221 protein-coding genes, 1 tRNA gene and 1 other RNA gene (1 of these 223 only partly in view) are annotated in these 225,741 nt (G+C 63.4%); 103 read left to right on the top strand and 120 right to left on the bottom strand.

Annotated features, from left to right (window positions below; genetic code table 11):
* The 4 genes from Q1A71_RS18330 to Q1A71_RS18315 form a co-directional block, all read left to right on the top strand.
* Positions 1 to 207, top strand: partial view of a hypothetical protein gene (locus Q1A71_RS18330; RefSeq protein ID WP_299679772.1) — the 3' portion only. The gene continues 162 nt to the left of window position 1, outside the view; the window shows 207 of its 369 coding nt (coding positions 163–369); the start codon falls outside the window, past its left edge; its stop codon occupies positions 205 to 207.
* Between the two features lie 97 nt (positions 208 to 304).
* A complete protein-coding gene (locus Q1A71_RS18325; protein ID WP_299679769.1) occupies positions 305 to 1,180 on the top strand; it encodes an S-methyl-5'-thioadenosine phosphorylase in 876 nt (291 codons plus the stop codon).
* A gap of 10 nt (positions 1,181 to 1,190) precedes the next feature.
* Complete coding sequence (locus Q1A71_RS18320; RefSeq protein ID WP_299679766.1) at positions 1,191 to 1,814, top strand: LysE family translocator; 624 nt, start codon at positions 1,191 to 1,193, stop codon at positions 1,812 to 1,814.
* The gene (locus Q1A71_RS18315; RefSeq protein WP_299679763.1) at positions 1,811 to 2,341 is read left to right on the top strand and encodes an adenine phosphoribosyltransferase; all 531 of its coding nucleotides are present in this window, start codon (positions 1,811 to 1,813) and stop codon (positions 2,339 to 2,341) included. Before Q1A71_RS18320 ends, Q1A71_RS18315 begins: the two co-directional genes overlap by 4 nt.
* A 53-nt stretch (positions 2,342 to 2,394) precedes the next feature.
* Here the strand turns inward: Q1A71_RS18315 and Q1A71_RS18310 are convergent, their stop codons facing one another.
* The 11 genes from Q1A71_RS18310 to coxB form a co-directional block, all read right to left on the bottom strand.
* Entirely contained in the window at positions 2,395 to 3,810 is a 1,416-nt protein-coding gene (locus tag Q1A71_RS18310) for an FAD-binding oxidoreductase (protein WP_299679760.1), read from the bottom strand.
* 39 nt (positions 3,811 to 3,849) lie between these two features.
* Complete coding sequence (locus tag Q1A71_RS18305; protein ID WP_299679757.1) at positions 3,850 to 4,659, bottom strand: MBL fold metallo-hydrolase; 810 nt, start codon at positions 4,657 to 4,659, stop codon at positions 3,850 to 3,852.
* Positions 4,660 to 4,831: 172 nt separating this feature from the next.
* Entirely contained in the window at positions 4,832 to 5,416 is a 585-nt protein-coding gene (locus tag Q1A71_RS18300) for a GNAT family protein (RefSeq protein ID WP_299679754.1), read from the bottom strand.
* Positions 5,416 to 6,678: a pitrilysin family protein gene (locus tag Q1A71_RS18295; RefSeq protein ID WP_299679751.1), complete on the bottom strand. Its 1,263-nt coding sequence runs from the start codon at positions 6,676 to 6,678 to the stop codon at positions 5,416 to 5,418. The genes Q1A71_RS18300 and Q1A71_RS18295 overlap by 1 nt, the downstream gene beginning before the upstream one ends.
* Positions 6,675 to 8,063, bottom strand: coding sequence for a threonine synthase (thrC, locus tag Q1A71_RS18290; RefSeq protein ID WP_299679748.1), 1,389 nt, complete (start codon positions 8,061 to 8,063; stop codon positions 6,675 to 6,677). The genes Q1A71_RS18295 and thrC overlap by 4 nt, the downstream gene beginning before the upstream one ends.
* Before the next feature lie 12 nt (positions 8,064 to 8,075).
* Positions 8,076 to 8,756 carry an SURF1 family protein gene (locus Q1A71_RS18285; RefSeq protein ID WP_299679745.1) on the bottom strand — a complete coding sequence of 227 codons (681 nt, stop codon included), beginning with the start codon at positions 8,754 to 8,756 and terminating at the stop codon, positions 8,076 to 8,078.
* 74 nt (positions 8,757 to 8,830) lie between these two features.
* A complete protein-coding gene (locus tag Q1A71_RS18280) occupies positions 8,831 to 9,652 on the bottom strand; it encodes a cytochrome c oxidase subunit 3 (RefSeq protein ID WP_299679742.1) in 822 nt (273 codons plus the stop codon).
* Between the two features lie 25 nt (positions 9,653 to 9,677).
* Positions 9,678 to 10,262, bottom strand: coding sequence for a cytochrome c oxidase assembly protein (locus Q1A71_RS18275; protein ID WP_299679740.1), 585 nt, complete (start codon positions 10,260 to 10,262; stop codon positions 9,678 to 9,680).
* Positions 10,262 to 10,426 carry a cytochrome C oxidase assembly protein gene (locus Q1A71_RS18270; RefSeq protein ID WP_299679736.1) on the bottom strand — a complete coding sequence of 55 codons (165 nt, stop codon included), beginning with the start codon at positions 10,424 to 10,426 and terminating at the stop codon, positions 10,262 to 10,264. The genes Q1A71_RS18275 and Q1A71_RS18270 overlap by 1 nt, the downstream gene beginning before the upstream one ends.
* 3 nt (positions 10,427 to 10,429) lie before the next feature.
* On the bottom strand, positions 10,430 to 11,368 hold the full coding sequence (gene cyoE, locus Q1A71_RS18265; protein ID WP_299679732.1) for a heme o synthase: 939 nt from the start codon (positions 11,366 to 11,368) through the stop codon (positions 10,430 to 10,432).
* A gap of 55 nt (positions 11,369 to 11,423) precedes the next feature.
* The gene (gene coxB / locus Q1A71_RS18260; protein ID WP_299679729.1) at positions 11,424 to 12,305 is read right to left on the bottom strand and encodes a cytochrome c oxidase subunit II; all 882 of its coding nucleotides are present in this window, start codon (positions 12,303 to 12,305) and stop codon (positions 11,424 to 11,426) included.
* Positions 12,306 to 12,483: 178 nt separating this feature from the next.
* Between coxB and tldD the strand changes: the two genes are divergently transcribed.
* From tldD to Q1A71_RS18225, 7 genes are all read left to right on the top strand, one after another.
* Positions 12,484 to 13,905 carry a metalloprotease TldD gene (tldD, locus tag Q1A71_RS18255; protein ID WP_299679726.1) on the top strand — a complete coding sequence of 474 codons (1,422 nt, stop codon included), beginning with the start codon at positions 12,484 to 12,486 and terminating at the stop codon, positions 13,903 to 13,905.
* Positions 13,906 to 14,011: 106 nt separating this feature from the next.
* Positions 14,012 to 15,160 carry a DNA-processing protein DprA gene (gene dprA / locus Q1A71_RS18250; RefSeq protein ID WP_299679723.1) on the top strand — a complete coding sequence of 383 codons (1,149 nt, stop codon included), beginning with the start codon at positions 14,012 to 14,014 and terminating at the stop codon, positions 15,158 to 15,160.
* A 202-nt stretch (positions 15,161 to 15,362) separates the two neighbouring features.
* Positions 15,363 to 17,945 carry a type I DNA topoisomerase gene (gene topA, locus Q1A71_RS18245; RefSeq protein ID WP_299679720.1) on the top strand — a complete coding sequence of 861 codons (2,583 nt, stop codon included), beginning with the start codon at positions 15,363 to 15,365 and terminating at the stop codon, positions 17,943 to 17,945.
* A 173-nt stretch (positions 17,946 to 18,118) separates the two neighbouring features.
* Positions 18,119 to 18,832, top strand: coding sequence for a CoA transferase subunit A (locus Q1A71_RS18240; RefSeq protein WP_299679717.1), 714 nt, complete (start codon positions 18,119 to 18,121; stop codon positions 18,830 to 18,832).
* A 10-nt stretch (positions 18,833 to 18,842) separates the two neighbouring features.
* Complete coding sequence (locus tag Q1A71_RS18235) at positions 18,843 to 19,871, top strand: PAS domain-containing protein (protein WP_299679714.1); 1,029 nt, start codon at positions 18,843 to 18,845, stop codon at positions 19,869 to 19,871.
* Positions 19,872 to 19,880: 9 nt separating this feature from the next.
* Positions 19,881 to 20,504, top strand: coding sequence for a CoA transferase subunit B (locus Q1A71_RS18230; protein WP_299679711.1), 624 nt, complete (start codon positions 19,881 to 19,883; stop codon positions 20,502 to 20,504).
* On the top strand, positions 20,497 to 20,784 hold the full coding sequence (locus Q1A71_RS18225) for a GNAT family N-acetyltransferase (protein WP_299679708.1): 288 nt from the start codon (positions 20,497 to 20,499) through the stop codon (positions 20,782 to 20,784). Before Q1A71_RS18230 ends, Q1A71_RS18225 begins: the two co-directional genes overlap by 8 nt.
* Before the next feature lie 142 nt (positions 20,785 to 20,926).
* Here the strand turns inward: Q1A71_RS18225 and Q1A71_RS18220 are convergent, their stop codons facing one another.
* Positions 20,927 to 21,745, bottom strand: a complete 819-nt coding sequence (locus Q1A71_RS18220) for a lytic transglycosylase domain-containing protein (protein WP_299679705.1) — start codon at positions 21,743 to 21,745, stop codon at positions 20,927 to 20,929.
* Positions 21,746 to 22,100: 355 nt separating this feature from the next.
* On the opposite strand from Q1A71_RS18220, the gene Q1A71_RS18215 reads away from it, so the two are divergent.
* The 17 genes from Q1A71_RS18215 to Q1A71_RS18135 all read left to right on the top strand — a co-directional run bounded on the left by Q1A71_RS18215 (position 22,101) and on the right by Q1A71_RS18135 (position 39,556).
* Positions 22,101 to 22,337 carry a hypothetical protein gene (locus Q1A71_RS18215; protein ID WP_299679702.1) on the top strand — a complete coding sequence of 79 codons (237 nt, stop codon included), beginning with the start codon at positions 22,101 to 22,103 and terminating at the stop codon, positions 22,335 to 22,337.
* Between the two features lie 111 nt (positions 22,338 to 22,448).
* On the top strand, positions 22,449 to 22,649 hold the full coding sequence (locus Q1A71_RS18210; protein ID WP_299679699.1) for a hypothetical protein: 201 nt from the start codon (positions 22,449 to 22,451) through the stop codon (positions 22,647 to 22,649).
* A 243-nt stretch (positions 22,650 to 22,892) separates the two neighbouring features.
* Entirely contained in the window at positions 22,893 to 23,741 is an 849-nt protein-coding gene (gene cpaB, locus Q1A71_RS18205; protein WP_299679696.1) for a Flp pilus assembly protein CpaB, read from the top strand.
* A gap of 193 nt (positions 23,742 to 23,934) precedes the next feature.
* A complete protein-coding gene (locus tag Q1A71_RS18200; RefSeq protein WP_299679693.1) occupies positions 23,935 to 25,362 on the top strand; it encodes a type II and III secretion system protein family protein in 1,428 nt (475 codons plus the stop codon).
* Between the two features lie 4 nt (positions 25,363 to 25,366).
* Positions 25,367 to 25,765, top strand: coding sequence for a hypothetical protein (locus Q1A71_RS18195; RefSeq protein ID WP_299679690.1), 399 nt, complete (start codon positions 25,367 to 25,369; stop codon positions 25,763 to 25,765).
* A gap of 237 nt (positions 25,766 to 26,002) precedes the next feature.
* Positions 26,003 to 27,232, top strand: a complete 1,230-nt coding sequence (locus tag Q1A71_RS18190; protein WP_299679687.1) for an AAA family ATPase — start codon at positions 26,003 to 26,005, stop codon at positions 27,230 to 27,232.
* Between the two features lie 18 nt (positions 27,233 to 27,250).
* A complete protein-coding gene (locus Q1A71_RS18185; protein WP_299679684.1) occupies positions 27,251 to 28,693 on the top strand; it encodes a CpaF family protein in 1,443 nt (480 codons plus the stop codon).
* Positions 28,694 to 29,029: 336 nt separating this feature from the next.
* On the top strand, positions 29,030 to 29,992 hold the full coding sequence (locus Q1A71_RS18180) for a type II secretion system F family protein (RefSeq protein ID WP_299679681.1): 963 nt from the start codon (positions 29,030 to 29,032) through the stop codon (positions 29,990 to 29,992).
* An 11-nt stretch (positions 29,993 to 30,003) separates the two neighbouring features.
* Positions 30,004 to 30,987: a type II secretion system F family protein gene (locus Q1A71_RS18175; RefSeq protein WP_299679678.1), complete on the top strand. Its 984-nt coding sequence runs from the start codon at positions 30,004 to 30,006 to the stop codon at positions 30,985 to 30,987.
* Positions 30,987 to 31,562, top strand: a complete 576-nt coding sequence (locus Q1A71_RS18170) for a tetratricopeptide repeat protein (RefSeq protein WP_299679675.1) — start codon at positions 30,987 to 30,989, stop codon at positions 31,560 to 31,562. Before Q1A71_RS18175 ends, Q1A71_RS18170 begins: the two co-directional genes overlap by 1 nt.
* A gap of 33 nt (positions 31,563 to 31,595) precedes the next feature.
* Entirely contained in the window at positions 31,596 to 32,444 is an 849-nt protein-coding gene (locus Q1A71_RS18165; RefSeq protein WP_299679672.1) for a tetratricopeptide repeat protein, read from the top strand.
* Positions 32,445 to 32,451: 7 nt separating this feature from the next.
* Positions 32,452 to 32,949 (top strand): prepilin peptidase, encoded by a 498-nt coding sequence (locus Q1A71_RS18160; protein WP_299679669.1) that lies wholly within the window; start codon positions 32,452 to 32,454, stop codon positions 32,947 to 32,949.
* Positions 32,950 to 33,032: 83 nt separating this feature from the next.
* Positions 33,033 to 34,340 carry an ATPase gene (locus Q1A71_RS18155; RefSeq protein WP_299679667.1) on the top strand — a complete coding sequence of 436 codons (1,308 nt, stop codon included), beginning with the start codon at positions 33,033 to 33,035 and terminating at the stop codon, positions 34,338 to 34,340.
* Positions 34,341 to 34,563: 223 nt separating this feature from the next.
* Positions 34,564 to 35,643 (top strand): Hint domain-containing protein, encoded by a 1,080-nt coding sequence (locus Q1A71_RS18150; protein WP_299679664.1) that lies wholly within the window; start codon positions 34,564 to 34,566, stop codon positions 35,641 to 35,643.
* Between the two features lie 327 nt (positions 35,644 to 35,970).
* A complete protein-coding gene (locus tag Q1A71_RS18145; protein WP_299679661.1) occupies positions 35,971 to 38,424 on the top strand; it encodes a ligase-associated DNA damage response DEXH box helicase in 2,454 nt (817 codons plus the stop codon).
* 40 nt (positions 38,425 to 38,464) lie between these two features.
* Positions 38,465 to 39,127, top strand: a complete 663-nt coding sequence (pdeM, locus tag Q1A71_RS18140; protein WP_299679899.1) for a ligase-associated DNA damage response endonuclease PdeM — start codon at positions 38,465 to 38,467, stop codon at positions 39,125 to 39,127.
* Between the two features lie 9 nt (positions 39,128 to 39,136).
* Positions 39,137 to 39,556 carry a PaaI family thioesterase gene (locus tag Q1A71_RS18135; protein ID WP_299679658.1) on the top strand — a complete coding sequence of 140 codons (420 nt, stop codon included), beginning with the start codon at positions 39,137 to 39,139 and terminating at the stop codon, positions 39,554 to 39,556.
* Here the strand turns inward: Q1A71_RS18135 and folD are convergent.
* From folD to ruvC, 18 genes are all read right to left on the bottom strand, one after another.
* A complete protein-coding gene (gene folD, locus Q1A71_RS18130) occupies positions 39,553 to 40,455 on the bottom strand; it encodes a bifunctional methylenetetrahydrofolate dehydrogenase/methenyltetrahydrofolate cyclohydrolase FolD (protein WP_299679655.1) in 903 nt (300 codons plus the stop codon). The two genes, Q1A71_RS18135 and folD, sit on opposite strands and share 4 nt — an antisense overlap.
* Positions 40,456 to 40,468: 13 nt before the next feature.
* Complete coding sequence (locus Q1A71_RS18125) at positions 40,469 to 40,939, bottom strand: hypothetical protein (RefSeq protein ID WP_299679652.1); 471 nt, start codon at positions 40,937 to 40,939, stop codon at positions 40,469 to 40,471.
* Between the two features lie 100 nt (positions 40,940 to 41,039).
* Positions 41,040 to 42,716 carry a formate--tetrahydrofolate ligase gene (locus Q1A71_RS18120; RefSeq protein WP_299679649.1) on the bottom strand — a complete coding sequence of 559 codons (1,677 nt, stop codon included), beginning with the start codon at positions 42,714 to 42,716 and terminating at the stop codon, positions 41,040 to 41,042.
* 147 nt (positions 42,717 to 42,863) lie between these two features.
* A complete protein-coding gene (locus tag Q1A71_RS18115; RefSeq protein WP_299679645.1) occupies positions 42,864 to 43,460 on the bottom strand; it encodes an MOSC domain-containing protein in 597 nt (198 codons plus the stop codon).
* Positions 43,461 to 43,575: 115 nt separating this feature from the next.
* Entirely contained in the window at positions 43,576 to 45,498 is a 1,923-nt protein-coding gene (gene ftsH / locus Q1A71_RS18110; RefSeq protein ID WP_299679642.1) for an ATP-dependent zinc metalloprotease FtsH, read from the bottom strand.
* A gap of 80 nt (positions 45,499 to 45,578) precedes the next feature.
* Positions 45,579 to 46,838, bottom strand: a complete 1,260-nt coding sequence (gene tilS / locus Q1A71_RS18105) for a tRNA lysidine(34) synthetase TilS (RefSeq protein WP_366140298.1) — start codon at positions 46,836 to 46,838, stop codon at positions 45,579 to 45,581.
* A complete protein-coding gene (ybgF, locus tag Q1A71_RS18100) occupies positions 46,831 to 47,667 on the bottom strand; it encodes a tol-pal system protein YbgF (RefSeq protein WP_299679639.1) in 837 nt (278 codons plus the stop codon). Before ybgF ends, tilS begins: the two co-directional genes overlap by 8 nt.
* Positions 47,668 to 47,671: 4 nt before the next feature.
* Positions 47,672 to 48,187 carry a peptidoglycan-associated lipoprotein Pal gene (gene pal, locus Q1A71_RS18095; protein WP_299679636.1) on the bottom strand — a complete coding sequence of 172 codons (516 nt, stop codon included), beginning with the start codon at positions 48,185 to 48,187 and terminating at the stop codon, positions 47,672 to 47,674.
* A gap of 87 nt (positions 48,188 to 48,274) precedes the next feature.
* Positions 48,275 to 49,558 carry a Tol-Pal system beta propeller repeat protein TolB gene (tolB, locus tag Q1A71_RS18090; protein ID WP_299679894.1) on the bottom strand — a complete coding sequence of 428 codons (1,284 nt, stop codon included), beginning with the start codon at positions 49,556 to 49,558 and terminating at the stop codon, positions 48,275 to 48,277.
* A gap of 44 nt (positions 49,559 to 49,602) precedes the next feature.
* Positions 49,603 to 50,736, bottom strand: coding sequence for an energy transducer TonB (locus tag Q1A71_RS18085; RefSeq protein WP_299679634.1), 1,134 nt, complete (start codon positions 50,734 to 50,736; stop codon positions 49,603 to 49,605).
* A gap of 9 nt (positions 50,737 to 50,745) precedes the next feature.
* On the bottom strand, positions 50,746 to 51,222 hold the full coding sequence (gene tolR, locus Q1A71_RS18080) for a protein TolR (protein ID WP_299679632.1): 477 nt from the start codon (positions 51,220 to 51,222) through the stop codon (positions 50,746 to 50,748).
* Positions 51,223 to 51,225: 3 nt separating this feature from the next.
* Positions 51,226 to 51,921: a protein TolQ gene (tolQ, locus tag Q1A71_RS18075; RefSeq protein ID WP_299679630.1), complete on the bottom strand. Its 696-nt coding sequence runs from the start codon at positions 51,919 to 51,921 to the stop codon at positions 51,226 to 51,228.
* Positions 51,922 to 52,021: 100 nt separating this feature from the next.
* Positions 52,022 to 52,423 carry a tol-pal system-associated acyl-CoA thioesterase gene (gene ybgC / locus Q1A71_RS18070; protein WP_299679627.1) on the bottom strand — a complete coding sequence of 134 codons (402 nt, stop codon included), beginning with the start codon at positions 52,421 to 52,423 and terminating at the stop codon, positions 52,022 to 52,024.
* Positions 52,420 to 52,776 carry a hypothetical protein gene (locus Q1A71_RS18065; RefSeq protein WP_299679624.1) on the bottom strand — a complete coding sequence of 119 codons (357 nt, stop codon included), beginning with the start codon at positions 52,774 to 52,776 and terminating at the stop codon, positions 52,420 to 52,422. Before Q1A71_RS18065 ends, ybgC begins: the two co-directional genes overlap by 4 nt.
* On the bottom strand, positions 52,773 to 53,396 hold the full coding sequence (locus Q1A71_RS18060) for a hypothetical protein (protein ID WP_299679621.1): 624 nt from the start codon (positions 53,394 to 53,396) through the stop codon (positions 52,773 to 52,775). The genes Q1A71_RS18065 and Q1A71_RS18060 overlap by 4 nt, the downstream gene beginning before the upstream one ends.
* A gap of 36 nt (positions 53,397 to 53,432) precedes the next feature.
* Positions 53,433 to 54,452, bottom strand: a complete 1,020-nt coding sequence (ruvB, locus tag Q1A71_RS18055; RefSeq protein ID WP_299679618.1) for a Holliday junction branch migration DNA helicase RuvB — start codon at positions 54,450 to 54,452, stop codon at positions 53,433 to 53,435.
* A 27-nt stretch (positions 54,453 to 54,479) separates the two neighbouring features.
* Positions 54,480 to 55,142, bottom strand: coding sequence for a Holliday junction branch migration protein RuvA (gene ruvA, locus Q1A71_RS18050; RefSeq protein WP_299679615.1), 663 nt, complete (start codon positions 55,140 to 55,142; stop codon positions 54,480 to 54,482).
* Positions 55,139 to 55,642 carry a crossover junction endodeoxyribonuclease RuvC gene (gene ruvC, locus Q1A71_RS18045; RefSeq protein ID WP_299679612.1) on the bottom strand — a complete coding sequence of 168 codons (504 nt, stop codon included), beginning with the start codon at positions 55,640 to 55,642 and terminating at the stop codon, positions 55,139 to 55,141. Before ruvC ends, ruvA begins: the two co-directional genes overlap by 4 nt.
* A gap of 332 nt (positions 55,643 to 55,974) precedes the next feature.
* On the opposite strand from ruvC, the gene Q1A71_RS18040 reads away from it, so the two are divergent.
* Positions 55,975 to 56,193, top strand: coding sequence for a DUF1127 domain-containing protein (locus Q1A71_RS18040; protein ID WP_299679609.1), 219 nt, complete (start codon positions 55,975 to 55,977; stop codon positions 56,191 to 56,193).
* A 127-nt stretch (positions 56,194 to 56,320) separates the two neighbouring features.
* Here Q1A71_RS18040 and Q1A71_RS18035 read toward each other — a convergent pair whose 3' ends face one another.
* The 5 genes from Q1A71_RS18035 to Q1A71_RS18015 form a co-directional block, all read right to left on the bottom strand.
* The gene (locus tag Q1A71_RS18035) at positions 56,321 to 56,662 is read right to left on the bottom strand and encodes a hypothetical protein (RefSeq protein ID WP_299679606.1); all 342 of its coding nucleotides are present in this window, start codon (positions 56,660 to 56,662) and stop codon (positions 56,321 to 56,323) included.
* A gap of 102 nt (positions 56,663 to 56,764) precedes the next feature.
* Entirely contained in the window at positions 56,765 to 57,640 is an 876-nt protein-coding gene (locus tag Q1A71_RS18030; protein ID WP_299679603.1) for a 50S ribosomal protein L11 methyltransferase, read from the bottom strand.
* Entirely contained in the window at positions 57,640 to 59,031 is a 1,392-nt protein-coding gene (locus Q1A71_RS18025) for an MATE family efflux transporter (RefSeq protein WP_299679600.1), read from the bottom strand. The genes Q1A71_RS18030 and Q1A71_RS18025 overlap by 1 nt, the downstream gene beginning before the upstream one ends.
* Entirely contained in the window at positions 59,028 to 60,260 is a 1,233-nt protein-coding gene (locus Q1A71_RS18020) for an MFS transporter (RefSeq protein WP_299679597.1), read from the bottom strand. The genes Q1A71_RS18025 and Q1A71_RS18020 overlap by 4 nt, the downstream gene beginning before the upstream one ends.
* A gap of 132 nt (positions 60,261 to 60,392) precedes the next feature.
* The gene (locus tag Q1A71_RS18015) at positions 60,393 to 62,591 is read right to left on the bottom strand and encodes a primosomal protein N' (protein ID WP_299679892.1); all 2,199 of its coding nucleotides are present in this window, start codon (positions 62,589 to 62,591) and stop codon (positions 60,393 to 60,395) included.
* A 114-nt stretch (positions 62,592 to 62,705) separates the two neighbouring features.
* Between Q1A71_RS18015 and fsa the strand changes: the two genes are divergently transcribed.
* The 4 genes from fsa (at position 62,706) to Q1A71_RS17995 (ending at position 65,909) form a co-directional block, all read left to right on the top strand.
* Entirely contained in the window at positions 62,706 to 63,359 is a 654-nt protein-coding gene (fsa, locus tag Q1A71_RS18010; protein WP_299679594.1) for a fructose-6-phosphate aldolase, read from the top strand.
* A gap of 148 nt (positions 63,360 to 63,507) precedes the next feature.
* Positions 63,508 to 64,215 (top strand): DUF484 family protein, encoded by a 708-nt coding sequence (locus tag Q1A71_RS18005; protein ID WP_299679591.1) that lies wholly within the window; start codon positions 63,508 to 63,510, stop codon positions 64,213 to 64,215.
* Positions 64,212 to 65,132 carry a tyrosine recombinase XerC gene (locus Q1A71_RS18000; protein WP_299679588.1) on the top strand — a complete coding sequence of 307 codons (921 nt, stop codon included), beginning with the start codon at positions 64,212 to 64,214 and terminating at the stop codon, positions 65,130 to 65,132. Before Q1A71_RS18005 ends, Q1A71_RS18000 begins: the two co-directional genes overlap by 4 nt.
* A gap of 72 nt (positions 65,133 to 65,204) precedes the next feature.
* Positions 65,205 to 65,909, top strand: a complete 705-nt coding sequence (locus Q1A71_RS17995; RefSeq protein WP_299679585.1) for a CDP-alcohol phosphatidyltransferase family protein — start codon at positions 65,205 to 65,207, stop codon at positions 65,907 to 65,909.
* A gap of 85 nt (positions 65,910 to 65,994) precedes the next feature.
* Here the strand turns inward: Q1A71_RS17995 and Q1A71_RS17990 are convergent, their stop codons facing one another.
* The 7 genes from Q1A71_RS17990 to Q1A71_RS17960 form a co-directional block, all read right to left on the bottom strand.
* Entirely contained in the window at positions 65,995 to 66,450 is a 456-nt protein-coding gene (locus Q1A71_RS17990; RefSeq protein WP_299679889.1) for a methylated-DNA--[protein]-cysteine S-methyltransferase, read from the bottom strand.
* 49 nt (positions 66,451 to 66,499) lie between these two features.
* A complete protein-coding gene (locus Q1A71_RS17985; RefSeq protein WP_299679582.1) occupies positions 66,500 to 66,736 on the bottom strand; it encodes a DUF3253 domain-containing protein in 237 nt (78 codons plus the stop codon).
* Between the two features lie 7 nt (positions 66,737 to 66,743).
* A complete protein-coding gene (gene ileS / locus Q1A71_RS17980; RefSeq protein WP_299679579.1) occupies positions 66,744 to 69,710 on the bottom strand; it encodes an isoleucine--tRNA ligase in 2,967 nt (988 codons plus the stop codon).
* A gap of 354 nt (positions 69,711 to 70,064) precedes the next feature.
* Positions 70,065 to 71,681: a cyclic nucleotide-binding domain-containing thioredoxin-disulfide reductase gene (locus tag Q1A71_RS17975; RefSeq protein WP_299679575.1), complete on the bottom strand. Its 1,617-nt coding sequence runs from the start codon at positions 71,679 to 71,681 to the stop codon at positions 70,065 to 70,067.
* A 37-nt stretch (positions 71,682 to 71,718) separates the two neighbouring features.
* A complete protein-coding gene (locus tag Q1A71_RS17970; protein ID WP_299679572.1) occupies positions 71,719 to 72,723 on the bottom strand; it encodes a TIGR01620 family protein in 1,005 nt (334 codons plus the stop codon).
* A complete protein-coding gene (locus Q1A71_RS17965; protein ID WP_299679569.1) occupies positions 72,723 to 73,172 on the bottom strand; it encodes a GNAT family N-acetyltransferase in 450 nt (149 codons plus the stop codon). The genes Q1A71_RS17970 and Q1A71_RS17965 overlap by 1 nt, the downstream gene beginning before the upstream one ends.
* Positions 73,169 to 74,584: a YcjX family protein gene (locus Q1A71_RS17960; RefSeq protein ID WP_299679886.1), complete on the bottom strand. Its 1,416-nt coding sequence runs from the start codon at positions 74,582 to 74,584 to the stop codon at positions 73,169 to 73,171. The genes Q1A71_RS17965 and Q1A71_RS17960 overlap by 4 nt, the downstream gene beginning before the upstream one ends.
* Positions 74,585 to 74,698: 114 nt before the next feature.
* Between Q1A71_RS17960 and truA the strand changes: the two genes are divergently transcribed.
* Positions 74,699 to 75,481, top strand: coding sequence for a tRNA pseudouridine(38-40) synthase TruA (gene truA, locus Q1A71_RS17955; RefSeq protein WP_299679566.1), 783 nt, complete (start codon positions 74,699 to 74,701; stop codon positions 75,479 to 75,481).
* Between the two features lie 73 nt (positions 75,482 to 75,554).
* Here the strand turns inward: truA and Q1A71_RS17950 are convergent, their stop codons facing one another.
* The 4 genes from Q1A71_RS17950 to Q1A71_RS17935 form a co-directional block, all read right to left on the bottom strand.
* Complete coding sequence (locus tag Q1A71_RS17950; RefSeq protein WP_299679563.1) at positions 75,555 to 76,052, bottom strand: hypothetical protein; 498 nt, start codon at positions 76,050 to 76,052, stop codon at positions 75,555 to 75,557.
* Complete coding sequence (locus Q1A71_RS17945; RefSeq protein ID WP_299679560.1) at positions 76,049 to 77,701, bottom strand: hypothetical protein; 1,653 nt, start codon at positions 77,699 to 77,701, stop codon at positions 76,049 to 76,051. The genes Q1A71_RS17950 and Q1A71_RS17945 overlap by 4 nt, the downstream gene beginning before the upstream one ends.
* Entirely contained in the window at positions 77,698 to 78,678 is a 981-nt protein-coding gene (locus Q1A71_RS17940; protein WP_299679558.1) for a membrane dipeptidase, read from the bottom strand. The genes Q1A71_RS17945 and Q1A71_RS17940 overlap by 4 nt, the downstream gene beginning before the upstream one ends.
* A 288-nt stretch (positions 78,679 to 78,966) precedes the next feature.
* Positions 78,967 to 80,202 carry an acyl-CoA dehydrogenase family protein gene (locus Q1A71_RS17935; protein WP_299679883.1) on the bottom strand — a complete coding sequence of 412 codons (1,236 nt, stop codon included), beginning with the start codon at positions 80,200 to 80,202 and terminating at the stop codon, positions 78,967 to 78,969.
* A gap of 66 nt (positions 80,203 to 80,268) precedes the next feature.
* Between Q1A71_RS17935 and Q1A71_RS17930 the strand changes: the two genes are divergently transcribed.
* The 5 genes from Q1A71_RS17930 (at position 80,269) to Q1A71_RS17910 (ending at position 84,979) form a co-directional block, all read left to right on the top strand.
* Positions 80,269 to 81,312 carry a phosphotransferase gene (locus Q1A71_RS17930; RefSeq protein WP_299679555.1) on the top strand — a complete coding sequence of 348 codons (1,044 nt, stop codon included), beginning with the start codon at positions 80,269 to 80,271 and terminating at the stop codon, positions 81,310 to 81,312.
* 4 nt (positions 81,313 to 81,316) lie between these two features.
* On the top strand, positions 81,317 to 81,946 hold the full coding sequence (locus tag Q1A71_RS17925) for a DsbA family protein (protein ID WP_299679552.1): 630 nt from the start codon (positions 81,317 to 81,319) through the stop codon (positions 81,944 to 81,946).
* Between the two features lie 45 nt (positions 81,947 to 81,991).
* Positions 81,992 to 83,185, top strand: a complete 1,194-nt coding sequence (locus Q1A71_RS17920; RefSeq protein ID WP_299679549.1) for an FAD-binding oxidoreductase — start codon at positions 81,992 to 81,994, stop codon at positions 83,183 to 83,185.
* Between the two features lie 19 nt (positions 83,186 to 83,204).
* Positions 83,205 to 84,038: an NAD(P)-dependent oxidoreductase gene (locus tag Q1A71_RS17915; protein WP_299679546.1), complete on the top strand. Its 834-nt coding sequence runs from the start codon at positions 83,205 to 83,207 to the stop codon at positions 84,036 to 84,038.
* Positions 84,039 to 84,178: 140 nt separating this feature from the next.
* Complete coding sequence (locus tag Q1A71_RS17910; RefSeq protein WP_299679543.1) at positions 84,179 to 84,979, top strand: N-formylglutamate amidohydrolase; 801 nt, start codon at positions 84,179 to 84,181, stop codon at positions 84,977 to 84,979.
* 64 nt (positions 84,980 to 85,043) lie between these two features.
* On the opposite strand, the gene Q1A71_RS17905 is transcribed toward Q1A71_RS17910, so the two are convergent.
* Positions 85,044 to 86,417 (bottom strand): MATE family efflux transporter, encoded by a 1,374-nt coding sequence (locus tag Q1A71_RS17905; protein WP_299679540.1) that lies wholly within the window; start codon positions 86,415 to 86,417, stop codon positions 85,044 to 85,046.
* Between the two features lie 218 nt (positions 86,418 to 86,635).
* Between Q1A71_RS17905 and Q1A71_RS17900 the strand changes: the two genes are divergently transcribed.
* Complete coding sequence (locus Q1A71_RS17900; RefSeq protein WP_299679537.1) at positions 86,636 to 87,919, top strand: dienelactone hydrolase; 1,284 nt, start codon at positions 86,636 to 86,638, stop codon at positions 87,917 to 87,919.
* A 47-nt stretch (positions 87,920 to 87,966) separates the two neighbouring features.
* Here Q1A71_RS17900 and Q1A71_RS17895 read toward each other — a convergent pair whose 3' ends face one another.
* Together Q1A71_RS17895 and Q1A71_RS17890 are read right to left on the bottom strand one after the other, a co-directional pair.
* Positions 87,967 to 88,575: a peroxidase-related enzyme gene (locus tag Q1A71_RS17895; RefSeq protein ID WP_299679534.1), complete on the bottom strand. Its 609-nt coding sequence runs from the start codon at positions 88,573 to 88,575 to the stop codon at positions 87,967 to 87,969.
* Between the two features lie 129 nt (positions 88,576 to 88,704).
* Positions 88,705 to 89,424, bottom strand: coding sequence for a VPLPA-CTERM sorting domain-containing protein (locus Q1A71_RS17890; RefSeq protein WP_299679532.1), 720 nt, complete (start codon positions 89,422 to 89,424; stop codon positions 88,705 to 88,707).
* Between the two features lie 335 nt (positions 89,425 to 89,759).
* On the opposite strand from Q1A71_RS17890, the gene parE reads away from it, so the two are divergent.
* Positions 89,760 to 91,718, top strand: coding sequence for a DNA topoisomerase IV subunit B (parE, locus tag Q1A71_RS17885; RefSeq protein ID WP_299679529.1), 1,959 nt, complete (start codon positions 89,760 to 89,762; stop codon positions 91,716 to 91,718).
* Entirely contained in the window at positions 91,711 to 92,196 is a 486-nt protein-coding gene (locus Q1A71_RS17880) for a hypothetical protein (RefSeq protein ID WP_299679527.1), read from the top strand. Before parE ends, Q1A71_RS17880 begins: the two co-directional genes overlap by 8 nt.
* Positions 92,197 to 92,578: 382 nt before the next feature.
* Here the strand turns inward: Q1A71_RS17880 and Q1A71_RS17875 are convergent, their stop codons facing one another.
* Positions 92,579 to 92,920, bottom strand: coding sequence for a hypothetical protein (locus Q1A71_RS17875; RefSeq protein ID WP_299679524.1), 342 nt, complete (start codon positions 92,918 to 92,920; stop codon positions 92,579 to 92,581).
* Positions 92,921 to 93,531: 611 nt separating this feature from the next.
* On the opposite strand from Q1A71_RS17875, the gene Q1A71_RS17870 reads away from it, so the two are divergent.
* Positions 93,532 to 94,209: a hypothetical protein gene (locus tag Q1A71_RS17870; protein WP_299679521.1), complete on the top strand. Its 678-nt coding sequence runs from the start codon at positions 93,532 to 93,534 to the stop codon at positions 94,207 to 94,209.
* On the opposite strand, the gene Q1A71_RS17865 is transcribed toward Q1A71_RS17870, so the two are convergent.
* Positions 94,210 to 94,608 (bottom strand): cytochrome c, encoded by a 399-nt coding sequence (locus tag Q1A71_RS17865; protein WP_299679518.1) that lies wholly within the window; start codon positions 94,606 to 94,608, stop codon positions 94,210 to 94,212.
* A gap of 105 nt (positions 94,609 to 94,713) precedes the next feature.
* Here Q1A71_RS17865 and Q1A71_RS17860 point away from each other — a divergent pair, with 105 nt between their 5' ends.
* A complete protein-coding gene (locus Q1A71_RS17860; protein WP_299679515.1) occupies positions 94,714 to 95,148 on the top strand; it encodes a DMT family transporter in 435 nt (144 codons plus the stop codon).
* Here the strand turns inward: Q1A71_RS17860 and Q1A71_RS17855 are convergent.
* From Q1A71_RS17855 to proS, 5 genes are all read right to left on the bottom strand, one after another.
* Positions 95,145 to 96,128, bottom strand: coding sequence for an Ldh family oxidoreductase (locus Q1A71_RS17855; protein WP_299679512.1), 984 nt, complete (start codon positions 96,126 to 96,128; stop codon positions 95,145 to 95,147). The two genes, Q1A71_RS17860 and Q1A71_RS17855, sit on opposite strands and share 4 nt — an antisense overlap.
* A 73-nt stretch (positions 96,129 to 96,201) precedes the next feature.
* Entirely contained in the window at positions 96,202 to 96,885 is a 684-nt protein-coding gene (locus Q1A71_RS17850) for an ABC transporter ATP-binding protein (protein ID WP_299679509.1), read from the bottom strand.
* The gene (locus tag Q1A71_RS17845) at positions 96,878 to 98,164 is read right to left on the bottom strand and encodes a lipoprotein-releasing ABC transporter permease subunit (RefSeq protein WP_299679506.1); all 1,287 of its coding nucleotides are present in this window, start codon (positions 98,162 to 98,164) and stop codon (positions 96,878 to 96,880) included. The genes Q1A71_RS17850 and Q1A71_RS17845 overlap by 8 nt, the downstream gene beginning before the upstream one ends.
* Before the next feature lie 52 nt (positions 98,165 to 98,216).
* Positions 98,217 to 98,714, bottom strand: coding sequence for a DUF2937 family protein (locus Q1A71_RS17840; RefSeq protein WP_299679503.1), 498 nt, complete (start codon positions 98,712 to 98,714; stop codon positions 98,217 to 98,219).
* 69 nt (positions 98,715 to 98,783) lie between these two features.
* Complete coding sequence (proS, locus tag Q1A71_RS17835) at positions 98,784 to 100,175, bottom strand: proline--tRNA ligase (protein WP_299679500.1); 1,392 nt, start codon at positions 100,173 to 100,175, stop codon at positions 98,784 to 98,786.
* A gap of 250 nt (positions 100,176 to 100,425) precedes the next feature.
* Here proS and Q1A71_RS17830 point away from each other — a divergent pair, with 250 nt between their 5' ends.
* From Q1A71_RS17830 to Q1A71_RS17810, 5 genes are all read left to right on the top strand, one after another.
* Positions 100,426 to 100,941, top strand: a complete 516-nt coding sequence (locus Q1A71_RS17830; protein ID WP_299679497.1) for a fasciclin domain-containing protein — start codon at positions 100,426 to 100,428, stop codon at positions 100,939 to 100,941.
* Between the two features lie 142 nt (positions 100,942 to 101,083).
* Entirely contained in the window at positions 101,084 to 102,151 is a 1,068-nt protein-coding gene (locus Q1A71_RS17825) for an AI-2E family transporter (protein WP_299679494.1), read from the top strand.
* A 1-nt stretch (position 102,152) separates the two neighbouring features.
* A complete protein-coding gene (locus tag Q1A71_RS17820) occupies positions 102,153 to 102,824 on the top strand; it encodes a chromosomal replication initiator DnaA (RefSeq protein WP_299679491.1) in 672 nt (223 codons plus the stop codon).
* A 40-nt stretch (positions 102,825 to 102,864) separates the two neighbouring features.
* Entirely contained in the window at positions 102,865 to 105,039 is a 2,175-nt protein-coding gene (locus Q1A71_RS17815; protein WP_299679488.1) for an RNA degradosome polyphosphate kinase, read from the top strand.
* 102 nt (positions 105,040 to 105,141) lie between these two features.
* Entirely contained in the window at positions 105,142 to 106,731 is a 1,590-nt protein-coding gene (locus Q1A71_RS17810; RefSeq protein WP_299679485.1) for a Ppx/GppA family phosphatase, read from the top strand.
* Here the strand turns inward: Q1A71_RS17810 and Q1A71_RS17805 are convergent.
* The 7 genes from Q1A71_RS17805 to Q1A71_RS17775 all read right to left on the bottom strand — a co-directional run bounded on the left by Q1A71_RS17805 (position 106,716) and on the right by Q1A71_RS17775 (position 112,980).
* Entirely contained in the window at positions 106,716 to 106,955 is a 240-nt protein-coding gene (locus Q1A71_RS17805) for a hypothetical protein (RefSeq protein WP_366140296.1), read from the bottom strand. The two genes, Q1A71_RS17810 and Q1A71_RS17805, sit on opposite strands and share 16 nt — an antisense overlap.
* A gap of 118 nt (positions 106,956 to 107,073) precedes the next feature.
* Positions 107,074 to 108,078: an endonuclease/exonuclease/phosphatase family protein gene (locus Q1A71_RS17800; protein WP_299679482.1), complete on the bottom strand. Its 1,005-nt coding sequence runs from the start codon at positions 108,076 to 108,078 to the stop codon at positions 107,074 to 107,076.
* Positions 108,078 to 108,758: a molecular chaperone DjiA gene (locus Q1A71_RS17795; RefSeq protein ID WP_299679479.1), complete on the bottom strand. Its 681-nt coding sequence runs from the start codon at positions 108,756 to 108,758 to the stop codon at positions 108,078 to 108,080. Before Q1A71_RS17795 ends, Q1A71_RS17800 begins: the two co-directional genes overlap by 1 nt.
* A 52-nt stretch (positions 108,759 to 108,810) precedes the next feature.
* Entirely contained in the window at positions 108,811 to 109,287 is a 477-nt protein-coding gene (locus Q1A71_RS17790; RefSeq protein WP_299679476.1) for a GNAT family N-acetyltransferase, read from the bottom strand.
* Complete coding sequence (locus Q1A71_RS17785) at positions 109,284 to 109,898, bottom strand: VOC family protein (protein WP_299679473.1); 615 nt, start codon at positions 109,896 to 109,898, stop codon at positions 109,284 to 109,286. Before Q1A71_RS17785 ends, Q1A71_RS17790 begins: the two co-directional genes overlap by 4 nt.
* 48 nt (positions 109,899 to 109,946) lie before the next feature.
* Complete coding sequence (gene scpA / locus Q1A71_RS17780) at positions 109,947 to 112,076, bottom strand: methylmalonyl-CoA mutase (RefSeq protein WP_299679470.1); 2,130 nt, start codon at positions 112,074 to 112,076, stop codon at positions 109,947 to 109,949.
* Positions 112,039 to 112,980 (bottom strand): hypothetical protein, encoded by a 942-nt coding sequence (locus Q1A71_RS17775; RefSeq protein WP_299679467.1) that lies wholly within the window; start codon positions 112,978 to 112,980, stop codon positions 112,039 to 112,041. The genes scpA and Q1A71_RS17775 overlap by 38 nt, the downstream gene beginning before the upstream one ends.
* A 165-nt stretch (positions 112,981 to 113,145) precedes the next feature.
* On the opposite strand from Q1A71_RS17775, the gene Q1A71_RS17770 reads away from it, so the two are divergent.
* Positions 113,146 to 113,601, top strand: a complete 456-nt coding sequence (locus Q1A71_RS17770) for a DUF4174 domain-containing protein (protein WP_299679464.1) — start codon at positions 113,146 to 113,148, stop codon at positions 113,599 to 113,601.
* A 33-nt stretch (positions 113,602 to 113,634) separates the two neighbouring features.
* Here Q1A71_RS17770 and Q1A71_RS17765 read toward each other — a convergent pair whose 3' ends face one another.
* From Q1A71_RS17765 to Q1A71_RS17740, 6 genes are all read right to left on the bottom strand, one after another.
* Positions 113,635 to 115,680: an acetyl/propionyl/methylcrotonyl-CoA carboxylase subunit alpha gene (locus Q1A71_RS17765; RefSeq protein WP_299679461.1), complete on the bottom strand. Its 2,046-nt coding sequence runs from the start codon at positions 115,678 to 115,680 to the stop codon at positions 113,635 to 113,637.
* Between the two features lie 110 nt (positions 115,681 to 115,790).
* Positions 115,791 to 115,997, bottom strand: coding sequence for a hypothetical protein (locus Q1A71_RS17760; RefSeq protein WP_299679458.1), 207 nt, complete (start codon positions 115,995 to 115,997; stop codon positions 115,791 to 115,793).
* A gap of 289 nt (positions 115,998 to 116,286) precedes the next feature.
* Positions 116,287 to 116,643, bottom strand: a complete 357-nt coding sequence (locus Q1A71_RS17755; protein ID WP_299679455.1) for a hypothetical protein — start codon at positions 116,641 to 116,643, stop codon at positions 116,287 to 116,289.
* Between the two features lie 66 nt (positions 116,644 to 116,709).
* A complete protein-coding gene (locus Q1A71_RS17750; RefSeq protein WP_263845276.1) occupies positions 116,710 to 116,847 on the bottom strand; it encodes a hypothetical protein in 138 nt (45 codons plus the stop codon).
* Positions 116,848 to 117,058: 211 nt separating this feature from the next.
* Positions 117,059 to 117,439, bottom strand: a complete 381-nt coding sequence (locus Q1A71_RS17745; protein WP_299679445.1) for a DUF6497 family protein — start codon at positions 117,437 to 117,439, stop codon at positions 117,059 to 117,061.
* 116 nt (positions 117,440 to 117,555) lie between these two features.
* Entirely contained in the window at positions 117,556 to 119,088 is a 1,533-nt protein-coding gene (locus tag Q1A71_RS17740) for an acyl-CoA carboxylase subunit beta (protein ID WP_299679443.1), read from the bottom strand.
* Positions 119,089 to 119,270: 182 nt separating this feature from the next.
* Between Q1A71_RS17740 and Q1A71_RS17735 the strand changes: the two genes are divergently transcribed.
* Positions 119,271 to 120,500 (top strand): multidrug effflux MFS transporter, encoded by a 1,230-nt coding sequence (locus tag Q1A71_RS17735; protein WP_299679441.1) that lies wholly within the window; start codon positions 119,271 to 119,273, stop codon positions 120,498 to 120,500.
* A 111-nt stretch (positions 120,501 to 120,611) separates the two neighbouring features.
* A complete protein-coding gene (locus Q1A71_RS17730) occupies positions 120,612 to 122,012 on the top strand; it encodes a helix-turn-helix transcriptional regulator (protein ID WP_299679438.1) in 1,401 nt (466 codons plus the stop codon).
* On the opposite strand, the gene Q1A71_RS17725 is transcribed toward Q1A71_RS17730, so the two are convergent.
* The 7 genes from Q1A71_RS17725 to Q1A71_RS17695 form a co-directional block, all read right to left on the bottom strand.
* Positions 122,009 to 122,659, bottom strand: a complete 651-nt coding sequence (locus Q1A71_RS17725; RefSeq protein WP_366140302.1) for a thermonuclease family protein — start codon at positions 122,657 to 122,659, stop codon at positions 122,009 to 122,011. The two genes, Q1A71_RS17730 and Q1A71_RS17725, sit on opposite strands and share 4 nt — an antisense overlap.
* Before the next feature lie 80 nt (positions 122,660 to 122,739).
* Positions 122,740 to 124,398 carry a choline dehydrogenase gene (betA, locus tag Q1A71_RS17720; protein ID WP_299679435.1) on the bottom strand — a complete coding sequence of 553 codons (1,659 nt, stop codon included), beginning with the start codon at positions 124,396 to 124,398 and terminating at the stop codon, positions 122,740 to 122,742.
* 90 nt (positions 124,399 to 124,488) lie between these two features.
* A complete protein-coding gene (gene betB / locus Q1A71_RS17715; protein WP_299679432.1) occupies positions 124,489 to 125,946 on the bottom strand; it encodes a betaine-aldehyde dehydrogenase in 1,458 nt (485 codons plus the stop codon).
* A 49-nt stretch (positions 125,947 to 125,995) separates the two neighbouring features.
* Complete coding sequence (betC, locus tag Q1A71_RS17710; RefSeq protein ID WP_299679429.1) at positions 125,996 to 127,504, bottom strand: choline-sulfatase; 1,509 nt, start codon at positions 127,502 to 127,504, stop codon at positions 125,996 to 125,998.
* Positions 127,501 to 128,076 (bottom strand): transcriptional regulator BetI, encoded by a 576-nt coding sequence (betI, locus tag Q1A71_RS17705; RefSeq protein ID WP_299679426.1) that lies wholly within the window; start codon positions 128,074 to 128,076, stop codon positions 127,501 to 127,503. Before betI ends, betC begins: the two co-directional genes overlap by 4 nt.
* A 69-nt stretch (positions 128,077 to 128,145) precedes the next feature.
* The gene (locus tag Q1A71_RS17700; protein WP_299679423.1) at positions 128,146 to 129,051 is read right to left on the bottom strand and encodes a DMT family transporter; all 906 of its coding nucleotides are present in this window, start codon (positions 129,049 to 129,051) and stop codon (positions 128,146 to 128,148) included.
* Positions 129,052 to 129,090: 39 nt separating this feature from the next.
* The gene (locus Q1A71_RS17695) at positions 129,091 to 129,690 is read right to left on the bottom strand and encodes a LysE/ArgO family amino acid transporter (RefSeq protein WP_299679420.1); all 600 of its coding nucleotides are present in this window, start codon (positions 129,688 to 129,690) and stop codon (positions 129,091 to 129,093) included.
* Between the two features lie 89 nt (positions 129,691 to 129,779).
* On the opposite strand from Q1A71_RS17695, the gene Q1A71_RS17690 reads away from it, so the two are divergent.
* A complete protein-coding gene (locus Q1A71_RS17690) occupies positions 129,780 to 130,682 on the top strand; it encodes a LysR family transcriptional regulator ArgP (RefSeq protein WP_299679416.1) in 903 nt (300 codons plus the stop codon).
* Positions 130,683 to 130,772: 90 nt separating this feature from the next.
* A complete protein-coding gene (locus Q1A71_RS17685) occupies positions 130,773 to 131,030 on the top strand; it encodes a hypothetical protein (protein ID WP_299679413.1) in 258 nt (85 codons plus the stop codon).
* A gap of 73 nt (positions 131,031 to 131,103) precedes the next feature.
* Here the strand turns inward: Q1A71_RS17685 and Q1A71_RS17680 are convergent, their stop codons facing one another.
* The 4 genes from Q1A71_RS17680 to Q1A71_RS17665 form a co-directional block, all read right to left on the bottom strand.
* Positions 131,104 to 131,844, bottom strand: a complete 741-nt coding sequence (locus tag Q1A71_RS17680; protein ID WP_299679410.1) for a YebC/PmpR family DNA-binding transcriptional regulator — start codon at positions 131,842 to 131,844, stop codon at positions 131,104 to 131,106.
* A gap of 70 nt (positions 131,845 to 131,914) precedes the next feature.
* Positions 131,915 to 132,088 (bottom strand): hypothetical protein, encoded by a 174-nt coding sequence (locus tag Q1A71_RS17675; protein WP_299679408.1) that lies wholly within the window; start codon positions 132,086 to 132,088, stop codon positions 131,915 to 131,917.
* A 92-nt stretch (positions 132,089 to 132,180) separates the two neighbouring features.
* Positions 132,181 to 132,585, bottom strand: coding sequence for a helix-turn-helix domain-containing protein (locus Q1A71_RS17670; RefSeq protein WP_299679405.1), 405 nt, complete (start codon positions 132,583 to 132,585; stop codon positions 132,181 to 132,183).
* 97 nt (positions 132,586 to 132,682) lie between these two features.
* A complete protein-coding gene (locus Q1A71_RS17665) occupies positions 132,683 to 133,174 on the bottom strand; it encodes a hypothetical protein (protein ID WP_299679402.1) in 492 nt (163 codons plus the stop codon).
* Between the two features lie 53 nt (positions 133,175 to 133,227).
* On the opposite strand from Q1A71_RS17665, the gene Q1A71_RS17660 reads away from it, so the two are divergent.
* A complete protein-coding gene (locus Q1A71_RS17660; RefSeq protein ID WP_299679399.1) occupies positions 133,228 to 135,000 on the top strand; it encodes an SLC13 family permease in 1,773 nt (590 codons plus the stop codon).
* An 83-nt stretch (positions 135,001 to 135,083) separates the two neighbouring features.
* Here the strand turns inward: Q1A71_RS17660 and Q1A71_RS17655 are convergent, their stop codons facing one another.
* The 4 genes from Q1A71_RS17655 to Q1A71_RS17640 form a co-directional block, all read right to left on the bottom strand.
* Positions 135,084 to 135,248, bottom strand: a complete 165-nt coding sequence (locus tag Q1A71_RS17655; RefSeq protein WP_299679396.1) for a hypothetical protein — start codon at positions 135,246 to 135,248, stop codon at positions 135,084 to 135,086.
* Positions 135,249 to 135,368: 120 nt separating this feature from the next.
* Positions 135,369 to 137,150 carry an SLC13 family permease gene (locus Q1A71_RS17650; RefSeq protein WP_299679393.1) on the bottom strand — a complete coding sequence of 594 codons (1,782 nt, stop codon included), beginning with the start codon at positions 137,148 to 137,150 and terminating at the stop codon, positions 135,369 to 135,371.
* 51 nt (positions 137,151 to 137,201) lie between these two features.
* Positions 137,202 to 138,122: a DMT family transporter gene (locus Q1A71_RS17645; RefSeq protein WP_299679390.1), complete on the bottom strand. Its 921-nt coding sequence runs from the start codon at positions 138,120 to 138,122 to the stop codon at positions 137,202 to 137,204.
* Positions 138,119 to 138,931, bottom strand: a complete 813-nt coding sequence (locus Q1A71_RS17640; RefSeq protein ID WP_299679387.1) for a TIGR00282 family metallophosphoesterase — start codon at positions 138,929 to 138,931, stop codon at positions 138,119 to 138,121. The genes Q1A71_RS17645 and Q1A71_RS17640 overlap by 4 nt, the downstream gene beginning before the upstream one ends.
* Positions 138,932 to 139,055: 124 nt before the next feature.
* Here Q1A71_RS17640 and Q1A71_RS17635 point away from each other — a divergent pair, with 124 nt between their 5' ends.
* Entirely contained in the window at positions 139,056 to 139,889 is an 834-nt protein-coding gene (locus Q1A71_RS17635; RefSeq protein ID WP_299679384.1) for an SDR family NAD(P)-dependent oxidoreductase, read from the top strand.
* A 3-nt stretch (positions 139,890 to 139,892) separates the two neighbouring features.
* Here Q1A71_RS17635 and Q1A71_RS17630 read toward each other — a convergent pair whose 3' ends face one another.
* A complete protein-coding gene (locus tag Q1A71_RS17630) occupies positions 139,893 to 140,501 on the bottom strand; it encodes a porin family protein (RefSeq protein ID WP_299679382.1) in 609 nt (202 codons plus the stop codon).
* A 106-nt stretch (positions 140,502 to 140,607) separates the two neighbouring features.
* Here Q1A71_RS17630 and Q1A71_RS17625 point away from each other — a divergent pair, with 106 nt between their 5' ends.
* Positions 140,608 to 141,174: a hypothetical protein gene (locus Q1A71_RS17625; protein WP_299679380.1), complete on the top strand. Its 567-nt coding sequence runs from the start codon at positions 140,608 to 140,610 to the stop codon at positions 141,172 to 141,174.
* Positions 141,175 to 141,220: 46 nt separating this feature from the next.
* The gene (locus Q1A71_RS17620; protein ID WP_299679874.1) at positions 141,221 to 141,406 is read left to right on the top strand and encodes a helix-turn-helix transcriptional regulator; all 186 of its coding nucleotides are present in this window, start codon (positions 141,221 to 141,223) and stop codon (positions 141,404 to 141,406) included.
* Here the strand turns inward: Q1A71_RS17620 and Q1A71_RS17615 are convergent.
* Both Q1A71_RS17615 and mgtE read right to left on the bottom strand, forming a co-directional pair.
* A complete protein-coding gene (locus Q1A71_RS17615; protein ID WP_299679377.1) occupies positions 141,385 to 141,963 on the bottom strand; it encodes a 5-formyltetrahydrofolate cyclo-ligase in 579 nt (192 codons plus the stop codon). The two genes, Q1A71_RS17620 and Q1A71_RS17615, sit on opposite strands and share 22 nt — an antisense overlap.
* Positions 141,960 to 143,351, bottom strand: coding sequence for a magnesium transporter (gene mgtE / locus Q1A71_RS17610; RefSeq protein WP_299679375.1), 1,392 nt, complete (start codon positions 143,349 to 143,351; stop codon positions 141,960 to 141,962). Before mgtE ends, Q1A71_RS17615 begins: the two co-directional genes overlap by 4 nt.
* Positions 143,352 to 143,456: 105 nt before the next feature.
* On the opposite strand from mgtE, the gene guaD reads away from it, so the two are divergent.
* A complete protein-coding gene (guaD, locus tag Q1A71_RS17605; RefSeq protein WP_299679372.1) occupies positions 143,457 to 144,764 on the top strand; it encodes a guanine deaminase in 1,308 nt (435 codons plus the stop codon).
* 8 nt (positions 144,765 to 144,772) lie between these two features.
* Here the strand turns inward: guaD and Q1A71_RS17600 are convergent, their stop codons facing one another.
* From Q1A71_RS17600 to Q1A71_RS17580, 5 genes are all read right to left on the bottom strand, one after another.
* On the bottom strand, positions 144,773 to 145,198 hold the full coding sequence (locus Q1A71_RS17600) for a CAP domain-containing protein (RefSeq protein ID WP_299679369.1): 426 nt from the start codon (positions 145,196 to 145,198) through the stop codon (positions 144,773 to 144,775).
* Complete coding sequence (locus tag Q1A71_RS17595; protein ID WP_299679366.1) at positions 145,195 to 146,535, bottom strand: 8-oxoguanine deaminase; 1,341 nt, start codon at positions 146,533 to 146,535, stop codon at positions 145,195 to 145,197. Before Q1A71_RS17595 ends, Q1A71_RS17600 begins: the two co-directional genes overlap by 4 nt.
* Complete coding sequence (gene hisN / locus Q1A71_RS17590; protein ID WP_299679363.1) at positions 146,532 to 147,344, bottom strand: histidinol-phosphatase; 813 nt, start codon at positions 147,342 to 147,344, stop codon at positions 146,532 to 146,534. Before hisN ends, Q1A71_RS17595 begins: the two co-directional genes overlap by 4 nt.
* Positions 147,345 to 147,443: 99 nt before the next feature.
* The gene (locus tag Q1A71_RS17585) at positions 147,444 to 147,815 is read right to left on the bottom strand and encodes a helix-turn-helix transcriptional regulator (protein WP_299679360.1); all 372 of its coding nucleotides are present in this window, start codon (positions 147,813 to 147,815) and stop codon (positions 147,444 to 147,446) included.
* A gap of 517 nt (positions 147,816 to 148,332) precedes the next feature.
* Entirely contained in the window at positions 148,333 to 149,208 is an 876-nt protein-coding gene (locus Q1A71_RS17580) for a LysR family transcriptional regulator (RefSeq protein ID WP_299679356.1), read from the bottom strand.
* Between the two features lie 118 nt (positions 149,209 to 149,326).
* Here Q1A71_RS17580 and Q1A71_RS17575 point away from each other — a divergent pair, with 118 nt between their 5' ends.
* The 4 genes from Q1A71_RS17575 to sbmA all read left to right on the top strand — a co-directional run bounded on the left by Q1A71_RS17575 (position 149,327) and on the right by sbmA (position 152,689).
* Positions 149,327 to 149,539, top strand: coding sequence for a DUF1127 domain-containing protein (locus Q1A71_RS17575; protein WP_299679353.1), 213 nt, complete (start codon positions 149,327 to 149,329; stop codon positions 149,537 to 149,539).
* A gap of 172 nt (positions 149,540 to 149,711) precedes the next feature.
* Complete coding sequence (locus Q1A71_RS17570; RefSeq protein ID WP_299679350.1) at positions 149,712 to 150,449, top strand: Bax inhibitor-1/YccA family protein; 738 nt, start codon at positions 149,712 to 149,714, stop codon at positions 150,447 to 150,449.
* 255 nt (positions 150,450 to 150,704) lie between these two features.
* A complete protein-coding gene (locus tag Q1A71_RS17565; RefSeq protein WP_299679347.1) occupies positions 150,705 to 151,454 on the top strand; it encodes a DUF2470 domain-containing protein in 750 nt (249 codons plus the stop codon).
* Between the two features lie 11 nt (positions 151,455 to 151,465).
* Positions 151,466 to 152,689, top strand: a complete 1,224-nt coding sequence (gene sbmA, locus Q1A71_RS17560) for a peptide antibiotic transporter SbmA (protein WP_299679344.1) — start codon at positions 151,466 to 151,468, stop codon at positions 152,687 to 152,689.
* Positions 152,690 to 152,956: 267 nt separating this feature from the next.
* On the opposite strand, the gene Q1A71_RS17555 is transcribed toward sbmA, so the two are convergent.
* The 12 genes from Q1A71_RS17555 to Q1A71_RS17500 all read right to left on the bottom strand — a co-directional run bounded on the left by Q1A71_RS17555 (position 152,957) and on the right by Q1A71_RS17500 (position 163,311).
* Positions 152,957 to 155,437 carry a methyl-accepting chemotaxis protein gene (locus Q1A71_RS17555; RefSeq protein WP_299679341.1) on the bottom strand — a complete coding sequence of 827 codons (2,481 nt, stop codon included), beginning with the start codon at positions 155,435 to 155,437 and terminating at the stop codon, positions 152,957 to 152,959.
* Between the two features lie 597 nt (positions 155,438 to 156,034).
* Positions 156,035 to 156,631: a ferric reductase-like transmembrane domain-containing protein gene (locus Q1A71_RS17550; RefSeq protein WP_299679338.1), complete on the bottom strand. Its 597-nt coding sequence runs from the start codon at positions 156,629 to 156,631 to the stop codon at positions 156,035 to 156,037.
* 17 nt (positions 156,632 to 156,648) lie between these two features.
* The gene (locus tag Q1A71_RS17545; RefSeq protein ID WP_299679335.1) at positions 156,649 to 157,137 is read right to left on the bottom strand and encodes a twin-arginine translocation pathway signal; all 489 of its coding nucleotides are present in this window, start codon (positions 157,135 to 157,137) and stop codon (positions 156,649 to 156,651) included.
* A gap of 296 nt (positions 157,138 to 157,433) precedes the next feature.
* On the bottom strand, positions 157,434 to 157,601 hold the full coding sequence (rpmG, locus tag Q1A71_RS17540) for a 50S ribosomal protein L33 (RefSeq protein ID WP_011454349.1): 168 nt from the start codon (positions 157,599 to 157,601) through the stop codon (positions 157,434 to 157,436).
* A gap of 140 nt (positions 157,602 to 157,741) precedes the next feature.
* Positions 157,742 to 158,407, bottom strand: coding sequence for an SDR family oxidoreductase (locus Q1A71_RS17535; RefSeq protein ID WP_366140294.1), 666 nt, complete (start codon positions 158,405 to 158,407; stop codon positions 157,742 to 157,744).
* Between the two features lie 64 nt (positions 158,408 to 158,471).
* Positions 158,472 to 158,853: RNase P RNA component class A (rnpB, locus tag Q1A71_RS17530), an RNA gene on the bottom strand.
* A gap of 95 nt (positions 158,854 to 158,948) precedes the next feature.
* Positions 158,949 to 159,596, bottom strand: a complete 648-nt coding sequence (locus tag Q1A71_RS17525; protein ID WP_299679332.1) for an N-acetylmuramoyl-L-alanine amidase — start codon at positions 159,594 to 159,596, stop codon at positions 158,949 to 158,951.
* A gap of 2 nt (positions 159,597 to 159,598) precedes the next feature.
* Positions 159,599 to 160,318, bottom strand: coding sequence for a hypothetical protein (locus Q1A71_RS17520; RefSeq protein WP_299679329.1), 720 nt, complete (start codon positions 160,316 to 160,318; stop codon positions 159,599 to 159,601).
* Between the two features lie 37 nt (positions 160,319 to 160,355).
* Positions 160,356 to 161,843, bottom strand: a complete 1,488-nt coding sequence (gatA, locus tag Q1A71_RS17515; protein WP_299679326.1) for an Asp-tRNA(Asn)/Glu-tRNA(Gln) amidotransferase subunit GatA — start codon at positions 161,841 to 161,843, stop codon at positions 160,356 to 160,358.
* Positions 161,843 to 162,130: an Asp-tRNA(Asn)/Glu-tRNA(Gln) amidotransferase subunit GatC gene (gene gatC / locus Q1A71_RS17510; protein ID WP_299679323.1), complete on the bottom strand. Its 288-nt coding sequence runs from the start codon at positions 162,128 to 162,130 to the stop codon at positions 161,843 to 161,845. Before gatC ends, gatA begins: the two co-directional genes overlap by 1 nt.
* A gap of 31 nt (positions 162,131 to 162,161) precedes the next feature.
* Entirely contained in the window at positions 162,162 to 162,818 is a 657-nt protein-coding gene (locus Q1A71_RS17505; RefSeq protein WP_299679320.1) for a ceramidase domain-containing protein, read from the bottom strand.
* 43 nt (positions 162,819 to 162,861) lie between these two features.
* Positions 162,862 to 163,311: a nucleoside deaminase gene (locus Q1A71_RS17500; RefSeq protein ID WP_299679318.1), complete on the bottom strand. Its 450-nt coding sequence runs from the start codon at positions 163,309 to 163,311 to the stop codon at positions 162,862 to 162,864.
* A 63-nt stretch (positions 163,312 to 163,374) separates the two neighbouring features.
* Here Q1A71_RS17500 and Q1A71_RS17495 point away from each other — a divergent pair, with 63 nt between their 5' ends.
* From Q1A71_RS17495 to Q1A71_RS17425, 15 genes are all read left to right on the top strand, one after another.
* A complete protein-coding gene (locus tag Q1A71_RS17495; RefSeq protein ID WP_366140293.1) occupies positions 163,375 to 164,205 on the top strand; it encodes a pseudouridine synthase in 831 nt (276 codons plus the stop codon).
* Between the two features lie 249 nt (positions 164,206 to 164,454).
* Positions 164,455 to 165,342: a 5-bromo-4-chloroindolyl phosphate hydrolysis family protein gene (locus Q1A71_RS17490; protein ID WP_299679312.1), complete on the top strand. Its 888-nt coding sequence runs from the start codon at positions 164,455 to 164,457 to the stop codon at positions 165,340 to 165,342.
* 26 nt (positions 165,343 to 165,368) lie between these two features.
* A complete protein-coding gene (locus Q1A71_RS17485) occupies positions 165,369 to 166,565 on the top strand; it encodes a toxic anion resistance protein (RefSeq protein ID WP_299679309.1) in 1,197 nt (398 codons plus the stop codon).
* Between the two features lie 7 nt (positions 166,566 to 166,572).
* Positions 166,573 to 167,517, top strand: a complete 945-nt coding sequence (locus tag Q1A71_RS17480; RefSeq protein WP_299679306.1) for a DUF2927 domain-containing protein — start codon at positions 166,573 to 166,575, stop codon at positions 167,515 to 167,517.
* A gap of 26 nt (positions 167,518 to 167,543) precedes the next feature.
* Positions 167,544 to 168,656 carry an SPFH domain-containing protein gene (locus tag Q1A71_RS17475; protein WP_299679303.1) on the top strand — a complete coding sequence of 371 codons (1,113 nt, stop codon included), beginning with the start codon at positions 167,544 to 167,546 and terminating at the stop codon, positions 168,654 to 168,656.
* A gap of 2 nt (positions 168,657 to 168,658) precedes the next feature.
* Positions 168,659 to 169,060, top strand: a complete 402-nt coding sequence (locus tag Q1A71_RS17470; RefSeq protein ID WP_299679300.1) for a Rid family hydrolase — start codon at positions 168,659 to 168,661, stop codon at positions 169,058 to 169,060.
* Entirely contained in the window at positions 169,057 to 169,482 is a 426-nt protein-coding gene (locus Q1A71_RS17465) for a hypothetical protein (protein WP_299679298.1), read from the top strand. Before Q1A71_RS17470 ends, Q1A71_RS17465 begins: the two co-directional genes overlap by 4 nt.
* Positions 169,479 to 170,582 (top strand): primosomal protein N' (replication factor Y) - superfamily II helicase, encoded by a 1,104-nt coding sequence (locus tag Q1A71_RS17460; protein ID WP_299679295.1) that lies wholly within the window; start codon positions 169,479 to 169,481, stop codon positions 170,580 to 170,582. The genes Q1A71_RS17465 and Q1A71_RS17460 overlap by 4 nt, the downstream gene beginning before the upstream one ends.
* A gap of 18 nt (positions 170,583 to 170,600) precedes the next feature.
* A complete protein-coding gene (gene dtd, locus Q1A71_RS17455) occupies positions 170,601 to 171,047 on the top strand; it encodes a D-aminoacyl-tRNA deacylase (protein ID WP_299679292.1) in 447 nt (148 codons plus the stop codon).
* 9 nt (positions 171,048 to 171,056) lie between these two features.
* Positions 171,057 to 172,163 (top strand): DUF4147 domain-containing protein, encoded by a 1,107-nt coding sequence (locus Q1A71_RS17450; RefSeq protein WP_299679289.1) that lies wholly within the window; start codon positions 171,057 to 171,059, stop codon positions 172,161 to 172,163.
* Between the two features lie 130 nt (positions 172,164 to 172,293).
* On the top strand, positions 172,294 to 174,279 hold the full coding sequence (locus Q1A71_RS17445) for a CocE/NonD family hydrolase (RefSeq protein ID WP_299679286.1): 1,986 nt from the start codon (positions 172,294 to 172,296) through the stop codon (positions 174,277 to 174,279).
* A gap of 115 nt (positions 174,280 to 174,394) precedes the next feature.
* Positions 174,395 to 175,975 carry an ABC transporter substrate-binding protein gene (locus Q1A71_RS17440; RefSeq protein WP_299679282.1) on the top strand — a complete coding sequence of 527 codons (1,581 nt, stop codon included), beginning with the start codon at positions 174,395 to 174,397 and terminating at the stop codon, positions 175,973 to 175,975.
* A 4-nt stretch (positions 175,976 to 175,979) separates the two neighbouring features.
* The gene (locus Q1A71_RS17435; protein WP_299679279.1) at positions 175,980 to 176,936 is read left to right on the top strand and encodes an ABC transporter permease; all 957 of its coding nucleotides are present in this window, start codon (positions 175,980 to 175,982) and stop codon (positions 176,934 to 176,936) included.
* Between the two features lie 178 nt (positions 176,937 to 177,114).
* A complete protein-coding gene (locus tag Q1A71_RS17430; RefSeq protein WP_299679276.1) occupies positions 177,115 to 177,927 on the top strand; it encodes an ABC transporter permease in 813 nt (270 codons plus the stop codon).
* A gap of 82 nt (positions 177,928 to 178,009) precedes the next feature.
* Complete coding sequence (locus Q1A71_RS17425) at positions 178,010 to 179,647, top strand: ABC transporter ATP-binding protein (protein ID WP_299679273.1); 1,638 nt, start codon at positions 178,010 to 178,012, stop codon at positions 179,645 to 179,647.
* Positions 179,648 to 179,689: 42 nt separating this feature from the next.
* Here Q1A71_RS17425 and Q1A71_RS17420 read toward each other — a convergent pair whose 3' ends face one another.
* On the bottom strand, positions 179,690 to 180,940 hold the full coding sequence (locus Q1A71_RS17420) for an MFS transporter (RefSeq protein ID WP_299679270.1): 1,251 nt from the start codon (positions 180,938 to 180,940) through the stop codon (positions 179,690 to 179,692).
* Positions 180,941 to 181,543: 603 nt separating this feature from the next.
* On the opposite strand from Q1A71_RS17420, the gene Q1A71_RS17415 reads away from it, so the two are divergent.
* From Q1A71_RS17415 to Q1A71_RS17405, 3 genes are all read left to right on the top strand, one after another.
* Positions 181,544 to 182,485 carry a LysR family transcriptional regulator gene (locus Q1A71_RS17415; RefSeq protein WP_299679267.1) on the top strand — a complete coding sequence of 314 codons (942 nt, stop codon included), beginning with the start codon at positions 181,544 to 181,546 and terminating at the stop codon, positions 182,483 to 182,485.
* Between the two features lie 128 nt (positions 182,486 to 182,613).
* On the top strand, positions 182,614 to 183,441 hold the full coding sequence (locus Q1A71_RS17410) for a DUF481 domain-containing protein (RefSeq protein ID WP_299679264.1): 828 nt from the start codon (positions 182,614 to 182,616) through the stop codon (positions 183,439 to 183,441).
* Positions 183,442 to 183,524: 83 nt separating this feature from the next.
* Positions 183,525 to 183,947: a hypothetical protein gene (locus Q1A71_RS17405; protein WP_299679261.1), complete on the top strand. Its 423-nt coding sequence runs from the start codon at positions 183,525 to 183,527 to the stop codon at positions 183,945 to 183,947.
* Between the two features lie 35 nt (positions 183,948 to 183,982).
* On the opposite strand, the gene Q1A71_RS17400 is transcribed toward Q1A71_RS17405, so the two are convergent.
* Entirely contained in the window at positions 183,983 to 184,483 is a 501-nt protein-coding gene (locus Q1A71_RS17400) for a hypothetical protein (protein ID WP_299679258.1), read from the bottom strand.
* Between the two features lie 219 nt (positions 184,484 to 184,702).
* Here Q1A71_RS17400 and Q1A71_RS17395 point away from each other — a divergent pair, with 219 nt between their 5' ends.
* Positions 184,703 to 185,377, top strand: a complete 675-nt coding sequence (locus Q1A71_RS17395) for a PAS domain-containing protein (protein ID WP_299679255.1) — start codon at positions 184,703 to 184,705, stop codon at positions 185,375 to 185,377.
* Positions 185,378 to 185,589: 212 nt separating this feature from the next.
* The gene (locus Q1A71_RS17390; protein WP_299679252.1) at positions 185,590 to 186,426 is read left to right on the top strand and encodes an alkaline phosphatase family protein; all 837 of its coding nucleotides are present in this window, start codon (positions 185,590 to 185,592) and stop codon (positions 186,424 to 186,426) included.
* On the opposite strand, the gene Q1A71_RS17385 is transcribed toward Q1A71_RS17390, so the two are convergent.
* The 5 genes from Q1A71_RS17385 to Q1A71_RS17365 all read right to left on the bottom strand — a co-directional run bounded on the left by Q1A71_RS17385 (position 186,427) and on the right by Q1A71_RS17365 (position 193,533).
* Complete coding sequence (locus tag Q1A71_RS17385) at positions 186,427 to 188,322, bottom strand: acyl-CoA synthetase (RefSeq protein WP_299679249.1); 1,896 nt, start codon at positions 188,320 to 188,322, stop codon at positions 186,427 to 186,429.
* A 166-nt stretch (positions 188,323 to 188,488) separates the two neighbouring features.
* Positions 188,489 to 190,291 (bottom strand): ABC transporter transmembrane domain-containing protein, encoded by a 1,803-nt coding sequence (locus Q1A71_RS17380; protein WP_299679246.1) that lies wholly within the window; start codon positions 190,289 to 190,291, stop codon positions 188,489 to 188,491.
* Between the two features lie 274 nt (positions 190,292 to 190,565).
* Positions 190,566 to 190,640, bottom strand: a tRNA-Gly gene (locus tag Q1A71_RS17375).
* 512 nt (positions 190,641 to 191,152) lie between these two features.
* A complete protein-coding gene (locus Q1A71_RS17370; RefSeq protein ID WP_299679243.1) occupies positions 191,153 to 193,075 on the bottom strand; it encodes a fasciclin domain-containing protein in 1,923 nt (640 codons plus the stop codon).
* A 23-nt stretch (positions 193,076 to 193,098) separates the two neighbouring features.
* On the bottom strand, positions 193,099 to 193,533 hold the full coding sequence (locus Q1A71_RS17365; protein WP_299679872.1) for a fasciclin domain-containing protein: 435 nt from the start codon (positions 193,531 to 193,533) through the stop codon (positions 193,099 to 193,101).
* 175 nt (positions 193,534 to 193,708) lie between these two features.
* Here Q1A71_RS17365 and Q1A71_RS17360 point away from each other — a divergent pair, with 175 nt between their 5' ends.
* Complete coding sequence (locus tag Q1A71_RS17360; protein ID WP_299679240.1) at positions 193,709 to 194,551, top strand: DUF6502 family protein; 843 nt, start codon at positions 193,709 to 193,711, stop codon at positions 194,549 to 194,551.
* Entirely contained in the window at positions 194,538 to 195,464 is a 927-nt protein-coding gene (locus tag Q1A71_RS17355; protein ID WP_299679237.1) for a DUF5666 domain-containing protein, read from the top strand. Before Q1A71_RS17360 ends, Q1A71_RS17355 begins: the two co-directional genes overlap by 14 nt.
* A gap of 11 nt (positions 195,465 to 195,475) precedes the next feature.
* On the opposite strand, the gene Q1A71_RS17350 is transcribed toward Q1A71_RS17355, so the two are convergent.
* Complete coding sequence (locus tag Q1A71_RS17350) at positions 195,476 to 196,495, bottom strand: LacI family DNA-binding transcriptional regulator (protein WP_299679234.1); 1,020 nt, start codon at positions 196,493 to 196,495, stop codon at positions 195,476 to 195,478.
* Between the two features lie 175 nt (positions 196,496 to 196,670).
* On the opposite strand from Q1A71_RS17350, the gene Q1A71_RS17345 reads away from it, so the two are divergent.
* From Q1A71_RS17345 to Q1A71_RS17320, 6 genes are all read left to right on the top strand, one after another.
* Entirely contained in the window at positions 196,671 to 197,753 is a 1,083-nt protein-coding gene (locus Q1A71_RS17345; protein WP_299679231.1) for an ABC transporter ATP-binding protein, read from the top strand.
* A gap of 33 nt (positions 197,754 to 197,786) precedes the next feature.
* The gene (locus Q1A71_RS17340; RefSeq protein WP_299679228.1) at positions 197,787 to 199,139 is read left to right on the top strand and encodes an extracellular solute-binding protein; all 1,353 of its coding nucleotides are present in this window, start codon (positions 197,787 to 197,789) and stop codon (positions 199,137 to 199,139) included.
* 187 nt (positions 199,140 to 199,326) lie between these two features.
* Positions 199,327 to 200,244, top strand: a complete 918-nt coding sequence (locus Q1A71_RS17335) for a sugar ABC transporter permease (RefSeq protein WP_299679225.1) — start codon at positions 199,327 to 199,329, stop codon at positions 200,242 to 200,244.
* Positions 200,244 to 201,116, top strand: coding sequence for a carbohydrate ABC transporter permease (locus Q1A71_RS17330; protein WP_299679222.1), 873 nt, complete (start codon positions 200,244 to 200,246; stop codon positions 201,114 to 201,116). Before Q1A71_RS17335 ends, Q1A71_RS17330 begins: the two co-directional genes overlap by 1 nt.
* A complete protein-coding gene (locus tag Q1A71_RS17325) occupies positions 201,116 to 201,871 on the top strand; it encodes a cytochrome b561 domain-containing protein (RefSeq protein WP_299679219.1) in 756 nt (251 codons plus the stop codon). The genes Q1A71_RS17330 and Q1A71_RS17325 overlap by 1 nt, the downstream gene beginning before the upstream one ends.
* Before the next feature lie 103 nt (positions 201,872 to 201,974).
* Positions 201,975 to 205,307: an EAL domain-containing protein gene (locus Q1A71_RS17320; RefSeq protein WP_299679216.1), complete on the top strand. Its 3,333-nt coding sequence runs from the start codon at positions 201,975 to 201,977 to the stop codon at positions 205,305 to 205,307.
* A gap of 61 nt (positions 205,308 to 205,368) precedes the next feature.
* On the opposite strand, the gene Q1A71_RS17315 is transcribed toward Q1A71_RS17320, so the two are convergent.
* The 5 genes from Q1A71_RS17315 to ltnD form a co-directional block, all read right to left on the bottom strand.
* Positions 205,369 to 208,200, bottom strand: a complete 2,832-nt coding sequence (locus Q1A71_RS17315; RefSeq protein ID WP_299679213.1) for a GGDEF and EAL domain-containing protein — start codon at positions 208,198 to 208,200, stop codon at positions 205,369 to 205,371.
* 189 nt (positions 208,201 to 208,389) lie between these two features.
* Positions 208,390 to 209,154, bottom strand: a complete 765-nt coding sequence (locus tag Q1A71_RS17310) for a TIM barrel protein (RefSeq protein ID WP_299679211.1) — start codon at positions 209,152 to 209,154, stop codon at positions 208,390 to 208,392.
* On the bottom strand, positions 209,154 to 209,804 hold the full coding sequence (locus tag Q1A71_RS17305; RefSeq protein WP_299679208.1) for an aldolase: 651 nt from the start codon (positions 209,802 to 209,804) through the stop codon (positions 209,154 to 209,156). The genes Q1A71_RS17310 and Q1A71_RS17305 overlap by 1 nt, the downstream gene beginning before the upstream one ends.
* Positions 209,801 to 211,069 (bottom strand): 3-oxo-tetronate kinase, encoded by a 1,269-nt coding sequence (gene otnK / locus Q1A71_RS17300; protein WP_299679205.1) that lies wholly within the window; start codon positions 211,067 to 211,069, stop codon positions 209,801 to 209,803. The genes Q1A71_RS17305 and otnK overlap by 4 nt, the downstream gene beginning before the upstream one ends.
* A gap of 31 nt (positions 211,070 to 211,100) precedes the next feature.
* The gene (gene ltnD / locus Q1A71_RS17295; protein ID WP_299679202.1) at positions 211,101 to 211,994 is read right to left on the bottom strand and encodes an L-threonate dehydrogenase; all 894 of its coding nucleotides are present in this window, start codon (positions 211,992 to 211,994) and stop codon (positions 211,101 to 211,103) included.
* Positions 211,995 to 212,159: 165 nt separating this feature from the next.
* Between ltnD and Q1A71_RS17290 the strand changes: the two genes are divergently transcribed.
* Positions 212,160 to 212,969 carry an aspartate dehydrogenase gene (locus Q1A71_RS17290; protein ID WP_299679199.1) on the top strand — a complete coding sequence of 270 codons (810 nt, stop codon included), beginning with the start codon at positions 212,160 to 212,162 and terminating at the stop codon, positions 212,967 to 212,969.
* Here the strand turns inward: Q1A71_RS17290 and Q1A71_RS17285 are convergent.
* Both Q1A71_RS17285 and Q1A71_RS17280 read right to left on the bottom strand, forming a co-directional pair.
* Positions 212,962 to 214,008, bottom strand: a complete 1,047-nt coding sequence (locus Q1A71_RS17285) for a Gfo/Idh/MocA family oxidoreductase (protein ID WP_299679196.1) — start codon at positions 214,006 to 214,008, stop codon at positions 212,962 to 212,964. The genes Q1A71_RS17290 and Q1A71_RS17285 overlap by 8 nt on opposite strands.
* On the bottom strand, positions 214,008 to 215,096 hold the full coding sequence (locus Q1A71_RS17280) for an isocitrate/isopropylmalate family dehydrogenase (protein WP_299679193.1): 1,089 nt from the start codon (positions 215,094 to 215,096) through the stop codon (positions 214,008 to 214,010). Before Q1A71_RS17280 ends, Q1A71_RS17285 begins: the two co-directional genes overlap by 1 nt.
* Before the next feature lie 102 nt (positions 215,097 to 215,198).
* On the opposite strand from Q1A71_RS17280, the gene Q1A71_RS17275 reads away from it, so the two are divergent.
* The 11 genes from Q1A71_RS17275 (at position 215,199) to ureG (ending at position 223,393) form a co-directional block, all read left to right on the top strand.
* Positions 215,199 to 215,519 carry a putative quinol monooxygenase gene (locus Q1A71_RS17275; protein ID WP_299679190.1) on the top strand — a complete coding sequence of 107 codons (321 nt, stop codon included), beginning with the start codon at positions 215,199 to 215,201 and terminating at the stop codon, positions 215,517 to 215,519.
* Positions 215,516 to 216,328 (top strand): N-acyl homoserine lactonase family protein, encoded by an 813-nt coding sequence (locus tag Q1A71_RS17270; protein WP_299679187.1) that lies wholly within the window; start codon positions 215,516 to 215,518, stop codon positions 216,326 to 216,328. The genes Q1A71_RS17275 and Q1A71_RS17270 overlap by 4 nt, the downstream gene beginning before the upstream one ends.
* Positions 216,329 to 216,475: 147 nt before the next feature.
* Positions 216,476 to 217,291 carry an urease accessory protein UreD gene (locus Q1A71_RS17265; RefSeq protein ID WP_299679184.1) on the top strand — a complete coding sequence of 272 codons (816 nt, stop codon included), beginning with the start codon at positions 216,476 to 216,478 and terminating at the stop codon, positions 217,289 to 217,291.
* 3 nt (positions 217,292 to 217,294) lie between these two features.
* On the top strand, positions 217,295 to 217,597 hold the full coding sequence (locus Q1A71_RS17260; RefSeq protein ID WP_299679181.1) for an urease subunit gamma: 303 nt from the start codon (positions 217,295 to 217,297) through the stop codon (positions 217,595 to 217,597).
* Between the two features lie 41 nt (positions 217,598 to 217,638).
* Entirely contained in the window at positions 217,639 to 217,944 is a 306-nt protein-coding gene (locus tag Q1A71_RS17255) for an urease subunit beta (RefSeq protein ID WP_299679178.1), read from the top strand.
* Between the two features lie 27 nt (positions 217,945 to 217,971).
* Positions 217,972 to 218,793 (top strand): cyclase family protein, encoded by an 822-nt coding sequence (locus tag Q1A71_RS17250; protein ID WP_299679175.1) that lies wholly within the window; start codon positions 217,972 to 217,974, stop codon positions 218,791 to 218,793.
* A gap of 433 nt (positions 218,794 to 219,226) precedes the next feature.
* Positions 219,227 to 220,936, top strand: coding sequence for an urease subunit alpha (ureC, locus tag Q1A71_RS17245; protein WP_299679172.1), 1,710 nt, complete (start codon positions 219,227 to 219,229; stop codon positions 220,934 to 220,936).
* Positions 220,937 to 220,962: 26 nt separating this feature from the next.
* A complete protein-coding gene (locus Q1A71_RS17240; RefSeq protein WP_299679169.1) occupies positions 220,963 to 221,538 on the top strand; it encodes a HEPN domain-containing protein in 576 nt (191 codons plus the stop codon).
* 130 nt (positions 221,539 to 221,668) lie between these two features.
* The gene (locus Q1A71_RS17235; RefSeq protein ID WP_299679166.1) at positions 221,669 to 222,142 is read left to right on the top strand and encodes an urease accessory protein UreE; all 474 of its coding nucleotides are present in this window, start codon (positions 221,669 to 221,671) and stop codon (positions 222,140 to 222,142) included.
* Positions 222,087 to 222,773 (top strand): urease accessory UreF family protein, encoded by a 687-nt coding sequence (locus Q1A71_RS17230; RefSeq protein ID WP_366140290.1) that lies wholly within the window; start codon positions 222,087 to 222,089, stop codon positions 222,771 to 222,773. The genes Q1A71_RS17235 and Q1A71_RS17230 overlap by 56 nt, the downstream gene beginning before the upstream one ends.
* Entirely contained in the window at positions 222,770 to 223,393 is a 624-nt protein-coding gene (gene ureG, locus Q1A71_RS17225; protein WP_299679163.1) for an urease accessory protein UreG, read from the top strand. The genes Q1A71_RS17230 and ureG overlap by 4 nt, the downstream gene beginning before the upstream one ends.
* A 616-nt stretch (positions 223,394 to 224,009) precedes the next feature.
* Here ureG and Q1A71_RS17220 read toward each other — a convergent pair.
* Positions 224,010 to 225,653 carry a hypothetical protein gene (locus tag Q1A71_RS17220; RefSeq protein WP_299679160.1) on the bottom strand — a complete coding sequence of 548 codons (1,644 nt, stop codon included), beginning with the start codon at positions 225,651 to 225,653 and terminating at the stop codon, positions 224,010 to 224,012.
* Positions 225,654 to 225,741: the final 88 nt, after the last annotated feature.

Genomic DNA, 225,741 nt, shown 5'->3' with positions numbered 1-225,741 from the left:
TGGGCCACCTTCAACCGCTACGCCTATGGCGCTGATCTGGTGATTCCGATCATTGACCTTGGTCAGACCGACGCATGGGCCCCATCCACAAACCGGGAGGTCTGGGGACAAAGGCTCTGGCGCTATGGCTTCTTCCTGTCCATCGCAGGCTGGATCGTCACAGCCCTCGGCGCCGCCGCCATTACCGGCATCATCCGGCGGGACTGACGCGCGCGGCGCTCATCGAAAATCAACAACGCCACCCCATTGATTTCACCGCGCATTCCCGCCACGATCCTCCTTGGACAACAACGGAGCCCGCCTCATGACCGCACCCAAGATCGCCGTGATTGGCGGCTCTGGCATCTACGATATCGACGGGCTGGAAAACGCGGAGTGGACCACTGTCGAGAGCCCGTGGGGCGCGCCGTCCGACGCCATCCTGACCGGCACGCTTGACGGAACCGAAATGGCTTTCCTGCCCCGCCACGGGCGCGGGCACATCCACAGCCCCACCACCGTGCCTTACCGCGCCAACATCGACGCGCTCAAACGTCTGGGCTGCACCGATGTGATCTCCGTCTCCGCCTGCGGGTCATTCCGCGAGGAGATGGCGCCAGGAGATTTCGTGCTGATCGATCAGTTCATCGACCGCACCTTCGCCCGGGAGAAGAGCTTCTTCGGCACAGGCTGCGTGGCCCATGTCTCGGTTGCGCACCCCACCTGCCCGCGCCTCACCGACGCCTGCGAGACCGCCGCCAAAGACGCGGGCATCACCGTCCACAAGGGCGGCACCTATCTCGCCATGGAAGGCCCCCAGTTCTCCACCCTCGCCGAATCCAAGATCTACCGCGAGGTCTGGGGCTGCGATGTGATCGGCATGACCAATATGCCCGAGGCCAAGCTCGCCCGCGAGGCCGAGCTCTGTTACGCCTCGGTCGCCATGATCACCGATTACGACAGCTGGCACCCGGATCACGGCGAGGTCGATGTCACGCAAATCATTGCCACCCTGATGGGCAATGCCGACAAAGGCCGCGACATGGTGCGCCGCCTGCCCGGCCTTCTGGGGCCCGAGCGCACGCCCTGTCCGCACGGCTGCGACCGCGCGCTGGAATACGCGATCCTCACAGTCCCCGACGCCCGCGACCCCGCGCTCATGGCCAAACTCGACGCGGTCGCCGGCCGCCTGCTCACATAGGAGACCCCTCATGTCCTTCGATCTCTGGCTCGCCTTCGTGGCGGCCTCCACCGCGCTGCTGCTCATCCCCGGCCCGACGGTGCTGCTTGTTCTGAGCTACGCGCTCAGCAAGGGCCGGTCCGTCGCCGTGGCCTCCGCAGGCGGCGTTGCCTTTGGCGATTTCATCGCGATGAGCGCGTCACTCGCGGGTCTCGGAGCGCTGGTTCTGGCCTCCGCCACGCTCTTCACAATTCTGAAATGGCTTGGCGCGATCTACCTCGTCTGGCTTGGTATCAAACTGATCCGCTCCGCCCCGTCCCGAGGGCTCGCCATGCCCAAGGCCGAGGTCAACGCGCGCGGCGTGTTTGGTCACGCAGCCGCCGTCACGGCACTCAACCCCAAATCCATCGCCTTCTTCATCGCCTTCGTGCCGCAGTTCATCCGCCCCGACACCCCGCTCCTGCCGCAGTTCGCCATCCTGATCACCACATTCTGCACTCTTGCCGCCCTCAACGCGCTCGCCTACGCGCTGCTCGCCGACCGTATGCGCCGCACCATCGACCGCCCCAGCGTCATCGCCTGGCTCACCCGCGCGGGCGGTGCCACCCTGGTGGGCATGGGCGTGCTCACAGCCACCCTCCGGAGAGCCACATGAAAACCGTCCAGGACTACATCCGCACCATCGTCGACTTCCCCCACGAAGGCATCATGTTCCGCGATGTCACCACGCTCTTCGCCGACCCGCGCGGGTTCCGCATGGCCATCGACCAGATGCTGCACCCCTACGCGGGGCTGGAAATCGACAAGGTGGTGGGGCTGGAAGCGCGCGGGTTCATCCTCGGCGGGGCCATTGCGCACCAACTGTCCGTGGGCTTCGTGCCCATCCGCAAGAAAGGCAAGCTGCCCGGCACCACGATCAGCCAAGACTATAAACTCGAATACGGCGAAGCCATCGTCGAGATCCACGATGACGCCATCAGCGCGGGGGAAAAAATCCTCGTCGTCGACGATCTGCTCGCCACCGGAGGTACGGCCGAGGCCGGGATCAAACTGCTGGAACGGTTGGGCGGCGAGATCGTCTCCTGTGCCTTCATCATCGACCTGCCCGATCTGGGCGGGCGCAAAAAGCTCGAAACCATGGGTATGGACGTACACGCCCTCTGCGCCTTCGACGGCCTCTGAAGCCAACCAAATCCCGGAGGGATTTGAAAAACATCGTGTGGCGCGTCAGCGCCTCATTTTCGGAGGACCGCGCCGGGGTTCATGATGCCCAGCGGATCAAGCGCCGCCTTGATCGCGCGCAAGGCCGACAGTTTCGCCGGATCGCCATAGCGCTCCAGATCGTCCACCTTGAGCCGCCCAACCCCATGCTCGGCACTGACCGACCCGCCCAAGCGATGCGCCAGATCATGCACGGCCCGCTGCAACGCCGCGCGCTGGTTGGCGTGGTCCGCCGCACGCCCGCCGGGCAGAGGAAATACGTTATAATGCAGGTTGCCATCGCCCACATGGCCAAAACAGTTGATGCGGAACGCCCCGATCTTCGCAATCTCCTCCCGCCCCGCTTCGATGAATTCGGGGATCGCCCCAAGCGGTACCGACACATCGCTTGAAATAATGGCCCCGGTCCGCTTATTGGCCTCCGGAATATGCTCCCGCACCGACCAGAAGTCCGCCGACTGCTGTTCGCTCTGCGCAATCACCCCATCCAGCGCCAGACCTGCCTCGGACGCCGCCAGAAACACCCGCTCCAGGGCTCCCTGCGGCTCCAGCCCCGCCACCAGACCAACCTCGATCAGCACCGACCATGCAGGCGGCTCCTCAAACGGCTGCCGCACCTCCGGCACCGTCTCGGCCAGAAACGCCAGCCCCTGCCCGCTGATCAGCTCGAACCCACTCACCAGCTCGCCCAATTGCGATTGCGCCAGCGCCAGCAGCTCCAGCGCCGCCGCAGGTGAAGGCACCACAAAAATCGCCGTGCCGTGGGCTGCGGGCTGCGGGCTCAGCTTCAGCGCAGCGGCCGTGATGACCCCCAACGTGCCCTCTGAGCCAATCAGCAGGTTGCGCAGGTCATAGCCGGTGTTGTCCTTGCGCAGCCGCTTCAGCCCATGCCAGATCTGCCCATCCGGCAGCACCGCCTCCAGCCCCAGACAGAGCCCGCGCGCATTGCCATACCGCAGCACCGCCGTCCCACCCGCATTCGTCGCCAGGTTCCCGCCAATGCGCGCCGAGCCTTCCGACGCCAGAGACAAGGGAAAAAGCCGGTCTACCGCCGCCGCCGCCGCCTGCACATCCGCCAGCACGGCTCCCGCCTCACAGATCAGGACGTTTTCCTGCGGATAGACGCCCCGGATCGCTGCCATCCGCTCCAGCGACAGGATCACCGGCAAGGGCCCCTCGGGCGAGATCTGCCCGCCCACCAGCCCCGTGCCGCCGCCATAGGCCACAACGCCGACACGCGCCTGCCCGGCCAGCCGCACAACCGTCGCCACCTCCTCCACCGAACGCGGCAGAACCACCAGCGTCTCGCGCCCCTGGTACCGCCCGCGCGGCTCTTCGAGATAGCGCGCCTCGGACCTCTTCACCGCATCGTCGGGCAAGGCCCCACGCAACAGCGTCTCGAACTCGGAATCAGCGGAATTGAGGTCCATGCGCCTTGATCCCCCGCCGCGCGGACCGATGCAAGGGGCCTACTCGCTGAGCAACTGCGGGCGCAACACCATCACCGTGGGCCGCCCCGGCAACCGGTCGAGCGAGATGTCGAGCGCGGGCCCACCCACCTCGACCACCGCAAACTCATCCGCCATGCCCGCCAGAAACTCATCGAGCCCATAGAGCGAAAACCAGTGCATCGGGATCACCACGGAGGACCGCAGCCGCTTCAGCACCCGGATCATGGTCGGCAGATCCAGCGTATAGCCGCCATCGACCGGCGCCATCACCACATCGAGCCGCCCCAAGGCGGCATATTGCTCGGCATCCGGCTCGTGATGCAGGTGCCCCAGATGCCCCACGCAGAGCCCCGCGAGCTCAAAGACGAAGATCGAATTGCCGTTCTCTTCAACGCCCGAAAACTGCGAGCGGATATCGGTGGAGACATTGCGCACCAGCACCTCACCCAGATCGAGGTGATGCGAAATGCCTTCCCCAAACAGCCCCCATCCCGGCAGCACATGCGGAATGGCCGGGTCCGGGTTCGCCGTCCAATGGGTGTCATGGGCGTGGTTCATGGTCACCACATCCGGGATCAGCGGTGCCGAGCCGGTGAAGCCGGTAAAATCCGTGACCATATTCAGCCCGCCATGGCTTCGGATCAGAAAACTGGCGTGCGTGATGTAGTGAATGCGCACCGTCTCCTCGGCCACCGGCCCAAGGCTCGCGGGCACCACATATTCAAGCCCCGGCGCCTCGGCGAGCGCGATACAATGGCTCGGCGTGCGCTCCTGCGCGACCGCGACCTGTGCGAACAGAAAAAGAGCAATGAAAACCCGAATGAGCATGGCGACCTCCCACGGCCCAAACCTAGCGTGAACCCACCGATTCCCAGAAGGTTTTTCACGGCCCGGCCCGCGCGATCTGTGTCGACTGCCGCCAAACCGACCAAACGGATGGCTCCGCTCGCCTTCGTCGTCCAGGGCACGCAGCTTCATCCGCCCAAGGCGGAGACGCCCACTATCCCGCGTCGGTCTTGCCCCGTCGATCTCCGCGCAACGCGGCATAGAGCACATGGGTCCGCCAGCGCCCGTCAATTTGCAGGTAGCTCTGCGCCACGCCCTCGTATTTGAACCCCGACCGCTCCAGCAGCCCGCGCGAGGCGGCGTTCTCCGGCAGGCAGGCCGCCTCGATCCGGCTCAGATCCAGCTGGGTGAAGGCGTAATGCACCAGCGCCGTGATCGCCTCGCGCATGTACCCCTGCCGCGCAAACGGCTCACCGGTCCAATACCCCAGGGTGCCCGACTGCGCCGGCCCGCGACGAATATTGTCGAGCGTGATCGCCCCCAGCAGCGCATCGTCCTTTCGCCGGATCAGGAAGAGCGGCAGCGCCGTGCCCCCGGAGACCGACCGCTGCGCCCAATAGACCCGGTTGGTGAAGGCCTTGCGCGTGAGGTGATCCTTCGCCCAGCTCGGCTCCCAGGCGGTCAGATAATCCTTGCTTTGGGATCGCAGGCCGGTCCAGGCCCGGAAATCCGAGTGGATCGGCGGGCGCAAGGTCATGCGTTCGGTCTCGATGCGGAGTTTGCGAAACCCGCGCAGCATCACGCCACCCGACGCTCCTGCAACTGCGCGAGGCTCGGTGCGGCGTCAATCGGCCCATAGAGCGCCAGCGCCGCCGGGGCCGCCGATGCCATGCCTTCCGCAAACTCGCGCACATCACCCGTGGTCACCGCGTCGATCATCGCAACAGTCTCTTCCAGCGGCGGCACCCGGTCCCAGATCTGCACCAGCCGCGCCAGACGTTCCGCCCGGGTCGAGGGGCTCTCAAGCCCCATCAGCAGCCCCGCCTTCATCTGCGCGCGTGCCCGCGCGACTTCCGCCGGGGACATGTCGCTGGCCGCACGCTTCATCTCGTCGATGGTGATCTCCGCCAGCTGTGGCAGCTGGTCCGCGCTGGTCCCGGCATAGATCGTCGTCATGCCGGTGTCCGCATAGGCGCCGGCCTGCGCGAAGATCGAATAGCAGAGCCCGCGGTTTTCCCGGATCTCCTGAAACAGACGGCTCGACATGCCACCGCCCAGGGCTGATGCGTAGATTTGCGCGGTATAGATACTGTCCTCGCGATAGCCGGGGCTTTCAAACGCCAGCGCGAAATGCGCCTGCTCCAGCGCCTTCGGCTGCCGCCGCTCACCGCCCAGAAACCGCGCCGCATCCGCGTCAAAGACCGGCCGGGCCTCCATGCCGCCGAACAACTCCTCGGCCAGCTTGACAATGGCCTCATGGTCGACGGCACCGGCGGCGGAGAGGATCATCTGCTCCGGCCCATAATGCTGTGCAATGAAGCCCTGCAGATCGGCGCGCGTGAACTGCGCCACCCGCTCCGACGGCCCCAGGATGGTCCGACCCATGGGATGATCCGGATAGGCCTCCTCCTGCAACCAGTCGAAGATCACGTCGTCCGGTGTGTCGAGCGCCTGACCGATCTCCTGCAGGATCACGCCCCGCTCCACCTCGATCTCGGCCTCCTCCAGCGTCGGGTTGAGCAGGATGTCGGCAATCACATCCAGCGCCAGCGGCACGTCATTCTGCAACACCCGCGCGTAATAGGCCGTGACCTCGCGGCTGGTGTAGGCGTTGATATAGCCACCCACATCCTCGATGCTCTCGGCAATCTGCAGGGCCGTGCGGCGCTTGGTGCCCTTGAAGGCCATATGCTCGAGGAAATGCGCAATCCCGTTCTGCTCGGGTGTCTCGTGCCGGGCGCCCGCCGTCACCCAGACGCCGACAGAAGCCGAAGCGAGGCCGGGGATTTCTTCGGTAACGATGCGAAAGCCGTTCGGCAGGCGGTGTTGGTTCAGTGTCACGCAGCTCTGTGCCCTTTGATATGCGCGGTGAGCGCTGCAAGGTCATTCGGCACCCGGCTCACCCGTTCCGCGCGTTCATACAGGTCTGCCATACGCGGGGGCAAGGGGGGCCGTTGCGTCGACGCCTGTTCCACTGCGTCAGGAAACTTCGCCGGATGCGCGGTGGCCAGCGTGATCATCGGCGTGCCGGTCACGCGATGGTCCTCCGCCACCTTCACGCCAACAGCGGAATGCGGACAGAGCAATTCGCCCGTCGTCTTCAGCGCGGACGCGATGGTCGCCATGGTCTCCTCCTCGGACGCGCGCCCCGACAGGTAGTGCGACTGCAACACCTGCATCGCCCCCTGGCTGACCTCGAAACCACCGGCCTTCAGCTCGTCCATCAGTTGCACGATGGCCGGACCTTCGCGGTCATAGGCATCAAACAGCGCCCGCTCGAAGTTGGAGCTGACCTGAATGTCCATCGACGGGCTGATCGAGGGTACGGTCTCGCCTTTATGATACCCCTGCCCTCTCAGGCAGCGGTCGAGAATATCGTTCTGGTTCGTCGCCACCACCAGCTTGTCGATCGGCAGCCCCATGCGCTTGGCGATGTAGCCCGCGAAGATATCGCCGAAATTGCCCGTGGGCACGGTGAAGCTGACCGGGCGGTGCGGCGCGCCGACGGAGACCGCGGCGGAGAAATAGTAGACCACCTGCGCCAGCACCCGGCCCCAGTTGATCGAATTCACCCCCGCCAGCCTCACCCCGTCCCGGAAGGCAAAATCGTTGAACATGTCCTTCAGCCGCGCCTGGCAGTCGTCGAAATCGCCGTCCATCGCCAGCGCGTGCACGTTGCTTTCAGTGGGCGTGGTCATCTGCCGCCGCTGCACCTCCGAGATGCGCCCATGCGGGTAGAGGATGAACACATCCACATTATCGAGCCCCCGGAACGCCTCGATGGCGGCCGACCCGGTATCGCCGGAGGTCGCGCCCACAATCGTCACCCGCTCGCCCTTGCGCCCGAGCGCTGTCTGGAACATCTGCCCGATCAGCTGCATCGCGAAGTCCTTGAAGGCCAGCGTGGGCCCGTGGAAGAGCTCCAGCAGGAAATGCCCCTGATCCAACTGTACCAGCGGTGCGCGCGCGGCATGACCAAAGCCCGCATAGGCCCGTTCGATAATCCCCTCGAAGTCTTCGTCGGTGAAGACATCGCCCACGAAAGGCCGCATCACGCGATAGGCAATCGCCTCATAGCTCAGCCCCTCCAGCCGCGCGATCTCCCCCGCACTCATCTGCGGGATCACCTCGGGCACATAGAGCCCGCCGTCCCGTGCGAGCCCGGTCAGCATCGCCTCTTCGAAATTCAGCACGGGGGCCGTGCCACGGGTGGAGATATAGCGCATCGCTCGTCCCTCTCAGCGCGCGCTGCGCCGAGTGCGCAGCAGGAAATACACGGTCATGGCCCCCCAGATCAGCGCTAGGGAAAACCACGTGATGGCGTATTGCAGGTGATCGTTCGGAATACCAGCCGTGTCTACCGGCCAGGGCGTCACGCCAAGGTCTGTTTCCGGCGCGTCGCGCAGAACGACAAGCACGGGCTCCGTGCTTAGCGCCCGCGCCATTTCGGGCACGTCACGGGCAAACCAGATGTTGCCCTCCAGATCGGGCGCAGGCGTGAACCCGTCCGCCTCAATGGGCGTGTCGAGGTTGCCCACCAGCGTGATCTGCTCGTCCGCAGGCGCGGAAGGCATGCCCGCATCATCCACGATCCAGCCGGTGTCCACCAGAATGCGTCCGTAGCCTTCGGCCTGAAACGGTCGGATGATGCGATAGACCGCCCCCACGGTCTTGCGCGAGGCGAGAATGCGGATGGGTTCCGCATCGACATCGAACGTTCCGCTGACCGTGACCGGGCTGTAACGGCGCAGCTCCGGCTCCAACGTCGCGCGCAGGGGAACCGGATCCGCGGAAATCTCGCGCTCGATCCGGGCCAGCAGGTCCTCTTTCCAGGCCAGGCGTTGCACTTGCCAGAGGCCCAGCGACAGAAGGATGCCCACCCCGATCACCCCAACGATCACCCCGAACCACAGCCGCATCGCGCGCTCAAACCCCTCTCAAAATGAAAAGCGCGCGGAATCCGCGCGCTTTGCTCTTTTCTTGGTGCAGGCGCCTAGTGCGCGCTGGGCATCTGCCCCACACCCCAGATGTAGACGGCAAAGAACAGGAACAGCCAGACCACATCGACGAAGTGCCAGTACCAGGCTGCCGCCTCGAAGCCGATGTGCTTCTCAGCCGTGAAATGCCCCTTCATCGCCCGGAACCAGCAGACCGCGAGGAAGATGGTCCCGATGATCACATGGGCGCCGTGAAAGCCGGTCGCCATGAAGAAGTTGGAGAAGAACTTGTCGCCCCCGAACTCCCAGCCCTGATAGAGCAGATAGGAGTACTCGTAGCCCTGAAGAACGGTGAAGGCGACGCCCAGAACCACGGCGATCCCGAGGCCATTGATCACATCCTTGCGCGGCCCGCCATGCACCAGCGCATGGTGCGCCCATGTGACGGCACAGCCCGACAGCAGCAGCACCAGCGTGTTGATCAGCGGCAGGTGGAAGGCATCCACATGGTAGATCTCGGGCTGCACATATTCGGTGCCCGCGTATTCGCTCATCGGATAGATGGCGTGCTTGAAGAAGCTCCAGAACCAGGCCGCGAAGAACATCACCTCCGACATGATGAAGAGGATGAAGCCATAGCGGAGGCCGATCCGCACCACCGGAGTGTGATCGCCCACGCGGCTCTCAGCGACCACCTCGGCCCACCAGCCGAACATGACGTAGAGCACACCGACAAAGCCGATCCAGAACATCCAGGGTGTGACGTTCTGCATCCAGAGGACAGCGCCGAAGAGCATGATGAAGCCCGCGAGCGCACCCAGAAGCGGCCAGATCGAGGGGTTCAGAATATGATAGTCGTGGTTCTTTTCATGGGCCATGGCGTCGTCCCTTGCCTTATGGTGGTCAGTTCAGACTTGTGTCTGAGGATTGGTCAGTCTGCTCCAGCGAGGCGTACCCCTCTGGCAGCTCGATTTCGTAGAAAGTGTAGGAGAGCGTGATGGTGTGGATGAACTTGCCGTCACGGTCGTCCACGATCTCCGGGTCCACATAGAAGGTCACCGGCATCTGCACCCGCTCTCCGGGCTGCAACACCTGCTCTTCAAAGCAGAAACACTGGATCTTGTTGAAGAAGCCACCCGCCTGATAGGGCGTCACGTTGTAACTCGCCGAGCCTGCGATGGGCCGGTCTGTCGGGTTGTAGGCTTCATAGAAGGCGAGGCCTGTCTCGCCGATGCGCACCTCCATCTCGCGCTCTACCGGCGTGAACTCCCAGGCCATATTGCTGTGCAGCGAGCCGTCGAAGCGCACGGTGATCGTCTGGTCGAGCACGTCATCCGGTGCGACCTCTGACACACCAGTCACGCCGCCGAATCCCGTCACCCGGCAGAACCAGTCGTAGAAGGGGACCGAGGCCCAGGCGAGGCCGCCCATGACGACGACCAGGCTCACAGTCTGGGCAACGGTCTTCGCGGGTCCGGTCAGGGCCATTACTGGGACAGCTCCTCTGCTTTGGGCAGTTCGAAATCTCCACTGGTCACCTTGGCCACGGTCAGGGCCAGGACCAGAACGACAAAGCCGCCGAGCAGCAGGCCGACGCCCACATTGCGGCCCCTGCGGCGGGTGTGCAGTTCATGCTCGGGGCGGAACGTCATGGCTTACCAGCCTCCCAGGCCAAAGGGGCGCATCATCGCTTCGATCAGGATCGCACCAAAGTGGGCAAAAAGATACCACAACGACAGGCGGAACACCTTTTTCTCAACCGCATATCCGTCGGCCTCGGCCTGCACCTCATCCCGGCACCAGATCTCCACCGCGCCCTTCAGGAAGAGCGCGTTGAAGATCACGGCAACGGCCAAGTAGAGAGGTCCGCCGACGGCGCTGAGGCCAGTGCCCACGGCAAGCAGCGCGAGCAGACCCGTATAGCCAAGAATGTGCAGGCGGGTGACCTTGCGCCCATGCGTCACCGTCAGCATCGGCACATCCGCATCGTTGTAGTCGGACTTCATGAAGAGCGCCAGCGCCCAGAAGTGCGGCGGGGTCCACATGAAGATCAGCGCGAACATAAGCCAGGCCTCGAGGGACGCGCTGCCCGTGGCGACAACCCAGCCGATCACGGGCGGGAAGGCTCCGGCAGCCCCGCCGATCACGATGTTCTGCGGTGTCGCGCGTTTAAGCCACATCGAATAGATCACGGCGTAAAAGAAGATCGTGAAGGCCAGCAAGGCGGCGGCCAGCAAGTTGGCGGCCAGCCCCAGCATCATCACCGAGAGACCCGACAGCGCGATGCCCAGCGACAGCGCCTCGCCCGCGGGCACCCGGCCCGACGGGATAGGCCGCTTCGCCGTGCGCTGCATCACCCCGTCGATATCCGCATCCCACCACATGTTCAGCGCCCCCGAGGCGCCGGCGCCAATGGCGATGAAGAGGATGGAGCAGAAGGCCACCACGGGGTTCACCGCCACCGGCGCCGCCAGCAGGCCGACGAGCGCGGTGAAGACCACGAGCGACATGACGCGAGGCTTCATGAGGGCGAAGTAATCGCCCAGCTGCGTGTCGTAGTCCTGTGGTGTGCTTGTGTAGCTAGCGTCCGCCATTCATGCGCCCTGCGTGCTGTGAGGGAAGGGGCGGCCTGAAAGCCCGCCCAACCTGTCAGTTCGAAGCGATCACACGGGTCCTCGGGGTACCCGCGTATTCTTCCCGGGCCTCTTCCAGCCACGTGGCATAGGCCTCTTCCGACACGACCTTGACCGTGATCGGCATATAGGCGTGGTTCAGGCCGCAGAGCTCCGAGCACTGACCGAAGTAGACGCCTTCCTGCTCGGCCTTGAACCACAGCTCGGCCAGACGACCGGGCACCGCGTCCTGCTTCACGCCGAAGGCCGGAATGGTCCAGGCGTGGATCACGTCACCGCCCGTCACCTGCATGACGATGGTCTTGCCCACGGGGATTACCACGGAGGTGTCTGTCGCCAGCAGGAATTCCTCTTCCGAAAAGCCCGCCTCTTCCAGCTGCGCAATCACCTCGGGTGATTTCTGGTTTGTGCCCCCCGTGGCGGGCGCGCCGATCATGTAGCTGGAGAACTCAAAGCCCTCGTCCACATATTCATAATCCCAATACCACTGATACCCGGTCACCTTGATGGTGATGTCCGCCTCCGGGATTTCCTGCTGCTTGAACAGCACCGGCAGCGAAAACGCCCCGATGAACACCAGGATCACGATCGGCACTACCGTCCAGGCGACCTCCACCGGCGTGTGGTGTGTGAAGGTGGCCGACTCCGGGTTGCGCTTGGCGTTGTAGCGGATCGCCACCCAGGCGATCAGCCCGGTCACGAAGAGGGTGATCGCCGTGATGATCACGAGAATCATGCCGTCGAGCCACTGCAGGTCGCGCGCCAGCTCCGTCGCGGCGGGCTGGAACCCCATCTTGCCGTCGACCGGCGCCCCGATAATCTCGAGCGTATCCTGTGCCTGCGCCGTGGTCGCGGCAAGCCCCGCCAGCAAACCTGAGAGAGTGAAGAAACGTGTCATGTGTCGTCCTGATCTTGGGATCATGTGGTGTCTTGCCTGTGCGGGAAAGGTCTGCGCACCAGACCGCACATTGTAATCTGCGCTCTTACAATCATATTCTGACGACGAGATAAAGAGTTCAGCTTGCGTCATAGAGACGCTGACACCACTTTTCACCGCGCTCTGGAGGAATTGCCCCATGTCCGATGCCGCCTTCCGGCCTTTCACCGACACGCTGGACCGGGACGCCGCCCTGCGCATCCTGCGCGAGGCGACCGCCGGCGCCGATGATGGCGAGCTCTTTCTCGAGCGCCGCCGCTCCGAGGCGCTGGTCTTCGATGACGGGCGGCTCAAGACCGCGAGCTACGACGCCTCCGAGGGCTTCGGGCTGCGCGCGGTCTGCCGCGAGGTCGCAGGTTATGCCCATTCCACCGAACTGTCCGAAGCCGCGCTCAAGCGGGCTGCCGAGACCGCTCGCCTCGCCGTGGGCGAAGGCGGCGGGACGCTGGCCGACGCGCCACACCCAACCAACACGCGGCTTTACACCGATGACGATCCCATTGCGGGCGCGGCCTTCCCGGTGAAGGTCGAGACCCTGCGCGCCATGGATGCCTACGCCCGCGACCTGGACAAACGCGTCGTTCAGGTCTCGGCGACCATCGCCGCCAGCCTGCAGGAGGTTGAAATCCTGCGTCCCGACGGGCAGACCTTCCGCGACGTGCGTCCGATGACCCGCGTCAATGTCTCGGTGATCGTCGAACAGGACGGGCGCCGCGAGTCGGGGGGCGTCGGGGGCGGCGGGCGGATCGGCCTCGACGGCATGCTCGACCCCGCGGACTGGCAGGCCAAGATCCGCGAAGCGCTGCGCATCGCCACCGTGAACCTCGAGGCCGTGCCCGCACCCGCGGGCGTGATGGACGTGGTGCTCGGCCCCGGCTGGCCGGGCATCCTGCTGCACGAAGCCATCGGGCATGGGCTCGAAGGGGATTTCAACCGCAAGGGCTCCTCGGCCTTCGCCGGGCTCATGGGGCAGCGCATCGCCAGCCCCGGCGTGACCGTGCTCGACGACGGCACCATCCCCGACCGGCGCGGCTCCATCACCATCGACGACGAGGGCACCGCCTCGGGCAAGAACACCCTGATCGAGGATGGCATCCTCGTGGGCTTCATGCAGGACCGACAGAACGCCCGGCTGATGGGGGTTCCGGCCACCGGCAACGGGCGGCGTGAAAGCTATGCCCACGCCCCCATGCCGCGCATGACCAACACCTACATGCTCGGCGGAGACAGCGACCCGGGCGACATCCTGGCCGATCTCAAGGATGGCATCTACGCCGTGGGCTTTGGTGGCGGGCAGGTCGATATCACCAACGGCAAGTTCGTCTTTTCCTGCACCGAGGCCTACCGCGTCGAGAACGGCAAGGTCGGCGCGCCGGTCAAGGGGGCCACGCTGATCGGCGATGGCGCCACCGCGCTCAAGCACATCCGGGCCATCGGAAACGACATGGCGCTCGACCCCGGCATGGGCAATTGCGGCAAGAACGGCCAGTGGGTTCCGGTCGGCGTGGGCCAGCCTACGTTGATGATCGGGGGGCTGACAGTGGGGGGTTCGGCGTCCTGATCCGGGCGCGCCTCCCCATAAATAGCGATACGATTTGACGGGGTTTGTTCACCGGTTGTTAACCATCTCCCCTTAATTCTGATTCCTGTAAGAGACGGAGACGCGGATGACTGAAAAGGACCACAATCCTTCTTCCACTCACCCCCCACTCCCACCCACCTCGGAAGACGAACAGTTTTCTCGCCTCCGTCTTTTACGATCCCGCCGGGTTGGCTTAACGACGTATAAACGACTGCTGACTGAACACGGCACGGCGCAGAACGCGCTGGCCGCGCTACCTGAGGTAGCGCGCGCCGCCGGCGTCGAGAACTATGAAATCTGCCCCGAAGGCGTCGTGATGGCGGAACTCAAGGCGGCCCGCGCCGCAGGCGCCCGCCTGATCTTGCAGGGCACCGCCGCCTACCCCGACCTTCTGGACGAGCTCGAGGATGCGCCGCCCTTCCTGTGGGCCATCGGCGCGCCCGAGCTGTTGCAGCGCCCGATGATCTCTCTGGTGGGCGCGCGCAACGCCTCCTCGCTGGGCACGCGCATGGCCAAGGCGCTGGCGCGCGATCTGGGCGCCGAGGGCTATATCATCGTCTCCGGTCTCGCCCGCGGCATCGATACGGCTGTGCATGAGGCCTCCCTGCCCACCGGCACGATCGCGGTGCAGGCGGGCGGCGTCGATGTGATCTACCCCGCCGAGAACGCCGATCTCGCGCACCGGATTGCCGACACCGGCCTGCGCCTCTCCGAACAGCCCATGGGCCTGCAGCCCACGGCGCGCCACTTTCCCAGCCGCAACCGCATCATTTCCGGGCTCAGCCGCGCCACCGTGGTTGTCGAGGCTGCGACCAAGTCCGGCAGCCTGATCACCGCCCGCGATGCGCTCGACCAGGGCCGCGAGGTGCTTGCCGTGCCCGGCCACCCCTTCGACGCACGCGCCGCCGGCTGCAACCAGCTGATCCGCGAGGGCGCCACGCTCATCCGCTCGGCCGCCGATGTGCTCGAGGCGCTCACGCCGCTCAGCGGCGACGCGCCTGAGCTGCCCCTGGAACCAGCGGTCAAGCCTGCGCCCAAGACCAACAAGACGCTGCGCGAGATCGCCGCATTGCACCGCCAGATCCTGTCGCGTCTGAGCCCCGCGCCCGTGGCCGAAGACCAGCTGATCCGCGATCTGGCCGTCGCGCCCGCGGATGTGGCCCCCGCCCTGCTCGATCTGGAAATGGATGGCAAGATCACCCGGCGCTCGGGTGGATTGCTGTCCCGCGCCTGAGCCCCGCCGCCCATGCCGGGCCCGCCTTCGGCACCCGCCCGCACCGCGCACGACCGCCCCGCCCCGGACACCCTCGCGCCCACGCGCTGAGCGGGGCCTGTTTTTTCCCACCAGATGCGCGCGCAGATTGACAAACCCGCTTGCACACCACATCTGCCTTAGCCATAGACGTGAAGATTTTTACCCAGAGGTGCCCGAGTACATGCCAGTCGTTGTTGTTGAGTCGCCGGCTAAAGCCAAGACAATTAACGCTTATCTGGGTGACAACTACACCGTTCTGGCCTCCTATGGCCATGTCCGCGACCTGCCGCCCAAGGACGGCTCCGTCGACCCCGAGAACGAGTTCGACATGCTCTGGGAGGTCGCCAGCGACAGCAAAAAACACGTCAAGGCCATCGCCGATGCGCTGAAGGACGACAACGCGCTGATCCTCGCCACCGACCCCGACCGCGAGGGCGAGGCGATCTCCTGGCACCTGCAGGAAGCGCTGACCAAGCGGAAGTCGATCAAGAAGGACACGCCCGTCTCCCGGGTCGTGTTCAACCAGATCACCAAGAAGGCCGTGACCGAGGCGATGGAAAACCCCCGCCAGGTCGACATGCCGCTGGTGGAGGCCTATCTCGCCCGCCGCGCGCTCGATTATCTGGTGGGGTTCAACCTGTCGCCGGTGCTCTGGCGCAAGCTGCCTGGTGCCAAATCCGCAGGCCGCGTGCAATCCGTCACCCTGCGGCTCATCGTCGAGCGCGAGATGGAGATCGAGGCCTTCCGCAACCGCGAATACTGGTCGGTGAAGGCACTGCTCGCGACACCACGCGGGCAGGAATTCGAGGCGCGGCTCACGGTGCTCGCCGGCAAGAAGCTCGACAAATTCGACATCGAAAATCAGACCCAGGCCGAAATGGCGGTGCAGGCGATCACCAGCCGCGATCTCACCGTGCAGTCGGTCGAGGCCAAGCCCGCCAACCGCAACCCCGCCGCGCCCTTCATGACCTCGACGCTGCAGCAGGAGGCCAGCCGCAAATTCGGCATGGGCGCGCGGCAGACGATGTCGACGGCCCAGCGCCTCTACGAGGCGGGCTACATCACCTATATGCGGACCGATGGCATCGACATGGCGCCCGAAGCCGTGCAGGCCGCGCGCGACGCGATCACGACGCTCTACGGGGCAGAGTACGTGCCCGACAAACCGCGCATGTACAAGAACAAGGCCAAGAACGCGCAGGAGGCCCACGAGTGTGTGCGCCCCACCGACATGATGACCAAGGCGGAGGACCTGAAAACCTCCGACGCCGACCAGCGCAGGCTCTATGATCTGATCTGGAAGCGCACGCTGGCTTGCCAGATGGAAGCCGCCCGGATGGAGCGCACCACCGTCGATGTGGGCAGCGCCGATGGCCAGGTGCAACTGCGTGCTACCGGCCAGGTGGTGCTCTTCGACGGCTTCCTGCGGGTCTACGAGGAAGGCCGCGACGATGTGGTGGACGAGGACGACAAGCGCCTGCCCCAGATCGACGAGGGCGACACAATGGACAAGCGCTCCGTGAACCCGGAGCAGCACTTCACCCAGCCGCCGCCCCGCTATACCGAGGCCACGCTGGTCAAGAAGATGGAAGAGCTCGGCATCGGCCGCCCCTCCACCTATGCCTCCATCGTGACCACGATCCAGGACCGTGAATATGTCCGCAAGGACAAGAATCGCCTGATCCCGGAAGACAAGGGCCGCCTCGTCACCGCGTTTCTGGAAAACTACTTCCGCAAATACGTGGGCTACGGCTTCACTGCCGAGCTGGAGAACGAGCTCGACGATGTGAGCGCGGGCGATGCCGAATATAAAGAGGTGCTGCGGCGCTTCTGGCGCGATTTCTCCGCCGCCATCGCCGAGACGGCGGATCTGCGCATCACCGAGGTGCTGGAGAAGATCAACGAGGTGCTGGAGCCGCATCTCTTCCCGCCCACCGAGGACGGCACCGACCCGCGGCTCTGCCCCAACTGCGGCGCGGGGCGGCTCTCCATGCGCACCGCGCGCTCCGGCGGCGCCTTCATCGGCTGCTCAAACTACCCCGAGTGTCGCTACACACGCGCATTCGGCCCTCCGGGCGAGGAGGACGACAGCGGCATCCCCCCCGAAGGCAAGCTTCTGGGCGAGGACGCGGGCGACAAGATCTACGTGCACAAAGGCCGCTTTGGGCCTTACGTCCAGCGCGGCGAAGTCACCGAGGACAACAAGAAGCCGCCGCGCCAGTCGATCCCCAAGGACTGGCCCCCCGAAAACGTCGATCTGGAGCAGGCGGTGATGCTGCTCTCCCTGCCCCGCGAAATCGGGCCGCACCCCGAAGATGGCGTCATGGTCTGGGCCAATATCGGGCGGTATGGTCCTTATATCAAACACGCGGCCTCCACCTCCGAACGCGGCGGCACCAACGCCAACCTGGAAAGCATCGACGAAGTTTGGACGGTGGGTATGAACCGCGCCGTGCAGCTTCTGGCCGAAAAGGTCGCCAGCCGCGGCGGACGCGGTGCGCCCGCCAAGACATTGCGCGAGCTGGGCGAGCACCCGGATCAGGGCGGCCCCATCGCGATCATGGAGGGCAAATACGGCCCTTACGTGAAGTGGGACAAGATCAACGCGACCTTGCCCAAGGGCACCGAACCCGACGACGTGACGCTCGAAGCGGCCACGCAGCTGATCGAGGAAAAGGCCGCGAAAAAAGGCAAGGGGCGGCGCAAGGCGCCCGCCAAGAAAAAGGCCCCTGCCAAGAAGGCCGCGGCGGCCAAGAAATCGTGACAGCGCAACGCGCTGCGTGAAATCCATCCGCACGCACCGGCACAGGCCCAAACCGGTTTGACCAATGTCAAACTGTGTCTATACTCGCGCGGAAAATCAGGTGGAATCTGTAGTCCGACCGCCACGCGGCCTGCAAAAGCCTCCGGACAATCTGCCCGGACCAAGGGAGCGACATGACCAAGATTTACGACACGGCGTCCTCGGCGCTGGATGGTGTGCTGCGAGACGGCATGCTGATCGCGGCAGGCGGGTTTGGCCTCTGCGGCATCCCTGAACTGCTGTTGCAGGCGATCAAGGACGCCGGCACCAAGGATCTCACCTTCGCTTCCAACAATGCGGGCGTTGACGACTTTGGCATTGGCATCCTGTTGCAGACCAAGCAGGTCAAGAAGATGATCTCCTCCTATGTGGGGGAAAACGCCGAATTCATGCGCCAGTATCTCTCCGGCGAGCTGGAGCTGGAGTTCAACCCGCAGGGCACGCTGGCTGAGCGCATGCGCGCGGGCGGCTGCGGGATCCCCGGCTTTTATACCAAGACAGGCGTCGGCACGGTGATCGCCGAGGGCAAGGAGCACAAGGAGTTTCCCACGGGACCGGACGGCGCCGAGGAGACCTATATCCTCGAACGCGGCATCTTCGCGGATCTTTCCATCGTGAAGGCCTGGAAGGCGGATCCCTCGGGCAACCTTGTGTTCCGCAAAACCGCGCGCAACTTCAACCCGCCGGCGGCGATGTGCGGAAAGGTGTGCGTGGCCGAGGTCGAAGAAATCGTGCCGCTGGGCACGCTCGACCCGGATGCGATCCATCTTCCGGGCATCTATGTGCACCGGATCGTCCAGGGCGCACATGAAAAACGCATCGAACAAAGGACCACGCGCGCAGCGTAGAGTGACGACGATGGCAGCAGACACCGTTGATAAAGATCTGGTCGAGGACCTGGCGTTTGAGGGCTTCAGCCGCACGCAGGTGTCGATGGTGGTCACCAACCCGCACTTGGAAGACAACCCGATCGTCTATGTGAACCACGCCTTCACCCGGCAGACCGGCTTTGCCCGCAGCGCCGCCATCGGGCGCAACTGCCGCTTCCTGCAGGGCGAGGAGACGGACAAGGCAGCGGTCGATCTCATTCGCCGCGGGATCGAGGCCCGCGAATCCGTCAGCACCGACATTCTGAACTACCGCGCCAATGGCGAGCCCTTCCTCAACCGCCTCGTGATCGCGCCGATCTGCGATGACGCGGGCGAGGTGCAGTATTTTGTCGGCGTGCAGAAGGAGCTGCGCCAAGAAGAGCGCGGCAGCGCGCCCGAGAAGATCAACGCGCAACTGACCGAGATCCAGGACCGGGTCGAGACCGATATGTCGATGATCATCGGCATGATCCGGCACCAGTCGAACTCCACCTCGGTGCCCGCCGAATATGCCGCGCTCAGCCGCCGGATCGAGACGCTGCAGCTGCTCTACGAAGAGATGAAGCTCTCCGATCAGCACTCCAACCGCGACCATATCCAGATGGCGAGCTACCTGTCGCGGCTCTGCTGCGCCATCGGCCATGTCTATGGCCGCTCCGGCATTCGCCTCAACATGCAGATCGATCCGCTGGAAGTGCCCATCGAGACGGCCAGCCGCGTCGGCCTCGTGGTCTCGGAAGTGCTGACCAACGCCTTCATGCACGCCTTCGAGCGGATCGACACCGGGCTCGTCGAGGTGCGCATGTCGCAGCTCAGCGCCGGCGGGCTGCGCGTCACCGTCTCCGACGACGGCGTCGGCATCCCGCAGACCATGTCCTGGCCCAACCCCTCCACCGTCGGCGGCCGCATCGTGAACGGCCTGATCGAGGGGCTGGAGGGCACGCTGCAGCTTGGCCGGGGTGCTGCGGGCAGTTTTGTCACCATCGATGTGCCTGCGGGCGCTTCCATCACAGAATAGGATCACCTGATGCCTTGGGACCGCAATCAAATGGCCGCCCGCGCGGCCGAGGAACTGGAAGACGGCATGTATGTCAATCTCGGCATCGGCATCCCGACGCTGGTGGCGAACTACGTGGGCGACAAGGACATCACCCTGCAGTCCGAAAACGGCATGCTCGGCATGGGCCCCTTCCCGCTGGAGGGTGAAGAGGACGCGGACCTGATCAACGCCGGCAAGCAGACCATCACCGAGCTGCGCCGCACCTCCTATTTCGACAGCGCCACCAGCTTCGGCATGATCCGCGGCGGCAAGATCGCCGCCGCCATCCTCGGTGCCATGGAAGTGGCCGAGAACGGCGATCTCGCCAACTGGATGATCCCCGGCAAGCTCGTCAAGGGCATGGGCGGGGCGATGGACCTCGTCGCCGGCGTCGGGCGCGTCATCGTTGTCATGGACCACACCAACAAGCACGGCGAGTCGAAGCTGCTGAAAGACTGCACCCTGCCGCTCACCGGCAAGGGTGTGGTCGACCGGATCATCACCAACCTCGGCGTGCTCGACGTGGTCGAGGGCGGGCTGAAGATCGTCGAGACCGCCGAGGGCGTGACGGAAGAGGAACTGCGCGCCGCCACCGAGGCGACACTTGTCTGATCCGATCACCCGCGTCGTCGAGGGCGCCAAGGGCCGCTATGTGCTGGTCCGCGACGGGCATGAGGCGGATCTGACTTATTCCATCCTCTCGCCGCAAACGGTGATTGCCGATCACACCGCCGTGCCCGAGGCGCTGCGCGGCACCGGCGCAGGGGAAGCGCTGGTGATCCGGCTGGTCGAGGATGCGCGCGCCGAGGGGTTCAAGATCGTCCCGCTCTGTCCCTTCGTGAACGCCCAGCGGCGCAAGCACCCGGACTGGGCGGACGTGTTCAACGTCTGAGAGGCCCGCAGGCACCCACACCCCGTGCGAGACCGGACAGTCAGCGCCCTCACCCCCCATCGAAGGGGGGTCGGGCGCGGCCCGGCGAAAACCGCCGGGCGGTCCGGCTCAGAGGCAAGTGCCCGGCATTCGTCCCGACGCGCTACTTCAGCACCGCAAAGACGCAGCCATCGGTGATCAGTTCCGGCGGCGTCAGGCACAGGCCCCGCGCCACCTGGAAGGCGGCCAGCACCTTGGGCACATAGTCCCGGGTCTCGGCGAAGGGGGGCACCCCGTCATGGGTCCGCACCGACCCCTCGCCCGCATTGTATCCCGCCAGCACCAGCACCGGATCACCTCCGAACTCGCGCATCAGCCAGTCGAGATATTTCACCCCGCCTGCAATGTTCTCCGCAGCGGCAAAACTGTCGGTCACACCGAACCGGGCCGCCGTGGCCGGCATCAGCTGCATCAGACCCTGCGCCCCCACCCGGCTCACCGCCTCGACCTCGCCGGCCGATTCCACCGAGATCACCGCCAGAACCAGCGCCGGCGACACCTGTGTGCCCACCGTCGATGCGAGGATGTGCCGCCCATTGGCCTGGGCGATGCTCTGCATATGCTGCAGCCGCGGCGCCGCGATCTGCCCGGAGCCGGTGATCACATCCATGATCGCGTCCAGCCGCCCCGGCTGCACGTCGAAGATCGAGGGCGACACCTTGTCCCAGAACCAGCTGTACTGCCCGACGGGCCGAGCCGGGGCGGGCGCATCGCTCTGCGGATCCGGTGCCACAGGCTCCGGCACCGCCAGCGCCGCCTTCTGCGCGTCGGGGTCGATCTGCACGGTGATCCGCTTCTGGCCCAGCTGCGGCACGCCGATGCGCTTGGCCTCGAAGACGGGAAAGGGCCGCGGCGTATCCGCCGTCACACCCGGCACCGAGAGCGCCGTGGCCAGAACCACGCTCAGGAGAAGCCTGCACATCTGAACTGCTCGCATTTTTTGCGTTCTTATGGGCTCAGCATTGCAGAGAACGCCCGCCCAGACCAGTGACTCCGCGACAAGAGCACGGCGATTTTGCCACATTCAGGGGTCTCTTTAATGAAATGTAAACAGGGGAAGGTTTTCTTTTCATTTGAAATCAGTGCTTTGTGATTTTTCCAGCGGTTTTCGCCGCCGAATCCGCAAAAGTCACATTTGCCGCCAAAATCATGCCCCAATCCCTTGGCTATATGGCTCCATACCAAGTCGGACGAGCCTGTTGCGAGAGTGAGAGAGAAGGCTCGGAGGACGGCAAGGTTAGCAAATGCAATCGAGTGATCCTTTGGAGGGACATGCAATGATGAACTTTATCAAGAACTTCCGCAAAGACGAAGACGGTGCCGTTACGGTTGACTGGGTCGTGCTGACCGCAGCCGTTGTGGGCCTGGCCATCGCGGCCTACGGCTCCATCCAGAACGGTGCAACCACCCTGACCAACAACACATCGTCCTTCCTGGGCGTGCAGGAAGTCGGCAACATCGGCGGCGCAGGTGGCGGCGAAGAAGAGCCGGTGGATCCTGCTCCTGGCGGGTAAGCACTCAGGCACGACAGTCTGAACTCAAATATGGGGGCCGCTTCATTCGCGTGAACGCGGCCCTTCTTTTACCCGGACCCCTGACAGGTTCCCAAATTGAAAGCACGTCGCATGTTGAAAGCGTTTCAGAATTTCAAAGAAGACGAGGCCGGGGCTGTAACTGTAGACTGGGTGGTCTTGACCGCCGCAGTGGTTGGATTGGCAACCTTGCTGGTTATTCAATTGCAGGCCGGCTCATCCGGTCTGACGGCGGAAACCGACAGTTTCCTCGGCTCCCAGGTCGTTGGAGAGATCGGTCTGCCCTCAGAGTAACCCTGCGCAACGCACTGTACTCGAAGCCGCTCCCCTTGACTGGGGGCGGCTTTTTCCATCCGCGCGAGAGGCCGCCCGGGCCGATTGGCCACAGCCCGACCATTTCGCGCGATTGTTGCGCAATCCGGTTGAAAACCACCGCGCCGACACCGCCTGACCGCGAAATCGCCACAATCACGGGCGATCTTGGTCTCCAAACACTCCGTTTGCGGACGGTGCCATCGAGACACGAGGTGTGAGATTATGCGAATGATATTCGGATTGGTGCTTCTGGCTGGCGTCGCCCTTGCAGGCGGCGCGGTCTATATGGCCAAAAACTACATCGGCGCCTATCAGGCCGAGCTGGCCCGCGCCCAGCAGAACCAGCAACAGGTGGTTCCGACCCAGACGGTCTATGTGGCCACGCGCAGCCTGAAGTACGGCGAGACACTGGCCAAGGAGGACGTGCGCGCCGTCGCCTGGCCTCAGACCTCCCTGCCCCAGGGCACGTTCAACACGCTCGAGGCGTTGTTCCCCGAAGACACCGACGAGCCGCGGCGCATCGTCCGCCCGATGGAAGTGGACGAGCCGGTGATGGCCGTGAAGGTCACCAAGCCCGGCGAGGACATCGGCCTGACCACGCGGCTCGAGAAGGGCATGCGCGCCTTCGCCCTCCGCGTTGACGTGGCCAGCGGCGTCTCCGGCTTCCTGCGCCCGGGCGACCGGGTGGATGTCTACTGGACCGGCCGGGTCGAGACCGCCAACGGGAGCGAGGATGTCACACAGCTGATCGACACCTCCATCCAGCTGATCGCGGTCGACCAGAACGACGAGACCCTCTCTGGCGCGCGCATCGCCCGCACGGTGACCGTCGCGGTGCGCCCCGAACAGGTGGCCGCGCTCGCCCAGGCCCAGTCGACAGGCACGCTGTCGCTCGCGCTTGTGGGGATCGGCGATGACACCGAACTGAGCGAAATCCAGGTGGATCAGGTCTCCCTGCTCGGCCTCAAACAGGCGGCCCCGAAGCCAAAGGTGCAAAAACAGCGCGAATGCAGCATCCGCACACGCCGCGGGGCCGAGGTCGTGGCAATCCCGATCCCCTGCACAAACTGAAGCAAAACCAACAGATTACAGCAGGCGTCGCGTCCCCGCGGCGCCTGTCTTTTTTGCGCCTGTTGCCATTTATCCACATAAAGGCCAGTGCAGAACCCCTTGATTCTTGCAAAAAAATCAAAACCGACGCACAGTACAATTTATGCGGGCATTAAGACCCGGAACCGAGGCGTGATCAAAAAGGGCAGGTCACATGCACATGAATGGATTCTTGAAAGCGGCCCTTCTGGGGCTGACGGTCAGCCTGTCGCCACTGGCGCTCACCGCGCCGATCTCCGCACAGGCCGACACGCTCCGCGTGGTCACCAAGGGCACCAACCGGACGCTGGCCATCCCGATGAACCGCGCGGTGGTGGTGGAAAGCGAAATCCCCTTCGCCGAACTCAGCATCGCGAACCCCGGCATCGCGGATATCTCCTCGCTGTCGGACCGCAGCATCTACGTGCTGGGCAAGACCCCCGGCATGACGACGCTGACGCTGCTCGATGCGGCGGGGCAGCTGATCACCAACGTCGAGGTGCGCGTCGCGCCCGACGTCACCGAGTTCAAGGAACGGCTGGGCCAGATCCTGCCGGGTGAAAACATCGAGGTGCGCACCGCCAATGACGGCATCGTGCTCTCGGGCACGGTCTCCAGCAGCCAGCGGCTGCAAAAGGCGCTGGATCTCGCCGCGCGCTACGCGCCCGACCGCGTCTCCAACCTGATGAGCGTGGGCGGCATCCAGCAGGTGATGCTCAAGGTGCGCTTCGCCGAGATGAACCGCACCGTCTCCAAATCGCTCAGCTCCTCGCTTGCCATCGGCGGCTCCGATGCGGCACTCGGCACCGGGCTTGCCACGACCAACCCCAACAACACCAACCTGCGCGGCGGCGGCTCACTGCCCAACGTCACCGATGCCGCCGGTGTCGCCAGCGTCGGCTTCAGCCTCGGCTCGGTCCAGATCGGCCTGCTGCTCGAAGCGCTGGAAACCAAGGGGGCCGTGCGCACGCTCGCCGAACCCAACCTCGTCGCCCTCTCCGGGCAAGAGGCCAACTTCCTCGCCGGTGGCGAGTACCCGGTGCCGATCGCACAGGACAACGACACCATCAGCGTCGATTTCAAGCCCTTCGGCGTGGAGCTGAACTTCGTGCCACGCGTGGTCGACAACGACCTGATCAACCTGCAGCTCTCCGCGGCGGTCTCCGCCATCGACCCGGCCAACGGGATCAGCCTCGGCGGCGGCTTCGAACTCGATGCCTTCACCCGCCGCGAAACCTCCACGACGGTCGAAATGCGGGACGGCGAGAGCTTTGCCATCGCCGGACTGCTGCAGGATGATTTCACCGACCAGGCCTCACAGCTGCCCTGGATCGGCGATATCCCCGTGCTCGGCGCGCTCTTCCGCAGCGCCGAATACCAGCGCAGCCAGACCGAGCTGGTGATCATCATCACCGCGCATCTGGTCAGCCCGACCCGCGGCGAAGCGCTGGCCCTGCCGACGGATCGGGTGAAACCGCCCACCGAGCAGGACCTGTTCCTCTTCGGTCGGACCGCCCGTTCGGGCGGCGCCCCCGCCAGCGGAGCGCTGGGCGAGGTGGCCAAACAGGACTTCAGCGGCTCTTACGGCTATGTGATGGAGTGAGACGATGACACAGCTGACCTCAGGCAAACTGCGCGCCCTCGCCCTGCTCACCGGCCTCGCGGCTCTGGCCGCCTGCGGCGAACAGGGCAGCGGCGGCGGCAAATGGTTCCGCGAAGCCGGTGCCCAGCTCGACAATGGCGAATTCGGCAATGCCACCATGCAGAACATGATCGCACAGGTCTGCTTCCCCAATGGCCGCAGCGGCGCCTTTGGCGGCACCAAGATTGGCGGCACCGCGGGCGACCCGGTGGTCGTGGTCGACCCCGCCAGCACGCCCCGCCGGCCCGTCTACCGCGTGCATTGCGATGGCCAGCTCGATGGCCGCTACGCGCGGATCATCTACCGTGACTACGTGAACAGCGCTGGTCAGGCGATCACCGTCACCGAAGCCACTGCCGAGTAGAGCCCGCGCGGGCACTGCTCCCACAAATCGGCCTCAGATCGGTTATTGTGTCGAGATACCCAACAATTGGGCGGATTAGGCCCTAATCTCGCCCAAGTTCACTGCGACTTTCCCTCCAATGGGACACCTACGTCCAGCCACAGCGCTGGAGAGGGACGGTCGCAGGGGACTTTGGGGTAACATCAGAAACAATCCTCCGGTGCTCTGCGTCGTCCTTGAACAAAGGAAGACGAGGCAATGAGCACGCTGCCGCAATCGGAACCATCACTCATCGTGGCCTGCACGGTCAGCCGCGATGTCCAGAACTTCGATCTGCTGATCGAAGACATGGAGCTTGCCCTGGGCGAGAACTGGGGTGATCTGGGCTTTGCCGAGGCGCTTGCCTTTTTCGAACAGCCCGAGGCGCAGGCGCTCGAGTTCATCGCCCTCGCGCTCGACGAGACCGACGAGGACAACCTGCCCCTGATGGGCGAAATCATCACCCAGGCCAAGGCGCGCGGCATCAAGGTGATCCTGATCGCCGAAGACGTGACACCCGCAGCCCTGCACCAGCTGCTGCGTCAGGGGGCGGATGAATTCGTTCCCTACCCGCTGCCGGAGAACGAGCTGGGCGAGGCCATCGAACGGGTCCGCGCGCAGGAGGCGCTGTTGGCCGCGGCGGGCGGGACGACGCTGCACGCACAGAACCAGAAAGAGGGTGCCGTGATCGTCGTGCACGGGCTGGCCGGCGGCACCGGTGCCACCACGCTGGCCGTCAACCTCGCCTGGGAGCTTGCCACCGCCGACAAGGACACCGCCCCCAGCGTCTGCATTCTCGATCTCGACCTGCAGTATGGCGCCGTGGCGACCTATCTCGATCTGCCGCGCCGCGAGGTGGTCTATGACATGCTCTCCGACACCGAAGGCATGGACGACGAGATCTTCGGCCAGTCGCTGCTGACCTTCCAGGACAAACTGCAGGTCCTGACCGCGCCCATGGAGATGCTGCCGCTGGACATCATAACCTCCGAAGATGTCAATCGCGTGCTGGATATGGCGCGGCGGCACTTCGACTATGTGGTGATCGACATGCCCTCGACGCTGGTGACCTGGTCCGAAGCGGTGCTGAGCGCCGCCCACGTCTATTTTGCGACCGTCGAGCTGGACATGCGCTCGGCCCAGAACACCCTGCGCTTCAAGCGGGCGCTGCAGGCCGAGGAGCTGCCGGTCGAAAAGCTGCGCTATGTGATGAACCGCGGGCCGAAATTCACCGATCTGAGCGGCAAGAGCCGCGTGAAGCGCATGGCCGAGAGCCTCGGTATCTCCATCGACGTGCATCTGCCCGACGGCGGCAAGCCGATCACGCAGGGCGCCGACCATGGCATGCCTCTGGCGCAGGCGGCCGCAAAGAACCCGCTGCGCCGCGAAATCGCCAAGCTCGCGGCCTCGATCCATGAACTCAACACCAACGACGTCAAGGCGGCCTGAACGGGCAAAGGATAAGCGATGTTCTCGAAGTACAAAAAACCATCGGCACAGCGCCCGGCAGAGACCAAGGACGCAGCACCGGTCACGGAAATCGCCACCGCGAAACCCGCCGCCGCGCCCTCGGTCACGCGCAAGGCCGCGCCCAGCGCACCGGCGCAGGCCACGCCCATGGACAAGGAGCGCAAGCGCAAGGAGCGCATGGGCGAGATCAAGCTCGATCTGCACCGCGTGCTGCTCGACAACCTGAACCTCTCCGCTCTGGAGCACGCCTCCGAGCAGGACCTGCGTCAGGAAATCAGCGCAATCTCCGCCGAGTTCCTGGAAGAGCGCTCCATCGTGCTCAACCGCGAAGACCGCCAGACCCTGACCTCCGAGCTCTACGACGAGGTCACCGGTCTCGGCCCGCTCGAGACGCTTCTGAAAGACGACACCGTGAACGATATCCTCGTGAACGGCCCGCAGCAGATCTTCGTCGAGCGTGACGGCAAGCTCGAACTCAGCGACATCACCTTCAAGGACGAACGCCATCTGCTGCGGATCATCGACAAAATCGTCTCCGCCGTGGGCCGCCGCGTGGACGAGAGCAATCCTTACGTGGACGCCCGTCTCAAGGACGGCTCGCGCTTCAACGCGATGGTGCCGCCCGTCGCCGTCGATGGCAGCCTCGTCTCGATCCGGAAGTTCAAGAAGGACAAGCTGGGCATCGACGACCTGGTCGGCTTCGGCGCCTTCACCGAGGAAATGGCCGCTTACCTGCAGGCCGCCGTCGCCACCCGCCTCAACATCATCGTCTCGGGCGGGACCGGGTCCGGCAAAACGACCACGCTCAACGCGCTCTCCAGCTTCATCGACAATTCCGAGCGGATCCTCACCATCGAGGACACCGCGGAACTGCAGCTACAGCAGACCCACGTGGGCCGCATGGAAAGCCGCCCGCCGAACGTGGAAGGCAAGGGTGAAGTCTCCCCCCGCGACTGTCTCAAAAACGCCCTGCGGATGCGCCCCGACCGCATCATCGTCGGCGAGACCCGCGGCGAGGAGGTCATCGACATGCTGCAGGCCATGAACACCGGCCACGACGGCTCGATGACCACGATCCACGCCAACTCCGCCCGCGACGGCATCAGCCGTCTCGAAAACATGATCGCCATGGCGGGCATCGAAATGCCCATCAAGGCCGTGCGCAGCCAGATCTCCTCGGCGGTCAACCTCATCGTGCAGGCCTCGCGCCTGCAGGACGGCTCGCGCCGCATGACCTCGATCACCGAGATCACCGGCATGGAAGGCGAGGTCATCTCCATGCAGGAGATCTTCCGCTACCAGCGCGTCGGCCTCACCCCCGACAACAAGATCATCGGGCATTTCACCGCCACCGGCGTGCGCTCGGCCTTTGCCGAACGCTTCCGCCTCTGGGGCTACGATCTGCCGCCGTCCATCTACGAACCCATCGCCGCCGAATAGGGGCAAAACACAGCCGCCCCGCCGTCAGGATCGTTTCCATGTCCAATCGCTTCGCCAAAGCACCATCCAGAAACCGGACCCATCCGGTGGGCCAATGCGCCCGGCCGGCACCGCCGGCCAGCCCCCGATCCTCCCGTTTTGCCGAAGGCAAACCTTCGGTTTGGCGGGAGCGGGCTTCACCCCCACCCAGGGTCGGGGGCTGGCCTCTGGTCTTGGGCAAAAGCATCTCAGATTTTTGGGACGTCACTGGAACTGAGGACTTCTTTCATGTCCTACCGCTTCGCTACTTGAGGACCTCTTTCATGTCCTACCGCTTCGCCACTTGAGGACTTGCTCATGAACACCGAATTCATCGTCTACGGCCTGATCTTCATCGGCGTGCTGGTGCTGGTCGAGGGCCTCTACCTCGTCACCTTCGGCAAATCCATCAGCCTCAACAGCCGCGTCAACCGCCGGCTGGAGATGCTCGACAAGGGCAATGGCCGCGAAGAGGTGCTGGAAAAGCTGCGCAAGGAAATGCAGCAGCACATGAAATCCCGCAGCATTCCGCTCTACTCGCTGCTGGGCGAGAAGGCGCAGAAAGCCGCCATCGCCTTCACCCCGCGCCAGCTCATCCTGATCATGGTGTTGCTGGCGGGTGTGGCCTTCATGGGGCTGACCGTCGGCACCGCCACCGAGGTGGGCGTGCGTGCGCTGCTGTCGGTCGGCATCGGTGTCGGCGCGGTCTACATGTGGGTCTCGCAAAAGGCCAACAAACGCCTGTCGATGATCGAAGAACAGTTGCCCGACGCGGTGGAATTGATGGTGCGCTCCTTGCGCGTCGGCCACCCCTTCTCCTCCGCCATCCAGATCGTCGCCAAGGAGGTGCAGGACCCGCTCGCCTCCGAATTCGGCATGATCGCGGACGAATCCGCCTATGGCCGTGACGTGGGCGATGCGCTCAAGGAAATGGCCGAACGGTTGGAAATGCAGGATCTGCGCTTCCTCGCCGTCGCGGTGACCATCCAGCAGACCTCGGGCGGCAACCTCGCCGAAATCCTCGCAGGGCTCGCCAAGGTGATCCGCGCCCGCTTCCGCCTCTTCCGCCGCGTCAAGGCGATCACGGCGGAGGCGAAATGGTCCGGCAAGTTCCTCTCCGCCTTCCCCATCGTGGCGCTGATCGTGATCAACGTGTCCGACCCGAATTACTACGACGAGGTGCGCGACCACGCGCTCTTCATCCCGGCCTGCTTCGCGGTGGGCATCATGCTGGCGCTGAACCTGATCGTGATGCGCATTCTGACCGACATCAAGGTGTAAGGATCTGACCGATGGACTTTTTCGCCTCTCTGAACACCATGATCACGGATCTCCTCGGCCCGCTCGGTCCGATCATCATCCTCGGCACCATCGGTGTCATCATGGTCGCTGTCACGGTCATCCTGATCCTGCAGCAGCCCGAAGACCCGATGAGCAAGCTGAAGAAATCGGCGCAATCGCCCGATGCCGGGAAAGAGCCGCAGCAGCGTCTGCGCCAGGGCGAGCGCAATGAACAGCTGCAGCGCTTCGCCAGCTTCCTCGAGCCGCAGGATCACCAGGAGCTCAGCAAGAAACAGCTGCAGCTGCGCCAGGCGGGCTACCAGAGCAAGGACGCCGTGCGCATCTTCCACTTCGCGCAATTTTCGCTGGCGATCCTGGGCCTGCTCGGCGCCTTCATCTACCTGATCGTACTCGGCGGTGGGGAAGGTTTCTCCAGCAACCAGATGATGATGTACCTCATCATCCCCGGCGCCATCGGCTACTACCTGCCCACCTATTGGGTCACCCGCCGGGTCGAGACCCGCAAGGAGGAAATCACCAGCGGCTTCCCCGACAGCCTCGACATGATGCTGGTCTGCGTCGAGGCGGGCCAGTCGCTCGATCAATCCATCGTGCGGGTGGCGCGCGAGCTGCACGCCTCCTACCCGGCGCTGGCGCAGGAATTCGACATCGTCGCCTATGAGATGAAGGCCGGCAAGGACAAGACCCAGGTTTTGAACGACATGGCCGAGCGCTGCGGCGTGCAGGATGTGTCGTCCTTCGTCACGGTGATGATCCAGTCGGCCACCTTCGGCACCTCGATCGCCGAGGCGCTGCGGGTCTATGCGGCCGAGATGCGCGACAAGCGCGTGATGCGCGCCGAAGAGGCGGCAAACAAGTTGCCAACCAAGATGACCCTTGCCACTATGATGCTGACCGTGCCGCCCTTGCTGATCATCCTGGTGGGGCCCTCCGTACACGGCATCACGCAATTGGGTAACATGACCGCAAACTGATGATGACACCGGCCAGGGCCGCCGCCGCCCTCCTTCTCGGCTTCGGTCTTGCGGGCTGTGTCACGGGCACCGACCCCGTGGCGCTCCCCGAAGGCCAGATCGACGCGCCCGGGGTCGATCTCGAGGGCGAGGCGGTTGACGGGGTCGCGGTCGGGCACCGTCTGCTCGCGGCGGGCGAATACGAACTGGCGATCAAATCCTTCAACCGCGCCGCCGTGGCCCGCGGCGCCATCGACGCCGAGATCCTCGCCAGTCTCGGCAGCGCCAATCTGGGCCTGGGGCGTCTGGGACAGGCCGAAACCCTGCTGCGCCGGGCGGTGGCGCGCGACGATGCCCAGCCCGAAGACTGGAACAACCTCGGCGTCGTGCTGATGGAAGCGGGCAAGCTCGCCGAGGCCGAACTGGTCTTCAAACGCGCCTTCGCGCTCGACAATGGCGAAAGTGTCGCAATCCGCGACAACTTGCGCTTAGCGCTCGCAAAATCTGAAAATTCTGCTACAAACAGGGTACAAACCGACGACTATAAGTTGGTACGGCGCGGCAGCAGCGACTTCCTGATCCGCCAGACGCCGTAATCGAGGCAAGAGCAGTAAAAGGACGCAAAACCCATGCGCCACCCCATCCTTCTGTCCGCCTGTCTGGCGGGTGCGGTCCTCGTTGCGGGCTGCGCCGAAAAAGATGCTGACGACACCGTCGAACGTGCGTTCCAGGACGTCAACGTGATCGACGAAAGCAACCTCAACGATGTGATGCTGACGGTTGCCGATCCCAACGAGGCGGTCGCCTATTTCACGCGCTCCGCCACCGAAAAGCCCGACCGCATCGACCTGCAGCGCGGGCTGGCCTATTCGCTGGTGCGCGCCAAGCGCTTCGCCGAAGCCGCACCGGCCTGGGAAAAGGTGACCAGAATGGACGGATCCACCGCCGAGGACAGCGTGGCCTATGCCGACACGCTCATTCGCACCGGCAACTGGAAGAAGGCCGAGGCGACGCTCGACGCGCTGCCCCCAACCCATGAGACCTTCAACCGCTACCGGCTCGAGGCGATGCTCGCCGACAGCAACGAGGAATGGACCAAGTCCGACAGCTTCTACGAGATCGCCACCGGGCTGACCACCAAACCCTCCGGCGTGCTCAACAACTGGGGCTATTCCAAGCTCACCCGCGGCGACTACGAGGAGGCCGAGCGCCTCTTCGGCGAGGCGATCCGCCAGGACCCCACGCTCTTTACCGCCAAGAACAACCTGGTTCTGGCCCGCGGCGCACAGGGGGACTACACCCTGCCCGTGATTCCCATGGACCAGACCGAACGCGCCCAGCTTTTGCACACCATGGCGCTCTCGGCGATCAAGCAGGGCGATGTGACCGTGGGCAAGACGCTGCTGCGCGACGCCATCGAGACCCACCCGCAGCACTTTGAACCGGCGGTGCGCGCCCTGAAAGCGCTCGAAGCCTGACGCCGGCATGGCCATCACCGCCTCCTCCGCCTGGTGGTTTTTGCCCTTCGTGCTGCCGCTCTGCTTCTACGTGGCCTTCACGGATCTCTCGCGCATGAAGATCACCAACCCCACCGTGGTCGCCCTGGCGCTGGTCTTCGTGGTGGTCGGCCCCTTCGCCATGCCGGATCTCGAAACCTACCTCTGGCGGCTGGCGCAACTGGCAATCATGCTGGTCTTCGGCATCCTGCTCAACGCCATCGGCGCCATGGGGGCCGGTGACGCGAAATTCATCGCCGCCGCCGCCCCCTTCGTCGCCCCGGGCGATCTGCGGCTGATCCTGTCGCTGCTCGCCGCCTCCCTGCTCGCGGCCTTCGTCACGCACCGCATTGCCCGCGCCACCCCCCTGCGCAAGCTCGCCCCCCATTGGACCAGCTGGGACCAGGGCACCAAATTCCCCATGGGCCTCGCCCTCGGCATGGCGCTCTCGCTCTATCTGATCCTCGCTGTCCTTTATGGCGCCTGATTTACGCCATTTTCATCCGATACGCTGCACATAAACCGGAGGCCAAGCGCCACCGCAGAGCAGCTGTTATCGAGGACGAGCCCATGAACATGCACACCGCCGACGTCTTGGCGCCGCCGCAACCCAGCACGCTGGACGACATGCAGCTCTCTACCGTGATGATGCGCGACATCGTGCTGAAAACCATGTTCCGCAAGAACGTCGATATGGTCAGCGAACTCGCCCAGGCGATCTGCCTGCCCATCCGCGTCACGCAGGAACTCATCGACATGGCCCGCGAACAGCGCCTGCTGGAGGCCACGGGCACGCTCAATGCCAACAACGGCAACGAGATGGGCTATCAGCTGACCGAGCAGGGCAAATCCCGCGCCCTCGATGCGCTGGCGCAATCGGAATACTTCGGCGCCATGCCGGTGCCGCTCGATGTCTACCGCGAGCAGGTCAAACGCCAGTCCGTGCGCAACATGCAGATCACACGCGCCCAGCTCACCGGCGCCATGGGCCACCTCGTCCTGCCCGACACCCTGCTCGACCAGTTGGGCCCCGCCGTCTCCGCCGGGCGCTCGATCCTGATGTACGGCCCCCCCGGCAACGGCAAATCCTCCATCTCCAACGGCATCCGCGACGCGCTGGGCGATCATGTCTTCGTACCCCGCGCCATCGAATACGCCGGTCAGGTGATCACGGTCTACGACCCCATCGTGCATGCCGCCGTGCCGGTGGAGGAGGACGACCCCACCTCCCTGCGCCGCACGCCGAAGTTCGACCAGCGCTATGTGAAATGCGAACGCCCCACGGTGATCACCGGGGGCGAGCTCAGCCTCGAGATGCTCGATCTGGTCTACAACCCCACCGCGCGCACCTATCAGGCGCCGCTGCAGCTGAAATCCACCGGCGGCATCTTCATCGTCGACGACCTTGGCCGCCAGGCTGAACCGCCGCAAAGCCTCGTAAACCGCTGGATCGTGCCGCTGGAGGAAAGCAAGGACATCCTCGCCCTGCAGTCGGGCGAAAAATTCGAGGTGCCGTTTGACACGCTGGTGATCTTCTCCACCAACTTCCACCCGAACGAGATTTTCGACCAGGCCGCCCTGCGCCGGATCTTCTTCAAGATCAAGATCGACGGCCCCAATCAGGAGAACTTCCTGAAAATCTTCGCCATGGTCGCCAAGAAGCGCCAGATGCCGCTGGACGAGGCCACGCTGGTGCACCTGTTGAAGGTCAAATACCCCGAGATCGACAACATCTATGCCAACTACCAGCCGATCTTCCTGATCGACCAGATGATCTCGATCTGCGATTTCGAGGGCCTCCCCTACCAGATGAGCCCCGAATTGATCGATCGCGCCTGGGCCAACATGTTCGTCAAGGACGAGCACATCGTGAAGTAAGGCCGGGCTGCAGGCCGCGCGCCCCCATGCGGTCGAGGCCGCGCCCGGTCCCGCCCGTCTGCAGGGTCTCCCCGGGCATTCGCCAGCGTGCACGCGCGCGGCCTGATCCCGCCCGGCGGCGCATCGCGACATCCCAGGCCCTCTTAAGCTCATATTGACCAATTTTTCCTAAGCAGGGGCTCGCGGATGCGTGCCCCCGGGGCCGCGCTTTTGGACATGGATCATGGCAACCTGGATTTCGATAGGCTCCTTTGCGGACGTGGACACCACGGAAGGCAACACCACGAGCGAGAACGCAGCCGCACTTCTCGGCACCTACGACAACTCCGTGATGTCCTTCGTGAACGCCACCGCGACCGATTCCAATGGCGACGGCGTGATCTGGGAGAACGACCTCGGCGGCGCCGAGACCATCACCATCGACGGCGTCACAAGCACGCTCGACAGCATTCAATCCTACGCCGCAACGGTGACCCTGGGCGATGGCAGCACGATGTTGACCTCGGTCGGGATTGCCCAGCTCGCCAATGGCCAGGCCTATGTCGTCCCCACCGATCAGACCCATCTCGACAATATCAGCATTCAATCCATCGAACTCACCTCCGTGGAGAATGCCAGCTATGACGGCATGTATGTCAGCAGCGCCTCGCGCTCCATCGACAGCTCGAGCGTCGTCTGTTTCGCGTCCGGAACCCTCATCGAGACGGATCAGGGCGAGATCCCCGTCGGCGCGCTGTCTCCCGGGGCCAGACTGCGCACCCTCGACAGGGGCTTCCAGCCCATCCGCTGGATCGGCAGTTTCACGATCCCGACGACACCCCGAACCTGCCCCATCGCCATTGAGAAGGACGCGCTGGGTCCGGGCATTCCCAGCCGCACCCTCATGGTCTCGCCGCAGCACCGGGTGTTCGTCAACTCGAAGATCGCGCAGCGGATCTTCGATCACCCCGAGGTCCTGATCCCCGCCAAGAAGCTGGTCGGCGTGCCCGGCATCCGCAGCGCAACCGAAGTGGCCCGCATCACCTACTGGCACATTCTGCTGGACCGGCACGAGATCATCTTCTCCAACGGCGCCCCGACGGAAAGCCTCTTTCTCGGGCCGATGGCCGAACAGATCCTGCCCGACGACATGCTGCAGGCCGCCCGCCGCAGCCCTGCGGGACCCGCGGGGTCATCCTCCGCGGCAGAGCCCGCGCGCCTGTTCACACGCGGCAAGGCCCAGGCAAAACTGGCCGAGCGTCACGTGAAAAATCAACAGGCCTTCGTTCGCCTCGCAGCTGCCGAGCTGGCGCTGCCCGGTTAGGGTCATCTGACCGCATCTCCCCTGGTGGGCCAGACGGGTGCAGACGGTGTGAGCGTCCGACGCCCGGTCCGCGTTAACACTCTGGTCACAAACGCACCGTCCGGTCTCTTCACCCGGGTCGCACCGACCCAAACACCGACGCAATACCGACGTGATACCGACGCAATACCGACGTGGGTTTTGCCATGAAACACTGGCATTAACCCTTGATTCGCCGTGTCGCACCGTACGGTGCCCACCGAACGTTGCGTCCGGGCGTCTCCTCTGGTGTGCGAAATCCCGACTGTTGGGACTGGCCCGCCCTCCAACATCCGCTATCTTCCGCGCATGTCCGCCCTGCCCCAGACCTTTCACGACTGGTTCGCCGCCAAAGGCTGGTCCATTCACCCGCATCAGCAGCAGATGCTCGACCGCGCCGACGCGCCCGCCCTGCTGCTCATCGCCCCTACCGGCGGCGGCAAGACACTGGCCGGTTTCCTGCCCACGCTGGTCGATCTGGCAGAGGCGCCCCGGGACGGGCTGCACACGCTCTACATCTCGCCCCTCAAGGCCTTGGCCGCTGATATCAAACGGAATTTGACGACCCCCGTGACGGAGATGGGCCTGCCCATCCGCATCGAAGACCGCACCGGCGACACGCCCGCCAGCCGCAAGAAGCGCCAGCGCGCAGACCCGCCGCACATCCTGCTGACCACGCCCGAGAGCCTCGCCCTGCTGACCTCCTACGAGGACGCGCCACGCATGTTCGAGGGGCTCCAGCGCGTGGTCGTCGATGAAATCCACGCCCTCGCCGAGAGCAAGCGCGGCGATCAACTCATGCTCGCGCTGGGACGGCTGCAGCGCCTCTGCCCGGATTTGCGTCGCGTCGGTCTCTCCGCCACCGTCGAAGACCCGGCGGCCATCGCACGTGGGCTCGCCCGCCACCCCGACCCTTGCGAGATCCTCCTGGCCGACCCCGGCCCCGCCCCCGACATCTCCATGCTCACCACCGAGGAAGCGCCCCCCTGGTCGGGCGGCGGAGCGGCCTATGCGATCCCCGCCGTGCTCGACCAGATCCGCCAGCACAAGACCACGCTGATCTTCCACAACACTCGCGCGCAGGCGGAAATTTTCTTTCATAATCTGTGGCTTGCCAATGAAGACAGCCTGCCGGTCGGCATCCACCACGGATCCTTGGACCGCCAGCAGCGCGAGCGCGTCGAGGGCGCCATGGTCCGCGGCGAGCTGCGCGCAATCGTCTGCACCGGCAGCCTCGATCTCGGGATCGACTGGGGCGATGTCGACCTGGTTATTCAGATCGGCGCGCCCAAGAACGTCAAACGGCTGGTGCAGCGGATCGGTCGCGCCAACCACCGCTACAACGCGCCTTCGAAGGCGCTGCTGGTGCCCGCCAACCGCTTCGAGGTGGTCGAGTGCGTGGCCGCCCTCGAGGCTGTCCGCGAAGGCGCGCTCGACGGAGACCCGCGCGGGCGCGGCCCGCGCGACGTGCTCTGCCAGCACATCCTGATCACCGCCGCCGCCGGCCCCTTCGATGCCGACGCGCTCTATGCGGAAGTCATCACCGTCGGGGCCTACACCACGCTCAGCCGCGCGGAATTCGACGCCTGCCTCGACTTCTGCGCCACCGGCGGCTATGCGCTGCGCGCCTATGACCAATGGCAGCGGCTGCTGCAGCGCCCCGATGGCCAATGGCAGCTGCGCGACCCGCGTGCCGCCCAGAAAATTCGTATGAATATCGGGACGATACAGGACACCGACACGCTGAAGGTGCGCCTCAAGCGCAACCGCGGCGGCAAGCCTCTGGGCGAGGTCGAAGAAGGCTTCGCCGCGTCGCTCACGCCGGGCGACACCTTCCTGATCGGCGGCCAGATCGTGCGCTACGAGGGCCTGCGCGAGATGACCGTCGAGGTCAGCCGCAACGCCGCGAAGAAGCCGAAGGTGGCCACCTTCCTCGGCACGAAGTTTGCCACGTCCACCCAACTCAGCGCCCGCGTCATCGAGATGTTCCAGCAGGAGAGCTGGCCCGACCTGCCCGCCCATACCGCGGACTGGCTGGCGCTCCAACGCCAGGTCAGCCAGCTGCCCGAACCCGGCCGTCTGCTGATCGAGAGCTTCCCTCATGACGGGCGCGAACAGACGGTGATCTATGGCTTCGCCGGGCGCAACGGCCAGCAGACGCTGGGCTTGTTGCTCACCAAGCGCATGGAGGAGATGGGGCTCAATCCCATGGGCTTCGTCGCCACCGATTACGCCACCCTGATCTGGGGTCTGACCCGGGTGGATGCGCCCGCACCGCTCTTCGATCTCGACGCGCTGCAGGACGGGCTGGAGACCTGGCTTGCCGGGAATGCCGTTATGAAACGGACGTTTAGAGCCAGCGCCACCATCGCCGGGTTGATCCAGCGCAACACACCCTCCGCGCGCAAGACCGGGCGGCAGGCCACATTCAGCTCCGACATCCTCTACGACACCCTGCAGAAATACGACCCCGGTCACCTGCTCCTCGACATCACCCGGGAGGAAGCGCTGCGCGGTCTGGTGGACTTCGGGCGGATCGAGGAGATGGCACAACGGGTAGGTGACCGGATCGACCATATCACACTCGACCGTGTGACCCCGCTGGCCGCGCCACTGTTCCTCGAAATGGGCCGCGTGCCCGTGAAAGGTGCCGCCGAGGAGCAGCTGCTGGCCGAGGAAGCCGCGCGGCTGATGGAGACATCGGGCCTCGCGCAGATCACCCCGCAACCGGCAAGCAAACCGCGCTGGCGCGTGGGCTATTAGACCACTTGCGCCGACGGTCCTGATGCGCGATGAACAAATCATGAACTGCCACGATTTCACCTTTGCGAATGCCGCGCTCAAAGCTCTGGGCTCCGGTGCACTCTGGTGGCCCAGTGAGGCGCTCCTCTGCGTCTCCGATCTGCATCTGGGCAAATCAGAACGTGTGGCCCGACGCAGTGGGCAGGCCTTGCCGCCTTATGAGACACGCGACACGCTTGGGCGGCTCGCGGACGATCTCGCAGCGACGCAAGCGCGGACCGTCATTTGCCTCGGTGACAGCTTTGACGATTTGACCGCCGCCGCCGCCTTGCCCGAGGAGGAGCGGCTCTGGATCGCGCAACTGCAGGCCGGGCGTCGCTGGGTCTGGATCGAAGGCAATCACGACCCGGGCCCGCTCGAGTTCGGGGGCACGCACCGACGGGAGATGACGCTCGGCCCGCTGACGTTCCGCCACATCGCCAGCGCAGAGGGGGTGGGCGAGGTCTCGGGCCACTACCACCCCAAGGCCGGTCTGCACACCCGGGGCCGGACAATTACCCGGCCCGCATTTCTGTTTGATTCCAATCGGTTGATCCTGCCCGCCTATGGCACCTACACCGGCGGGCTGCGCAGCTACAGCGATGTGCTGGGTCGCCTCATGCAGCAAGACGCTCTTGCCATCCTCACCGGTCCCATGCCCACATGTGTGCCGATGCCACGGTAGGGAACGCAGATGGACGCCGCACACACAGACCGCATCCACCAGAGCTTCAACGCGCAGGCCATGATGACCACTTTGGGCGCCGCGATCACCAGTGTCGCCGAAGGCGCGGTCGAGATCACAGCGCCGATCTTGCCCAAAGCCACTCAACAGCAGGGATTTGGCCATGCAGGTCTCACCTTCTCCATCGGTGACAGCGCGGCGGGTTACGCCGCGCTCACACTGCTGCCGCTCGACCGCGAAGTGGTCACGGCCGAGATCAAGATCAACCTGCTGTCACCGGCCTTGGGGGATCACCTCCGCGCCCGGGGTCGTGTCATCAAACCGGGGCGTCGGCTGGTCGTGGTCAGCAGCGAGGTGCACGCGCTCAAGGACGGTGAAGAGACGCTGATCGCGATCCTTCAGGGCACCATGGTGCCGGTGCCGCTCTAGGCAGTCAGCCCTTCGGGCTCGGGCAGACCATTGGCGCGGCAACAGGCGGTCACGGTGTTGGCCAGCAGGCAGGCAATGGTCATCGGGCCAACGCCACCCGGCACGGGTGTGATCGCACCCGCAACGGCGGCACAGCTCTCATAGCGCACATCACCGACGAGTTTGGTCTTGCCTTCGCCCTTCTCGGGCGCATCAAGCCGGTTGATGCCCACGTCGATGACCGTTGCCCCCGGTTTGATCCAGTCGCCCGGCACCATTTCGGGGCGCCCAACGGCGGCCACCACGATATCCGCGCGCCGGACCACATCCGGCAGATCTTTCGTCCGACTGTGCGCAATGGTCACCGTGCAGCTATCGCCCAAGAGCAGCTGCGCCATGGGCTTGCCGACGATATTGGAGCGCCCGATCACCACCGCATCCATGCCAGACAGGCTCCCATGATGATCCCGCAGCATCATCAGGCACCCCAGCGGCGTGCAGGGCACCATCGATTTCTGGCCAGTGCCCAGCAGACCGACGTTGGAGATATGGAAGCCATCCACATCCTTCTCGGGCGCGATGGAGTTGATCACCAGATCCTCATCCAGGTGCTTCGGCAGCGGCAGTTGCACCAGAATGCCGTGGATTTCGGTATTGTTGTTCAGATCGTCGATCACCTTCAGCAGATCGGCCTCCGAGGTGTCAGCCGCCAGCTTGTGCTCAACCGACTTCATGCCCACTTCGACGGTTTGCTTCCCCTTGGAGCGCACATAGACCTGGCTCGCCGGATCTTCACCAACCAGCACCACCGCCAGCCCCGGTGTGATCCCGTGATCGCCCTCGAGCTTGGCCACATGGTCCGCAACCTGCGCCCGAACCGTTGCGGCAAAAGCTTTTCCATCGATGATCTTGGCTGGCATAGTGTCTGTCCCGTTATCTTTGAAAGGCAACCTTGTGGGCCCAGGAGCGGCCATCGGTGATCACCAGTTCATTGAACTGCATAAGTTGCAGCAAATCATAGAAGGTCGCCACATATTGCAGCTCCTCCTGCTGAAAAAATCCGCCCTGACGGACGGCGACTGTGAGCTGCGCCATGATCGCGCGTGCGCGATAGAGCGTGGCAAAGACCTCGTCATCCAGCGCCGTGAGGATCAACGTATCCGCGTCGGCGCCCTTGGCAAAGAAGACAAAGCGCGGGCTTTCCGGAGCCTCCAGCTGCGAGCTGGTCAGCAGGTTGACGAAGTCAATCCGCACCGCTTTGCCCGCACCCTGGCTGGCGCGCACCACCCGGTCGAAGCTCTCCTCAGAGGTCACTTCGGGGTAGTAGTAGCCCACATGGCGATCCTGTGCCGCAACGGCGCCCGCGAAGATCACTGCGAAAAGAAGGGCAAGTGTTCTGGTCATTGTCGTCTCCCTGAATGTCCGTTGATCGAGCTTGCGCGCTCGACGCCCCAAGGGGCAACAGGATTTGCCGCCCCCGTGGACATTCGTGATCCGGCGGTGATCAGAAAAGACCTTCCACATCGCCATCCGCATTCAGCTTGATGGCTTCCGCCGACGGCACGCGCGGCAGGCCGGGCATCGTCATGATCTCACCACAGATCGCCACCACAAAGCCAGCACCCGCGCTCAGACGCACCTCGCGCACCGGGATGGTGAACCCGGTGGGCGCGCCGCGCTCGTTCGGGTCGGTGGTAAAGCTGTACTGGGTTTTCGCCATGCAGACCGGCAGATTGCCATAGCCTTGCTCTTCCCAATCCGTCAGCTGGTTGAGGATCTTCTGATCCATCAGGGCTGCATCTGCGCGGTAGATCTTGGTCGCAATGGTGTTGATCTTGTCGGCCAGTGACATCTCGTCGGGGTAGAGTGGTGCGAAGTCAGCCTCCCCCTTCTCAATGGTCTCGACCACCTTCGTCGCCAGATCGGCGGAGCCTTCGGAGCCAAGCTCCCAGTGTCGCGACAGCACCGCTTCCGCACCCTGCCCGGCCACGTAGTCCTTCACGGCCTGCACTTCGGCGTCCGTGTCGGTCACGAAGTGGTTGATCGCCACCACAACCGGCACGCCAAAGCTCTTCACGTTCTCGATGTGACGCCCGAGGTTGGCACAGCCGCTCTTGACGGCACCCACATTCTCAGCACCCAGATCGGCCTTGGCCACGCCGCCGTTCATCTTCATCGCGCGCACAGTGGCCACGATCACCACGCAGGAGGGCGCGAGCCCCGCCTTGCGGCATTTGATGTTGAGGAATTTCTCGGCCCCAAGGTCGGCTCCAAAGCCGGCTTCTGTCACCACATAGTCCGCCAGTTTCAGCGCCGTGGTCGTCGCGATCACGGAGTTACAGCCGTGCGCGATATTCGCAAACGGACCACCGTGCACGAAGGCCGGGTTGTTCTCCAGCGTCTGCACCAGGTTCGGCTGCATCGCGTCTTTCAGCAGCACGGTCATTGCGCCATCCGCTTTGATGTCGCGCGCATAGACGGGTGAGCGGTCGCGGCGATAGGCCACGATCATGTCCCCAAGGCGTTTCTGCAGATCTGACAGGTTCTTCGCCAGACAGAGGATCGCCATAACCTCCGAGGCCACGGTGATGTCAAAGCCCGCCTCACGGGGGAAGCCGTTGGCCACACCGCCCAGCGACGTCGTGATCTGGCGCAGCGCCCGGTCGTTCATGTCAACCACACGGCGCCACATAACGCGGCGGGTGTCGATCTCGAGCTCATTGCCCCAGTAGATGTGGTTGTCGATCATCGCGCTCAGCAGCGAGTGCGCCGAGGTGATCGCGTGGAAATCGCCCGTGAAGTGCAGGTTCATCTCTTCCATCGGCACAACCTGCGCATAGCCGCCACCCGCGGCACCGCCCTTCATGCCGAAGTTGGGCCCAAGCGAGGCTTCGCGGATGCAGACGGCAGCCTTCTTGCCAATGCGGTTCAGACCGTCCCCCAGACCCACGGTTGTGGTGGTCTTGCCCTCTCCCGCAGGGGTCGGGTTGATCGCCGTCACCAGAATCAGCTTGCCGTTTTCATTGCCCTGCACCGAGTTGATAAAGGACTGCGACACCTTCGCCTTGTCATGGCCGTATGGCAGCAAATCGTCGCTGGAGATCCCCAGCTTCGCGCCGATCTCCTGGATCGGTTTCTTCGACGCCGCGCGTGCAATTTCGATGTCAGACTTATAGGCCATGGAACACTCCCCGATGAGACGCCGCACGCGGCGAAGTTGCTGCGTCCTGCATACGAGCGCGCACCGGCGCGCAGAAGGGGGATTCCGACCTTTCCGCAGTCGTCAGCGGCGGGAAGCGCCGCAATCGTTTCGTTTCGGAAACGATTGTTACGTTCGCGCGTCGGGGAGATGCGCCCAGACCGGCTGATCCGGAATATGCAGCGTCACCGTATCGCCGACGGCCACAGCGCCCTCCCGCTCGACCCAGGCGGTGACCCCACGTCGGGTCTTGGCCGCCGGTTTGAAGGCCGCACCGAAGCCCGGCGCATCCTTTTCAATTTCCCGCCCCGGCAGCACGCAGGGCCGGTTCTCCATGTCCACCGTGATGCTCGCCCCGCTGGCCATCTGCAGCCGCGAGGACGGCGGCACATGTGTGAAATCCGGGATCCCTTCGATCACCATGGACGCGCCGACCCATATTGGATCAATGGCCTCCAGCCCCATCTCAGCCGCAATCACGGCGAGCTCCTCGGCAGAGAGCACCGAGAGCTGGCGCACATTGCGGATCTCTGTGCCCTTTGGGTACTGGGCCTTGACCCGCACGCAGGAGGGGCGGGTGAGGCCACCGTGGCACTCGCCCGCGATGCCGGCAAAGGTGAGTTCCGCCGTCTCCAACGCCTCGGCCCGAAGCGTCTTCGCGCTGTTGCGCACGCGGCCCAGCCAAGTGATCGTGCCAGTAAAATGAGTGGGCAAAAGTGCGGGCATGAGCGATCCTCCGGGAGCTATCCCGCGCAGTTGGACCAGAGACCTCGCCAAAAGAAAAGGCCCCGCGCGTGGCGGGGCCCATGGTTTTTTGTGATGCCACCACTTCGGGGCGTGATCAGGTCGGCTCCGGCTCCATCCCGCCATCGGACGGGGGTGTCTTCTTCGCCTTCGCTTTGGCCTTCGGAATACCGATGACGCTGGGGGCCGACCCGCTGTCGGGCTTGTCATCCTCACCCGCAGGTGGCACCGGCGGTTCACCGTTCATGACCCGCTTGATCTCCTCGCCGGTCAGCGTCTCATACTCCAGCAGCCCTTGCGCAAGGCGCTCGAACTCCGTCTCGTTTTCCTGGATGATCTTAAGCGCCCAGTCGTACCCATCCGCGATAAAGCGCTGCACCTCTTCCTCAATCAGCTCTTTGGTATTGGCCGAGACGGAGAAGCCCGCGGTGTTGCCCTGATAGCCTTCGGCCGCTTCGGAATAGTCGATGTTGCCGACCTTGTCCGACATGCCCCAGCGCAGCACCATCGCGCGCGCCAGACCAGAGGCTTGCATGATGTCACCCGCCGGGCCATTCGATACCGCCTCGGGGCCATACTTGTGGATCTCCGCCGCCTTGCCCGCCATGGTCATGGCCAGCCGCTGGTGGCATTCATCCTTGAACATGTTCAGGCGGTCCATCTCGGGCAGGCTCATCACCATACCAAGCGCGCCACCGCGCGGAATGATCGTTGCCTTATAGACCGGATCGCATTTGGGCAGCTTGATGCCCACCAGCGCATGCCCGGCCTCGTGATAGGCGGTCATTTCCTTCTGTTCAGGCGTCATGACCATGGAGCGGCGCTCCGCCCCCATCATGATCTTGTCCTTGGCGCTTTCAAAATCGATCATCGTCACAAAGCGGCGCCCCACGCGGGCTGCGCCAAGTGCTGCTTCGTTCACCAGGTTCGCCAGATCGGCGCCGGAGAAGCCCGGCGTGCCGCGCGCGATGATGCGCAGGTCCACATCCGGGCCAAGCGGGGTCTTGCGGGCGTGCACGCCGAGGATCTTTTCGCGGCCTTTGATGTCCGGGTTGCCCACGGTGACCTGACGGTCGAACCGGCCTGGGCGCAGCAGCGCAGGGTCCAGCACGTCTTTGCGGTTTGTGGCCGCGATGATGATCACACCTTCATTGGCCTCAAAGCCGTCCATCTCGACCAGCAGTTGGTTGAGCGTTTGCTCACGTTCGTCATTGCCGCCGCCATAACCCGCACCCCGGTGCCGACCCACGGCGTCAATTTCGTCGATGAAGACGATGCAGGGCGCGTTCTTCTTGGCCTGCTCGAACATGTCGCGGACACGGGAGGCACCGACACCCACGAACATTTCCACGAAATCCGATCCCGAGATTGTGAAGAAGGGCACACCCGCTTCACCCGCAATCGCCCGGGCCAGAAGGGTCTTACCGGTCCCCGGAGGACCCTCGAGCAAGGCGCCTTTCGGAATCTTTCCGCCCAGACGACTAAATTTTTGCGGATTCCGCAGAAACTCAACGATTTCTTCGAGCTCTTCCTTCGCCTCGTCGATTCCCGCAACATCGTCAAAGGTCACGCGGCCATGCTTTTCGGTCAGCATCTTCGCCTTGGACTTGCCGAAGCCCATCGCACCGCCTTTGCCGCCACCCTGCATCCGGTTCATGAAGTAGACCCAGACACCGATCAGCAGCAGGAAGGGCAAGAGCGACATCAGGAAGGTCTGGAACCCTGATTGCTGTTGCTGTTCGGCGCGCACGGCGATGTCATTGTCGATCAAAAGCTGCGTGATTTCAGCGTCTTCCGGCTTGATCGCAACATAGTCGACACCATCTTCCTGACGGAAACGGACCTGCTCGCCGTCCAGGGTGACGTTGCTGACCTCGCCGGATTCGACCGCGTTGACGAATTCGGAGTAGCTGATCTCACGGCTTTGCAGCGTACTGCCGGGCCCGCTGAACAGGTTGAAAAGAGCCAGGATCAGTAGAAACAGGACGACCCAAAAGGCGATGTTGCGTGCGTTACCCAACGGAATTCTCCTAAATGTGCGCGCGGTCCGACAGCCCATCGTACCACTACCGAGGTAAGATAGACACTGCGCGCTCAGGTTCAATGCGATAAAAGTGCGGCAAAGAAGGCGTCTTCACCGCCGTCGACGCGGGCGTGCCACCCGTCGGCGTGGCCAGCAAGAGGGGCTGCGACCAGATCTTCACCGCGCCAGACCGCCGGAGTGACCCGCAAAACATCCCGCGGCAATCCCGCAGCGCGCCAGTCCGGCAGCTGTTTCAGCCCCTTGAATCCAAGCGCCGCGACGTGCAGCCGCTCACTCTGCACCCCACCCTGCAGATGCCACCGGCCATCCCAGAGCTCATCGACCCGGCAGATCAGGTCGCGCACAGGCTGATGCTCGCGGCTGATCCAGAGCACATCGCGGTCACGCCAGGCCCGGCAGCCATCGACCGTCCCGCCCCTCCCTTGCTTCAGCGCCTCGATCAAGCCAAGCACCGGGCGTCGGCGCGGCGCATACCCGGAGCCGCTGATCCATCCAATGGCGCTCAGCAGGATGCGGCGCGCGGTCTCATCCGGCAGGGTCCGATAGGCGCGCCAGTCCACGCGCACGGCCCCGGCCTCCACCCTGGCAATCCGGCGGGCGTCGAGGAAAGCCTGCCAATTCAGCGCATCACGGGCCTGCGCCATGTTGGAGGCCACCTGGCCGAGCGCCCGGGCGTCGATCCCAAGTGGGGCAAGAACGTCCAGCGCCTGCCGCATCTTCACGCGGTCAAAACGCTCGTCCTCGTTGCTGGGGTCCTCTGCCCAAGCCGCCCCGCGCCGCCGCAAGTCTTCGCGCAATTCCGCCCGCGTGATGTCCAGAAGCGGCCGGATCCACGTGATCCCGTGAGACAACCGCCGCGGCGCCATCGCCGACAGCCCGTCAACACCCGCACCGCGCCCGAGACGCATCAACACCGTCTCGGCCTGGTCATCCAACGTATGCCCTAAAGCCACCGTCGTCAGCGCCCGGTCTCGCGCCCAATCGGCAATCAGGCGATAGCGGGCATCCCGCGCCTCTTTCTGAAAATTGCCCATCCGGTCCCAGCCGCTCCACCGCACGATGGTGTGCGGGATGTTCAATGCGTGGCACAGCGTCGTGACCTGTGCGGCTTCATCGGCAGCCTCCGCACGCATCCCGTGATCCACCGTGATGGCGTGCAGCAGTGTGGATTGGGCTTGTGAAAAGGCGTGCAGCAGATGCAGCAATGCAACGGAGTCGCCCCCACCGGAGACCGCAATGCCGAGAGCCGCCGGTGGATGCGGGAGAAGGTGCCGCGCAACGGCCTCGCCCAACTCCCGCGGTTGTGCGTTACGCACAGCCGAGGCGTTGCATCTCGCTCCGCGCCTGTTCGGCCGCCGGATCCTGCGGGAACCGAAGTCCAACCTCACCAAGCGTCACACAGGCCTCCTGTGTCTGTCCCAAGCCGCCCAGGGACCGCCCGAGCCGAAACAGCGATTGCGGGGCCACCGGGCCGGTCGGATCGACGCTGAAACTGTTCAGATAGGCGCGTGCCGCCTCGCGTGTGTTCCCCAGCCCTTCCAGCGCCTCGCCGCGGCCAAGATCGGCCCCCGCGGCCAGCGGCCCGCCGGGGTAAGTCTGCGTAAAACTCGCGAAAAGGTCGGCCGCGCGCTGATAGTCGCCTTCGCTCAGCGCGGTTTGCGCCGTCTTGAAGTCTTCTTCCTCGCCCACCGCGAGTTCAATGCCGCTCTGGGGCGCTGCGGGCGCCGCACCGGTTCCAGCATCCGGCGCAGGTGTCGCGGCGGCTGGAAGGTCACCTCCCAGCGTGGTGGTCTCCCCAAGGGCAGCAATGTCACCCCCCTCCAGTTCCACTAGGCGGAATTCAAGATCACCCAACCGGTTGGTCCCATCCTCGACGATCCGATTGATGCGGAACTCGAGTTCCTCGGTCTTGGAGGTCAGCCGCTGCATCTCCGCCTCGATCGCGTTCATCCGATCCAGCACGGTCGCCCCGCCGGTGTTCACCGCGGCGCCTCCCGTGGTGGACAGTTCCCGCCGCAGCTTCTGGATTTCCACATAGAGCACCGTCATCTCCTGGCGGATGTCCGCAAGGGTCTGATCATCCTGCGCCGCAGCCCCGAAGGGCAACAGCACAACCGCGGTGAGGATGGCTGCGAAGATACGCATGGGCCTACCCCGTCAGCCCGGCGGCGAGAACGGTTACCGCACGGCGGTTCTTGGCATAGCAGGATTCGTTGGAGCAGATCTCGATGGGTCGCTCCTTGCCATAGCTCACGGTGCGCAAACGGTTGCCTGCGACACCTTTCGAGACCAGATATTCCCGCACCGCATTCGCGCGCCGCGCACCAAGCGCCACGTTGTATTCGCGCGTGCCCTGCTCATCTGCATGGCCTTCGATCACGGCGGTGAAATCCGTATTGGTGAGCAGCCATGTGGCCTGACCGTCCAGCACCGTGCGCCCTTCATCCGTGATCGTCGACTGATCCACCGCAAAAAGGACCCGGTCACCGATGGTCTGGTTGAAATAGGCGGGCGATGTCGGGTCATTCGGGCTGCCCGGCACAACGGCCCCGTTGGCGCCGCCAAGCCCGCCCGCCGTCCCATCCGCGCCGAAACGGTCGGGATTGGTACAGGCCGCCAGCGCCAGCCCGGCGACGACGAAAATGAGTTTTGTCCTAAGTGTCATACTCTCTGCCTCATATGGTCGGTGTTGTTGTTATTTTATTGGGGTTTTATCACAAGCCCACGCCCCTTGGAAACGGTTTCGGCGTACTCATTGCAAAAGCGGCGACCACGAGGGGTCGGACCCGCCGTCGGGCGTGCGCACGGGCCGTAGGTTCCGGCCCGAGATATCGACCGAATAGAGCGAGGACCGGCCACCTTCGCCCTGGGTCTCACGAGTGAACATGATCACCCGCCCGTTCGGGGCCCAGGTCGGGCCTTCGTCGAGGAAGGAGGCGGTCAGCAACCGCTCTTCCGAGCCGTCGGTGCGCATGACGCCAATGTGGAAGCGCCCGCCGTTCTGCTTGGTGAAGGCAATCAGATCCCCACGCGGTGACCAGACCGGCGTGCCATAGCGACCCGGGCCGAATGAAATCCGTCGTGCTTCCCCACCGCCTGCCGGCATGATGTAGAGTTGTTGCGAGCCGGAGCGGTCGCTCTCGAAGACGATCTGGCTGCCGTCTGGTGAAAAGCTCGGCGCGGTCTCGATCGAAGGTGCCGAGGTCAGCCGCGCCGCCCCGCCGCCCCCGATGTTCATCGCCCAGATGTCCGTATTGCCGCCCTGGCTCAGCGAAAAGACGATGGTCTGCCCATCCGGTGCAAACCGCGGAGCGAAGCTCATCGTGCCCTCCTGGCTCTCCAGCGCGCGCCGCTGGACCGAGCCCACGTCGAGCACGTAGATGCGGGGAAAGCCCGTCTCGTAACTGGTGTAGAGCACCCGCCCGCCATCCGGCGAGAAGCGTGGGGCAAGGACAATCGCGCTGCTGTCGGTCAGGTACTGCACATTGGCACCGTCATAATCCATGATCGCCAGCCGCTTCTGCCGTGCGTCCTTGCTGCCGGTCTCGGAGACATAGACCACCCGGCTGTCGAAATAGCCGCCCTCGCCGGTGATCCGGCTGTAGACCGCATCGGCGACCTTATGACCCATACGCCTCCAGCCTTCTGTCGTGCCAGTAAATTGCAGCCCGTCGCCCAGTTCAGCACCCGAGAAGACATCATAGAGCCGGAATTTCACCGACAGCTGATTGCCCTGCACCGAGACAGCGCCTGTGATCAGTGCCTGCGCGTTGATCGCCTTCCAGTCCGCGTATTGCACGGGCGCGGCAAAGCTGCTGATCTGACTGATGAACGCCTCTGGCGGGATTTCGCGGAAGAGCCCGGTGCCGGACAGATCGGCGGAGACGACCTGTGAAATCTGCGCGGCCAGCCCACCCGCATCTCCCGTTTCGGCCTCGAACACCGGCAGAGCGAAGGGCAAGGGCTCGATCACCCCTTCGGTGATCTCGATCCGCAAGGGGCCCTGGTTCTGCGCCTGCGCGGGCGCTGCGTGCATTGCGCCGAAGGCCAGGGCGACACTCAATACCAATCCTGAAATCTTCATTTGATACGCATCCTTTCGGGATTAAACGTCATCTCAATATCCTGCCACTGACTGTATTTATCCACGGGCAAATCGAAACCGCGCGCGCCACAGCGGATGATCGCGCGACGCGCGGCCTCAAAGGCCTGCCGAGCCGCCTGTTCGGTGCCACCCGAGCTTGACGTCATCCGGATGGAGGAGGTCACCGGCTTGCCATCCTGGCTCATCGCGACGCTGACCACGACAGTGGTATTCAGCGCATCGGTCGAAAGCGATCCCACGTTCCAGCAAGCCTGCACGGCGACACGCAGCGCGTCCTTCTCGCCCGCCGTCAGCGGCGGGCCTTGCGGCCTGCTGGGCGCGCTGGAGGGTGTCTCCTGCCCGCTCAACGCTTCCGCCAGTGCTGCGGCCACCGGATCATCGGATTCGGGCTCCGGTTCTTCAGCGGCAGGCGGCGTCGGCTCTTCGCTTTCAGCGGGTTGCGCGGCTTCGACCGGCGCCTCGGGACGGCGGGCGGGCGGGCGGATCGACCTCGTGAGCGCGGCACTGGGGCGTTCAGCTTCCGTCACAATCTCCGTCGCGGCCGCCTCCGGTGCCGTGGCCTCGGCAGGCTCCTGCGGCGTCTCCCCCGCCTCATCCGCCACAACCGCCTCCTGCTCCACCGGATCGGGCAGCGCCTCGGGGTCCGGCTGTGCGACCGCTTCCGGCGCCACGCGCTCCGCCGCCTCCGGGACCGGCGTATCGCTGATCTCGGGCACCAGCACGGCCACATCAGCTGGTGGCTCGGGCAGCACCGGGGCCTCGTCACTCACATCCGCCTGCGGCAGCGGCTCGATCTGCGACACGTCCGGCGCGTCCTCAACGCTCGGCGTCTCGGCAGGCGCCGGCACGGATTGATCATTCGCCGTGTCCTCGGAGACCGAAATCTCCGGCGCATCAGGCGTCACCTCCGGGCTGGAGGGCTGCGCCACCTCCGTGGTCGACTGCGGCGCTTGGCCTTGCGCCACCAGCGCCGCATACTCCGCGCCCGAGATCACCGAGACGGGCGTCGCCTCAAACGGCAAGGGCTCCGCGGCAAAGACATTGCCAAAGATCAGGAGGCCAATCAGCGCCGTGTGACCCGCCCCTGAGATATAATGGCCGATATGCACCGCCGCGCCCTACTGGTCCTGTCCGTCCAGCGTCGGCCCACCGATGTCCGTGACCAGCCCGATGTTGGCAAACCCGCCGGCATTGAGCGCGCCCATCACCTCCATCACCTGCGCATAAGGCACGGCGCCATCGGCACGCAGGAAAATCTGGTCTGTGGTGCGTTCGGCAGCAATGGCGCGCAGTTTCGGCACCAGCTCATTGCGGGCTGTATCGGTGGTCTGGATCTGCACCGCGCCCTCGGCGGTGATGGTGATGGTCAGTGGCTCTTCCTGATCGGTGGGCAGCGCACCTGCAGCTGTTTTCGGTAGCTCCACCGGCACACCAACGGTCAGCAAGGGCGCTGCTACCATGAAGATGATCAGCAGCACCAGCATGACGTCCACAAAGGGCGTGACGTTGATCTCGGACATCGGTGCCGCCTTGGCCCGCCCACGCCTGCGGCGCCGCGTCCCCTCGCCCTGACCTGGAATGATCCCCGCACCCATGGCTCACCCGTCCAACTGGCGGCTGAGGATGGTCGCGAATTCATCCGCGAAGGCCTCATAGCCTGACAGGATCTTATCACAATCTGCACTGAGCTTGTTGTAAAAGATCACCGCCGGAATCGCCGCGAGCAGCCCCAAACCGGTGGCCAGCAGCGCCTCGGCAATACCGGGTGCCACGACCGCGAGATTGGTGTTCTGCTGCTCGGCAATCTCAATGAACGCGTTCATAATCCCGATGACCGTCCCAAAAAGCCCGATAAACGGCGTCGACGAGCCCACCGTCGCCAGCACCGTCAGCCCACCACGTAGATAATCCGCCTCCTTGTTGATCGCCACATCCATGGAGCGATCAATCCGCGAGGTCGCGCCAGCAATCAGCCCGCCGTCATCCCGGTGCGAGCGCCGCCACTCGGTCATCCCGGCGGCAAAGATCTTCTCCGAACTGCCAGAGGGTGCCGGGCCAACCGTCTCAAACAGCCCGTCCAGCGGCTCACCCGACCAGAACTCCCGGTCAAAGGCCTCCGCCTCGGCGCGCGCCCGCCGGTAGACCAAGAGCTTCATCACGATGATCGACCAGGACCAGAAGGAGGCCACGATCAACATGATCATCACAATCTTGACGATGAGGGTGGCGCGCATAAACAGCCCCCAGAATGAGAAATCAATCTCATGCGCCAGTGCCAGCGTGTCTGCTTCCATGATGCCTGCTCTTTACTATTCACCGCTCGCGGGTCGTTTGGCCGACCTCGATTTCATGCGATTCTATCGAAGAACACTGCAGATTGCTATCACTATGCTGTCATGACGCAGGGGGTGTGGACAGTAAGCGGAGTTCTGCTGGAAGCCGCGCGGGCTTTCCGCGCGCCCCGATGCAGGCAATCGTGACCTCAGCCGCGAAGAGGATCTCCGCACCACGAAACACTTTCTGGACCATGATCATGCGCGCAGGTGTGAGCTTGCTGAGCGTCGTCTCCACCTCCAGCAAATCGTCAAACCGCGCCGGCTGGATATAGTCCGCCTCCACCCGCCGCACGGCAAACACCACGCCCTCGGCCTTCATCGCCAGCTGATCGATCCCGATCTCGCGCACCCAGTCGCTGCGCGCCCGCTCGATGTACCGCAGGTAATTCGCGTAATAGACAATGCCCGCCATGTCGGTGTCTTCATAATAGACGCGAATGGGAAAGCGGTGCGTGCTCATGTTGCCCGCTCCCGCGCACCCCAAACGCGCATCAGCACCATCGCCGCGCACGGCAGCGCAACCGTCCGAGCGATATCCATGACGCTCTCACCAACCCGCCACAGACCAAGATTCACAAGATTGTCGCGCCGATCCAGCGCCTCCATCCCAAGCCCCAGCAGCAACGCGGCAGCAAACGCACGCGGGGGTGCCAGGCGACGCGGCCGAACCAGCGCAGCCGCCACCAGGAGCACGCCACCCAGCACCACATGCAAAACGGTGCGGCTGACCGGAACGAGAGCCCCGAACCAGAGCTTGAAGGCCTGGTAGGTCGAGGTCTCCGGGGCCATCTCTCCGAAGATCTCCGGGCTCATTGCATCTGCCCCACCCGCGCTGCCAGCCGCAGCGCATGGCTCGCATCCTGCGCCGCATTGGGCATCACCGGGTCATAGGCCGCGCGAATGAGCGCGGAAATCTCCGGCCGCAGAATGGTCTTGTCGCCGGCCACAGCCAGAGGCGAACGCTCCCGGAACGCCGTGTCGGACCAGAGCAGCACCGACTGCACGATCTGGCTCAGGGCCAAGGTCTCCGCGGGCACCGCACTCAGGTGCTCATCCATGCGCAGGAAGACAAAGCACGCCTTGATCGCCCCATCCGCATCGAAATGAAACACCCGGTACTGGTTCGCGTCTGCCGCCTTCAGCCGCTCGACCAAAGGCCGCAGATCGAGGATCAACCGGTCGAGGCCGGGCACCTCCGGCAGCTCATCCCAGTCGGAGAAGAAAAACACCATCAGGTTGCTGCCCAGCTCCGGATCAGTCTCGGCCATCTTGTGGCCCGACAGCACCATCACCGCCTCCAGCGCGCCCTTGACCACACTCAGCGTTTCGTCGCTGACCCCAAAGACCACCGGCGCAATCGGGCGCCCCCAACGCGCAAAGGAAAACGCTCCGCTCTCCCGCGTGAACAGCGCCTCGACCTCAGCCGCGTCCATCTTCATTCTTCCACAAATACTCCAAATTCAGAGCCCTCACTCAAAGAGATCCGTCTGACCTCGAGGCACCTCGAGCCCCAGATGCGCCCACCCCTTTTGCGCCAGCATCCGCCCGCGCGGCGTGCGCTGGATAAGCCCCTGCTGCAGCAAGAAGGGCTCGATCACCTCCTCAAGGGAATCCCGGCTCTCCGACAGCGCCGCGCTCAACGTCTCGATGCCCACCGGCCCGCCACCATAGTTCTCCGCCATCAACAGCAGATACCGCCGGTCCGCGCCATCGAGCCCGAGATGATCCACGCCAAGCCGCGTCAGCGCCATATCCGCCAGATCGCGCGTCACCGTCCCGTCGCCGTCCACCACGGCAAAATCCACCACCCGGCGCAACAGCCGCCCCGCAATCCGCGGCGTCCCCCGCGCCCGCCGCGCAATCTCCCGCGCGCCCCCCTCATCCGCAGGCGCGCCCAGCTTGCGTGCATTGCGCTCCACGATGATGAACAGCTCATCCTCCGTGTAGAATTGCAGCCGTGTCGGAATCCCAAACCGGTCCCGCAGGGGCGTCGTCAACAACCCCATCCGTGTGGTTGCGCCCACCAGCGTAAAGGGCTGCAACTCGATCCGCACCGTGCGCGCCGCCGGCCCTTCGCCAATGACGAGATCCAGCTCGAAGTCCTCCAGCGCGGGATAAAGCACCTCCTCCACCGCCGGGTTCAGCCGGTGAATCTCATCAATGAAAAGCACATCACGCGGCTCCAGATTGGTCAGGATCGCCGCCAGATCCCCCGCCTTGGCCAGCACCGGCCCAGAGGTCATGCGAAACCCCACGCCCAGTTCGCGCGCCATGATCTGCGCCAGCGTCGTCTTGCCCAGTCCCGGTGGCCCATGAAACAACGTGTGATCCATCGCCTCACCGCGTTGGCGGGCCGATTGGATAAATACCCGCAGATTGGCCCGCGCCTCCGCCTGCCCCACAAACTCATCCAGCACCTGTGGGCGCAAGGCCCGGTCCTGATCCTCGGGCAGGGGGTCCGCCCGCACGGTGGGGTCAACATCGCTCATCGCCACTCCTGCCACACGCGCCGCACCCTAACCCTTGGGCGCCAGCAGTTTCAACGCCGCACGGATCAGCGTCGCCGCATCCGCCTCCGGTGCATCCCCCGCCGCCTGTGCGACCGCACCCGCAGCATCGCCGGGGCTGTAGCCCAGATTGCCCAAAGCCGAGAGCGCATCGGCCTGAGCTGAGGCAGGCGCCTGCGCAGCAGGGGCCGCTGGCGCGGGGGTCTCGATGACCTCCGCGCCAGCCCTCCCCCCGGTCACCGCCGCGACCGTGCCGCCCATGGCCATGACCCCCGGCGCCTTGTCTTTCAGATCCAGCACCACGCGCTGCGCGATCTTGGGGCCTACCCCCTTCGCCGCCTTCACCGCATTCCAGTCCCCAAGCGCAATTGCCCGGCTGACCCCGTCCGCCCCAAGCGTGCCCAAAATGGCGAGCGAGGCCTTGGCCCCCACCCCCTGCACCGAAGTGAGCAGCCGGTGCCACTCCTTCTCCATCAGTGTGGGAAAGCCGAACAGCTGCATCAGGTCTTCGCGCACCACCAGATCGGTGAAGAGCGCCACGATTTCGCCCACCCCCGGCAAACCCGCCAGCGTCCGATCCGAGCAATAGACCAGATAGCCCACACCTCGCACATCGATCAGCACATGATCGGCGGCCCGGTACTCGATGCGGCCGGTGATCTTGCCGATCATGCGCGCGCCCTGTCGATGGCAGCTCCCAGCGCGCCGGCGCCGTGATGCGCATGGCAGATCGCAATCGCCAGCGCATCCGCCGCATCCGGCCCCGCGATCTCCGCGCCCGGCAGTTGAAGCTGCACCATGTGCAAGACCTGCCGCTTGTCCGCGTGCCCCACGCCCACGACGGTTTTCTTCACCGAATTCGGCGCATACTCACCCACCGGCAACCCCGCCTGCGCCGGCACCAGCATCGCGATCCCCCGCGCCTGGCCCAGCTTCAGCGTCCCTGCACCGTCCTTGTTCACGAAGGTCTGCTCGATCGCCGCCTGGTCGGGCGCAAATTGCGCCACGATGTCGCTCAATTGCCGATGAAGAGAAAGAAGACGCGCCGCCAGATCAGCGCCGCTCGACCGGCAGAGCCCATTTGCAATATGGGAGAGGCGATTCCCCGACGTCTCGATCACCCCCCAACCAAGGGTCCGCAACCCCGGATCTATGCCGATAATCCGCGTCATAGCCTCTGCCTGTAAATTTTGTATCGTTTTTTATGCATTAGCACGAAAGGCGAACATCCGCCAAGGGCTTCCTGCGAGGTCGACCGCGCGGGCCTCCCAAGCCGTTCGCGGTGCAAACCGGGATCAAATGCGTCATTTCGCGGTCTGTTTTCGACCCTTCGTGAAACTGATTTTCTTTTTATTTACTATGCGTTAACCGACGTCTCAACCCATGCGCCCGGCGCATATCGACCATGCGTTTTCACATCTTGCCCAAAAATCAGGCAGCTCATATCTGCGGCTCACAACACACCGGCACGACCGGTTCACCCTCTGATAAATGGACGGCTTCAATGGCTACTTTTGACACTTCCCGCACCACCTACGGCTCCGCATCCGTTGCAAGCCGCTTCTTCACCATGATCAGCGCAACCGTGGCCTCGGTCATCGCATGGAACGACGCACGCGTCACCCGGAACGCGCTTGCCGCACTCACCGACCGTGAGCTCGAGGATATTGGTCTGAGCCGCTCGGACATCGACGCGGTCGCCGACAGCAACATCATCCGCTGACCCGCCCACTCACGCGACATCGAAAAACCGCGTCTCCTTGCGAGGGGACGCGGTTTTTTACCTGTGAACGCCAGCAGATGGGCGTTCGTTCACACACCCCGGACAGAGCCTTGCCTGCCCGTACAGATTACGGCAGCGCCTTGATCATCATCTCCACGAGACCGCGCGAGATCAGATCGGGCTGCATGACCCAGGCCGCCGCCCGTTCCGGCGCAGGTCCACCGCGCAACGCCTCGATACGGCTCTCATACGTCGCCAGGCCGGTCGACAGGATCAGCAGGGATTTGAAGAGCAGGGCACCAACCACCGCAAAGACAATCACCCGCAGTCGGATCGGCAGCCGAAGCCGTTTCGGCGCAACGGTGATCAGCCCATCCGGGCCAATCCGGGCCGTATAGCCGCGCGCCATCCTCTTGTGCTTCTCGCTCAGCACGGCACGCCGTTTTTCAAATTGAGCGTAATCGGTCACCACACTCTCCTGAAGATCAGGCCCCCACCGATCCGTTCAAATGTGCTGATAAATCACTTAAAATTCAAGATAACCGGTCTCATTATGGCGGAAATGAGGCAATTAAGGCAATTCTCTACTCAGGGTAAGTGTGGTCCAATCAACAATCTCTTCGCGATGCTCCAGATTGATGCCATGGCGTGCATAGACGGCAACCACCTCCTCCGCCTGCTCATTCAGCACTCCGGAGAGAATGGCGCGCCCGCCCGGCTGCAGATGCCGCGCCATGTCGGGCGCCAGCGCGACCAGCGGGCCCTTCAGGATATTCGCAAAGACGAGGTCGAACGGACTGGCGGCCTGCAGGTCCGGATGGTCGAACCCCGCCGCCTCGACGCAACGCACCCGCCCCTGCAGACCATTGGCAGCCACATTGCTGCGCGCGACCTCCACCGCGACTTCGTCAATATCACTCGCCAGGACCGGCTTGGGCCAGATGCGCGCCGCCGCCATGGCCAGCACCGCAGTGCCACACCCGATGTCGGCCACGGCCTGCCCGATGACACCGCGCTCGGCCAGGCGATCCAGCGCACGCAGGCAGCCCAGCGTGGTGCCATGGTGCCCGGTGCCGAAGGCCATGGCGGCTTCAATCAGCAACGGCTCGGCCCCGTCCGGCACCTTGTCGGCATCGTGGCTGCCGTAAACAAAGAACCGGCCCGCCGCGACCGGCACCAACTCCCGTCGCACATGCGCCACCCAATCTGTCTCGGGCAGTTCCGAGATCACAAAGGGCTTGGCTCCCATGGCCACGGCCAACACGGTCAGCGCGGTTTCATCGGGGGGCTCCGTGAAATAGCCGCCCACCTCCCAGAGCCCCGAGCCATCCTCCATTTCGAAGACGCCCACGCCGGTCGGTTCCGGGTCGAGCCGCTCCATCGCGCCGCCCAGTGTTTCGGCAGCGGCTTTGCCGGGCAGGGTCGTCAGGGCGGTGTAGGTGGGCATCAGCGTCTCCGGTAGCGGTCGGGGTTCGGGTAGGGCCGCGCCGGCGGAAGGTCAAGCGTCTCGGGCGGCACGGGCCTCAGCCCCTGCACGAAACGCCAGCCCCAGAGCGCCGAGAGCCCGCCAACCAGCGCCCCCGCTGCCGCCTGCCCATAGATGACACCCGGCGCGCCATAAAAGCTCGCGAGCGCTGCGGCGGCGGGCCAGCTCAAGGCACCGTCCTTGATCCAGTTCACGACGGTCGACCGGCCTGGCGTGCCCAGGCTGTTGAAGGCTGCGTTCGAGACAAAGAGCGCGCCAATGAACATGAACCCGCCCACACCGACGGTGCTGAAGGCCCAGAGCACCTCCGCTCCCTGCCCGCTCAGCCCGAAGGCGGCAATCACGTAAGGCGTGGCCAGAAGCAGCACACCCCAGGTGACAGCGGTGTAGATCCCGCAAAAGATCAGCGCGTCCCGATAGGTGCTGCGCAACCGGTCGCACTGCCCGGCGCCGTAATTCTGCCCGAAAATCCCGCCGATGGCCCCCGAGAGTGCGAAAATCCCGCCGAAGGCCACCACTGTCAAACGCCCGACCACCGCCCAGGCCGCCACCGCATCATCGCCGAACGGTGCCATGACGATGGTGAGAAAGTAGTTGCCCGCCGGCGTCGCCATCTGCGTGGCGATGGCCGGCAGCGCGACGATCATGTAGGGGCGCAGCACCTCCCGTACCATTGTCAGATCGGGCATCGCGATCAACCGATGCTGGTAGGCCGCGAAGAAGAGGCCCAGCCCCATCAGCGCAAGGCGAAAGGCGACCAGACCGATCGCCGCCCCATCAATGCCAAGGCCCATCCACAGGATCAGCACCGGATCGACCAGCATCAGGAGCGATCCCGACAGCAGCGTGATATACATCGCCTTCGCTCCCAGACCCTCTGCCCGCAGGGCACCGGAGGCAACCATCCCCACCGCCATGAACGGCAGCGAGGGGATCGTCATCGCCAGATAGCGCGCCGCCAGACGCGCGGTCTCGCCGCTCGCCCCCGCAAGCGCCACCAGATCGTGGCGAAAGATGACGATGAGCGTGGCCAGCAGCGCCTGAACGGCCACGGCAATCGCGATGGCAGCACCTGCCTGGCGCTGCGCCACCTCGCGCCTGCCCGCGCCGATACTGCGCGAGATCAGCGCCGTGGCCGCGATCATCAGCCCGACGGCAGAGGAGACCGAGAAGAACTGAATCGCATAGGCAAACCCGATGGCCGCCACCAGCGACGGATCGCCCAGCTGTGAAATCCACAGCAGGTTGGCTGCATCGACAAGGAAGACGAAGGTGATGCCCATCGCGCCTGTGGCGGTCATCCGCACCACATGGCCCATGGTCGACCCGGTCAGGAACCGTCCGCCGCTCATTCCGCGGGCGCAGCCACCGGACGGGCAAAGATGGTCTCATGCCCCTTCTCTGGGTGCCGCGGGATCATCAGCGCCAGAACCAGTGATACCCCGGCCATCCCCGCGGCAAGAAAGAAAACGGCCGCCGGTGATGCCAACCACAACAGCCCCAGCAGCACCGGCAGGAAGACCGCCGCGATGTGATTGATGGTGAAGGCCACGGCTGCGGTCGGCGCGATATCCCCCGGGTCGGCGATCTTCTGGAAATAGGTCTTCAGCGCCAGCGCCAGACCAAAGAAGATATGATCGAGCACATAGAGCGTCGCCGCAATCGCGACGCCCCAGCCAAAGTAATAGACCCCGCCATAGGACAGAAACACCAGGATCAGACCGATGTATTCAAAGCCCAGCGTCCGGCGCTCCCCGAAATGGCCCACCGCACGCCCGAGCAGCGGCGCCACCAGCATGTTGATCACCAGGTTGATCAGGTAGAGCAACGTGATCTCGTGCACCTGATAGCCGAATTTCTCGACCATCATGAACCCGGCAAAGACCACGAAGATCTGCCGCCGCGCGCCCGACATGAATTGCAGCGCGTAATAGAGCCAATAGCGCCGGCGCAGCACCATCTTCTTAATCTGTGGATTGGGCGCCTCGAACTGCGGGTAGGCGAGCATGGCAAAGACCGCGATCAGCACCGTGACCCCGCCACCGGCCATATAGACGGTGTTATAGGTCAGCTGCAGCGTGTCCCACAGCAGCATGATGACCAGATAGGCCACCAGCGTCGCCCCCGACCCCGCAGCCAGCAACCAGCCCAGCATCTGTGGCGCGCGCTCCTTGCTCAGCCATTGCAGCTGCAGCGACTGGTTCACGGTCTCGTAATAGTGAAAGCCGATCGAGCTCAGCATGGTGATCATCAGGATGCCCCCCATCGAGGGGAACCAGGCCGTGACCGCCGTCGCCACCCCCAGCAGCACCAGCGAGACCAGCGCCAGCACCTGTTCGCGGACAAAGATGATGATCGCAATCACCCCAACGGCCAGAAACCCGGGGATCTCGCGCACGGTGTGCAGCAAACCGATGTCGCCGCCGTCGAAGTTGGCTGCCTCGATGACGAAGTTGTTGAGCAGCGCAGACCAGGTGTTGAAGGCAATCGGCATCGCCAGCGCCATCAGAAAGAGCAGCGCGACGGGACGCCGCCACAGCGGCAGGCGCTTGGCGGCGGCAAGGGGAACGATCTGTGCCATGATCGACCCATAGGCTTTTTGACCCAGCTTGGCGAGCCACAATAGCGCACAGCATCTGTTCGCCTGCCTCAGCCTCAGTCCTTTGACCGGCAAAGATCTCCTGACGCTGCAGACGGGTTGACCAAAAGGGCCTCAGTAGAAACTCTGCGGGTCGATATCGACCGCCAGCCGCAGATCGCCCTTCAGTCGCAGTTGCTCCACCCAGTGGGCCAGCGCCTTTTGCAGCGGCGCCGACTTCTCCGCCTTGACCAGCAGCCGCACCCGATGCCGTCCGCGCACCCGCGCAATCGGCGCCGGCGCCGGGCCGAACACCTGCGCGCCGATAGCCCGTAAAGGACCATCCTGCCGCGCCAGCAGATTGCCCGCATCAAACACCTGTGCCACATCCGTCCCGCTCAGGATGATCCCGGCCATGCGCCCGTAAGGCGGCACGCCCGCCGCCTCGCGTTCGCGCGCCTCCGCCGCCCAGAACCGCTCCTCGTCACCCGCCAGAATGGCGCGGATCACCGGATGCTCCGGCTGATAGGTCTGCATCAGCGCCGCACCCGGCGCCTCGGCCCGCCCGGCGCGCCCCGCGACCTGCCGCATCAGCTGGAACGTCCGCTCCGCCGCGCGCAGGTCCGAGCCCTGCAGCCCGAGATCCGCATCGATCACGCCCACCAGCGTCAGTTTCGGAAAGTTATGGCCCTTGGCCACCAGCTGCGTCCCGATGATCACATCCGCCGCCCCGTCGGCGATCCCTTCGATCTCGGCCTTCAGCGCGCGGGCCGAGCCGTACATGTCCGAACTCAGAGTCGCGATCCGCGCCTCCGGAAACAGCGCGGCCGCCTCCTCGCCCAAGCGCTCCACACCAGGACCCACCGCCGCCAGTTTGCCCTCCACCTCGCAAGCCGGACATACCTGTGGCATCGGCGTCGTCTCGCCGCATTGGTGGCACATGAGCCGCTTCAAAAACCGATGTTCCACCATCCGCGCATCGCAATGATCACAGCCAATCTGGTGCCCACAAGCCCGGCAGAGTGTGATCGGCGCATAGCCGCGCCGGTTGATGAATAAAAGCGCCTGTTCGTCCCGGTCCAGGCGCGCCTCCACCTCACGCTGCAAGACCTCGGAAATCCAGCGATCCGACGGCAGCTGCTCCGCCCGCATGTCGATCGCCCGCATCTCGGGCAGGACCGCCGGGCCGAACCGCGCGGTCAGCTCCAGCCGCTTGTACTTGCCCGCTTCCGCATTGGCCCAGCTTTCCAGAGAGGGCGTCGCCGAGGCCAGCACCACCTGCGCGCCGCAGATCGAGGCCCGCAGCACCGCCATATCGCGGGCATTATAGAGCACTCCTTCCTCCTGCTTGTAGGAGGTGTCATGCTCCTCATCGACGACGATCAGGCCGAGGTTCCGGAACGGCAGAAACAGCGCCGAGCGCGCGCCGATCACCAGTTGCGCGTCCCCCTGCCCGACCATGCGCCAGATGCGCCGCCGTTCGGTCATCGTCGCACCCGAGTGCCACTCGGCGGGCTTTGCGCCAAACCGCGCCTGCACCCGGGTCAAAAATTCCGCTGTCAGCGCGATCTCGGGCAAGAGCACCAGCGCCTGCCGCCCGGCGGCAAGCGCCGCTGCCACCGCCTCCAGATACACTTCCGTCTTGCCAGAGCCCGTGACTCCGCGCAGCAGCGTGGTGCCATAGCGCTCTGACCGCACCGCCTCTGCCAGTTGCGCCGCTCCCCCCGCCTGATCCTCCGTCAGCGCCTTGCCGGGCAGCGACGGATCAAGCCGGGGATAAGGCAGATCACGCGGGCTTTCCTCCTCGACCACGGCATTCTGCGCCACCAGGCCCTTCACCACAGACGTCCCGACCCCCGCCATCTCGGCCAGCTCTTTCAGCGTGAACGAGAGGTCCCCATAATCCGACAGCGCCGCCAACACCTTGCGCCGCGCCGCTGTCATCTTGTCGGGGTCCGACGGCCCGCGACGATAGATCTTGCGCATCGACGGCGGATCGCCCAGCCCTGGCGCGCGCGTAGCGAGCCGCAGCATCGCAGGCATCGGGGTCAGCGTGTACTCCGCCGCGCGCTCCAGAAAGCTGCGCATCTCCGCCCGCATCGGCGCTGCCTCCAGCACCCGATACACCGCCCGGATCTTCGACAGATCGTAATCCCCGCGCCCCGGCCCCCAGACCACTCCAATCACCTTGCGCGGGCCCAGCGGCACCTCGACGAAGGCGCCCAAAGGGCAGCCACCTTCCGGCGCGCGATAGTCCAGCGCCCGCCCCAGAGGCTGCGTTGTCAGCACAGCGATCAGACCGCCCTCGTCGTAGAATTCCGGCAGGCGCAACAGGCTCACTCTCAAAATATGCCGCTTGAGGGTTTAAGCATCGCAGATCATGCGGTAAAGCCAAGCGCAAGACGGACAGCTGTTAGCGTTCACATATCTGCAGAAAGGAGCCGACCGATGAAATTCTTTGTCGACACCGCCGATACACAAGCGATCTCTGAACTGAATGACCTGGGGATGGTCGACGGGGTCACCACCAACCCGTCCCTGATCCTGAAGTCCGGTCGCGACATCATCGAAGTGACCAAGGAGATCTGCGGCATCGTCGATGGGCCTGTCAGCGCCGAAGTGGTGGCGCTGGACGCGGAAGCGATGATTGCCGAAGGCCGCAAGCTGGCCGAGATCGCGCCCAACATCACCGTGAAACTGCCGCTGACATGGGACGGGCTCAAGGCCTGCAAGGTACTGTCGAGCGAAGGCAAGATGGTCAACGTCACCTTGTGCTTCTCCGCCAATCAGGCGCTGCTGGCCGCCAAGGCGGGCGCAAGCTTCATCAGCCCCTTCATCGGGCGGCTCGATGATATGCACCTCGATGGCATGGAACTGATCCAGGACATCCGCACCGTCTACGACAATTACGGCTTCGAGACCGAAATCCTCGCCGCCTCGATCCGTTCGGTGAACCACGTGCAGGATTCCGCGCTGATCGGTGCCGATGTCATCACGGCACCACCCGAAGTGATCAAGAAGCTGGCCACGCACCCGCTGACCGACAAGGGGCTGGAGCAGTTCATGGCGGATTGGGCCAAGACCGGTCAAAAGATCCTCTGAGGGATCTCCCGTGACATACCCGGTGCAGCGCCCGATCGGCGCTGGCACCCATTGGCAACACCTCGCTGCTCATCCGACGAGCGCATGATTTTCAAAGCGATTTCGCGTCACTCCCGTGCTAGGCTGTGAAAAAACAGCCGAGAAAATCATGAGCAGCAACCCCAAGATTGAAGACGCCCTGCGCGAGGCGATCCTCTCGCAGCCCGATGTGATCCTCGACGACAAAGACGTCATGGACGCGCTCATCGCCGCGAATGAACGCGCGATGGGCGCCAACATCGTGGACCTGCGCAGCATCGCCATGCAGCGGATGGAGACCCGGCTGGACCGGCTCGAGGACACCCACCGCTCCGTCATCGCCGCGGCCTACGAAAACCTTGCGGGCACCAACCAGATCCATCGCGCGATCCTGCGCATGCTGGAGCCCGCGGATCTTGAAACCTTCCTGACGGATCTGGGCGGCGATGTGGCCGAAATCCTGCGGGTGGACGCCATCCGCCTGGTTCTGGAGAGCGCGCAAGACGGGCTCGACCCGGCGCTGAGCGGTCTGGATGATGTGCTGGCCGTGGCCGCCCCGGGTTACATTGCGGACTATCTGAACCAGGGCAGACAGGGCAGTTCCCGGCAGGTGACCCTGCGCCAGGTGCAGCAGGGCGCGCCCGCGCTGTTCCCCGAAAAGGCCGCGTCGATCAAATCCGAAGCCTGCCTGGCGCTCGACGTCGGGCCCGGCTGCCTGCCCGGTCTGCTGGTGCTCGGCTCGGATGACCCGCATATGTTCGGCCCGCAGCAGGGGACCGACCTCCTCGTCTTCTTCACCGGCGTTTTTGAACGGATCCTGCGCCGCTTTCTGTCGTGAGCCTGATCAGCCCGGCGGCGCGCGACGCGCTGGAGGCCTGGCTGAGCCATCAGCGCGCGTTGAAAAACGCAGCGCAGAACACGATCACGGCCTATCAGGGCGACGTCACCGAGTTCCTCGCCTTCATCACCAACCACAAGGGAGAGCGCCAGGGGCTGGTCGCGCTGTCGCGGATCACCGTGACCGACATGCGGGCCTGGATGGCCCAGGCGCGCGGCGGTGGCATCGCGGCGCGCTCCCTGGCCCGCAAGCTCTCGGCGGTGAAGGCCTTCTACCGCTGGTTGGCCGAGCGTGAGGGGTTCGAGCCCACCGCCGTGCTGTCGGTCCGCGCTCCGAAGTTCCAGAAGAAGCTGCCGCGCCCGCTGGCCGAGGACGCCGCGCGTGGCTTGATTGACGCCATCGAGCTGCAGTCGGACACACCCTGGATCGGCGCCCGCGATGTGGCCGTGGTGACCCTGCTCTGGGGCTGCGGTCTGCGCATCTCCGAAGCGCTGGGATTGCAGGGGGCGGATGCGCCGCTGCCCGACACGCTTCGGATCACGGGCAAGGGCAACAAGGAGCGCGTGGTTCCGGTGCTTCCCGCCGCCTGCAAGGCGGTCGACGCCTATCTGCGCCTCTGCCCCGTCCCGCTGGAGCCAAATCGGCCGCTCTTTCGCGGGGTGCGCGGCGGCGCGCTCGGGCCTGGTGCCATCCAGAAAGTCATGGCGCGCACGCGGATGCAGCTTGGCCTGCCCGCCAGCGCCACGCCACATGCCATGCGCCACAGTTTTGCCACGCATCTGCTCAACGCGGGCGGTGATCTCCGCGCCATTCAGGAGCTTCTGGGCCACGCGTCGCTGTCAACGACCCAGGCCTATACGGCGGTCGACACGGCCCGGCTCATGGAGGTCTACGACCGCGCCCACCCCAAAGCCTGAGCCCCTGGAGACGCGCGGACAAGTGGCTTTTTTCCTTTTGCATCCCGTCCTTCCTTGCGGCATGAACATGGCATGACATTGAGGTTACGCGCGCTCGGCGTGCATTTGTTTACGGCCACGGGCGCGGTATTTGCCATGCTGTCGATGTTGGCAGCGGTCGACGAGAAATGGGATCTGATGTTCCTTTGGCTCGTCGTGGCCTTCTTTGTCGATGGCGTCGATGGCCCGCTCGCGCGTCATTACCATGTGAAGGTGAACGCGCCCGAATTCGACGGGGTGCTGCTCGATCTGATCATCGACTATCTGACCTATGTGTTCATCCCGGCCTTCGCGCTTTTCAAGTCCGGTCTGATGGACGGCTGGACGGGCTGGTTCGCGATCATCGTGATCACCTTCGCCTCCGCCCTCTATTTTGCCGATACGCGCATGAAGACAAAGGACAATTCCTTCTCGGGCTTTCCAGGGTGCTGGAACATGCTGGTGCTGGTGATCTTCGCGCTGCAACCGAATTTCTGGGTGTCGCTTGCGCTTGTGACGGCGCTGGCCGTGGCGATGTTCCTGCCGCTGAAATTCGTGCACCCGGTTCGCACGGAACGCTGGCGCTTTGTTACGCTGCCCATGGCGCTGGCCTGGACGTTCTTTGCGGGCTGGGCCGCCTGGGTCCACTTTCATCCGCAAAGCTGGGCGCACTGGGGGCTGGTGGTGACCTCGGTCTACCTGGTCTTCGCCGGCATCGCGCAGCAGATCTTTCCCACCCGCAACAACGGTGGGCTGTAGACCGCGGTGGCCTGAAAGCCCACCGCACCTGCCGGTCCAGACCGTCGGTGCTGGCAGGTTGGGTGGGCTTTCAGGCCACCCTTGGTCAAATCAGCAATCCCGCCGCCCCTTCGTGCCGCAAGAGCGCCACTTTGGTCTCGACACCCCCGGAGCCCGAGAACCCGGTCAGGCCCTTTGCCCCCATTACCCGATGGCAGGGAATGATGATCGGGATCGGATTTCCGCCACAGGCCTGACCCACCGCCTGCGGCATCGCGCCCAGTTCACGGGCAATGTCGCCATAGGTCACCGTCTCGCCAAAGGGGATCGCCCGCATCACGGCGCAAACATCCTGCTGGAAGGCAGACCCGCGCACCTTCAAGGGCAGATCAAAGCTCTCACGTGTGCCCGCATCGTACTCGACCAATTGCTGTGCGGCCTCTTTGAGCAAAGCCGTCCGGGCGCCCGCATCCGCACCATTCCACCGCACAGCGGTGATGGCGCCCGCCTCTTCAACGAGAGTAAGACGGCCAAATTGGGTATCGACGCAGAGACGTTGCATAGACACAGGATGACCCGACCTCTGCCCACCAGCAACCCGGAACCTGCGTTTAGGGCGCTTTGAGCCCGATCCGGATCGCGCCCCGTGCCGTGCAGGCAGACACCGCCTTGCCCTTCTGCATCACCACGATCTCACCCGCCGCAGCGAGCGCATCGGCTGTCCGCCGCACCTCTGGCATCAGCGCCCGCCAGTCATCCGGCGCGAGCGCTCGCGCCACCTCGGACGGACAGAGCGTCTTGCCCGGCCCGCGGTGCTGCGCCAGCTCCCGGATGGTCGCCGCGATCATGGCCGGATCAGGCGACGGCGCTGTCACAGCGCCCGCAAACGCCGGGGGCCGCATGGGTGCCGACATCGGGCAGGATCTTCCAGCAGCGCGCGCATTTCGCGCCTTGCGCCTTGGCAAAGACCACTGCCACACCGGGCACCTCCGGCAGCGTGAACGCATCCTCCGGCGCCGCATCGCCGCTCACCGCGATCTGCGAGGTGATGCAGATGTCCTCGAACGGCAGCGCTTCGAGCGTCACCCGCAGCGCCTCATCTGCCACATGCACGATCGGGGCCGCCTCCAGAGACGCGCCAATCACCTTCTCAGTCCGTTGCACTTCCAGCGCGGCGGTCACAACGCGACGCACTGCGCGCACCTCAGCCCACTTCTCGGCCAGGTCCGGCGCCAGCCAATCCCCTGGCGTGTCCGGGAAGTCTTGCAAATGCACCGAGCTGCCCTCTTGCGGGAAGCGTTCCAGCCACACCTCTTCCATCGTGAAGACCAGCACCGGCGCCAGCCACGTGGTCAGCCGGTGGAACAGCAGATCCAGCACCGTCCGCGCCGACCGCCGCGCGACGGTGTCGCCATCGCAATAGAGCGCGTCCTTGCGGATGTCGAAGTAGAAGGCCGAGAGATCCAGCGTCGCAAAGGTGAAGACCGCCTGCCAGACCCCCTGGAAGTCGAACCGCGCGTAGCGCGCGCGCACCTCCTGATCCAGTTCCGCCAGCCGGTGCAGCACCCAGCGCTCGAGCTCCGGCATCTCCGCCGGGTCCATCCGGTCCGCTTCGGTGAAGTCGTTCAGCGAGCCCAGCATATAGCGCATGGTGTTGCGCAGGCGGCGATAGCTGTCGGCCACGCCCTTCAGGATCTCGTCCCCGATCCGTTGATCCGCGGTGTAATCCGTTTGCGCCACCCAGAGCCGCAGGATATCGGCCCCGTACTGCTGGACAATCTTCTCGGGCACAATCGTGTTGCCGATGGATTTGGACATCTTCATGCCCTTCGCATCCAGCGTGAACCCATGCGTCACCACATTGCGATACGGCGCGCGCCCGGTGGTCCCCACCGACTGCAGGAGCGACGAGTGGAACCACCCGCGGTGCTGGTCCGTGCCTTCCATATAGACATCCGCGATGCCGTCCTCGGTGCCATCTGCGCGGTCGCGCAGGGTGAAAGCATGGGTCGATCCTGAGTCGAACCACACATCCAGAATATCCATCACCTGATCGTAGTCATCCGGGTTCACCACATTGCCGAGGAACCGCTCCTTCGCGCCGTCCTCGTACCAGGCATCCGCGCCCTCGGCCTCGAAGGCCGCGACGATCCGCGCGTTCACCTCCGCGTTGCGCAGCAGAAAGTCGTCGTCCGTCGGCAACGCGCCTTTCTTGGTGAAGCACGTGAGCGGCACGCCCCAGGCGCGCTGGCGCGACAGCACCCAATCGGGCCGCGCCTGCATCATGGAATAAAGCCGGTTGCGCCCCGATTCCGGTGTCCAGTTGACGTTGTCGATCTCGGTCAGCGCCCGTTCCCGGATCGTGGTGCCATGGGTGTCCTGCCCGTCGCCGACGGGCTTGTCGATGGCGGCAAACCACTGCGGCGTGTTGCGGTAGATCACCGGTGCCTTGGAGCGCCAGGAGTGCGGGTAGCTGTGCTTGATCTTGCCGCGTGCGAGCAGCCCGCCGACCTCGGCCAGCTTGTTGATCACCGCCGTATTGGCATCCCCCTCCTTGCCCTTGCGGTTCAGGATGTAGGTCCCACCAAAGAACGGCAGATCCGCGCGGAACATGCCCTCATCGGTCACATTATAGGTGATGACCTCCTGCAGCATGTTCAGATCGCGATAGAGCTCATACTCCTCCATCCCGTGGGACGGCGCGCAATGCACAAAGCCGGTGCCTTCCGTGTCGGTCACGAAATCCGCCGCGCGGAAATCGCGGACGTCGTCCCATTCGCCCTGCGCGCCGTCGGCCCCCTTCAAGGGATGCACCAGCCGCAGATGGCTCAGCTCCGCGGCGGTCACGTCGCGCAGACGGCGGTACATGGTCTCATCCAGACGCGCGCGGCCCAGCACATCCGCCGCCATGCTGTCGGCCAGCAGATAGCGCTCCCCGATCCGCGCCCAGCATTCCTCGGGCCGCCCGGTGATCTCGTAGAGCCCGTAGGAGATGTCCGGCCCAAAAACCACCGCCTTGTTCGACGGCATGGTCCAGGGTGTGGTCGTCCAGATCACCACATAGGCCCCGTCAAGGTCCGACAGCGCCTGCACCTGTCCCGCATCACCGGTCACAGCCGGCGTCGTCTCGTTGATCAGCGCCCTGAACTTCACCCAGATCGTGAAGCTTTCCTTGTCGTGGTATTCCACCTCCGCCTCGGCGAGCGCCGTCTGCTCGACCGGCGACCACATCACGGGCTTGCTGCCCTGGTAAAGCGTGCCGTTCATCAGGAACTTCATGAACTCTTCGGCGATCACCCGCTCGGCGTGGAAATCCATCGTGAGGTACGGATCACCCCAGTTGCCCGTCACCCCCAGCCGCTTGAACTCCGCGCGCTGCACGTCCACCCAATGGGCCGCGAACTTGCGGCACTCGGCGCGGAAATCGTTGATCGGCACCTCGTCCTTGTTCTTGCCGTCCTTGCGGTACTGCTCCTCGATCTTCCACTCAATGGGCAGCCCGTGGCAGTCCCAGCCGGGCACATAGCGGCTGTCAAATCCCATCATCTGATGCGAGCGCACGATCATGTCCTTGATCGTCTTGTTCAGCGCATGCCCGATGTGCAGGTTGCCGTTGGCATAGGGCGGGCCGTCATGCAGCACGAAGCTCTCCCGTCCCCTTTGCTCCCGCAGCCGGTCATAAACCCCGATCTCCTCCCACCGCTTCAGCCAGTCAGGCTCACGCTTGGGCAGCCCAGCGCGCATCGGGAACTCCGTCTTCGGCAGGTTCAGCGTGGATTTATAGTCGTGTTTCTCAGCGGTGTCGGTGGTGTCGGCGCACATTGCGGGCGTCCTTTGGATGTCGTGTCACATGTTGGAAAAGCGGTCGGTGCGCGCGTCGCAAACACCTTGGCCCGGCGTCTCATCAGATCAGAGCGCCGGGGATATAATTCGAATGATGATCAGGCACAGGTCAAGCATGCGCGCCTTATACGCAGCACATTCCACGCCGACAAGTCCTGTGCCGAGAATTGCCACAGCCCTCCCGCCACAAGCGCCCCTCCCCTTCATTCTTCGTAAAATACTCCGGGGGGTGAGGCCCGGTCCGCGTCAGCGGTAAACTGTCCAGCGGACAGTTGGAGGGCCGAACGGGGCGGAGCCCCAAACGCCATCAGGCACCAGGGGCAGCGCTCCCAATCACGCATTCACATGCGCCCAGACCTCCGACATCACCACCGATCCTTCGCCCACAGCCGAGGCCACGCGTTTCACAGACCCGGCCCGCACGTCGCCCACGGCGAAAACGCCAGGACAGGACGTCTCATACTGCGACCGCCCGCCGGCCTCCGCGCCGGTCAGCACGAACCCCTTGTCATCCAGCTTGATCAGCCCCGACAGCCACTCGGTGTTCGGCGCCGCTCCCACCATGACAAAAAGCGCCGACGTCTTCAGATCCCAGTCCTGCCCCGACATGCGGTCCCGGATCGTGATCCGCTCCAGCACATCGCGTCCGTGCAGGGCCGTCACTTCCGTGCACACATGCACCGTGATCCGCGGATGAGAGGTCAGCCGCTGCAACAAATAGTCCGACATCGACGACGCCAGGCTCTCGCCGCGCACCAGCACATGCACATGCCGGGTCGTGCGCGCCAGATACATCGCCGCCTGCCCGGCCGAATTGCCGCCGCCAATGACGGCCACTTCCGCATCGCGGCACCAGCGCGCCTCGACCTCGGTGGCCGCATAATAGACCCCTGCACCCTCCAGCCGCTCCAACCCCTCCAGCGGCAGGCGGCGGTATTGCACGCCGGTCGCGACGATCAACGCCTTGGCACTCACCTCCTGGCCATCGTCCAGCGTGGCGTGGAACCACTTCTCATCGCATTGCCGCAGGGTGGCCGCGCGGCGCGGCACCGAGAACTTGGTGCCGAATTTCATCGCCTGCACCTCACCGCGCCCGATCAGATCGCCACCCGAGATGCCCGTGGGAAACCCCATGTAGTTCTCGATCCGGCTCGACGTGCCTGCCTGCCCGCCCACGGCCATATCCTCCAGCACCAGCGCACGCAGCCCTTCGGCCCCGGCATAGACGCCCGCCGCCACGCCCGCCGGGCCGCCGCCCACGATCAGCACGTCGAAGCTGAGCGCCTCATCGGTGTCCATATAAAGCCCCAGCGCCTGCGCCACCCCATGCGGCGTTGGCGGGTCGATCTTGCGCTCACGGCCGAAGATCACGCCCGGCTGCGCCTCGGCGATCCCGCATTGGTCGGCCAGCGCCATCGCCTCGGGCGAGGTCACCTCGATCTCCCGATAGGGAATGCGGTTGCGCGCGGCAAAGCTCGCCACATGGCGAATGTCGCGGCTGATCTCCGAGCCGATCAGCGTGAGCGCGGAATCCGATTGCTCCACTGCCCGGCGGCGCCGCGCCGCCAGAACCGTGACGATGATGTCGCTCATCTCCGGCATGTCCGACATCATCTGCAGCATGTCGTCGCGCGGCACACAGAGCATGGTGCTGTCCACCACCGCCCGCGCGCCCGCGAGCGACACACCGCCCGAGAGAAACTGCAGATCGCCAAAGAACTGCCCCGGCCCCAGCGTGGCCGCACCGAGCCGCTTCAGATCAGACGGGTTCACCGCCTCGACCTCACCCTCGATCACGTAATGAAATTCATCCGAGGCGCCGCCCGGCTCCTGTACGAACTCGCCCGCCTTGAACTCAGAGATCACGCCCTTGCGGCGCATCGCGGCCACATGCTCGGGTTCCAGCGGCCTGCGCACCATCGTCGCCAGATCGGCGGCAAAACTCTCCATCACACCCACTCCCGTCCGGATGACGCCCAACGCGGTCTCAGGATGACTTGGACCCGAAGAGACCGCCGAGGCTCTGCTTTATGATATCGCGCACTTTCGGCTTTTTTCCAGATGCGAAGGGCAGCGGTCGGCAGACATCCATTGCCGCCACGCCGACGCGCGCCGTCAGCGCCCCGTTGACCAGCCCCTCGCCGAAGCGGCGCGACAGCTTGCCGAGGATCGAGCCGCCCAGCACCGGCTCCAGCAGGTCATCGCCCACCGCAACGGCCCCCGTGGCCACCAGATGCGCCATCACCGCACGGGTCAGCCGCCAGCCGCCCAGAAACCCGGAGCGCCCGCCATAAACCTCGGCAATCCGCCGGATCATGCGCAGGTTCGCGGTGAGCGCCGCCGCCACATCCGCCAAGGCCAACGGCACCAGCGCCGTCACCGCGGCCACCTGCCGGGCTGCCGCCTCGACCTCGCGCTGGGCGGCCTGATCAAGCGGGCCCAGCATTTCGCGGTCTACCAACACCAGAAGGCTCGCCGCATCCATCTGATCCCCGCGCAACTCCGCCATCCGGTCGCGGCCCCAGCGCGTGTCCTCGCGGCCCTTGTAGAGCGCCAGCAGCCGGTCCGTCACCGCCCGCGCCGCCTGCAAATCATCTTCTGCCAGCGCCGTATCCGCCGCCCGGCGCAGCCCGTCGAGCCGCCCCAGCCGCCCCAAAGCGGCCACCTCGCGCAACGCCAACACTGTCAGCGCCAGCAGAAACGCGCCCGTCAGCCCGGTGATCGCCCAGCCCAGAAGCGCATTCTGCGCCACCAGCGTCGACAAAAACCCCCAGGCCTTGATCGAGAGGACCGCGCCCACCAGCGCCAGGCCCAGCGACCAGACCCAGCGCACCAGCCGCGACGGCTTGCGTGCGGCAATCCCCGCGGCCACCTGCATCGCCTGGCCCTGCGGCGGGGCGATCTCATCCTCCGGCACCGGGGGGGCCTCTGCCACGCTGACCTTCGGCTCCGCCGCGTCGTCAATTTCGATGAGAACCGGTCCGCGCGCCATCAGACGCCGCCCTTGACCCACTCAAATCGGATATCGGGCAGGCCCACGTCATTGTCGCTGCCATCAGTGCGCGCCGTCTCGATGAAGCCCCGCAAACCGTAGAACCGCGTCGCTGAGGAATTGGCCTGATAGCTCCAGAGGGTGAGCTTGTCGCTCTCCCCCTTCGCGTCCTCCAGCAGCGCCGTGCCCACGCCCGTGTCCTGCGCCTCGGGCAGCACATAGAGCGCGTGCACCTCTTCTTCCCAGCGCGCGATGAAGCCCACGACCTTGCCATTCCGCTTGGCCACGCGCACCCAGCCCGCCTCGATCATGTCACCGGCGTACATGATCTCCTCCGCCGCCGAATGCAGTCGCGGCAGCCACGGCATGGCATCGTTCGACACAGACAGGATATGCCCCACAGCCCCCGCATCCAGCGTGCGCGCCGGGGATATGATGATTTCGCTCATAGCCTATCCCCTAAAAGGAATTGAGCGGCCTTATCAAGCCGGATATGCGGCGGGCCGTCGCCGGGGCGCAAAGTAAGCGGCGAAGGTGCGAAATTCATCACACGGTAGTCCTGATCGAGCCAGGTCTCGGCCCCCGCCTTCGCCGGGGCCAGCAGCTGCGCAGGGTCCTCGGGCAGCGCCCCGGGGTAGAACGCCGCCTGCTTGCCGCTTTCCAGCAGCGTGCCGCGCACCACATCGATCTCCTGGCCCTCGTGGGGCATGGTGTCTTCGGTGGTCGCGCGCAGCGAGGCAATGGCCATGGCCGCGGTCTCTGCCCCGGCAAAGCGCGCCCGGTCCACGGCCCCGCGCAGCAGCGCCTCCATGATCGCGGTCAGCCGCCCGTGCTGGCGGTGGTGCAGATGGTCGGCCTTGGTAGCGGCAAAAAGGATCTTCTCCACCCGCTTGCCCTGAAACAGCTGTGTGAGAAAGGCATTCTGACCAGGCCGGAAGGCCCCGAGAATATCCGCCATCGCCCCGCGCATATCCTCCACCGCGCGCGGCCCCTTGTGGATCGCCCCCAATGCATCCACCAGCACCACCTGACGGTCGATCCGCGCAAAATGATCCCGAAAGAAGGGCCGCACCACCTCGCGCTTATAGGCCTCGAACCGCCGCGCCATCTCGCGGATCAGCGAGCGGCGTGGACCCGGTGTGTCCCCCGGCAGCGGCGCAAAAGTCAACACCGGTGAACCGGCAAGATCGCCCGGCAGCAGAAACCGCCCCGGCGTGCAATCATAATACCCCGAGACGCGGGCCGCCTGCAGATAGCCGGTGAAGGCCTCCGCCAACGCCTTCGCCACAGGCTCCTCCAGTGCCGCCGCTGGATCGGTCTCCGCCACGAGCGCCCGGAACGCCTCCGCCTCGGGCCGGTCGGCCAGCCGCGCCAGGACATCCGCCGACCAGGTCGCATAATCCTTCTCCAGCAGCGCCAGATCGAGCAGCCACTCGCCGGGATAATCCACGATGTCGATATGGATCGTGCGCGGCCCCTGCAACCCGGCGAGCAACCCCGCCCGGCGCACCCGCAGCGACAGCCGCAGCTCCGAGACCGCCCGCGTGCTCTCCGGCCAGACCGGCTCCCGCGCGGTCAACTGGCTCAGATGCGTCTCGAAATCGAACCGCGGCAGGGTGTCATCGGGCTGTGGCTGCAAAAACGCCGCCTCGATGCGGCCCTCGGCAGCCGCCACCAGATGCGGCATGCGCCCCCGGTCCAGCAGATTGGCAATCAGCGAGGTGATGAACACCGTCTTGCCCGAGCGCGCGAGCCCGGTCACGCCCACCCGGATCACCGGCTCGAAGAACGTCTCCGTCACGGTGTCCTGCACGGTCTCGATCTGCCGCAGCACCGTGTCGGCGAGTGAAGTGATGACCAAAGCCTTGCTGCCCCTGCAGTTCTTGTTCTGCGCTACATAGGCGCTGGCGCGCCGAGGCACCAGAGGGGGCAAAGCCATTTGACGCGCGCGCAGCACCGCGCTAGGGCCAGCGCCATGCCGCGTTATGCCTTGAAAATCGAATACCACGGCGCGCCCTTTGCCGGCTGGCAACGGCAGGCCGACCAACCCTCTGTACAGGGCGCGATCGAAGCCGCACTGGCCAAGCTGGAGCCCGGAACCCATAAGATTGCCGCAGCCGGACGGACCGATGCAGGCGTGCACGCGCTCGGACAAGTGGCCCACTGCGACATGGCCGCGGAGTGGGACCCGTTCCGGCTGTCGGAGGCACTGAACCACCATCTGAAGCCTGATCCCGTGGCCATCATCAACTGCGCGCGCGTGGCTGACGACTGGCACGCGCGCTTCTCAGCGCGGGAGCGGCGCTACCTCTTCCGCCTCCTGATGCGCCGGGCCCCGGCGACCCATCAGGCCGGGCTGGTCTGGCAGGTGAAGCATGACCTCGAGGTGGATGCGATGCAGGCGGGCGCGGCTCATCTGATCGGACGGCATGACTTCACCACCTTCCGCTCGTCCATCTGCCAATCCGACAGCCCGGTGAAAACACTCGACCGGTTGGACGTGACACACGTCGAGACGCGGTACGGGCCCGAGGTGCATTTCGACGTGCGTGCACGGTCCTTCCTGCACAATCAGGTGCGCAGCTTTGTCGGCACGCTGGAGCGCGTCGGCACCGGATCCTGGGCGCCGGATCAGGTCGCCGACGCGCTCGCCGCGCGCAACCGCGCCGCCTGCGGTCCGGTCTGCCCGCCGCAGGGGCTTTACCTTGCCGCGGTGCGCTACCCTCAGGACCCGTTTGCGCGACCAAAGGTGGCCTGAAAGCCCACCTGACCTGCCTGTCCTGAGCTCGGTGCCGGCAGGTGGGGTGGGCTTTCAGGCCACCCCTACCCGCTCAGTCATTGTCGGTGAGGCCAGCCCCCGCGCCACCGGATCGGGACGCGGCGCTGTCCGGCACAAGGGTTTTCGCCGCCAGCGTGGCCATCTTATGCAGCAGCTCTTCACAGCCGGAAATGCGCTGCGCGCGTGGGCGCGCGTCAGAGCGCGGCGAAAACCGCACCTTCAGACCACCCGGGCGCTCGAGTTCCACATCGCAGCGATACGGCATTGTCTCCAGATAGCTCCACGCAAGCGCCACATCCCCCGCCCAGACAACGTCGATCTCTCCACCGCTCCGGGCGACCGGCAAGGCCTCCTGCAGCACCAGCGGCAAATCCATGATCGGGCCCTCCGGCAGCGTCTCCAGCGCCTCCGCCAAAGCGCCCGCCCCGCGCCCCTGCTGCAGATGCAAAGCGGCTGCCTGCCCGAAAAGCGCGGCCTGACCGGCAGGCGCCCCCGCGCCGCGCGCGGCCTTGGCGGCCAGCGCCGACACCTCGGCTCCCGACCAGCTCATGCGTCAAAGACCGGTAGCCACCAGTCATCCGCCCGTCTGTCGAGCTCGTCCGCCAGCGGTGCCCCCTGACAGAGGGTGATGCGCGTCCAGCGATCCGACTTCGGATCGAACTTCGACGCGCCAAAGAAAGCCAGCTTGCAGCGCAGCATGTCGATGGGCAGGCACCCGGCTCCGATCAGATTGTCGCGGATCTCCGCATAAGGATACCCCGCGGCCAGTGCCACACGCGCAACGGCCAAGAAATGCTCAGGAGACCGGGCAAGAAATGCGCGCACATCCTCTGACCGCTCTGGCAAATCCAAAAACAGCGCCTTGATCCTGCGACCGATATCCAGCGGACTCTCCAGCGCGGCTCCCTCCTCCGCAAACCGGTCGCCGAGCCGCGGCTCCTGCTTGGCTTCGCTCACATACCAGAACTGGCGGCACTGGGCCGCATCCGCGTAATCCGGCGCCAACGCCCAGCCAAAGTGGCACGCGATCTCATCCCGCAGCTGCGCCGTATCCGCCAAGGGCGCCGCCACCGGTCCAACCGGGTCAGCCATGCAGTCGGCCAACCCGTCCACCAACTCCGGAAACGGCTCAAGCGCCAGCGCCACCAAAAGTTCCTGCAGGTCCTCGCTCTGCGTGCCAGACGCGCGGATCAGCCGCTCCAGAGCCCCCTCCTCCGCCAGAGCCTTAGCCGTGATCCCTCCGGCAAACCGCACCCAATCGGCGCGCAGCCGGTCGATCCGCGCCTGATGTGCCGCATCGGGAACGCACCACTCTGCCAGATGCCGCCGCGCCCGGTCCGCCAGGGCCACAAGCCGCACCGCCCGCTCAGGCTCCAGATGCCGCACCGCCCGCACCCGTGCCAGCGCCGTTTCCCGCGCCAGCATCCAATTGTTCAACAGCACCGGGTGCGTGACCAGAAACGGCGCCATGCCCAGCCCCGTGGAATTGCCGATGCCGAGATGCCGCTTGAGATCACGGTCCAACCTGCCTTGCCCCACGTGCTCGACCAGATCATGGGTGAACTGCCGGATCAGCCAGACCGTCAGCATCTCGGCCATGAACGGCCCCGAGAGCCCCGGCCGTGTGTCGATACACGACCGATCCGCAATCCCGAACTTGCCGTTGCCATAAACGGCGGTGGTGCGCATCAGATAGCCGATCTCGCCCACCATCTGCCGGTCGGGCTGCTGGCCCGCCCGCAACCGCTCCACCACATGCTGAAAGAGCCGCACCGATTTGTTCGCCCGGCTCAGCACCAGATCGCGCTCCGTGAACCGCGCGGCCTCCTGCCGGGGTGCTGTGGCACACATGCGCGCAATCTCATCCGCATCCGGCACGCCGTCATAGAGCACATAGGAACTGTCCCAGGCCTCGGCGATCACCCGGTCCGTCCGGTCCTCCGGGGCCAGCGCCGTCGACACGGCCACAAGGGAATAGGTGTGCCCGCCGAAGGACAGCGCATAAACCGCATGGCCATACCCTTCCGGGCACATCTGCCACACAGGACGCGACACCTGCGCCTTTTCAGCGGCCAGAAACCGCATCAGCGTGCGCAGAAACGACAGCCGCGTGGGGAACATCGACCCCATCCGGCTCAGCCGCATCACCTGGGCAGGCGGGCGCAGCGGCGCCTGGTGCGGGGCGACATGATCCTTCATGACGGGCCAAAACTCTCGGCATAGAACCGATGCCAGTTGCCACCCATGATGCCGTCGACCTCCTCCGCGCTGAGGCCTGTCGCCAGCAACCCATCCCGGATGAAACCGAAATCGCAGTTGCCCGAGAACCACGCTGGCATCGGTGGAAAGCCGGGCGCCGCTGCCGAGCCCTCACCATAGTCCACCCCTTTGGTCCAGCGGCCCACGCGCATCCACTCCACCACGCTGTCCGGCTGATCCTGGCAGAGGTCCGAGCCCAGCCCCAGATGCCGCGCACCATAGCGCTGCGCCGCCTCAGCAATCATCGCGCAGAACTCCTCCAGCGTGCAGGCGCTGCCACCCTTCAGATGATGCGGATAGATCGACACCCCCAGCATCCCGCCCGCCTCGGTCAGCGCGCGCAGCACGGTATCGGACTTGTTGCGCAAGGCCTCATGCCACCACGCGGGGTTGGCATGGGTGATTGCAATGGGCCGGGTAGAATACTCAATCGCCTCCAGCGTCGAACGTTCCGCGGAATGCGACATGTCCACCACCATCCCCACACGGTTCATCTCGGCCACCACGGCGCGGCCCATGCGCGTGAGCCCCGTATCCTCCGCCTCATAGCAGCCCGTCGCGAGCAGAGACTGGTTGTTATAGGTCAGCTGCATGAAGCGCACGCCCAACTGGTGGCAGATCTCCACCAGCCCGACGTCATCCTCGATGGGGCTGGGGTTCTGGAACCCAAAGAAAATCGCCGTGCGCCCGCTTTCTTGCGCCCGTATCACGTCCTCGGCCGAGATGCCCTTGAAGATCAGATCGGGATGGTCCTCGAACCAGCGGTTCCAGCGCTCGAGGTTCAGCACCATCTCGCGAAAGCTCTCGTGGTAGGCGATGGTGACATGCACCGCATCCACGCCGCCCTCGCGCATCTCCCGGAAGATGCCGGGGGAAAACTTCGCGTATTGCAGATTGTCGATCACGGGCGCGCGCATGGGTTCTACTGTGAAAGACAACCGCACGAGGCTCAATTCAAAAAACGACGCCGCATTGGTGCCAGCGACACGCGAAAGCGCAGACGGTCCGCCGAAAACCGCAGCGGGTCGGGCCAGCGACCCAACCCGCCGGGCACTCGTTACACTGCTCCCCAGGCACTGGTTAAACCCATCCTGCCGCCGCAACGGGCGGACAGGACTCATCTGGCCAACAGCGCGCGCTCTGCGCGGGTTCCATCCAGACACCATCTTTCAACTCAGGCGGGCGCAAAACCGCCAAAAAAGAGGTCAGATCTTCTCTTGCGTGTATTTGCGCAGCTCAGCTCGCGCCACCTGCCGCCGGTGCACCGCATCGGGCCCATCGGCAAAGCGCAGCGCCCGCTGCCAGGTCCAGGCCATGGCGAGCGGCGTGTCCTGACTGATGCCTTGGCCGCCGTGCATCTGCATCGCCTCGTCCAGCACCTTCAGCGCCATGCGGGGTGCCACCACCTTGATCTGGGAAATCCACGGTGCCGCCGCGCGCGCATCGCCCTGGTCCATCATCCAGGCCGCCTTCAGGCACAACAGCCGCGCCATCTCGATCTCCATCCGGCACTCGGCGATGATGTCGAAATTCGCCCCCAGCTGTGCGAGCAGCTTGCCGAAGGCCTCCTTGCGCAACGACCGCTGGCAAAGCAGCTCCAGCGCCGCCTCCGCCTGCCCCACGGACCGCATACAGTGGTGAATCCGCCCCGGCCCCAGGCGGCCCTGCGCAATCTCAAACCCCCGCCCCTCGCCGAGCAGCAGGTTTTCCGCCGGCACCCGCACATTGTTGAACCGAATGTGCATATGCCCATGCGGCGCGTCGTCATGACCAAAGACCATCATGGGCCGCAGGATCTCGATCCCCGGTGTCTCGGCATCCACCACGATCATCGAATGCCGCTTGTGCTTCGGCGCGTCCTCCCCGCCGGTCTTCACCATCACGATATACACCGCGCAGCGCGGGTCGCCCGCCCCGCTCGCCCAGTACTTTTCACCCGTCAAGACATACGCATCTCCGTCCCGCACGCAGGACATCGCGATATTCGTCGCATCCGACGAGGCCACCTCCGGCTCCGTCATCAAATATGCCGACCGGATCTCGCCCTCGAGCAGCGGCGCGAGCCATCGCTCTTTCATGGCGGGCGTGCCATAGCGCTCGAACACCTCCATGTTGCCGGTATCGGGCGCCGAACAGTTGAACACCTCCGCCCCCAGTGGCGTGCGCCCCATCTCCTCGGCAAAATAGGCGTATTCGACCGTCGACAGCCCAAAGCCCCGCTCGGAGTCGGTCAGCCAGAAATTCCACAGCCCCGCCGCCTTGGCCTTGGCCTTCAGCCCTTCGAGAATCTCCGCCTGCCGCTCCGTATAGGCCCAGCGGTCCTCCTTGCCGATCTCGGCGTGATACTCCGCTTCCAGCGGCATCACCTCCTCGCGGATCATCACCGCCACCCGGTCGAGCAGAGCACGGGTCTCTTCGCGCATTCCGAATTCCATCTGCACCTCCCCGGTTGGCAATCTGGGCTTTCCCCGCCCGCGCAGAGTTGCTTAGATCGCGGGGAGATGTCCATGGGTCATCAGGGAGCCGCCGCGATGCACAGCTTTGAGCCCGCCGAACTGGAGGCCTATCTGGCGACCCATGTGCCGGGCTTCGGCACGCTGGATGCAATCGACAAGTTCTCCGACGGCCAGTCGAACCCCACCTACCGCATCACAAGCGGCGCGGCGGCTTACGTCCTGCGCGCCAAACCCCCGGGCACGCTCCTGAAGTCCGCCCACGCGGTCGATCGCGAGTTCCGCGTGATGAAGGCCCTTGGCCCGACCCCCGTTCCGGTCCCTGACGTTTACCACCTCTCGGGCGAAGACACGCCCCTCGGCACGCAATTCATGGTCATGCAGATGGTCGAAGGCCGCATCTTCTGGGACCCGGCACTGCCTCAGCTCGACACCGCCGCCCGCACCCGCATCTACGACACGATGAACGCAACCCTCGCCGCCCTGCACGATGTCGACCCGGGCGCGGTAGGCCTCGCGGATTACGGCAAGCCCGGCAACTACTTCGCCCGCCAGCTCGCCCGCTGGTCCGGGCAATACACCCAAACCGCGACCGACCCGCTGCCCGATGCGGACGAGCTGATGCGCTGGCTCGAGGAGCATATGGTCGCAGACGATGGCGCGGCCAGCATCGTGCATGGCGACTACCGCATCGACAACATGATCTTCGCGCCCGACCGCGAGGACGTCATCGCCCTGCTCGACTGGGAGCTCAGCACCCTTGGCCATCCGCTGGCCGACCTCGCCTATCAGTGCATGCACTGGCGCCTGCCGCACGCCGGGCACTTCCGGGGCTTGGGCGGCGTGGATCGCGCGGCCCTCGGGCTGCCGGATGAGGGCGCCTATGTCGCGGACTACTGCGCCCGCCGGGGCCTCGCCCACCCCGATCATTGGACCTTCTACGTGGTCTTTTCCTACTTCCGTCTGCTCGCGATCCTGCAAGGCGTGCTGAAACGCGGCCTCGACGGCAACGCCTCCAACCCCAAGGACACCGACCGCCTGCGCGACGTGATCACACTCATGGCCCGCGACGCGCGCCACCTGGCCGAGGAAAGGTAACCCCATGAAAGAGATCGAATATTTCTATGCCTGTCACTCCGTCTTCGCCTACTTGGGCGCCTGGCGGCTCGCCGAGATCGCCGCAGAGCACGACGCCCGGGTCATCCACAAACCCATCGACCTCAACCCGGTCGTCGCCGCCGCGGGCAGTGCCCCGTTCAGCGCCCGCTCCAAGACCCACAGCTACTACTTCTTCGGGCGCGAGATCACCCGCTGGGCAGAAGTCCGCGAGCTGCCCTGGATCATGCGCCGCCCGACACACCACGACAATCCGCTCGCCCTGGGCAACGGCGCGATCATCGCCGCGCAAACCATGGGCCTCGACGTGCACGCCCTCTCCCGCGCCCTGCTGCAAGCCCACTGGCGCGATGACGCCGACCCCGCGGATGCCGCCACCATCGCCGCCATCGCAGACGGGCTGGGCATGGACGGCGCGGCCCTGATCGCGGCCGCCCAAAGCGACGCGACCCAAGCCCAGCACGCCGCCAACACCGCCGAGGCCATCGCCCGCCACGTCCTCGGCTCGCCCACCTATTTCGTCGAGAGCGACATGTTCTACGGCCAGGACCGGCTCGAGATGGTCGCCCGCGCGCTGGTCAAACCCTTTGCGCAACTCCCGCGTCACAAAGCTTGACGCCGTCCTGCGCATGGTCCTGACATGGGACCAAGGAAGGTGGGCATGACGACTCAACACCACAGCTATGACGTGATCCTCGTGGGCGGCGCCATCTACGGCTCCAGCGTCGCCTGGTGGCTCACCCAGATGCCCGGGTTTCAGGGCCGCATCCTCGTCATCGAGAAAGACCCTACCTACGCCTTCGCCGCCACCAGCCACACCAACAGCTGCATCCGCCAGCAGTTCTCGAACCCGACCAACATCGCCATTTCGCAATTCGGCGCCGACTTCATCAAGAATTTCCGCCGCTTCATGGGCGACGACCCGGAGGTGCCCGAGCTCGCGCTGCAGAGCTACGGCTACATGTACCTCGCCGACACGCCCGCCTTCGCCGATATCCTCAAGGACAGCCAGCAGGTGCAGGCCGCCCTGGGCGCGGGCACGAAATACATGACCCGCGAGGAGATCGCCGCCGCCTACCCGTTCTACCGGCTCGATGACATCATCGGCGCCAATCACAACCGGGTCGACGAGGGCTATTTCGACGGCGGCACCATGTTCGACTGGTTCAAGCGCATGGCACGCAAGAACGGTGTCGAATACGCCCAGGACGAAGTGACCGGCCTCACCCTCAGCGGCAACCGCGTCACCGGCGTGACCCTCAAATCCGGCGCCACGCTCACCTGCGGCACGCTGGTCAACGCCGCCGGAACCCGCGGCAAGCACATCGCGCAGATGGCCGGGCTCGATATCCCCGTCGAGCCCCGCAAGCGCTACACCTACATCTTCGACGCTGCCCACCCGCTCGATTGCGACCTACCGCTCACCATCGACCCCACCGGCGTGCACATGCGCACCGACGGGCGCTACTATCTTGCAGGCGGCCCGCCCGACACAGACCCCGCCGTCGCGCATGACGATTTCATCGCCGATCACAGCCTCTGGGAGGAGAAGTTCTGGCCCATCATCGCCACCCGCATCCCGCAATTCGAGAAGATCAAGCTGATCAACATGTGGGTGGGCCATTACGACTACAACACGCTCGATCAGAACGCGATCATCGGCCCACACCCGGATCTGCAGAACTTTCTCTTCTGCAACGGCTTTTCGGGCCACGGGCTGCAGCAGTCACCCGCCCTGGGGCGCGGGCTGGCCGAACACATCGCCTACGGGCAATACCGCAGCCTCGACCTCGCGCCGTTTTCGGTGGAGCGCGTGCTCAAAGGCGAGACATTCTTGGAAAAGGCCGTGATCTGACGGCAGGAAAGGACACTCAATGAAACTCGTTTTGACAGGGGCCGCTGGCAGTCTGGGCTCACACTTGCGCGCACCGCTCGCCGCCATGTGCGACGCCTTGGTCAGCACCGACATCGCCCCAGACATCGGCACGCTCTATCCGGGCGAGACCTATGTGCAGGCGGATCTGGCGCAGATGGACCAGATCGCCCCGCTTCTGGAGGGTGCCGATATGGTCGTGCACTTCGGCGCCATCGTCGATGAAAAACCCTTCGAGGAGCTGCTCGGCCCCAATTTCGTGGGCTCCTACAACATCTGGGAGGCGGGCTATCAGGCCGGTGTGAAGCGCGTCGTCTACGCCTCCTCGATCCACGCGGTCGGCATGTACCCCAAATCCGAGTGCATCGGCATCGACGTGCCGCACCGCCCCGACACCTTCTATGGCCTCGCGAAATGCTTCACCGAAGATCTCGGCCGCATGTACTGGGAAAAGCGCCAGATGGAATCCGTGCACCTGCGCATCCTCTCCTGCGCCGATGTGGCCAACACCCGCGCCCTCGGCTCTTGGCTCAGCTATGGCGACATGATCCAGCTCGTCACTCGCGCCATCGACACGCCCTCGGTGGGCTTTGCCATCATCTACGGCGTGTCCAACAACGACCGCACGCCCGTCGACAACGCCAAGGCGGCCTTCCTCGGCTACCGGCCCAAGGACAATGCCGAGCAATTCGCGGAAAAGCTGCTGGCCGAGGCCCCGCCCGTCGACGTGACCGACCCCGGCCAGATGTGTCACGGCGGCCCCTTCGCCTCGGTCGATCTGGGGCAAAGCGGCATGGCGCAGCTGAAGCTCCTGAACGACAAGACGAAAAGCTGACACCCCCGGCAGCGCCGTGCGGAACAGACATCCGGGTGCGCCGCCGGTCACCGCTCGTCAAACGCTGTTGCATGTGATAGCTGCTTGACTGCCAACGGCAGACCGGTTTGCAGGCCTGCCACGTTCCAAGGACACCTGCCATGCCGGTTGAGGTCATCCCGTGCACCAGCCCCCTGATCATCACGCTGCCACATGCGGCCACCGAGATGCCCATGGCCGTCATTCAGCGGCTGAACGACCACGGGCAGGCGCTCACCGATACCGATTGGCACATCGACCGGCTCTTCGGCGGCCTCGTAGAGGGCGCAACCTGGGTGCGGGCGAACTTCCATCGCTACATGTGCAACGCAAACGGCAACCCCGAGGCGCTCGGCCCGCGGTCCGCGGGGGCTGCCGACGCCGTGATTCCTCTCCGCGATCTCGCGGGGGAGCCGATCTGGAGCCAGCCGCCGGATCCGGCGGAGATGGCCCGTTGGCGGTCCGCCTTTCATGCGCCCTATCACGCCGCCATCGCCGCCCAGCTCGCGCGGGTGCGGGCGCAGCATGGGCACGCCATTCTGATCGACTGCCACGCCGTGCACAGCGCCCCCGCCCGGCCCTACGCGCCCGAGCTGCCCGATCTGGGAATCGGGAGCCTGAACGGCGGCTCCTGTGATCACGCGCTCACCGCGCATCTTGCCGGCCTCTGCATGACCGCCACACCTTACCGCGCCGCGATACAGGACCGCACCACCGAGGACTGGACGCTGAGACGGTATGGCCGCCCGAAAATGGGGGCCCACGCGCTGCAGATCAATGTGGCGCTGTCCACCTATCTGACGAAGGAGGCGGACCCCTGGCTCTATGACACCGGGAAGGCCAACGAGCTGCGCCCACTGCTCCGAGAGCTGCTGAGCGCCGCGCAGAACTGGCAGTTTGATAGCTCAGTCATCAAAGTTTAGAATTTAAAATCAAGACATTATGATCCGCTATTAAACCAAAACATGAAGCACGTGGCACAGCCGGTTATGCGGCGACGCCATCCGCTGCCGTCAGGCGCCGCAGCGCCACGCCCCAAAAGCGCGCCGACAGCAGCACCGCGGCCAGTCCCAGCCCGACGACCAGCCCCAGCCACACACCGATACCCTCCAAGCCCAGCACGAACCCGAAGAGGTAGGAGCAGGGCACGCCAATCGCCCAGTAACTGAGGGCGGCGAATACCATCGGCACGCGTGTGTCCTGCACGCCGCGCAACAGCCCCAGCGCGATCACCTGCGCGCCATCCACCAGCTGGAACAGCGCCGCCATCGCCAGCAAGCCGGTCCCGATCGCCAGGATCTGCACCCGCTGGGGCTCATTCTCCTGCATGAAGAGCGAGATCAGCGGCTCCGGCAGCAGCAGGAACACTGCAATTGTGGCCGCCGCCATCATCAGCGACATCACCGTCACGACAAAGGCGCCCTTCTTCATATGCGGCGGATCGTGGCGCCCATAGGCGTTGCCCGCCCGGATCGTCGCCACATTGCTCAGCCCCATATGCACCATGAAGGTGATGGAGGCGAGCTGCAGCGCGATGCCATGTGCCGCCAGCGGCACCGTGCCCAGCCACCCCATCATCATCGCCGAGGCCGCGAACAGCCCCACCTCGCTCAGGGCCGTCACCCCGATGGGCAGCCCCAACCGGAACACCCGCGCCAGCATCTGCCAATCCACCCGCCACAGCCGCTGGAAGAGCGCATGCTCCGGCAGCACCCGGCGCGCGTAGATCACGATCCCCACCAGCGCCACCGTATGGGTCGCCACCGAGGCCAGCGCCGCCCCGGTGATGCCCAGCTCGGGCGCGCCCCAGTTGCCGAAGATCAGCGCATAATTGACCACCGCGTTGACCACGGCACTCAGCACAGTGATCCACAGCACCACCTGCGTGCGCTCCAGCGCGGCGAGGTAGGATTTCAACACCATCACCAGAAGCGCCGGCAGAATGCCGAAGCCCGCCACCCGCAGATACGCGCCCGCATCCGCCGCAAGCGCGTCGCCCTGCCCCAGCGCCCGCAGAATGGGCTCCGACCAGATCAGCGGCGGCAGCGCCACAAGCGCAAACCCCGTGCTCAGCCACAACCCCATGCGCGTCGCCCGGCGCAGGCCCACCTCGTCCCCCTCCGCATCGAAGGAGGCCACCATCGGCATCACCGCCCAGGCAAACCCCGACCCGAAGATGAAGAGCACAAAGAACGCCGTCGAGCCCAGCGTCACCGCCGCCAGCGCCTCGACCCCATACCAGCCCAGCATGACGGTATCGGTCACACCGATGGCCGTCTGCGCCAGATGCCCGCCGATCAGCGGCAGGCCGAGCACCAGAATCGCGCGGCCATGCTCGGGGTATGTCATCACTTTCTGCATGTCCCTGCCTTACGCCGACCGCGCGCCGGGTGAAAGGTTTCTCGTTATACGGGACCCATAAAAACAGGCGTACCGGATCGGTTGCAGCCTTATGGCAGCCTGGCCGGACGCGAAAAAAGCGCCAAATCGACACAAAAAATCGCACTCAAGTTCTTGAATTACAGCAGGAAGCTGTCAATCTGTCCGCGCGGGCCGGACGAGGCCCGCAGGAGTAGATGATGGCGTTCAAACGACCGCTTGCGGCTGTGGCAGCAATTCTGGCTGCGCCGGCGCTGGCGAATCCAATTGACCAGATACGACCCGACGCCCCCGAACTGGCCCCCTTCGGATCGCGCTCCATCGGGGTGCGTACGCTGGAATTCGTCCATCCGGGCCAGATCGACATCCTGCGCATAGAGGGCGACGAAGCGCCCCTCTACGACCGCCCACTGACAGCGGAAATCTGGTACCCCGCCGCCGACGGCACAGCGCAGGGCGGCAGCTATCAGGCCATCCTGCGCGACGGCAAGACCGAGGTCACGCTGACCGGCCGCGCCACGCGAGACGCCGCCCCCGCCACCGGCGAGACCTACCCGCTGGTGCTGATCAGCCACGGCTATCCCGGCAACCGGTTCCTGATGTCCCACCTGGGCGAGAACCTGGCCTCCAAGGGGTTTGTGACCGTCTCCATCGACCACACCGACAGCACCTATTCCGACCAGGCCGCCTTCGGCTCCACGCTCTATCACCGGCCCGTCGATCAACGCTTCGTGCTCGATCAGATGGCCGCGCTCGATGGCGATCTCGGCGCGATCATCGACGCCTCGACCGTGGGGGTGATCGGCTATTCCATGGGCGGCTACGGCGCCCTGATCTTCGGTGGCGCAGGCGTGACGCTGGCCGCGACCGAATACAGCTGGGGCACGCCCAACGGGCTGCTCGAACGCCATGTGGCCGGCTCGGAGAGCCACGAGGCGCTGGTCGATCCCCGCGTCAAGGCAATCGTCGCCATCGGCCCCTGGGGGCGCAACGCCGGGTTCTGGGACGCCAATGGCCTCGCCGGGCTGCGCGTGCCCACGATGCTGATGGCCGGCAGCTCCGACGATGTCTCGGTCTATGCCACCATCCGCACCATCTTCGAGGAAGCCGCCGGCGCCGACCGGCACCTGCTGACCTTCGAGAACGCCAATCACAACGCCGCCGCTCCGATCCCCGCGCCGCAGGAATCCTGGATCCCCGTCGAAGAGCTCGATTTCGTCCCCTTCGAGCATTATTCCGACCCGGTCTGGGACACCACGCGCATGAACAACATCGCGCAGCACTTCGCCACCGCGTTTTTCGATCTGCATCTGAAGGGCGATCTCGACAAACGCGCCTATCTGGAGCTTGTGCCCAACTCCGGCGACGGGATCATCGCGCTGGATGAGGATGCCCAGCCGACCGAAGACCACACCTATTGGAAGGGCTTTGCCGCCCGCACCGCCGAAGGCCTGCGCTTCGAGACCCTGCTGAAAGGCGAGTAACCGCGCCCGCGCCCCTTCACCGGGTGAAGAGAGACCATGCTTTGACGCTAGCGGTGGCTCCAGTCGTCGGGATCCTCCGAGTTTCCCGGAGACAGCCCGATAATGTCACCCTCGGTCGAACAGCCCAAGCCCAGCACGGTGCGGTTGGCATAGGCGAAATAGCTCACCACCTGATTGATCTCGAGGATCTGCCCGTCGTCGAACCCCGCGGCGCGCAGGGCCGCCACATCCGCCTCGACCATGTCCGCCGGGGCGTGCGTCAGCTTCTGCGCATAGCGCAGCGCGGCCTGCTGGTCGGGTGCGACCGGCACCGCGCCCGGATCGCCCGCCCGCATCGCCGCGCGGATCGCCTCGGCCTGCGCCGGATCGCCCAACAGCCGCGCCATGCCCGCAAAATGGTGATCCTCGCAATAGGCGCAGCCGTTCAGATGCGACACCCAGACGCCGAGCAGCTCCAGAACCCACTTCGGCACCGTATTGCCCGAATGGTGCAGCACGTGTTTGTAGAGGGCCATATGCCCTTCCATCGTGTGCGGCCGCAGGCTGTGCGCCATCATGATGTTGTCCACATTGTCCCCCGGGCCCGCGATGCGCTCATAGAGCCTGCGCAGCTTGCCGGTGGCGCTCTCGAAGGGGACAGTGGTGATCCAGCTCATGGTGTGCTCCGCAGGTCGACATCGCTGCCAGATCGCCCGATCCGCGCACGGTTGCCAAGCAAAAATGAAAGGACCCGCCTTCTTCAAGGCGGGTCCGACACCGTCAGCCGGGGCCGAAAGGCCCCTGGATCAGCTCTTTTTCTGACGCAGCCGCAGCGTGCCGAGGCCGCCAAGACCCGCCAGCAGCAGAAGGCTCGCCGCAGGCAGCGGCACGGGTGTCAGGTTGATATTGATGTCGCCGTGCTGCTTCCCGCTGGAGTTGGAGGGCGTGGGACCGGTATAGCCCGGGCTCACTTCGGCCACCCAGGTGAACCAGCCTGCGCCGCCCAGACCGGAGTTCTTGTCGTTCGCGCCGTCACCCAGCTGGAACGGGATATCCTCGACCAGCGGGTCTGGGAACGCCGTCAGGCTCAGCACCATGCCGGCCAAATCTCCGATCCCGGTGAGCGTGGCCGAGGTGATGTCGTAGAACGACCAGGTGCCGTCATAGCTGCCGCCACCTGTCTTGGTGTCGTCCCCCGGAACGTTTGGGGTGCGCAACGCGTAATTCACGTCCACTTCCATTTGGTAGTTGGACACCACGTTGTTCTGGATCGTCCCGGTCAGATGCGCCGTCGCATTGCCTGCGGTGACTTCGAACCGGCCCGGCCCGTCGACGAACTGCCAATAGGCGTTCACACCGCTGAACAGACCCGGCAGCCAGACCGTATGATCATTACCTCCCGTCGTCACACTCGTTGCGTCATAGACGCCTTCATACATCGTGGCCGCTTCCGCATCCGCGCCGAGCAGCGCAGCCGCGGACAGCATCGCGGCAGCGACCCCCCCTTTAATGAAATCCAAACTCATCTCACGTTTCCTCGTTCTTGAATGAACACGCGCTCCTGGTCCCTGGATCGAAAAACCGCGCACCACCCTGTCAAAAAATTTCTTTTCCTGTTTTCCGTGGCGAAAAACTGCCACAGCTTCGGACGCCCACAAAGGCAAATGTCTGATATGACGCCATTTTCTCGCAATAGTAGAAAATTCCGCGCGCCATACGGGAAGACCGACAGCCCCCCGCAGACAGCGCCTCGATCTCGAATCAGGTGCGCATGTCCCGCACCTCGGCCCGCGGCGGCATCTTCCCCCCCGCCTGCGCCTCTGCCATACTCGCGCACAATCAAGAAACGAGGTTCGAGCCCATGCCCAACGATCTGCTGTCCAGCGCCAGTGCGCCCGACTATGACGCCTCCTCCATCGAGGTGCTCGAAGGGCTGGAGCCCGTGCGCAAGCGCCCCGGCATGTACATCGGCGGCACCGACGAGCGCGCGCTGCACCATCTGGTGGCCGAGGTGCTCGACAATTCCATGGACGAGGCCGTCGCGGGCCACGCCACCCGCATCGAGGTCGAGTTGCACGAGGACCACGCCGTCACCATCCGCGACAACGGCCGCGGCATCCCCATCGACCCGCACCCCAAGTTCCCCGACAAATCTGCCCTCGAAGTCATCCTCTGCACCCTGCACGCGGGCGGCAAGTTCTCCGGCAAGGCCTATGAGACCTCCGGCGGTCTGCACGGTGTCGGCGCCTCCGTGGTGAACGCGCTCAGCGACAGTATGGTCGTGCAGGTCGCCCGCGACCGCCAGCTCTACGAGCAACGCTTCTCCCGCGGCCTGCCCCTTGGCCCCATCGAACAGATCGGCGCCGCCCCCAACCGCCGCGGCACCACCGTGACCTTCCACGCCGATCCGGAGATCTTCGGCTCCCACCGCTTCAAACCCGCCCGCCTCTTCGCCTCCATCCGCTCCAAGGCCTACCTCTTCTCCGGCGTCGAAATCCGCTGGAAATCGGCCATCGACGACGGTGAAACCCCGCGGGAAGCCACCTTCCACTTCCCCGGCGGCCTCTCCGACTACCTCTCCGAAACTCTAGGGATATCAACCACCTACGCCGACAAACCCTTCGCAGGCACCGTCGATTTCAAGGAAAAATTCGGTCAGGCGGGCAAGGTGGAATGGGCGATCAACTGGACCCCCTCCCGCGACGGTTTCATCCAGTCCTACTGCAACACCGTGCCCACACCCGAAGGCGGCACCCATGTGGCGGGCTTCTGGGCCGCGATCCTCAAGGGCATCAAGGCCTACGGAGAACTCTCGAACAACCGCAAGGCCGCGCAAATCACCCGCGAAGACCTCATCTCCGGCGGCTGCGCGCTGGTCTCCTGCTTCATCGCCGACCCGGCCTTCGTCGGCCAGACCAAGGACCGCCTCTCCACCGAGGCTGCGCAAAAGATGACCGAAGGCGCCGTGCGCGACCACTTCGACAACTGGCTCGCCGCCGACACAAAATCCGCAGGCGCCATCCTCGGCTTCCTCGTGCTGCGCGCCGAAGAACGCCTGCGCCGTCGGCAGGAAAAGGAAACGGCCCGAAAATCCGCGACGAAGAAGCTCCGCCTGCCCGGCAAGCTCACCGATTGCACGTCCAAAGACCGCGCGGGCACCGAGCTTTTCATCGTCGAGGGCGACAGCGCGGGCGGCTCCGGCAAGGGCGCGCGCAACCGCGAAACCCAGGCCCTGCTGCCGCTCAAGGGCAAGATCCTCAACGTGCTCGGCGCGGCCTCCAGCAAGCTCGGCTCCAACGCCGAGATCAACGACCTCTGCGAAGCGCTTGGCGTCGGCATGGGCACCAAGTTCAACCTCGACGACCTGCGCTATGACAAGATCATCATCATGACCGACGCCGACGTCGACGGCGCCCACATCGCCGCCCTGCTGATGACCTTCTTCTTCACCCAGATGCGCCCGCTCATCGACGCCGGGCATCTCTACCTCGCCTGCCCGCCCCTCTTCCGCCTGACCCAAGGCGCCAAGCGTGTCTACTGCCTCGACGAGGGTGAAAAGGACATGTGGCTCGAAAAAGGCCTGGGTGGCAAAGGCAAGATCGACGTGAGCCGCTTCAAGGGTCTCGGCGAGATGGACGCCAAGGACCTCAAAGAGACCACCATGGACCCCAAAACCCGCAAGCTCATCCGCGTGAGCATCGACGAAGACATGCCGGGCGAAACCGGAGACCTCGTCGAGCGCCTCATGGGAAAGAAGCCTGAACTGCGGTTCCAGTATATTCAGGAAAACGCGAAGTTCGTGGAGGAGTTGGATGTGTAGTGCTGGGACGGATCCACACTGGATCGAGTACGTAAGGGCGCTTGGGCCAATCATCATCGGCGTTGCGGTCGCCTACATTGCTTACATGCAATGGAAGCTAGCCAAATCATCCCTAGACGAGAAGCTATTCGACCGTAGGTACGCGATCATCTCTTTTGCCAAAAGAGTAGCACAACAAGCAGGCTTAGCCGAAGAGAGAGAACAAAGGCAAAACGAGTTCGAGGTTATGCAGCGCCTAGATGAAGCCAAGTATCTATTCTCATTAGAAATACACACGAAACTGCGAGACTTGGTGCAGGCATCTCGGGCAATTCGCCGGTTGGAGAGAAGAGAGATTAGGTCAGCTGGCAGTGAGGCGGTGGAAGAGATCAGAAGCCTAAATCAAGAAATGGATGCCAGTCAGGAACGGATTGGTGAACTTTTTCAGAAAATAGATCAGTTGACTAGTCGCTGGATGACTCTCGGAGGAAACAAGTAGCTCCAAAGCCCGAGGCCCCGCCTCGGGCCGCGACCGACCTCCCCCACGGGGAGGGCGCACATACGTGCACCCCGGGGCTCACGCCCCCCTCCGGCTTCAAAAGGTCCCCCGGACCTTTTGCAAGACAGCCTCCGGCCCGAGGTCGGGCACGGCCCAGTAGGCGCGTATCGCCTGCGTCGGGCGACAGAGCGGATGCGCAGCATCTGCGGAGTCGTCCCTGATCAACCGTTTCGAAGTGTCTTTGTTGCGCCACGTCCGGGGCTCCGCCTCAGGTCATGCCCCGCATGACCGTCACCTGACAGAGCGAAAGCGCTGCTTTTGCGGAGTCGGGCGTTCACAGCTGAAGCGCTCCTCCGGAGCGCGTCCCAGACGCCGCTCACCCTCACTTGATGATGATAATCCGGCGGCCACCCACGCCCCGCACGACGAACATCGGCTGACCGTCCTTGCTGGTCACACGCTTGCGGTCCAGCTTGCGTTTGCCCAGAAGCGCCAACTCCGTGCTCACACCGCAACCCGGCATGACCGCCTTGACCTTCTGCGCCGTCATCCGCCCGCTGGCCAGTTCCTGCACCGTGAAATTCGCCGCCACTGTGCTCAGCGCACCGGCGGTCGGACAGAAGAGCAGCCGCTCTCCCTTTATGCCGACGGCCTCCCCTTGCGCCAACGCCGCGCTCCCCATCAGCATCAGCGCCGCGGCATAGCCCAGAACCCGAAATGTCATGAATTACTCCCCCTTCAAATGGGGTCAGCATGGACAATTCGCGCGGTCGGTCAAGACGGCAAGCCGCAAAGGCCGCACCGCTCACACGCGCTTAACCTGGCTTGCCACCGGGTTAAAAATCGGTCGATGCGCGGAGGAAACCGACCTGCGCACCGACAGAATACCGACGTGATACCGACGCAATACCGACGTGGGTTTTTCCATAAAAACAAAGAAAAGAGGCGCAATCCCGGAGCGGGACCCCTGAAGGTGCCCCGCCCGTTGCGCGTGCGCAGATGTAGGGATCAGATCACAACCGTGTGGATCGATCCGTAGACGACCCAGACCCCCATCAGCGAGACAAATCCAAGGACGGTCGGAACGATAACTTTTGCCAATTTGGCTCTCCTTTCCAGGCAGCCCCCGCGGGGCTGCGGTGCGTGCCGCAAAGCCGGTCTGGCCCCGCGGTCTGAGCCTCAGATGGGTGTGACATGGTGACACAAAAAGCCCCATCTTGGTCACGCCCGATCACCGTCCCGGGACAGATCTGTAACACTCCGACCCGCTCACTTTTCTTTGCAGAACCCACGCAGAGGCTTGATCGGACAGTCTTTTTCAGGCCCACTGAAGACATGAGATTTGCCTTCATCCTGCTGCTGATCCTCACCGCCTGCGGGCGTCCGCTCACCCCGAACGAGGTGGCCTTCGCCCGCACGATACACGGCGACACAGTGGACGTCTCGAAGGTGCGCCTGGTCGATGGCGCGCCCACCCGTGCGGTCACCTTCCGCCGCGAGCCGCGCCCGCGCACCACCTGCCGCGAGCGTATCCTGCCGCCGCCCACCGATGAGATCATCACCTCCAAACCCGCCGCCATGGCGCTCTGGAACCGCATCCTCTTCGACAAAGACTGGTATCTCGACGACTATCTGCCTGAATATCCTGATCAAATCGGCCTGGTCGCCGCCATGCTCTTCGCCCATGAGATGGTGCATGTCTGGCAATGGCAGAACCGCCGCGAAACCGGCTACACCCCCCTGCGTGCGGCCTTCGAACACGGCGGCGCTGGTGACCCCTATCTGTTTGATCTTAATGCAAATCCCCAGTTCAGCGACTTCGGGTTCGAGCAGCAGGGCGCGATCATGGAAGAGTTCGTCTGCTGCCGCGCACTCGATCCTACAGCCCCCCGGACGGAGCGCCTGCACGCCTTGATCTCACAGGCCATGCCCGTCGCGCCTCTGCCAGACGCCCGCGCCTATGCAGTCGGCCTGCCGTGGGACGGCGTCGACATTGAAGGGATCTGCCGCTGATCAGGGCGCCTGGACGCTGTCCAGATAGCGCAGCAATTCCGCGATCGGCTCGGTCGTTCTCACCCGGGTTCCACCGATGCGCAGACGATCCCGCCCCTCACTCTGCAGTGCCCGCATGCCTGCCATCCGAGGCCAGTGCTGCCCATCTTGCCCATAGCCCTGCAGCGCTGCCAGAACCCGCTCTGTCGGGAAGACACCGCCGTTGCCTGCTGCTAGGCGTGTCAGATCCGGTGGGGTCTTGCTCAGCCCCTCGACCCCGCCACCCCCGCCGCCTCGGGCGTCTGCACCATGGCAGACCGCACAATTGGCCGCGTAGAGAGCAGCGCCGCTTTCAGGCGCGTCGCGCCCGCAGGCAATCAGCCCCAACATCACCAGTGATGTCATCACCGCGCGCCGCATGGCCCGAGCTCCTTTCTGTCCTCAGCGTCAACAATCAGGCTTGCCGCTACCGCATCGCGCCGCCATGGTCACCGTCAATAGCTGCAGACTAAAGGAGATGTATGAATGGCCCCTTACGCCTTGATCATGTTGGTCGCGGGGATCGGCATCCCGGTGCTGGCGGCCCTCAACGCAGCGCTCGGCGTGCGCATCGGCTCTCCGGCAGCGGCGGCAACCGTACTCTTCGCCATCGCCTTGGCGACCTCGGCCACGGTCATGGTTCTCACCGGACCACAGGCGCTTGCCAAAATCACGATCGCGCCGCGCCACCTCTTTCTCGCCGGGGTGCTGATCGCCTTCTACGTGCTGTCGATCACCTATGTCGCACCGGTCTTTGGCGTTGGAAACGCTGTATTTTTCGTGCTGCTTGGACAGCTGATCAGTACGGCTCTGATCGATCATTTCGGGCTTTTCGGCGCCCGTGTGGTGCCGGTCGATGCCACGCGCGCGCTTGGAATAGCACTCATGGCGGCAGGCGTTTTTGTCACGCAGAAGGTCTAGGGGCCGTTGGCCAGCTCCAGCAATCGTGCCCAAACCGGCGCGCCGACATGCACCGGATCCGCCATCTCCAGCCGCTGCCCCGGCATGCGCGCCCCCTCGTCCAGACCCACAGCCTCGGCCAGCGCCGCGACCCGCGCGGCAAACCCGGGCGAGGTCCCAGGATCGATCAGTATATAGAACTGTCCAAGGTCGTGATGCGGCCCGGTCGGTGCTTTCAGCGGCTTGACATCGCGGGACAAGACAGAGCCGCTCATCCCCGCGGCGAGGATCTCGGCCATCAGGCCGAAACCCCACCCTTTGTAGCCTCCCATCGAGACCAGCGACCCTTTGAGCGCCGCCTCCGGATCAGTGGTCGGCGCACCGGTCTCGTCGAGAGCCCAGCCTAGCGGAATCTGCTGCCCGGCAGCCTGCGCCATGGCAATCTTGCCCAGAGCCACAGTGGTCGTGGACTGGTCGAACTGCATCGCGATATCGCCGGCCCCATCGGGCACCGAACAGGCAATCGGATTGGTTCCGATCACACGGGTTTTGCCGCCTGGTGGGGCCACGATGGGCGAGGCGTTGGTGAATCCGACGCCGATGAACCCAGCGCGTGCGATCTGCTCGGTGAAATAGCCCAACGACGTGCAGGTGTGCGCGTGCCCCACCGCCAGGGTCGCTGTGCCGAACTGCCGTGCCGCGTCCAGCGCCGGTACCAACCCCAGCGCGAAAGCCGGCTGTGCAAACCCATAACCTGCATCCACATGGACGGTTGCGGGGCGCGGCGTGGTGACAACCGGACTGGCATCGCCGACCACCCGCCCGCTCCGGAGCTGCAGACAATAGCTTTCCACGTAATAGAGACCGCAGATCTTGTTGCCCCGCCCCTCGGCCTGCCGCACCGCTCGTGCCACTTCGGTCGCGGCAAAGACCGTCGCGCCATGAGCCACTAGCGCCTTCTTGGTCAGCGCTTCAATATCGTCCAATGTCTGATGGCTCATTTCGGATCCCCAACTGTCCCGTCAGGCAAGTTGGTCGAAAGGCACGGGAGCCGTCAAGCTCTGCTGGGAGATGTCAGGCCGTCACCAGCAGGCCGCCGTCCAGCCGGATCTGCCGGTCCATGCGCGCCGCCAGATCCATGTTATGCGTGGCGATCAACGCCGACAGCCCGGTGCCTCGCACCAGTTCCATGAGGGCATCGAACACCTGGTCCGACGTGCCGGGATCGAGATTTCCGGTCGGCTCATCGGCCAGCAGCAACTCCGGCGCGTTGGCCAACGCCCGACAGAAGGCCACGCGCTGCTGCTCCCCGCCCGAGAGCGCTGCGGGCCGGTGAGATGCCCGCCCGGCAATGCCCACGCGCTCCAGCAACGCCTGCGCCCGCGTGTCAGCTGCACTCCTGGACGCCCCGTTGACCAGTTGCGGCAGAACGATGTTCTCGAGCGCAGAGAATTCCGGCAACAGGTGGTGGAACTGGTAGACAAACCCGACCTGTGCGCGTCGCACCGCTGTCCGTCGGTTGTCCGACATGCCGCTCATGTCCTGACCGGAAATCCGCACCATGCCGCTATCGGCGGTATCGAGCAGCCCCGCAATATGCAAAAGGGTCGACTTGCCCGCCCCGGAGGGCGCCACGAGGGCGACGACCTCGCTGCGCGCTACGGTCAGATCGACGCCACGCAGAACGGCAACCTCCCCGGGCAGATCCCGGTTATAGGACTTCTCGATGCCGCTGAGCTCGAGCACCGGTTCACTCATACCGCAGCGCCTCGACCGGGTTCATGCGCGCGGCGCGCCGGGCAGGAAAGAGGGTGACGACAAACGACAGCCCCAGCGACAGGGCCACCGCAGAGAGTACATCCGTCAGATGCAACTCGGCCGGCAGTGCATAGATGCCACGGATCGACGGGTCCCAGACACCGCCGCCCATCACAACATTCACAAAGGAGAAAATCGGGTCGATGTAGAGCGCGAAGAGCGAGCCGAGGATCACGCCGAAGAGGGTGCCAATCAGGCCGGTGAACGCGCCGCAGATGAAGAACACCCGCATCACCGATCCCTGACTCAGCCCCATGGTGCGCAGAATACCGATGTCACGACCCTTGTTCTTGACCAGCATAATGAGGCCGGAAACGATATTCATGGCGGCGATCAGCACGAGAATCGACAGGATCACGAACATCACGTTGTCCTCCACTTCGAGGGCACGGAGAAACCCGCCCGAGGCGTCGCGCCAGGTCCACACCTGAGCCCTCTCTCCCGCGGCGGCGAGCAATGCTGGCGAGAGGTCATCGACCCGCTCCGGTTCTTCTACCATCACTTCAACTTCATCCGCTATACCCTCCCGGTTGAAGAAAGATTGCGCCTCAGAGAATGGGAGGTACGCACGTGTTCGGTCGATGTCATACCGACCCGCGCTGAAGATGTAGGTGATCTCATACCCATTGACGCGCGGCGAGGTACCGAAGGCCGTCTTGACGCCATCGGGCGAGATCAGCCGGATCGTATCTCCCACGCCGACGCCGAGTTCACGGGCAACACCAGCGCCGAGGGCGATCCCGTCGGTGAAATTGGCGATGTCTCCTCGCGCCGTCTCCGGGTCCGCAATACGGGGGAGCGTCTGCAGATCCTCGAGGGCGATGCCGTAAACCTCCACACCCGCATTCCGCCCCTGGCTGGCCGCCATCACCTGCCCCCGGATCAAGGGTGCCGCGCGCGTGACACCCGGCACCTCGGCCAATCGTGCAGCCAGGGCGTCATAGTCACTGATGGACCGGTCGATTTGCCCCGCCTCGGTCACCTGCCCGAGCGAATAGATCGTCACATGCGCATTCGCGCCCAGGATCGTGTCGACGAATTCGGCGCGGAACCCGGATCGCACGGCCAGCGTCGCGATCAGCGCAAAGACGGCGAGCGTGATACCGATCAGGCTGATCCAAGTCATCACGCTCACCCCCCCTTCGGCGCGGCGCGCGCGCAGATAGCGCCAGGCGATCATCCATTCAAAAGGCGCAAAAGGAGCGGTTGAAGTTGCCATGTCAGTCCTTAGATCGTGATTGCGCGCAACCTGATGCTTTGGCGGCGGGGGGTCAAGCCACCAGGGACCGGCGCCGGAGCGGCCAGCGCAGAGCAGCCAGCAGGAGTGCGCAGAGTAGGCTGCCGAGGCCAAAGCCGACCCCGGCAAAAGCTCCACTGGCGACTGTCACTGGAATGGATGGCTGAAAGGTCTGCCACGCGCGCCGAGCCACCTCCGCATCGGTCAGATGTGCGGCGTGATAGGCGCGCATGAACGGCCCCTGCCCTTGCAGCACCGCCAGATCGGCGCTCAGCCGCGCATGCCGGTCAAAGGTCCGGATCATATCCGCCCTTCGGCGATCGACAAAGTCGGTGCCGCGCATCTGTGCCAGCGCCTCCGCCCGGCTGAGACCCTCTGCTGCGGCCGACGCATCGAAATCCGCCACGACCTCGGAGAGCGCGTCGACCGCACCGCCGAGACGTTGGAGGTATTGCTGGGAATAGGCCGGGAATTGAGCCGCCCCGAACGCACCAGCTAGCCCGGCGGCCAGAGTGATTGCACGAAGGATCATGTCCTGCTCCTGCTCACCCCCCGGCGGCATCGTCGGCAGGTTAGCAGAGGTGGCTCCGGTAGCAAAGCTTCAGATGTAGGTGTGAAACGCCCGGGTCGACATCATCTCCACATGTGCGTCACTGCGATGCCCGCTGTAGATGTCGGAAACGGTCTTGACCGCCTGCTCCGGAGAAAGCTCCTCGCTCTCGCCCGTACGGCGGCTGGTCAGTTCCACCACGCCGTTCTTCAAACCGCGCGGCCCCACAGTGATGCGCCAAGGCAGGCCGATCAGATCCATGGTGGCGAATTTGCCTCCCGCACGCTCATCTCGATCGTCATACAGCGGCTCGAGCCCCCGCGCCTGCAGACTGGCGTAAAGGCTGTCGCAGGCTGCATCGGCCTGCGCATCGCCCTGTTTGAGATTTACGATCCCGCAATGGAAGGGTGTGACCCCTTCGGGCCAGATAATGCCTTTCTCATCGTGGCTCGCCTCGATGATCGCTCCAACAAGTCGGCTGACCCCGATGCCGTGACTGCCCATGTGCACAGGCGTGGGCTTGCCGTCCGGGCCCTGCACGGCGGCTCCCATTGCGGCAGAATACTTGGTGCCGAAGTAGAAGATTTGCCCCACTTCGATGCCGCGTGCGGTCCGCCTGCGCTCCTCCGGGACCTGTTCGAACAGCGCCGGGTCGTGCGTTTCATCGGTGCGCGCATATTTGGTCGTGAATTCTTCCATGATCGCGGCGCATTGCTCCACGCTGTCATAGTCGATCTCGCGGTTGCCGAAGGTCAGATCGGTCACGGCGCTGTCGTAGAATACCTCGGATTCACCGGTATCGGCCAGAACCAGGAATTCGTGGGTGTCATCGCCGCCGATAGGCCCTGAGTCTGCGCGCATCGGAATGGCTTGCAGACCCATCCGCTCGTAGGTGCGCAGGTAGGTCACCAGGTGGCGGTTGTAGGCGTGCAGCGCGTCTTCCTTGGTGAGATCGAAATTGTAGCCGTCCTTCATGAAGAATTCGCGGCCGCGCATCACACCGAAGCGCGGACGCATTTCGTCGCGGAACTTCCACTGGATGTGATAGAGCGTCAACGGCAGATCCTTGTAGCTGCTCACATGACTGCGGAAGATGTCGGTGATCATTTCCTCATTGGTCGGGCCGTAGAGCATGTCGCGGTCATGCCGATCGCGAATGCGCAAAAGCTCGTCCCCATAGGCGTCATAGCGCCCGCTCTCGCGCCAGAGATCCGCCGACTGCACCGTCGGCATCAGCATGGGGATATGGCCGGCGCGCACCTGCTCTTCATGCACAATGTTCTCGAGCTTGCGCAGCACTTTGAAACCAAGCGGGAGCCACGAATAGATCCCTGCGGCATTCTGTTTGATCATGCCCGCGCGGAGCATCAGCCGGTGCGAGACGATCTGCGCCTCCGCAGGGTTTTCGCGCAGAACAGGCAGAAAATAGCGGGTCAGGCGCATGGGAGTTCCTCTCAAAGCTCGGCTCTGCCCTGATTAGGCCAAAGCGCCGGGGCTCGCAATCGCGAAACCAGCAGCCGGTCGCGGCGCGTGGAAAGCTACGCCAGGAGGCCATAAGAATGTTCCAATTTAAGACGTGTGCAAATATTACACAAATATCACAAGACTGCGAGAACGCTGATCTGCCGCTCACCCGGAGCCGTAGGCCTTGTATGTCGCAGGGACATGGATGGTCTTCAAGGAGGTATGACCCATGATACATTTTCGCAAAATCGCAGGCGCTGCTGCCACCGCTCTGACACTTGGCTCCGTAGCACACGCCGCGGATATCGTTGAGATCGCCTCGGGTGACGAGCGCTTCTCGACCCTCGTGGCAGCAGTCTCGGCAGCCGGTTTGGTCGAAACACTGCAGGGCCCCGGCCCGTTCACCGTTTACGCACCGGTCAATGACGCGTTCGCCGCGTTGCCAGACGGCACTGTAGAGACCCTGCTGCAACCGGAAAACAAGGATCAACTGACCAACGTGCTGCTCTATCACGTGGATGATCGCAAGCTGACAGCCGAGATGATTCCAAGCGGGTCTAACTACTTCAAGCCGGTCCTGGCTTCGGAGCGTCTCTGCATCAGTAAGGGCGCTGACGGGGTATCTATTGCCGACGGCACGGGCGAGAGCGCCAATGTGATCGTTGCCAACATTGAAGCGGACAACGGCGTAATCCACGTGGTGGACAAGGTGCTGCTGCCTGGCACGCGCCCGGCCTGCCACTGAGCCGCACCACGTCGCAACACGAAAGCCCCCGCAAAACGCGGGGGCTTTCTTGCGCATGGTGCGCGCTGCAATGCGATGATCCCCCTTGAATGCCGCGCCCGCATGGGCGATGTCACCCTGAGGAGTCACACCGGATCGCATCATGGCCCTGCCTATTCAGAAACAGCTGCTCTATTGGGGGATCGCCACGGCGGCTTTTATGGCGGTGCTTTGGGCCATGGGTCATGTGCTCCTGCCCTTCGTCCTGGGCGGTGCAATTGCCTATTTCCTGGATCCGGTTGCAGACCGGCTTGAAAGGATGGGCTTGAGCCGCGTCGCCGCCACCGGTCTGATCACGGTCGTCGGGATCCTGATCTTCGTGCTGATGGCGCTGCTGGTCATCCCGACGCTGACGAACCAGGCGCTTCAACTCTTCAACGTCGCACCGGACTACGCGAAGAGCATCACCGCCTTTCTGACCGAGCGCTTTCCGTCCCTGCTGGATGCCAGCTCGACCCTGCGGCAATCCATCAGCTCGCTGGGCGAGACGATCCGGAGCCGCGGCGCAGAGCTTCTGAACACGGCGCTGAGCTCGGTGGCCTCGATCCTCAACGTGGTTGTCCTGTTGGTGATCGTGCCTGTTGTCTCCGTCTACCTTTTGCTGGACTGGGACCGGATGGTCGCACGCATCGACGATCTGCTGCCGCGTGATCACGCCGACACCATCCGCATGCTGGCGCGCGAGATTGATGCAACCCTGGCCTCTTTCATTCGGGGCATGGGCACCGTCTGTCTGATCCTGGGCACCTACTACGCGATTGCGCTGATGATTGTCGGGCTGCAGTTCGGCCTGGTTGTTGGGTTCGTGGCCGGACTTGTGACCTTTATCCCCTATCTCGGCGCACTGATCGGGGGCGCCCTCGCCATTGGTCTCGCCCTGTTTCAATTCTGGGGCGACTGGGTGTCCATCGGATTGGTTGCAGGCATCTTCGTCGTCGGCCAGGTCGTGGAAGGCAACATCCTGACCCCGAAGCTCGTGGGAAATTCGGTGGGGCTGCACCCGGTCTGGCTCATTCTCGCGCTGTCCGTATTCGGCGCGGCTTTCGGCTTTGTCGGTATGCTGGTCGCCGTACCAATGGCCGCCGCAATCGGCGTTATCGCCCGCTTCGCTGTCAGCCAGTATAAGGGCTCGCTGCTCTATCGTGGGCAGTCGGGACAAAACGAGGACTGACATGCCGGAGCAACTTGGCCTTCAGCTTCCAAGCGTCCCGGCGCTGGGGCGGGCGGACTTTCTCGTCGCGCCCTCCAATGCCGTCGCTGTGGCGATGATCGAAAGCTCTGCCGAAAAGCTGGTGCTGACAGGTCCGGATGGGGCTGGCAAGACACATCTGGCGCATGTCTGGGCGGCACAGCACAAGGCTCGGATCATTGCGGCGCGGGACCTTCGTTCGGCGGATGTGCCGGGCCTTGCAGAAGGCGCTGTCGCCGTCGAGGATGTCCCGACCATCGCATCCGAGCCGCAAGCGCAGAATGCGCTTTTTCACCTACACAACATGGTTCTTGCCGAAGGGCACCCGCTGCTGCTGACCGGGCGCGGCCCTGTCCGGGATTGGGGGATCACGCTACCTGACCTTGCGAGCCGGATTGCGGCAGCGCCTGCCGCGACGCTTGAGCTGCCCGACGACACCTTGCTGGCCGCAGTTCTGGCCAAGCTCTTTTCAGACCGGCAGCTGATGCCGAAGGCTGATCTGATCCCTTATCTGATCCTCCGCATGGATCGATCGTTTGCCGCTGCCCGGGATCTCGTTGAAAGCCTCGACGCGGCCTCGCTGGCACAAAAACGCCCAATATCACGGACACTTGCGGGACCACTGCTGGACAAGGGTCAAGGCAGCGCGCGATAACTGTCATAGATAAGTTACACGGGACGCGCACAAGGCCCTCATGACCAAAGCTGACTTTCTCGCCGCCGACTTTCCTGCCGCAACCGCACTGCCGGATTTTGATGCCGATGGCCCGGAGCGGTTTTTTAACCGCGAGATCAGTTGGCTCGGGTTCAACTGGCGTGTGGTTCAGGAGGCGGAGAATCCCCGCGTCCCGCTGCTGGAACGGTTGCGTTTCCTGTCGATTTCAGCGGCCAATCTCGACGAATTCTACACGGTGCGTGTTGCCGGCCTGCGCGAGCTGGCCCATGCAGGCAACACGACACCCGCAGCCGACGGCCTGACGCCGGCGGAGCAGCTACGTCTTATAGATGAGAACGCCCGCCGCCTGATGGAAACCCAGCAGCGGGTGCTCGTGGATCTGCTCAAGGAAATGGAGGCGGAGAACATTTCCGTTCTGCGCGCCGCCGATCTGACAAAGGCAGATCGTTCCTATCTTGACGACGTCTTCCTGACACAGGTCTTCGCGGTGCTCTCGCCGCTCGCCATCGACCCTGCGCATCCCTTCCCCTTCATCCCAAACACCGGCTATGCACTGGCGCTGCAGCTCGAGCGGGTCTCGGACAAGCGCCCGTTGCAGGCATTGCTGCCGATCCCGGCCCAGATCGACCGCTTTGTTGCATTGCCCGCAGAAGAGGGGCATCACCGCTTCCTGCCACTCGAAGAATTGCTGGTGCTGAATGTCGGAGGGCTTTTTCCGGGTTACAAGCTGAAGGCTTACTTCGAGTTTCGTGTGCTGCGCGACAGTGACCTCGAGGTCGAGGAAGAAGCCGAAGATCTGGTGCGCGAGTTCGAAGTGGCCCTCAAACGGCGGCGGCGCGGCGAGGTTGTGCGGCTCACCCATTCCGCCGGTGCACCCGAGGCACTTAAATCCGTGATCATGGAAGAGCTGGGCGTCAATCAGGAAGAAGTGATCGAAATCAATGGGATGATCGGCTCCGCTGATCTGAAGGAGCTGGTGCTCGATGCCCGTCCCGACCTTCTGTGGCCGATGTTCACACCCCGGGTGCCGGAACGTGTGACGGACCACGATGGTGACATGCTGGCCGCGATCCGCTCCAAGGACATGCTGCTGCACCATCCCTATGAAACCTTCGACATGGTGGTGCGATTCCTGCAACAGGCCGCGCGCGACCCGAAGGTGGTGGCGATCAAGCAGACGCTCTATCGCACATCGCGCGACAGCCCCATTGTCGAGGCCCTTTGCGAAGCGGCCGAAGACGGCAAATCCGTTACCGCCCTGGTTGAATTGAAAGCGCGATTTGACGAGGCGGCCAACATCCGCCAGTCGCGACGGCTCGAACGGGCCGGTGCGCATGTGGTCTACGGATTTCTCGACCTCAAAACGCACGCCAAGATCTCCACGGTCGTGCGGCGGGAGGGCAATCAGTTGGTGACCTACACACACTATGGCACCGGCAACTACCATCCGATCACCGCGCGCATCTACACGGACCTGTCGCTCTTCACCTGCGATGCGCGGTTGGGGCGCGATGCCACCAAGGTCTTCAACTTCCTCTCTGGCTATGCGCAGCCGGATAGCCTCGACAACCTCGCGATCTCGCCCACCACGTTGAAGCCGCGCCTTCTCGAACTGATCGCCGCAGAGGCGGAGCACGCCCGTGCTGGGAAACCCGCCGTCATCTGGGCCAAGATGAATTCGCTGATCGACAGCGAGGTGATCGACGCGCTTTATGCTGCATCCCAGGCCGGTGTGAAAATCAGCCTGGTCATTCGCGGCATCTGCGGTTTGCGCCCCGGGATAAAGGGGCTGAGCGACAACATCCGCGTCAAATCGATTGTCGGGCGTTTTCTCGAGCATTCACGCATCGTCTGCTTCGGCAATGGCGAGGGCCTGCCGCACAAGAAGGCGCGCGTGTTCATCTCGTCCGCCGACTGGATGGGGCGTAACCTGAACCGCCGCGTGGAGACGCTGGTGGAAATCGAGAACCCAACGGTAAAGGCCCAGATCGTCAGCCAGATCATGGCGGCCAATCTCGCTGATGTCGCGCAGAGCTGGGTCATGGAACCCGACGGCCACTTTGAGCGTCCGCCGCTTCCTGAGGGCGCCTTCGCCTTCAATTGTCATAGGTTCTTCATGGAAAACCCCTCGCTCTCCGGGCGTGGGTCGGCGGGTGCGTCGGATGTGCCGAAACTGACGCACACCAAGGACTGACCGCCGCGGCCACGGACCGCGACACGCATTTTCCACAGCGGCACGTGTTGACCCGTGAGGCAATTTTGCACAGGGTGGCATCACTCAACGCCGGATGCCGACATGAACCACGCCACCGAACTGCCGGACCTTGCAGGGGCGCAGGCCGATCACCCGGATGTCGGTCTCTTCGGCAGACCGCTTTTTCAGGATCCCAGCGCACGAGCCCTCTCCCGCGTCGGTGTCGTCGATGTCGGCTCGAACTCCGTGCGGCTGGTTGTTTTTGACGGTGCGGCGCGTTCGCCTGCCTATTTTTACAACGAAAAGATCATGTGCGCTCTGGGCGCGGGTCTGTCGGACAGCGGCAAACTCAACCCCGAAGGCCGTATTCGCGCGCTTAGTGCACTTCGCCGATTTCAGCATCTCGCCCAAGGTATGGGCCTGCCGGAGTTGACCGTTGTCGCCACCGCAGCAGTGCGGGATGCCAGCGATGGGTCGGACTTTCGCGAAGAGGTGTTGCGAGAGACGGGTCTGCGCATCTGGGTCATAGACGGAGAGGAGGAGGCGCGTCTGTCCGCGCAGGGTGTGCTGTTGGGGTGGCCCGGCTCCTACGGGCTGGTGTGCGATATCGGCGGCTCTTCGATGGAGCTGGCTGAAATCTCGGGCGGCAGGGTTGGACGGCGTGTGACCTCATCCCTCGGCCCCTTGAAGCTGCAGGAGATCAAGGGCGGCAAACGCGCCCGAAAGGCTCACATCAAAGAAACAATGCAGCAACTGCAGGACACGATGGGCCTCCAGCGGGACCGGCTGTTTCTGGTTGGCGGCTCTTGGCGGGCCATTGCGCGGATCGACATGTACCGTCGGAACTACCCGCTGCATGTGCTGCATGAGTACCGAATGACCGCCCGCAGCGTGAGCGCCACGGCGAAATTCATTGCCGAGGCGGATCTCGAGGAGCTGCGGTCTGCCTGTGGCATCTCGTCGGCCCGGATGAGCCTTGTCCCCTTGGCCGCCGAAGTTCTGAGCCGGCTGGTCAAGACCTTTCGTCCAAAAGACATTGCGATCTCGAGCTACGGCATACGTGAAGGCATGCTCTATGAGCAAATGCCCCAACGCCTGCGCGACCGCGATCCGCTGATCGAAGCCTGCCGCTTCGCCGAGGCCAAGGACGCGCGTATGCCGGGCTTCGGCAAGCTCCTCTACGCCTTCATTCACCCCATTTTTCGCGCAATCCCCGAGCAGCGGCGGCGCCTTGTCAAGGCCGCGTGTCTTCTGCACGACGTCAGCTGGCGCGCGCACCCCGACTACCGCGCGGAGACCTGTTTCGACAACGCGACACGCGCGAACCTCGGCGGTCTCAAACACTCGGAGCGCGTCTTTCTCGGGTTGGCCCTGCTGCACCGGTACTCGAACAAGCGCGAGGGCACACGGTTCGAAAACCTCTATGAGCTGATCGACGAAAAAGCGCAGCTTGAGGCGGAAATTCTGGGCAAGGCCATGCGCTTCGGCGCGATGCTTTGGATGACACAGGACGCCGAGCGCGGGACCCTACGCTGGTTCCCGAAAAAGAAAGAGTTGCACCTTCGGCTCACCCCGGACATGATCCCGCTTTTCGGCGAGGTGGCCGAAGCGCGGTTGATGTCTTTGGCCAACTCGCTTGGGGCCGAGGTTCAGATCAAGAAGGTCCGCGGGCGTGCTCACAAATCTATTTGAGGCTGCAGCTCCGGCTCGGGCTCCTTCTCTGGCTTACGGCGGATGATGATATCTCCGTTGGGCAAAATCTCGGGCGCCTCATACACCGACCAGTCCTCAATCTGCCCCATCAGATCGGCCAGCGCCGGTCCCATTTGATCCATGAAACCACGCATACTGTCCAAGGCAGGCTCCATTTCCAGCAGCAACCCCTCGAGGAACTGCTGGGCCCCGCGCTCCATCATGGACGGCGGGTCTTCCTCCTGTGCCACTGCCGCGGAAGTGATCAGGCAGCACGCTATCGCTATTCCAAAACGTCGGTCCATAGCAAAAGTATAGGGATTTTGAGACGATTCTTCGAGGTCAGATATCCACATCCAGCGTGACCGGAAAATGATCCGAGGCTGTCACCAGCGCATCGCGGAGTGCTGTGTCGGCCCAGCAGTCCGGATCGTCCAGTGGATGCCATATACGCCAACGTGCATTGCGCTGCCGAATGTCCGCCGTCACCATCACGTAGTCCAACAAGGCCTGCAGATAGCGCTTCTCCTGCTTGATCCAGAAGCGCGCGGAGGTCGGCGCAGCGCCTAGGCGGGCGGAAAGGGCCTGCCGGGCGTGCGGGTCAAAGAGCGCCCCGCCGGGCCCGTCCAGAACGATCTCCAAAGATGATTGTCCAAAAAGTCCCTCGAATTCGTCGAGGCCAGGGCCGTCGTTGAGATCCCCCATGACGACCACCGACCGCCCCTCTTCGAGCAGCTGATCAATCCGCGCTCGCAGCCAGATGGCTTGCGCAAGTTGTTTGCGTCTATTGGCGATGGCCAGTTTCATGGCATGAGCAGCGTTGCGCGCGCCATGCGGCGCTTTTGACTTCAGATGTGCACCTATCAGGCTGAAGGCTGTTCCGGCGGCGGTCTCGATGCCCAGCTCCAGTGGAGGTTTGGAGAACTGCACTTTGTCCCGGGTGGCGTCGATATCGAGGTCGATCTCGAACGTGCCATCGAACCGCGGCACGGATGCCGTTCCGGCTCTGGGCTTGTGCTGGGCGCTCAGCACGTCGGGATCGTAGAGCAGGGCGATCTCCTGCTGGGTGTCGTTCATGAAGCCCATGACCCCGGTGCGCGCGCGCAAGTTGAAATGCGCGGCAAATGCCTCGAGGGCGGTAACCGTCCGCCGTCTGCTGCTGGCATCCGGCGCCTCGATGATCAGCACGGCATCAGCATCGAGGCTTTGGAAAACAAGGCCGAGGGCAGAGGCTTGCTGTGCGCGGGTCACATTGTGCCTGGATGACCAAACGTCATCCATCAGTAGGGCATCGTCATCGCCAAAGAGAGACGTGAACCACTCGACGTTGTAGGTCGCCAGCCGCATCAAGCGTCAGCGCCGGCGATTTCATCCCAGGCCCGGTTGATATCAGCCATACGCTTTTGGGCCATCTGCATGGCCTCTTCCGGCACACCACGCGCGATCATCGCATCGGGGTGGTTTTCGCGCACCAGCCGGCGCCAGGCACGCCGGATCTCCTCAAGGGACGCGTCCGGCGTCACACCAAGAACCGCATAGGGGTCCTGTCCCGCCTCCGGGACAAAGCGGACGCGCAGGCTGTTGAACTCGGCCCTCGACAGGCCGAAAATCTCCGTCACCCGCTCCAGAAACGCATCTTCATTGGGGTGGTAGAACCCGTCGGCCATCGCAATGTGAAACAGCCCTTCGAGCAAATCGCGCAGCGTCTCGGGTTGGGTCGAAAACATATCTCGGATACGGGTGGCGTACTCTTCATAGCCCGCCACATCCTGGCGTGCGAGATTGAAGACCTTGGCCGCGCCCTGCTCATCCTGCGCCGCAATGTGAAAAACCTCCTTGAAGGCCGTCACTTCGTCTCGTGTCACCTGGCCATCCGCCTTTGCCATCTTGGCGCCAAGCGCGATCACCGCGATGGTAAAAGCCACCGACCGCTCGGGCGGGCTGCGCAAACGGTCAAAGACCTTGGACAGCCCCTCGCCCGCGGCGAGAGCCGACAGCGCATCGGATATACGAGACCAGATTGACATGGCAGAAACCTTAACCGCTGCCCCGGGGGAAGTCAGGTGGCGAAGCGCCGCGTCAGAGGATTTTCTGCATCAGCACCAGATCCAACCAACGGTTGGCCTTGAGCCCCACCTCGGGCATGCGCGCCACTTCCGTATAACCCAACCGCTTGTGGAAGGCATGAGCCGCTGCGTTCGTATGGCTGATCGCGGCTACCATTACATGCTTGCCATCGGCCCGGGCGGCGTCTTGCGCCGCCTCCATCAGACTGCCCCCCAGCCCTCTGCCCTGCTGCTCCGGTGCAACGATCACCGTATGCTCAACCGTCGCGACATAGCCGGGGCCTCCGCGGAACGGGCCGAATGTGACGAAACCACCACCTACGCCGTCAACCTCCGCGACAAAGACCGCGCCCCGTCGGGCGACAATCAAGGCTTCGAGGTCCGCAACCGTCTTTTCAACCGTAGTGAAGGTCGACAGCGTGTCGCGGATCATCGGGTTCCAAAGCGCGGCGATGGCAGGTGCATCGGCCTCAACGGCAGTGCGGATCATGACGAAAGCTCGCGCGGGCCGTGGGGCGTGTCGAATGCCGCAAACAGCCCGCGCGGCCCGGTTTCAAATCGCAGGCGGTCATCCTGCAGTCGAACCGTGAGCAAATCGCCCAGAGCTTCGGCCTCCGGGTGCTGTACTGTGAAGCGGCGCAACCACACGCCTGAGGGCGCCAGCATCTGAGCCGGGTGCAGTGTTGTGTCCCATTGGATCAACGCTGGCGCCGAATTCTCAAACGGCAATACACCGTTGTCAGGCACGGCCATCCGCCAGCGCAGGGGTCCACGCTGCAACGCCACGGGGCTGCCCATCCCCGCTGGCAGATCCATCAGCGCGGTCGCGATATCATCTGTCCTGCAGATCCAGTTCGTCAGCCGCGCGGGCCCGGAAAACCGATCCAGGTCGAACCACCGACTGCGCTCGGGCTGCGGCGCCGCGGGATTGATCGCGATAGCTTCCAGATAAAGCCCATCATCGAGCCCCAGCAGTGCGTTATGCGTATGAAAGACCGCATGTTCGCCGCCCGGCTGCAGCGGCACGCCGAGTGCCTCTTCGACGAAGGCCTGGGCCTCGTGCAGGCTTTCTCCGGCAACCGCGAGATGATCTAGCTGCATCTTGGCAGCCTGGCAAAAACGGAGGTAGGTCGTCCACTCAGCATATGCTCACCCGCGCGCCTCGCGGACGAGCGTCAAGATATCCTGTGCCGCTTTGGGGATATTGGTGCCCGGACCGAAGATCGCCTTGACCCCCGCATCATAGAGAAACTGATAGTCTTGCTGCGGGATCACGCCGCCACAGATGACCAGAATGTCTTCGGCACCTGCGTCTTTCAGCGCCCCGACAAGCTGCGGCGCAAGGGTCTTGTGCCCGGCGGCCTGGCTGCTGATCCCGATAACGTGCACATCGTTGTCGATAGCGTCCTGTGCGGCCTCCGCCGGCGTCTGGAACAAGGGGCCCACATCAACGTCGAAACCGATGTCGGCAAAAGCCGTCGCAATCACCTTGGCACCCCGGTCATGCCCATCCTGCCCCATCTTGACCACCAGCATCCGCGGACGGCGGCCTTCGGCTTCGGCGAACTCTTCCACCGATTTCTGGATCGCTGCAAAGCCCTCGTCGCCTTCATAAGCCGCACCATAGACACCCGCGAGGGTTTTTACTTCCGCACGATGACGACCGAAGGTTTTTTCCATTGCCATGCTGATTTCTCCCACTGAAGCCCTCGCACGGGCCGCTTCGACTGCAGCGTCCAGAAGGTTGCCCCCTTCCGCGGCCCGCCGCGTCAATTCTTCGAGCGCCGCCGTGCACGCAGTCTCGTCCCGTTCAGCGCGGATGCGGTCCAGCCGTGCAATCTGGCTGTTCCGCACGGCCGCGTTGTCGATATCCAGAATGTCGATAAGGTCTTCGCTGTCCCTGCGATACTTGTTCACGCCAACGATCACCTCGGTGCCACGATCAATCCCGGCTTGTCGTCGCGCCGCGGCCTCTTCGATCCGCAGCTTGGGCATACCGGATGCAACGGCCTTGGTCATGCCGCCCATGTCCTCGACCTCCTGGATCAGGGTCCACGCAGCTTCGGCAAGATCAGCGGTCAACTTCTCCACATAATAGGAGCCTGCCAAAGGGTCGACCACATTGGTCACGCCTGTTTCTTCCTGCAAAATCAATTGCGTATTGCGCGCAATTCGACTGGAATTCTCCGTCGGAAGGGCAATCGCCTCGTCCAGTGCATTGGTGTGCAGCGACTGCGTGCCGCCCAGCACGGCGCTCATCGCCTCATAGGCGGTGCGGATCACGTTGTTGTAAGGGTCTTGCTCTTGCAAGCTGACACCGGACGTCTGGCAGTGCGTGCGCAACATTGAGGATTTGGGGTTCTTCGGTTCGAACTCCTCCATGATCCGCGCCCACAGAAGCCGCGCAGCGCGCAGCTTGGCCGCCTCCATGAAGAAATTCATGCCAATGGCGAAGAAGAACGACAGCCTTCCTGCAAATTTGTCTACATCCATGCCGCGTGCAATGGCCGCGCGCACGTATTCGCGCCCATCCGCGAGCGTGAAGGCAAGCTCTTGCACCAAGTTCGCACCGGCCTCTTGCATATGGTACCCGGAGATCGAAATCGAGTTGAACTTCGGCATATAATCACTTGTATATTCGATGATATCCGCGATGATTCGCATCGACGGCTCAGGCGGATACACATATGTGTTCCGGACCATGAACTCCTTGAGAATATCGTTCTGGATGGTGCCGGAGAGCAGCGATTTGTCGTGCCCCTGCTCCTCGCCTGCGACGATGAAATTCGCCAAGATCGGGATCACCGCACCATTCATCGTCATTGAGACAGAGACCTTGTCGAGCGGGATGCCATCGAAGAGGATTTTCATGTCCTCGACACTGTCGATGGCCACGCCGGCCTTGCCGACATCGCCCTCCACGCGCGGGTGATCGCTGTCGTAGCCGCGGTGCGTCGCGAGATCAAAGGCGACCGACACCCCTTGCTGCCCTGCGGCCAGCGCGCGCCGATAGAAGGCATTGCTTTCCTCAGCGGTTGAGAACCCAGCATACTGCCGGATCGTCCAGGGCCGACCGGCGTACATCGTGGCTTTCACACCGCGCGTGTAGGGCGCTTCTCCCGGGATCGTTCCGAGATGGTCCAGATCTGCAATATCGTCGGCTGTATAGAGCGGTTGAACGTCGATCCCTTCGAGGGTTTTCCAGGTCAAGTCGTCCAGCGGCTTGCCGCGCAGCTCGGCCTCAGCCAGGGCGCGCCATCTGTCTTTCTTTGTGCTCATTCCCATGTCCTTTTGTCTGAGTACCGGCTGGCAGGCTTGACGCTGCTCTTGTCCGGGTTGTGTCCTCTGTCAATGTGGCAAGGCCGTCCGCTCCGGCCACGAGCCACATCATGTCGTCCGCATAAGCCTCTCTGAGCGCTGCGGTTTCTTCTGGTGTGAAAGGGTTCCAACGCCCCATACCAAAGGGCAGAGACGCGCCATTGCCACTGCGGTCTGCGAGCACGCGACGCAACTCCGGCAGGCTGGGGGCGCGGTTGAGCCAACCCCGCTCGGTATCGCTTGGCGCTCTGATCCCGGTTCCCGCTTCGACGAGCGCGTCTGGACGGCCCGAAAAGCGTTCAAACGGCAGCACCCGAATGTCAGCTTCCGGTAGGGCTTTGGCCAGATCGGCAATCACATCCCGCCAGCTGCGCGGGTTGTTCGCGATACTCCGCAGCTGCTCCCGCTCGGGTACCGCTTGTCCTCGTGCAACGGCATAGGCGATCGCGGACCCCCAATAGTAATCGAGACTGCGCGGGCACAGGATCACCGTCGACAGATGACCGGCAAAGGCCCGTGCGCATCGGCTCATACGCGCGCCAATCTCAGGGTAAAGACTGCCGCACCGGAGGTTTTCCTGAACCGAGCCGATCGTATTCTCATCGCTGACCAGCAAGGTCTTCAGTCCGCGCGCCTGCGCTGCCGATAGCTGGAGCTGCACCCGCGCTTCGGCTTGAGAGGACACATCTTTCTCCTGAGCCGTCTGAGGTGTTGAGACCAGCCCCGAAAGTAATCCGCGTCGCGTCCGCCCCGGCCCCCAATAGCCCACGCGCGCCTCGGCCAACGGCTCGGCCTGTCGGCGCAAGTAGTCCTGAAGTGTCTTCGTTCCGGTGCGATGCGCACCGACGTGGAGTATAACGTCCATGGCGTTTCGAGCCCGATGTGCAAGAGCCGCCCCCTTCGGCCGATATGATGGGGTTATCCACAGCATTACAGGCAATCTCTTGCTGCGAATTTAATGGTAAATATGCCGGTATTACCCATCGCATATCTGATCAGGGGGCCTATATTGGACCACACAGGAGGCGCGATGAAACCCATACTACCCATTGTTCTGGCTTGCTTTTTTGGCAATGGCACGGCCGCACAAACAGCCGAAGCCATACCGGAACCAGAGCTGTTCGTGACCATGGATGAAGTGGATTTGAACCAATTTAAGTGGAAAAACCGCCCTGTGGTTGTTTTTTCCGACAGTGCAGACAACCCCGCTTTCATAGAACAGATGCGTTTACTTGAGCAGCGCCCCGATGAATTGGTCGAGCGCGATGTGGTTGTGATTACCGATACAGACCCCTCGGTATCCTCCGAACTGCGCAGAAAACTGCGCCCCCGCGGCTTCATGCTGGTGTTGATGGGCAAGGACGGTGCGGTCAAGCTGCGCAAGCCCTTCCCCTGGGATGTGCGCGAGATCAGCCGCAGCATCGATAAGATGCCCATGCGCCAACGGGAGATCCGTGAGCAGAAGGACCGCGCCATCGAGAGATGACCTCCGGGATATGGCGCGCGCGCCCACATTGGCTCACTCGAACTCCATGATAACATCATCGACGGCGAGGCTATCGCCCGCTGAGGCGTTTATCTTGGAGACCACGCCTTTGCGTTCAGCCCGTAGGATATTCTCCATCTTCATCGCCTCAATGGTGCAGAGCGCCTGACCGTCCTGCACTTCGTCACCCACGGCCACGTCCATCTTCACCACCAGCCCCGGCATAGGGCAGAGAAGCATCTTGGTGGTGTCTGGCGGCAGCTTCTCGGGCATCCTGCGGGCCAGTTCAGCCTGACGCGGCGTGCGCACATGAACCTTGAGGTCGGCCCCCCGTGTGCGGATCCTGAACCCGCCACTGATTTTGCCAACCTTGAGAACCAAAGGCATGTTGGCCACGGTCATTTCGGCCAGTTGATCGCCTGGCGTCCAATCGCCGCTGACCCGCAACTCAGTGCCGCCCTCGAACCGGACCGTGGATCCTTCCTGATCCGCATCGATGACCACATCATAGGATTGCCCTTGCAGGCGCACGTTCCAATCGGCACCCACCTTGCGCTCGTGGTTGTCCATTCGCCCCGAGACGCGCGCGCGGCGGATCTCGGCGACCCGGTGCATGGCTGAACAGGCCGCCGCAATACGCATGAGCTCCGCCTCCGGCAGTTCCACCCCTTCGAAGCCATCTGGGTATTCTTCAGCGATGAAGGCAGTGGTCATGTCGCCCGACACGAATTTGGGATGATCCATGACCGCCGAGAGGAAGGGCAGGTTATGACCGATGCCTTCCACTTCGAAACTGTCCAGCGCCACGCGCATGGCTTCAATCGCCTCCGCCCGTGTCGGCGCCCAGGTGCAGAGCTTGGCAATCATCGGGTCGTAATACATGCTGATTTCACCGCCCTCATAAACGCCTGTGTCATTGCGCACCGCTTCCGGGCCAGAGGGCGCCTCGCCCTGCCACCTGTCATTCTCCAAGAGAGGGCCAGCTGCCACTTCCATCGGCGGTCGGTAGCGGGTCAGTCGGCCAATCGACGGAAGGAAGCCGCGATAGGGGTCTTCGGCATAGAGCCGGTTTTCGATGGCCCAGCCGGTCAGCGTGACGTCTTCCTGTGTAATGGTCAGCTTTTCGCCATTGGCCACGCGGATCATCTGTTCGACCAGATCAACGCCGGTGATCAACTCAGTGACCGGATGTTCCACCTGCAGCCGCGTGTTCATTTCGAGAAAGTAGAAATTCTTGTCGCCATCGACGATAAATTCGACCGTCCCGGCGCTCGCATAATCCACCGCCTGAGCGAGGGCCACCGCCTGCTCGCCCATGGCCTTGCGCGTGGCTTCATCCAGGAACGGGCTCGGTGCTTCCTCGACCACTTTCTGGTTCCGGCGCTGGATCGAGCACTCGCGCTCGCCCAGATAGATGCCGTTGCCGTGACTGTCACAGAGCACCTGAATTTCGATGTGCCGCGGTTGCGTGACGAATTTCTCAATGAAAATTCGATCGTCACCAAAAGAGTTCGCCGCCTCGTTCTTGGACGACTGAAAGCCCTCGCGCGCCTCCTCGTCGTTCCAGGCGATGCGCATGCCCTTGCCGCCGCCGCCTGCCGAGGCCTTGATCATGACCGGATAGCCGATCTCGCCGGAGATCTTCACCGCCTCGTCGGCATCCTCGATCAACCCCATGTAGCCGGGCACGGTGGAGACATCGGCCTCCTGCGCGATTTTCTTCGAGGTGATCTTGTCACCCATCGCCTCGATGGCCCCCTTGGGCGGGCCGATGAAGGCGACGCCCGCGGCATCCAGTGCCTCGGCAAACTTCGCATTCTCCGACAGGAACCCATACCCGGGGTGCACGGCCTGCGCCCCCGAAGACTTGATCGCCTCCATCACCTTGTCGATCACGATGTAGGACTGATTGGCCGGGGGTGGGCCAATGTGCACCGCCTCGTCCGCCATTTGCACATGCAACGCCTGCTTGTCGGCGTCGGAGTAGATCGCGACCGTCTGGATCCCCATCTTGCGGGCGGTCTTGATAACGCGGCAGGCAATCTCGCCGCGGTTGGCGATCAGGATCTTATTGAACATGGGATGTCCTTTTGGCAGTGCAAATTGAAGTGGATGCGTCAAACGCAAAAACGCCGCGCGTAGCGGATACGCGCGGCGTCACAGTGTAAAGACCTGTCTGTGAAGCGTGATCAGTTACAGCGGCTGGGATAAAGCTGGCAGAAGGCCACGTTGCCCGCGGCTCCGACGGCCGCGCCCTGCAATGCGCTGTTGCCGGTGATGACAGCCGTGCCCGCGCCGATGGCCGCGCCGCCCGCAGCCTGCTCGCCCAATGTGTCGCCGCACGCGGCAAGACCCGCGCAGGCGGCGAGTGTAAGGATAATGTTTCTAACTGGCATTGTTCATGTCCTTCCGATTTCGCTGCTGACACCCGGCAAACGTCCGGGGCCCCTCCTTGTTCCCTGGCCGATGCCCCGATCAAAAAAAAGGTGGGCAGCAACGGCAAGGAAACGCCGTGCTGCCCACCAGGGGAAGGGGTACGAATAGTGTACACAGACACGGTGCGGGGATATTCGCGCGTGGCTGCATAACTCACAATACTCGCATTGGTTGAATTATCCATCGATTTCGAACGGTTTGCGCCACAATGAGCCAGACCCCGCCGCTTTGGTATGGGTACAGGCAGATTCACGCCGATCCTCCTTCGAATACCTCTGGAAATGACTGACGCGCGACCCGGACATCAATGACCAGCGTCGCATCGTAGTCTGCAGGATCGAAGGGGCCGATGGCTGGAATCACCTCCCGGCCAAAGAGCCAGGACAGGCGACCCGCATCCAAGTTGCCGCGCACGAAGGGATCCGGCCCGAAGTGAGCCCAGAGGGCTTCGAAAAAGGCCGCGTCTGCCCGGCGGTCCGCGGGCTTTCGATCTCTATAGCGCTCACGTTCCGTGAGCGGTGTTGCACCACGCGGATTGGCACGTCGGAGGGTGAACTGGAAATCTGTTCCCGGCAAACGGCCCGGGAACCCGCGGTGTTTCAGCATGACACCCCCCACCAGAAGGGGAGCACGGCGGTCGGGGCGGGATCAGCCCGCCCCCCCGATCTTCGTTCAGAACTTGCCGGTCTGGACCGGCTCGGTCGAGATCGGCTCAGGGTCGACCACGACAAATTCTTCCTGCTCACGTGCGCAGGCGGCCACGAGGGCGATGAAACCCAGGGTCGCCAACAGTTTGATGCTCTTGGACATCTGTATCTCCTGTCACAATAATATCCGGAGGATCGTCCAATACCGACGCCCTCCGAGGTTGGTTCGAGGTGGCCCGTGCAGCCGCCTCGTCGCACCATAGGCAAAGCGCCCATCGAATGAAATCCACGCGGCACGGATCCGCTCCACCACCGGCGCAAAGCTGCAGCTTTTCGCCGAGGGCGCCCCTCAGACATCCTATCTCGCGTCGGTCTCACAGCCCCTCCCAAACACACATCCCGGCGTTCACCCGAAACACGTCAATGAACTGCGTTGCGTCGGGATCAGTCTCACCAAATGCGACCGGGCGATCCAGCAGCGTCACGGCGACGACGTCTACCTCTAGCTCATACTCGACAAGATAGGGCAGTGCGACTTCGGTACAGAGATGCTCGAGATCCTGTTCGGCCTGCGCAAAATCAACGGTTCCGGCGTCACGCCCTATTTCAGGCGCCAGAAAGCGGAACCGAGCCCATTTTTCATCACCAACCGTGTCCGTCAGCACCTCATAGAACTCCACAGGCTGCCCGGATGGCACATCCAGAACTGGAAGCCAGGACGTCGCCGCAAACACAATGGCCGGCATCAGGCTCATACGCGCCCTCCTGAGACGGTCGTCTCGGGCAGGCCGAGTGCGCCCCGGACGACGAATGGCGTTGTGGCAGGGCGCTGAGATGCACAGTCAATTGCGTAAACGGTGGACATGACGGATCAGAGCGGAATGTTGTCGTGCTTCTTCCAAGGCATCTGTTCTTGCTTGTTGCGGAGCGACGCGAAGGCCCGTGCGATCCGCTTCCGGGTGGTCCGAGGCATGATCACCTCATCCACAAAACCGCGCTCCGCCGCGACGAAGGGATTTGCGAAGCGGTCTTCATAGTCCGCGGTATGTTTGGCGATCTTCTCGGCGTCTTTCAAATCACCGCGATGAATGATCTCGGTGGCACCTTTGGCTCCCATGACCGCAATCTCTGCCTTTGGCCAGGCGTAGTTGAAATCGGCACGCAGATGCTTGGACGACATCACGACATAGGCCCCACCATATGCCTTGCGGGTGATCACGGTCACCATCGGCACGGTGGCCTCCCCATAGGCATAGAGCAACTTTGCCCCGTGTTTGATCACCCCGCCATATTCCTGGCTCGTCCCCGGGAGGAACCCCGGCACATCCACAAGCGTCAGTAGCGGGATCTCGAAGGCATCACAGAACCGCACAAATCTTGCAGCCTTGCGCGCGCTGTCGATATCGAGGCACCCCGCGAGCACCATCGGCTGGTTCGCGACGACGCCCACCGTGCGTCCTTCGAGCCGGATGAACCCGGTGATGATATTGCGTGCGAATGCCTCCTGGATTTCGTAGAAGTCTCCTTCATCCGCCAGCTTCAGGATCAACTCCTTCATATCATAGGGCGTGTTCGGATTTTCCGGGACCAGTGTATCAAGCGACGGCTCGATCCGCTCTGGATCATCAAAAAATGGGCGGACCGGGGGCCGCTCACGATTGTTTGACGGCAGAAAGTCGACCAACCGGCGCACTTCGGCAAGTGCTTCGACATCATTCTCGAACGCCGCATCGGCCACAGAGGATTTCTTGGTATGCGTCCCGGCCCCACCGAGCTCTTCGGCCGTGACCTGCTCGTTGGTCACGGTCTTGACCACGTCCGGACCGGTCACGAACATGTAGGAGCTGTCTTTCACCATGAAGATGAAATCCGTCATCGCCGGAGAATAGACCGCACCCCCCGCACAGGGGCCCATAATCACGCTGATCTGTGGTACAACGCCCGAGGCCATGATGTTGCGTTGGAACACTTCACCATAGCCCGCCAGCGAATCCACACCCTCCTGGATGCGCGCACCACCTGAATCGTTGATGCCGATGACAGGCGCGCCATTCTGGACGGCCATATCCATGATTTTGCAGATCTTCTTGGCATGCGTTTCAGAGACCGACCCGCCAAGCACCGTGAAATCCTGACTGAAGACATAGACAAGGCGCCCGTTGATCGTGCCCCAGCCGGTTACAACACCATCACCGGCAGGCTTCTCCTTCTCCATCCCGAAGTCGGTGCAGCGATGAGCGACGAACATGTCGAACTCTTCGAAGCTTCCCTCATCGAGCAGCAGATCCACCCGCTCCCGCGCTGTAAGCTTCCCGCGACCGTGTTGCGCATCAATCCGTCGCTGACCGCCACCAAGGCGTGCTGTCTCGCGACGCTCTTCGAGTTGAAGCAGGATATCTTTCATGGCGCCCTCGTTCGATTGTTTGGCGCACCATACCCAAGAGCACAGGAGGATCGAAGGGCTTTTTCGCTAATTTGCAAATGGTATACAATCAAAATTTTGCAAATTGCAAATTAGCAAACTTATCTTGAGCGCATGGCTGCTATGCGTGGACAACAACATGACCACCGCCTACGCTCGCCAAGATGAGCAGTTCCCCGAACATTCGCTTCTTGGATCGGTCGACACCACCCCACATCGCAACGCTTATTCTGCTTGCGGGGATGTCCGCCACCGCGATGAACATGTTCCTGCCCAGCCTGCCCAACATGACCGCGTATTTCCAAACGGATTACGGTCTGATGCAACTTTCCGTCGGCCTCTATCTCGGGATCAGCGCGGTGCTGCAAATCCTGATCGGGCCCATTTCCGACAAGGCAGGACGGCGGCCGGTGATCTTGTGGGGCTTGGCTCTTTTCCTTGTCGCGACGCTGGGCTGCATCTATGCGCCTACGGCTGAACTGTTTCTGGTCTGCCGCATGTGCCAGGCGATCGTCGCGGTAGCGATGGTTCTGAGCAGAGCCGCCGTGAGAGACATGTTCGAGCAGGACAAGGCCGCATCCATGATCGGATATGTCACGATGGGCATGGCGATTGTCCCCATGATCAGCCCGATGCTGGGTGGTTTTCTGGATGAAGCCTTCGGTTGGAGAGCGAATTTCTGGGCGCTGTTCATAATGGGTGCGCTCACGCTGTGGCTGGCTTGGAAAGACCAGGGCGAAACCGCAACCAAGAGCGGCAAATCACTGACCCGCCAATTCGGCGAATATCCCGAATTGCTCACGTCCCCCCGATTCTGGGGCTACTCACTTGCCGCCGGGTTCTGCTCGGGTGCGTTTTTTGCTTACCTCGGAGGCGGACCCTTTGTCGGGTCCGTGGTCTTCGGCCTGTCGCCCTTCTGGGTGGGGATCTATTTCGGCGCGCCGGCTTTGGGATACTTCTTTGGCAATATGTTCACGGGAATGCTCGCACAACGGGTTGGCCTCAACCGGCTTGTCTTGATCGGCAGCCTCATCAACGCTTTTGGTGTTTTGCTCTCACTTCTGATCTTTCTGATCGGTCAGGGCAGCGCATTGAGCTTTTTTGGCCTCATGACCTTTGTCGGCTTGGGCAATGGCCTTGTCATCCCCAACGCGACCGCTGGCATGCTGTCGGTCCGACCCCAACTCGCCGGTTCTGCGTCCGGGCTGGGGGGTGCAATCATGATAGGCGGCGGTGCTGCGCTGAGCATGCTGGCAGGTGCTGCACTCAGCGAACAAACAGGCGCCTTGCCGCTGCTTGTCATCATGCTCGCAACGTCGACCGCCGCAGTGATCTCGATACTTCTGGTCTATAGGCGGGAACGCCGGATCGCCCTGCAAACTCCAACGATCTAGAGTTCCGTTAGTTCGACATTAACCAACTGGACGCCACCTTGATCGGCAAGATTTGCAAAGCTAGCATTTACGTGTTTGCAAACCTGCAAGCTGACCAGAAGGGGCACGGCGATGGCCACGCAAAAACTGTACGCTGGTGCGAAGCTCCGAGAACTTCGCACACGGCTCGGCCATACACAAAAGGACTTCGCCGCCAAACTTGGGGTGTCCCTGCCCTATCTGAACCAGATGGAAAACAACAACCGCCCGGTCTCCACGACCGTGGTGCTCGCGCTGGCACAGGAATTCGGGCTGGATGTCACGGAACTCAGCACAGGTGACAGTGAGCGATTGGTGAGCGACATGCGCGAAGCGCTCGCCGATCCACTCTTTGCCGACGCACTGCCGCCTCTCGCCGATCTGCGCCTCGCGGCCTCGAATGCGCCCGCGTTCGCTCATGCCTTTCTCGAATTGCATCGCAGCTATCGTCAAATGCAGGAGCGCCTGGCGTCTCTGGACGAAGCACTCGGGCGGGAAGATGGCCGTACGACGCCAAGCCCCTGGGAGGAGGTGCGCGACTTCTTTCACTACTGCGACAATTACGTCGACGCCGTTGACCGCGCCGCCGAGCATTTCGCGACGAAGGAAGGGGGACACCGGAACGTCCGGGTCGCCGCCGTGTCAGCCTTGGGCAATGCCGACGTCACCGTGGTTTTCGCAGATACCGACAAGCTGCGCAGCTACGACCCGGACACCGGCATTTTGACTCTCTCTCGACGGGCGCCGCCGGAAAGCCAGACATTTCAACTGTTGCTGCAGGTCGCTCTGATCAAACAAGAGGCGCTGCTGGATGCAACACTCGATTTCGCCCGGTTCCAAAGCGCAGAAGCCCGCGCCATCGCTAAGATCGGTCTCGCGAACTACTTCGCGGGGGCTGCCCTCATGCCCTACACCACCTTTCAGGCCGAGGCGCGCGCATGCCGCCACGATGTCGAAGCTTTGGCCGGGCAGTTCGGTGCATCCATCGAACAGGTTGCCCATCGCCTCTCTACGCTGCAGCGCCCCGGCGCCAAGGGGATCCCGTTTTTCTTTGTCCGCGTGGACCAGGCCGGAACGATCACCAAGCGGCACTCTGCAACACGGCTTCAATTCGCGCGCTTTGGCGGAGCCTGCCCGCTCTGGAACGTGCACCGGGCGTTTGAACTGCCCAGCCAGTTTCTGCGGCAGCTGGCCGAGACCCCTGATGGGGTGCGCTATGTCAATCTGGCGCGTGACGTCTCCAAACCTGCCGGTCGCTTTGGCGCACCGGTCCGACGATATGCTATTGCGTTGGGGTGCGAGGTCCGGCACGCGAAGGATCTGGTCTATGCCGACGGGCTCGACCTAAGCCGAGATGGCGCCTTTGAACCCATTGGCATCTCCTGCCGGATCTGCGAGCGGGCGAACTGTCACCAGCGTGCGGTCCCGCCGCTCGAACGCACGCTGCAGGTCGATCCCAACCAGAGGGATGTCTTGCCCTATCAGATTGGCTAGCGCTTAGCAGCGCGCCAGCCCGCCGCGCGGGCTTCCGTCACAGAGCAAAACCAACGCTCTCCGGTTTCCGGTCGGATCCCGGTGCGTTCATAGTCCCGCTGACCCGGGACATGGTAGATCTTCGCGCCGGCCCTGGAAATATTGCCCTTGATCACACAGGCGCGGTTTTCAGGAATGCGCCCAACCGCTCGGGTCTGCCGAAATTGGGACGGGTTCTGAACGCGGCTTGCGTGCAAACCCATGTCTCTCACCGCCGCGCCTTTCTCCGCAAGGACATAGTCCTGCGAATATCTTCGGTAGGCGAACGCAAGGCCGTCGCTTACAAGAGACTGTCCCACATCCTCGCCACGAACTGAACATCGGGCCACGACCCGGCCATAGCGATCTGTCGTGATGGGCTCGCAAACAGCCTGGCGCCCACCGAAGCGTGTTCTGACTTGATCGGTGACCCACGCACCGCATGCCCAAACTTGCCCTTGCTCGGTCCGACACGTCTGATCCGCTTCCGGTGCGTCTATTCCAAAAAGGCGCACGCGGGTCCCGCCGATATCTAAAGTATCACCATCGATCACGCGAACAGGTCCGGACACGGAAGCTTTCGCCACGGCGGCATCCGGCGCTGACAAAACCGCGGCCAGCAAACACATTGTTAACATACGCATGTGCGCCATATGCCGCCCGAGGTCGCACGACACAAGTGATTTCGTTAACCAAGGTTAGCAAGTGGTTAACGTTGTGCTGTCTGCCAGTTGGGATGAATCCACGGCCTGTCATTGGCCCGAGGCAGCGGCTCCCGACCAAGAAGATGATCCGATACCTTCTCGCCCACCATGATCGACGGCGCATTCAGGTTTCCGTTGGTGATACGGGGGAAGATGCTGCTGTCAGCCACCCGGAGCCGGTCCACCCCGATCACCCGCGCCTTCGGATCAACGACCGCGCTTGCGTCATCCGTCCGTCCCATCCGGCAGGTGCCGCAGGGATGATAGGCGCTCTCCGCATGCTCCGCGATGAATCCATCGAGCTCCTCGTCCGACTGCAACGCATCGCCCGGCTGGATCTCGTGTTTGAGGAAGGGTTTGAACGCATCCTGCGCAAAAATCTCTCGTGTCAGGCGGATGCACTGACGAAAATCCACCCAATCCTCGTCCTCCGACATGTAGTTGAAAAAGATCCGGGGCGCGGCGACAGGATCAGCGGACGCGAGCGTCACCGCCCCACGGGACGGCGAGCGCATGGGTCCAACATGCGCTTGAAACCCGTGCCCCTCTGCTGCGACCTTGCCATCGTAGCGCACCGCGAGTGGCAGAAAATGGAACTGCACATCGGGATAAGGGACACCAGCGCGCGAGCGAATAAACCCCGTGCTTTCGAACTGATTGGAGGCCCCGAAGCCCCTTTTGAACAACAGCCATTGCGCACCGATGGCCGCCTTGGACAGCAGGTTCCAATGTCTGTAGAGCGTGATCCGCTGGCTGGAGGCCATTTGCAGGTAGAGCTCCAGGTGATCCTGCAGGTTCTGCCCGACGCCAGGACGATCCGCGATCACCTCAATCCCATGTTCCGCCAGATGGGTTGCCGGGCCAATGCCCGAGAGCATCAGCAGCTTGGGCGAGTTGATTGACGAGGCGGCCAGCACAACTTCGCGATGGGCCCGGATGACAGAGGTCTTTTGACCCTGCAGGATTTCAACACCAGTTGCGCGCCCGTCTTCGATGACGACACGCAGCGCGAGGCCGTTGACCACGGTGCAACGACCTGACCTCAGGGCCGGGCGCAGATAGGCGTTGGCCGCGGACCAGCGGCGCCCCATCCAGACCGTCTGCTCCATGGGGCCGAACCCTTCCTGCTTTTCTCCGTTATAGTCCTCGGTGGTCTGGTATCCGGCCTGATGCCCCGCCTCCACAAAAGCGTGATACAGAGGGTTCTGACGTGGGCCACGGCTCACGTGGAGCGGGCCATCCGTTCCCCGCCAGGCCGGGTCGCCGCCATGCCCGTTGTCATGCCAGTTTTCCATGCGCCTGTAGTAGGGCAGCACATCCGCATAGGCCCAACCGTCCGCCCCCTGCTCCGACCAATGGTCGAAATCCATCGCGTGACCGCGCACATAGACCATGCCGTTGATGCTCGAAGACCCACCAATCACCTTGCCACGCGGGCACGCCAGACGGCGGTTGTTCAAATGCGGCTCGGGCTCGGAGGTATAGCCCCAGTCATAGCGCTTCATGTTCATAGGGTAGGACAGCGCTGCGGGCATCTGGATGAACGGCCCGGCATCTGTTCCACCGTGTTCGATCACGATCACCGAGGCGCCTGCCTCGCTCAACCGGTACGCCATGGCACAGCCTGCACTGCCCGCGCCCACAATCACGAAATCCGCTTGCATCTTCACTCTCACTCATCAGAAAGGCGCCGCGGGGCACGCGCCAAATCAATGGCGTGCGCGTCAGCGCGCCTTTGGATCACTTGCCAAGGGTTAAAACGGGGCCTCAAGGTCACCCATGCGCACATAGACAGATTTCACCTGGCTGTAGTGCTCAATGGCTACCTTGGAGTTTTCACGCCCGACGCCGGAGGCTTTGACTCCTCCGAAGGGCGCCTCGACCGGCGCGTCGTTGTAGGAATTGATGAAGCAGGTACCCGCCTCGAACCCCGCGGCCACGCGGTGCGCGCGCGCCAGATCGCGGGTGAAAACACCTGCGGCCAGGCCGAATTCCGTGTCGTTGGCGCGGGCCATCACCTCGGCTTCGTCCTCGAAGTCGAGTACCGCCATCACCGGGCCAAAGATCTCTTCCCGCGCGATAGTCATGTCGTCACTCACATCAGCGAAGACCGTCGGTTGCAGGTAGAAGCCAGCGCGATCCAGACGCGCCCCGCCGCAGACCAACCGCGCGCCTTCTGCCTGGCCTTTCTCGATGTAGCCCAGAACGATATTCATCTGCCGCTCGGAGACCATGGGGCCAAAGCTTGTCTTGGGCTGCATCGGGTCGCCGATCACAGCGCCCTCCAACCGCGCTGCAAGCCGGCCCAGAAACGCCTCTTTGATGGCCTTGTGTACAAAGACCCGCGTGCCGTTGGAGCAGACCTGCCCCGAAGAATAGAAATTGCCCAGAATCGCACCGCTGACGGCGTTTTCAATATCCGCATCTTCGAAGATGATCAGCGGGGATTTACCGCCCAGTTCCATGGTTACATGTTTCATGCATTCGGCCGCCGCGGCATAGACCTTGCGGCCCGTGGGCACCGAGCCGGTCAGCGACACCTTGTCGACACGCGGGTCGGTCACGAGCGCGGCACCCACCTCACCGAGGCCTTGCACCACATTATAGACGCCTGGAGGCAACCCGGCCTCATGCAGGATTTCCGCCACTTTGAGCGCGCAGAGCGGTGTAGTTTCCGACGGTTTGAAGATCATTGTGTTGCCACAAGCCAGCGCAGGCGCGCCTTTCCAGCAGGCGATCTGGGTGGGGTAGTTCCAAGCCCCGATGCCAACGCAGAGGCCCAATGGTTCGCGGCGGGTGTAGACCCAGTCTTCGCCCAGTTGGATGTGCTCGCCGGTGAGCGTCGCTGCCATACCGCCGAAGTATTCCAGCGCATCCGCACCGCTGGTGGCGTCCGCGACGCTCGTTTCCTGGTAAGGTTTGCCGGTGTCATAGGTTTCAAGCACGGACAGCGCGTGGTTGCGTTTGCGCATGATCTTGGCGGCGCGGCGCAGAATGCGTCCGCGCTCGGTGCCCGTCATCGCTGCCCAGGCAGCTTGCGCGGCGTTCGCACTTTCAATGGCCCGTTCGATCAGCGCAGGCGTGGCGGCGTGCACGGTTGCGATGATCTCTCCCGTGGCCGGGTAGATGACGTTAATCGGCGTTCCGCTCGTGTCTTCGACATATTCGCCATTGATGAAATGGCTGGCGGTGGGTTGGGTTGGATAGGTCATGGGATGAACTTTCGTGCCTCCGGCGGGAGTATTTGGAGAAGAATGAAGGTCAGTCGCCTCGGGGGAAGCGTTTGCTCTCTTCGAGAACGTTGAGGTCCATGTGGTTGCGCATATACTGTTCGGAGGCAGCGCGCAGCGGCTGGTAGTCCCACGGGTAGTAGCCCCCCTGGCGCAGCGCGTCGTAGACCACCCAGCGGCGGGCCTGGCTTTTTCGCACGTCGGCGTCGAAAGCGCCGAGGTCCCATCGGGCTTCGGATTTCGCCTTGAGCTGGGTCAGCGTGCCACGATGAGCCGGGTGATCCGCGAGGTTGGTCAGCTCATGCGGGTCCGCCTCCAGATCGAAGAGCTGGTCGGGGTCCAGCGTACAGCGGTTGTATTTCCATTTGCCGTAGCGCAGCGAGACCATGGGCGCGTAAGAGGCTTCGGCGGCGTATTCGATGGCGACCGGCTCGGTGCGCTCGACCCCCTGCCCCATGGGCACCAGCGATTGGCCGGTGGTCCAGGGCATGACCTCCTCCATCGACACGCCCGCCAGATCGCACAGCGTCGGGCAGACGTCGATGTTGGAGACGGGCGTGGTTTGCAGCCCCGGCGCCATCTGAGGCGCAGAGATCATCAGCGGGACGCGGGCAGAACCTTCGAAGAACGACATTTTGAACCACAACCCGCGCTCGCCCAGCATGTCGCCGTGATCGGAGACGAAGAGGATGATCGCCTCTTGCTGCGTGTCGTCCAAGGTTTGAAGGATCTCGCCGATCTTATCGTCGAGGTAGCTGATATTTGCAAAGTAGGCGCGCCTGGAGCGGCGGATATTCTCTTCAGTGATGTCGAAGCTACGCCAGTCGTTGGCATCGAAGATACGTTTGCTGTGCGGGTCCTGATCTTCGTAAGGGATCGCGGGCACCTCGGGCAGCAGGTGGTCGCAGTGCTCGTAGAGGTCCCAGTACTTTTTCCGCGCGACGTAAGGGTCATGCGGATGGGTGAAGCTGACCGTCAGGCACCAGGGGCGGTCGTCGGCACCACGCGAGAGATCATAGAGTTTGCGCGTGGCGTTGAAGGCGACCTCGTCGTCATACTCCATCTGGTTGGAGATTTCGGCGACGCCGGCACCGGTCACCGAGCCCATGTTGTGATACCACCAGTCGATGCGCTCGCCCGGCTTGCGATAGTCCGGTGTCCAGCCGAAATCCGCAGGGTAGATATCGGTGGTCAGCCGTTCCTCAAACCCGTGGAGCTGGTCTGGGCCCACGAAATGCATCTTGCCCGACAGGCACGTTTGATAGCCCGCGCGGCGCAGGTGGTGCGCGTAGGTCGGAACAGAGGAGGGAAACTCAGCCGCGTTGTCATAGACACCTGTGGCAGACGGCAATTGGCCCGACATGAAAGCAGCCCGACCCGGTGCGCAGAGCGGCGAGGCCGTATAGGTGTTGCGAAAACGGGTCGAACGCGCCGCCAGCGCCTTGAGGTTCGGCGCATGCAGCCACTCCGCCGGCCCATCCGGAAAGAGCGTGCCGTTGAGCTGATCCACCATGAGGATCAGGATGTTGGGGCGGCTCATGGGCGTGGCTCCAGGATCAGGGTGAGCATATCGAGGGTCTTTTGTCGCGCGTCATCGGGGCTTTGCGACCGCGAGAGGGCCGCGCGCAAGTAGAGGCCGTCGATGAGCGCAGCGAGCAGTTCCGCCTGCGCTTCGGGCTCGGGGGTCAGCGGGCGCAGAGCGTGGCAGAGGTTGGATTTCAGGCGTTTCTGATACAGGCGCAGCAGACGCAGCATCTCCGCATTGGTCTGCGCCTGAGCATAGAGCGTCATCCAGGCGCTGACGGTTTGAGGCGAGAAACAGGCGGAGGAAAAACTCGCCTCAATGATCGCAATGGCACGGGCTTTCCGGCCATCTGCGGCGCGGAGCCCCCGGCGCACCTCAGCACCAAAATCGCGCAGGATCTGTCGCATGGCAGCCAGAAAAATCTGGTCTTTGCCGCCGAAGTAGTGATGCGCCAGCGCGCTCGACATACCTGCCCGCTTGGCGATCTGACCCACTGTCACGTCGAGCGAGCCTTTCGAGGCCAGTTCGGCAATTGTCGCCTCAACCAGCGCGCTGCGGCGGATCGGCTCCATCCCAAGTTTCGGCATGCGACTCCCCTCAAATATGGCGTCGCATCTAATAGCGGGTTTTTTATTGATCAGTCAATCAACAAAAAATCATCCCTTGGTGGCATGTACTGGCGGGGTGGTTTGGCCCCGCTTCAGGGCCGCCTCGCGCAAGGTGATGAAGACAACCGAGCCCATGATAACCAACCCGCCCAAAACCACCCAGATATCAATGGCCTCGTCAAATACGAGGTACCCCAGCAGCACCGCCCAGACCAGTTGTGCAAAGGTGACGGGTTGGGTGACGGTCAGCGGTGCTGCCGCAAAGGCCAGCGTCATGGTGTAATGGCCCGCCGTCGCAAAGCAGGCCACGAGGAAGAGCACGCCAAGCTCAGCCAGGGTCGGCGTGACCCAATTGACCAGCGCGAAAGGCGCCAGCGTCAGGGTCACGAAAATCGACAGCATGCCAACAACGACGGCTGGTTTGACCTCATCCGCCATGACCTTCGCTGTCAGATACGAGCCGCCGAAGGCAATGGCCGTCGCGATCATGGCCAGATGCCCGCTGCCGATCTCGCGAAACCCCGGCCGCAGGATCAGAAGCGCTCCGCAGAGCGCCGCGAGGATGGCCGCGATACGCCGGAAGGCCAGACGTTCCCCAAGAAAGAGCGCCGCGCCAATTGTCACGTAAATCGGCGCCATGTAGTTCATCGCCGTGACATCGGCGATTGGAATGCGCGCCATGGCGTAGAACCACAGGATGACGCCAATGCCATGCATGAAACCGCGCAGACCAAACAGCCGCCACTGCCGAGGGGTCAGATGCGCCGCACGCAGTGCACCGATGGCCGGGAGGAGAAAGATCAGCCCCATCAGGTAGCGCAGGAAGGCCGATTCAGCGGGCGGCACCCGTGTGCCCAGATGCTTCACAAGCGCTGTGACGGCGATGAAGCAAAGCCCCGTGACCAGCATCCAGAAGATGCCAGCGACAGGGCGTTGAGGTGTACGGGTGGCCATGGGCCATAGACATCGCGTTTCGTGCGCCGCCGCAAGGGGCTAGGTCAACAATAATCCCGCCGCGATGGCCCACATGGTCAGCGCGATCAGCGCGTCGAGGATGCGCCAACTGACAGGCCGCGCAAAGAGCGGGGCCAGCAAACGCGCGCCGTAGCCCAAGGCAAAGAAAAAACTCAGACTGGCCAGAACCGCGCCTGCTCCAAACAAGACGCGATTGTCATATTGCGCCGAGATCGACCCGATCAGCACAACCGTGTCCAGATAGACATGCGGGTTGAGCCAGGTGAGCGCAAGCAGCGTCAGCAACGTCGGCAACAGAGCTTTCCGACCGCCCTCCTCCGCCTGCAACACCTGCCCGCCGACCCAGGCGGATTTTGCGCTGCGCCAGCCGTACCAGAGCAGAAAGGCGGCTCCACCATAGCGCATAGCGGTCTCGAACCAGGGCACGGACCGCGCAAGCGCGCCGAACCCGGCAACCCCCGATGCGATCAGGATGGCATCAGACGTGCCGCAGGTCAGACACACCCAGAAGACATGCTCCCGCCGCAGCCCCTGCCGCAGCACAAAGGCGTTCTGCGCTCCAATCGCCACGATCAGTGACAGGCTCAAGAGATAGCCAGGCAGAAAGGTGTCGATCATCGAAAAGGCTCCGTTGCGTTACGCCGTTGACTAAGGAGCGCGCGGCAATTACTCAAATTAAAATTGGTCTCCCTGATTAAGCATCTCTAATGTCTCTCGACACCGGTCATCTCTCTGCGCTTTCGGCCATCGTGCGGTATGGCAGCTTTGACGCCGCCGCGGCGCATCTGGGCGTAACGCCATCTGCGATATCACAACGTATCAAGGCGCTGGAGGAACGGATGGGAACGGCGCTGGTCTATCGCGGCCAACCCTGCACCCCAACGGACGCGGGCACACGGCTGGCCCGTCATGCCGATGATGTCGCCCTGATGGAGGCGCATGTCCTGAGGCACCTGCGCCCGGATGAGGATGCCACGCCCCCGCGCCTGCGCATCGCGGTCAATGCGGACAGTCTGGCAACGTGGTTCGTGGGAGGCCTCGCGGAAATCGAAGGCCTGCTTTTCGATCTGGTGATCGACGATCAGGACACCTCAACCGACTGGCTGTTGCGAGGTGCCGTGAGTGCAGCTGTCACGGCACAAGGCCAGGCGGTCTCGGGCTGCCTCAGCAAGCCGCTTGGGGCGTTGCGCTACATTGCAACAGCAAGCCCTGCGTTTATGGAGCAGTGGTTCCAAGATGGCGTAACTCCCGCAAATCTGGCGCGCGCGCCGATGATGACCTTCAACGCCAAGGACAAACTGCAGCACCGCTGGATCACGCGGGTGACAGGAGAACGGCTCATGCCGCCAGCGCATCAGCTGCCCTCCACCCACGCGTTTGTCGACGCGGCCCTCGCAGGACTGGGTTGGGGCATGAATCCGCTGCCGCTGGTGGCCGGACATCTGGAGCGCGGAACGCTTCGCGCTCTTGTACCGGAAAATCCTTTGGATATAGAACTTTACTGGCAGACGAGCCGCCTGATGGCCCCAACCTTGGAGCCACTGAGCCGGGCGATCAAACAACAAGCCCGGCGACATCTCGTTAATTCTTCTCACGCAAGCGTGAAGTAGAAACGGAACTTCACAGAAATCTTATTCGGGATGATTGGCGTATACTCTTTTATTCCCCATATCATGGGGATGTAACAAGGATCGTTTCACATGCTGGACAATTTACACAACCTCGATCTGACTGCCAAAGACATCGAACTCATCGAGTCTGCGCTGCATACCCAAAAGAAGATCCTGACTGTGCAGAGCCAGGCTGGAGGAAGCGGCGCCCGCAAGCGTCTGAGCGACCTCAAGCATTTGATGAAGCGGATTGATCGGAGTACGGCACGCCCAAGTGCAGAGACCTCGCAAACCTGGGGCCAGTTCGCCCGGATGCTGTTCTGCACGCAATGCGATCAGGTGCGTTGATCGGATAGAAACCGGAAAACGAAAAAGCCGCCCCAGACGAAAGGCGGCTTTCTTCAATTGGCAGGCATGAACCTCAGAGTTGGGCCATGACCTCGTCATCGGCCTCGAAGTTCGTCGTGACACGCTGGATGTCATCGTCGTCTTCCAGCGCTTCGATGAGCTTCATCAGTTTTTGCATCCCGTCGAGATCCATCTCGGTCGTCGTGGTCGGCTTCCAGACCAGTTTGGTGCTTTCGGATTCACCCAGGTCGGCTTCGAGCGCCGTGGCCACCTCGTTGAGATCGGTATCCGCACACCAGATGACATGGCCGTCGTCCGAGCTCTCGACATCCTCGGCGCCGGCCTCAATCGCGGCCATCATCACGGTGTCCGCGTCGCCGGCATCGGCGGGATATGTGATCTCGCCCTTACGGTCGAACATGAACCCGACAGACCCTGTCTCGCCGAGGTTGCCGCCGTTCTTGGTGAAGGTCGAGCGCACGGTCGAGGCTGTCCGGTTGCGGTTGTCGGTCATGGCCTCGACGATCACCGCAACGCCATTTGGTCCATAACCTTCATAGCGGATTTCTTCGTAGTCATCGCCGTCGCCACCCGTTGCCTTGTTGATAGCGCGGTCGATGTTGTCCTTTGGCATGGACTGCGACTTGGCGTCCTTGACCGCAAGACGCAGGCGCGGATTCTTTTCCGGATCCGGGTCGCCCATCTTGGCAGCCACCGTGATCTCCTTGCTGAGCTTGGAAAACAGCTTGGCTCGCACGGCGTCCTGACGGCCCTTCCGGTGCTGAATATTCGCCCATTTTGAGTGTCCGGCCATCGGCACCCTCCATTCGTCTTTGAGTTTGCGCTTATGTATCCGCGCGGGGGGAAACGCTCAACCCCCGAGGCTAGGGTGCAAAGAAGCCGGCGAGAACCAGATAGACCCGGAGGGCCAACCCCAGTGTAAGCGCGGCCAGCATGTAGTTCGGCATCACCCGGGCGAAATCCTGATAATAGCGCGCCTCTTCTCGCTTGAGCTGGACCGTGGCCTCATCTGCTCCTCGATCAATCAAACGCGCCACGGATCGTTCGTGCCAGCGGGAACGCAGCAGGAAAGAGCACGCCCAAATGGCAGGCCCCAGGATCAACGCATCGGAGACAAGACCGGCCTTGCTCACTTTTTGACGGCGTTCAACTCGATCCGGTAGCCGAGCGCCTCGGCAAGTGCAAAGACCTTCCACAGAGTCGGCCCGGTTTTCGAGTCGCCCCGGGCAATCCGCGACAACGCTGTGTGATCGAAGCCCGATTGCGCCCCGATCTCCCGCAGGCTCATGTCAGAGCCGTTCAGCATCTGGGCAATCACCTGCGCACCAAGCGTCCGGGCCAGTTCCTCGCCCACATCGCGAAAGACGGCATGACGCTCCGCAGGCTCCAGCGCATCAAAGGCTGCCTCAAAGGCGGCATCGTCCAGCGCCTTGACCGATTTGACCGGCGCAGTCGAGGTGCGCGCAGCGCGGCGCGTCGTGGTGGGCTTGGAGGTTTTGGCTCCGCTGCCCGCATTGATCTGTACATCAGTCATGCATCACCCATCTGTCTGGCGGTTGAAAACTGTTGTCTTACAAAGCAACATCTATTGATCAGACGTCCATTTGTCAAGATTTCAGCGTGCGGTACGGTCAGTTGCGGGTAACCTTGCGCAACTCCCTGATCACCTTTCGAGCCGCAGCAGCGGTCTGCAGATCGCGTAGGGTGCGGTTGCAGTCAGCCAGTGTGCCGACGCTGAGAAATGCAAGCCGCCGATCCGGGTGCTCAGTATAGAGCACGACGCAGGCCAATTCGAACCGCCGCGCGTGAAATCGCGCGAAATACCCTTCCGGATCGGGATCATCGAGGCCGTCAATACTTTGAAACAAAACGGGTTTCTCGAGATTGGCGAGAAAGGCCCCGAATTCGGGCGGCGGGTAGGCGCTCTTGACGTGCTGCGCTTGTTCCACATGGCTCCACCGCAGATGATCCGGGTTGCGCCAGCTGTGTTCCACCGCATCAAGATACGTCTTCAGCTTGAAAATACGTACCTTGGCCTTGGCGGCTGCGCGCGGGGCAAGCTTACCCGCCCGCTCCAGAGCCTCCAGAAATCCATTGGTGATTAAAAACTTCAAATCGGACATAACCGCAGTTGAGGTAAAACAACTCGCGAAATCAAGAGCGTGGAGCAGCCCGTTTGACACAAGATCAGATTATCCTTTTCATGCTCTTTGGCGCCGTCTTCGGGCTGCTGCTCTGGGGCCGCTTTCGCTATGATATCGTTGCTTTTTCCGCGCTGATGATCGGCGTGGTGGTGGGCGTCGTGCCGACCGAGGATGCGTTCTCCGGCTTTGGCCACCCGGCCACGCTGGTGGTGGCGCTCGTACTGGTGGTCTCAGCGGGGCTCGTACGCTCGGGCGCCGTGTTCCTGATCACCCGCACGCTGGTCGATGCCTCGCGGTCGTTGGGCGCGCATATCGCACTTATGGGCGCCATCGGCGGGGTGCTCTCGGCCTTCATGAACAATGTGGCCGCGCTGGCTCTGCTCATGCCCGTCGATATTCAAACAGCCCGCAAGGCGGGCCGCCCCGCCGGGCTGAGCCTGATGCCGCTCAGCTTCGCGACGATCCTTGGTGGCATGGCGACGCTGATCGGCACGCCGCCCAACATCATCATCGCCTCGATCCGCGAGGATGCCCTTGGTGCTCCCTTCGCCATGTTCGACTTCGCACCCGTTGGAGGGGCGGCAGCACTTGCGGGTCTGGCCTTCGTGGCGCTGATCGGCTGGCGGCTGATCCCACAGGGCGAGGCCAGCACCATGGCCGAGGCTGACCTGTCGCAATACATCGCCGAACTCACCGTCCCCGAAGGCAACAAACAGATCGGCAAGCGCGTCGCGGAACTGACCGACGCGGCGGAGAAGGCGGATGTCGCCATCCTCGGCCTTATCAGGGATGGTCAGCGCCGCTATGGCCAGGCTCGGAATGCACTCTTGCAGGCCGGTGATGCCTTGGTGCTCGAAGCCACGCCCGACGCGCTCGACGAATTCCGCAGCAGCCTTGATCTGGCCGTGGCAGACGCCAAGCGCGAGGAAGCCCTGCGCGCAGACGGCGACGGCGTCGAGATTATCGAGGTCGTCGTGCCGGAGGGCGCGCGCATCAACGGAAAAACGGCGCAGGCCATCGGCCTCGCCTGGCGACAGCGCACTGTGCTTCTGGGCATCTCGCGGCAGGGCAAGCGGATCACAAAGCATCTGCGCAAGACCGTTGTAAAGACCGGAGATATCCTGCTCCTGCTCGTGCCGCGCGACACCGGACCGGATGTGACCGACTGGCTGGGCTGCCTGCCTCTGGCCGACCGGGGCCTTGCCGTGACCGAGAACCGCAAGGTCTGGCTGGCCATCGGGCTCTTTGCCGGCGCGGTGGCTGCGGCCAGCGTCGGACTGCTCTACCTGCCTATCGCATTGGGACTCGTGGTGGTGGCCTATGTGCTGACCCGGATCGTGCCCCTCAACGAGCTCTACGATCACATTAACTGGCCTGTGGTCGTCTTGTTGGGGTCCATGATCCCGCTTGGAGCAGCGCTGGAAAGCTCAGGCGGTACCGAGCTCATCGCTGGGGCACTTGTCTCATGGACGGGCGGTCTGCCCGCCTGGGCCGTGCTGACCGTACTGATGGTGGTCACCATGACGCTCTCGGATGTGCTCAACAACACCGCCACGACCATCGTCGCCGCCCCCGTGGGCATTCAGATGGCGCAAAGCCTCGACGTCTCGCCCGACCCCTTCCTGATGGCGGTCGCTGTCGCGGCCTCCTCCGCCTTCCTCACCCCCATCGGGCATAAGAACAACACGCTGATCCTCGGCCCCGGCGGCTACAGATTCGGCGACTACTGGCGTATGGGGTTGCCGCTGGAGGTGATCGTCGTCGCGGTGTCGATCCCCGTCATCCTCATCGTCTGGCCGCTCTGAGCCTCAGACACAAAAAGACCCGCATTCGGTCATCCAAATGCGGGTCGGGAATCTCGGTGGGCGCCGGTCTGACGCCCTGTAACTCAGCGTCCGTAGACGTGCGTGTAAGCCACATGATAGGCGTCTTCCGGGAACATCCCCAGGTCAATCGCCGTTTCGCGTGGCATATGCCGCAACTCATGATAAGTGCGGTGGAATTCGGCCCGTTTTGCGGCCGCGGTTTTCAGTCGTGTGATAATGCTGTTCATGTTGCGTCCTTTCATCAAAACCGGATGTTCTGATAGCGCCAACATGATGTCGAAACCCTTAACGAACAACGCGCAAAAAGGGGAAGCTGATCTGCGTTTTCTGCATAGCAGCATTAGGCGTCAGAGCGGCCAGATCAACGGAATGACCAGCGACACGATCACCGCCATGCTGAGGTTGAGGGGCGCGCCCACACGCAGAAAGTCGGTGAAGCGATAGCCGCCCGGGCCGTAGACCAACGTGTTGGTTTGATAGCCGATGGGTGTGGCAAAAGCGCAGGAGGCCGCGATCATCACGGCCACCACCAGCGGGCGCGGATCCAGCCCCAGCGCTGTCCCAAGGCCAATGGCGAGCGGCGTCATAATCACCGCAACAGCGTTGTTTGAGACAAGCTCGGTCAGGGTCGAGGTCATCACAAATACCACCAGAACCACCAGCGTCGGTGGCATGGCCATCAGCGTCGGAGAGACCGCATCCACGATGAGCGCCACAGCTCCGGAATGCTGCAGCGCCGCCCCGACCGAGAGCATGGCAAAGATGAGCGCAAGCAGGCGCCCATCGACGAAGGAAAACGCCTCGTCTGCGTCGATGCAGCCGGTCACCAGCACCAACGCCACGGCCAGCACCGCCAGCAGCAGAATAGGGGCGACGTTGAAAGCCGCCAGCGCCACGATTCCCACCAGCGCGAGGATCGCAATCGGCGCGTGGCTGCGTCTGAAGGCACGCGCGGAGGGTTGTGAGACGTCCACCATATCCATATCCGCAGCAAGGCGCTGGATGTCCTCCGGCGCGCCTTCCAGCAACAACGTGTCGCCCACCTTGACCACCAATTCGTCGAGCTGCCGCCCGATGTTCTGATTGCGCCGGTGCACGGCCAGCGGATAGACACCATAGCGCCGCCGCAGCCGCATATTCCCTAATGACCGCCCCACCATCCGACAGCCGGGCGTGATCAGCACTTCGACGGTGGTCGTCTCGACGGCCGACACCTGATCGACCCGTTTCAACTCCTTCGTGGCCTGCAGGCTGAGCAGTTCGGTCATCTGCGTACGCAGGACCACGCGGTCCCCCAACTGCAGCGTCACGTCCTTGAGGTTGCGCCGCAAGGACGCATCGCCGCGGATCACATCGACGAGCCGCACGCCTTCACGCTTGAAAAGCTGCACACTCAGCACCTCGCGCCCGATGAGGTTCGAATCCGGCGGGATGACGGCTTCGGTAAAGAACTTCATCTTCGAGCGATCAGACAGCATATTCGCCATGCTGTCCCGATCCGGCAGCAACCGCCGCCCAACCACCGAAAGATAGGTGAGGCCCCAGATGCAAACGACCAGGCCGATGGGCAGGATCTCGAAAATGGTGAAGGGCTCCAACCCTTGCGTGCGCGCCACGCCGTCCACCAGCAGGTTGGTCGATGTGCCTATCAGAGTGAGCGAGCCTCCCATGATCGCCGCATAGCTCAGCGGGATCAGCAGTTTCGACGCCTTGGCCCCCAGCGTCTGGCTCAACTGCACAACCACGGGGATCATGACGACAACCACGGGCGTGTTGTTCATGATCGCCGAGGCGCCCATCACCGACAAAAGCACGCCCACGACCGCGCCGCGCGGATGCGTCTTGGCATAGCGCTCGGCCATCTGGGTCAGCACTTCCAGCGCGCCCGTCCGCACCAAAGCCCCCATCACGATAAACATTGCGGCAATGGTCCAGGGCGCCGGATTGCTGAGCACCGCCAGCGCGTTCTCATACGGCAGCACACCGAGGAGCAGCATGAGCGCCGACCCCGCAATTGCCACGACCTCCGTCGGGAACGTCTCGCGCACGAAGAGCGCGAACATCACCGCCACCACCCCGAGGGTCAGGAACGCAGCGGTATTGGGCGCCAATTCAATCAACGGGGTCAAGGAGATAACACCTCAGAGAGCATTCAACCTGCGGTAAGTGTGGCGGATTGCTCAGGCCGGAGCAAGCGCGGCTTTCGGGCGTGGCTGCACCAGATACATCCCCAGAAACATGAGCCCCAGCGCGCCCCAGACCGCCGGCGGATAGGCTTCGTCGAGGATCAGTTTGGCCCAGAGCATGCCAAAGCCCGTGACCAGATAGCTCACCTGCACGGTGAAGACCGGACCAGCGCGCCCAACCAGCCAGACGTAGCCCGCGTAAACGGCGGTATGCGCAAGCGACGCCCCGATCAGCGCATGCCCTGCGGTGCTGTTCAACGCACCAGGCGGGATGAACTGGCCTGACGCGATGGCAACCGGCAGCACGGCAATGGCGCCAAGGAGCGACGCGCCGAAGAGAACCTGGATCGCGTCCAGGCCCGCCGTGCCCCATTTGGCGACGATATTGCCCTCCATCGCATAGCAGATCCCGGCAATCAGCGCGATCAAGACCCAGAAGACAGGCACACCAAAGGCCGTCGTGGCACCCGGCCCCACGATCAACAGAACGCCAGACAGGCCCGCGCAAAGCCCGCCGAGCCGCCGCCACGAGAACCGGTCGAGCCCCATAGCGAGGGCCACCGGAAAGGCAAACATCGGGATCATCGACAGCAGGATCGACAAGATGCCCGAGGGCAGATGCACCGCCGCCTGATAAGAGGCCGTATTTGGTATGAGCGTGCCGACCAGTGCCACGATCACGCAGATCCGCAGCGGGCCCCACCCGACCCGCGCGGGCGCCAAGGTCACACCCTTTCCACGCATCGCGCTGAGAGCGGCCATCATCAGCGTGCCGATGACGAGTTGCCAGAAGATCAGCCCATAATGGCCAAAGCCGGTCGAAACCGCGATCTTCGTCAGCGGCATGGTCACGCCCCATCCCGCTCCGAGCACGATCAGCACAGCGGTGAAGAACAGCTTCTGGGATCCTCTCAAGGTGCGGCTCCCTGCAGCAAACCGCCGTTGCGCACCATGACGATGCGTTTGGCCTTGCCATTGCGGTCGTCGGTTTCGACATAGACGCCGGACAGCGTCGCCTCCCCCGCCGCAGGTGTGAAGCGCTCCCGCGGCATGCCGGTGATGAAGCGGCGCAAAGGCTCTGCCTTCTCCATGCCAATCACCGAGTTGTAGTCGCCACACATGCCCGCATCCGTCAGGTACCCGGTGCCGCCCGGCAGCACCATCGCGTCCGCCGTCGGCACATGGGTATGGGTGCCGACCACAAGGCTGGCCCGCCCGTCGCAGAAATGCCCCATGGCCATCTTCTCCGACGTCGCCTCGCAGTGCATATCCACAATGACCGCAGCTGCCTGCCCGCCGAGCGGATGCGCCTTCAGCACCGGCTCCAGCGCCGAGAACGGGTCGTCAAAGGGACGTTTCATGAAGACTTGCCCCAGCGCCTGGGCGACCAGCACCTTGCGCCCGTTCTGCGCGGTGAAGAGCCGCGCGCCCTTGCCGGGCGCCGCTTTGGAGAAATTGAGCGGGCGGATCACCCGCGGTTCCTGTTCGATGAACCGGAGCATGTCCTTCTGGTCAAACGCATGGTCACCAAGCGTGATACAGTCGGCCCCGGCCTCCAGCAGCGTCTTTGCGTGCGCGCCCGAGAGGCCGATGCCGGAGGTGGCGTTCTCGCCATTGATCACGATGAAATCGAGCTTCCATTCCTGCCGCAAACGCGGCAGGTTTTCGGTGATCGCGCGACGCCCGGCGCGCCCCATCACGTCTCCGAGGAACAACAGCTTCATGCAGGATGGGTAGGGCGCGCACCCGGCAAGGGCAAGGGGCGGTCGCCAGAATAATGGCGCGGCGAACCGTGGGAAGACCGCCGCGGCGCCCTAGATCTGCGGCAGGACATAAGGGAGATACATGATGGCGTGGCGCGAGATTACCTCAAACGGTGGACTGGCCGTGATCACCGGCGGCGCAAGCGGGGTCGGCCTGGCCGCAGCGTCCCATCTGGCGGCACAAGGTTTCTCGCTGTTGCTGGCCGACCGCAACGCCGCGCCGCTGGAGACTGCCGCGAAAGACCTGCAGGCCCAGGGAGCGACGGTGGAGACCGAGGTTACCGATGTCTCCGACGCAGATGCTGTTGCCGCGCTGGCAGATCGCGCCTTTACGCTCGGGCCGGTGGCGGTGCTGATGAACAATGCGGGCATCGGCATTGGATCCTCCTGCTGGGATAAACCCGAGGCCTGGCGCGAGACTTTCGACGTGAATTTCTTCGGCGTCGTCAACGGCGTGCAATCCTTCGTGCCTCGCATGATCGAGAACGGCCGCCCCGCCGCAGTGATCAACACCGGATCGAAGCAGGGCATCACCACACCGCCCGGCAACCCCGCCTACAACGCATCGAAGGCTGCGGTGAAAGTGCTGACCGAGCAATTGGCGCATGAGCTGCGGGAGGCAGGTGCCCCGATTGACGTGCACCTCTTCGTGCCGGGCTTCACCTATACCGGCATGATTGCCGCCGTGATGCCTGAAAAACCGGACGGCGCCTGGAGCAGCGAAGACTGCGTCGATTATCTCTTCAGCCGCGTCAGCCAGGGTGATTTCTACGTGCTCTGCCCCGACAACATGGTGACCGAAGCCATTGACGCCCGCCGCGTGCTCTGGTCGGCGGGCGATATCGCTGAAAACCGCCCGGCTCTGTCCCGATGGCATCCGGACTGGGCCGAGGCATTTTCAGCGTTCGAGAAGGCCTAGCGCCTAGAACCGACGCGTGAGACCGATGCGCAGCACCGTTGTGTCGGTTTCGGTCTCCCGAAGCCGTCCGTTGAAGTCCTGTTTGGACGCGTTCCACTCGCGATGAATGGCTTCGACCCGGGTCGACCATTGATCATTGATGGCAACTTCGGCCCCCACCCCTAGGCCAAAGGATCCAATCAGCTCATCCTCGTCTGACCCGGCGGGACGCAGCCCCGCATCGGTGATGCCCAACCCGAGGATACCATAGAGATAGAACCGCTCGGTGGCGTATCCGGCGCGTATCCGGGGCTCCAGCAGGAAGGATCCGTCAAAGTCGGTCGTTCCCAAGGTGGCATCTGACGCGCCACCGTTGGTTTCGAGGCGCGACAGCGTCACCTCGGGCGTCCAGACAAAGTTCCGGCCCCGCCGAATGCCATAGCCTGCGTAAATGCCCAGATTGGTGCCCTCGTCCGACAGATCGTGCACGCTGCTGCCGTCAACTTGCGAGTCAGTCTCCACACTGTCGATCGACAGACCGAAGTAATACCCCGTCCAGCGATCCTGCGCGTCGGCGGGCACGGCCAGCGCCACAATGATACCGCCGAATAAAAACAGCTCTCGATAGTTCATATGAAACCTCTTATGATGATTAGGAGAGGAATTTCTTATCCTCACGCTTGCTTGAATTATTGTTTTACGATAATTTTTGCAAGCAATGTTTTTATTTGGAGTACACATGGTGTTCGACCGACTCGACAGACAGACAAAAATCGCAGCCACCGCCCGTGCAGGCGTCTGGTGCAGCACGCTGGCCCTCTATCTGGCGCTGATTTTCGCGGTCTATTTCATCCTGCTGTCGATCATAGATCCGCAGCATCTCGGCCGCGAACTGACCAAGCACCTCGATATCGAGGTCGGCGGCCTCACCCTCACGACGGCAACGGCGTTACTGGCAAGCCTGATCTGGTTGACCACGGTTTTCATGGGGGCGGCCATGATGTTTCTCATACGTCAACTTTTTGCGGGCATCCGCGAAGCATCGGGCATCTTCACGCAGGTCACCGCCCTGCGCCTGCGGCGTGTCGGCTGGGTGCTGGTGCTGATAGTCCCGATCAGCATGATCGTCGACGGGATTGCCGGTGCGGTCCTGCGCTATTGGGCCGATCCAACGGGGATCACCTTTGGCTTGAGTTTCAAGGAGGGTGACATCTATGCAATCACACTGGGGCTGATGCTGGTCGCCCTTGGGCATATCATGGTCGATGCTGCGCATCTGGCAGAGGAAAACAAGGCCTTTGTCTGACCCCAAGGAAGACCTGGATCAGCGGATCGTCGTGACGCTGGACGTGATGCTGGCCCGCCGCAAGATGCGTTCCAAGGAACTGGCCGAGCGGGTGGGCATCACCGAACAGAACGTCTCGCTGCTGAAATCCGGGAAGGTGAAGGGGGTGCGGTTCGAAACACTTGCGCGCATCTGCGACGCGCTCGACTGCCAGCCAGGCGATATCCTGACTTATGACGCGTCCGAGGACTGACGCAGATCCGTCATGCCTGCCTCGGTCACGATGAAATCAAGCCGCTGGTCCGTGGGCTCCAGCGGCAGGGCGTCAGCCTGCTGGGCCGCATAGGCAAAGCCTATGGCCAGCGTCGGGCGTTGGGCGCGCAATTGCTCCAGCGTCCGGTCATAGAACCCGCCGCCGTAGCCCAGCCGCCCGCCCCGCGCATCAAAGGCCACCAGCGGGACAATCACGATCTCAGGCTCGAAGAACTCCGGCACCTCCGGGATACGCGCCCCAAAGGCGCCTTGCACCAGCGGCATGTCGGGCTCCCACAAGGCGAATTTCAACGGCTGCCCGGCCCCGAGGATCACAGGAATACCAACCGGCCCATAGGCCGCTGCCTCCGCCATGGCGGGCAGCGGGTCGATCTCTGTCCGGATCGGCATATAGCCCGAGAGCGGCACGCCGCGATGCCCCGCCAGAAACGCCGAAAGCTCCCCTGCCCCGGTGCCCGGGTCGGCGGCATGAGCTGCCTTGCGCCGCGCGAACCCGTCGGCCCGCGCCTGCGCCTTTCGTTCCCTCAGATCGCTCACAGGAGGACCACAACCGCCAGCCCGAGAAAGGCAAAAAAGCCCACCACATCCGTCACCGTGGTCACAAATGCACCTGAGGCCAACGCCGGGTCGATCCCGACACGTTCCAGGATCACCGGAATCACGGTGCCGGCAAGTCCCGCCACCACGAGGTTGATCACCATCGCCGCGGCGATCACATAGCCCAAGGCGGGCGAGCCGAACCACAGCACGCCCACGATGCCCATGACCACCGCGAAGATCACCCCGTTGATCAGCCCCACCAGCACCTCGCGCCGAATGACGCGCCAGACATTGGCGCCCGTGAGGTCCTTCGTCGCAATCGCGCGCACGGCCACGGTCAGCGATTGGGTGCCCGCATTGCCGCCCATGGAGGCCACGATGGGCATCAGCACGGCCAAGGCCACAATCTGCGCAATCGCCGCCTCGAACTGCGCGATGACCAGGCTTGCCGCGATTGCGGTCACCAGGTTCACCGCCAGCCAGGGCAGCCGCTGCTTGGTGGTCTCTACCACCCGGTCCGACAGAGAGCCCTCGCCCACGCCGGCCAGACGCAGAATGTCTTCCTCATGCTCCTCATCCAGCACCGCCATCGCGTCATCGATGGTGATCACCCCAATCAGCCGCTCCTCATCGTCAACCACGGGAGCCGAGATCAGGTGATACTGGTTGAACGCATATGCCACATCGGATTCGTCCTGCAGCACCGGGATCGTCTGGAATGTCTCCTCCTGGATGTCGATCAGCCGCGTCTCGCGCTTGGATCGCATCAGCTTGCCCAGGGTCACATTGCCGATGGGGTGCAGGCGCGGGTCCACCAGCACAATGTGATAGAATTGGGCGGGCAGCTCGTCCTCAGGCGTGCTGCGCAGATAGTCGATCGCCTCGCCCACCGTCCAGTGCTCCGGCGCCATGACCACCTCGCGCTGCATCAGGCGCCCGGCGGAGAACTCCGGATAGCTCAGCGCCTGCTGCACCGCCATGCGGTCGGCGTCGGGCAGCGCTTCGAGGATCGCTTCCTGCTGGTGATCCTCCAGATCCTCCACCAGGTCGACCACATCGTCGCTGTCCATGTCGCGCACGGCCTGGGTCAGCACCTGCGGGGTCAGAACCGCAATGACGTCTTCGCGGATCGCCTCGTCCAGTTCCGAGAGGATCTCGCCGTCAAACTCCCGCCCGTAGAGACGGATCAGTCGCGAGCGATCAAAGGCGTTGATCTGCTCCAGAAGGTCTGCGATGTCCGCCGGATGCAGCGGCTCCATCAGCTCCGTGAGCTTGGCGGCGTCGTCAATATCCACCGCATAGAGGATCGCCGCAACCGCCTTGGGACCCAGCACATAGGCCTCATCCTCGACATCCGGCTCCTGCTCCACGGCCTGCTCTGACATGCGCCTCTCCCCTGCTTTGGGCAGACCATAGGGGCCCGCCTGATCGGATACAATGGCGCCCGCTTCCCCGTTGTAGCGGCCCCGCGAAGGCCATAGAGAGAGGATATGACCCGCCCCACGCTTCTTCTCGGCCAGACCTTCGTGGCCCATGGCAATCCGCTGCTGAATCCCTGGCAGGATGCGGTGCAGATCGACAGCGCAGGCGCCGTTCTGATCGAAGATGGCCTGATCCGCGCCGTTGGCAACCGCGATCTGCTGCGCCGCGCGCATCCACAGGCTGCGGTGCAGGACTATGGCGATCACCTGATCTGCCCGGGGTTCGTGGACGCCCATGTGCACTATCCGCAGACGGCAATCATCGCGAGCTGGGGCAAGCGGTTGATCGACTGGCTGAACACCTACACCTTCCCCGAAGAGATGCGGCTTGCCGATCCCGCCTATGCCGCAGAGATCGCCGCGCGCCATCTGGATCTGGCGCTGGATCACGGCACCACGACCCTGTGCTCCTACACCACGATCCACGCCCACAGTGTCGACGCGTTTTTCGAAGCGGCAGCGGTGCGACGCATGCGGACGGTCGCGGGCAAAACCTGCATGGACCGCAACGCACCCGAGGGCCTGCGCGATACCGCGCAATCCGCCTATGACGACAGCAAGCGGCTCCTGGAGCGCTGGCACGGGCAAGGCCGCGCGGGCTATGCCATCACCCCGCGGTTCTCGCCGACGTCAACACCTGACCAGCTCAGCGCCCTTGGCGCTCTTTGGCGCGCCTATCCCGACTGTCTGATGCAGACGCATCTCAGCGAGCAACCGGATGAGATCGCCTGGGTGCGCGACCTGTTCCCGGATGCGCGCGATTATCTCGACACCTACGAGGCGCATGGGCTCATCGGAGCGCGGGCCGTCTTCGGCCACGCCATCCATCTGGAGCCGCGCGAGGTCGACCGGATCGCCGAGAGCGGCGCCGCGCTGGTGCATTGCCCCACCTCCAACACCTTCATCGGCTCGGGTCTGATGGATGTGGCCAGCCTCGCTGCACGCCGCATCACCCTTGGGCTGGCCACCGACACCGGTGGCGGCTCGTCTTTTTCGATGCTGCGCACCATGGCCGCCGCCTATGAGATCGCGCAGCTGCGCAGCACGTCTCTGCACCCTGCCCAACTGCTGTGGCTTGCGACCGCTGGCTCGGCCCGCAGCCTGCATCTGCACGACCACATCGGCACACTCGCCCCCGGATACGAGGCCGACCTCACGATCCTCGATCTGGCCTCCACCTCCGCCATCGCTCAACGCACAGCCGGAGCCGCGGACATCTGGGAAGCGCTCTTCCCGACCATCATGATGGGAGATGACCGGGCCATCGCCGATGTCTGGATCGCGGGAGAAAAGCGCCCCCGAAAGCACACCACCTAGAGACCGCTTCAGCAGCCAGGCGCCGCCAGCACCATGACCCAGAGGCGCCCCGGCGCCTCGACCAGCGCAAACTCCTGCGCCTGCCGCGACAGCATGTTACGGCGGTGCCCGCGCGACTCTGCCCAGGCCTGCATCACATCGGCCAGCGACGCCTGCCCCTGCGCGATGTTTTCAGCGACGAAACACCAGCCGTAGCCCTGCTGCCGCACCCGTGTGCCCACGGTCGATCCATCGCTGCCCCGGTGATCGAAGAAACCGCGCGCCGCCATATCCGTCGCATGAGCCTCAGCCGCAGCCTCCAGCGTGGCGGAATAGGTCACGGGCGCCCGACCCTGGCTCGCGCGATAGTCATTGAGCGCCTGCGTCACACGGGTGTCAGCCATCGCCCCGACACCGAGACCAAAGAGAACCACGACCATCCAAATCAACTTCATAGCGCCTCCATCAGAGCCCGCGTCATCTCGGACTGCCGCGCGATCAGTGCAGGCAGATCAAGCGTTGTGATCTCTCCATCCCGCACCACTGCGCGCCCCTCGACGAAGAGGTCCCGCACCGTCACCGGCCCTGCAAGCAGAAGCGCTGCCGGGTCCCAGCTGCCGGCCGTCTCCAGACCGGAGACATCCCAGATGGCAATGTCGGCACGGGCGCCAACCTCGATGCGCCCGCACTCGGGCCGTCCCAAGACATCCGCGCCCCCGCGCGTTGCAATCTCCAGCGCCGCCCGCGCGCTCATCGCATCCGCCCCCTGCGCCACCCGCTGCAACAGCATCGCCTGCCGCGCTTCGGCCACCAGATTGCCTGCGTCATTGCTCGCCGAACCATCAACGCCAAGCCCGACCGGCACACCCGCGTCCCGCATTGCGACAACCGGCGCGATGCCACTGCCCAGCCGGCAATTCGAACAGGGGCAATGCGCCACGCCAGTGCCTGTTCGCGCAAAGAGCGCAATCTCCTCCGCGTCGAGCTTAACGCAATGGGCATGCCAGACGTCGCGCCCGACCCAGCCGAGCTCTTCGGCATATCGGCCCGGACGGCAGCCGAACCGCTCCAGCGAATAGGCCACATCCTCGTCGTTTTCCGCCAGATGGGTGTGCAGCATCACCCCCTTCTCCCGCGCCAGCAGCGCCACCTGCCGCATCAGGTCGCGGCTCACGGAAAAGGGGGAACAGGGTGCCAGACCAACCCGGCACATGGAGCCGGGAGACGGGTCGTGAAAGGCATCGACGACGCGGATGCAGTCGTCCAGAACATCCTGCTCCTGCTCCACCAGATCATCCGGCGGCAACCCGCCCGCCGACCGGCTGATGCTCATCGCACCACGCGTGGGCTGAAACCGCAAACCGACCTCAGCCGCCGCATGAATCGTATCCTCCAGCCGCACACCATTTGGGTAGAGATAGAGGTGGTCACTGCTCAACGTGCAGCCGGACAGCGCCAGCTCCGCCAGACCAACCTGCGCGGACGTGAAGACATGCTCCGGCGTGACGTGCGACCAGATTGGATAGAGCGTCTCGAGCCAGCCGAAGAGCAACGCATCCTGCGCCGCCGGCACCGCGCGCGTCAGCGTCTGGTAAAGATGATGATGGGTGTTCACCAGCCCCGGCGTGACCACGCAGCCCGAAGTATCCACGACGGCTGCACCCGATTGCAGGCCCACGCCGATCTCACAAATCACACCGTCTTCGATGAGCACATCGGCGCCGCGCAATTCCCGGCGCGCGTCATCCATCGTCAGCAGATGATCCGCACCACGCAGCAGCAGCCGTGTCATGCCAGCGTGTCTTGCAGCACGGCGAGGGCTTTTGCATGGATCTCGGCATTGGCAGCCGCAAGCGCCCGTCCGCCATCATGCGCGGCGGCCCCCTCCCAATTGGTCAAAACACCTCCGGCCGCCTCGATGAGCGCGATCGGCGCCTGAATGTCGTAGGCTTGAAGCCCCGACTCGATGACCAGATCAATCTGCCCGGCGGCCAACAGAGCATAGGCGTAACAATCCATACCATATCGTGTCAGCTTGGCCTGCTCGGCCACGGCTCGAAACGCCGCCCCCTCCTGAGGTGTGCCCACTTCGGGGAACGTCGTGAACACGATGGCTTCACTCAATTCCGATGTCGCCCGCGTCGACAGCGATCTGACCCCGGCAGGGCTCGTCAGCTCGGCCTTGCCGGCACAACCGACAAATCGCTCGCCGATATAGGGTTGATCTATAAGCCCATAAAACGGGCCCTCGGCATCCGAAACGGCGATCAGCACGCCCCAGGTCGGTGTGCCGCTGACAAACGCCCGCGTTCCGTCGATCGGGTCCAGCACCCATGTGAGACCGCTGCTGCCTGCCGACGCCCCATATTCTTCTCCCAGAATGGCGTCGTCTGGCCTCTCCTTGGAGAGGATCGCGCGCATCGCCCGTTCCGCGCCCCGATCCGCCTCGGTCACCGGGTCATATCCCTCATCGAGCTTGTTGTCGGGGGTGAGATCGCGCGCCCGAAAGTACGGCAGGATTGCCGCCCGTGCGGCGTCAGCCATGTGCCGGGCGGTTGCATCAAGCGCGGCGATGTCATGAGAGTGTCGGGTATGCGTCATGGCAGACTGGTGACAGCAGCATTCCTCTGACGCAAGGCCCCTGCCGATATCTCATCGGCCCCGGGGCATCTTTTTCGCGGCGGGCGGTTCAGCCGGGCCTCAGGCGACGTCGCTCAACACCCGGGCGAGCTCAAAGAGACGGCGCCGCTGGTTCTCCGGAATGGCGTAGTAGGACCGCACAAGGTCCATTGCTTCCTTGTCACCCATCATATCCGCCGGAATGGCGTCCTGATGCGCGTCACCGCTGTCATCGGACTTCAGACCCTCGAAGAAGAAGGCCACATCCACTTCCAGCGCATCCGCAATGTCCCAAAGGCGTGACGCACTGACCCGGTTGGCACCCGTCTCGTATTTCTGGATCTGCTGGAACTTGATCCCGACACACTCGGCCAGCTTCTGCTGCGTCATCCCAACCAGCCAGCGCCGCTGCCGAATGCGCTTCCCAACGTGAACATCAACGACATGTACCATTTGCTTATCCTTTGCATTGACCTTGTTAAAAGGTGGCCTTTCGACCGGACTGCATCATTGGCACAACCTAGCCGCGATCACCACAAACCGTTCTGCCGCCGAACAATAGAGAAAAACGACCTCCGATCAATCATTATCGCCTCCCAATAGCGTGAGCGGCTGAGCCTACAAAACAATCATGACGCGTCTTTTCCCATGAAATCAGACGTTTTTGAGACGAAACCGAGCATCCCAATATTCGATTAAAATTTTGTGCATTTGGTCAAATTTATCTGGATTAATTCAATTTAAAGTTGATTTTAGGGCCGATTAAGGCGTAGTTTTCCACGCTGGCTAGAATTCTGACAGCCGCGCGATCGGCCGGTTGTCACCCGCGCTCACGCATCGGCGGAAATCGTCTCTTTCGGCAGATATTGGCAAAATCCCGCCGGACCAAGCGCAAAGATTTCCGCCTTGCCGGTCGCAAACTCCGCGTGAGCGGCTCGAATCTGTCCGCTCACCGGCGACCGGTCGCGGGTCAGGCGATCTTCAACCGCGCGCTGTCAACCTTGGAGAAGGCCCGCCGCAGGAAATCGGCCAGGCTGTCGTGCATGACGTTCTTGCTCGATTGCGCACCGTAAAGGTTGATCAGCTGGCTCGGCAGGTCCGGCAGCGCGCCGCCGTGCTCCACCCGTTCCAGATGCGGTGGCTCCGTTCCTTCGATCATCGTGTGCACTGCCAGATCTGCGCTTACCGTCGCTTCGATGGTGCGGTCGCTTTCGGTTTCCACCATCACTTCCCAGGGAATACCGGCCAGATCGAGCGCCTCCACCACATGCGGGCGAAAGGTACAGAGCCGTCCGAAGGCCAGTTTCAGCGGCGTCTGTCGCCAGGCCGCACCCCCGGGCGCCCCGATCCACCGCAGCGGCTTGTCGTCGAGAACCTCGCCACCGCTGCCGACCATCTTCTCGGTCGTCAGGATCAGATCGCATTCGCCCTTCTCGAACATCTCCTTCAGCGCCCGCGTATAGGACGACACCAGCCGCACCCGCACGCGCGGAAACGCCACATGAAATTGCTTCAGTACCTGCGGGATGACCGGATAGACAATGTCATGCGGCACCCCGAGGATGATCTCGCCCTCATAGGCCTGATCCGTCAGCCGCCCGATTACCTCATCGTTTAGAGCCACCATGCGCCGCGCATAGGTCAACAGCTGTTCCCCGGATGCGGTCAACGCAATGGTGCGTCCCGACCGGTCCAGCAGCTCGACATCCAGCAGTTCTTCCAGCCGCTTGAGCTGCATGGACACCGCAGACTGGGTCAGATGCAGAAAGCCCGCGGCTCGCGTGACCCCGCCCGCATCGGCAACCGCAACGAAAGATCGCAACGTGGTGATGTCCAGATTTCTCATATCACAACCTCTGATGAAAAGCTTCACAAACATTCGTTTCTCAAATGAAGCATGGTTTGCCATATATATCAAGCACCCTGATGCAAGGCAGGGTATACATCACGAAAGGAACTGACAAATGGCCTTGATCGACAGTGTTTCATCCCGCGCTTCCATGCCCTCCCGCCGCCGCGTCGGCCTTCGGACCTATCTGGCCCTCTGGCGCTCGCGCCGGGCGCTGGCAAAACTCGATGCCCGTGGGCTCGAGGATATCGGAGTGACCTCAGAGCGCGCGCAGATCGAGGCGCGGCGGGGCTTCTGGGACGTGCCGGACACCTGGAGAAACAGCTGAAATCCCCGCTCCAGCGGCCTCTCTGGGCACAGATTAACATTTTGGTATCCAAATCTTACCAAACCGGCACATTCCCGACCGAAAAGCCTTGAAATAGAGCCAAACGCCACCGATATTTGGCGCAGAGCGCGCGGAAGGTCTGCGCGCAGATGAGTTTCAAGTGGAGGTCTTAATGGCTGACGTGAATACAATCCGGTCAACAGCCGGATCCCGCGCCGCCCAGATTGATGAGGGGCTGCGCGCCCATATGAACAAAGTCTACGGCACCATGTCCGTAGGCATGCTGATCACTTTCGCAGTCGCCTGGGCGGTCGGCACGGCGCCCGGCCTGATGGCGATTTTCCGCGATCCGGTGACGCTGCAACCCAACATTCTGGGCTGGGTCATCATGTTCGCGCCCCTGGCGATGGTCTTCGGGTTCAGCGCGATGATCAACAAGTTCTCCGCAGCCGCAGCGCAGTTGTTCTTCTACGCCTTCGCGGCGGTCATGGGTCTGTCCATCGCCTGGATCTTCGTGGCCTTCACCGGCATGTCGATTGCGCAGGTCTTCCTGATTACGTCGATCGCATTCGCGGGCCTGTCGCTCTGGGGCTACACCACCAAGAAAGACATCTCCGGATGGGGCAGCTTCCTGATCATGGGGGTCATTGGTCTCGTGGTGGCCTCCATCGTGAACCTCTTTCTGGGCAGCCCCGCCATCATGTTCGCGATCTCCGTGCTCGGCGTTCTGATTTTCGCCGGTCTGACCGCATATGACACGCAGAACATCAAGAACACCTACTTGGCGCACGCACATCACGGCGACCAGGAGTGGTTGCAGAAGTCAGGTATCATGGGCGCGCTGAGCCTCTACCTGAACTTCATCAATATGTTCATGATGCTGCTGCAGCTCTTTGGCAATCGAGAGTAACAGCATACTCATCTGCACCAAGTTTTTGCCCCGCCCGATGCAACATCGGGCGGGGTTTTTCTTTCCGCACTACCGACCCGGCCCCGGTCTACCGGGGAGACCTCCGTCCGAAAGCGACGCTGGCCGGAAAGGGCTCTGCCTGCGCAATTGAAGGGCACCCGACAGCATCCTGCCGCCGTGTCGGCACGGGTGGGTTTACGGAGCGGGGCAGACCTGCGACAGTCTTCTTGATGAATCCCTGAGGCCGGAGGCCGCGTGACCAAGAAAGACGTGCTTCAACCGGTCGATGCGGACGTCAGGCGCAGCGCCAAGACATTCCTGCGGACCGCCCGGCACGCCGCTCTGGCAACGATTGACCCGGCCTCGGGCATTCCCATGGCAAGCCGCATCTCGGTCGCGAGCGACAGTCGCGGGTGCCCGCTTTTCCTCATTTCGCAACTCTCGGGCCACTTCGGTGCGCTGGAGAGCGACCCTCGCGCCTCTGTTCTTCTCGGCGACCCGGGACGGGGCGACCCCCTCGCACACCCGCGGATCACAGTATTCGGGCACGCCAGGCAGGTCTCGGATAACAGTCGGACGCGGCTCCGGGCGCGCTTCCTCGCACGCCACCCGAAGGCCGAACTCTACGTGGACCTTGCCGATTTCGCCTTCTGGCGCCTCGAGATCGAGGGGGCCTCGTTCAACGGCGGCTTCGGCAAAGCCTATCAGCTGACCGGCGAGGATTTACTCGCCCCAACAGACCCAGACTTGGAAGAGATGGAAGCCGGCGTGGTTGCGCATATGAATGAAGACCATCGCGACGCCATCGCGCTCTACGCACAGCAGGGCGCCGACCACACCGAAGGCCCGTGGACCCTTGCCTGCGTCGATCTTGAAGGCTTGGACCTCACGTCATCCGACCGGGCTGCACGCGTCTGGTTCGATCCACCGCTTGCGACCGCAGAAGAATTGCGGCCGCGGCTGGTCGCAATGGCCAAACGCGCCCGCGCAGTGACCTCCAACTAGAGCACCCGATCATGTTCCACTCGTTTTTTCCAAACCCCAAACGCTTCCTGCTCACGGCGGTGATCTGGTCCATCATCTGCGTCTCGCTGTGGCAGATCGAGTTCAGCGACTGGGAAGACCGCCTTGGCCTCTCGGGCCTCTTCGGGTGGGAGCCGAGCCGGGTCTGGCTCTACGAATACACGGCGCTCTGCTACGGCGCTTTTGTCCTGTTCTGGCTGCGCCAGACCGATCACCCTTGGGCGAAATGGTCGGTGGCCGGATCGGCGCTGATCGTCTTTGCCACCTGGTTTCAAGTGCAGCTCGACGTCATGATCAACGAGTGGTTCGGCACCTTCTACGACATCGTGCAGCAGGCCCTGGCGGAGCCCAATTCAGTCAGCGCCGGAGATTACTACGCACAGCTCGCCACGTTCCTGAAGATCGCCATGGTGTTCATCATCACGGCAGTGATCGTGGCATTCTTCACCTCCCACTACGTCTTTCGGTGGCGCACGGCGATGAACGACCACTACGTCTCGCTCTGGCCCAAAATCCGTCATATCGAAGGGGCGTCGCAGCGAATCCAAGAAGACACCATGCTGTTTGCGCGGATCATGGAGTCCCTCGGATCGCGCTTCATCGATGCGGTCATGACCTTGCTGGCCTTCCTCCCGATCCTCTGGGGGCTGTCCTCCTTCGTCACGGAGCTTCCCGTCGTCGGCGAGGTTCCGCAGGCGCTGGTGTTCGTCGCCATCCTGTGGTCGGTCGTCGGCACGGCGCTGCTGGGCCTCGCCGGCTGGCGCCTGCCGGGGCTGGAATTTCGCAACCAGCGTGTCGAGGCGGCGTTCCGCAAGGAGTTGGTTCTGGGCGAAGACAACGCCGAACGGGCGCAACCCCCTACCCTTGCAGAACTGTTCTCCAACGTGCGGAAAAACTATTTCCGCCTCTACCTGAATTACCTCTACTTCAATGTCGTGCGATATTCCTATCTTCAGGCCGGGGCGATCCTGCCCTACATCGCGCTGGGTCCGACGATCATCAACGCTGGTGTAACGCTCGGTGTGATGCAGCAGATTCTGCGCGCGTTCCAGCGGGTTGAGGGCTCATTCCAGTTTCTGGTCATGTCCTGGACAACAATCGTTGAGCTGATGTCAATCTACAAACGGCTCTCCGCCTTCGAGCGGGCCATCGCCGGTGACACCCAGGCAGCCATCGAATTCGAGGCGGAAAAGCCGGCCGCTGCCAAGGGGCCCTGATCCAAACGCGTTCGGCACTCCCATGCAGGGCTGCGCCGCAGCGGCGAGCACCAACTTGGCCTGCACATCTCGAGAGATGATTGCGACCCAGAAGAGGCCATGGTGGCATGACCAGCCCGCGCCTGCCAACGCTGTCGGAGCCATCGCACCCCGGTGCTGCTGACGCCTGGACACCACGCCACGAGAGCCCATCTCAATGGCGCTACCGAAAGCGCAGTCTCAACCGTGCTGCAATGGCGTCAGAGAGCAAGGCGCCCGGACCGCCGCTTAGGCCCAGCGCGCCATTTCATCATCTTGCTCCGACCCATCCATGACATCCTGATCGTCCTGCCGGGACTGCGAACGGGTCGAGAACCGCTGCACACGCGCCGTCAGGTCATTCGCCACCCGCGACAGGTTCTGCGACGCCGCTGTGGTTTCCTCGAACATGGCGGCGTTCTCCTGCGTCACCTGATCCAGTTGGTTCATGGCCGCGCTGATCTCCGCGACGCTTGACGACTGCTCCTCGGAAGCGCTGGCAATCTGCGACACATAGGAGGAGATGTCCGAGATCGACGTGATGATCTCTTGCAGCGCCTCACCGGCGCTTCCAACCAGCTTCACGCCCAAATCCACATTCTCGGACGAGGCCGAAATGAGCGATCCGATCTCGTTGGCAGCCTCCGAGGATCGCTGCGCCAGCGCGCGGACCTCCGACGCAACCACCGCAAAGCCGCGGCCTGCGTCCCCGGCACGGGCGGCTTCAACGCCCGCGTTCAGGGCCAGAAGATTGGTCTGGAAGGCAATATCATCGATGACCTTGATGATCGACGAGATCTCCGCGGAACTCTTGGCAATGTCTCCCATCGCCGTCACCGCCTCATGCACGACCTTGCCGGAAGATTTCGCATTGTCTTCGGCAGTCTTGACCACCTGGTTTGCGCTTCGCGCTCCATCGGCCGAGTTGGTCACCGACGCGCTGATTTCGGTCACCGCTGCGGCTGTTTCTTCCAATGTCGCAGCCTGGCTTTCCGTGCGCTTGCTCAGCGATGTCGCCGCTCCTGCGACTCCGGTCACCTCGGAATGGATCTCATTGGCTCCCGCCACCACCGAATCGATGGCATCATCCAGACGTTCCAGTGCAGTGTTGAAATCCTGACGGATCTGATCGTTTGATCCGCTGAACTCTTCATTGATGCGAACTGTCAGATCGCCCTCCGCCAGGACCGCCAGAGCATTGCTCAGCGCGGCGATCATCTGATCCTGTGCCGCCTGCAGGCGCGCGCGTTCTTCCGATGCCGTGCGCTTCTGCTTATGCTCGGTCGTCACATCCGCAGCGATCAGCACAGTGCGCTTCAGATCGCCGTTGTTATAGGTGACCGGGCTCAAACCACCGAGAAGATGCGAGACACTGCCGTCCGTGCCGCGGATCGTCAGCTCGCCGAACATCGCCTGGCTCGGGTCGGCCGGGTCCTGATCCACGAATACGGTCTCGGCGAACCGGCACGTGTCCGACACCGATTGCACACCCACAAGGGCCATGAAGGCCGCGTTCGCATCCACCAGTTGACCATCCGGCCCGAACTCCGCACGGGCCTGATTGTCGTTCAGCGACTCAAGCACCGCCGCGTTCAGCCGCTGCTCGGACACATCCGCCCATTCGACCACATAGCCGATGCGATCGCCTGACTCTCCGTCAATCCGCGAGATCTTCAGCTCCAAGGTCACGTCGTCCATCTCGAGGTTGGCGTGATGTCCATCCGGCCCCAGAGCTCCGAGCATCTTGCGCTGCATGTCCGGCTTTTTGTGGAAAATATCGATACTCTGGCCCACGATGTTTTCAGCATCGAAACCGGGAATGCGCGCCGAAATGACCGCGCGTTTGTCCTTGAGCAGTTCGAGCACCGCCGTCGAGGCATAGGTGATCTTGAAGTCGGCATCGGCGATCATGATCGCGGCAGAGCCGGCGTCGAGCGCCGTGCTCTTCATGGTCGAGTCCTGGCGCGCAGCTTCTGTCGCCTTCAGCTCTGCCTGAAAGGCAGTGAGCGCCCTGGAAACAGGGCCGATCTCATTCCCTGCCTTGAACTGAGGCACATCACACTCCAGATCGCCCGAGGACATCTTTTTGGTCGCTTCAGCAACAGCCAGCAACGGTTTGGCCACAACCCGCTTCACCACCGGGCTTGCAACAACCAACATTCCCACGACGACAGCCATTGCTAAAAGCAGCGATAGCGTCATTTGTCTCTGCGCCTCAGCAAACAGCACAGCTGACTGCCAGTCGAGCGCGACAACGCCCACCAAGTTCTGATCAGCGCCACCGAAGACCGGACGGGCGATGATCAGCCTCTCAGGGTTTATGCGCGGCTCGCCATCTTCGAGAACCTCCCGCGCCAGCGCGACCATCAGATCCGGTGACAAACCGTCCAGCATTGAGCTGGCCACCATATCGCCGGTCTGGGACAGCACAATCGCCCCAGCTGCGCTTCCTTCCTTGGCGTCCACAGTGTCGGTCATGATCGCGTTCAATCGATCATAGTCCTTGAAATTCAACGCAGGCCCCGCACGCTGGCTCAACTGCTCAACCACCTGCTCGCCGACATCCAACATGGCTTGGCTGGCAAGCCCCTGGCTGGTCTTGAGGTTCTTGTAGGTCAAAATTCCGGCAACGACGATGCAAGAGACAGCAACGAGCGCGAGGCATTTGATGAAAATCGAATGAATGAATGACCCGCGCGTGGCCTCGGACTGGTGCGTTTCAACCGCCATGATTCTTCCTTCCCGAATCTGCATTCGGGCCGGAATGCCACGAGAGCCTTAAAAAGTTGGAAACATGGACGCAGTGTCATTTGCCATATTTTACAGGTCGAAAATCCACCCCAAAGAGCCACGTAGAGCCTGCTGCGGGTCTCAACATGCTCGTCACATCGACGCCAAATACTGTTGGTTCCAGCGCCTCCACGCCGAAGGGGCTCGTGCTAAACCCCCACCGTGATTGAGAATTGTCGACACCCAAGCAGACGATCTCAGGCAAGATGTCGGGCTGAGACCTGCCCGCGGCTGATGGATGCGAAGAACCCTGTTGTGCAGCGCTGCGCCCTCCCGCGCCCCGATCTGCCACGCCTACACGACCGCTGTCGCTGCCTCCTCAGACAGATGAGAGAACCGAGGCTACCGGGCGCCAGCGCTCCGGCAAACGGGTCCACGGCACAGGCGGGGTCACCAAAAAGGGGCACGGTCGCGGCGGTCCAGTTCCACTGCCCCAGCAGCGGCGGGCAGTCTCACCGGCGCACGGTCACTGCACCAAGCGCCCGCATTGGATCTGATCCGAGGGAGAAGACACCGATGGCCGCATATCCCGGCCCCCTACCGTCTCCGGGCCGTGATCCGGACAGCTGCAAGCGCGGTTGCCACAACGGCCAGCGCGCAGAGGGCCGCCTTTGTAATCGGCTCCATGGTGCCGTCGATCAGAACGGCGTGTATCACTGTCGCTCCGACGATGACGCAGGCCAGCGACACGTGAAAGCCGCGCCAAAGCCGGGGGTGCAACCGCAGCTTGCGCCGGAACACCGCCAGCAATGCTGCACCGAAGGCACACCACATGGCGATCACACCCCAGGCGGAAAATGGCGTCGGCGAGACAAACAGCAAAGCGTCGATGACATCCGGCGGGCTGGTCAGCCACAGGCCAATCACATGCACGAGAATGGCCGCGATCAAGCTGGCTCCGACCCACCGGTGCACCCTCCGCCCGCGCGCACCCGGCACACCGGGCAGGGCTCCCGCCGCCAGCAACGGCTGCAGAACCAGCAACGCCAGACCGATCACCCCGGCAAAGCCTGCGACAATATAGACCGGGTCGCGCCAGGCCAGCAGCGGGCTCATTCCCGCGGCGATCAGCGGCACGCTCATGGACAAAAGGAGCGCGCCCCAGATCAACGTGCCACGCAGGACGCGCCCCATCCCCGGAGTCGTGCCGCTCAGACGGGCTGCAGCACGAAATGTGCCTCCAGGCTGGTTTCGCCGGCGCTCGCCATCACCGGGCGCAGGAACACCGTCTCGAACTCCTCGCTGTCATAGGCCAGATGGCCATGCGGCTGTCCGAACGCCGGCACGATCTGCGGCATCTCGAGCCGGAACACCCCGTTCGCATCCGTCAGCGTGGCCCCATGGCTGTGCGGGTCGCGTTCATGCCCTTCGGTGGTATGGGCCCAGATCTGGATCCGCTGACCCGGCAGCGGAGCCCCATCGCCAGCGCGCCGAACCGTCCCGCTCATCCAGAACCCGCCCGCACCGATCCGCTCCACGATGGGCGCGCCCGGCAGGTAGTTGTTGGATCCGCCGCGCATCGACGGCGTGGGTGCCACGCCCTGTGCCTTGGCAGGCACGGTCAGCCCCGTGGCACCGGTGATCAACGCAGCGCCCGTCGCGGACATCATGAACCGGCGTTTGAGTAAGGTCTTGGTCATTCAGGCTCTCCTTTCGAAGCGGCTCTACCGCGTCACAGATGTGCCGTTACATCCACCTAGGATAGCGCAAATCCAGACCTCGCCCAACGCAGACGGGCAAGGATCGGCGGTTTTGGACCTTACAATTGCGTGAACAGCCCTCAGGTGCGGCACCGGGCCCTCACCTGAGCCCCTTTTGGGCGGTGCGACCTGGTGAACCCCCACCAAGCTCACCCGATCCGCAGAGCTCATGCTGCATGAAAAAAGGCCGTGCTCGGGGGCACGGCCGTCTCATCAAAGCGTTGGTCAAGGCGATCTTACTTGATCTTGCCTTCCTTGTACTCGACGTGCTTGCGCGCGACCGGGTCGTATTTCCGCACAACCATCTTCTCTGTCATGGTGCGCGCATTCTTCTTGGTCACGTAAAAATGGCCTGTCCCCGCCGAGGAGTTCAGACGAATTTTGATCGTGGTTGGCTTGGCCATGGTGTGTCTCCTGCTGCGGCCCGACGCGGTGGACAGGCTGCGAAAAATCCTGAAGCCCGGCTTTTACCCGGATGCGGGCCCGAGTCAACTGCAAAAGCCCGGATTTCGGGCCACATCAGCCCTGGGCGCGCCCGCTTCTGTCAAAGTTCAATGCGCACCTCGTGCATCCAGAGTTTTGGCGGGCGCGAGAGCATGAAGACGACCACATCCGCCAGATCCTCGGGCTCGGTGAAGATGTGGTTCGGCACGTCCTCTCCTGCCTTTGCAAACATCCCGGTATTGGTGCCGGACTGGTAGAGACCCGCGACGCGCAGGCCACTGTCGGCCTCATCGGCCTTCAGCACCTCGGTGAATCCGCGCATGCCATACTTGCTGGCCGTATAGACCGACTGCCCGGCCTGCGCGACCACGCCGGATTTGGAGATCACGTTCACTATCGCCGCCTCATCACGGGACCGCAGCGCAGGCAGAAGCGCACGGGTCAGCTGGATCGTGCCGGTGAGGTTGGTTTGCAGGATGGCTGCGACCATCTCGTCAGAGATCTCGTCCAGCGGCCCGGTCTTGTGCCAGACGCCGGCATTGTTGATCAGCACATCAACCGCGCTAAGGTCCACGAGGATCTGGTGCGCGGTTGCAGCGATCTCGCCACTGTTCTGCATGTCGCAGCTGTAGGTCCACGCGGCCGCCGCGCCCGCTGCCCGCACCTCGTCCCTGACCTGTGCCAGACGCTCCGCGTTGCGCCCGAGGACCGCAAGGGTGCAACCCGCCGCCGCCAGCTTGAGGCAGATGTGCCCCCCCAATGCCATCGCTGCCGCCGGTCACGATCACCTTCTTGCCATTGAGGTCCATGTCTCGCCCTTTCAGTGCACTCTGCGCGGAAGGCCTGTAAGCCGGATTCTGTTCCCCAGGGCACGCCCCGGTTCGATGACCATTCCTCTTGCCTCATGCGTTGCCGCAGAGGCTCTAGCTGCCAACCCGGATCTGCTGGGGCAAAAGCGGCCCTGTCTTGCGACGCGCGATCCCTATTTGGCATTGCTCCCGGTGGGGCTTGCCGTGCCACCGCTGTTGCCAGCGGCGCGGTGGGCTCTTACCCCACCGTTTCACCCTTGCTGCGCAGATGCCCAGCGGTCTGATTTCTGTGGCGCTGTCCGTCGGGTTGCCCCGCCCGGGCGTTACCCGGCACCGTTGCTTTTTGGAGTCCGGACTTTCCTCGACCCCGGTCACCCGGTGCCGCGGCCATCCGGCCTTCCGCGCAAGGGGCGTGATGCGCGCAAATGCGGGCCACGTCAATGGGTGGCGCGCAGAGACGCCTCCGGCGGGAGTATTTTGGAAGAATGAAGGGCTGGGCTAGTCCAAGGGGAGCGCGGCGATGTCTTCGACCGCGAGGGGCCCCTTCGCATAGGGACGAAACCTCAACCGCACCGTCGCCAGCAGCGTCGCATCGTCCATGTCAGCGGTGAACCCCGCAGCGCGCGCACATTCCCTGAACCTAAGAGCGCTCACGTCTGGACCCGGGCGACTGGGCCCGCCTGGCGCGGCAAGACCTTGCCGCGCCAGGCGGGCCCAGTCGAACCGCGGCCCCGGGTCGCTCTTGCGACCCGGGGCCATGTCCGAGTGTCCAATAACATCTTCAGGCAGAATGGCCCACCGGGCCATGAGGTCAGACAGAAGATGTTCTAGCGCGGCCATCTGCGGCTCGGGGAACGGATGATCCGCTGCATTGTCAAGCTCGATCCCAATGGAGCGGGAGTTGATATCCGTTTGACCGCGCCATTCACCGGCGCCCGCATGCCAGGCACGCTTGTCCTCGGCCACGAGCCGGATCACCTCACCGCGCCGGCAGATCACGTAATGCGCAGAGACGTCGGTCTTCGGATCGCAGAGCCGGTCGATCGCAGCTTCGGCAGACGCCATGGCCGTGTAATGCAGCACGATGATCGAGGGCGTCAGCCCATCGCGGCGCGGCCCGAAGTTGGGCGACGGGTGGTCGCGCACCTTCAGCCTTCGGAGGCCGCACGAAACGGCGTCGGATCCCAGTCACAGGCATAGCCGTCGCCATCCGGGTCAAGTCCGCGCCGGTCCCGCGTGGGCCCACCACGCGCCAGAAAGTCGATCTGCGCCAGATCGGGCGAAGCGTAATCTGCACAGTTGCGCGCCGCCCGACCCTCGCCGCCAAAGCCCGCGCGCGCATAGACGCTCTGGCCCTTCGGATGGCTGGTCGACAGCGCAAAGGCCACGATATTCGGCTGTTCACTGCCCGGTCTTTGCGGCAAGGCCTCGGGCTGAACCACCTCATACTGTGCTCGGTTGCGCTCGATCCGGGCGGCATCGCTTTCGATGCTCTGCCGCTCAGAGACCGCGTCAAAGTCGTTCTCATCCGAGATGCCCGGGTTGTTGATCGCCACCGGCGCCGGGTTGGACGGGCTGGCCTGCAGGGGCTCGACGCCAGAATTCAGTTCCGCACTGTCCGGCGCGCCGGGGCGGGTTTCGGCCAGAATGCGAGTGGTGGCCGCTGCCGTCTCCTCCGCCGAGCCCGGTTCTGGCGGGCGCACGGTGTCCGGCACGCGGATATCGCTGTCGGTGAGCGCCGCATCGCGCTGGCGTTGCGCCTCGAAGGAATTGTCAAAGCCCACGCCCTGCCCGCTGTCCGGCACCTGAGGCGTACAGGCGCTCAGGGCCGCAAGGGCCAGGGCCACAAAAGTGACACGTGGTGTCATGAAATCTCTGCCTGTTCTGCTCATCTGGCGGATGAGATTACCACCATTTCGCAGGCTTGGCCACAAAGCCCGCTGCCTGCTCAAGAACATGTGCAGCGCAGAGCAGGTCAGCCTCGGCCCAGGGCTGGCCAATGAGCTGCAACCCCAGCGGCAAGCCTTGCTTGTCCAGCCCCGCAGGCACCGCGATTCCAGGCAGTCCGGCCAGATTCACCGTCACGGTGAAGACATCGTTGAGATACATGGCCACCGGGTCCGCATCGGTCATCTCGCCCAGGCCAAAAGCCGCCGAAGGGGTGGCAGGCGTCAGGATCGCGTCGATGCCTTGGGCAAAAACCTGCTCGAAGTCGCGTTTGATCAGCGTACGAACGCGGCGCGCGCGGTTGTAATAGGCGTCATAGAAGCCTGCCGACAGCACATAGGTGCCGATCATGACCCGGCGTTTGACCTCATCGCCAAAACCTTCGGCGCGGGTCTTTTCGTACATCTCGGTGATGCCGTCGCCCTGATCCAGCTTGGCGCGATGGCCATAGCGCACACCGTCATAGCGCGCGAGGTTCGACGACGCCTCGGCCGGTGCGATCACGTAATAGGCAGGCAACGCGTATTTGGTGTGCGGCAGCGAGATGTCGACGATCTCGGCGCCCGCGTCCTTCATCATGGCGATGCCGTCCTGCCAGAGCGTCTCGATCTCTTCGGGCATCCCGTCCATGCGGTACTCCTTGGGAATGCCGATTTTCTTGCCCTTGATGTCACCGCTCAGCGCCGCTTCAAAGTTCGGAACGGCCAGATCAGCAGAGGTGCTGTCCTTCGGGTCGTGGCCGCACATGGCTTCCAGCATGATCGCCGAATCGCGGACCGATTTCGTCATCGGGCCCGCCTGGTCGAGCGAGGAGGCGAAGGCGACGATGCCCCAGCGTGAGCAGCGCCCGTACGTCGGTTTGATGCCCACGGTGCCGGTAAAGGCCGCGGGTTGACGGATCGAACCGCCGGTGTCCGTGCCCGTCGCCGCAAGGCAGAGGTCCGCCGCCACAGCCGCCGCCGAGCCACCGGAAGAGCCGCCGGGCGTGAGCTGCGCGTCGTCATTGCCGCGCCGCCAGGGGTTCACGGCATTGCCGTAGGTGGAAGTCTCATTCGAAGACCCCATGGCGAATTCGTCCATGTTGAGCTTGCCGAGCATGACCGCGCCCGCATCGGCGAGGTTCTGGCTCACGGTGGATTCGTATTCCGGCAGGAAGCCTTGCAGGATGCGCGACCCGGCCTGGGATGGCACACCCTTGGTGCAAAAGAGGTCTTTGATGCCGATGGGCAGACCGCACATGGCGGGGGCATCGCCCTTGGCCAGCCGCGCGTCTGCGGCCTCAGCGCGCGCCAGCGCAAGCTCCGGCGTGTGATGCACAAAGGCATTCAGCGCGCCCGCACCCTCGATGGCACCCAGGCAGGCCTCGGTAAGCTCCTTTGAGGTGGTCTCGCCTGCGCGCAGGGCATCGCGGGCCGCACTCAAGGTCAGTTCGTTCAGCTTGGTCATCACTCAACCACCTTCGGCACGGCAAAGAAACCTTCGCGCGCATCGGGCGCGTTTGACAGAACCTTGGCCTGCTGGTCGCCATCGGTGACGGCATCGACCCGGCGTTTCAGAACCTGCGGTGTGACGGAGGTCATCGGCTCCACGCCCTCGATGTCCACTTCGTTGAGCTGCTCAATGAAGCCCAGGATGGTGTTGAATTCGCCCGCCAGCGCCGGAAGCGCCTCGGGGTCCACCTTGATCCGGGCCAGTTTGGCCACGCGCGCGGCTGTGCTCTCGTCAATGGACATCGCAATTCCTCGTCTGCCTACCCGGGGGCGTTTATCCGCCCACGCGCGCCTTGCCAAGAGCCGCGCGCAGGTAAACCTCGATCATCCAGCCCAGCATCAGCCCGTTGAGCAGATGCCACATAAAATGGGTGCCCAGCGGGATCTGACCGCAGAGCGGCAGATCGAGCGAGCGGAAGGTGATGGAGGCAATCAGAATACCCGCACCGATGGCCAGCCCGCGCGCAAGCCCAGGCGCGCGGGGGCGCAGCAGCACCGCGTAGATCAGGATCAGCAGCGCGACCGGTGCATAGCCCGCCGAGGAGCCAATCCCCGGCACCATCTGGAACAGCGGCACGGTGAGCCAGGCATAGGGGAAGAAGAGCGCGGTGAGCCCAAGCGCGGGCAGCACCCGCAGCCCCCAGCCCACCCGGTTCATCGCATAGATATAGATGAGGATGTAGAGCAGGATTGGCGTGACGTCGGCGATCGCCGCCCAGGTCTGCGCGTGAGTATGAAAGAGGTAGCTGCCCACCCCGATGGCGAAGAGCACGACGCAGAGCAGCTGCGCCAGCCGGTCGCCACCTGACCGCCGCCACATGATCAGGGCGGCGATGATGAAGGCGAGGTTGGTGACCGCATTTACCGGCTCGGCCCAATAAGAGGCGTCGAGCCGCTCACAGTAGCTGTCGATCTGTCGCGTCCAGTCCATCCGTCACTCCGGGGTTGAGCCAAGGGCGGCCTGAAAGCCCGCCCTACCGGCGCGCGGTGAAGAAGGCGCGCAGATAAGCCTCTGATTCTGCAGCGGCAATGCCGTCAAATACTTCGGGCACATGGTGGCACTGCGGGTGCGCGAAGACCCGCGCGCCCTGCGCCACCCCCCCCGATTTGGGATCGCTCGCGCCATAGTACAAGCGCGCCACCCGCGCCGCCGCGATGGCCGCGGCACACATGGCACAGGGCTCCAGCGTGACGTAGAGCGCATGGTCCACCAGCCGCTCCGAGCCCGCTGCCGCACAGGCCGCCCGGATCGCGAGCATCTCTGCATGCGCCGTCGGATCGTTCAGCTCCCGCGTGCGGTTGCCCTCTGCCGCGACCACCGCGCCTGAGGGGTCGACGACCACGGCCCCCACGGGCACCTCGCCGCGCTTGGCCGCCGCGCGCGCCTCGCTGAGTGCGGCCTGCATATGGGTGTTGAATTCCATGCGCCCAGTTGCCCGCAAAGCACCCCCTTTCGCAAGCCCCGCAAAGCCGCTATGGCACCCCTCATGTCAAAGCCAGAGCCGCCAAAGGGCGACCGCATCGCCAAGATCCTCAGCCGCGCCGGTGTCGCCAGCCGCCGCGAGGCCGAACGCATGATCGCAGCGGGCCGCATTGCCGTGAACGGCGCCACCATCGACAGCCCGGCGCTGAATGTGACCGACAGCGATACAATCACCGTGGATGGCGCCCCGATCAAAGCCCCCGAACCGCCGCGCCTGTGGCTCTTTCACAAGCCCACGGGCCTTGTGAGCACCGACAGCGATGAAAAGGGGCGCGAGACGATCTACTCCGCCCTGCCCGAGGACATGCCGCGTGTCATGAGCATCGGGCGGCTCGACCTCAACTCCGAAGGCCTGCTGCTGCTCACCAACGACGGCGGCGTCAAACGCAAGCTGGAGCTGCCATCAACCGGCTGGCTGCGCCGCTACCGCGCCCGGGTGAACGGGCGGCCCACCGACACTATGCTCGAGCCTCTGCGCAAGGGCCTGACCGTCGAGGGGGAGCAGTTCCAACCGATGACCGTCACGCTCGACCGCCAGCAAGGGGCGAACGCCTGGCTCACCATCGGGCTGCGCGAAGGCAAGAACCGCGAGATCCGCCGCGCGCTAGGCGACATCGGCCTCACCGTGAACCGGCTGATCCGGATCAGCTATGGCCCCTTCCAGCTGGGCGAGCTGAAGCTCGGCGCGGTCGAAGAGGTGCGCCGCCGCATCCTGCGCGACCAGCTGGGCCTCGACAAGGATGACCCCGACAAGAAACCCAAACGCGCCACCCGAAAACGCCCGAGCCGACCGCGCCCCACACACCAGGGCAAAGGCCGGCGCTCTGACGGCTGAGAGGGAAAATTCCCCCTGCCGCCAGCCACAGCCGCACCCCATCTTGCCCATATGATATGCCAAAACCGACAGCAAACGCGGCCGTGGTCAGAGCGGGCTGGCATGCTGACGCGCATGGGCTTATATTTGAGACACCGTCAGTCCGGGGAGACATCATGACGCCGAACACGATGCAGAAATTCGCCTTTGTGGCGCTGCTCGTCCTGATGACGGGCGTCGCCGCGGGCCTGCTGGGCGGTCTCTGACGGTATGGCAAAGCGGTTCGGCGGGAAATACAGCCCACAAGGTGCTCCGACAGAGGGCAGCACACCCCGGCGCAGCGGTTTTGCGGGCGCCAAGGTCGATCCGGTGGGCGCACGCGCCAACCTGATGTTCCTGCCTGCGGTCGTTCTGCTCTTCATGTCGCTGACGCAAGGCGCGCTGGGGCTGACCCTCGGGCTTGCGGGCACGGCGGTGCTGGCCCTTGGCGCCTGGCTGCTGCGCGGCGGGCTGGTGGCCGAAGCCGCCTGGCACACGCGCAAGGTGGCGCGCCGCCCGGCGATGCCGCGCAAGATCGCGGCAGGGCTGCTGGCCGGTCTCGGCACCGCACTGGCCGCCCTCAGCCATGAAGGCAACCTCATCGCCGCCATCCTGTTCGGCGTCGCCGCAACCGGGCTGCATCTGTTCGCCTTTGGCATCGATCCGCTGAGCGACAAGGGCATGGAAGGCATCGACACCTTCCAGCAGGACCGTGTGGCCCGCGTGGTCGATGAGGCCGAAGCCCATATGGCCGCCATGAACGACGCCCTCAAACGCTCGGGCAATATGCGCGTGATAACCCGGATGCAGCAGTTCCAGACTGTGGTGCGCGACCTCATCCGCACGGTTGAGGATGACCCGCGCGACCTGACGGCGGCGCGCAAATACCTCGGCGTCTACCTGCTGGGCGCGCGCGACGCCTCGGTGAAATTCGCCGATATCTACGCCCGCTCACAGGACACGAAAGCCCGCGACGACTACCTCGCCCTGCTGGACGATCTGGAAAAGAACTTCACTGACCGCACCACCAAACTCATGCTGGACGATCACAGCGACCTCACGGTCGAAATCGAGGTCCTGCGGGACCGTCTGCAACGCGAAGGGGTGCGTCTGGACTGACGCCGCCCAACAACAGGGGACTATCAATGAGTGAATCAACACGCGAAAAGGCCGCACAGGACCTCAAGATGGTCGAGGAAGTGACCGCCGTCGTCCTGCCGGAACCGGCGGATGCCAATGCCATCGTGCCCATGGCCGAGGCCGACGCGCCGGTGAGCGCCGAGATCACCAAGCGCATGGCCGAGCTCGACATGACCGACACCAACTCCATCGTGTCCTTCGGCAGCCGCGCGCAGGCCGAACTGCAGGAGATCAGCCAGGCGATGCTTGGCGGCGTGCGCAACAAGGACGTGGGCCCGGCGGGTGACAGCTTACGCAACATCGTCACCACCATCCGCGGCTTTTCCATCGACGAGCTCGACGTGCGCCGCAAGCGCAGCTTCTGGGAAAAGCTCATGGGCAAGGCCGCGCCCTTCGCCAAGTTCACCGCGAAGTTCGAAGAGGTGCAGGGCCAGATCGACCGCATCACCGACGAGCTGCTCAAGCACGAGCACACGCTGCTGAAAGACATCAAATCACTCGACGTGCTCTATGAAAAGACGCTGCAGTTCTATGACGAACTGGCACTCTACATCGCGGCGGGCGAGGAAAAGCTCACCGAGTTGGACGAGAAAACCATCCCCGCCAAAGCCGCAGAGGTCGAGAAAGCGCCCGAAGACGATCAGGTCATGGTCGCCCAGGAGCTGCGCGACCTGCGCGCCGCCCGCGACGATCTGGAGCGCCGGGTGCACGATCTGAAACTCACCCGCCAGGTCACCATGCAATCTCTGCCCTCGATCCGGCTGGTGCAGGAGAACGACAAATCGCTCGTCACCAAGATCAACTCGACGCTGGTCAACACCGTGCCGCTGTGGGAGACGCAACTGGCGCAGGCGGTCACCATCCAGCGCTCGTCAGAGGCCGCCCAAGCCGTGCGCCAGGCCAATGACCTCACCAACGAGCTGCTCACCGCCAACGCGAAAAACCTGCGCGAAAGCAACAAGGTGATCCGCGAGGAAATGGAGCGCGGCGTCTTCGACATCGAAGCGGTAAAGCAGGCCAACGCCGATCTCATCGGCACCATCGAGGAGAGCTTGCAGATCGCGGACGAGGGCAAGGCCCGCCGCGCCGCCGCCGAGACCGAGCTGCAGGAGATGGAGGCCAAGCTGCGTGACACGCTCGCCAGTGCGAAGGCCAAGTCCACCGGGCTCGGCGATACCGCCGCGACCTCCGTTCCGAACTGAGCACGGCATGGCGCCGCGGGGCACTCTCTTGCGCTGGGGCGCACTTGGATTTGCCGGCGCGGCGCTGGTGGCCTGTGACGTGGCACAGGCGCCGCTGACGGTGAAAACCCCGCGCCCGCGCCCCAACGTCCTCGCCGAAACCCAGCTCCGGCCCACCTCCGAGGAGAGCGCCGCCCTGCGCAGCTATCTGGTGCAGGTTCAGGCGGCCCAGCTCAGCCAGGGGCTCTTGCGCGAAGATGGCGGCGGGCCTGACACGCCCTTCACCGCCGATATGCTCGCGCGCAACTTCGAACGCATCGTCTTCTTCAACGAATACGAAAAGGCCCTGCAGGGCCGCGGCGGCGAAAGCCCGCTGCGCCGCTGGTCCGGTCCGGTGCGCGTAGGCATCGTCTTCGGCAACTCTGTCCCCCCCTCGCAGCGCAGCGCCGATGGCACCGCGATCCGCAACTATGCGCGCCGTCTGGGCCAGATCACCGGCCACCCGATCATGAGTTTCGGCCCCCCGAACTTCATCGTGATCGTGGCCAGCGAGGATGACCGTGGCGCCGCCCTCGACGCCGCCGCCGCCCGTGTGCCCGGCATCACACCCGAGAGCCTCAATGCCCTGCGCAGCCTCTCGCGCGACACCTATTGCGCCGTCGCCGCCTATGCCGCGGGTTCCGACGCCAACACCTACACCGCTGCCGTCGCGGTGATCCGCGCCGAAAACCCCGGTCTGCTGCGCCTCAGCTGCATTCACGAAGAGATGGCGCAGGCGCTCGGCCTGGCCAATGACAGCAACGCGCGGCCCTCGATCTTCAACGATGACGACGAGTTTGCACTGCTCACCAAACACGACGAGAAACTGCTCAAGATGCTCTACGACCCGCGCCTCTCCCCCGGCATGAGCGCCGCCGAGGCCGCGCCCATCGCCCGCACGATCGCCCGCGAGCTGCAAGGCGGGCCGAGCTGAGACCATGGTATAAAGGACTGACTGACATGGGTATTTTCGATTTTCTCTCCGGTGAATTCATTGACGTCATCCATTGGACGGACAACACCCGCGACACGATGGTCTGGCGGTTCGAGCGTGAGGGGCACGAGATCAAATACGGCGCCAAGCTCACCGTGCGCGAGGGTCAAGCGGCGGTGTTCGTGCATGAAGGCCAGCTGGCCGATGTCTTCACCCCCGGTCTCTATATGCTCGAGACCAACAACATGCCGATCATGACGACCTTGCAGCACTGGGATCACGGCTTCAAAAGCCCCTTCAAATCCGAGATCTATTTCGTCAACACCACGCGGTTCAACGACCTGAAATGGGGCACGAAAAACCCGATCATCTGCCGCGATCCCGAATTCGGCCCCGTGCGCCTGCGCGCCTTCGGCACCTATTCCATCAAGGTCGGCGATCCCGCGAAATTCCTCGTGGAAATCGTCGGCACCGACGGCGAATTCACCATGGATGAGATCAGCTTCCAGATCCGCAACATCCTCGTACAGGAGTTCTCGCGCACTCTCGCCCGCGCCGGCATCCCGGTCATGGACATGGCCGCGAACACCCGCGAACTGGGCCAATTGGTGGGCAAGGAAATCTCCGCCCAGCTCGCCGAATACGGGCTGGCGATGCCCGAGCTCTACATCGAAAACATCTCGCTGCCGCCTGCGGTCGAAGAGGTGATGGACAAGCGCTCGTCGATGGGCGTGATCGGAAATCTCAATGAATACATGCAGTTCCAGGCGGCTGAGGCGCTGGGGCGCGAGGGTGCGGGCGCCGCTGCGATCCAGGCGGGTCTGGGCGCGGGGCTCGGCATGCAGATCGGCAACGCCGCCGCACAGCAGGCGGGCCCCTGGGGGGCGCGCACCGTGAGCCCGGCCGCCGTACCACCGCCGCCCCCGGTCGAGCACGTCTGGCACGTGGCCGAAAACGGCCAGACCAAGGGCCCCTACTCCAAGGCCGCCCTGGGCCGCATGGCCGCCGACGGCGCACTCACCCGCGAAAGCATGGTCTGGACGCCCGGCCAGGACGGCTGGATGCGCGCCGAGGACGTGGCCGAGCTGGCGCAGCTCTTCACCGTGCTGCCCCCGCCCCCTCCGCCGCCCGCGCCCTGATCATGCGGCAGGCGATCCTCCCCGATGCGCTGAAAGAGGCGGCGGCGGCCACCGGCTTCTCGCCCGCCATCCGCGCGGGTGCGTTCCTGTTCCTCACCGGCGCCACCGGTGGCCGACCCGATGGCACCATGCCCAAGAGCGCCGCCGATCAGACCCGCATCGCTCTGGGCAAGGCCCAGACCGTGCTCGCTGCCGCAGGCGCGGATGAGACCGCCGTGGTCGAGATGACCAGCTATCATCTGGATATCGCCACCACCTTCGCCCCGGTGCAGGCGGCGCTGGAGGACATCTTCACCCCGCCGCTGCCTGCCTGGACCGCTGTCGAGGTCGCCGGGCTGCGCCGCCGCGGCGCGCTGGTTGAGTTCCGCCTCGTCGCCCACGCCCCAGAGGCGCGCGCCTCATGACCCGCCGCCGCGCTACCATTGTGCTGCACTGGCTGGTGCTGACCCTGTTGTTGCTCGCGCTGGCCGCGGGCCTCGAAAGCGCGGCACTCAACGCCGCCTTCGGGCTCGCGGGCCTCGCGATGGTGGCCTTGGCCGTGATCTTCGGCCTGATGAACGGCCCCGGCCCCAAGCTCGACGGCGCCCTGCGCGCCGCCCACCCCTGGCTCAGCCGCGGCATGTACGCCCTGCTCGCCTGGGCCTCGGCGAGCACGCTGGCCGCCGCCCTCGGCACCATGCTCCCCGGCCCCAGCCCCCGCGATCTGATGGTCACGCTCTTTGCGGCTTCCGCGCTGCATGCGATCTTCCACCTTTGGCGCCACACGGCGCTCGGCGACGGTGCCCTGCGCCGCATGACACCCAAATCCCTGCACGGCATGTTATGAGCACGCAAACCGCCCCCCTCGCCGAACATCACTTCCCCTGTGACGCCTGCGGCGGCGATCTGCGCTTCGATCCGGGCGGGCGCCAGCTGGTCTGCGATCACTGCGGCAACACGCAAAGCCTCGACGCGGGCCCCTGGGGCCAGACCCAGATCAAGGAGCTCGACTTCGAGGCCGCGCTGAACAAGGCCCTGCCCGCGATGGAGATGGAGGAGACCCGCGTCTCCAAATGCCCCAATTGCGCGGCGGAGGTCGAATTCGACCCGGATGTGCACGCCACCGAATGCCCCTTCTGCGCCACCCCCGTGGTCACCGACACCGGCACCCACCGCCATATCAAACCGCGCGGCGTGCTCCCCTTCGCGCTTGACGAGACAACCGCGCGCGATGCGATGACCGACTGGTTGGGCCGCCTCTGGTTCGCGCCGAACGGGCTGCAGCAATACGCGCGCAAGGGCCGCAAGATGCAGGGCATCTACGTGCCCTACTGGACCTTCGACGCCGATACCACGAGCCAGTACACCGGCGAGCGCGGCACCGTCTACTACGAAACCCACACCGTCATGCGCGACGGCAAACGCCAGCAGATCAAGGTCCCAAAGGTACGCTGGCGCGGCGTCCGGGGCCGTGTGGCGCGCTTCTTTGACGATGTGCTCATACTCGCCTCCACCTCCCTGCCCAAGCGCTTCACCGACGCGCTGGAGCCCTGGGACCTGGGCGACATGCAGCCCTACACGCCTGAGTACCTTGCAGGCTTCCGCGCCGAAGGCTATGCGGTGCCGCTCAAGGACGGGTTCATCGAGGCGCGCCAGCGCATGGATCAGGTCATCGCCCGCGACATCCGCTTCGACATCGGCGGCGACCGCCAGCGCATCCACCAGGTCGAGACCGACCTGCGCGATGTCACCTTCAAACACGTGCTGCTGCCGGTCTGGCTCGCCGCCTACAAATACCGCGGCGAGACCTATCGCTTCGTGGTGAACGGCCGCACCGGCAAGGTGCAGGGGGAACGCCCCTGGTCCGCCGCCAAGATCGCCATTGCCGTCGTCCTCGGTCTGATCGTGGCGGCCGCCGTGGGCTACGGCGCCGCCCTCAGCCAATGACCTTCTGAAAGGACCACCATGCGCGCGCTCTTGCAACGGGTCTCCGAGGCCTCGGTCACGGTCGAGGCTGAGGTCATCGGCAAAATCGGCCCGGGCCTGCTGATCCTCGTCTGTGCGATGCCCGGCGATGATGTGGAGACCGCCGAACGGCTTGCCGCCAAGGTCAGCAAGCTGCGGCTCTTCAAGGATGACGCGGGCAAGATGAACCTCAGCCTCGCCCAGACCGGCGGGGCGGCACTTGTGGTCAGTCAGTTCACCCTCGCCGCCGACACCTCGCGCGGCAACCGCCCCGGCTTTTCTGGCGCCGCCAAACCGGATCAGGCCCAGGCGCTCTACGAAGCCTTCGCCGCGGCCCTGCAGGCGCTCGACGTGCCTGTCGAGACTGGACGCTTCGGCGCGGATATGGCAGTGGCTCTGGTCAATGACGGCCCGGTCACCCTGTGGCTCGACACCGATCAGCCCTAGGGAGGCCTCATGCACACCGCGGATTTGGAAGAGCTGTTCTGGGCGGGTGTGAACGCCGTGCGCGGGGACAACGCGGTGCGGGCTGCACTGGCTGCGCGCGCCTGCCGGCAACCAGATCAGATCATCGCCGTCGGCAAGGCGGCCAGCGCCATGGCCCGCGCCGCCCATGACGCCTTCCCGGATGCGCCGCTGCTGGTGGTGACCAAATATCACCACGCCGACGGTGCGCCCGAGGGCGCCGAGGTCAGGGAGTCCGCGCATCCGGTGCTGGACGAGAACAGCCTCGCTGCAGGCGCACGCCTGCTGGACGTGGTGTCCGGCATGAACCCCGATAGCCACCTCCTGATACTGGTCTCCGGCGGGGCCTCCGCGCTGGCCGAAGCGCCCGTAGACGGTCTCGATCTCGCAGGTCTGACGGCCCGCGCGCAGGAAATGCTCGCCTCGGGTGCCGACATCCACGCAATGAATGCCGCCCGCACCGCCGTGAGCCGCGTGAAGGGTGGCAAGCTGCTGGGCCAGTTCAAAGGCGCGTCGGTGACAACCCTCGCCATCTCGGATGTGGAGGGCGACAGCCTTGCGGTCATCGGGTCGGGGATCGGAGACGCTCCGGAACGGCGCGATTTCGCGTTCGACGCCCGCATCGTGGCCAGCAACGCCATCGCCCGGGCCGCCGTCGCCGAAGCCGCCAGGCGCACAGGCCTGCCGGTCGCCACAAATGACGAAACGCTCTACGACGATATCATGGCGCTCGCCCCCCGCATCGGCGCCGCCCTGCGCGCGGCACAGCCCGGCGTGCACATCTTCGGCGGCGAGCCCACCGTGGTGCTGCCACCGAACCCCGGGCGTGGCGGGCGCAACCAGGCACTGGCCCTGATGCTGGCGCGCGAGATTCAAGGGCAAAACGGTCTGCGTCTTCTGGTCGCCGGCACCGATGGGACGGATGGCCCCACAGACGCCGCCGGCGCCGTGGTCGACGGCAGCACATGGGACGACACCGCGCAGGATGCGCTCGCCCGCGCGGACGCGGGCAGCTGGCTCGACGCGCACGGCGCTCTTCTGAAGACCGGCCCCACGGGCACTAACGTCATGGATCTCGTGATCGGCCTGCGGGATTGATGCGACCAAGGGTGGCCTGAAAGCCCACCCTACCTGCCAGCACAGACGCCAGGACAGGCAGGTGCGGTGGGCTTTCAGGCCACCGCGTCCCACGCTTGACAACCGCGCGCGCGGGGGCAACCGTCCGCCCATGAGCACCACCCTCCGCGAGATCGAAGAGCTGCCCGACCACGGGATCACGCTCTCCGACGGCACCCGCCTCTCCGCCCGCATCTGGCGCCCGGTGGATGCCACAGGCAACCCCGTCCCGGTGATCCTCGAATATCTGCCCTACCGCAAACGCGACGGCACAACCGACCGCGACGCGCTGACCCATCCGTGGTTTGCGCAGCGCGGCTATGCCTGCGTGCGCGTCGACATGCGCGGCAATGGCGACAGCGAGGGGCTGATGGCGGATGAATACACCCCGCAGGAGCTCTCGGACGCCGTGGAGGTCATCGAGCAGCTGGCGGCGGAGCCCTGGTGCTCCGGGACCGTCGGCATGATGGGGATCAGCTGGGGCGGGTTCAACGGCCTGCAGGTCGCGGCCCTCGCGCCGGCGCCTCTGAAAGCTGTCATCACCCTCTGCTCGACCGTCGACCGTTTTGCCGATGACATCCACTACAAGGGCGGCTGCCTGCTCAATGAAAACCTCGGCTGGGGCGCCACCATGTGGTCCTACTCCTCCCGCGCGCCCGACCCGGCCCTGCGCGATGACTGGCGCGAGGCCTGGCTGCAACGCCTTGAACACGAACCCTTCCTGCCCAGTACATGGCTGCGCCACCAGCGGCGCGATGCCTATTGGCGACACGGCTCGGTCTGCGAGGACTACGGTGCCATCAAAGCTCGCGTGCTCGCCATCGGCGGCTGGGGCGACGCCTATAAGAACGCCGTCCCGCAGCTCGTTCAAGCCCTGCCCGGCTGCAAGGGGATCGTAGGCCCCTGGGTGCACAAATACCCGCACTTCGCAGTGCCGGAGCCGCGCATCGGCTTTCTGCAAGAGGCGCTGCGCTGGTGGGACCGCTGGCTCAAGGACATCCACACCGGCGTCGGGGACGATCCCGACTACCGCGCCTATCTGATGGACAGCGTCCGCCCCGCGCGCTGGTATACCGACCGCCCCGGGCGCTGGGTGGCCGAGGCCGACGGCGCCACCGCGCACATCCCGCACCGCACCCTCTATCTCAACCAGCACGGGCTGTCGGACGGGCGCGGCAACATCTCCACCCCGATCTGCTCCCCCCAGGACACGGGCGCCGAGGCGGGCGAATACTGTGCCATCTGGCTCGGGCCGGAAATGCCCGGCGACCAGCGCGAGGATGACGCGAAATCCGCGACCTTCGACACCGCGCCCGCGGATCAGGACACCGACATCTTCGGCGCGCCCAAGGTGCGGCTGCGGCTCAGCAGTGACCAGCCCCAGGCCCAGATCGCCGTCCGGCTCTGTGACGTGCACCCCGACGGCGCCTCCACCCGGATCACCTACGGCGTGCTCAACCTCAGCCACCGCGAAGACCCCGCCGACCCAGCACCTATGCCTGTGGGCGCACCGATGCCGGTGGAGCTCTGGCTCGACACCATCGCCTACCGACTGCCCAAGGGACACAAGCTGCGGCTCGCCGTTTCCACGGCCTATTGGCCGCTCCTCTGGCCCGCGCCGCAGGCCGCCACGATCACGCTGCAGGGCGGCAGCCTGCACCTGCCCGTCCGCCGCACCGCGCGCCGTGACGAAGTCCAGTTCGCCCCGCCCGAGAGCGCCCCGCCTCAGCAGACCGAAACGCTGCGCGCCCCCGGCAACAGCCGCACCCGCACCGTCGACATGACAAGCGGCACGGTGACCCTCCGCATCGAGGACGATTTCGGCAAACGCCGCGACCTTGATCACGGGCTCATCTCGGGCTCGGCCGCGCGCGAAACCTGGTCGATCCACCCCGACGACCCGCTCTCGGCCCGCGGCCACTGCCACTGGACCCAGGAGATGGAGCGCGACACCATACGCCTGCGCACGGAAACCCGCTGCGACATGTGGGCGGACGCCACCCATTTCCACCTCACCGCCCGTCTCGAAGCCTATGAGAACGACGCGCTCATCTACGAGCGCGACGTCACGGACAGCGTCCCGCGCGATCACCTCTGAGACCGGCGGTATCGAATTGAGGGAAACCCCCTTGCGACGCGGGGCGAAATGCGCAAGCCTACTGACAAAACGAACAAGGCGCGGCACGCGCCGAGCCAAAAACCGGGAGACACCAATGAACGACGAACTCAGATACCTCAGCACCCGCGTGACCAAAGGCCTGATGAGCCGCCGCGACTTCATCGGACGTGCCGCCGCCCTCGGTGTCACCGCCGCGATGGCCAACGCGATGATCGCGAGCCAGGTGCGCGCCGATGGCCCCAAGAAGGGCGGCACCCTGCGCATGGCGGCCCAGGGCGGCTCCACCACCGACAGCCTAGATCCAGCCCTTGCGACCAACACCGTGGCGCTTCAGGCCGCGCGCTTCTGGGGCGAGCCCCTGGTCGAACTCGATGACGATGGCGGCATCACCGGCAAGGTCGCGGAGAGCTTCGAGGGCTCCGACGACGCCACCACCTGGCGCTTCAAGCTGCGTCAGGGCATCGCATTTTCCAACGGCCAGGACGTGACCGCCGAGGATGTGGTCGAAACCCTCGACCGCCACGCCGGCGAAGACACGAAGTCGGGCGCGCTTGGCCTCCTGCGCGACATCCAGGATGTGCGCGCCGATGGCGACACCGTTGAAATTATACTGAAAAGCCCCAACGCCGACCTGCCCTACCTGATGACCGATTATCACCTGATGATCCAGCCGGGCGGCGGCAAGGACGACCCCACAGCCGCCATCGGCACCGGCCCCTACATTATGAAGGACGTGGACATGGGTGTCCGCTTCGTGGCCGAGAAGAACCCCAACTACTGGGGTGATCTGGGCAACGCCGAAACCATCGAGATGCTGGTGCTGAACGACAACACCGCCCGTGTCGCCGCCCTGCAGTCGGGCCAGGTCGACCTCATCGACCGGGTGCCGCCGCGCACCGCAGGCCTCGTCGCACGCGCGCCCAACATCACCGTGCACCAGACCTCCGGGCCCGGGCATTACGTCTTTATCATGCACTGCAACACGGCACCGTTCGACAACAATGACCTGCGTCTGGCGCTGAAGCATGCGATCAACCGGCAGGAGATGGTCGACAAGATCCTCTTCGGCTACGGCTCCGTGGGCAACGACACCCCCATCAACGCCTCCTACCCCTTCTACACCGAGTTCGAGCAACGCGAATTCGACCCCGAGAAGGCCAAGTTCCACTTCGACAAGGCGGGCGTCGATGGCCCCGTGCTGCTGCGCACCTCCGAGAACTCCTTCCCGGGTGCGGTCGATGCCTCCGCGCTCTTCCAGCAGTCCTGCCAGGCAGCGGGCATTCCGCTGGAAATCAAGCGCGAGCCCAATGACGGCTACTGGTCCGAGGTCTGGAACGTACAGCCCTTCTGCACCTCCTACTGGGGCGGCCGCCCCACGCAGGACCAGATGTTCTCCACCGCCTATCAGTCCTCGGCCGACTGGAACGACACGCGCTTCTTCAACGAACAGTTCGACCAGCTGCTCGTCGCCGCGCGCGCCGAGCTCGACCAGGCCAAGCGCACGCAGATGTATGCCGACATGGGCACGCTCCTGCGCGACGAAGGCGGGCTCATCTGCCCGATGTTCAACGACTTCATCGAAGCCAGCAGCGACCGTGTCGCAGGCTTCATCGAAGGCGTGAAAGGCTTCAGCCTCATGCACAACTACGCCCCCATGAGGATGTGGGTCGTATAAGCGCATGTCCCCTATGATGCAGCTTTTGATCCAGCGCCTCGCGCTGGGTCTGCTGCTCCTCATCCTGGTCTCGATCCTGATCTTTGCAGGCACGATGATCCTGCCCGGTGACGTGGCCCAGCAAATCCTCGGCCAATCCGCCACCCCCGAAGCGCTCGCCAACCTGCGCGCCGAACTCGGGCTCAACGAGCCGCCGCTCACCCGCTATTTCGACTGGCTGGGCGGCATCCTGACAGGCGATCTGGGCACCGCGCTCACCTCCGGGCGCAGCATCTCCGAAGACATTGGCCGGCGCCTCTCGAACACCCTCTTCCTCGCCTTCTGGGCCGCGGTGATCGCCGTGCCGCTGGCAATCTTTCTTGGGCTTCTGGCCGTGCGCTACAAGGACCGCTGGCCCGACAAGCTGATCTCGGCGGTCACGCTCACCACCATCTCGATCCCCGAATTCATGATCGGCTACGTGCTGATCTACTGGATCTCGATCCAGCTCGGCTGGTTCCCCTCGGTGGCCATCATCAACGACGGCATGAGCGTCTGGCAAAAGCTCGACGCCATCGCCGTGCCGGTCATCGTGCTGACGCTCGTGGTGCTCGCGCATATGATGCGCATGACCCGTGCGGCGATCCTCAACGTGATGCAATCGGCGTACATCGAGACGGCAGAGCTCAAGGGCCTCGGCATGCTCAAGATCATCCGCAAGCACGCCTTCCCCAACGCCATCGCGCCCATCGTGAACGTGGTGATGCTGAACCTGGCCTACCTTGTGGTCGGTGTCGTGGTGGTCGAGGTCGTCTTCGCCTATCCCGGCATGGGGCAATACCTTGTGGATCACGTGAGCAAACGCGACGTCCCGGTGGTGCAGGCCTGCGGGCTGATCTTCGCGGCGGTCTACATCGGGCTGAACCTGATCGCCGATCTGGTGTCGATCCTGACCAACCCGCGATTGAGGCATCCAAAGTGATCGGACCTATTGAAAATAGGACCCGATCACTTCGTGGGGACAGAGCGGGTTTGCCCAGCAAACCTGCGGAGTCCAACACCCCCTCAGAAGTAAAGCCCCAAACGCGGGACGGCGGGCGGGGCGCCTTGCGCGTCCGCGCAACAGCGCCGTCCCGCCACCCCCGCCGAAAGCCGCAAACATGAGAGTCCCCTTCGCCGCCCTCCTCGGCCTCATCGTCACCAGCCTCTTCTTCCTCACGGCCATCTTCGCCCCCCTCATTGCGCCCTACGGCATGGCCGAAGTGGTGGGCGACGTCTGGGAGCCGCCCTCCGATCAATTCCTGCTCGGCACCGACAGCATCGGACGCGACCTGCTCTCCCGCATGATCTACGGCGGTCAGACCACCATCTTCATCGCCACCGCCGCCACCGCGCTCAGCTTCGTGCTCGGCTCCGTCCTCGGCTTCTTCGCCGCCGTCTCGGGTGGCTGGATCGACCAGACGCTCAGCCGCTTCGTCGACCTCATCATGTCGATCCCCACGCTCATCTTCGCGCTCGTCGTGCTCTCGGTCATGCCCACCACCATCACCATCCTGATCGTGCTCATGGGGCTCCTCGACAGCACCCGCGTCTACCGCCTTGCCCGCGCGGTTGCGGTAGACATCACGGTGATGGACTACGTCGAGGCCGCCCGGCTCAGGGGCGAGAAAATCGGCTGGATCATCTTCCGCGAAACCCTGCCCAACGCCCTCTCGCCGCTCGTCGCCGAAATGGGCCTGCGCTTCATCTTCGCCGTGCTCTTCGTCTCCACGCTCAGCTTCCTGGGCCTCGGCGTGCAGCCCCCGCAGGCCGACTGGGGCGGCATCGTGAAAGAGAACAAGGAGGGCATCAACTACGGCATCGCCGCCGCCCTCTACCCCGCCTTCGCCATCGCGGTGCTCTGCATCTCCATCAACCTCGTCGCCGACTGGGTGCTGGGCCGCACCACCTCGCTGAAGGGCGGCCGCGGATGACGCACCAGAACCCAGGGGCTGGCGGGTGGGCGCCTTTGGCGCAGCCAAACAGACCACCCGACGCCCCACCACAGGACACACCATGACCGACCCGCTCCTCAAAGTCCGCGGCCTGAAAATCGGCGCCACCATCTACCCGCCGGGTGAAAAACCCCGCGACATCGACATCGTGCACGGCGTCGACTTCGACCTCGCCCCCGGCAAGGTCCTCGGCCTCATCGGCGAATCCGGTGCCGGCAAATCCACCATCGGGCTTGCCTCCATGGCCTACGGGCGCGGCGGCGTCGAAATCACCGGTGGCTCGGTCGAGGTCAACGGCCGCGACATCCTCAAGGCCCCGTTCCGCGACGTCCGCAGGCTCCGCGGCGGCGAGGTCACCTACGTCAGCCAATCCGCCGCCGCCTCCTTCAACCCCGCCAAACAGATCATGGAGCAGGTCACCGAAGCCGCGATCTTCCAGAACAAATTCACCAAGGCCCAAGCCGAAGCCCGCGCGGTGGAGCTTTTCCGCAAGCTCGGCCTGCCCGACCCGGAAAATATCGGCAGCCGCTACCCGCACCAGGTCTCAGGCGGCCAGCTCCAGCGCTGCATGACGGCGCTCGCTCTCTGCCCCGAGCCCGATCTGGTGGTCTTCGACGAGCCCACCACCGCGCTCGACGTCACGACGCAAATCGACGTGCTCGCCGCGATCAAGGACGCAATCCGCGACACCGGCGTGGCGGCCCTATACATCACCCATGATCTCGCCGTGGTGGCCCAGGTCTCCGACCACATCATGGTGCTGCAACAGGGCGCCATGGTCGAATACGGCACCACCGACCAGATCATCAACGCGCCCCGCGAAGACTACACCAAAGCGCTCGTCTCGGTGCGCTCGATCCGACACGAGGAGAAGCAACCCACCGCCACCCCCGTGCTCAAGGTCGAGACCATCACCGCCCGCTACAAGGGCACAGATTTCGACGTGCTGAAAGACATCACCGTCGATCTGCACCCGGGCCAGACCCTCGCCGTCGTGGGCGAGAGCGGCTCCGGCAAATCCACCCTCGCGCGCGTGATCACCGGGCTTCTGCCGCCCAGCGCAGGGCAGATCACCTTTGACGGGCGCACCCTCACACCCGACCTCGCCACCCGGCCCCTCGACGACCTGCGCGAGTTGCAGATGATCTACCAGATGGCCGACACGGCGATGAACCCGCGCCAGACCGTGGGCACCATCATTGGCCGCCCGCTCGAGTTCTACTTCGGCCTCAAAGGCGCCGAGAAACAAAAACGCATCCAGGAGCTGCTCGACCAGATCGAGCTGGGCGTGGGCTTTCAGGAGCGCTACCCGGCGGAACTCTCGGGGGGTCAGAAACAGCGCGTCTGCATCGCCCGGGCGCTCGCCGCCAAGCCCAAGCTCATCATCTGCGACGAGGTCACCTCCGCGCTCGACCCGCTGGTGGCCGACGGCATCCTCAAGCTGCTGCTGGAGTTGCAAAAGCGCGAAGACGTGGCCTACCTCTTCATCACCCACGATCTCGCCACGGTGCGCGCCATCGCGGACAGCATCGCGGTGATGTACCAGGGCAGCGTCGTGCGCTACGGGTCCAAGTCTCAGGTGCTCAGCCCGCCCTTTGACGACTATACCGACCTTTTGTTGAGTTCTGTGCCGGAAATGAAGCTCGGCTGGCTCGAAGAGGTGCTGAAACATCGCAAAATGGAAAGCGCCGGGAACTAGACCCACCCGGAGATCGCTGCCGTGACGCCCAGCCGGGCCGTCTCAGGGCGTGCGATCCTCCGGCACCTCGTTGCTGGCCAGATTGGCGGTCTCCGGCGTGGTCGCCCGCCCCAGCGGCCCCGCCTGAAACGCGCCCTTCGCCTCCGCGGGCAAGGCCGGCGTCGTGACAATCCGCAGCACGGTGAACAGCAGCATCAGCAGATGCGCCGCGCCCGTGATCAGAAACAGGCTCGAAGAACCGATGGCCGACATCGCAAAGCCTGCAACCGTTGGGCCAATGATCGAGCCCACCCCGAACATCAGAAGGATCCCCCCGCTGATCTGGATGAAGGAGCCCGGCGCCGCATGGTCGCTGGCATGGGCGATGATGACGGGATACATCGAAAACACCGCCGCGCCGAAGACGGCCACCAGGCCCAGCAGGGCGATCTCCTGCGACGGCGCCAGAAACAGGAAGGCCGCATCGACCAGGATGGCGAGCGCGGTGATCCCCAACAGGACGACCCGGCGGTCATATTTGTCCGACAGCCACCCGACGGGGACCTGCGCCACCGCTCCCGCCAGGATCGGCAGGCTGGCAAACAGCGCGATGCCTGCCACGTCCAACCCGCTGCGCGCCGCAAAGACCGCCGCCAGCGTGCCAAAGGAGGCGTTGGAAATCCCGACCATCAGAACCGCGAACACCGCCACGGGCGAATTGCGCCACAGCATCCGGATATCGAGCTTCGCGCTGACCAGCGGCGCGGGCGTTGCACTCGCCGACAGCGCCGTGGGCAGAAGCGCGGCGCAATAGACGATCGCCGCCAGCACAAAGAAGAGGAACCCGCTCGGATCCCCGGTGACGATCACCATCTGCCCCGCCGTGCTCGCCGCGAGGTTGATCATCGTGTAGGCGCCAAAGATCTTGCCCCGCGTGGAGGGCTCGGCCCGTTCGTTGAGCCAGCTTTCGACCACCATCGCCGCGCCCGCGAAGCAGAACCCCGAGATCGCCCGCAGCGGGATCCAGAACCAGGGGCTGATCAGGATCAGCGACAGCAGCACGGTGATCGCCGCCAGCGCGCACATCACGCCGAAGGCCCGTATATGCCCGACCCGGGCCACGATCACCGGGGTCTGCAGACAGCCCGCCACATACCCCAGCGCCCAGCCGGTTCCGAGCAGGCCGAGTGCAGCTGCGGAAAAGCCCTCGATCTCACCGCGGATCGGCAGGATCAGGGAATTCACGCCCCCCGCAAAAAGAAGAAAACCCGAACCTGCGAGCAAGGCAGAGAGAGGAAGAATTTGACGAACCATGGAATGGGCTTATGCGAGGACTTGTGGTCCGAGAACCATAGCCGTGATCGTCTTAACGCCAAGCGAAGAAATCTGCCCGGCCGCACATCCGTGACGCGCGTTGCCCGCGCGCCGCAGCCCAGCCGGGGTCACAGGCGAGCGCACCGCCCGCCTGATCCCGTTCTGGGAGGTCCGACCCGGCGCCGACGCTGTTGTCGATCACCTGGTCCGACCTCCAGCCCGCCGGACCAAGCGCAGTGGCGGCAAGGAGGCCCAAGGCCGATGTGCGCAGAGTTACGGCACCATTCCGTCTTCTCTTGCTCAAAAGGCTCGCCATGAAGCCGATGTCGCGGTGGGCATCCGGCCCCATTGTCTGCCGCTCGCGGGCTCAAAAGCGCCCGGTCGCCTGCACCGGCCCGTGTAAGGAGATCCAATGAATTGGAAACATGTCCAAAAACGACATCACTCTCCAAATGACCCCACACCCGACCAGGCCCCACCAGACGGCGAACACCCGGACAGCCCCGGCGCAGAACGCGCGCCCGGCTCCCGCCAGCGGAGACACCCTCAGCGAATCGCGTTAACACTGCTCTTCATCGCAGACGAGCTCATGGATACCCCCGCATGGACATCGCGCTGATCCGCACCTTTCTCGAAGTCGCCGCCACCGGGTCTTTCGTCAACGCCAGCGAGCGTCTCTTCGTCACCCAATCCGCCGTCAGCCTGCGCATCGCCCGGCTCGAGGAGGGGCTGGGCAAACCGCTGTTCACCCGCTCGAAAGCGGGCGCCGAGCTGACACCGGCCGGGCGCGAGTTCGAACGCTACGCCCTCTCGCTCATCAAGATCTGGGAAGAGGCGCGCCAGCAGGTCGGGGTGCCCGACGGCTACACCAAATCGCTCAGCGTCGGCGCGCAGTATTCGCTCTGGCCCCGGCTCGGCTTTCGATGGATTGACCGGATGCAGGCCGACATGCCGACGCTGAATATCCGGGCCGAACTGGGCATGCCCGACCGCATCATGCGCTTCCTCGTGGAAGGCGTCGTGCAAATCGGCCTGATGTACACCCCGCAACTCCGCCCCGGCCTGACGGCCCGGAAGGTGCTCGAGGAGGAGTTGGTCCTGGCCGCCTCCTGGCCCGCGCAATTCGACGAGGTGGCTGCAGATTACGTCTTCGTCGACTGGGGGCCGGAGTTCGTGCACGCCCACGCTCTGCAGCTTCCCGAGCTCACCAACCCCGGGCTCACCATGTCTCTCGGCGCCATGGCTGCAGATTACATCCTGGCGCGCCACGCCGCCGCCTACCTGCCCGCCCGCTACATCAAGCGGTTCCTTGATTCCGGCGAGCTGCACCTCGTCCCCGACGCCCCGGTCTTCCCCTACCCGGTCTGGTCGATCTGGCGAGACGATCTGGAGGCGGATATCCGGCAGACCGCCGAGGCCGCGTTGCTGGCCATCCGGTCCCGGATCGACGCCGATCAGAGCGCGGTCATCGCGGAGCTGAAAGAGCTCAGCCACGACCACACCGTCGATATCCTCGGCCCCTCGGGCGACACGGCAGATCCATAAATAATTCTCGCTTTATACCTGATTATTTTGAATTTTCCTAATTCAACAAGACGGCTTATCTCCCGTCTCAGCAGACATGCTCCCGCCCTCTCAGGACGGGTCATACTTTGTTGGGAAAGGATAGACCCATGCAAAAACGTAACGTGCTGGCCGCTTCGGCCCTTGCGCTCCTCGTGGCTGCTCCTGTGTTCGCGCAGGGCGCACTGACAGGCGTCGATAACCTCGACGACCGCATCGACGATATTCAAGAAGACGTCACCGACGATCTGAACAACAAGGACGCTCGCGACCGCGACCGCCTGAACAATCAGAATACGCAAGGCTGGACCGGCAGCGTGGCCCTCGGCTTCTCGGCCACCTCGGGCAACACCGACACAGCCGATCTGGATCTGGCTGGTCGCTTCCGCTATGGCAACGGCCCCTGGAACCATACCTTTGGCTTTGCCGTCGAACTGTCAGAAGACAACGACGTGCGGAACAAGGAAGAGATCTTCGCGACCTACGACGTGAACCGCTACCTGCAAGGCGACTTCTATGTCTTCGGCCTCGGCTCCGTTCGCTATGACGAGTTCGACAGCAACCGCTGGGACGCGTTCCTTGGCTTTGGCCCGGGCTACCGCGTGATCAACCAGAAGGATCAGACCTGGCGTCTGCAAGCGGGCCCCGGTGTGCGCTACATCGAAGACCAGCTGGGTTTCAACAACACCGAAATCGCCGGGATTGCCTCGTCGCGCTACTACATCAAGTTCAACGAGAACGTCTTCCTGACCAACGACACTGACATCCTGTTCTCGGATGAGGACACCGTCGTGACCAACGATCTTGGCGTGAACTTCCGCGTGACCGATGCGATCTCGACCCGCGTGTCGTACCGCTCGGAGTGGGACAGCGACCCGCTGGCCAACTTCAGCAGCGCCGACAACTCGCTCGGTGTCTCACTGGTCTACGGCTTCTGAGCCGACCTGACAGCCCGCGATCCCCGGAGGGCGGCGCACGCCGCCCTCCTTCGTCTCACATGGCCGCAACGGAGGACCCGACCATGACACATCACGACAGCATCACCGACACCCACGCCCGCTATGTCGAGGTTCTGACCACCCGTCGCTGCGGCGCGGTCTTCGGCTACCGCCTCGCAGGCACCGCCGCGGGCCCGCGTCTTGTGGTCGCCGGCCTGGGTAATCCTGCGGAACAGATCTTTGACCGGCTGCTGCAGATCCCAACCCTGCCCTGGATCCGCGGCCAGCTCGTGCTGATCCGCCTCGACCTGCTGGACAACGCCCCGGACGACCTCGACAGCGTCATGGCAATCGGCCCCGTCGACCGGACCCTGACCTTGCCATGGTACGGTCTTGAGGACCCCAGCGACAGCGACCTGCGCCGCGGCTGTCACCACGTGCTGCGCGCCTGCAGCCGTCTTGGCATGATCTCCGGACGGGGCGTGCCCCGCGCAGCGCTGCAGTGACCGGTCGGCGTGGCCTCGGCCTCGGCCGGCGTGCCTCAGCCCGAGGTCACCGCATGGGCCGTTTGATGGCGCTGGAAGATCGGCAGCAACTGATCCCGGCTCTGCAGGCCCTGCACCGTCTGCTGCAGACCGCCCCCGCCGTCGAAGAGCAACAGCGTCACGTTGCCGACCCCATGCCGCACCGCAAAGGCCTGACCTTCGGGCGTGTTGATATCCGCGATCAGATAGACCAGATCGCACTCGCCAAACTGCTTCAGCGCCTTGCGCGTCTGTTTCTGCAGGGCCGTGCAGGTCGGACACTGCGGATCATGCACCTGTACGATGGCGGGCTTGCCCTGCCCCAGTCGGCTCAGATCATGCTCCGCCGCATAGGCGCGGAACGAGCCAAGCGCAACATAGCCACCGCCGCCCACGACCGCAGCGCCGATGACCCCGTTGCGCAGCAGTTTCATCACGTCCCGGCGTGACGGCTCTGCCGCGGCGGGCGCGGATTTGGACCGGGATGTCCGCCTTTGCGGTTTGCGGGATTTGCTCATCTGCGCCCCTTCCGTGATCGGCTGCGCCGACCGTAAGGCGCCGCCCCACGCCGCGCAAAAGCTTTCCCGGCCCGCACTGTCACAATCCCGTGCGCACAGCGTGAGGCGCGGCCTGCGCCTGATCTCCCGCCCAGTTGAAACGCCCCTGTCCCGCACTACATCCGTTAACGAAGTCTTAATACAGTGCGCGCAGTCACCAGCCACAAGGACCCAAGTCACATGCTGGACGACCTGAACCTGCCGGCGGGGCTGTCGCCGGCATTGCGTGCTGTGTGCGACGGGCTGCTCGTGCCCGTCACCATTGCCGATCCTGACCAGACCGACATGCCGCTGGTCTATGTGAACCCCGCTTTCGAGACGCTCACGCAATACCCGGCGGCGGAGGTGCTCGGCCAGAACTGCCGCTTTCTCCAGGGCCCGCTCACCGACAAGACCGCCACCGACGAGATCGCGACGGTCTGTCAGCGCCGCGCCGCGGACTCCTTCTGCCTGATCAACTACCGCAAGGACGGAAGCCTGTTCTTCAACCTGCTGGCAATCCAGCCAATCGACATCGGCCGCAGCCGCACCATGCTGATGGGCTGCCAGTTCGCCTTCCGCCCGACGCAGACCGGCGGCACCCTGGCCCGGACCGGGGCAATGATCGACCGTGCCCAACGCCAGATGCGGCTGGGCTCGCGCGCGGGCCCGCATCAGGTGAACATCCACGACACCTATCGGCTCGACACCATCGCCATGCGCTTCGAGGCCGCCTTCACACGGGTCAAAAACACGCTGGTCAAGAACAGCAACACCATCATGCGGGAAGGCACCGCGCTACAGCGCACGGAACAGGTCGTCGCCGGTGGGTTTGCCGGGCGCGACCCGGCGCACGTTGCGCGGTTGTTGGGGTAACACTTGAGCTGATTCCCCCGCATTTTCCCGCAACACCGCCGCGCGCACCGACGCAATACCGACGTAATACCGACGTGATACCGACATGGGTTTGGCCTTGAAACACAGGTGGACGCGCCCCATCCATGAAAATCCGGCACGAGGTCGCAATTGGTGTTGCGCGCACGCTGCCGTTACCCGCAGATAACCGGTACCGAACCGGAGAGGGTCTCATGCGCGGCAAGCTGCTTCTCATCATCATCGACGGGGTCCCCTGGCGCAACTGGCGGCGGCTGTTCGGCAACCTCGAAGGCTGGGTCGACAGCGGCGAGGCCCGGGTCTGGAAACACCGCTCGGTCCTGCCCTCCACCTCCGCCTGCTGCTACGCCTCGATCCACACCGGGGTGGCGCCCGCGGTGCATGGCTGCACCAGCAATGGTACCGTGCGCCGCCTCGACCTGCCGGATGTCTTCGGACAGATCCGCAAGGCGGGTGGCGTGACCGGCGCAGTCGCGCATTCCTTCTGGTCGGAGTTCTTCAACCGCGCGCCCTTCGATCCGGTGCGCGACATCGAATACGACGAACCGGACAGCCAGACGATCACCCACGGACGCTTTCACACCATGGCGGGCTATGGGCTCATCAACCAGATGACGCCCTCGGACGCCGATCTTTTTGCAACATTATCAATGCTCTGCGCGCGGTTTGACCTAGATTATGGGATGCTGCACAGCTGCACGCTCGACAGCATGGGCCACCGCTTTTTCCACGATTGCCAGGAGATGGATCACGCCTGCTACCAGCTCGACGCGATGCTGGCACCCTACATCAAACGCTGGCGCACCGCGGGCTACGAGGTGATCGTCACCGCCGATCACGGGCAGGACGCGCGCGGCCACCACGGGGGCCGCGACCCGCTGCAACAGGAGGCTGCGCTCTACTATTTCGGCGAGGCCGAGGGCCCCGGCCCGGAGGAGGTGATCGACCAGTTGCAGCTGGCCCCGACGATCCTCTCCCGGCTCGGCGCACCGGTGCCGGAGACCATGCAAGCCCCTGTTTTTCTGCGCTGATTACTCTGCAGCGACCGCAGTACTGGCCAGCTCCCAAGGCCGCACAAAGGCGCTCAGCGCATGGGCGATGGCATCCTCGCCCGCCCCATTGGGCTCGATCTGGGCCACCAGTCCGCGCTTCTTGTCATCGACCACGGCCACAACACGCGCCGCGACGCCCGCTTCCTCCAGCGCCTGATTGTAGATGCGGGTGATCGCGTGCTTGCGCAGGTCGGGCTTGAAGATCTTGCCCACCGCGGTCTTTGGCAATTCATCCATGATTGTCATATGCTTAGGGTGCGCCGCACGCTCATGCACATGCTCCTTGCAAAGCGCCAGAAGCTCCTCTTCGGTCACGCGCGCACCCTCCACCAGTTCGACGAAGGCGCACGGCACCTCGCCCGCATGGGCATCGGGCTGTCCGATGGCGCCCGCAAAGGCCACCGCCTCATGATGCAACAGCGCCTCCTCGATCTCCGCAGGGTCAATGTTGTGACCGCCGCGGATGATCAGGTCCTTCGCGCGCCCGGTGATCCACAGATAGCCATCCGGATCGACCCGCCCGAGATCCCCTGTGCGCAGATAGTCCCCGAAGTAGAGGTCGGCATTCTTCTCGGTCTCGGTATAGGTGTTGCCCACGTAAACACCTGGATTTGAAACACAAATTTCGCCGATCTCATCCACGTCGGCCTCAACCGGCCCGCTCTCGGTGGCCTTGTAGATCTTCACCTTGCAGTAGGGGAACGGGATGCCGATGCTGCCCACCTTCTTCTCGCCATCCACCGGGTTGCAGGAGACCAGACAGGTCGCCTCGGTCAGACCATAGCCCTCAACCAGCTTCACGCCCGTGGCCTTTTCAAACCGCCGAAACAGCTCGAGCGGCAGCGGCGCGGAGCCGGAGAACGCAGTCTTCACAGTGCTCACATCCGCATTGATCGGGCGCTGCATCTTGGCGGAAATAGCCGTCGGCACAGTGATGATGAAGGTGATCTTCCAGCGCTCCACCAGCTTCCAGAAGTTGTCCATCACCCCCTCGCCGCGATAGCCCTGCGGCGTCGGGAAAATGACATGCGCGCCGGAACTCACGGCTGCCATCAGGATCACGTGACAGGCAAAGACGTGAAACAGCGGCAGCGGGCAGATGATGTTGTCCTCTTCGCTGAAGAGCAACTCCGTGCCCACCCAGCCGTTGTAGACCAGCCCGGAATACAGATGCTGCGCCACCTTCGGCATGCCCGTCGTGCCACCGGTGTGGAAATAGCAGGCCACCCGGTCGCCGTCGCTGTCCGCAAAGCTGAGCACCTTCGGTTGCTTGGCCACTTCCGTCATGAAATTCATATAGTTGGCGTGGTTCTGCACACTGCGCTTGGGGCGGATCAGCGGCACGATCCATGACTTCGGCGGCGTGAGATAACGCAGCAAATCCACCTCCAGCACCGTCTTCACGTTGGGTGCCAACGCCACAGCTTCGGCGGTCTTGTCCGCCACATCCGTCTTCGGGAAAGGCCGCAACGTGACGACGACCTTCGCATTGGTCTCGCGCAGGATCGAGCCGATCTGCTCGGGATCCAGCAGCGGGTTGATCGGGTTGACGATCCCCGCAACGGCACCCCCCAGAAGCGCCAGAACGGTCTCGTTCGCATTGGGCAGCACATAGGCCACCACGTCGCTCTCACCCACGCCGAGCGAGCGGAAGAGGTTCGCCGCCTGGGTCACCTGATCCTTCAGTGCAGACCAGGTGAGCGTTTCCGCCTTGTCCGTCGGGCCGGAGAAAATCTGATAGCTGACCGCATTGTGGTTCGGGAACTTCTCCGCCGTCTGGCTGAGCATCCCATAGAGCGTCTTCGGCAGCGGTCGGTCATCCCATGGCATCGCCGCCTCGATTGCGTCGCGATCCTCGATCCCGGCAAAAGTCATCACTTTCCTCCCAAAACGCCCGTTTGCGGGCTGTTTCTCCGTGGCGGGCAGGATGGAACCTATTGCGGCTTTGTGCAAGCGTTCCGAGCGGGATGGCGCCACCGGGACGCTGCGTAAAAGCGGTGTGACGTCAGGACATCCGCGGGCGCATGGTTGCGAGCTTCAGCTACTCTGCCGCCATGCCATCGGTGAACTGCAGCCGCGCCAGACGCGCGTAAAGCCCGCCTTCGGCCACGAGCTCATCATGCGGGCCACTGGAGACGATCCGCCCCTGGTCGAGTACGATGATCCGGTCGGCTTTCTTCACCGTGGCCAGGCGATGCGCCACGATCAGCGTTGTGCGCCCTTCGCTGAGCGTGTCCACCGCCGCTTGCACGGCGCGCTCGCTTTCCGCGTCCAGCGCGCTGGTGGCCTCGTCCAGTAACAGCACCGGCGCGTCCCGCAGAATGGCGCGCGCGATGGCAATGCGCTGCTTCTGCCCGCCAGAGAGCATCACACCGCGCTCGCCCAGATAGGAGTCATAGCCCTCGGGCAGCGCTGCGATAAAGTCATGCGCGGCAGCAGCCTGCGCCGCAGCCTCAATCTCCGCATCAGTGGCGTCGGGACGGCCAAAGCGGATGTTCTCCCGCGCCGAGGCCGCAAAGATCACCGGGTCTTGCGGGACCAGGGCGACCACCTTGCGGAACGCATCGCGCCGCAGCTTCGCGAGGTCGACCCCATCAAGGGTGATCCGACCGGACGCCGGGTCGTAGAAGCGCAGAATCATTTGAATGATGGTGGTCTTGCCGGCGCCGGATGGCCCCACGAATGCCACGGTCTCACCCGGCTCTATGGTCAGGCTGACACCTTCAAGCGCGTGAATGCCGGGGCGCGACGGGTAGTCAAACGTGACGTTCTCGAAAACAATCCTCCCGGTCACGGGCATCGGCAGCGCAAGACCCTCCGCGGGGTCCTGGACGGTGTCTTCGGTCTGCAAAAGCTCGACCAGACGTTCGGTGGCACCGGCGGCCCGCTGCAGTTCTCCCCAGATCTCCGACAGCGCGGCAACGCCCCCGGCGACCATCACCGCATAGATGACGAATTGCACGAGCGCGCCCTGCGTCATGTCGCCCGCGCGCACGTCGCGCGCACCGATCCACAACACACCAACAATGCCTGCGAAGACGAGAAAAATCACGATCACGGTCATCAGCGCCCGGGTCGAAATCCGCCGCCGCGCCGCCGTGTAGGACAACTCTGTCACATGGGCGAATTGCGCGCGGCTGGCCGCCTCATGGGTGAAGGCCTGAACCGTTTGAACAGCCGTCAGGGTCTCCGACGCATTGCCCGAGGAGGCGGCGATCCAGTCCTGATTTTCGCGGCTCAGCACGCGCAGGCGCCGGCCAAGCACAAGGATGGGGATGATCACCGTCGGCACGATCAACAGCACCAGCCCGGTCAGCTTCGGTGAAGTCAGCAGCATCAGGGCCAAGCCACCCACAAAGATTAACAGGTTGCGCAACGCAATCGACACCGACGAGCCAATAACCGACAGGAGCAGCGTCGTGTCGGTCGTGATCCTGCTGAGGACTTCGCCGGTCAGCACCTGCTCGAAAAAGGCGGGGCTCATGGAAATTACGCGATCGAAGACCGACTTGCGGATGTCCGCAACGACGCGCTCACCCAGCCGCGTCACCAGCATATAGCGGAGCCCCGTGCCCACGGCCAAAAGCGCTGCGATCCCGAGCGCCGCTGCAAAGTACTGATCAAGAATATAGGCGTTTTCGGTATCGAAGTTATCGACCACGCGACGCACGGCCATCGGCAAGGTCAGCGAGATGATCGCGGTTGTGACAAGCGCGGCGATTGCCGCCAACATCAGTCGCCGGTACGGCCAGACGAATGGCATCAAGGCCTTCAGCGCGCCGATCTCCTTGGATTTCGCGCGTTCTTCGGTTTGCCCGGGTGTGTGGGGCGCAGCCTTTGCCATAACGTTCCCTTCATCCTCCTGCACCTGTCATGGCGAGCCCCGACGCGGGGGTCAAGAGACAGCACTCGCTTCGGGGCGTAAAGCGCGCAAATGCCGCGATGTTTCTGGGGCAAGAGTGGATGAGATGCGGGCGGAGGCTGACGCAGCAGCGAGAAGCGAATCCGCACCAAGAGCTAGGAAGGCAAACGTTCAAAAGCCAGAAAATCTTTTTTGGATAATACCTTGCTAGATCTTAGTGCAATAAATTGTAGGCATAATGTAAGAAATGAATTTCTGGAGCGGGCGGCGGGAATCGAACCCGCTTCATCAGCTTGGAAGGCTGAGGTAATAGCCAGTATACGACGCCCGCTCAGCGTCTGCGGTAATATGCTAGGCTCTTTGTGGGGTCAAGCCGCCAAGCTGAAAGATCATCATGACCCCGGCCGAGCGATGATTGTTCTTACCCAAGGTTAACGTGCCTGTGTACATTTGGGTGGCGTCCAAACCTTCTGGACAACTCGATAGCCTCCGCTCCGATACACCGACCAGCGGTTATTCCAAGCTGCTTGGCAATGCTACCTATGTTGCCCCTATTCCAAAGCATCCCCCGCACCAGTCGCGGCGAAGCTCAAAAACCCTGCTCAACGGGAAGGCGGCATTATCCGAACACGGAATGAGTTTCGACATATTCAAGTTGAACACTGTCTGCTTTCCAGGCGAAGATCATGGTTGCGCGGCCCAAAGCGAATACGCTCTGTGGAAGGTTGCGGCATAGCACGGCATTTCTGAGCTGAGACAAGCTGCTATCAGATGCGGTCGTATGTTCGACCTGATAACGCAGCGCACGGGGCCGCAGGCGCTTCGCCCACGGCCCCGTCGATGTCAGAACAGGAAATCGTCTTCCGACAGATCAAGACGCGCACCCTGAACTACGATGCTCTGATCATCGCCCAGTGTAATCTCCGCCCGATGACCACGCACCTCGATCGCACCCTCGAGATCGGCGAAGCTCTCGAACTCCGTACCGCTGAGATCGATCAGGTCAATACCATCTTCAAACCGGAAGATGCGGTCATGGCCGTCACCCGTGTTAAAGATGAAGATATCCGCATCCCGTCCACCAAACAGCTTGTCGTTCCCTGTACCGCCCGTGATCATATCCATGCCACGACCGCCGGAAATAACGTCGTTGCCATCACCGCCTACACCGACATCATCACCACGCCCGAGGAAGATCTTATCATGGCCACCGTTGCCGTCGACCAGGTCATTGTCGCGGCCGGTCCGGATGAAGCTGTTGGTGTCATCGTCGATGACGAAGTCCACGTCGTTCGACCCGTCGGACTGCAGCAGGTCTGCGGGCAGCAGGACGCCGTCCAGCACATGAGCAATGCCGTTCTCAGCCTGGATATCCGTCGCGATCAGGTTCGGGTTCGGCACGTCCGGATCCGCGTCGACAAGGCTGGTCCCGTCAACACCAAGGCTGCCTCCCTGCAGCGTCTCGATCTCATCTGCGGACAGAACGTCTTCGGACCCGAGCGATTGCGGCGCCACGTGGTAGGTCAGAACCTCGGTCAAGAGCGGGATCGGGTCGCCGCCACCCAGCAGTGTCAGCGCCTCGACCAGATATGCGAAAGCCTCACCCTCATCGCTGCCCTCGAAGCCAAGCGCCTGGGAGAGGCCAACAAAGGCCGCATCATTCGGGGCGAAGACGGTCAGATCGGCCTCCGGATCGTCCAGCGCGCCGACAAGTCCGGCAGTCTGAACCGCCGTCAGAAGCAGGTCGAAATCGGTGCCATCCTGATCGAAGGTCCCGCCGCTGGCCGCCACGATGCCCGCCAGCGTCGGAAGATCGGGCTCCGGTGCTTCGTTGCCGGGGATGTCGAGCGGCAGAAGGACGCGGTCAATCACCTGGATAATACCATTCGCAGCCTCGACGTCTTCGCCCACGATATTTGGGTTCGCGACATCGGGTTCATTGTCGACCAACTCCGTTCCTTCGGAGCCGAACGTCGCATCGGTCAGGAGCGTGGTGACCTGATCGGCGCCATCCACTTCGGCTGCGGTCTTGGCTCCGGGCGAGACATGGTACAGCAGGATATTCGTCAGCAGCGGGATCGGGTCTCCATCCGGTGCAAGCCCGGCCAGTGCGCCGGCGATGAACCCGAACACTGCGCTCTCGTCGGAGGTATCCCCTGCAAAACCCAGATCCACGGCAAGTGCGGTGAAGGCCGCGTCTGTTGGTGCAAATACAGTGATGTCAGCGGAGTCGCGCACGGCATCAACGAGGTTCGCCGCGGTCAGTGCCTGCACGAGAATGTTGAAATCGTCGGATCCCGCCGCGATATCGACAATATTCCCAGCAGGTTCAGCAAGCGGTCCGCCAGAGAGTTTATCATAGCTCACACCACGGAAGACGTTGACGCTGCTGCCGACAGTGAGAGTGACACCGGCGGGCGGCACGTCACCGAGAAAGGTGAAGTTGTCGGGCAACCGGCCGGGCTGCTCCAGTTCCACCAGACGGTAGGTCTGGCCGTCATCGCCGTAGAGATGCCAGATCTGCTCGGCATAGAGTCTGCCGCCGTTGCCGATCTCATCATCACCCCTCAGGATTTCAGCTGTCTGCTGCGACCGGTCGTCACCACGCTCGTTGCGCAACGCATCACCCGACAAGCGGTGGTCGTCATCTGTGACCGTGAATGAGAGTGTCGCGGTCTCCGGCATGGTGAAGGTGATGTGCGGAGCGATATGGCCGGTCCCGAAGAGGTCCGGTTCCGCAAAGCCTGTAAATGTGAAGGTGCTCATATGGGTCTCCTTTCGGTCTCGGATCAGGGCAGTAGAACTTTGTCGATGACGTGGATGACGCCGTTGGACGCTTCGATATCCGCAGCGGTGACTGTCGCATCATTGACTTTGACGCCGTTACGCCCATCGACGTGTACGGTCTGGCCGTTTACTGTCTCCGGGTTCAAGCGTTGGCCCGCCACATCGGCCGCCATCACTTTGCCAGGCAGGACGTGGTAGGTCAGGATGGCAGTCAGCTGATCCTTGTTCTCCGGCTTGAGCAGGGTTTCGACCGTGCCGTCGGGCAGAGCGGCAAATGCCTCATCCGTTGGGGCAAAGACCGTGAAGGGTCCCTCTCCCTGCAGGGTCTCGACGAGATCGGCAGCGCTGACGGCGGCCACCAAGGTCTCGAACGATCCAGCCGACTGCGCGACCTCCACGATATCGGGGGCGCTGGTTGTGGTGGCGCATCCTGCCATGGCCAATGCACCTGCCAGAACCGACGCTTTGAAAAGGCTCAGCAACTTCATAGAAATATCCTCCTTTGCAAGATGTGTGCATTTTTTACACATCAATATGACCCTATTTGGGTCACTCGGTCGCAGAGGCAAGATTTTTGTGGAATTTTTTCACACTATCACTGATGTTCGATCCATGACGACGGGTGACCCCTTTTCGAGATCCACGCTGTTTGAGCGTGCTGTGCGGCGCATCTTGCGCCCCTTGGTGCGCGCGCTGATCGCGCAGGGTGTCTCTGCGCCCGCGCTCTACCGCATCGTGAAGCAAACCTACGTCGAGGTGGCCGTCGATGATCTGGGGGAGGACGCCACGGACAGCCGAGTCAACGTTGTGACCGGCGTGCATCGACGTGACGTCAAGGAGTTTCGAGCTCGCGACAAGAACGAAAGCACCGAGACTCAACGCAAGGTCTCCATTCTTCTGACCGTGGTTGGCCGCTGGCTCTCAGACCCTGCGTTCTCAGAGAACGACCAGCCGAGGGTTCTGCCACGTTTCGCCACGGATGGTCCGAGTTTCGAGACCCTGGTCCAGTCGGTGAGCCGCGACATTCGTCCTCGCACAGTGTTGGACGAGTTGACCCGGCAGGGAATTGCAGCGCTGGAAGAGGATCAGGTGCGCCTGCTTTCGGAAGGTCTGGTGGGATCTGCCGACACAGACCAGAAGCTGCATTTCTTCGCACACAACCTCGCTGATCACATGCAGGCCGGGGTCGAAAATCTGCTGTCTGACACACCGCAGTATTTGGAGCGGGCCGTATTCTACAATCATCTTGAAGCCGCCTCAGTTTCAGATCTCGAAGCGACAGCGCGCCAGTTGAGCCAGGACAGTCTGCGGCAACTCAATACGTTGGCTGCTGGCAAACAGGCCGGTGACAAGGCCAAACCGTCAGCCACGCATCGCTTTAGATTTGGCGTCTTTTTCTACAGAGAAGACGAGGACGCCGACACAAAAGGAAGTTCCACCGATGACGACCGGTAAGCTCTCTCGTCGTTTCGCCTTGGCCGCGGGTCTGTCCAGCCTGATGTGGCCACAGACCGCGTGGCCAAGGCCCGAAGATCGCGAGGTCGAAGGCGGCATCGGCGGCACAGGGATTGTGGGCATTCTGACCGAGTTCGGCAGCCTGATCGTCAGCGGCAACCGCGTTGAGACCGACTTGCGCACGGAATTCAGCGGCCCGTTCGGGCCGCTTTCGGAGAGTGATATTCGCGTTGGCGACAGCCTGACCATCGAGGCCTTGGGCTCTGCCGGGAACCTGAGAGCGCGCCGTGTCCATGTGACCTACCCGCTCGTCGGGACCGTTTCTGAGCGCGCGCGAGGCGGACGGCAATTGACCGTGAATGGTGTCCCTGTTCTGACCGAAGCAGGCGCGCCGCTGCCGTCGGTGGGAGACAGGGTGGCTGTGTCAGGCCTATGGCGGGATGACGAGGTGGTCGCCAGTCGGCTGAGCCTTGTTTCAGGCACCCTCGACTTGGTATCGGGCGATGTCCTTCGCACCGCCCGAGGCATTCGGATCGGGCCCGTGTCGACACGCGGTCGCGGTCTGGCGTCGCGGAGCAACGGATCGTTCGCAAGCGCCATCGGGCGTTTCGATGCGGATCGCGGCATTTTGCGCGCCACAGACATTACAACCGCTCGGTTTACGGGCGCCGCCGGCGCTCTTGCCCGTCTTTCAATCGAAGGGTATCTGACCCGATCTCCCACTGCCCCAGGGTACCGGATCGCCGGTCTCGGCCATAGCTTTGAGCGCAATCTCGATCTGCAGAAGTACGCAGAGGCGCGCGTCCTGTTCAACGGGGCCTACACCGGTCGTTTTGCAGCTGAGAGCGCCGTGATCCTGCCTGACAACGTGAGCGCGCGACAGCGTGTTCTGCGCCGCCTTGCCAATAGCTGAGCCCACTTGCTTCAGGATGTCTGCGGACGGGTCGTTTCGCCCGGGATGAGTTCCAGCGGTAGCGGCTTGGATTTCTCGACAGCGACTCCATTGATCCGGGCCAGCAAATTTGTGGCGCCCGTAATGCCCATCAAACGCCGCAAGGTTCTGACCGTGGTCAGTTTCTTGGGCAGAACGCTCGCCAGGTCGAGTTGGTTGAAACCGGCAATCCCGATGTCTTCCGGCACCGACAGGCCGCGCTTCTGGCAACACATGAGACCACCGAAGGCCATGTGATCGTTGAGATAGCAAATGATATCCGGCGCTGCGGTGTCGAGCAGTTGCGCCGTGCCATCAAAGCCAGTGGCAAAGGAGTTACCCGCGTCGGGTCGAGCAGAGAGCACGGGAACGGACATGTCCTGGGAAAAGACCGTTCGCAGCCCCGCGAGACGCGCATCGGCGCGGGTATCGTGCCCTCGCGGCGCGCTGACAAAGGCAGGGCGCGTATATCCCATTGCCACGGCGTGCGCACCAATCATCTGGCCTGCTTTGAAATGATCGATCCCAACGCAGATGTCGATTGGATGATCCGTGTGATCCCAAATTTCCAGAACCGGGATCGGCGAGGCCCGCAGCAGTTCGACCGTTTCTGGCTTGTGATCAAGCCCGGTGAGGATGATCCCTGCGGGCTGCCAGGAGAGCAGCCGACGCACCCAGTTCAGCTCGGCGTCCGGGTTATACTCGGTTGTATCGATGACGCTCGAGTATCCTGCAGAGTCGAGCGTCCGCCGCATCCCGTTGAGGATGTCAGCGAAGACTTCTCCCGCGAAGGTGGGCAGGGAAATCCCGATCAGATTGGAGTTCGCGACCGCCAGTGAGCGGGCGTTGCTGTTGGGCACATACTTCATGTCCCGCGCGATCTTCAGAATCTCCGCACGGGTCTTTTCGGAAACTCCCTCCACCCCGCGAATGGCCCGCGAGACGCTCATGATGCTCACCCCGGCGCGGGCGGCGACGTCTTCAATCTTGGTCGGTGACCGTGCTCTACCCAATGGAGCACGCCCGATCAGTTGTCATTTTTACATTTATCATCATATAGATAACCCTATTATGAACGTTAACGCTAACGTTCATTCTGGCTTTTTCGCTTCGTTATTGGAAGTCCTTTGGGCAGTCTGAACAAAGAGGCTGGGAGGCTTCTTCGGAAATCGGCGCTTGGGGGGACATGTGCCACGTATCGTTTTTGATCAGGTATCCAAGAGCTATGGCGCGGTGGAGGTGCTGCCGCCCTTCGACCTCAGCTTGGATGATGGTGAGTTCACGGTGCTCGTCGGTCCGTCTGGCTGCGGAAAATCGACAACGCTACGGATGCTCGCGGGACTGGAGACCGTGACCAGCGGCGAGATCTTTTTCGATGACAGGCCCATCAGCAAACTGGATCCGAAGGAACGCGACCTTGCCATGGTGTTCCAGGACTATGCGCTCTACCCACATATGAACATCGCCAAGAATATGTCCTTTGCCCTGCGACTGGCCCGGGTCTCAAAATCGGAGATCGAGAGCAAGGTGCAGCGCGTGGCGGAGATGCTGAACATCGCGCATCTGCTTGATCGCAAGCCGGCGGAGCTTTCGGGCGGGCAGCGCCAGCGGGTGGCCATGGGGCGGGCGTTGGTGCGGGATGCCGGCACGTTTCTGTTCGATGAGCCACTCTCGAACCTCGATGCCAAGCTGCGCGGCAAGATGCGCGCCGAGCTGGCCGAGATGCGCGACACAATCGACAAGAACATGGTCTACGTCACCCACGACCAGGTCGAGGCGATGACCCTTGGTGACAGGATTGTCGTGATGAGCGATGGTCTGATCCAGCAGCAAGGCAGCCCGGAAGAGCTGTTCAAGGCCCCTGTGAACACGTTCGTTGCGGGTTTCATCGGCGCACCCACGATGAATTTCGTGGACGGCGACCTGGTGGACGAAAAAGGCGCGCTCTGGGTGCGCGGCGACGGATACGCCCTGCCCCTGACCGCAGAGGCGGGCGCGCGTCTGGCCTCGGCCAGGGACCGCGCCGTCACCGTCGGTCTGCGGCCGTCCAGCTTTACCACCGACCTGTCCCAAAGCGCGCCGATTGAGCTGAAGGTCGTGGTGTCCGAGTATCTCGGCGCGCAGTCGGTTCTGGTGACCCGTTGCGGGGCGGCGGAAATTCTCGTTGAGACACAGAGTGCAGCGCCCGTACGTGCCGGAACCGAGCAGACCTTTGGCGTGCTGACCAATGAAATCATGATCTTCGACAAAACGTCCGGGCTGCGGCTCTGACAGACAAGACATAGCATCAGGGAGGACTGAAGAATGCTATCACTCACGAAAATGCTGACCGGTACGGCGGTCAGGGCAAGCCTGACCGGGACAGCGGTCTCGGCCACGATGGCCGGCGCCCTTTTTGCCAATCCGTATGAGCCTTACGAGGGCACCACTTTGGTGATCAACGTGCCGGCCCATCCGCATTACAACGCGATGATGAAGGTGCTGCCAGCCTTCACCGAAGAGACGGGCATCGAGGTTGAGGTGGACCAACTGCAGTACCTCAAGATGCGTGAACGTCAGACGCTGGAACTGACCAAAGACGAGGGCGACTACGACATGATCGCCTATGTGGTCTTTTCCAAGGCCGACTACGTCTATGCGGATCAGTTGGAAAACCTCGCCAAATACTTCATGAACCCGGCACTGGCAGATCCGAACTATGATCAGGCGGACCTAATCTCCGGATACGTCGAAAACATTGGTGTAGCGGGCGGCCAAAAGGGCTACCTGCCCGGGCAGCTGGGCTCCGCCTTCGGCATTCCCTTTGGGTCCGAGACGAGCGTGTTGGCCTATCGCAAGGACATCTTCGAAAAGCATGGCATTCCCGTCCCCGAGAATTACGACCAATTGCTCGATGCAGCCTGCAAGATCCCCGAGGTCGAGCCCGGCATGGGCGGTATGGCCTCTCGTGCGGCGTCCGGCCACCAGGCAAGCCATGCGTTCCTGCTGCATCTCGCACCGCTGGGTGGCCGCGTCTTCGATGACAACTGGGAGCCGATCATCAACAACGAAGCTGGCGTGGCAGCAGCCAATGCGTTGAAAACCATCGTGGACTGCGGCCCCGACGGCAGTCAGACGTTCGGTCCTGCCGAAGCGGCCGCGGCCTTCCAGCAGGGTCAGGCGGCCATGTTCATGGACAGCATCGCCTTTGCTGCTGGCTTTGAAGACCCCAGCAAATCCACCGTCGCGGGCAAGGTCGGCTATGCGCTGCATCCCGAAGGTGTGCGCCGGGGCTCGCAAACCGGCGGCTTCGGCATCGCCATCCCGAAAAACGCCCAGAACAAGGAAGCGGCCTTCCTGCTGATGCAGTGGCTGACCTCCAAGGAGGGCGATCTGATGGTGGCCATGGCCGGCGGCAACCCCTCCCGCTTCTCCACCTACGAGAATGCGGAACTGAACGAGAAGTACCCCTACTCGGCCACTTTCGGTGAGGCGCTGAAGTATGCCGACCCGGACTGGCGCCCGATCATTCCGACCTGGGGCAAGATCAACGCGGACATCGGAACGATCATGAGCCAAGTGCTGACCGAGGGCCTCGACCCGCAAGAGGCGCTGAACGGCGTCGCTGAACGCGCCCGAGCCATCATGGACGAGGCCGGGTACTACACCTGGCAATAACTGTCAGCTCGGCTGACCGAGTGGGGTGAGCGGGTTTTCCACGGGAAAACCTGCGGCCCCACCCCCTCTCAACTCTACGCTCCGACAGCACGACACTGTCTCAGCCAGAGGGGGCCACACGATCAAGGGGTCCGGCGCACCGCTCTCCAGCGCCGGCCCCACACTCCCGCAGCACGGACCGCACCCCATGCAGATCGCCAACGCAAATCGGCTGACACCCTACCTCTTCCTCGCCCCCGCGGCGCTGGTGATGGCAGTCGCCCTGCTCTACCCGATTGGCTACATGATCTATGCCAGTTTCCTGGACTGGAACCCCAGCCAGCGGATTGGCGAAGCGGAGTTCGTGGGTCTGCGGAACTACGTCAATCTGCTGAGCGATGCGGCCTTTCGGGAGAGCTTCTGGGTTACACTGAAGTTCGCAGCCGTGGTCGTCACCATCGAAATGGTGCTGGGCGTCGGCCTGGCGCTGCTGCTCGATCGCAACATCCGCGGCATGTCGGTGCTGCGCACGCTCTTCATCCTGCCGATGATGATCGCGCCCATCGTGGTGGGCCTGATGTGGCGCTATATGTATCACCCGTCCGTCGGCATATTTAACAGAACAATCAAGTCCATGGGCTTTGAACCGATCCCCTGGCTCAGCGACGGCAATTGGGCCTTTGCCTCGGTGGTGATCGCCGATGTCTGGCAGTGGACCCCCTTCATCTTCATCCTGTCGCTGGCGGCGCTGCAATCGCTGCCACAGTCGGCGATGGAGGCGGCGCGCATCGACGGGGCGACGGGCTGGCAGCAGATCGTCTATATCAAGCTGCCGCTGATGATGCCGGTGCTGATCGTGACCCTGCTTTTACGCCTAATCGACGCCTTCAAGGTGCTGGAGGTCATCCTGGTGCTGACCAACGGCGGGCCCGGTCTCTCCACCGAAATCCTGTCTTTGCGCATCTCCCGCACAGCATCAGAATTCCGCGAGCTTGGGGAGGCCGCGGCCATGTCGAACTACCTGCTGATCCTGCTGGTGATCCTGACCTTTGCCATGTTCGCCTACAACAAGGCTGTCGAGGCGCGCACGGCCCGGCTGCGCAAAGCGGCAGAGGAGGACCTCTGATGGCAGAAAAAGTCTACGACAGGCAGAACCCCGCTTTCTATGCGCTGCTAGTGGCTCTGGTGGTCATGGCTGTGGGACCCATCTTCATGATGCTGATCACCTCGCTGAAGCTGAACGTGGACATCATGTCGGACAGCTCCTCGCTGCTCTTCATGCCGACACTGCGCAACTATGAAACCGCGCTGTGTGACTTTCTGTGGTACGACGCACCGCACATCGATTATTGCGACAAGACCTTTGGCCGGGCGCTGATCAATTCGCTGATTATCGCTCTGGTCTCGACCGTGATCACGCTGGTGATCGGCTGTATGGCCGCCTACGCGCTGGTGCGCTTCCGTTTCATGGGGCGCGATACGGTCTCCCTCTCGACGCTGGCCATGCGCATGGTGCCGCCCGCCGTTCTGCTGGTGCCCGTCTTCGGCATCTGGACGTTCCAGTTCCAGATCGACGGCACGCGCGCAGGGATCATTCTGGTGTACGTGGCGATGAACCTCCCCTTCGTCATCTGGATTCTGCAGAGCTTTATCGTGCAGGTGCCAATCCAGCTGGAAGAGGCCGCGCGCATGGATGGCGCCGGCCCCTTTCAGGTCTTCTTTCTGGTCGTGCTGCCCCTGATCAAACCCGGGCTGGCAGCAGCCGCAATCTTTACCTTCCGCGTGGCCTGGAACGAGTTCCTCTTGGCCAATGCGCTGGCGGATCGAAACTCGCGCACGGTCCCCGTTACAATCGTGAACTCCATCACCGAGTTTGACATCGACTGGGGCGTGATCATGGCCACCGGTATGTTGCTGGCGATCCCACCCATCATTTTCACGTTCGTGGCCTCGCGCCAGATCATCACCGGCATGACTGCAGGGGCGGTCAAGGGCTGATGTGGGAGTGGCTGCTTGCCCCCATGGACGCAGCCCGCGACCATAACGTCGGCTGGCACCTGAGCTGGCACGCGCGCATCATGGTGCTGGCTTGGGGTGTCTTGGTACCACTGGGTATTTTCACGGCCCGCTACTTCAAAATAGCGCCAGGGCAAGACTGGCCCCAGACGTTGGATCACCACTTCTGGTGGAATACGCATCGCATCTGCCAGTATTCCGCCTTTGCTCTGATGCTTTTGGGGCTGTGGCTGATCCTGACCGCCCCGCCGATGGCCACCCTCCCCGGGCCGCACTGGTTTCTGGGCTGGTCGGTCGTGGCACTTGGGCTCGTGCAGATCCTCGGCGGCCTCTTCAGAGGGACGAAGGGAGGTCCGACCGAGCCCGGACCCGATGGCTCTTGGCGTGGCGATCATTTCGACATGACGCCTCGGCGCAAGGCCTTTGAATATTTGCACAAAAGCGCGGGATACACCGCCCTCCTGCTGTCGGTGGCGACCATCTTTTCGGGCCTCTGGCAAGCCAATGGACCAAATTGGATGTGGCTGACGCTGGTGATGTGGTGGGGCGGCCTCATCGGCCTGTCCGTCGTTCTGCAACGCCGCGGGATGGCAATTGACACCTATCAGGCGATCTGGGGCCCCGACCCCAAACTGCCAGGAAACCAGCTCAAACCCATCGGCTTTGGCGTCCGGCGTATTGAGCAGCAAGACGCGCCCATACACCGAGCGGAACACAAGCCAACCCCTGGCCAGTGATCAGAGAATATCGCCGCGTCGGTGCATTTCGTTAAAAGTCGAGAGTTACGCTTAGAGTAACCAATGACTCGTATGAACTTATGGTCGTTACCAGGGTCGGTTCATGCAACTGTCAGATGTCATAAACGATTTCTTGTCGCTGACGCAGGACGCGGTTGGCATAGGCTATCGCGGGCCATCCGATGACACGGCGCGTTTGGTCTACGTCAACCGATCCTACGGCACCCTCTTCGGCTACGATACCGATAAGATTCTTGGCCAACCCGTCGATATTGTCCATGACCCCGACAGCTGGGACGAATTCGTCGCCAAGGTGGCGCCGCTCTTTCGCGCGGGTAAACAGACCTTTCAAACCGAAACCACCTGCGTCCGATCTGACGGCAGCAAGTTCTGGGCAAGCATCTCCTTTTTCGCCTTTGATGACGAGGAGACCGGTGGCCGCTATAGCTGTGCCACCTTTCGCGATATCTCCGACCTGAAGGAACGGGAAGACGCTGCGGCCACTGCCCTCAAGGACCGCGATGCGCTTCTCTCCGAACAAGCCACGATGTATCGCGAACTGCTCGCCACTCAAACGCGGCTGCTATCAGCGATGAATGCCTATCCCGACCCTTTCGTGATCTACGACAAGGAGATGAGGTTGGTGGTCGGGAACACCGCCTACAAGGCGTCGATGTCCACCGAGCCAGAGGCAATCAAGCCGGGCATGCACATCCGGGATGTCATGAACCACGCCTTTGATTGCGGGCAAATGGATGTGCCGCCGGAAGGACGCGCGGTCTTCTTCGATCGGCTGGATGATCCTGCGCAGATTTCGCGAACCGCCGAGATCATCGAACTGCCCGGCGACGTTCATCACCGGATTCTGCGCAGCGTCGCTGACAATGGCGACTGGGTGGTTATCCGCCTCGATGTCACCGAAATCATACGCCAGCGACGGCAATCAACCGAGACGCACGCCAGGACCATCGCGGCATTGAACGCCTATCCCGACCCGTTTGCGATCTATGATGCCGATGAACGCCTGGTCATGTGGAACGATGCCTTCACCCGGTCGATCACCGACGCCCCCGAAGAGCTTCACGTTGGAATGACGGGGGCCGAGGTTCGGGCCATCGGTGTCCGCTACGGGCGGTTCGTCGCGGAAACGGCAACCCTGCCGTATATGGAACACACACCGCAGGACGACAGCCTACCGGTCTCTCCTCATACGGATATCGAACTTCCCGGGGACGCGCACCGCAGGGTCCTGCGCAGCCAGGCTCCGAACGGCGATTTCGTGGTCATCCAGATGGATACCACGGAACTTGTGCGCCAAAGACGCGCAGCCGAAAGGCTTCAGGAGCGACTTCTGGCAGCGATCAGCGCCTATCCCGCCCCGTTTTGCATCTACGACAGCAACTCCCGTCTTGTGGTGTGGAACGACAGCTATAGCGATGCGCTGACCGACACTCCGAGCGATCTCTATGAGGGGATGCCACTGGAAGAAGCCATGCGCATTGGTCTGCGAAACGGTCGCTTTGCCATGGCTGTGGGCCGCGAAGAAGCCTGGCTGCGTGAGACATTGGCGTCCGCCAAGGACATCAGGCCCGTCGAGGATATCGAGCTTGACGGCGACCGGCACCATCGTCTGCTCAGATCGAAGTCCCGGAATGGCGATCTGGTCGTGGTCCGGTTGGACACCACAGAACTTGTGCGCCAGCGCCGTGCCCTGCAAGAAACCCAGGATCGTCTGATCTCCGCCATCAATGCTTTTCCCGACCCCTTCTCGATTTACGACAAAGACCTGAACTTGGTCATGTGGAACCCCGCCTTTGTCGCTTCGTTGACCGACAACCCGGACGATATCGGTGCCGGAATGAACGTCTCCGATGTGGTCGGCGTCGCTGTAAAAAACGGTCGGGTCCCAGCAGCGAAAGGACGCGAAAAGGAATGGGTCAAAGACTACGTGAACTCCGATACGATCCTCGGCGAGGAGGAAGACTTCGAATTCGCGAACGACACGCATTACCGGATCATCCGGTCCCGCTCGGAGAACGGAGAGACGCTCGTCCTTCGGCTCAACCTTACAGAAACGATCCGGCAAAGGCGCGCGCTTGAAGACTACGCAAAGCAGTTGGAGGCAGCGAACCAACAGATCACCTTCAAGGCGTTGCACGATCAACTGACCGGTCTTGGGAACCGCCGCTATTTGTCCGAAAAATTCGAGGAGCTGTCGCGTCGGCGCCAGAAGAAGGGGGGCGAGCTTGCGGCCCTCCACATCGATCTTGATCGTTTCAAGCAGATCAATGACACCATTGGTCACGCCGCTGGGGACCACGTGCTGATTGATGTCGCGCACCGGATTCGGTCAAACGTTCGCGCAGGTGACGTGGTTGCGCGGATCGGTGGGGATGAATTCGTTATTCTGCTGCAAGTGCCGGATGGCAGCGAGCGTCCCGAGACACTCGCCGAAGCGCTGCTCGAAGACCTTGCCAAGCCCGCGATGTTCGAAGGGCGGGAGTGTCGCTTCGGCGCCTCCATCGGAATCGCCCGCACCCCGCTGGCCAACGAACGCGATTTGCTGACCAATTCGGATGTGGCGCTTTACAAGGCCAAGCGCGCTGGTCGCGGTCAGCTTGCAGTCTTTGATCGCTGCGACATTGACGAGATGCGTGATACCAAGCGCCTTGCAGATGACATCATGCGCGGTCTCGAACAAAGAGAGTTCATCCCCCATTACCAGCCCCAGGTCGATTGCCAGAGCGGGGCTGTTGTTGGCGTTGAGGCGCTGGCGCGCTGGTCGCATCCAACCGACGGCATTCGTATGCCGGACAGTTTTCTGGGTGTTGCAACGGATCTGAACGTCGTCGCGGATATCGACCGCATGATCTTTGAACGCGCGATTGAGGAGTGCGAAGCTGCGTTTCGCGACATGGACGAGCGCCCGAACCTGTCATTCAACGTCAGCGCAAACCGGCTTCAATTCGAGGAAATTGCTGAGATCGGAAGGCTGTCGCGTGCCTACTCGGGCGATGTGGCGTTTGAGCTTCTTGAGACCATCTTTCTGGAAGAGGAAAGCGACGCCTTCATGTTGCAGCTGGATCAGTTGCGCGAAATGGGGATCTCTTTGGAGGTAGATGACTTTGGCAGCGGGCGGGCCTCAATTGTTGCGCTTCAACGGATTGCGCCCGACCGGCTCAAGATCGACCGCCGGCTGATCTCACCAATGGCGCGAGGCAACAACGCAACGCGCCTGGTGAAGTCCATCATCGACATCGGGCACGCCTTGGATATCGGCGTCATTGCGGAGGGTGTCGAAACCGCCGAGCAGGCCCGCATTCTGACAGAGCTGGGAGCGGGTCGCCTGCAAGGTTATTACTTCTCTCGCCCGCTAGGTCTCTCCGGGCTGGTGGAGTACATGAAGCGGAACCGTAGCGGACGACACAGCGGATGATCCGCGAAGCCTCTTTCAAGTCAGGCCCGACTCAACGCCAGCGGTTGGGCCAGCCTCATGATCAAGCCAGCATCAAACGGCCTTGGGTTGCGGCCAGCGTCGTCAGGAAAGCGTCAACCGCCTTGGCATCCATGGGCCTGGCCAGGCCATATCCCTGAAGATAGCAGCAGCCCATTTGCTGCAATATCGGCACATGCGCTGCTGTTTCGACACCCTCCGCCACCACCTGAATGTCGAGCATACGACCGATACCGATAATCGTCCGCACCAATTCCCGCTGCCTTTGCGACTTGACGATCGGTTGAATAAGCGTGCGGTCGATCTTCAGACGCTTGGGGGCGATCTGTAGCAAGCTGGCAATCGAGGCGTGCCCACTCCCAAAATCATCGATCTCGATATCGATGCCCATATCGCCGATAACTCTGAGGTTCTTGTCGATCACGTCGTTTCGGGCGTCCAGAAAAGCGGACTCCAGCAACTCAAACGACAGCATGCCACGCGGCAGATCAAGCTCCCGCAAGCGATCACCAAGGCTCGGATCGTTCAACCGATGCGCCGACACGTTGACCGAAATCGGCGGGACAGAGAAGCCGGCCCGGCGCCAACGGTCCATATCGTACAACGCCCGACGCAAAACCAGCTCGTCAAACTGGGCAAGCAGCCCCATGTCCTCAGCCGTCTGCAAGAATTCCTCCGGCATGATCAGACCGAACTTGCCGCTTTCCCATCTCACAAGCGCTTCGAGACCAGTTAGCTCGAGCGTCTGCGCGTCAAACTGAGGCTGGTAGTGACAGGTGATCTCGCCCTGATCGAACCCTGCGAGCAGCGCGTCGAACGAATTCTTGCGGCGGCGAGCCTCCTCTTTCATCGTCGCGCTGTAGAAACGATACCGGCCCCGCCCGGCCTTTTTAGCTTCATAAAGCGCAAGATCCGCGTCGATAAACAGGTTCTGATCTGGATTGACTGGCCCATTCGTCACGGCAATGCCGATACTTGTGCCAATATTACATTCTTGCGAGCCGTAGAAAAACGGGCGCGACATGTCGTCTATGATCTTTTGCGCAATCTCCTCCAAGACACCAACATCGGGGGCGTCAAACAGCAAGGCAACAAACTCATCCCCCCCCACGCGGGAGACCAAGGCGGCGTCAGGGGTGTTGCGGAGAAGGATATCGGCCGCGTGTTTGAGCGTGGCATCCCCCGCATCATGCCCCATGGTGTCATTGATCTGCTTGAAGTGATCGATATCAAAGTGAAGCACCGCAAGACGCCCACCCTCGTTGCTCTGGCTCTGGACATAATCGGTGTAGACATCGTCAAGCCGCCGCCGATTGGCCAACCCCGTCAACGCATCGTGACGGCTCTCATGTTCCAGACGGGCACGCGCCTCTTCAAGCTCCTGAGCGCGTATCTTGTCTTGGGTAATATCGAAATTCACTCCGTAGTAGCGCGGGCCGGTCTCCGTATCGTTCACGAACTTACCCCGGGTTCGGACATGCCGGACGCGCCCATCCGCGGTCAGCAGCCGGTAGTCGTGGGCCACATCTCTCCCCTCTCGCAGGCACTCTTCGGTGTAGTTGACTGCCGCCTCGCGATCATCGGGGTGGATGAACGTGCTCCAATCCTCGCCGGAACGAAGGTTCTGACCATCCGTAACACCAAACATCTTGAGGAGGCGATCGTCCCAGAATGCCTGGTTGGCGTTCACGTTGAACTCCCACCGGGCCATGCCTGCCGCCTCCATGGCCACGTCCAGTCGCTCCGCCATACGCTGGCTTTCGATTTCAACGGTTTTGATGTCTGTGATGTCGATGTCGGTTCCGATGATACGTGCAGGCAGGCCGTCCGCATCGCGCCGCACGATGCGACCTCGGCTGAGGAACCAAATCCAGTCGCCATTGCTGTGTCGCTGTCGGAATTTGTAGTTGATGATATCGGTTTCGCCCGCATCCAACCGGCGCAGTTCTTCGCAAATGTTAGGCAGATCCTGCGGGTGAATTGTTGTCAACCAGTCATCTGTCGTTTCCGGAACCGGATCCTCTTCTCCCAGCCCACGAAGGTCGCGCCAGGTCTTTGACAGAAAGTGGCGACCGCGCTCGAAATCATGATCCCACACGCCCTGATTTGCACTCAGCACGGCGGTCTTCCAGCGGCGCTCGCTTTCCGCAAGACTGGCGGCGGCACTGGGACCTTCCGCATAGGCTCGAACGTCGATCTCCGTTATCCTGATCCGGGTGGGCAACCCATCAGCGGACCAGTCGGTGACGGCCCCTGACCCGAAGACAGTCACCGTGTCTCCATCGCTCATCTTGATCCGGTAGGACAGACTCAACCGTACATCGACCGTGGACAGCAGCGCCGCCAACGCATTTTTGAGGCTCGTCCGGTCTTGTGGATGCACATGGCCCAGATAGTCGGACAATCCCGCCCCGGGCAGCGCGCCGAGCCCGTCCCTCTCTCCGCTCTCCTGGCGTATCGCTCCATCCTCGACACCAAAGGACCACGTTCTTTTCGGCAAATCGTCGGGGAAGGATTGCCACATCTGCATATCGTCATGGCGCTGTACCGAGTCCGCGCATTGGCAGAGATAAGCGTGAAGTTCACCATCGCGTCTCAATGCGGAGACCGAGAAGATATGCAGTCGGTCGTCGCATCGCAGTGGAACGATTGCAACATCCATAGGCGACTTGCCAGCGCGTATCTGGTCGAGATGAGCGACGATCGGGGCCATCCGCTCAGAGCACAGGAGCGTGCGCAGATTGACCTTTTCGCCGCCTGCCTTCGTGTCCAAATCAAAGAGGCTGCGGGCCATCTCGTTGGCAATCGTGATCGTAAGGTCAGGCGCCAAGAGGACAGCGGGCACCGCCAGTGCCTCGACCAGCGGTGTCGTCAAAGATTTTGCGTCTGAAGTCCCCTCCTGGCGCATCACATCCCTTTTTCCAAACCCGGTCGAAAGGTAGCGAATTGCGTTTAAGGTCCAGTTATCACATAAAAATCTATTCGATTTAGGGGCATTATATGCGACAGAGGTCAGGGCTCTCCCGCGTCAGTCATGGCGTGCGCTTGACGTCCCTGATTGCACTCATGCGCGACAGGTCGTCATCCACCCTAGCGAACGTTCTGTTTCACCGTCAGGCTTGTATTCCGCACCCAAAGGCGAGGTAAATCCGAGGCGCGCAATCTCAGCAAAGACGTGGGCGTAGTTCACCTCACCCCGGTCAGGCGGACCACGGTCCGGGACGCCCGCAAACTGAATATGTCCGATAACGGGCAAAAGCCGTTCCAACCGATGACTGAGATCTCCTTCCATGAGTTGCACGTGATAGCAGTCAAACATCAGCTTCAGATTGGGCGCGTCTACTTCATCGACGATCTGTTTGGCCTGATCGGTCGTCGATAGGAAATACCCGGGCGCATCATAATGGTTCAATGGCTCAATCAATATTGAAATCCCATGCCGCGCCGCCTCAGATGTTGCATAGCGCAGCGTTCCGATGAAGCAATTATGGGCGGCCATGCCTCGCGCAAATCCAGCCATCACGTGGATGTTTTCTGCCCCCACTGCGACCGCATAGTCCAAGGCTTCGTTAACAGCAGCACGCGCATCGTCCTCTCGGCCCACCAGCGCAGACAACCCGTTTTCGCCCGCCGGCACATCTCCGCGCCGCGTGTTCAGCCCCAGCATCGGCAAGCCGGTTTCCGCAAGCGCCTCGGCAACGTCAGCCGGTGGTACGTCGTAGGGCCAGTGACACTCCACAGCATCGAAGCCCGCGGCCTTCGCTGCATGGATTGCATCCGGCAAAGCCTTATCGTGCCAAAGAAATCCCAAATTGGCAGAGAACCGCATTATCCTTCCCATTCCACGTCAAAATGGCTGACAAGATCCATGATCTGCTCGGAGCTCAGCATGCGCGCATCCACTCCCCGCATCAACATGGCGAGGCGCGCGGTGTCTTCGAGCTCTTCTATGGCGTTGCAGGCCGCCTCCACATCCTTGCCAGCCACGACCGGACCGTGGTTGGCCAACATGACCGCCGAACGCTTTCCGGCCAGACCGCGCACCGCCTGTCCCATTGCAGGATCACCGGGTCGAAAGAACGGAAGCAATTTGACCCGACCCAGCTTCATGATCGCGTAAGGGGTCAGCGGAGGCAGGAAGTTGTCGGGATCAACCTCCGGCATCATCGACCACGCGACCGCATGGCAACTGTGCAAGTGCACAACTGCTCTCGCTGAACTGCGCGTGTCATAAAACGCAGCATGCAAGGGCATTTCCTTGGTTGGTGGATCACCGTCGATCAGGCGCCCTGCCGTGTCGAAATGGCTGAGGCGACCGGGGTCCAGTCTGCCGAAGCTGGTTCCCGTGGGCGAGACAAGAAGACCACCGTCCGCAGTGCGCGCGGAAATGTTGCCCGTGCTGCCTCCTGTCAGCCCCCGGTCAAACATCGACTTTGCCAGAAGGCAGATCTGTTCCCGCAGTGCTGTGTCACCCATCATGGCTGCTCCAACGCAGCGAGCGCCGTCGAAAAGAAGCCTTCGGAACCGAAGTTTCCGGATTTGAGGGCCAGAGCGATGGGATGCCCGGCGCTGGTGCAATAGGTCCAGGGGACGCCTGGCGCGATCTCTGCCCCGATGTCGAGCCGGGTGACCTCCAAGGCCTGGGTGACCGCACCCGAGGTTTCCCCGCCGGCGACCACGAACCGCCGGGCACCGCAGTCCCGCGCCACAATGGCGAGTTCCGCCAAAGCAGTCTCAACAATCTCGCCCGCCCGGCCCGACCCCAGCTCCGCTTGTGCGGCGCGCACATCCTCGGGCTCCGCCGTTGCATAGACCAATGGCGCGCGCTCCATCGACTGCTCCGAAAGCCAGGTTTTGGCCCCGGCAGTGCCGTTTTTTGCAAGATCCAACGGATTGAGCCGATAGTGCGGGCTCTGCTCGGCGTAGACCTTTACTTGAGCGCGCGTCATCGCCGAGCAGCTGCCGGAGAGCACGACCGCACCGCTGTCAACTTCGGGGTGCCCACTGGTCGACAGATCCTTCGACAGCAGCCCTTCTGCCGCATAGAGCGCCGGAAGCGGCATCGCCAATGCACTGCCTCCTGTGAGCAGCGGCATCGGTCGACAAGCAGCCGCGATCTGCTGCAAATCGGCATCGGCGACGGCATCGACCACCACATGCGCCACGCCCTTGTCCCGCAGCCCCTCCAGCGCCTCCCGGATCGCTTCTGCACCTCGCGCGACGGTCAGACGGTTGATCAAGCCGGTGGTGCCATTCACCTGCAGAGCCAGCAGGCGCATCAGGTTGCTGTCGCGCATCGGGGTCAGCGGATGGTCTTTCATCGGGCTTTCGGCCAAGGGTTGCTCGCCGACGAACAGATTGCCCATGAACACAGACCGCCCGTTCTCAGGAAAGGCCGGACAGTAGATCGTTTGCTGGGCGCCAAGATCGGACATGAGCGCTTCGGCCACCGGTCCGATGTTGCCCTCCGCCGTGCTGTCGAACGTGGAGCAATACTTCCAGAAGAAGCTCTGAGCCCCCGCAGCGCGCAGCCATTTCAGCGCTGCACGGCAGTCGGCAACCGCCTCCGAGACCGGGGCCGTGCGGCATTTCAAGGCAATCACTTCAAACGGTGCTGTGTCTGACGGTGGGCCGTCGGGCAAGCCGATGCGCAAGGATACAGGCATCCCACTGCGTGCCAAAAGGCCCGCCAGATCCGTCGCGCCGGTGAAGTCATCCGCGATACATCCCAAGACCGTTTTCATCGGCGCGCCCGTCTGTTCTGACCGTGCATCGCTACGCCTCGCCCGGCAGCGCCAGGCCGGCATTGCGCGCATAGACCTTTGCGACCGCGGCGTCGTCTTCGCCACCGAGCCCCTGACCGGCCGCAGCCACAAACTGTTGCAAAGCAACTGCCGTCAGAGGTGCGCTGAACTGTCCCGTCTTTGCGATATCGAGCACGATCCCAAGGTCCTTCAGCCAGATGTTCACGGCGCTATGCGGGGTGTAGTCTCCAGCCACGATATGGGGGGCGCGGTTCTCCAGCATCCAACTGGTGCCCGCGCATTTGCTGATCACTTCAACGAATGTCTCCGGCGCAACACCCTGGGTCATGCCGAAGGTGAGCGCTTCGGCCATGCTGGCGATATGCACCCCGGCAAGCAGCTGATTGACCGCCTTCATGGCGGAGCCCGCGCCAGCCTCGCCCAGTTCGAACACAGTCTCTGAAATAGCATCGAGCGTGGCACGCGCGGCCGAGAAGGCTTCTGCCGAGCCCGCGGCCATAATCGTCAGCTCTCCCGCCGCAGCCTTGACCGCGCCACCCGAGATTGGCGCATCGAGATAATGCACCCCATGGTCCGACGTACGCCGGGCCAGATCGCGCGCCACATCGGGCGCCACAGTCGCGCAAGACAAAATGACCGCGCCTGGTTTCAGCGCCGGAACGATGCCAGCTGGACCAAAGAGGACCTCCTCGGTCTGCGCCGCGTTCAGGACCACTACAATCACCGCATCGAGATATTCCGCCACCTCGGGAAGCGCACCGGGGCGTCCGCCTTCTGCAAGAAAAGCGCGACATCTGTCTTCGTTCACGTCGAAGCCATAGGTTTCGTGCCCTGCGCGCAGGGCCGATTGCGCGATGCCGTAGCCCATCGACCCGAGCCCGATAACAGCTGTCCTATGCGGCATGAATAGATCCCCCTATATCTCGCGCCGGTGTTCGAGCCCGGCTGGTCGTACTATGTGCTATATCTCGCTACAATCAAACGGGTTTTGCCCTAGAAGCTCCTGCGAGACGGGCGAATTGCGGTTGGAGGACAAGCCGCCCACCGCCTCACCGGGAAAGGAACAGACATGCATCTTGCGCTCATTGGGTATGGCAGTATTGGTCGGGCCATCGTGGCCTGGTTGGGGGCGCACCCAGTGTCAGACCTCACCCTGTTCGTCCGGTCTGCGGCGATCGGGAAGACCGTGAAAGATGAGGCGCTGGGGCGTGCTGCTGACACCGTGCAGATCACAGACGACCTAGGCACGCTCATCGCAGGCGCTCCGGATCTGGTCGTTGAGTGCGCTGGTCATAGCAGTGTGTCCACCCATTGCCCTGAGACGCTCGCCGCCGGTCTGGATACCGTGGTGATCTCGGTTGGCGCGCTGGCGGATCCGGCGCTTTACGCGGCGTTGGAGGGCGCGGCCAAGGCGAGCAGCGCGCATTTGATCCTGCCCGCGGGTGCCATCGGCGGCATTGATCTTCTGTCTGCGCTCGCGCTCGTAGACGAGCCGCACGTGTCCTATCGCGGTACCAAACCACCGGCGGCGTGGCGGGGCACAGCTGCGGAAGGGACATGTGATTTGTCTTACCTGAGTGCGCCCAAGACGTTCTTCGACGGATCGGCGCGAGAGGCCGCGCGGCTCTATCCCAAGAACGCGAATGTTGCGGCCACTTTGGCACTGGCCTGCGGCAGCTTTGACCGTGTGCGCGTCCAGTTGATCGCCGACCCCACTGCAACCGGCAATGCCCATCAATACGAGGTGCGCGCACAGGGGGGGACCTTCGCATTCCGAACCGACGCGGCTGCTTCATCCGGCAACGTCAAAACATCCGTGTCGACCGCTTACAGCCTGATCCGCGAGATCAATCGCAAGCGGGCAACTCTGGTCATCTGATCCGGGGTTGCCAAAGCTCGTCGAGCGCAATTTTCCGACCCGTTTCCGCAGAGCGATAGATGGCGTCCTTGATGCGGATAACCTCCAGATAATCCTGCGCTTCGTTTTCCAGTGGGGTGCCTTCGAGCAGGCCGCGCGCCACATGTCGCTGTAGGTGATAGACACAATCACCACCGAAACCATCCCAAGTGTCAGCGGGCAAGACAGGCTCGGGCTCAAATTGCCCATGGCCACGGAAGGTGACGCTGCCATCGCCCAGCAACGTCAGAACGCCGTCGGTCCCTTCGAAATGGGCGTCGCCCATGGTCCGGCGCTGGTTGTCGGCAGCGTGGTCGCAATGTCTGTTGCCGTCGAACAGCGTCCGCACGCCATGCGGATGATCAAAGAGAACAAAACCAGCATCCTCACCCTGAATCACGGGGTTTATCTGCCGTAGATCCGCATAGACCGCCGTCGGATTGCCGAAAAGGTAGCGGAACGTATCCACCCAATGCACACCGGTTTCATGCACAAGAAACCACGGCATCTGCTGGAAATAGGGCTGTCGGTCTAGATAGGCCTTGGGGCCCTGACCGTCGCCGGGCCGCAGACGAAACGTGCCCTGCAACGGGACGCCGATACGCCCCGCATCAATCTCCGACCTGATGGCACGATACCACGGCATAAAGCGAAAGTTCTCATGCACAATGAGACGCGCTCCGGCATGCTGCGCCAGAAGGGTCACCGCATTGGCCTCCTCGAGATCAACGCAGAACGGCTTCTGGCAGATGATGGTCTTTACGCCGCGATCCAGTGCCATCAGGATCGCGGAACGATGCGCCGGTGGCGGCAGAATGATATCGAGGATGTCAGGGCATCCGGCATCGAGCATACTCTCCAGATCGGCAAAGGCCGGCACACCGGTTGCCTCGGCGCGCGCGATTTGCTGATCCGCCGCGCCGATACAGACAGCTTCGGGGATGCGCGCCCAGGCGCCGTAATGAAACTGGCTGAAGTAGCCCGCGCCAAGGCAGGCGACCGTCAGTTGCGTGGCCCCCATCAGATCGCGGCGATGGCGGCCGAGACCGCCCGCGCCGCCTGCTCGGTTGTTGCCGTACCGCCCAGATCACCAGTCAAGACAGAACCCTCCGCAATGACCGCTTCGGTTGCCTGACGCAACAGCACGCCGTCCGACTTCAGCGCCGCGTTGCTATGTCGTCTCCCGAGCCATTCCAGCATCATGGCACCGGAGAGGATCATGGCAAAGGGGTTTGCGATGCCCTGCCCCGCGATATCAGGCGCCGATCCGTGGCAGGGTTGGAAAACCGCATGGTCGAGCCCGATGTCCGCAGAAGGCGCAACTCCCAAGCCACCCATCAGGCCGGCACCCAGATCGGAGAGGATATCACCAAACATGTTTTCGGTGACGAGGACATCGAAGTCCCACGGTTTCTGGACGAACCAAAGCGCTGTTGCATCGACATAAGCGTGATCCGAGGTCAGGTCCGGGTGCTTGGCTGCTTCGGCGTCAAAGAGCTCTCTGAAGAAGGCGAACGCGCGGAAGACATTGGCCTTGTCGACACAGGTCACGTGGCCCCGTCCCTGGCCTGAGGCTTTGCGCTCGCGCGCCAGATCGAAGGCGAAGTCAAACAGAAGCTCGGATGTTTTCCGGGTGATAAGAAGCGTCTCCCGGGCCTCATTCCGCGTGACCTCCCCGCACCCCTGGGTATGGAAGAGCCCCTCGGTGCTTTCCCGGATCAGTACAAAATCGACGGACGTCTCCGGCGGCAGCTTGAGTGGTGTTTTCTGACCGGGGAATATGCGGACCGGCCGGACACCGGCAAAGAGATGCAGCACTTTGCGGAGATCGATTTGCGGAGAAATCTCCGTCCCGTCCGGGTATCGGACCGACGGGAGCCCCATGGCCGACAGCAGGATCGCATCCGCGGCCCGCGCGGCCTGCATAGACGCTTCGGGCAGCGATTGGCCCGTCTCCGCATAGTGCGACGCGCCAGCGGCGCAGTCCCGAAACGTCAGATGATAGCCGCTCTGCTGCGACAGTCGCCGCAGCAGCTCCACCGTTGGTCGGGTGATTTCCGGCCCAATGCCGTCCCCGTGAAAGACCGCAATGTCAAAGGTGTCCTTCATTGATTTTTGCGCCCCTTCGTGATTGCTCGAAGACATGGACTGCCCACGTCTTTGGGCGTGACATATCTTAGCGGGATAACGTATACATTAACGCATGCGTAAATGACCAAAATAGCAGTTGCAAGGGTGGATATGTTCGCAGTCGTCGTCACGTTTCAAATCAAACCGGAGGCACACACGGCATTTATGTCGCTCATGTCGGAAAATGCACGAGCCTCTCTGACCAAGGAACCGGGATGTCACCAGTTCGATATTGCGACTGATCCGGCCCGTCCGACGGAAGTCTGTCTCTATGAACTCTACAGTGACGCAAAGGCCTTTGACGCGCATCTCGCCAGCGCGCATTTTAAGGCCTTTGATACTGCGACCGTGGACATGATCGCCGAGAAATCGGTGAAGACCTATGCGGAGGTTCTGCAATGAGCGACTGGGAGGTGTTTGCCGTCAAATACGCCGAACGGAACGCGCGGACCCGACGAGACAGCTTCATCTTCGACGACAACCACGACGCACCGCATCACATGGACTACTTCATGTGGGTCTTGCGGCGCGGCTCGGAGGTCATTCTTGTCGACACGGGCTATGACGCAGAAGAAGCACGCCTGCGGGACCGCCCGATCCGGCAGGATCCCGCGGCATCACTCGCACCGCTGGGGCTGCAACCGGCGGATATTGCTGCAGTGATCGTCACCCATCTGCACTACGACCACGCCGGCGGTCTTCACCTCTTTCCGAATGCCACCTTGCACATGCAGGCCGCCGAGATGGCCTATGCCACCGGACCCTGCATGTGCCACGACACACTGCGGATGCCCTTCACGGCTGGCCATATCTGTGAGGCCGTACGCCGTCTTTACGCAGGACAGGTCGTCTTCCACGATGGCGATGCGGAGGTCGCCGAGGGCGTCACGGTCCATTGCATTGGCGGTCACAGCCGCGGGTTGCAGGCGGTCCGCGTGCGCACAGCAGCGGGTTGGCTGGTGCTGGCCTCGGATGCCGCGCACTATTACGAGAACGTCTTTTCCCGCAAACCCTTTCCAATTGTTGTGGATCTGCAGAACATGCTGGACGGCTTCGACCGGTTGGAAGCGCTGGCCTCGCGGAGGGCACTGATCGTGCCCGGTCACGATCCGCTGGTGACCAAGGCCTATCCGCAGGCGATCGCAGGCCACATCTGGAGGCTTGATCATGGGCCACGGGATACCAGGCTCATCGAAGGTGTAACGTCCTGAGCGAATTGTGTGCTCAGCCCACTGCCTATTATTCCAGCGCAAATGCGCGCCGGAGAGGCATCACGCGCCTGCGCTCTGGTCAAATGCCGGAACTCATGTGACATTAATCTCTGAGTAGGGCGGACCGGGGACTGTGACGACGTGCTGATGCAAGCTGCGACATTGCTGGATCAGCCGCGCGCCATCGGCTCCGCAACGGTCAGCAGCAAATGCCGTCAGGGCCGGTCCTGCATCGACACATTGCATCAAGCCGGTGCGCTGAAGCTGGTCTTTCCACGCAACGCATGTGACGTCGAGGGCGTCCTGATCAACACCGCCGGGGGGATGACCGGAGGGGATCGGTTCGATATTGCCGCCACTGCTGGTGAGGGCTCAAACCTGACGCTCACAACCCAAGCCGCCGAGCGTGCCTATCGCGCGCAGTCGAAACAGATCGGACGCATCCGGACGCGGCTGAGCGTAGAAAGCGGCGCACAACTCCACTGGCTCCCCCAAGAGACCATTCTTTACGAAGGCTCGGCCCTGTCCCGCCGACTGGATGTCGACATGGCGGCGGACAGCCGCTTTCTGATGGTCGAGCCGGTGATCTTCGGACGCCGGGCCATGGGCGAACAGCTCCGCAGCGCGATGTTTCGCGACCGCATAGATGTGCGGCGAGACGGGCTGCTGATCTATCGCGACGGGGTCCTGCTTGAAGGTGATATCGAAGCCAAGCTGGACCGACCGGCAATCGGTGCAGGGGCACGGGCGATGGCCAATCTGGTGCTGGTTGCGCCCGAGGCCGAAGGGATGCTGCCTGCGGTTCGCCAGTTTCTGGGGCCTGCCGGAGGTGCGAGCCTGCTGCAGCCCGACCTGCTGGTGGCGCGGTGTCTCGCACCCGATGGCTTCGAATTGCGCAAGCGGCTTGTGCCGCTGCTCGACCGCCTGACACACAATAGATTACCAATGAGCTGGAGACTTTGACCCATGCAGCTGACCCCTCGCGAAAAAGACAAGCTACTGGTCGCGATGGCCGCGGAGGTGGCCCGCAAGCGACTGGCGCGCGGTGTGAAACTGAACCACCCGGAAGCGATTGCGCTGATCACCGATGCGGTGGTGGAGGGCGCGCGCGACGGCCGGTCCGTCGCTGATATGATGCAGGCGGGAGCAGAGGTGATCACCCGCGATCAATGCATGGAGGGCGTGCCGGACATGATTCACGATGTGCAGGTCGAGGCCACGTTTCCGGACGGAACAAAGCTCGTCACGGTGCACAATCCGATCCGGTAGAATTTGAGTATTTTTGGAAGAATGAAGCAGAGGATGCGCATATGATCCCCGGGGAAGTCATGACCGCCAGCGGTGAGATCGTTTTGAACGAGGGGGCTGAAGCCATCACGCTGATGGTTGCGAATACGGGCGACCGGCCCGTCCAGGTGGGCAGCCATTATCATTTTGCCGAAAGCAACGCGGCGCTGGAGTTCGACCGCGGCGCAGCGCGCGGATGCCGATTGGATATCGCGGCGGGTACGGCGGTGCGGTTCGAGCCGGGTCAGCGCCGCGAGGTGCAGTTGATCCCGCTCCGCGGTGCGCGCCGTGTTTTTGGGTTCAATCAGCAGATCATGGGTGATCTTTGAGCGCCCAACAACGGAGGAGGAAAGATCATGTGTGATATCTGTGTAATAAACTCTGTGAAGCAGCGGATGCTGTCGCGGCGCGACTTCTTCAAGACGTCCGCGGCTGTTGGCGCGACTGCAGCGGTCGGAGCTGTGGCCTCGGCGCCGCCTACTCTTGCAGCGGGCCATGGAGGGGTCATCGACATGACCCATAAGCTCAGCCCTGAGTTTCCGACGTTTTTTGGGGTGCCCGGCATTTCGATGGAGCAGCAGTTCAACTTTGCCGAACACGGCTTCAACCTGATGAACCTCAGCATCAACGAACACACGGCAACGCATATCGACGCGCCATTGCACTTTTCGGCCGATGGCACGTCGGTGGACGAGATCCCTGTGGGAAATCTGGTCGTCCCGCTTTGTGTGATCGACATTGCGGCCCGCGCGGAGGGAGACCCGGATGCGCAGGTCACCCCGGATGACCTCAACGCCTGGATCTCCGAACACGGTGACATTCCCGACCGCGCCTGCGTGGCCATGCACTCCGGTTGGGCTTCAAAAACAGATGGACCGAACTACGTCGGCAACGACGCCGATGGCGTGAAACACTTTCCCGGCTTTCATATCGAGGCCACGCAGATGCTGCTGGAAGAGACTACCGCGGCCGCAATGGCCGTGGATACGCTGTCGCTCGACCACGGGCCATCGGCGGATTTCGCGACGCATAATGCCTGGTTGCCCTCGGGCCGCTACGGGATCGAGAACCTTGCCGGGCTGGGAGATGTGCCAGCTGCGGGAGCGACGCTAGTGGTCGGCGCGCCGAACCACGTAGGCGGCACCGGCGGACCCGCCCGCATCTTCGCGATGGTGTGAGGATTGGTCGAGGTGGGAACTAAGGAAGCCGGGCAGCCCCCACCCGCGGGCACGGGGCTGAAAGCTTCCGCCCGTCAAACCGCAGGTTTGCCTTTGGCAAAACGGGGCGGTCGGGGGCTGCCCTGCGGGTTTCGCCGGGCGGGACACTCACCACCAGCCCCGGTACTGGCCCAAAATAGTCAGAATGAAAATTGTGTATCCGATAGCCTGAAGCCAGAAAGACGTGTGCGACATATTGCTGGGCCTGCATTCGTAGATTTTCCTATCGGTCGCAGAGTAACGAGAACTGCTCCAGTTTTACATATATTCATGCGCCAGGTGACGCGGAGTCCTCCGCGTGCCGACGAACAAGACGTTGTTCCAGAACAGAAGAAAAATCTTTGTTACCTGCACCGATGAATAACACGCACCTTGAAACGATTGGAGGTTTTTGATGGCAACTTCGATCCCCCGCTCCAGCTATGCCGCGATGTTCGGCCCCACCACGGGCGACAAGGTGCGGCTGGCCGATACCGATCTGATCATCGAGGTGGAGCGCGACCACACGATCTATGGCGAGGAGGTCAAGTTCGGCGGCGGCAAGGTGATCCGAGACGGGATGGGGCAGTCTCAGGTCACGCGGGCGGGAGGCGCCGTCGATACGGTGATCACCAATGCGCTGATCGTGGACCATACCGGCATCTACAAGGCGGATGTGGGGCTGAAAGACGGGCGCATCCACAAGATCGGCAAGGCGGGCAACCCCGATACGCAGCCCGGCGTGGATATCATCGTCGGCCCGGGCACAGAAGCCATTGCAGGCGAAGGAAAGATCCTGACAGCGGGGGCCTTTGACAGCCACATTCACTTCATCTGCCCCCAGCAGATCGAGGATGCGCTGCACTCGGGTGTAACTACGATGCTCGGTGGCGGCACCGGCCCTGCCCATGGCACGCTGGCGACCACCTGCACCCCCGGACCCTGGCACATTGGGCGGATGCTGCAGAGCGTGGACCATTTCGCCATGAACATCGGCGTGTCGGGCAAGGGCAACGCCAGCCAGCCCGAAGCGATTGTCGAGATGGTTGAGGGCGGCGCCTGTGCGCTGAAGCTGCATGAGGATTGGGGCACGACGCCCGGTGCCATCGACTGCTGTCTCTCTGTCGCGGACGACATGGACGTGCAGGTGATGATCCACACCGATACGCTGAACGAGAGCGGTTTTGTGGAGAACACCGTGGCCGCGATCAAAGGTCGGACGATTCACGCGTTCCACACCGAAGGCGCAGGCGGCGGGCACGCGCCGGATATCATCAAGATTTGCGGCGAGCCGCATGTGATCCCCTCCTCGACCAACCCGACGCGGCCTTTCACGGTGAACACGCTGGAAGAGCATCTGGACATGCTCATGGTCTGTCACCACCTCGACAAGTCGATCCCCGAGGACGTGGCCTTTGCCGAAAGCCGCATCCGGCGCGAGACCATCGCCGCCGAGGATATCCTGCACGACATGGGCGCGTTCTCTATCATCGCGAGTGATAGCCAGGCCATGGGGCGCGTGGGCGAGGTGCTGATCCGCACCTGGCAAACCGCTGATAAGATGAAGAAACAGCGCGGACGGCTGGCGGAAGAGACCGGTGAGAACGACAATGTGCGCGTGCGGCGGTACATCGCGAAATACACCATTAATCCTGCGATTGCGCATGGGATTTCTCATGAAATCGGCTCCATCGAAGAAGGCAAACGCGCGGATCTCGCGCTGTGGAACACCGCGTTCTTCGGCGTGAAGCCCGAGATGGTGCTGATGGCAGGCACGATTGTCTGCGCCCAGATGGGAGACCCGAATGCCTCGATCCCAACGCCGCAGCCGGTCTATACCCGGCCCATGTTCGGCAGCTTCGGCCGCTCGGTCGAGCACTCTGCGGTGACCTTTGTGAGTGCAGCGGCGCAGGCGGCGGGGCTGCGTGATCAGTTGGGACTGCGCAAGCAGACAGTGGCCGTTGAGAAGACGCGCGACATTGGCAAGAAAGACCTGATCCTGAACGATGCCTTGCCCCAGATCGAGGTAAACCCGGAGACCTATGAGGTGCGCGCCGATGGTGAATTGCTGACCTGCCAGCCGGCAGAGGTGCTGCCGATGGCGCAGCGGTATTTTATGTTTTGAGGAAGCAAACTGAAGCGGATCTCTACGTGCGCGAAGCGAAAGCATACCTGAAGAGCGCGCGGAGTGTACACGCCAATGCACGTGAAGAGGCAGTTGATTTTGCGAATTGGACAACCCGCAATCCTATGTTCTTTCTGCTGCTACACGCGACTGAGCTCGCTGCAAAGGCATGTCTTTTTGCACGCGGTGAAAAGCCCGGCCGCTCGCACGACATTGTCGAGTTGATCCGCCTCGTCGGCCAAGATGGAAAACGAGGCTGCGTGAGAGAGGCATATCGCGACGTGCCGACACTCCGCCGCCAGACCCTCGAACACAAATGGGCGGAGAATGACTCCGAATTCGCTAAGGCGGCACTGAAGATTGAGATTGAAGCCATAGACAAGCAAACTGTCGGGCTTGCGAAGACACTCAAAGTTTTTGGAGCCTTGGGTCAGTCTAAGATGACAAAGCTTGAATTTGGCAAGGAAGTTGAGAATTGGTGGCACGCTCTGCGCTATCCAAGACTAGGTGGCACAACTTCCTACCCCGATTTCGACGAGTGCGCGGTGATTTGCCAAGCCCTTGTGAAACGAGCTGAAGCGGAGATCGAAAAGGATAGATGATGAAACCAAATAGCCTAGTCTAGAAGCAATAGTTCGCCTGGCGACACGCCGGGCAGCCCCCCGACCGCCCCCCATGGGCGGGGGCTTTGCTCCAACCCGCGGCCGGGGATCGCCCTTGAGACAACACCCGATGCTGACAGCCCAACACCTCATTCATACACATGATGCAGACGATCACATCACGCTCGACTACGACGCGCGGTTTCTGCGGCGCAAGGTGCTGACCACCGACAGCGGCACGCAGGTTCTGGTGGACCTGCCGCAGACCACATCGCTCAACGTCGGCGACGCGCTCAAGGCAACCGACGGCACGGTGATTGGCATCCGCGCCGCAGTTGAGCCGCTTCTGGAGATCACCGGCACTGACCTGCACCGCATCGCGTGGCACATCGGCAACCGCCACACCCCCTGCCAGATCGAACCCACGCGCCTGCTCATTCAGCAAAACCACGTGATGGCACAGATGCTGGCGCAACTGGGCGCGCATGTGCATGAGGTGGTGGAGCCCTTCACACCGGAAGGCGGCGCCTACGGTCATGGGCGTACCCATGGCCACGACCACTCCGCGCAACACGGGCCCGAGCATCACGATCATGAGCACTGATGCGGTCCTGACCCTGACGCAATGGCTGTCGCCCGGCTTCCCTGTCGGCGCCTTCGCATATTCCCACGGGCTCGAAACAGAGATCACCGCTGGCCGGATAAACAGCGCTCAGACGCTTGAGGAGTGGCTGCGAGATATCATCGCCTTCGGTGGAGGGCGCGCGGATGTTGTCATACTTTCAGAGGCTTACGGGGCAGAACAATCCGAGCTCTCCGCGGTGGAGCACACCGCGCGTGCCTTTGCTGCAAGCGCGGAAAGACTGTTGGAGACAGAGCAACAGGGAGACGCCTTCGCCCGTACCGTCGATGCGATCTGGGACACGGATCTGGGCGCCCTGACCTATCCCGTTGCGGTGGCGCGCGCGGCAAAAGCTCAGGACATTCCGCTCGACCTCACGGCGCGAATGTATCTGCACGCCTTCGCTGCCAATCTGATCTCCGCTGCGGTGCGGCTTGTCCCGCTCGGCCAGACCGCGGGGCAGGCGCTGCTGGCCGATCTGGCCCCCCTGATCCGGGACACGGCATCCTGCGCAGTCGAGACGCCTCTGGACGCGCTCGCCTCCTCGTGTTTCGCTGCCGATATCGCAGCGATGCAGCATGAAACCCTCTATTCAAAGGTCTTTCGCACATGAGTCTGAACGGTCCTCTTCGCATTGGCATCGGCGGCCCCGTGGGCGCCGGGAAAACCACCCTCACGGCCTGCCTGGCACGGGCGCTGAGCGCGCGCCATTCCATCGGGGTGATCACAAATGACATCTACACCCAGGAAGACGCGGATGCGCTGACCCGCATGCAGGTGCTGCCCCGAGATCGAATTATCGGTGTGGAAACAGGAGGTTGCCCCCATACGGCAATCCGTGAGGATGCCTCGATCAACCTTGCCGCCGTAGCCGAGATGCAGAGGCGTCACCCGGATGTGGAGGCTATTCTGATCGAGAGCGGCGGTGACAATCTGAGCGCCACCTTCTCGCCCGAACTGGCCGATGTCACGCTCTACGTCATTGATGTTGCCGCGGGCGAAGAGATCCCTCGCAAAGGTGGCCCTGCGATCACCCGGTCGGACATTCTGATCATCAACAAGACCGACCTCGCCCCCCATGTGGGTGCGTCACTGGAGGTGATGCAGCGAGACGCGGAACGGATGCGCGCGGGCCGCCCTTTTGTCTTTGCGGCGCTGCGCCATGGGCAGGGTGTTGATGAGATCATCGACATCCTCCGCGCAGTGTCAGGGCTTGGGCTGGTCGAGGCTTGACCGGAATCAGCCGCCGGGCTCTGGCGGTTCGTTCCCGCGTAAAGCGTTGGAAAAGCGCACTTTCGTGAAGCGCTTGCGCCGCTGAATTCACTGCGGGGTGGAGTCGGGAACCGATCTTGTATCGGCAGGGCTTGCCAGGTGTGGCGGTGTCGATATGGGCGCCCGCTCGATCAGGTATCTCGGTCCTTGAGGTGACAACCTGCGCGGTCTGTCCGACTGGCAGAAGCCGTATTGGACCACTCGGTGCTGTGCCCTGGGGCCGCTTGCACAACGTGCACGACCCCTGCCAGTCGATGATGGTGACCGGGCTGCACATATCTCGCGGGAGTGGCGCCCTTGCCCGGGGCTGTGGACTTCATGATCCGCGCCAGTCGCGATCTGCCGCATGCCGCACATTCTCCGGTTATCGCAATCCGACCACAGCGTGCGCGCAACACCCTGAACCGCGCTGCGACATCAGGTTGGCGAAGGGCGCTTTGGGCCTGTCAGTATGGGCGAAATCGCATGTCGGTATTGCGTCGGTATCACGTCGGTATTTTGTCGGTGCGCGCGTCGGTTTTTCCCAACCAGACCCCGAAAATGGGCTGTTCGTGACCGCGCGGTTAAGGCAGCGCGCTCAGGCGGCGGAGGCGCTGCTGCGGCAGAAACAGGAGGCGCGGATCGGCACGGTGGCGCGGGCCAGGGCTGGGTCGAGCTGCAGCTTGATGTGCCGGGCCTCCGCCAGCGCCCCGCGCTGCACCAGGCATTCGTGCAGCCCGTGCAGCGACCAGACATTGCGCGGATGCTGGCAGGCGCGGGCCAGCGTCTCATCAAGGCCGAGATCGGCGCGGTAAACTGCCTCTGCCTCGTCGAATGCGCGCTGCTCCATCAGCAGCGCGCCGAGCGCGTGGCGGGTCGGCTGCATCCAGCCCCAGGGCTCGTCATAGAGCAGCGCATCATCGAGCGCGACCGAGCGGCGCAGATGCGCTATCCCGCTGTCTGTGTCGCCGGATTTGAAGGCCAGCTCGCCCTCCATCATCGCTTCACCTACTGCAAGAACATCGCTCGCGAAGTTATTGAAAACCATCCGTGTTTCCTGAACGGCCTTCAACGCTTCATCGGCGAGGAGGCGTTCTTTTTGCGCGTCGTCGATCTGCCCCAGATTGGCCAGCGCGATGACCCGGGCCTGGCGCATCGCGCAGGTGGTGTAGCTGTACAGCTCCGCATCCTCCGGCAGGGGTTCGTCGAGGATCTCCTGCCACAGGCCGAAGCGCACCATCACGTGGATCTTCTTGCCCCAGAAGCTCTCGAAAAGGTCGGGCAGATACCGCACCACCGGATCAGGCAGCATCTCGACCAGGCGATCCGCTGCGGCGAGCGCCACCTCCGGCTGGCCCAGGAACATCGCGCCGTAGGCCTCGAAATGCACGTTGTGGATGCGGTAGACGGTGTAGAAATTCTGAGCCCCAGCAAGGGCTTCATATTTGCGGTCGACCTGCGCAGCCCGGCGGTTGCGCCAGATCACATTCTGATAGTCGCCGCAGAGCACGTCGATATGAGTGGCCATATGCACCAGATGGCCGGAGTCGGGCACCAGATCGACCAGCCGGTCGCCGTGGCGCAGCGCCTTCTCGGGGACGGGCGACATCTCCATCAGATGGATGTACATGTGCAGCAAGCCCGGATGATCCCAGGCACCGGGCAACGTGTCGAAGGCGGTCTCGAGCGCAGCTTGCGCTTCGAGCGTCGAGGCGCCCTCGGCGGGCTGGCCCGAGGGCAGGTCCCACAGGAGCCAGGGCGTGCGGTTCATCAGGGCTTCGGCGAAGAGGCAGATCACGTCGAGATCGCGCGGGTGATCCGCATAGACCCGGCGCATCGCATCCGAGAAAGCATCATTCCAGGGCGCATAGTCCTCGATCTCGGGATCGTCGGGGAACCGGTCGGCCAGCGCGTCGATCAGCGCGGCCTCAACCGGGGTGAGTTTGGGCTTCAGGGCCTGCGCTTCGGCCAGCGCCGCATGGGCTTGCGCGAGCGTTGACACGCGCTCTTCAGCGGTGAAAAACTCCCATGGTTTGTTGTAGTTGGGACCCACGGCATAGGCGATGCCCCAGTGGGCGAAGCCACAGCCCGGATCGGCAGTGACGGCCTGGGCAAAGCACTCTGCCGCCGCCTCATGGTTGTAGCCGAAGAGCCAGACCATACCGGCGTTGACCTGAGCCTGCGCGGCCTCCGAGGTGGTGGTCACTGCGCGGGTGTAGCTGCCGAGGTCGAAGCCGTGCATGTTTGTGTCTCCTCAGAACTCCACCACAGCCCTGATGGATTTGCCCTCGTGCATCAGCTCAAAGCCGTGGTTGATCTCGTCCAAGGTG

This window comes from uncultured Roseobacter sp. (assembly GCF_947493125.1).
Taxonomy (GTDB): Bacteria; Pseudomonadota; Alphaproteobacteria; order Rhodobacterales; family Rhodobacteraceae; genus Roseobacter.
This window is presented reverse-complemented; position numbering and strand designations above follow the sequence as displayed.

Excerpts from the sequence above, each read along its gene's own strand:
- Q1A71_RS18325 (WP_299679769.1), top strand. The coding sequence starts at position 305 with ATGACCGCACCCAAGATCGCCGTGATTGGCGGCTCTGGCATCTACGAT.
- Q1A71_RS18320 (WP_299679766.1), top strand. The coding sequence starts at position 1,191 with ATGTCCTTCGATCTCTGGCTCGCCTTCGTGGCGGCCTCCACCGCGCTG.
- Q1A71_RS18315 (WP_299679763.1), top strand. The coding sequence starts at position 1,811 with ATGAAAACCGTCCAGGACTACATCCGCACCATCGTCGACTTCCCCCAC.
- Q1A71_RS18310 (WP_299679760.1), bottom strand. The coding sequence starts at position 3,810 with ATGGACCTCAATTCCGCTGATTCCGAGTTCGAGACGCTGTTGCGTGGG.
- Q1A71_RS18305 (WP_299679757.1), bottom strand. The coding sequence starts at position 4,659 with ATGCTCATTCGGGTTTTCATTGCTCTTTTTCTGTTCGCACAGGTCGCG.
- Q1A71_RS18300 (WP_299679754.1), bottom strand. The coding sequence starts at position 5,416 with ATGCTGCGCGGGTTTCGCAAACTCCGCATCGAGACCGAACGCATGACC.
- thrC (WP_299679748.1), bottom strand. The coding sequence starts at position 8,063 with ATGCGCTATATCTCCACCCGTGGCACGGCCCCCGTGCTGAATTTCGAA.
- Q1A71_RS18285 (WP_299679745.1), bottom strand. The coding sequence starts at position 8,756 with ATGCGGCTGTGGTTCGGGGTGATCGTTGGGGTGATCGGGGTGGGCATC.
- Q1A71_RS18280 (WP_299679742.1), bottom strand. The coding sequence starts at position 9,652 with ATGGCCCATGAAAAGAACCACGACTATCATATTCTGAACCCCTCGATC.
- Q1A71_RS18275 (WP_299679740.1), bottom strand. The coding sequence starts at position 10,262 with ATGGCCCTGACCGGACCCGCGAAGACCGTTGCCCAGACTGTGAGCCTG.
- Q1A71_RS18270 (WP_299679736.1), bottom strand. The coding sequence starts at position 10,426 with ATGACGTTCCGCCCCGAGCATGAACTGCACACCCGCCGCAGGGGCCGC.
- cyoE (WP_299679732.1), bottom strand. The coding sequence starts at position 11,368 with ATGGCGGACGCTAGCTACACAAGCACACCACAGGACTACGACACGCAG.
- coxB (WP_299679729.1), bottom strand. The coding sequence starts at position 12,305 with ATGACACGTTTCTTCACTCTCTCAGGTTTGCTGGCGGGGCTTGCCGCG.
- tldD (WP_299679726.1), top strand. The coding sequence starts at position 12,484 with ATGTCCGATGCCGCCTTCCGGCCTTTCACCGACACGCTGGACCGGGAC.
- dprA (WP_299679723.1), top strand. The coding sequence starts at position 14,012 with ATGACTGAAAAGGACCACAATCCTTCTTCCACTCACCCCCCACTCCCA.
- topA (WP_299679720.1), top strand. The coding sequence starts at position 15,363 with ATGCCAGTCGTTGTTGTTGAGTCGCCGGCTAAAGCCAAGACAATTAAC.
- Q1A71_RS18240 (WP_299679717.1), top strand. The coding sequence starts at position 18,119 with ATGACCAAGATTTACGACACGGCGTCCTCGGCGCTGGATGGTGTGCTG.
- Q1A71_RS18235 (WP_299679714.1), top strand. The coding sequence starts at position 18,843 with ATGGCAGCAGACACCGTTGATAAAGATCTGGTCGAGGACCTGGCGTTT.
- Q1A71_RS18230 (WP_299679711.1), top strand. The coding sequence starts at position 19,881 with ATGCCTTGGGACCGCAATCAAATGGCCGCCCGCGCGGCCGAGGAACTG.
- Q1A71_RS18220 (WP_299679705.1), bottom strand. The coding sequence starts at position 21,745 with ATGTGCAGGCTTCTCCTGAGCGTGGTTCTGGCCACGGCGCTCTCGGTG.
- Q1A71_RS18215 (WP_299679702.1), top strand. The coding sequence starts at position 22,101 with ATGATGAACTTTATCAAGAACTTCCGCAAAGACGAAGACGGTGCCGTT.
- Q1A71_RS18210 (WP_299679699.1), top strand. The coding sequence starts at position 22,449 with ATGTTGAAAGCGTTTCAGAATTTCAAAGAAGACGAGGCCGGGGCTGTA.
- cpaB (WP_299679696.1), top strand. The coding sequence starts at position 22,893 with ATGCGAATGATATTCGGATTGGTGCTTCTGGCTGGCGTCGCCCTTGCA.
- Q1A71_RS18200 (WP_299679693.1), top strand. The coding sequence starts at position 23,935 with ATGCACATGAATGGATTCTTGAAAGCGGCCCTTCTGGGGCTGACGGTC.
- Q1A71_RS18195 (WP_299679690.1), top strand. The coding sequence starts at position 25,367 with ATGACACAGCTGACCTCAGGCAAACTGCGCGCCCTCGCCCTGCTCACC.
- Q1A71_RS18190 (WP_299679687.1), top strand. The coding sequence starts at position 26,003 with ATGAGCACGCTGCCGCAATCGGAACCATCACTCATCGTGGCCTGCACG.
- Q1A71_RS18185 (WP_299679684.1), top strand. The coding sequence starts at position 27,251 with ATGTTCTCGAAGTACAAAAAACCATCGGCACAGCGCCCGGCAGAGACC.
- Q1A71_RS18180 (WP_299679681.1), top strand. The coding sequence starts at position 29,030 with ATGAACACCGAATTCATCGTCTACGGCCTGATCTTCATCGGCGTGCTG.
- Q1A71_RS18175 (WP_299679678.1), top strand. The coding sequence starts at position 30,004 with ATGGACTTTTTCGCCTCTCTGAACACCATGATCACGGATCTCCTCGGC.
- Q1A71_RS18170 (WP_299679675.1), top strand. The coding sequence starts at position 30,987 with ATGATGACACCGGCCAGGGCCGCCGCCGCCCTCCTTCTCGGCTTCGGT.
- Q1A71_RS18165 (WP_299679672.1), top strand. The coding sequence starts at position 31,596 with ATGCGCCACCCCATCCTTCTGTCCGCCTGTCTGGCGGGTGCGGTCCTC.
- Q1A71_RS18160 (WP_299679669.1), top strand. The coding sequence starts at position 32,452 with ATGGCCATCACCGCCTCCTCCGCCTGGTGGTTTTTGCCCTTCGTGCTG.
- Q1A71_RS18155 (WP_299679667.1), top strand. The coding sequence starts at position 33,033 with ATGAACATGCACACCGCCGACGTCTTGGCGCCGCCGCAACCCAGCACG.
- Q1A71_RS18150 (WP_299679664.1), top strand. The coding sequence starts at position 34,564 with ATGGCAACCTGGATTTCGATAGGCTCCTTTGCGGACGTGGACACCACG.
- Q1A71_RS18145 (WP_299679661.1), top strand. The coding sequence starts at position 35,971 with ATGTCCGCCCTGCCCCAGACCTTTCACGACTGGTTCGCCGCCAAAGGC.
- pdeM (WP_299679899.1), top strand. The coding sequence starts at position 38,465 with ATGAACTGCCACGATTTCACCTTTGCGAATGCCGCGCTCAAAGCTCTG.
- Q1A71_RS18135 (WP_299679658.1), top strand. The coding sequence starts at position 39,137 with ATGGACGCCGCACACACAGACCGCATCCACCAGAGCTTCAACGCGCAG.
- folD (WP_299679655.1), bottom strand. The coding sequence starts at position 40,455 with ATGCCAGCCAAGATCATCGATGGAAAAGCTTTTGCCGCAACGGTTCGG.
- Q1A71_RS18125 (WP_299679652.1), bottom strand. The coding sequence starts at position 40,939 with ATGACCAGAACACTTGCCCTTCTTTTCGCAGTGATCTTCGCGGGCGCC.
- Q1A71_RS18120 (WP_299679649.1), bottom strand. The coding sequence starts at position 42,716 with ATGGCCTATAAGTCTGACATCGAAATTGCACGCGCGGCGTCGAAGAAA.
- Q1A71_RS18115 (WP_299679645.1), bottom strand. The coding sequence starts at position 43,460 with ATGCCCGCACTTTTGCCCACTCATTTTACTGGCACGATCACTTGGCTG.
- ybgF (WP_299679639.1), bottom strand. The coding sequence starts at position 47,667 with ATGCGTATCTTCGCAGCCATCCTCACCGCGGTTGTGCTGTTGCCCTTC.
- pal (WP_299679636.1), bottom strand. The coding sequence starts at position 48,187 with ATGACACTTAGGACAAAACTCATTTTCGTCGTCGCCGGGCTGGCGCTG.
- tolB (WP_299679894.1), bottom strand. The coding sequence starts at position 49,558 with ATGCACGCAGCGCCCGCGCAGGCGCAGAACCAGGGCCCCTTGCGGATC.
- tolR (WP_299679632.1), bottom strand. The coding sequence starts at position 51,222 with ATGGGTGCGGGGATCATTCCAGGTCAGGGCGAGGGGACGCGGCGCCGC.
- tolQ (WP_299679630.1), bottom strand. The coding sequence starts at position 51,921 with ATGGAAGCAGACACGCTGGCACTGGCGCATGAGATTGATTTCTCATTC.
- ybgC (WP_299679627.1), bottom strand. The coding sequence starts at position 52,423 with ATGAGCACGCACCGCTTTCCCATTCGCGTCTATTATGAAGACACCGAC.
- Q1A71_RS18065 (WP_299679624.1), bottom strand. The coding sequence starts at position 52,776 with ATGAGCCCGGAGATCTTCGGAGAGATGGCCCCGGAGACCTCGACCTAC.
- Q1A71_RS18060 (WP_299679621.1), bottom strand. The coding sequence starts at position 53,396 with ATGGACGCGGCTGAGGTCGAGGCGCTGTTCACGCGGGAGAGCGGAGCG.
- ruvB (WP_299679618.1), bottom strand. The coding sequence starts at position 54,452 with ATGAGCGATGTTGACCCCACCGTGCGGGCGGACCCCCTGCCCGAGGAT.
- ruvA (WP_299679615.1), bottom strand. The coding sequence starts at position 55,142 with ATGATCGGCAAGATCACCGGCCGCATCGAGTACCGGGCCGCCGATCAT.
- ruvC (WP_299679612.1), bottom strand. The coding sequence starts at position 55,642 with ATGACGCGGATTATCGGCATAGATCCGGGGTTGCGGACCCTTGGTTGG.
- Q1A71_RS18040 (WP_299679609.1), top strand. The coding sequence starts at position 55,975 with ATGGCTACTTTTGACACTTCCCGCACCACCTACGGCTCCGCATCCGTT.
- Q1A71_RS18030 (WP_299679603.1), bottom strand. The coding sequence starts at position 57,640 with ATGCCCACCTACACCGCCCTGACGACCCTGCCCGGCAAAGCCGCTGCC.
- Q1A71_RS18025 (WP_299679600.1), bottom strand. The coding sequence starts at position 59,031 with ATGAGCGGCGGACGGTTCCTGACCGGGTCGACCATGGGCCATGTGGTG.
- Q1A71_RS18020 (WP_299679597.1), bottom strand. The coding sequence starts at position 60,260 with ATGGCACAGATCGTTCCCCTTGCCGCCGCCAAGCGCCTGCCGCTGTGG.
- fsa (WP_299679594.1), top strand. The coding sequence starts at position 62,706 with ATGAAATTCTTTGTCGACACCGCCGATACACAAGCGATCTCTGAACTG.
- Q1A71_RS18005 (WP_299679591.1), top strand. The coding sequence starts at position 63,508 with ATGAGCAGCAACCCCAAGATTGAAGACGCCCTGCGCGAGGCGATCCTC.
- Q1A71_RS17995 (WP_299679585.1), top strand. The coding sequence starts at position 65,205 with ATGACATTGAGGTTACGCGCGCTCGGCGTGCATTTGTTTACGGCCACG.
- Q1A71_RS17990 (WP_299679889.1), bottom strand. The coding sequence starts at position 66,450 with ATGCAACGTCTCTGCGTCGATACCCAATTTGGCCGTCTTACTCTCGTT.
- Q1A71_RS17985 (WP_299679582.1), bottom strand. The coding sequence starts at position 66,736 with ATGATCGCGGCGACCATCCGGGAGCTGGCGCAGCACCGCGGGCCGGGC.
- ileS (WP_299679579.1), bottom strand. The coding sequence starts at position 69,710 with ATGTGCGCCGACACCACCGACACCGCTGAGAAACACGACTATAAATCC.
- Q1A71_RS17975 (WP_299679575.1), bottom strand. The coding sequence starts at position 71,681 with ATGGAGAGTTTTGCCGCCGATCTGGCGACGATGGTGCGCAGGCCGCTG.
- Q1A71_RS17970 (WP_299679572.1), bottom strand. The coding sequence starts at position 72,723 with ATGGCGCGCGGACCGGTTCTCATCGAAATTGACGACGCGGCGGAGCCG.
- Q1A71_RS17965 (WP_299679569.1), bottom strand. The coding sequence starts at position 73,172 with ATGAGCGAAATCATCATATCCCCGGCGCGCACGCTGGATGCGGGGGCT.
- truA (WP_299679566.1), top strand. The coding sequence starts at position 74,699 with ATGCCGCGTTATGCCTTGAAAATCGAATACCACGGCGCGCCCTTTGCC.
- Q1A71_RS17950 (WP_299679563.1), bottom strand. The coding sequence starts at position 76,052 with ATGAGCTGGTCGGGAGCCGAGGTGTCGGCGCTGGCCGCCAAGGCCGCG.
- Q1A71_RS17945 (WP_299679560.1), bottom strand. The coding sequence starts at position 77,701 with ATGAAGGATCATGTCGCCCCGCACCAGGCGCCGCTGCGCCCGCCTGCC.
- Q1A71_RS17940 (WP_299679558.1), bottom strand. The coding sequence starts at position 78,678 with ATGCGCGCGCCCGTGATCGACAATCTGCAATACGCGAAGTTTTCCCCC.
- Q1A71_RS17930 (WP_299679555.1), top strand. The coding sequence starts at position 80,269 with ATGGGTCATCAGGGAGCCGCCGCGATGCACAGCTTTGAGCCCGCCGAA.
- Q1A71_RS17925 (WP_299679552.1), top strand. The coding sequence starts at position 81,317 with ATGAAAGAGATCGAATATTTCTATGCCTGTCACTCCGTCTTCGCCTAC.
- Q1A71_RS17920 (WP_299679549.1), top strand. The coding sequence starts at position 81,992 with ATGACGACTCAACACCACAGCTATGACGTGATCCTCGTGGGCGGCGCC.
- Q1A71_RS17915 (WP_299679546.1), top strand. The coding sequence starts at position 83,205 with ATGAAACTCGTTTTGACAGGGGCCGCTGGCAGTCTGGGCTCACACTTG.
- Q1A71_RS17910 (WP_299679543.1), top strand. The coding sequence starts at position 84,179 with ATGCCGGTTGAGGTCATCCCGTGCACCAGCCCCCTGATCATCACGCTG.
- Q1A71_RS17905 (WP_299679540.1), bottom strand. The coding sequence starts at position 86,417 with ATGCAGAAAGTGATGACATACCCCGAGCATGGCCGCGCGATTCTGGTG.
- Q1A71_RS17900 (WP_299679537.1), top strand. The coding sequence starts at position 86,636 with ATGGCGTTCAAACGACCGCTTGCGGCTGTGGCAGCAATTCTGGCTGCG.
- Q1A71_RS17895 (WP_299679534.1), bottom strand. The coding sequence starts at position 88,575 with ATGAGCTGGATCACCACTGTCCCCTTCGAGAGCGCCACCGGCAAGCTG.
- Q1A71_RS17890 (WP_299679532.1), bottom strand. The coding sequence starts at position 89,424 with ATGAGTTTGGATTTCATTAAAGGGGGGGTCGCTGCCGCGATGCTGTCC.
- parE (WP_299679529.1), top strand. The coding sequence starts at position 89,760 with ATGCCCAACGATCTGCTGTCCAGCGCCAGTGCGCCCGACTATGACGCC.
- Q1A71_RS17880 (WP_299679527.1), top strand. The coding sequence starts at position 91,711 with ATGTGTAGTGCTGGGACGGATCCACACTGGATCGAGTACGTAAGGGCG.
- Q1A71_RS17875 (WP_299679524.1), bottom strand. The coding sequence starts at position 92,920 with ATGACATTTCGGGTTCTGGGCTATGCCGCGGCGCTGATGCTGATGGGG.
- Q1A71_RS17870 (WP_299679521.1), top strand. The coding sequence starts at position 93,532 with ATGAGATTTGCCTTCATCCTGCTGCTGATCCTCACCGCCTGCGGGCGT.
- Q1A71_RS17865 (WP_299679518.1), bottom strand. The coding sequence starts at position 94,608 with ATGCGGCGCGCGGTGATGACATCACTGGTGATGTTGGGGCTGATTGCC.
- Q1A71_RS17860 (WP_299679515.1), top strand. The coding sequence starts at position 94,714 with ATGGCCCCTTACGCCTTGATCATGTTGGTCGCGGGGATCGGCATCCCG.
- Q1A71_RS17855 (WP_299679512.1), bottom strand. The coding sequence starts at position 96,128 with ATGAGCCATCAGACATTGGACGATATTGAAGCGCTGACCAAGAAGGCG.
- Q1A71_RS17850 (WP_299679509.1), bottom strand. The coding sequence starts at position 96,885 with ATGAGTGAACCGGTGCTCGAGCTCAGCGGCATCGAGAAGTCCTATAAC.
- Q1A71_RS17845 (WP_299679506.1), bottom strand. The coding sequence starts at position 98,164 with ATGGCAACTTCAACCGCTCCTTTTGCGCCTTTTGAATGGATGATCGCC.
- Q1A71_RS17840 (WP_299679503.1), bottom strand. The coding sequence starts at position 98,714 with ATGATCCTTCGTGCAATCACTCTGGCCGCCGGGCTAGCTGGTGCGTTC.
- proS (WP_299679500.1), bottom strand. The coding sequence starts at position 100,175 with ATGCGCCTGACCCGCTATTTTCTGCCTGTTCTGCGCGAAAACCCTGCG.
- Q1A71_RS17830 (WP_299679497.1), top strand. The coding sequence starts at position 100,426 with ATGATACATTTTCGCAAAATCGCAGGCGCTGCTGCCACCGCTCTGACA.
- Q1A71_RS17825 (WP_299679494.1), top strand. The coding sequence starts at position 101,084 with ATGGCCCTGCCTATTCAGAAACAGCTGCTCTATTGGGGGATCGCCACG.
- Q1A71_RS17820 (WP_299679491.1), top strand. The coding sequence starts at position 102,153 with ATGCCGGAGCAACTTGGCCTTCAGCTTCCAAGCGTCCCGGCGCTGGGG.
- Q1A71_RS17815 (WP_299679488.1), top strand. The coding sequence starts at position 102,865 with ATGACCAAAGCTGACTTTCTCGCCGCCGACTTTCCTGCCGCAACCGCA.
- Q1A71_RS17810 (WP_299679485.1), top strand. The coding sequence starts at position 105,142 with ATGAACCACGCCACCGAACTGCCGGACCTTGCAGGGGCGCAGGCCGAT.
- Q1A71_RS17805 (WP_366140296.1), bottom strand. The coding sequence starts at position 106,955 with ATGATGGAGCGCGGGGCCCAGCAGTTCCTCGAGGGGTTGCTGCTGGAA.
- Q1A71_RS17800 (WP_299679482.1), bottom strand. The coding sequence starts at position 108,078 with ATGCGGCTGGCGACCTACAACGTCGAGTGGTTCACGTCTCTCTTTGGC.
- Q1A71_RS17795 (WP_299679479.1), bottom strand. The coding sequence starts at position 108,758 with ATGTCAATCTGGTCTCGTATATCCGATGCGCTGTCGGCTCTCGCCGCG.
- Q1A71_RS17790 (WP_299679476.1), bottom strand. The coding sequence starts at position 109,287 with ATGATCCGCACTGCCGTTGAGGCCGATGCACCTGCCATCGCCGCGCTT.
- Q1A71_RS17785 (WP_299679473.1), bottom strand. The coding sequence starts at position 109,898 with ATGCAGCTAGATCATCTCGCGGTTGCCGGAGAAAGCCTGCACGAGGCC.
- scpA (WP_299679470.1), bottom strand. The coding sequence starts at position 112,076 with ATGAGCACAAAGAAAGACAGATGGCGCGCCCTGGCTGAGGCCGAGCTG.
- Q1A71_RS17775 (WP_299679467.1), bottom strand. The coding sequence starts at position 112,980 with ATGGACGTTATACTCCACGTCGGTGCGCATCGCACCGGAACGAAGACA.
- Q1A71_RS17770 (WP_299679464.1), top strand. The coding sequence starts at position 113,146 with ATGAAACCCATACTACCCATTGTTCTGGCTTGCTTTTTTGGCAATGGC.
- Q1A71_RS17765 (WP_299679461.1), bottom strand. The coding sequence starts at position 115,680 with ATGTTCAATAAGATCCTGATCGCCAACCGCGGCGAGATTGCCTGCCGC.
- Q1A71_RS17760 (WP_299679458.1), bottom strand. The coding sequence starts at position 115,997 with ATGCCAGTTAGAAACATTATCCTTACACTCGCCGCCTGCGCGGGTCTT.
- Q1A71_RS17755 (WP_299679455.1), bottom strand. The coding sequence starts at position 116,643 with ATGCTGAAACACCGCGGGTTCCCGGGCCGTTTGCCGGGAACAGATTTC.
- Q1A71_RS17750 (WP_263845276.1), bottom strand. The coding sequence starts at position 116,847 with ATGTCCAAGAGCATCAAACTGTTGGCGACCCTGGGTTTCATCGCCCTC.
- Q1A71_RS17745 (WP_299679445.1), bottom strand. The coding sequence starts at position 117,439 with ATGAGCCTGATGCCGGCCATTGTGTTTGCGGCGACGTCCTGGCTTCCA.
- Q1A71_RS17740 (WP_299679443.1), bottom strand. The coding sequence starts at position 119,088 with ATGAAAGATATCCTGCTTCAACTCGAAGAGCGTCGCGAGACAGCACGC.
- Q1A71_RS17735 (WP_299679441.1), top strand. The coding sequence starts at position 119,271 with ATGAGCAGTTCCCCGAACATTCGCTTCTTGGATCGGTCGACACCACCC.
- Q1A71_RS17730 (WP_299679438.1), top strand. The coding sequence starts at position 120,612 with ATGGCCACGCAAAAACTGTACGCTGGTGCGAAGCTCCGAGAACTTCGC.
- Q1A71_RS17725 (WP_366140302.1), bottom strand. The coding sequence starts at position 122,659 with ATGTGTTTGCTGGCCGCGGTTTTGTCAGCGCCGGATGCCGCCGTGGCG.
- betA (WP_299679435.1), bottom strand. The coding sequence starts at position 124,398 with ATGCAAGCGGATTTCGTGATTGTGGGCGCGGGCAGTGCAGGCTGTGCC.
- betB (WP_299679432.1), bottom strand. The coding sequence starts at position 125,946 with ATGACCTATCCAACCCAACCCACCGCCAGCCATTTCATCAATGGCGAA.
- betC (WP_299679429.1), bottom strand. The coding sequence starts at position 127,504 with ATGAGCCGCCCCAACATCCTGATCCTCATGGTGGATCAGCTCAACGGC.
- betI (WP_299679426.1), bottom strand. The coding sequence starts at position 128,076 with ATGCCGAAACTTGGGATGGAGCCGATCCGCCGCAGCGCGCTGGTTGAG.
- Q1A71_RS17700 (WP_299679423.1), bottom strand. The coding sequence starts at position 129,051 with ATGGCCACCCGTACACCTCAACGCCCTGTCGCTGGCATCTTCTGGATG.
- Q1A71_RS17695 (WP_299679420.1), bottom strand. The coding sequence starts at position 129,690 with ATGATCGACACCTTTCTGCCTGGCTATCTCTTGAGCCTGTCACTGATC.
- Q1A71_RS17690 (WP_299679416.1), top strand. The coding sequence starts at position 129,780 with ATGTCTCTCGACACCGGTCATCTCTCTGCGCTTTCGGCCATCGTGCGG.
- Q1A71_RS17685 (WP_299679413.1), top strand. The coding sequence starts at position 130,773 with ATGCTGGACAATTTACACAACCTCGATCTGACTGCCAAAGACATCGAA.
- Q1A71_RS17680 (WP_299679410.1), bottom strand. The coding sequence starts at position 131,844 with ATGGCCGGACACTCAAAATGGGCGAATATTCAGCACCGGAAGGGCCGT.
- Q1A71_RS17670 (WP_299679405.1), bottom strand. The coding sequence starts at position 132,585 with ATGACTGATGTACAGATCAATGCGGGCAGCGGAGCCAAAACCTCCAAG.
- Q1A71_RS17665 (WP_299679402.1), bottom strand. The coding sequence starts at position 133,174 with ATGTCCGATTTGAAGTTTTTAATCACCAATGGATTTCTGGAGGCTCTG.
- Q1A71_RS17655 (WP_299679396.1), bottom strand. The coding sequence starts at position 135,248 with ATGAACAGCATTATCACACGACTGAAAACCGCGGCCGCAAAACGGGCC.
- Q1A71_RS17640 (WP_299679387.1), bottom strand. The coding sequence starts at position 138,931 with ATGAAGCTGTTGTTCCTCGGAGACGTGATGGGGCGCGCCGGGCGTCGC.
- Q1A71_RS17635 (WP_299679384.1), top strand. The coding sequence starts at position 139,056 with ATGGCGTGGCGCGAGATTACCTCAAACGGTGGACTGGCCGTGATCACC.
- Q1A71_RS17630 (WP_299679382.1), bottom strand. The coding sequence starts at position 140,501 with ATGAACTATCGAGAGCTGTTTTTATTCGGCGGTATCATTGTGGCGCTG.
- Q1A71_RS17625 (WP_299679380.1), top strand. The coding sequence starts at position 140,608 with ATGGTGTTCGACCGACTCGACAGACAGACAAAAATCGCAGCCACCGCC.
- Q1A71_RS17620 (WP_299679874.1), top strand. The coding sequence starts at position 141,221 with ATGCTGGCCCGCCGCAAGATGCGTTCCAAGGAACTGGCCGAGCGGGTG.
- mgtE (WP_299679375.1), bottom strand. The coding sequence starts at position 143,351 with ATGTCAGAGCAGGCCGTGGAGCAGGAGCCGGATGTCGAGGATGAGGCC.
- guaD (WP_299679372.1), top strand. The coding sequence starts at position 143,457 with ATGACCCGCCCCACGCTTCTTCTCGGCCAGACCTTCGTGGCCCATGGC.
- Q1A71_RS17600 (WP_299679369.1), bottom strand. The coding sequence starts at position 145,198 with ATGAAGTTGATTTGGATGGTCGTGGTTCTCTTTGGTCTCGGTGTCGGG.
- Q1A71_RS17595 (WP_299679366.1), bottom strand. The coding sequence starts at position 146,535 with ATGACACGGCTGCTGCTGCGTGGTGCGGATCATCTGCTGACGATGGAT.
- hisN (WP_299679363.1), bottom strand. The coding sequence starts at position 147,344 with ATGACGCATACCCGACACTCTCATGACATCGCCGCGCTTGATGCAACC.
- Q1A71_RS17585 (WP_299679360.1), bottom strand. The coding sequence starts at position 147,815 with ATGGTACATGTCGTTGATGTTCACGTTGGGAAGCGCATTCGGCAGCGG.
- Q1A71_RS17580 (WP_299679356.1), bottom strand. The coding sequence starts at position 149,208 with ATGAGAAATCTGGACATCACCACGTTGCGATCTTTCGTTGCGGTTGCC.
- Q1A71_RS17575 (WP_299679353.1), top strand. The coding sequence starts at position 149,327 with ATGGCCTTGATCGACAGTGTTTCATCCCGCGCTTCCATGCCCTCCCGC.
- Q1A71_RS17570 (WP_299679350.1), top strand. The coding sequence starts at position 149,712 with ATGGCTGACGTGAATACAATCCGGTCAACAGCCGGATCCCGCGCCGCC.
- sbmA (WP_299679344.1), top strand. The coding sequence starts at position 151,466 with ATGTTCCACTCGTTTTTTCCAAACCCCAAACGCTTCCTGCTCACGGCG.
- Q1A71_RS17555 (WP_299679341.1), bottom strand. The coding sequence starts at position 155,437 with ATGGCGGTTGAAACGCACCAGTCCGAGGCCACGCGCGGGTCATTCATT.
- Q1A71_RS17550 (WP_299679338.1), bottom strand. The coding sequence starts at position 156,631 with ATGGGGCGCGTCCTGCGTGGCACGTTGATCTGGGGCGCGCTCCTTTTG.
- Q1A71_RS17545 (WP_299679335.1), bottom strand. The coding sequence starts at position 157,137 with ATGACCAAGACCTTACTCAAACGCCGGTTCATGATGTCCGCGACGGGC.
- rpmG (WP_011454349.1), bottom strand. The coding sequence starts at position 157,601 with ATGGCCAAGCCAACCACGATCAAAATTCGTCTGAACTCCTCGGCGGGG.
- Q1A71_RS17535 (WP_366140294.1), bottom strand. The coding sequence starts at position 158,407 with ATGGCATTGGGGGGGCACATCTGCCTCAAGCTGGCGGCGGCGGGTTGC.
- Q1A71_RS17520 (WP_299679329.1), bottom strand. The coding sequence starts at position 160,318 with ATGACACCACGTGTCACTTTTGTGGCCCTGGCCCTTGCGGCCCTGAGC.
- gatA (WP_299679326.1), bottom strand. The coding sequence starts at position 161,843 with ATGACCAAGCTGAACGAACTGACCTTGAGTGCGGCCCGCGATGCCCTG.
- gatC (WP_299679323.1), bottom strand. The coding sequence starts at position 162,130 with ATGTCCATTGACGAGAGCACAGCCGCGCGCGTGGCCAAACTGGCCCGG.
- Q1A71_RS17505 (WP_299679320.1), bottom strand. The coding sequence starts at position 162,818 with ATGGACTGGACGCGACAGATCGACAGCTACTGTGAGCGGCTCGACGCC.
- Q1A71_RS17500 (WP_299679318.1), bottom strand. The coding sequence starts at position 163,311 with ATGGAATTCAACACCCATATGCAGGCCGCACTCAGCGAGGCGCGCGCG.
- Q1A71_RS17495 (WP_366140293.1), top strand. The coding sequence starts at position 163,375 with ATGTCAAAGCCAGAGCCGCCAAAGGGCGACCGCATCGCCAAGATCCTC.
- Q1A71_RS17490 (WP_299679312.1), top strand. The coding sequence starts at position 164,455 with ATGGCAAAGCGGTTCGGCGGGAAATACAGCCCACAAGGTGCTCCGACA.
- Q1A71_RS17485 (WP_299679309.1), top strand. The coding sequence starts at position 165,369 with ATGAGTGAATCAACACGCGAAAAGGCCGCACAGGACCTCAAGATGGTC.
- Q1A71_RS17480 (WP_299679306.1), top strand. The coding sequence starts at position 166,573 with ATGGCGCCGCGGGGCACTCTCTTGCGCTGGGGCGCACTTGGATTTGCC.
- Q1A71_RS17475 (WP_299679303.1), top strand. The coding sequence starts at position 167,544 with ATGGGTATTTTCGATTTTCTCTCCGGTGAATTCATTGACGTCATCCAT.
- Q1A71_RS17470 (WP_299679300.1), top strand. The coding sequence starts at position 168,659 with ATGCGGCAGGCGATCCTCCCCGATGCGCTGAAAGAGGCGGCGGCGGCC.
- Q1A71_RS17465 (WP_299679298.1), top strand. The coding sequence starts at position 169,057 with ATGACCCGCCGCCGCGCTACCATTGTGCTGCACTGGCTGGTGCTGACC.
- Q1A71_RS17460 (WP_299679295.1), top strand. The coding sequence starts at position 169,479 with ATGAGCACGCAAACCGCCCCCCTCGCCGAACATCACTTCCCCTGTGAC.
- dtd (WP_299679292.1), top strand. The coding sequence starts at position 170,601 with ATGCGCGCGCTCTTGCAACGGGTCTCCGAGGCCTCGGTCACGGTCGAG.
- Q1A71_RS17450 (WP_299679289.1), top strand. The coding sequence starts at position 171,057 with ATGCACACCGCGGATTTGGAAGAGCTGTTCTGGGCGGGTGTGAACGCC.
- Q1A71_RS17445 (WP_299679286.1), top strand. The coding sequence starts at position 172,294 with ATGAGCACCACCCTCCGCGAGATCGAAGAGCTGCCCGACCACGGGATC.
- Q1A71_RS17440 (WP_299679282.1), top strand. The coding sequence starts at position 174,395 with ATGAACGACGAACTCAGATACCTCAGCACCCGCGTGACCAAAGGCCTG.
- Q1A71_RS17435 (WP_299679279.1), top strand. The coding sequence starts at position 175,980 with ATGTCCCCTATGATGCAGCTTTTGATCCAGCGCCTCGCGCTGGGTCTG.
- Q1A71_RS17430 (WP_299679276.1), top strand. The coding sequence starts at position 177,115 with ATGAGAGTCCCCTTCGCCGCCCTCCTCGGCCTCATCGTCACCAGCCTC.
- Q1A71_RS17425 (WP_299679273.1), top strand. The coding sequence starts at position 178,010 with ATGACCGACCCGCTCCTCAAAGTCCGCGGCCTGAAAATCGGCGCCACC.
- Q1A71_RS17420 (WP_299679270.1), bottom strand. The coding sequence starts at position 180,940 with ATGGTTCGTCAAATTCTTCCTCTCTCTGCCTTGCTCGCAGGTTCGGGT.
- Q1A71_RS17415 (WP_299679267.1), top strand. The coding sequence starts at position 181,544 with ATGGACATCGCGCTGATCCGCACCTTTCTCGAAGTCGCCGCCACCGGG.
- Q1A71_RS17410 (WP_299679264.1), top strand. The coding sequence starts at position 182,614 with ATGCAAAAACGTAACGTGCTGGCCGCTTCGGCCCTTGCGCTCCTCGTG.
- Q1A71_RS17405 (WP_299679261.1), top strand. The coding sequence starts at position 183,525 with ATGACACATCACGACAGCATCACCGACACCCACGCCCGCTATGTCGAG.
- Q1A71_RS17400 (WP_299679258.1), bottom strand. The coding sequence starts at position 184,483 with ATGAGCAAATCCCGCAAACCGCAAAGGCGGACATCCCGGTCCAAATCC.
- Q1A71_RS17395 (WP_299679255.1), top strand. The coding sequence starts at position 184,703 with ATGCTGGACGACCTGAACCTGCCGGCGGGGCTGTCGCCGGCATTGCGT.
- Q1A71_RS17390 (WP_299679252.1), top strand. The coding sequence starts at position 185,590 with ATGCGCGGCAAGCTGCTTCTCATCATCATCGACGGGGTCCCCTGGCGC.
- Q1A71_RS17385 (WP_299679249.1), bottom strand. The coding sequence starts at position 188,322 with ATGACTTTTGCCGGGATCGAGGATCGCGACGCAATCGAGGCGGCGATG.
- Q1A71_RS17380 (WP_299679246.1), bottom strand. The coding sequence starts at position 190,291 with ATGGCAAAGGCTGCGCCCCACACACCCGGGCAAACCGAAGAACGCGCG.
- Q1A71_RS17370 (WP_299679243.1), bottom strand. The coding sequence starts at position 193,075 with ATGAGCACCTTCACATTTACAGGCTTTGCGGAACCGGACCTCTTCGGG.
- Q1A71_RS17365 (WP_299679872.1), bottom strand. The coding sequence starts at position 193,533 with ATGGCAGGATGCGCCACCACAACCAGCGCCCCCGATATCGTGGAGGTC.
- Q1A71_RS17360 (WP_299679240.1), top strand. The coding sequence starts at position 193,709 with ATGACGACGGGTGACCCCTTTTCGAGATCCACGCTGTTTGAGCGTGCT.
- Q1A71_RS17355 (WP_299679237.1), top strand. The coding sequence starts at position 194,538 with ATGACGACCGGTAAGCTCTCTCGTCGTTTCGCCTTGGCCGCGGGTCTG.
- Q1A71_RS17340 (WP_299679228.1), top strand. The coding sequence starts at position 197,787 with ATGCTATCACTCACGAAAATGCTGACCGGTACGGCGGTCAGGGCAAGC.
- Q1A71_RS17335 (WP_299679225.1), top strand. The coding sequence starts at position 199,327 with ATGCAGATCGCCAACGCAAATCGGCTGACACCCTACCTCTTCCTCGCC.
- Q1A71_RS17330 (WP_299679222.1), top strand. The coding sequence starts at position 200,244 with ATGGCAGAAAAAGTCTACGACAGGCAGAACCCCGCTTTCTATGCGCTG.
- Q1A71_RS17325 (WP_299679219.1), top strand. The coding sequence starts at position 201,116 with ATGTGGGAGTGGCTGCTTGCCCCCATGGACGCAGCCCGCGACCATAAC.
- Q1A71_RS17320 (WP_299679216.1), top strand. The coding sequence starts at position 201,975 with ATGCAACTGTCAGATGTCATAAACGATTTCTTGTCGCTGACGCAGGAC.
- Q1A71_RS17310 (WP_299679211.1), bottom strand. The coding sequence starts at position 209,154 with ATGCGGTTCTCTGCCAATTTGGGATTTCTTTGGCACGATAAGGCTTTG.
- Q1A71_RS17305 (WP_299679208.1), bottom strand. The coding sequence starts at position 209,804 with ATGATGGGTGACACAGCACTGCGGGAACAGATCTGCCTTCTGGCAAAG.
- otnK (WP_299679205.1), bottom strand. The coding sequence starts at position 211,069 with ATGAAAACGGTCTTGGGATGTATCGCGGATGACTTCACCGGCGCGACG.
- ltnD (WP_299679202.1), bottom strand. The coding sequence starts at position 211,994 with ATGCCGCATAGGACAGCTGTTATCGGGCTCGGGTCGATGGGCTACGGC.
- Q1A71_RS17290 (WP_299679199.1), top strand. The coding sequence starts at position 212,160 with ATGCATCTTGCGCTCATTGGGTATGGCAGTATTGGTCGGGCCATCGTG.
- Q1A71_RS17285 (WP_299679196.1), bottom strand. The coding sequence starts at position 214,008 with ATGGGGGCCACGCAACTGACGGTCGCCTGCCTTGGCGCGGGCTACTTC.
- Q1A71_RS17280 (WP_299679193.1), bottom strand. The coding sequence starts at position 215,096 with ATGAAGGACACCTTTGACATTGCGGTCTTTCACGGGGACGGCATTGGG.
- Q1A71_RS17275 (WP_299679190.1), top strand. The coding sequence starts at position 215,199 with ATGACCAAAATAGCAGTTGCAAGGGTGGATATGTTCGCAGTCGTCGTC.
- Q1A71_RS17270 (WP_299679187.1), top strand. The coding sequence starts at position 215,516 with ATGAGCGACTGGGAGGTGTTTGCCGTCAAATACGCCGAACGGAACGCG.
- Q1A71_RS17265 (WP_299679184.1), top strand. The coding sequence starts at position 216,476 with ATGCAAGCTGCGACATTGCTGGATCAGCCGCGCGCCATCGGCTCCGCA.
- Q1A71_RS17260 (WP_299679181.1), top strand. The coding sequence starts at position 217,295 with ATGCAGCTGACCCCTCGCGAAAAAGACAAGCTACTGGTCGCGATGGCC.
- Q1A71_RS17255 (WP_299679178.1), top strand. The coding sequence starts at position 217,639 with ATGATCCCCGGGGAAGTCATGACCGCCAGCGGTGAGATCGTTTTGAAC.
- Q1A71_RS17250 (WP_299679175.1), top strand. The coding sequence starts at position 217,972 with ATGTGTGATATCTGTGTAATAAACTCTGTGAAGCAGCGGATGCTGTCG.
- ureC (WP_299679172.1), top strand. The coding sequence starts at position 219,227 with ATGGCAACTTCGATCCCCCGCTCCAGCTATGCCGCGATGTTCGGCCCC.
- Q1A71_RS17235 (WP_299679166.1), top strand. The coding sequence starts at position 221,669 with ATGCTGACAGCCCAACACCTCATTCATACACATGATGCAGACGATCAC.
- Q1A71_RS17230 (WP_366140290.1), top strand. The coding sequence starts at position 222,087 with ATGGCCACGACCACTCCGCGCAACACGGGCCCGAGCATCACGATCATG.
- ureG (WP_299679163.1), top strand. The coding sequence starts at position 222,770 with ATGAGTCTGAACGGTCCTCTTCGCATTGGCATCGGCGGCCCCGTGGGC.
- Q1A71_RS17220 (WP_299679160.1), bottom strand. The coding sequence starts at position 225,653 with ATGCACGGCTTCGACCTCGGCAGCTACACCCGCGCAGTGACCACCACC.